We start from the raw sequence: 230686 nt of genomic DNA on the forward strand, positions 1-230686 counted from the left end.
CGGCGCTGCCGGCCCAGGACGGCGAGGGTCTCGGGCACCTCGGTCCAGCAGACCGGCTCGGGCACGAACACCACCCGGTGCGGACGGCGCTGCCGGCGCAGGTGCTCCTGCAGGGTCACCACCAGCTCGGCGTCCTCGGCGAGGGAGAGCGCGTCCAGGCCACCGACCTCGACGACCAGGTCGCGCCGGAACAGGCCGAAGGCGCCGGAGATGATCAGCAGCGCATTGGCGTCGGCCCAGCCGGTGCGGCCGAGGAGGAACGAGCGCAGGTACTCGACCACCTGGAAGCGGACGACCCACCGGGAGGACAGCCGCGGCTCCAGGACGCTGCCGCCGGCCACCCGTGCGCCGTTGGCCGCCCGGATGACGCCGCCGGCGGCGACCACGTTGGCCGGGTCCTCGACGAAGGGGCGGGCCACCTGCACGAGCGCCTCGGGCTCGAGCAGCGAGTCGGCGTCGACCATGCACACCAGCGGGTGCCGGGCGACGTTGAGCGCCGCGTTGAGCGCGTCGGACCGCCGCCCGACGCTGGTCTTGCGGACGACGGTCAGCGGGTCGCCGGTCGTCGCGTGGTGCACCGAGAGGATCTCCCCGTCCACCGGCAGGGATGCCGTCGGGCGGGCGGCGACCCGGACCAGGCCGAAGCGCTCGGCGACCTTCTCGAAGGTGCGGTCGGTCGACCCGTCGTCGACCAGGACGATCTCGAGCACGGGGTAGCGCTGGGCGAGCACGGCGGCCAGCGTGTCGAGGATCCCCGCCTCCTCGTCGTGCGCCGGGATGAGCACCGAGACGCCCGGGGTGAGCGGGCTGGCGAAGATCTCCTCGTGCCCCTCCGAGCCGTCCCAGCGACGGCTGTGCGAGACCCGGCGCGCGCCGGCCAGGACCAGCCCGAGCATGACCAGGTCGAGCAGCAGGGTGTAGCCGAGGACGGCCCAGCTCATGGTGAGCAGGACGTCGAGCCAGAACTGGCGCATCAGGCACCCACCAGCCGGCCGCGCCGCGGGACGGCGTCCAGGGTGGCCGCCGCGGCGGCGCCGATCGGGCCGCCGCGGGCAGCGGCGTCGGACAGCAGCGACTCGCCCTCGGGGCCCAGGGCGACCAGGGCGTCGCCGCAGGCGGCGGCGACCTCGCGGGCGGGGCAGGTCAGCCCGGCGAGCAGCGTCGGCGCGCCGGCCGGGTCGCCGATGCGCCCGAGGGCCTCGGCTGCGGCCCGCCGCAGGGCCGGGAGCGTGGCGTCGACCAGGACCTCGGCGAGCGGCTCGGTGGAGCCGGGGTCGCCGATGCGGCCCAGCGCGGTGGCCGCGGCGCGCCGGACGTCCTCCGGCTGGCGCGGGTCGGTGAGCAGCTCGGCCAGGGCGGGGGAGGCGACGACGTCGCCGTGCAGGCCGACGACGTCGGCCGACAGTGCCCGCGCGGCCGGCGACCCGGTGACGAGCGTGGCGCGCAGGGCCGGCAGGACGGCGGTGCCCAGGTCCAGGACGGCCATGCCGACGACACCCGCGGGCAGCGGGCGCGCGGTGGTAAGCGAGGCGAGCAGGCCGTGGACGGCGGCGGGGTCGCCGACCCGGCCGAGTGCGCGGGCGGCGGCGCAGCGCACCTCGAGCGAGCGGTCCGAGAGCAGCGCGGTCAGCCGGGCCAGGTGGTCGCGGCCGGCGGTGCTGCCGAGCAGCGTCGCGGCCCGCCCGCGCCGCCAGGCGGCCCGGGCGTCGAGGTCGGCGACCGCGCGGGCGACGACGCCGCGGCGGGTGAGCGCGGTCTGGATCGCCTCGCGGTCGGCGCCGCGCAGCTGGGGCAGCAGGTGCAGCAGGACCTCGTCGAGGTCCGGCGGGGCCGCGGCGGCGGCGTCGGTGTCGCCGTCGTCGAGCAGGTCGTGCACCAGGGCCATGAGCTCGGCCCGGTTCTCCGCTGCGGAGGCCAGCCGGCGGGCGCGGGTGGTGTGCACCGCCGCGACCATGACCAGGAGGACCACCACGAGGGCGCCGAGGACGGCCGTCGCGACCGCGGCCGGCGCGGCGAGGGGGTTCACGCCGGGACGGCGGGGAGGGCCGCGGTGACCCGGCTGACCAGCTCGCGGGTGCTGAAGGGCTTGGCGATGAAGTCGGTGGCACCGGCGGCGAAGCCGCGCTCGAGGTCCGGGTCCTGCGACTTCGCGGTCAGCAGCAGCACCGGCGTCCGGGCGAGGGCCGCGTCGGCGTCGGCGCGCAGCGCCCGGCAGACCTCCAGGCCGTCCATGCGCGGCATGAGCCAGTCGAGCACCACGAGGTCGGGGCGCAGCCGGCGGGCGGCGGCCAGCCCGGACTCCCCGTCGCTCTCGACGGTGACCTCCAGGCCCATCCGCTGCAGCCGGAAGGCGACGAGGTCGGCGACGACGGGGTCGTCGTCGACGACGAGGACGTGCGGCATGGTGCTCTCCCATCCGTGGGTGGACTCAGACCGCTATCGGCAGGACGGCCGTGTGACTGAAGTGGTGCGTGGGACGGGACGACCGCCACTCGGTCGCGCTCAAGGTGTCACCCCTGGCGGCCGACACCGGAAGCGTGCTGACGCATCGCGCACGTCCTCCCGCCACCGAGCCGCTCCCCCTCCGGGTGCTGCTCCGGCGCCCCCTGCTCGTGGCGCTGTCCGGGGTGACCGTCGTCGCGCTGACCATGCTCGGTCTCGCGGTGCTCGTCGTCCCCGTGCTGGGCACCAGCATCGCGACGTACGACCACATGCTGCGGTCCCTGCAGACCGGCCACATCGCGATGCTCAACCAGGAGACCGGACTGCGCGGGTACCTCATCACCCGCGAAGAGCGCTTCCTCCAGCCCTACGAGGCCGGTGTGGCCGACCTCGAGCGGGTCGACGCGGACATCGACTCGTGGACCGGGCTCGACGCCGAGCTGACCGGCCGGCTGGACGAGCTGGAGGCCGCGCACCTGCGCTGGACCGAGGAGTGGGTACGGCCGCTGCTGGCCGAGCAGCCGGAGGTCGGGAACACCCGTGCGCTGGCCGAGCTGCTGAGCCAGGACAAGGCGCTGTTCGACGCGTACCGCGTGACCGAGGCGGAGGCGCGGACCGCGGTCGAGGAGCGGCGGGCCGACGCGATGGCGCTGCAGCAGCTCGCCCTCTACTCCGGTGCGCTCGTCGGTGTGGGCACGGCGGCGGCCGTCGCGGCCGCGTTGCGGCGCGCCTACCGCCGGCTCGACGCCCAGGTCGTGCCGCCCACCCAGGAGGTGCGCGACGCCCTCGCGGCACTGGCGGCCGGGGACCTCACCCGCCGGGCCGGGGAGTCCGGGTCCGCCGAACTGCGCCGGATCGCCGCGGACGTCAACGCCCTGGGCGACGCGCTGCAGGACCGCAACGAGCTGGTCGCCGCCCGCGAGCGGGACCTGGTCGCCGCCCGCGACGAGGCCGAGCGCGCCGGGCAGGCCAAGACCGCCTTCCTGGCGACGATGAGCCACGAGATCCGGACGCCGCTCAACGCCGTCCTCGGCCTCACCGACCTGCTGCTCGCGACCGACCTCACCGACGAGCAGCGCGGCCACCTGGAGACCGTCGCCGGCAGCGGTGACAGTCTGCTGACCCTCATCAACGACGTCCTCGACTTCTCCAAGATCGAGGCCGGGGAGCTGGACCTGGAGGCCGCGCCGTTCGACCTCGTCGGCGTCCTCTACGACGTCGCGCAGATGCTGGCCCCCCAGGCCACCGGCGCCGGGCTGGACCTGCTCGTCGACGTCGTCGGCGACGGGCCGTGGCACGTGGTCGGGGACGGCAGCCGGCTCCGCCAGGTCGTCACCAACCTCGTGGGCAACGCGGTCAAGTTCACCCACCAGGGCCACGTCGTCCTCCGCCTCACCGGGACGGCCTCCGACGGACGGCTGCGGTGCTGGCTCTCGGTCGCCGACACCGGGATCGGCATCAGCCCCGAGCAGCACCACCGGCTGTTCCGCTCCTTCAGCCAGGTCGACGCCTCGGTGACCCGCTCCTACGGGGGCACGGGCCTGGGCCTGGCGATCAGCCAGCGCATCGCCCGGGCCATGGGCGGCGACATCCAGCTGCAGAGCCGGCCCGGCGCCGGGTCGACCTTCACGGTGGCGCTCGACCTGCCGCTGGCACCGGCCGTGCCCGGCGGGCCGTCCGCCGACGGCCTGGCCGGCCTGCGGCTGCTGCTCGTCGACGACAGCCCGACCAACCTCCGGATCCTCGAGCACCAGTTGACCGGGCACGGCGCCGAGTGCGTGCTCGCCGGCAGCGGCTCCGCCGCCCTCGAGCTGCTCGACCGGGGGACCGGTGTCGACGCCGCCGTCCTCGACCTGGACATGCCCGGGATGGACGGCGACGTCCTCGCCGCGCGGCTGCGGGCCCGGCCCGGGACGGCGCAGCTGCCGCTGGTCCTGCTGAGCAGCTCCGCGACGATGCCCCCGGAGCGCTACGCCGACTTCGACGCCCGGCTGAACAAGCCGGTCCGGCCCGAGCGGCTGGTCCGCACGGTGCGCTCCGCCGTCCTCACCGGGCGGACCGGAGGCGGTGCCGACGGCGGGGAACCGGGGAGGCCCGCGCTGCCCGTCCCCGCCGGCAGCGCCCGGTCGCTGCGGGTGCTCGTCGCCGAGGACAACACGGTGAACGCCCAGCTGATGAGCCTCTACCTGCGCCAGTTGGGCCACGAGTGCACGCACGTCGGCGACGGTGAGCAGGCGGTGGACGCCGTCCTGCGCGGCACCTACGACGTCGTCCTCATGGACGCGCAGATGCCGGTCCTCGGCGGGGTCCAGGCGACCGCCGCCATCCGGCTGCTCCCGCTGGGGACGCAGCCGCGGATCTACGCGGTGACGGCCAGCGTGCTGGCGGCCGACCGCACGGCCTTCCTCGAGGCCGGGGCCGACGGGTTCCTCACCAAGCCGATCCGGATGGCCACGCTGCGGGACGCCCTGGACGAGGTGACCCCGCCGCCGGACGCGCCCGTCGCGGCCGAGCGGGGGCCGGAGACCGCGCTCGACCCGGAGACCGTGGAGGACCTCCGCGACCTCGGCGACGACGCCTTCGCCCACCTCTACACCCGCTACCTCGCCACGCTCGACGAGGCGGTAGCGGCCATCGTGGCCGCCGCGGACCGGCCCTCCTGGTCGGTGGACGACGAGGGCTCGGTGCCCCGCCTCGCGCACGGGCTCAAGGGCAGCAGCGCCGCGCTGGGTGCGACCGCGCTGGCGCAGGTGTGCCACAGCCTGGAGACCGTCGACCCCGCCACCCTCGCCGTGGGCGACACGCTGGCCTCCCTGCAGCGTGAGCGCTCCCGGGTGCGGGCCGCGGTCGGCGAGCTGTTGGCCACCGTCGGACCGGGTGGCCGGGACGACGCCGCCGGGCCACCTACGATCGAGCGGTGATCGACCTGCGCCTGGTGCGCGAGCACCCCGACCTCGTCAAGGCCAGCCAGCGAGCCCGCGGGGCCGACGAGTCCCGGGTCGACGAGCTGCTCGCCGCTGACGCCGCGCGTCGCGACGCCGTCAAGCGCGCCGACGACCTGCGTGCCGACCAGAAGGCGGCATCCCAGGCGGTGCGGAAGGCGTCCCCCGAGGAGCGGCCCGCCGTCCTCGAGCGGGCCCGGGCGCTGGCCGCCGAGGTCAAGGAGGCCGAGGAGGTGCTGCGGGCGGCCGACGCCGCGCTGCGCGAGGCGCACCTGCGCATCCCGAACGTGGTGCACGACGGCGTCCCGCCCGGCGGTGAGGACGACGCGGTGACCCTGCGCACCGTCGGCGAGGTGCCGACCTACGACTTCCCGGTGCGCGACCACCTGGAGATCGGCGAGGCCCTCGGCGCGATCGACATGGAGCGCGGCGCGAAGGTCTCCGGTGCCCGCTTCTACTTCCTCACCGGCCCGGGCGCGCTGCTCGAGTTCGCCCTGGCCCAGCTCGCCATCGGCCGGGCGGTCGCGGCCGGGTTCACCCCTGTCGTCGCCCCCGCGCTGGTGAAGCCCGCGGCCATGGAGGGCACCGGCTTCCTCGGCGAGCACGACGAGGAGGTGTACCGGGTCGAGCGCGACGACCTCTACCTCGTCGGCACCTCGGAGGTCGCGCTGGCCGGCATGCGCAGCAACGAGGTGCTCGACCTGTCGGCCGGGCCGCTGCGCTACGCCGGGTGGTCGTCCTGCTTCCGCCGCGAGGCCGGCTCCTACGGCAAGGACACCCGCGGCATCATCCGCGTGCACTGGTTCGACAAGGTCGAGATGTTCAGCTTCTGCCGGCCGGAGGAGGCCGCGGAGGAACACCTGCGGCTGCTGGCCTGGGAGGAGCAGTTCCTCCAGGCCCTCGAGCTGCCCTACCGCGTCGTCGACATCGCCGCCGGCGACCTGGGCACCAGCGCCGCCCGCAAGTACGACATCGAGGCATGGTTCCCCTCGCAGGGGACCTACCGGGAGCTCACCTCGACCTCGGACTGCACGACCTTCCAGGCGCGGCGGCTGGGCACCCGCTACCGCGACGCCGACGGGAGGAACCAGACCGCGGCGACGCTCAACGGCACGCTCTGCGCGATCGCCCGCACCATCGCCTGTCTGCTCGAGGTGCACCAGCGCGCCGACGGGTCGGTGTCCGTGCCGCAGGCGCTGCGTCCGTGGCTCGGTGGCGTCGAGGCGCTCACCCCTGGCATGACGCTCGCGGCGCCCGTGCCGGCGCCGGTCGCATGACGGCTGACCGGCCGGGCGTGCTGCCCAGCACCGGAACCGCCGGCGCCGGGGCGGACGACGTCGTGGAGCTGGGCGACCTCGGCACCTGGCGGCCCAAGCTGGTCGCCAGCGACCTCGACGGCACGCTGCTCACCTCCGACGGCGAGGTCAGCCCGCGCACCCGGGCGGCGCTGACCGCGTGCTGGGACGCCGGCATCCCGGTGGTCGGGGTCACCGGTCGCGGTCCGCGGCTGTTCGACAGCGTCCGTGCCGCGCTGGACGGGCGGGGCATCGCCGTCCTCGCCCAGGGTGGCTTCGTCGTCGACCTGGAGCGCGACGAGGTGCTGCGGACGGTGGGCCTGCCGCGCGATCAGGCGACCGCGGTCATCGAGCGGATCGAGTCGGTCGCCGGTGAGCTGGTCCTCGCGGTGGAGGACGCCGCCGAGCAGAGCGAGGTGCACTCCCCGCTGCGGGTGCAGCACGGCTTCGAGTGGCCCTACCCGGAACCGGCGCACCTGCTGCCGCGCCACCAGGTGCTGCCCACCGGCGCGGTGCTCAAGGTCTTCCTCCGCTCCTCGACCCTCGGCCAGGACGAGCTGCTCGCCCGCGCCCGCGAGGTGGTCGACCCGGCCCGTGCCGAGGTCACCCACGCCGGGCTGGGCTTCATCGAGGTGCTGCCGCCCGGCATCACCAAGGCGACCGGCCTGGCCATCGCGCTGGAGCGCTACGGGGTGGGCTTCGGCGACGTGCTGGTCTTCGGCGACATGCCCAACGACCTGCCGATGATGGAGGCGGTGCGGAACGCCGGCGGCCGGGCGGTCGCGGTGGCCAATGCGCACCCCGCCGTCCGGGCGGCCACACCACTGGTCACCAGCGGGCACGACGCCGACGGCGTCGCCCGGTACCTGGAGGCCCTGCTCGACGGGAGGCGTCCGGGTGTCTGACCGGGTGTGCGATGTCTGACTGGAGACCGCGGCTCATCGCCAGCGACATGGACGGGACGCTGCTGCGCGGCGACGACACCGTGAGCGACGCGACGGTGGCCGAGCTGGAGCGCTGGCGCGCCGAGGGCGTGCCGGTCGTGCTGGCGACCGGCCGGCCGCCGCGCTGGATGGTGCGCATCCGCGAGGTGCTCCGGTACGGCACGGCGGTGTGCTGCAACGGCGCCGTCCTGCTGGACCTGGCCGGCTTCGAGGTGCTCGAGGAGGACGCCCTGGAGCCCGCGGTGCTGCAGCAGGTCACCGCCGAGCTGCGCCGGCACCAGCCCGACACCTGGTTCGCCGTCGAGTACGGCCTGGAGTTCCGCCACGAGCCGGTCTACCAGCCGCGGTGGGACGTCGACGCGCCCGGCGTGGCGGTGGCGACGCTGCAGGAGATGGTCGCAGCGCCGGTGGCCAAGCTGCTGGCCCGCCACGAGACGCTGCCCCGCGACGAGTTCGTCGCACTCGTGGAGCGGGTCGTGGGGGAGGCCGCCACGGTCACCAACTCCTCCACCGACGCCCTGGCCGAGATCTCCGCGCGCGGCGTCACCAAGGCCACCGGCATCGCGAAGGTGGCCGCGCAGCACGGCCTCGGCCCCGGGGACGTCGTCGTCTTCGGCGACATGCCCAACGACATCGCCGCCTTCGACTGGGTGCGCGAGGGCGGCGGCCGGGCCGTGGCCATGGCGCACGCCCACCCCGACCTGCTCGCCGCGGCCACCGACGTCACCGGCACCAACGAGGACGACGGCGTCGCCGCTTTCCTCGCCTCCCTCTGAGCCGATCCGGTCGCGCGCCATGTAACCGCAGGCCAGCGGCTCGTGTACCGCCTCGTTGGTGTCCTGCAGTCACTCTGCTGTCACTTCAGGATTCGAGTTCACAGTCCGAACTCCGACGCCGATGGGTGCTGCAGCGGGGGGCGGTCCCCCGAGGTCCGTGGTCCCCCGGAGAGCGCCGTGCTGAGAAACCTGTCCATCAGTCGCCGGCTGGTCGCCGGCTTCACCATCGTCGTCCTGTGCATGATCGGCCTGACGGCCACCGGCGTCTCCCGGGTCGAGACGATCAACAGTCACCTGACCACGATCAACGACCTCAACGCCGTGAAGCAGCGCTACGCGATCAACTTCCGCGGCAGCGTCCACGACCGGGCCATCGCCCTGCGCGACGTCGTCCTCGCACAGACCCCGGCCGCGGCCCAGCCGGAGATCGACCTCATCGAGGAGCTCGCCGCCAAGTACGACGCCTCGGCCGGGCCGATGGACCAGCTCTTCGCCGACGAGGCCAACGTCAACGCCGACGAGGTCGCCGCGCTCGCCGAGATCGAGCGGATCGAGGCCGAGACCCTGCCGCTGATCGAGCAGGTCGTCCAGCTGCGGATGTCCGGCCAGTGGGCGCAGGCGACGCAGGTGCTCGCCGAGCAGGCCAAGCCGCTGTTCATCGAGTGGCTGGCGGCGATCAACGTCCTCATCGACATGGAGGAGGCGATGAACCAGGACCTCAGCGCCGAGGCCCGTGACGTCGCCTCGACCTTCCTGCTCATGATGGTCCTGTTCTGCGCCGGCGCCGCGCTGCTCGCCGTCCTCATCGCCTGGCACACCACCCGGTCGATCACCCAGCCCCTCGCCCAGGCGGAGAAGGTCTTCGCCGCCGTGGCCGAGGGCGACCTGACCCAGCGCCTCGACGTCGCCACCAAGGACGAGATGGGCCGGATGGCCGAGTCGACCAACCGCGCGCTGGCCGCCATGGGTCAGGTCATGACGACCTTCCGGTCGGCGATCGAGGCCCTGATGACCGCCAGCCACCGGGTCGGCGACCTGTCCACGCAGATCTCCGTCGGCGCCGAGGAGTCCTCCGCCCAGGCCGAGGTGGTCGCCGCAGCCGCCGGCGAGGTGTCGCACAGCGTGCAGACGGTGGCCGCCGGGTCGGAGGAGATGGGGGCGTCGATCCGGGAGATCGCGCACAACGCCACCGAGGCCGCGTCCGTGGCCGGCAAGGCGGTCACCGCCGTGGGGACGACGACGGAGACCGTGTCCCGCCTGGGTGAGTCCAGCCGCACCATCGGCGACGTCGTCAAGGTGATCTCCTCGATCGCGGAGCAGACCAACCTGCTGGCGCTCAACGCCACGATCGAGGCGGCCCGTGCGGGCGACGCCGGCAAGGGCTTCGCCGTCGTCGCCAACGAGGTCAAGGAGCTGTCGCAGGAGACCGCCCGCGCGACCGAGGACATCGCCCGGCGGGTGGAGGCCATCCAGGCCGACACCAGCAGCGCGGTGACCGCCATCGCCGAGGTGGCCGAGGTGATCTCGCAGATCAACGACTACCAGACCACCATCGCCTCGGCGGTGGAGGAGCAGACCGCGACCACCAACGAGATGAACCGCAGCGTCGCCGAGGCCGCCACCGGCTCCGGGCAGATCGCGGACAACATCGACGCGGTGGCCGCGACGGCCAAGGCCACGACCGAGCACGTCGGCGCCGCGCGCGAGGCGTCCGAGGAGCTGGCCCAGGTCTCCAGCCAGCTGCAGACGCTGGTCAACGGCTTCCGCTTCTGACCCGGCCGCACCTCGCCCGGGGCCCCACGGGGTCCCGGGCGACGTGCTCCCTGCGCCAGGGGACCCCTGCGCTCCGGCGCACCACCGGGTCCGACCACCGAACGGTGCCGGCGAGGGGTGTTCGGGCGTCGTGCGAGCACCGATCGCGGGGCCCGCCGCCGCGGTCAGGGACCAGTGCAGCCCTCCTGCAACGGCAGCGGGCCGGCCGGCGAGGACGAGGACGCTGCCGCCGTCCTCGCCTCCCTCCGAGCGTCCTTCCGAGCGTTCCTCGACCGCTCCGCGCGACCTCCACGCCGTCGCGTTCGTGGTCCGGCTCAAGACCGGCCAGATCCGGCCGAGAGTCCCCGCGAGGGACCGGACGCAGGACCGGCCCGACCGCTCGAGCCACAGGAGACCGGCATGGACGCCGCACACCCCCCGGCCCCACTACCCGCACGGGGAGACAGGGGCACCTTGCTCAGCCGCGTCGGACTGCGCGGCCGGATGCTCGCCGCGATCCTCGTGGTCGCCCTCACCACGCTCGCCGTCGGCGTCATCGGCGTGCAGCGGATGTCGGTCCTGAGCGCCGACGCCGAGCGCGTGTACACCGAGGGGACCGTGCCGCTGGAGGAGCTGGAGGAGCTGCAGACCGCGTGGTGGGTCCACGAGGCCTGGTCGGCACGCTCGCTCATCGTCAGTGCCGGTCCCGAGGTGAACGCGAAGGACGCCGCGCTCGCGGCGGAGGCGCAGGAGGCCCTCATCGCCCAGGGTGAGGTGGTCGCAGGCGCGACGCTGGCCCCCGGTGTGGCCGAGCGCTTCGCGGAGTACCAGGAGGCCGCCGACGCGTACGTCGTGACCCAGCTGGAGCTGGAGGGCTACCTGGCCGCCCAGGACTTCGCGAACGCCGGCAGGGTCATCGGCCGGCTCAAGGAGCTGGAGAACACCGCGGTCACGTCGTTCCAGGCGGCCATCGAGTCGCAGGAGCAGGTCGCCGCGGACACGGTGGCGAACGCACAGGCCGCCTACGGGCAGGCGCGAACGCTGACGCTCGTCGTGGTGGCGCTCGGCCTGACCCTGGCCGTGGTGCTCTCCATGCTGCTCGTGCGCTCGGTGACCCGGCCGGTGCAGCGGGTGCGGGAGGTGCTCGACCGGGTCGCCGGGGGTGACCTCAGCGTGCGCGCCGGGGAGACCGGTGGCGCCGAGATCGGGGACGTGGCCCGCTCGCTGGACCGCACCCTGGACTCGATCGGCTCGGTCCTCACCCTGGTCAGCGACTCGGCGCAGCGGCTCGAGGGCGCCTCGCAGAAGCTCAACGCCGCGGCCGACGGGATCGCGGACAACGCGCGGACGGCGGTGGGTCAGGCCGGCGTGGTGGTGACCTCGGCCGGTGAGGTGGCCTCCAGCGTGGACACGGTGGCCACGGGGTCGTCGCAGATGGAGTCGGCGATCCGGGAGATCTCCCAGAACGCCACGGCGGCGGCGCGCGTGGCCGGTCAGGCGGTCGGGGTCGCCGAGACCACGACGCGGACGGTCGGCAAGCTGGGCGACTCGTCGCAGGAGATCGCGACGGTGGTCAAGCTGATCAACGGCATCGCCGAGCAGACCAACCTGCTGGCCCTCAACGCGACCATCGAGGCGGCGCGGGCGGGGGAGGCCGGGAAGGGCTTCGCGGTCGTGGCCTCCGAGGTCAAGGAGCTGGCGCAGGAGACCGCCCGGGCCACCGAGGACATCTCCAAGCGGGTGGAGGCGATCCAGGCCGACACCGCGGGCGCGGTGGAGGCGATCGGGCGGATCAGCTCGGTGATCGGCGAGATCAACGACTTCCAGGCGACCATCGCCGCGGCGGTCGAGGAGCAGACCGCGACGACCAACGAGATGAACCGCAACGTGGCCGAGGCCGCGACCGGCTCCCAGCAGATCGCCGCGGCGATCACCGGCCTGGCGGCGGGCACGCAGGAGACCAACGCCCGGGTCGAGGACGCCCAGCGGGCCGCGGCCGAGCTGGCCCGGATGAGCGGGGAGCTGCAGGGGGCGGTCGCCCGCTTCCGCGTCTGAGCTCTGAGCAAGGACCCCGCTGTCCCCACCGCTCGTCGAAGGACCCCGTCCTGCCCACCCTTCGTGGAAGGACCCCTGCCCCCACCGCTCGCAGGCCCGCGGCAGGGACCCTGCAGCGGGCCGGCGGGGCCCGGGACGGGGCCGGCGGGACCCTGCAGCGGGGCCGTCCACGACGGCGCCGTCCCCGGCCGGGGGACGGCGCCGTCGTCGTCCCCCGCTCAGTCGGCCCGGAGCCGGGCAGCTCGCAGGGCCACACCCGCCGCCCGCGGGTCGCCGGCCGGGAGGAGACCGAGCAACTGGTCGTGGGCGCCGAGGTCGTCCTGACCCTGGGGGTGCAGCACGAACGCGTGCAGCAGGCCCACGTCACCGGTGGCCAGCACCGCCGAACGCAGCCCGGCGGTCAGCTCCTCGCGCAGCTGACGGATCTCCGTCGCGTCGGACCGCGGCAGCAGCGGACCGGCGCACGCCCGCAGGGCGGCGGCCACCCGCCCTGACCGGAGCGCCCGGCGGGCCGAGCCGAAATCGCTGTCCACGGCGCCCACCAACCGGTAGGGCCGGGTGCGCAGCACGTCGGCGCCGATGAGTGCGCGCAGTCTGCGCACCTGGACGCGCACGGTCGTCTGGTTCCCGTCGTCCCCGTAGAGCAGGTAGGCGAGCTGCTCCCCGGTGAGGCCCTCGGGGTGGAGGGCGAGGGCGGTGAGGATCTCCGCCGCCCGCAGCGGCAGGGCGATCGTGCGACCGTCGAGCACCGCGCTCGGTGCACCGGTGCCCGTGACCCTCAGCGACAGCGCCGACGTGCTCGCCGTCCGGGACGGGCGCTGCGACGCCCGGAGCAGGTAGCCCTCGGCGAGCGGTTCGACCAGCACCTCCCGGCCGTCGGGCAGCAGCGCCCGTTCGGCCGCGCCGTCCAGGTCGACGCGCTCGGGCCATCCTCCCGAGGGCTCCGTGGCCAGCACCCGGCCGGTGGGGGTGACGAGCGCGCCGGCCGCCCCTCGCAGGTGGGCGAGGTGCGGCGTGTTGCGCAGCAGGAACCGCTGGTCGGCCACGGCCATCCGCAGCCGCAGCTCGGTCTCCGCCAGCTGGACGACGGTGGCGACCAGCTGCGCCAGCGACGGGTGCATGGTCCGCAGCGGGCCGCTGACGTCGACCGCGCCCAGGACCGTCCCGGTGTCGGGGTCGTGCACCGGCGCGGCCACGCAGGTCCAGGAGTGGTACGTGCGGACCAGGTGCTCGGCGGAGTGGATCTGCACCGGCGCGTCCACGGCCAGCGCCGTGCCCATCGCGTTGGTCCCGATGGCGGCCTCGCTCCAGTTCGTGCCCGGGAACAGGCCGACCCGATCGGCGGGGCCCAGCAGCTCGGCCGCCCCCTCCCGCCACAGCACGTGGCCCGCGGCGTCGGTGACGAGCACGAGGTGCACCGCCTCCTCGGCGATGCCCGCCAGGCTGGTCCGCACCAGGGGCATGACGGCGTTCAGCGGATGGACCGACCGGATGTCGCGCACCTCGTCGGGGCCGTGCACCACCGGCGGCGTCCGGCGGTCGGGGTCGACGCGGGCCGCGAGGCTGCGTTCCCAGGAGGCGGAGACGACCGGACGGGGCACCCGGCGGACCGGACTGCTGCCGAGCACGGCGTCGAAGGTCTCGGCGAGCTGTCTGGCGTGAGCGGCGGCATCGACGGCGCCGGGGCCGGTGCAGGGGAGCCGGTGCCGGGCAGAGCGGGTCATGACACCCCCGAGCATCCTCGCCGGGCGGGCGGCGCCGGCCTGCCGCGGATCATCACCCATGCCCGTCCGACCAGCAAGGCGCACCGGACAGGACCGGCCTCAGCCCTCCAGTGCGGCGGCGGCCGCGGTCGCGACGGTGACGTCCTGCTCCACCGAGCCCGCGCTGACGCCGACGGCCCCCACCAGCTCGCCGTCCCGGAACAGCGGGACCCCACCCCCGAAGGCCACCATGCCCCCCGCGGTCTGCTCGAGCCCGTAGAGCTCGGCGCCGGGCTGCACCAGCGGGGTGAGGTCGGCGGTGGGGAGGGCCATCAGGACCGAGGTGACCGCCTTGCGGGTGGAGATGTCGATGCTCGCCTTGATGGCGCCGTCCATCCGGCCGAACGCGAGCAGGTGACCGCCGTCGTCGACGACGGCGATGTTCATCGGCTGGCCGATCTCCTCGGCGCGGGCGATGCCCGCATCCAGGACGCGGCGGGCGGAGTCGTACGTCAGCGAGGCGCTCATGCCGGGAGCAAACCGCAACGGACGAGGGCCGGGCACCTCTCCGGTCGGGTAGGTCCGGCCCCTCCGCGCGGAGAGGTCTCGGCGGTCGGCGCCTCGGAGCAACGTCAGTGCAACGTGGTGCGTGCCACAGTGGCGCGGACGTTGCGCGGACCGACCGAGAGTGAGCCTGCGTTGAGCGCTTCCCCGCCGCCCGAGCTGACCACTGCGGACTACCCCCTGTCGATCAACCACCCGGAGCTGCTGCGCACGCCCAGCGGCAAGCCGATCACGGCCCTGACCATGGACGCGGTGGTCTCCGGCGAGCTGTCGGCCGAGGACCTGCGGATCGCGCCGGAGACGCTCCAGCTGCAGGCCCAGCTCGCCGACGCGAGTGGCCGGCCGCAGCTGGCCGCGAACTTCCGCCGGGCCGCCGAGATGACGGCCATCCCCGACGACGAGGTCCTCGCCATGTACAACGCGCTGCGGCCGCGCGCCTCCACCGCGGGTCAGCTCGGGGAGCTGGCCGACCACCTGGAGGGGACGTACGGAGCGCCGGTCTGTGCGGCCCTCGTCCGGGAGGCCGCTGAGGTGTACGCGCGCCGCGACCTCCTCGCCCGCCCGACGGCGACGTCGGCTGACCCCGTTCCGCAGGACCCAGAGGGGACGTCCCGCACATGACCAGCACCAAGCCCCGGACCTCGACCCGCACCGAGCTCCTCGAGAGCCGCCCGGTCAACCTCGACGGCTTCGTCGAGGAGTGGCCCGAGAAGGGCCTCGTCGCGATGGAGAGCGACTTCGACCCGGCGCCGAGCGTCCGGGTGGAGGACGGCCGCATCGTCGAGCTCGACGGCAAGGCACGCGCGGACTTCGACTTCATGGACACCTTCATCGCCAACCACACGATCGACGTCGCGTCGGCCGAGGAGTGCACGGCCATCCCCTCGGCCCGGATCGCGCGGATGCTCATCGACCCGGGGGTCGCCCGCGGCGAGGTGCTGGCGGTGACCCGTGGGCTCACGCCGGCCAAGATCCTCGACGTCGTCAAGCTGATGAACGTCGTCGAGATCATGCAGGCGATGCAGAAGATGCGGGCCCGCAGGACGCCGGCGAACCAGGGGCACTCCACGAGCGCCCGGGACAACCCCGTGCAGGTCGCCGCGGACGCCGCCGAGGGGGCGCTGCGCGGGTTCGCCGAGCTCGAGACCACCCTCGGGGTGGTGCGCTACGCCCCGCTGGTGGCCATCGCGCTGCAGGTCGGCGGCCAGGTCGGGCGCGGCGGCGTGCTGACCCAGTGCGCCCTCGAGGAGGCCACCGAGCTCGAGCTCGGCATGCGGGGCATCACCGCCTACGCCGAGACCATCTCGGTGTACGGCACCGAGTCGGTGTTCGTCGACGGCGACGACACCCCGTGGTCCAAGGCCTTCCTCGCCTCGGCCTACGCGTCGCGCGGGATCAAGATGCGCTTCACCTCAGGCACCGGGTCGGAGGTGCAGATGGGCAACGCCGAGGGCAAGTCCATGCTGTACCTGGAGATCCGCTGCATCCTCATGGCCAAGGGCGCCGGGGTGCAGGGGCTGCAGAACGGCTCCATCAGCTGCATCGGTGTGCCGGGGGCCGTGCCGGGCGGGATCCGCGCCGTCGCCGCGGAGAACCTGGTGGCCAGCATGGTCGACCTGGAGTGCGCGTCCGGGAACGACCAGTCCTTCTCGCACTCGTCGATGCGCCGGACCGCGCGGGCGATGCCCCAGCTGCTGCCCGGGACCGACTTCGTCTGCTCGGGGTACTCGGCGGTGCCCAACGCGGACAACATGTTCGCCGGGTCGAACTTCGACACCGAGGACTACGACGACTGGAACACCATCCAGCGCGACCTGCAGGTCGACGGCGGGCTGCGACACGTCCGGGAGCCCGAGATCCTGCAGGCCCGGAACAAGGCGGCGCGCGCGCTGCAGGCGCTGTTCGCCCACCTGGACCTGCCCCCGATCACCGACGAGGAGGTCGAGGCGGCCACCTACGCCGACTCCTCGAACGACTACCCGCTGCGCGACGTGCTCTCCGACCTCAAGGGCGCGCAGTCGGTGATGGAGCGCGGCATCACCGGGTTGGACCTGGTGAGGGGCCTGGAGACGACCGGCTTCCACGACGTCGCCGAGAGCCTGCTCAACGTGCTCCGGCAGCGGGTCTCGGGCGACCTGCTGCAGACCTCGGCAATCCTCACCGCCGACTTCACCCCGCTCTCGGCGATCAACGACGTCAACGACTACGCCGGCCCGGGCACCGGTTACCGGCTGACAGGGGAGCGCTGGGAGGAGCTCAAGAAGCTGCGCCACGTCACCTCCGCCACGAACCCCGAGACCGAGGTGGGCTGAGCCATGACCACTGCCACGACGGCGTCCGACCGCACGGTCACGCTGCGCGAGGTCGGCCCGGCCGGCCGGGGGACCCGCCCCGACGAGGTCGTGATCGCGGTGTCACCGGCGTTCGCCGGGCACTTCTCGAGGACCATCGTCGACGTCCCGCACGCCGAGGTGCTGCGCCAGGTGCTGGCGGGCATCGAGGAGCAGGGCGTCACGGCGCGGATCATCCGGGTGTTCGACACCGCGGACCTCGCCGCGATCTCCCACGGCGGCGCGAAGCTCTCCGGGTCCGGCATCGCCGTGGGGATCCTGTCCCGCGGGACGACGATGATCCACCAGAGGGACCTGCCGCGGCTGAGCAACCTGGAGCTCTTCCCCCAGTCCCCGCTGCTGGACGCGCCGGTGTTCCGGATGATCGGCTCGAACGCCGCGCAGTACGCGAAGGGCGAGTCGCCGCAGCCGGTCCCGACGCGCAACGACCAGATGGCCCGCCCCCGGTGGCAGGCCAAGGCGGCGCTGCTGCACCTCAAGGAGTTCGAGTGCATCCAGGCCGGCCGCCCGGCGGTCGAGGTCGAGCCCGTCTTCGGGCGGGTCGGGTCACGCCCGCTGGCGTGACGACGGTCGACCCCGGCCGGTCGCCGGCGCGGCTCGTCGTCGGCGTGGACATCGGCAACTCGACGACGGAGGCCTGCCTGGCCTCGCTCGGGCCGGACGGCTCCCTCACCTACCTGGCCACCGACCTGACCCGGACGACGGGCGTCAAGGGCACCCCGGACAACACCGCCGGCGCACTCACCGCCATCCGGGGAGCCCTGGTCCGGGCCGGTCTGCGCGTCGAGGACGTCCGCACCGTCCTGCTCAACGAGGCCACCCCGGTGATCAGCGGTCTGGCCATGGAGACGATCACCGAGACGATCATCACCGAGTCGACGATGATCGGGCACAACCCGGCCACCCCGGGCGGAGAGGGGTTGGGGGTCGGCACCACGGTGGCGCTCAGCGCGCTCGTCGAGCAGGAGCCGGGCCGGCCGGTGGTGTGCGTGGTCCCTGCGGGGGCGGACTTCGACGACGTCGCGACCACGGTCAACACCGCCGTCCGGAGTGGGGTGGACGTCGTCGCCGCCGTCCTGGCCGGCGACGACGCGGTGCTGGTCACCAACCGGCTCGACCGGTCGATCCCCGTCGTCGACGAGGTCGCGGCCGTGGAGCGGGTCCCGCTGGGCATGCTGGCCGCCGTGGAGGTGGCTCCACCCGGGCGGACGATCCGCACGCTGTCGAACTCCTACGGCCTGGCCACCGTGTTCGAGTTGGACCCTGTCCAGACCCGGCAGGTCTCCCCGGTGGCCCGGGCGCTCACGGGGAACCGGTCGGCCGTGGTGGTGCGCACTCCCAGCGGGGACGTCACCGACCGGCGCATCCCTGTGGGTGAGCTGGTGCTCCGGGGCGCGGGCAAGACCCTCCGGGTGGACGTCGACGCCGGCGCGGAGGCGATCATGGACACCGTCGCCCGGGTGCAGCCCCTGGACGACGCGCACGGCGAACCGGGGACCCACGTCGGGGGCATGCTCGCCCAGGTCCGGGACACGATGGCCGACGTCATGGACGTCGCCGGGCAGCCGGACGTGCCGGTGTCCGAGATCGCCATCCGTGACGTGCTCGCGGTCGACACCTTCGTCCCGGCCGAGGTGCGCGGTGGCCTGGCGGGAGAGGTGGCGCTGGAGAACGCGGTCGCACTCGCGGCCATGGTGCGGACCAGCCGCAGTCGCATGCAGCTGGTCGCCGACCTGGTGTCCGAGCAACTGGGCGCGGCCGCCGAGATCGGCGGCGTCGAGGGGGAGATGGCCGTGGGCGGTGCGCTCACCACCCCCGGCGTCGACCGGCCGGTCGCCGTCCTCGACCTGGGGGGCGGCTCGACCGACGCCGCCCTGCTCACCCGCGAGGGCGAGTGCACGGCCGTCCACGTAGCCGGCGCGGGCGAACTGGTCACCAAGCTGATCGACTCCGAGCTCGCTCTCGACGACCGCGAGGCCGCCGAGAGCGTCAAGCGCTTCCCGCTGGGCAAGGTGGAGAGCTTCTTCCACCTGCGCCACGAGGACGGCACGGTGCAGTTCTTCGACCAGCCGCTGCCGCCGCACGTCTTTGCGCGGGTCGTGGTGCTGACCCCGGACGGGCCGGCCCCGGTTCCCACCCGGCACGGCCTGGACCACGTCCGGCGGGTGCGCCGCGAGGCGAAACGCCGGGTGTTCGTGGTCAACGCCCTGCGGGCGCTGCGACAGGTGGCGCCCGGGGCCAACCTCCGCGCGCTGGACTTCGTCGTCCTGCTGGGCGGGTCGGCCCTGGACTTCGAGATCCCCGACCTGATCGCGGACGCGCTGGCGCCGCACGGGATCGTGTGCGGGACGGGCAACGTGCTGGGCACCGAGGGGCCTCGCAACGCGGTCGCGTCGGGCCTGGTCCGGGCGCACGCCGCCCTCCTGGCGGAGGAGGCCCGGTGCCCGACCGGGTGACCGCGCCGGGGCCCCGACCGGCGGTGCTGGTCTACCACCACCCCGAGGCTCCGGCCGCGGTGCTGCGCCAGGTCTGCGCCGGCGTCGAGGAGGAGGGGGTGCCCACCGACGTCGAGGAGGTCCCCGGTCCGGACGACCCCACCGCGCTGGCCCACGCGGCCGCCGAGGAGTCCCGGCTGGGTGTGGGCGTCGGCCTGGCCGCCGACGGGGCCGCCGCCGTGCACCACGGCACGCTGCCCGAGCGGACGCCGGTGGCCGTGACGCCGGCGCAGGCGCCCTCCTCGGACTGGCGTCGCGTGGGCCGGATCGCGGCCCGGGTGGTCAAGCACCTGCCGCTGGTCTGACCGCGATGATCAGCTGAGCTGGTCACCGCCGTTCCTGGCTCACCACCGGTGGTGAGCCAGGAACGGCGACGGTGATCTCAGCTGATCGTCGGGAGCGTGGGTCTACAGGTACTGGCCCCCGCCGGGGCGGAAGTCCGGCTGCTGAGGCGCCGGGCCGCCGGGCAGCGCGCGGCGGCGCATCTCCTCCAGCTGGGCGCGGGCGGCCATCTGCTGGGCGAACAGCGCGGTCTGGATGCCGTGGAAGACGCCTTCCAGCCAGCCGACCAGCTGGGCCTGGGCGATGCGCAGCTCGGCGTCCGACGGCGTCTCGCCCTCGCTGAACGGCAGGGTGATCCGCTCCAGCTCCTCGCGCAGCTCCGGGGCGAGGCCCTGCTCCAGCTCCCGGATCGAGGAGGCGTGGATGTCGCGCAGCCGGTTGCGGCTGGCGTCGTCCAGGGGCGCCGCGCGGACCTCCTCGAGCAGCTGCTTGATCATCGTGCCGATCCGCATGACCTTCGCCGGCTGCTCGACCATGTCACCGATGCTGCCGCCGCCCTCGCCGGCTGCGTCGTCGCCGCGCCCGCCCAGCGACCCGCCGTCGGGCACGGGCATCGTGCCGACGGGTCGCCCGTCGGGGCCGACGACGACGACCTGCTGGGGGCGTCCACTGCCGTTGTCAGGTGCGGTCATGTCCCCATCCTCCCCGGCGTCGCGGAGGCCTGCCGGGGAGGCTCCGGGTCGCCTCCGACCGTCCAGGGCAACGTCTAGTGTCGAGGCCCATGGGACCGGGGGAGGGGCGGCTGGACGTCGCCCGCGTCCGGGGCCTGTTCCCGGGTCTCTCCGACGGCCTGGTGCACGCCGAGGGGTCGGCCGGCGCGCTGCTGCCCGAGAACGTCGTGCTGGCCGTGGCGCAGGCGATGCGGGTGCCGGTGGCCGACCGCGGCGGGGTGTTCCCGGCGTCCGCGCGCGCGGAGGGGCTGCTCGCCAGTGCCCGCACCGCCGTCGCCGACCTGGTCGGCGGCGTCTCCACCGGCGTCGTCCTCGGACCGGACACCTCGCGGCTGACCTGGACCCTCGCCAGAGCGCTCGCCCGCACCTGGCGGCCCGGCGACGAGATCGTCGTCAGCCGGCTCGACCACGACGCCAACCTGCGGCCCTGGGTGGAGCTGGCCGCCCGCGCCGGCGTGGCCGTGCGCTGGGCCGAGGTCGACATCGAGACCGGCGAGCTGCCCGACTGGCAGTACGACGAGCTGCTCGGCCCGCGCACCCGGCTGGTCGCGGTGACGGCGGCGAGCTCCGCGATCGGCACCCGGCCGGACGTCGCGGCGATCGCCCGGCGCGCGCACGGGACCGGCGCGCTGGTCTACGTCGACGGCACGCACGCCGCCGCGCACGACCTGCTCGACGTCCGCGCCATGGGGGCGGACTTCCTCGCCGTCGCCGCCGACATGTGGTGCGGCCCGCACGTGGGCGCGGTGGTGGCCGACCCCGGGCTGCTCGGTGAGCTGGAGCCGGAGAAGCTGGCGCCGGTGCCCGACCGGGTGCCCGACCGGTTCGAGAGCGGCGGGTACGCCTTCGAGCTGCTGGCCGGCGTCAGCGCGGCCGTCGAGCACCTGGCCGCGCTGTGCGAGGACGCCACCGGCACCCGGCGGGACCGGCTGCGCACCTCCATGGCGGCGGTCGCCGCCTACGAGCGCAGCCTGTTCGACTGGCTGGACCAGGCGTTGCGCGCGATGCGCCACGTGCAGGTGATCGGCTCGGCCCCGAGCACCACGCCCACGCTGTCGTTCACCGTCGCGGGGATGCGCCCGCGGCAGGTGGCCCACGAGCTGTCCCGGCGCGGCATCTGCGCGTGGGACGGCGACCTCTGGGCCCGGGAGCTGTTCGACGCGCTCGGGGTCAACGAGGAGGGCGGCGCCGTCCAGCTGGGGCTGATGCACTACAACACGGCCGAGGAGGTCGGGTACCTCGTCGACGCGGTCGCCGCCCTGCGCCCGCGCTGAGGAAGGACCCCGTCCCCCTCACCGCTCGCGCGCTCGCGGCGATCCCCGGGACGGGGCCACAGTCCTCGCAGGCTCGGGGCGGGCCTCGGGACGGGGCCGCGAGGACGGCTCACTCGACGATGAGCAGCACCTTCCCGACGTGCTCGCTGGCGTCGACCACCCGGTGCGCCTCGGCGGCGCGGGACATCGGCAGCCGCCGGTCCACGATCGGCCGGACGACGCCGCGCTCGACGTCGGGCCACACGTCGTGCCGCACCGCCGCGACGATCTCGGCCTTGCCACCGGGGCCGGTCGCCGGCCGGGAGCGCAGCGTCGTCGCGTGCACCGCGGCCCGCTTGCGCATCAGCTTGCCGAGGTCCAGCTCGGCCTTCGTCCCGCCCTGCATCCCGATGCAGACCAGCCGCCCGCCCGTGGCCAGCACGTCGACGTTGCGGGCCAGGTACTTGGCGCCCATGTTGTCGAGGACGACGTCCGCGCCCGCGCCGTCGGTCTCCTCCAGCACCCGCTCGACGAAGTCCTCGTCGCGGTAGTTGATGCCCACCTCGGCGCCGAGCTCGCGGCAGACGTCGAGCTTGGCCTGCGTCCCCGCGGTGGTGAGCACCCGGGCGCCGGCGCGGGCGGCCAGCTGGATGGCCATCGTGCCGATGCCGCTGGACCCGCCGTGCACCAGGAACGTGTCGCCGCGGCGCAGCCCCGCGAGCATGAACACGTTCGACCACACGGTGCACACGACCTCGGGCAGCGCCGCCGCGGTGGCCAGCTCCACCCCGGCGGGGCGGGGCAGCAGCTGCCCGGCCGGAACGGCGACCCGCTCGGCGTAGCCGCCCCCGGACAGCAGCGCGCACACCTCGTCGCCGACCGACCAGCCGGTCACGCCCTCACCGACCTCGCTGACGACCCCGCTGCACTCCAGGCCGAGGATCTCGCTGGCCCCGGGCGGCGGCGGGTAGAAGCCGGCCCGCTGCAGCAGATCGGCCCGGTTCACCGCGGTCGCGACGACGTCGACGAGCACCTCGCCCGGCCGCAGCTCCGGGTCGGGGACCTCGCCCCAGCCGAGCACCTCGGGGCCACCGGATCCACTGAGGGTCACCGCGCGCATGCCCCGACCCTAGAAGGACCCCCTCCTCCCCACCCCTCGCGAGCTCGGGGCGGTGCCCGGGAGGGGGCCACCCTCCTCCCCATTCCTCGCGAGCTCGGGGCCGTGCCCTGGAGGGGGCCACCGGTCGCCGTCCCGGTGAGCTGCGCGAACCACGTGCAGGGACCGGCCGTGTGACGGATGGGTCGGGTGGTGTGCGGCCGGGCCCTCGGGCACGCCTCGGCTTGACCCGGGGCGGGGCGCACCGATGGTCCACCGTCGACCCTCGCTGTCCCCTGGAGCGTTCCATGCCGCAGCCCGACGCCCGTCCGTCCTCCGGCGCAGACCCGGCCCTGCAGGAGATGCGAGGCGTCGTCGAGGCGATCCACCGCTCCCACGGCGTCGTCGAGTTCGCGCTCGACGGCACCGTCCTCGCCGCGAACGACAACTTCCTGTCGCTGATGGGGTACGAGCTCGCCGAGGTCCAGGGGCAGCACCACCGGCTGTTCTGCGAGCCGGAGCTGGTCCAGAGCAGGGAGTACGCCGACCTCTGGCGTCGGCTGGCCGGTGGCGCCTTCGAGTCGGGCCTGTTCAAGCGGCTGGCCAAGGACGGCCGGGTGGTGTGGCAGCGGGCGACGTACAACCCGGTCCTGGACGACGCCGGACGCCCGGTGAAGGTCGTCGAGCTCGTCACCGACGTCACCGAGCCCGTACGCGAGGCGACCGAGCAGCGCGGCGCGGTCTCCGCGATGGACCGCTCCCAGGCCGTCATCGAGTTCGCCCTCGACGGCACCGTGCTCACGGCGAACCGGAACTTCCTGGACCTCATGGGGTACCGGCTGCAGGAGATCTCCGGCAAGCACCACCGGATGTTCGTCGACCCGGTGCAGGCGGCCGGGGACGAGTACCGCGCGTTCTGGGAGCGCCTCGCGCAGGGTGCGTTCGAGGGCGGCATCTACCGGCGGCTGGCCAAGGGCGGCCGCGAGGTGTGGCTGCAGGCCACCTACAACCCGATCCTCGACGACACCGGCACGCCGCTGAAGGTCGTCAAGCTCGCCAGTGACATCACCGCCGCCAAGCTGGCCGACACGGAGTTCCGCGGCCGTGTCGCGGCCATCGACCGGGCCCAGGCGGTCATCGAGTTCGCGCTCGACGGCACGGTGCTCGCGGCCAACAAGAACTTCCTGGAGGCCATGGGGTACGCCCTCCACGAGGTCCAGGGCCGGCACCACCGGCTGTTCTGCGACGCCGAGGTGGCCAACAGCGAGGAGTACGCCCAGTTCTGGGAGCGGCTGGCCAGCGGCGCCTTCGAGAGCGGCGAGTTCCGCCGGCTGGCCAAGGGCGGCCGCGAGGTGTGGCTGCAGGCCACCTACAACCCGATCCTCGACGACACCGGCAAGCCGCTGAAGGTGGTCAAGTTCGCCACGGACATCACCGAGGCGAAGATGCTCAACGCCGACTACAAGGGCAAGGTCGCCGCGATCGACCGGGCGCAGGCGATCATCGAGTTCGACCTCAAGGGCCGCATCCTCACGGCCAACCAGAACTTCCTCGACGCCGTGGGTTACACGCTCCCCGAGATCCGGGGCAAGCACCACCGGATCTTCGTCGACCCCGCCCACGCCGCGTCCGACGCGTACGCCGAGTTCTGGGAGCACCTGGGCAAGGGGAAGTACGAGTCCGGCGAGTTCAAGCGGTTGGACAAGGACGGGCGGGAGGTGTGGCTGCAGGCCACCTACAACCCGATCCTCGACGAGAACGGCCGCCCGCTGAAGGTGGTCAAGTTCGCCGCGGACGTCACCCGCGAGAAGCGGCGCAACGCCGAGTTCCTCGGCAAGGTCGCCGCGATCGAGCGGGCCCAGGCGGTGATCGAGTTCGACCTCGACGGCACGGTGCTCGCCGCCAACCGGAACTTCCTGCAGGTCATGGGCTACAGCGCCGGCGAGGTCCAGGACAAGCACCACTCGCTGTTCTGCGACCCCGCCTACGCCGCGTCCGACACCTACCGCGAGTTCTGGCGCAAGCTCCGCAACGGTGACTACCACGCGGGGGAGTACCGCCGCGTGGCCAAGGACGGCCGGGACGTCTGGATCCAGGCGACCTACAACCCGATCCTCGACGACTCCGGCAAGCCGTTCAAGGTCGTCAAGTTCGCCATGGACGTGACCGAGGAGAAGCTGCGCCGGGCCGAGGTCGCGGCGCGGGTCGACGCCGTCGACCGCGCCCAGGCGGTCATCGAGTTCGACCTCGAGGGCAACGTCCTCGGGGCCAACGAGAACTTCCTGCGGACCATGGGGTACTCGGCCCGGGAGATCGTCGGGCACCACCACAGCGAGTTCTGCGACGACGACTACATCCGCTCGCAGGCGTACCGCGACCTCTGGCTCGCCCTCGGCAGGGGGGAGGTCATCGCCGGGCGGTTCCACCGGCGGGGCAAGTTCGGCCGCGACGTGTACATCCAGGCGACCTACAACCCGATCCTCGACCTCGACGGCAAGCCGGTGAAGGTCGTCAAGTACGCCTACGACGTCACCGAGCAGGTCGTCCGCGAACAGCGGGTCGAGGCCGGCGCGCGGGAGATGACCGGGCTGGTCCGCCGGCTGTCGGCGTCCATCGAGAGCGTCTCGCAGAACTCGCGGACCGCCACCGGCCTGGCCGAGGAGACGCAGGGCAACGCCGAACGCGGTGTCGAGGCGCTGCGGGCCTCGCTGGAGGCGATCGGGCTGATCCAGAAGTCGTCGGTGGCGATCACCGAGATCGTCCGTGTCATGGGCGAGATCGCCAACCAGACCAACCTGCTGGCCTTCAACGCCTCGATCGAGGCGGCCCGGGCCGGCGAGCACGGCGTCGGCTTCTCCATCGTGGCCGGCGAGGTGCGCAAGCTGGCGGAGCGGTCCTTCGAGGCCGCCCAGCAGATCGGCACGCTGATCGACGAGTCGGCCGAGCGGGTGCAGCAGGGCTCGGAGGTGTCCCGGCGGGCGGAGTCCGCGTTCGAGCGCATCGTCGGCAGCGTCACCCGGACCAACGAGGCCATCCAGAGCATCTCGGCGTCCACCCAGGATCAGCAGGAGACCTCCCGCGCGGTCGACCAGCTGATCGCCCAGCTCGCCAACTCGGGCTCCTGACGGTGACGGCGGTGGTCGAGGAGAGCGGGGGCGACGTCGTCTACGGCCTGCTGCGGCTGGCCGGCATGGACGTCGCGCTGCCGCTGTCCGCCCTCCGGGAGGTCGTCCCCTGCCCGATGGAGCTCGCCGGGCTGCCCGCCTCCGCGCCCGGGCTGCTGGGCGCCGTCGAGCTGCGCCGGCTGGTGCTCCCGGTCGTCGACCTCCGCCCGGTCATCGGGCGACCCGACGAACGGCGTCCGGACCAGGTGGTCGTGGTCGTCGCCCACGACGGCCAGGTGCTCGGCCTGCTGGCCGACGAGGTCCGCGGGGTGACCACGCTGCCGTCGTCCATGCTGGTGGCGGCCCGGACGCACGGCGAGCGGCTGCTCTTCTCGCACACGTTCCGGCACCCGGACAGCGGCCGGGCACACAGCGTGCTGGACGCCGAGGCGGTGCTCAGCCGCCCTGGCGTCCCCACCGTGGACGACGTGACGCGGGAGGCCTCGGCCCTCGGCGGTGCGGCCCGTGGCGGCGGCGCGGTGCGCATGCTGACCGTCGTCCGCTGCGGCGACCACCGCTTCGCCATCGACGCCGCGCACGTGCACACGACGCTGCCCACGCCCGACCTGCGCACCTCGGTGCTCTCCGGCCCCACCTGCTCGGGTGTCACGACCTACGCCGAGCGCGAGGTCCCGGTGGTCGACCCGCTGGCGCTGCTCGGGCTGGGCCGGCTCGCGCGGGAGCAGATCGGCGCCGGGCTGGTCCTCGACGTCGGGACCGGCTACGTCGTCCTCGCGCTCACCACGCTGCTCGAGCTGGCCGAGGTGCCGGCCGCCGACGTCCTCCCGCTGCCCGCCCACGCCGTGGCCCGGCCGGACGTCGTCACCGGCATGGTGCAGGTCGACGGTGTCGGCGACTGCCTCGTGCTGGCGGGCGACGCGCTGCTCGCCGACCCGCAGGTGGCCGGCTTCGCGTCGGTCAACACCGCCGTCGCCGCCGCGGACGACCGCGGCGACGACACCGCGTCGGCCGCCGCCGTCGCCGCAGCGGCCGCGGCCGGAGCGCCGAGCTACCTGACCTTCTCCCTCGGCGTGGACGTGGCGGTGCCCTTGGAGCAGGTCGTCGAGATCCTGCCCTTTCCCGCGTCGCTCACCGACACCGCCGTGGACGGCCTGCTCGGGACGATCGTGCACCGGCAGACAGCGGTGCCCGTCTTCTGCCTGTCGACCCTGCTCGGCCGCGAGCAGCGACCCCCGACGGCGACGTCGTGCCTCCTGCTCGTCAGCGTGGACGGCGAACCGGCCGCCTTCGCGGTGGAGGTGTTGCGCTCGATCGACCCGCTGACGTGGCGGGACGAGACGCAGCAGGTGCGCGGAGCCGCCGAGGAACGGGGGACGACGTTGCGCACGGCGCCCCTGGTGCGCGTCGGGGCGCACGCCCGCCTGCTGCCCGACCTCGACCTGCGGGCGATCGCGCGCCGGGCGGCCGCCGAGCGCACGGCGACCCGGACGCCGGAGCTGACCACCGCCGGCTGACGGCGCGGCGCCGGGTCAGTCCCCGGCGCGTGCGACCTGCACCCGGGCGCCCGACACCGCGACGCACCGCCCGTGGTCCCCGGCCGCCTCGGCCAGGTCGGCGAGGACCGTGCCCAGAGCCCGCCGGGAGACCCGCATGCCCTCGACGTCGCCGGTGTCGGAGAGGGCGGCCGGCTCCTCGCCGTCGGTCAGGTACACCGGCTGGACGAGGGTCCAGGCCAGACCGCTGTCGCGGACGATCCGCTCCTGCCGCTCGTGGTCGGCGATCTGGGGACGCAGCAGCAACGCGAACACCAACCGGCTGGACACCGGCAGCCGGTCCCGTGTCTCCCCGACGCCGTAGGACGACTGGACGACCAGCCGCCGCACGCCGTGCTCCCGCATGGCGGTGACCACGGTCGCGGTGCCCCGCGAGCGCACGTCCGGCGCGGTCCCCGCACTGCCGAGCAGCCGCACCCGCAGCGGGTGCTCGCTGATGCCCAACGTGACCACGACGGCGTCCTGACCCCGGACGGCGCGGCCGACGTCCTCCGGCACGGTGGCGTCGCCGTCCACCGCCCGGACCCCGGCACGGCTCCCGAACACCGTGCTCGCCCGGCGGGCGAAGGCGGTCACCTCGTGCCCCCGGCCGGTGAGCGCCTCCACCGCCGCCCGGCCCGATCCCCCGGTTGCTCCCACGACCAGCACCTTCACGTCCCTGCTCCTCTCCGGAGAGCCGGCCTCGTGGCCGGCACTCCCGATGCTGGTGAGCCGGGGCCGCCGGGCCCATGACCGCACGTCCGGGGTCCATGCCCGTTCGTCCGGACGGCCTGGACGGCCGGTGGCAGGGGCGACAGGGTGGGGACGTGACCACCCTGTCGCCCGACCGGCCGTGGACGCCGGTCGACCCCGTCGGCGGCGTGCTCGCCGACCTGCGGATCCGGGGCGTCTTCTACTGCCGGGCGGAGGCCACCGCTCCCTGGGGGGTGGAGATGCCCGCCCTCGACGGCTGCATGAGCTTCCACGTCGTCACCGGGGGCAGTTGCGTGCTGGAGGTCGACGGCGCGCGGTCGGTGCTGAGCACCGGGGACCTGGCGCTGGTGCCGCACGGCCGGGGCCACCTGCTGCGCAGCAGCCCGGACGCACCGATCGCCGGCCGGGCGGACCTGCTGCCCCAGCGCTACCTCGCGGAGCACTACTCGGTGCTGCGGCTGGACGGCGGCGGGGCGCCGGCCGGCATGGTGTGCGGCGTCGTCCAGCCCGACCGGCCCGGTGCGGCCCACCTCCTCGACCTGCTGCCGCCGGTACTGCACGTCGACGGACGTGACGCCGCTCGCACCGGCTGGCTGCCGGTGCTGCTGGGGGTGATCGCCGACGAGTCGCGGCACGACCGGCTCGGCTCCGAGGCGGTGGTCACCCGGCTCGCCGACGTCGTCGTCATCCAGGCCGTACGTGCCTGGCTCGACACCGCGGCCACCGGGCCGGGCTGGTTGCGGGCCCTTCGGGACCCGCAGGTGGGCCGGGCGGTGTCACTGCTGCACCAGGAGCCGGGAGCGGCGTGGACGCTGACCCGCCTGGCCCGGGAGGCCCGGATGTCGCGCTCCTCCTTCGCCGCCCGCTTCACCGAGCTCGCCGGGGAACCTGCCATGCACTACCTGGCCCGGTGGCGGATGCACCTGGCCACCGTCGCGCTGGCCGACGGCGCGCGGGTCGGCGAGCTGGCCCGGCAGCTGGGCTACGAGTCCGAGGCCGCCTTCTCCCGGGCCTACAAGCGGGTGGTCGGCGTCCCGCCGGTCACGGCGACGCGGAGGAACCCCGGACGCGCCGAGGCGCCGGCCACAGCGGGTGCGGCTGGCTGAGACCTCCCGCGGCCGCACTGGCCCTGCAGGTGGAAGGACCCCCTCCTCCCCACCGCTCGCACGCTCGCGGCGGTGCCCGGGAGGGGGCCGAGCGGTGGGCGCAGGGGGTCCTCGTTCAGGTGCGGGCCTCCTGCGCCTCGGCGCGCAGGTGGAGGGCCAGCTCGGCGCACAGCTCGGCCATCGCCTGCGGGGCGCTGCGGCAGAAGCCGGGGAAGCTGAGGTAGCCGTGCGGCATGCCGACGTACGTCGTCGTCCGCACCGGCACCCCTGCCGCCCGCAGCGCAGCCGCGTAGCGCAGGCCGTCGTCGCGGATCGGATCGAGTTCGGCCACCTGGACCAGTGCGGGCGGCAGTGCGGAGTGATCGGCGGCGAACAGCGGCGAGACGTACGGGTCGCGCGGGTCCTGCCCACCCAGGTAGAGGTCCCGGTAGGCCACGCAGTCGGCCTTGGTCAGCACCGGCGCGTCCGCGTTCTCGTCGATCGACGGGCTGGACAAGGTGAGGTCGGTGGCCGGGTAGACCAGTCCCTGGAAGGCGATCCGCGGCCCGCTGCGGTCCCGCGCCATCAGCGCGACCACGGCGGAGAGGTTGCCGCCGGCGCTGTCGCCCATGACCGCCAGGCGGTCGGGGTCGGCGCCGAACTCCGCCGCGCGGGCCACCACGTCGCACAGCGCGGCATAGCAGTCCTCGGCGCCGGCCGGCCAGCGATGGGTGGGCGCGAGCCGGTAGTCCACGGACACCACGACCGCCCCCACCGCGGCCGCGACGCTGCTGCAGTGCCAGTCGACGCCGTCGAGGTCGCCGAGCACCCAGCCCCCGCCGTGGAAGTCGACCTCGAGCGGCAGCGGACCCTCCGCGCCCGCCGGTCGGTGCACCCGTGCCGGCAGCCGCCCGACCTGGCCCGCCACCTCGACCTGCTCCTGCTCCGTGCCGGGCGCCACCCCGCCGAACACGAAGTCGACCACGCGGTTGTGGCCCGGGTGACGCGCCTGCGCTTTCGCGATCCCCTCGGCGTCCAGGCGGGTGATCGAGAAGCGACCGCTGAGCAGTCCCAGCAGCCGCACCCGAAGGTCCATCCTCGGCGCCATCGGTCCGCTCGCCCCTGCCGTTCTCAGCCGGCCGCGCGGAGGTCCTTGCGGAGGATCTTGCCGGCCGCGGACTTCGGCACCGCCTCGATGAACTCGACGATGCGGATCTTCTTGTGCGGCGCCACCTTGCCGGCCATGAACTCGATGACGCCGTCCTGCGTCAGCGTCGAGCCGGGGGCCCGGACGACGAAGGCCTTGGGCAGCTCCTCGCCGCTCTCCTTGTCCGGGACGCCGATGACCGCGGCGTCGGCGATCTCGGGGTGGCTGATCAGCACGGCCTCGAGCTCGGCCGGGGCCACCTGGTAGCCCTTGTACTTGATCAGCTCCTTGACCCGGTCGACCACGGTGTAGCAGCCGTTGTCGTCGACGATCGCGACGTCGCCGGTGTGCAGCCAGCCGTCGGCGTCGATGGTCTCCGCCGTCGCCTCGGGGTTGTTGAGGTAGCCCTTCATGACGTTCGGACCGCGCACCCACAACTCGCCGCGCTGGCCCGGGGCGGCGTCCTCCCCGGTGGCGGGGTCGACCAGCCGGCACTCGGAGTTCGGGACGGCGAAGCCGACCGAGCCCTTGGGGACCGAGCCCTCGGCCGCGCCCGGCGGCTCGGCGCCCAGGTCGGGGGTGGTGTGCGAGACCGGGGACAGCTCGGTCATCCCGTAGCCCTGGGCGACCGTGACGCCGCTGTCGGCGCCCTTGCGCAGCCGCTGCTCGGCGGCGAGGGCGAGCTGCTCGTCGAGCGGGGCGGCACCGGAGAGGATGGAGGTCAGCGAGGAGAGGTCGTACTGGTCGACCAGCGGGTGCTTGGCGAGCGCCAGCAGGATGGGTGGCGCCACGAAGGCCCGGGTGATCTTGTGCTCCTGGATGGTGCGCAGGAAGTCCTCGAGGTCGAACCGCGGCAGCGTCACCACCGCGCCACCCCAGGCCAGGCCCTGGTTCATCAGCACGGTGAGCCCGTAGATGTGGAAGAACGGCAGGACGGCGATGATCCGCTCGTCCTGCCCGAGCCGGATCAGCGGCCGGCACTGCGCCACGTTGGCCACCAGGTTGCGGTGGGTGAGCATGACGCCCTTGGGCAGGCCCGTGGTGCCGCTGGAGTAGGGCAGCGTGACGAGGTCGTCGGCCGGGTCGATGTCGACCTGCACCGACGGTGCGTCGGTGGACAGCAGGTCCACCAGGGACGCGTGGCCCTCGGCGCCGTCCATGACGACGATCTCGCCGACCGGGGACTTCTCCACCGCCGCCAGGGCACGGTCGAGGAAGGGCGAGACCGTGATCAGGATCTTCGCGCCCGAGTCGCGCAGCTGGAAGGCGATCTCGTCGGGCGTGTACAGCGAGTTGATCGGCGACATCACGCAGCCGGCGGCGGCGATGCCGTGGAAGACGACCGGGTACCACGGGGTGTTCGGGCAGAACATGGCCACGACGTCGCCCTTGCGCAGGCCGCGGGCGTGCAGCGCGGCCGCGACGCGGTCGACGTAGGCGGCCAGCTGGCCGTGGCTGATGACGTCGCCCCTGAGACCGTCGATGAGCGCGGGGGCGTCGGGCTTCTCGCGCCCGGCCGCGAGGACGAACTCGGGGACGGAGACGTCGGGGATCTCGACGTCGGGGAAACGGCTGGCCAGCGCCACGGGTAGAGCTCCTTCGCACGTCGGTGTGGCGTCAGTCTCACATCCCCGGTGGCCGCCGCCACAAGGGGGTTACCCGCTGGTACCCCGGACGTGTGGTCAGCGCGGCCAGAGCACCGACTGGGTGCAGCGGAACAGCGCGATCGTCTTCCCGGTCCCCTCCGCGGCCACCACGGCGTCCCACACCTGCGTCGTCCGCCCGGCGTGCGCGTTGGTCGCCACGGTGGTGATCCGGCCCTCGCGGAGGGTGCCGAGGAAGTTGCTCTTCAGCTCGATGGTGGTGAAGCCCGCCGCCCCCTCCGGCAGCAGCGCCCGGGTGGCCAGCCCGCAGGCGGTGTCGGCCAGCCCGATGACGGTCGCGGCGTGCAGGTAGCCGTTGGGTGCCAGCAGCTCCGGGCGGACGTCGAGCGCGGCATCCAGCCGGCCGGGCTCGTGTGCGGTGACGGTCAGTCCGAGCAGGCCCGGCAGGGTGCCCGGGAGCAGGGCGTTGAGCTCGTCGGCGGTGTGGAACCCGGTGGCGGCCATGCGCGCGAAGGTAACCCGGCCCCGTCCGGAGGCTCGCCGCGAGCTTGCGAGCGGTGAGAGGGACGGGGTCCTTCCACGAGGCGTCCGGGGCAGAGGGGTCCTCTTTCAGGCCAGGCCGCGGGTGGTGCGGGCCGGCGGCCGGTCGCCGCGGATCGCGGCCACCATGTCCAGCGTCTGCCGGGTCGCCGCGACGTCGTGCGCTCGGAACACCGTCGCCCCGAGCCAGGCGCTCACCGCGGTCGCCGCCAGCGTGCCCGTCAGCCGCTCCCCCAGCGGGACGTCGAGGGTCTCGCCGACGAAGTCCTTGTTCGACAGCGCCACCAGCACCGGCCACCCCGTCGCGACCAGCTCGTCGAGCCGCCGGGTGGCCTCCAGCGAGTGCCGGGTGTTCTTGCCGAAGTCGTGCCCGGGGTCGACCAGCACCCGCTCGCGGTCCACGCCTGCGGCGACCGCGGCCTCGGCGAGCGCCGTGGTCCGGGCCACCACGTCGGCCACGACGTCGTCGTAGGTGACCCGGTGCGGGCGGGTGCGCGGCGGCAGACCGCCGGCGTGCGTGCACACGATCCCGGCGCCGGCCTCGGCGGCCACCGCCGCCAGTTCCGGCTCGACGCCGCCCCACGCGTCGTTGACGACGTCGGCGCCGGCGGCCAGCACCTCCCGGGCCACCTCCGCCCGCCAGGTGTCGATCGAGATCGGCAGGGCCGGGTGCGCGGCGCGGATGGCGGCCACCAGGTCGACCGTCCGGCGGACCTCCTCCACGGGCGAGACCTCCTCGCCGGGGGCGGCCTTGACCCCGCCGACGTCCACCATGTCCGCGCCCTCGGCGACCACCCGGTCCACCCGCTCGACGGCGGCCGCCAGCTCGTAGGTCGCGCCGCGGTCGTAGAAGGAGTCGGGGGTCCGGTTGACGATGGCCATGACCACCAGCCGGCCGGGCGGCACGTCGAGAGCACCGAGCCGCAGCAACCCCGCTCCCCCCGCCGACGCGCTGTGTGGTGGAGTCAGCAAACCAGACCCGCGGAGCAGGAGGAGACGCTCATGGCGCAGACCACGGTGGAGGGCATCGACGGTGTGCTGGCGAAGGTCGGCCAGCACCTCGGGCACAGTGACTGGCTCGAGATCACCCAGGAGCAGGTCAACCAGTTCGCCGAGGCCACCCACGACCACCAGTGGATCCACGTCGACGTCGAACGGGCGAAGAAGGAGAGCCCCTTCGGTGGCCCCATCGCCCACGGCTACCTGACGCTGTCGCTGGTCTCGGCGCTGTCCGCGCAGATCATCGAGGCGAAGGGTTTCCGGATGGGCGTCAACTACGGCGCCGACAAGATCCGGTTCATGTCCCCCGTGCCGGTCGGCGCCCGCATCCGGGCCTCGGCGACCCTCGACGAGGCCAAGCAGTTCGAGGGCGGCGTGCAGATGACCCTGGGCATCACGATGGAGATCGAGAACCAGCCCAAGCCGGCGATGGTCGCTGCGATCCTCTTCCGCCGCTACGTCTGAGTAGGGGCTCGTCCCCAGCCGGGACGGGGCCGGCAGCGGCCCCGTCCCTGGTCCACTGGCCCCGTCCCGGTTCCCGCCCCGAGCTTGCGAGGGGTGGGGGGACGGGTCCTTCTCAGTCCACCAGGGCCTGGTTGACCAGCTGGCGGAGGTGGTTGCGGATCGGCAGCGTGCTCGACGGCAGCAGCTGGGTATAGAAGCCGACGGTCACGTCCTCCACCGGGTCCACGTAGAAGGCCGTGGACGCCGCCCCGCCCCAGCTGTAGTCGCCGAGGCTGGACAGCACGCCGTAGCGCACCGGGTCGATCACCATCGAGAAGCCCAGCCCGAAGCCAACCCCGCGCAGCGGCGTCTCGGCGAACAGCGGCCGTCCGAAGGTCTCCAGGTCCTGGTTGCCCGGCAGGTGGTTGCGGGTCATCAGCGCGATCGTGCGCGGGCCCAGCAGCCGGCCGCCGTCGTAGGAGCCGCCGCGGCGCAGCAGCTCGACGAAGCGCAGGTAGTCCGCGGCGGTGGAGACCAGCCCGCCGCCGCCGGAGAGGAACACCGGCTTGGAGAGCGCGGTCGCGCCCATCGCGTCGTACGGGGCGAACCCGGTCGGGGCGCCGCCGGGCTGCCCCGGGACGGCGGCGTAGAGCCGGGCCAGCGACTCGGGGTCGTCGCCTTCGCGCAGGCCGAAGGAGGTGTCGGTCATGCCGAGCGGCCGGAAGATGCGCTGCTCGAAGAACTCGTCGAGCGGCTGGCCGGAGAGGACCTCGACCAGCCGGCCCAGGACGTCGGTGGAGACGCCGTAGTTCCACTCCGACCCGGGCTGGAAGACCAGCGGGATCGCCGCCCACTGGCGGCAGACCTCGGCGGAGTCCGCGCCGGCGGGGGTGCCCCACTCGTGCCCGGCGGCCCGGTACATCGCGTCGACCGGGTGGGCGTGGTGGAAGCCGTAGGTGAGCCCGGAGGTGTGCGTGAGCAGGTGCCGGACCCGGATCGGCTCCATCTGTGGCTGGGTGACCGGCTTCTGGGCGGAGCCCGCGACGTAGACGCGGGTCTCGGCGAACTCGGGCAGCCAGCGGGAGATGGGGTCGGAGAGCTCGAAGGCGCCCTCCTCGTACAGCATCATCGCCGCGACCGAGGTGACCGGTTTGGTCATCGAGTAGATGCGCCAGCGGGTGTCGGTCTCGACCGGCAGGCCCTCCTCCACGTTGCGGGAGCCGGCGCGGCCGACGTGCACGAGCCGCCCGTGCCGGGCCACGGTCACGAGGAACCCGGGGAGCTGGCCGTCGTCCACCCAGCGGGCCAGCCGCCGGTCCAGCCGGGCCAGCCGACCGGCGTCGAAGCCCACCTCGGCGGGGTCGGTGTCCACCTCGAGTGCCGTCACGCGTCCTCCGTCCCTCACGCCGCCCGCCGTCGGACGGCGACTGCCCGGGCATCCTGACCCACGCGCTCGCGGGCCGGGTCACAGGGGGGCAGCCGCCGTCCCGACGGCGGAGGACGGCCCCCTTGCAGGGTCCCGCCGCGAGGGCGCGAGCGGTGGGAGGCAAGGGGGTCCTTGCTCAGACGGGGACGTTGCTGGCGGCCTTCTTCAGGTTGGAGCCCGCGGTGACCTTGACGGTGTTGGCGGCGGGGATGTCGATCGACTCGCCGGTCTGCGGGTTGCGGCCGGTCCGCGCGGAGCGCTGGGTGCGCTCGACGGTCAGCAGGCCGGAGACGGCGACCTTCTCGCCGCGGGTGATGGCGTCGACGAGCTCGTCCTGGAGCCCGGCGAGCACCGAGTCGACGGTCGAGGTGGGCACGTCGGCCCGCTTGGCGATGGCGGAGACGAGTTCGGCCTTGTTCACGGTGTTCCTTCCGTGTCGGTGACAGAGCGTGCCGACCACGCCAGATGGCGCGGTCGGACCGCAGGCACGGTGCCATGCCCCCCTGACAACTCGCCACCGAGGGGGTCGAACGGGTCCCTCTCGTCCCACCGGTCCCTCGAGGTGGAGCCGTGCCCGCGCAGTGTCCGGACGGCCCCCGACCCAGAGCCTGTCTACGGTTCGGGCATGCCAGTGATCCCCGGGACCGACCTCACCGTCAGCGACCTCTGCCTGGGCGGCAACGTGTTCGGCTGGACGGCGGACGAGCCGACGTCCTTCGCCCTGCTCGACCGCTTCGCCGACGCGACGGTCAGCACCCTGGCGCCGTTCGTCGACACCGCGGAGATGTACGGCGACGGCCGCTCCGAGGTGATCCTCGGCAACTGGATGGCCGAGCGCGGCCTGCGCGACCGCATGGTCGTGGCGACCAAGGCCTCGCCGGGGCGCAAGGAGCACCCGCTGTCGGCGCCGGAGATCCGCGCCGCCGCCGAGCGCTCGCTGCGCCGGCTGCGGACCGACCGGATCGACCTCTACTACGCGCACTACGACGACGAGAGCACGCCGCTGGAGGAGACGCTGCGCGCCTTCGACGAACTGGTGCAGGGGGGCAAGGTCCGCTACGTCGCGGCGTCGAACTACTCGCCGGAGCGGCTGACCGAAGCGCTGGAGACCTCCGAGCGGTCGGGACTGGCCCGCTACGTGGCGCTGCAGCCCCACTACAACCTCATGGAGCGGGCCGCCTACGAGGACGGGCTGCGGGATGCCGTCATCGCGCACGACCTGGGCGCACTGCCCTACTACGGGCTGGCCAAGGGCTTCCTGACCGGAAAGTACCGGCCCGGCGAGCAGGTCGACTCGCCGCGGGCCCGAGGGGCCTCGGCCTACGTGGGGGAGCGCGGCGACCGCGTGCTGGCCCCCCTCGGGCAGGTGGCGGACGCGCACGGGGTGACGGTCGCGGCGGTGGCGCTGCGCTGGCTGGCCGACCGGCCCACCGTCGTCTCGCCGATCGCCAGTGGCCGGTCGGTGGAGCAGCTGGCCGACCTGCTGCCCATGCAGGACCTCGCGCTCACCGAGGAGGAGACGCAGGCGCTCGACGCCGCCAGCTCCTGACGGAGGACCCCTGCCCCCACCGCTCGCGGGCTCGCGGCGGGACCCTGCAGGGGCCATCCGGAGCTCGGGGCGCCGAGGGGCCGGCGCACCCGTCAGCGCCGGGCGACCGCCGCGGCGAGGTCGTCGACGCGCAGCAGGCCGATGACGGCGCCGGTGGCGTCGGTGCAGACCACCGGGTCGAAGCGCAGCGCCGGCGGCCGGGTGAGCGCCCGCTGCAGGACGGCGACGACGTCGTCGGAGGAGTGCACGCGCAGCGAGACCGGCGCGGTGTAGGGCTCCGTCGTCCGGGGGCAGGCCAGCCACAGCGCCACCGGCTGGCCCCGCTCGGCCAGCAGCACCGCCGGGGGGACGGCGGGCGGCGGCTCGGCGACGTCGGCCTGGCGGACCGGGCGCACGAGGGCGGCGACGCCGTCGGCGACCTGCGCGCGGGCGACGTGCGTCCGGACCAGGGCGGCGACCTCGGGCGCCAGCGGGGCGAAGTCGGGCGCGGGGCGGCCGAGCAGCCAGCCCTGGGCCAGCGGTACGCCCAGCCGGGTCAGGGTGGCCAGCTCGCCCGCGGTCTCGACGCCCTCGGCCAGCAGCCGGGCGTCGATCCGGCCGGTGAACTCGCCGACCATCTCGGTCAGCGCGGCGCGGACCGGGTCGTCGTCGACGCCGGTCACCAGCGCCCGGTCGAGCTTGACGAACTGCGGGCGGACGACGGCCATCTGCTGCAGGCCCGACCAGCCCGAGCCGGCGTCGTCGAGCGCCACGCGGGCGCCGCGGGCGCGCAGCCGGTCGGTCTGCCGGCGCAGCGCGTCGAGGTCGTCGACAGGTGTCCGCTCGGGCAGCTCGACGACGACGCGGGACAGGTCCGGCAGGCCGGCGAGGGCCTCCTGGACCGGCGCGCTGCCGAGCAGGTGCGGGTCGACGTCGACGGCGAGGAACGTGTTGTCGGGGAGCAGGGGGACGGCGGCCAGGGCCTTGGTGACCGCCAGCGCCTCGAGATCGGCGGCCAGCCCCCAGTCGGCCGCGGCGGCGAACCAGACGTCGGGGCCGGCGGTGCCCGGGAAGCGGGCGAGCGCCTCGTAGCCGACGATCCGCACCGCGGCGAGGTCGACGATCGGCTGGAACACCAGCGTGAGGTCCCCGGGGTCGGCGAGCAGCGGGCGGCACTCGGGCAGGCTGCGCGCACGGGTCGCCGTCATGGGAGCCCATCGGCGCCCACCCCGCGACGCTCGACCCGCGAGCCGCACGGCTCCCCCCGACGGGGGAGGTCGTGGCGGCGACACGTGCGGGTGACGATCCGGGTCCGCGGGGGAGCCGCGTGCCAGGATGTGGGGTCGACGCGGCCGGTGCACGGGCCGCCGACAGCGGACGAGGGAGCGCGCGATGGCGTCGGCACCCCCGTCCCCCGACGTGCTCACCGACCCCGAGCGCGTCGCCGCGGCCCGGCGCCTGCTCGCGGAGGCGGCACCCGGCGTCCACGACCGGCTGGCCGAGCTCGCCGCACGGCTGACCTCGGCCTCGGCGGCGTTGGTCTGTCTCGTCACCGACGCCGAGGTGCCCGTCGGGTCCTGCGGTCTGCCGGCGTCGGTCGTCAGCCGCCCGCTGCCCCTCGACGGTTCCCCGTGCGCGGTGACCGTCCGGCTCGGCGTCCCCCTCGTCGTGGCGGACGCGGCGCACGACGAGCGGCTGGCCTCCCTGCCGGCGGCCGTCGACGGGGCCCTGGTCGCCTACCTCGGCGTCCCCCTGCGGGCACCGTCCGGGCAGGTCGTCGGAGCGCTCGCGGTGTTCGACGCCGTCCGGCACGACTGGTCGGTCGATGCGGTCGCCGCGCTGGAGAAGCTGGCCGCCTCGGTGGTGGCCGAGCTCGAGCTGTCCGCCGCCCGGTCGGCCGCGGACGCCTCGCTCATGCGCCTGGAGCTGGCGCTCGAGGCCGGTGCCGTGGGCACCTGGGAGGTCGACCTGCAGCGGGGCACCATCGAGTGGGACGAGCGCTGCGCGGCGATCTTCGGCTACGACTCCACCGTCCGCATGGGCCTGGACCGGCTGTTCGGCCTCCACGTGCACCCCGAGGACCGTGCACGCGCGGAGGAGGAGATGCAGGCCGCGATCGACGCGCTGGCGCAGTACACCGTCGAGCTGCGGGTCGTGCGCGCCGACGGTGGAGTGCGTTGGACGGTCAGCCGCGGCCGGGTGCTGGCGGGGCCGGACGGCGGACCGGAGCAGATCGTGGGCACGGTCGTCGACGTCACCGAGGCCCACGAGCAGGCCGACCGGGAGCTGGACGCGATCCGCCGGGCCGCCGCGATCGCCGAGGTCGCCGCCGAGCTGGCCGGCGCCACGCGGATCACCCAGCTGGCCGAGATCGCGCTGCGGGCCGCCGGGGTGCTCGGCGCCGCGTCGATCGGGCTGGCGGTGTTCGACCCGCGCGACGACCGGCTGTACCTGCACCTCACCCGCCGCATCGTCGACAGCGTGGCCAGTGCCGCCGACGTCGAGCTGCCCGTCGGCGGGGTCGAGACGCCCCTGGACGACGAGCTGCCCACCCAGTGGGTCGCCCGGCACGGCGAGCCGCTGCTGTTCACCGACGCCGCCGCGGCCGAGGCCCGCTTCCCCCGCATGGCCGAGGTCAACGAGGTGCTCGGCAGCCGGGCGCTCGCCGCGCTGCCGCTGCGGGTGGAGGCCCGGCTGATCGGCGCCTTCGTCGTCGTGTGGGCGACCCACCACGTGTTCAGCGACACCGACGTGGAGCTGCTGGAGGGGCTGACCGCGCAGATCGCGCTCACCGCCTCGCGGCTGCAGGCCGACGCCGTCCGCGCCGACGCGGTGGCCGCCATGACGGAGGCCAACGGCCGGCTGCAGCTGCTCGCCGACACGGGACGGGTGCTGTCGGGGACGCTCGAGATCACCCGGCAGATCGAGCAGCTGGCCGACCTCGTCGTCCCCACCCTGGGTGACTGGTGCTGGCTGGTGGTCACCGACGAGCAGGGCCGGCTGCACGAGATGGCCTCGGCGCACCGTGACCCGCAGCTGCGCGCCCAGCTGGAGCTGTACGTCCACTCGATGATCGCGGTGATGACCGAGGAGGCCGCCGCGCCGGTGGTCACCCGCACCGGCCGCCCGCTCGTGCTGCCCCACATCGACGCCGAGCGGATCGAGCGGGCCATCCCCGAGCCGGCGACCCGCGAGCTGCTGGGCCGGCTGGGACTGGACTCCGGCGTGATCGTCCCGCTGGTAGCGCGCGGGCAGTCCCTCGGCGCCCTGGGGTTGTTCAACGGCGCGGCTCGGGGGCCGCACACGCCGGCCGAGGTGGAGACCGCGGTCGAGGTGGGCCGCCGTGCCGGCCTGGCGCTGCACCACGCCCGGCTCTACGGCCAGCAGCGGGAGCTGGCGGGAGCGCTGCAGCACAGCATGCTCACCGACCCGCCGGAGCCCGACCACTGCGAGATCGTCGTCCGGTACGTGCCCGCCGCGGAGGGCGCGGAGATCGGCGGCGACTGGTACGACGCGTTCCTCGAGGCCGGTGGGGCGACCGTGCTGGCCATCGGCGACGTCGTCGGCCACGACACCCGGGCCGCCGCGGCGATGGGCCAGGTCCGCGGCCTGCTGCGCGGGATCAGCTACTCCAGCGGAGCCCCGCCGGCGCAGGTGCTGACCCAGGTGGACCGCGCCGTCCGCGGCCTGGGGCTGGACACGATGGCCACGGCGCTGGTCGCCCGCCTCGAGCAGGGTGAGGACGACCTGCGCGCCGAGCGGACGTGGCTGCGCTGGTCGAGCGCGGGCCACCCGCCGCCGGTGCTGGTCCTGCCCGACGGGCAGGTGCAGGTGCTCGACGACGACCTGCCCGATCTGCTGCTCGGCGTCGACCCGTCCGCGCCGCGGCGGGACCGCCTCGTGGCCGTCCCCTCGGGCAGCACGGTGTTCCTGCACACCGACGGGCTGGTCGAGCGCCGCGACCGCGACCTCGACACCGGCACCGCCGCGCTGGTGGCCGTGCTGACCGAGTACGCCGCGCTGCCGCTGGCCGACCTGTGCGACCGGGTGCTCGAGCGGCTCTTCCTGCCCGACGCCGAGGACGACGTCGCGCTGCTCGCCGTCCGGCTGCACCCGCAGGGCCGCCCGCGTCCGCCCGAGGCCGGTCCGCAGGTCCTCCCGCCAGGCATCGCGCCGGCGCCCGCGGTGCACCCCGAGGCCGGCACCGCGACCTGAGAGGACCCCCTGCAGTCCCCGCGGCCCCGTCCCGGGCCCCGCCCCGAGCGGAGCGAGGGCTGTGGGAGGACGGGGTCCTTCCACGGTGAGGAGGACGGGGTCCTTCACCGGTCGCGGCGGCGCCAGCGCGCCGGGCGCCCGACGCGCACCTGCAGCAGCCGCCGCCGGGCCCGGCCCGGCAGGTCCACGGCGACCGGGGCCTCCCATCCGCGCCAGACGGAGAGCACCCGCAGCACGGCGACGAGCACGATGACCACCGCGGCGACCGGGATGGGTTCGAGGCCGACGGGGCCGGCGAGCACGGTGAGCGCGATAGCCCCGAGCAGCGCGGCGACCGCGTTGTACGGGCCGGGCTGGACGATGTCGGCGCGCTGGGCGAGGAGCACGTCGCGGATGACCGCGCCGCCGACCGCGGTGAGCGTGCCGACGAAGACCACGCTGGCGCTGGGCAGGGCTGCCAGCTGCGCCTTCTGCGCGCCGATGACGGTGAAGAAGCCGAGCGTGACGGCGTCGAGCACCACGAGCAGGCCGGTCAGCCGGGACAGCCAGCCGGAGAAGTAGAAGGTCACCGCCGCGGTGATCGCCACGGTGGGCAGGTAGGCGGGATTGGTGAGGGCGACCGGCGGCAGGTCGCCGAGCAGCACGTCGCGGACCAGCCCCCCGCCGAGCCCGCCGCTGACGGCCAGCAGCAGCACACCGGAGACGGCGAACCCCTCGCGGGCGGCGAGCAGCCCGCCGGTCAGCGCGCCGATGACGATGGCGGCGAGGTCGACCGCCGCCGGCACCCGCAGCGTCTCGGCGGCCGCGGCGAGGATCTCCACGGCCGCATCCTCCCGCCTCGCCCACCGACACCGGCCGCGGCCGCCGTCGTCCCTCCCTCGTTGCGGTGATCACGGGGTCGTCGCCCTCGCCGGCGGCCTGTCGTGCCGTGTCGGCGACGACACCCCGTGATCAACACGGCGAGGGGTCGTCACCGCCGGTGACAGGAGGGCGCGGACGCCGCTAGCTTGCGGCTCCGGCTCCACCCGCCGCTCGCCGAGGAGGTCCCCATGGCCGTCCGCCGTCCCGGCAAGGACGACGTCGCCGCGCTCGCCCGTTCGTACGGAATGCAGCCCAGCGACGCCGACCTCGACATCTACTCCGTGCTGGTCGCCGCCGCCTTCGACTCCTACGACGCGGTCGAGGAGCTGTACGCCGGCATCGCCCCGCAGGCACCTGGCGACCGGCCGAGCACCCGCCCGGCCGAGGGGGACGACCCCCTGGGCGCCTGGTACGTCCGGACCGAGATCCGCGGTAGCGACCACGGCCCGCTGGTCGGCCGGACCGTGGCGGTCAAGGACAACGTCGAGGTCGCCGGCGTCCCGATGATGAACGGCTCGCACACGCTCGAGGGCTTCGTCCCCCAGCGCGACGCGACCGTGGTCAGCCGGTTGCTCGCGGCCGGCGCGACGATCACCGGGAAGGCCGTCTGCGAGGACCTCTGCTTCTCCGGCGGCAGCCACACGTCCGTCACCGGCCCGGTGCGCAACCCCTGGGACCCGTCCCGCACGACCGGCGGCAGCTCCAGCGGCAGTGCGGCGCTCGTCGCCTCCGGGGAGGTCGACCTCGCGATCGGCGGTGACCAGGGCGGCTCGATCCGGATGCCCGCGGCGTTCAGCGGCATCGTCGGCCACAAGCCCACCCACGGTCTGGTGCCCTACACCGGGGCGTTCCCCATCGAGCTGACCCTCGACCACCTGGGCCCGATGACCCGCACCGTCGCCGACGCCGCGGCGATGCTCGACGTCCTCGCCGGCCGCGACGGCCTGGACCCCCGCCAGCCGGGCGGCCTGCAGCCCCAGCAGTACGCGGCCGCTCTGGACGGCGACGTCTCCGGGCTGCGGGTCGGGGTCGTCGCCCAGGGCTTCGGCTGGGAGGAACTTTCCGAGGACGGTGTCGACGACACCGTCCGGGCGGCCGCCGGACGACTGCGGGAGCTGGGCGTCGAGGTGGTGGACGTCGACCTGCCCTGGCACCGGCACGCGATCCACGTCTGGAACGTCATCGCGACGGACGGCGCCGCGACCCAGATGATCAACGGCGAGGGGTACGGCCACAACTGGGAGGGTCTCTACGACCCCGAGCTCGTGGAGCACTACGGCCGGCAGCGACGGGAGGTGCCCGACCGCTGGTCACCCACGGTGACCCTCGTCGCGCTGGCCGGGCGCTGGTCGGCCCAGCAGCTGCACGGTCGCCACTACGCGATGGCCCAGGACCTCGCCATCGAGCTGCGCGAGCGCTACGACCAGGCGCTCGGCCACGTCGACCTGCTGGTGATGCCGACCGTGCCGATGGTGGCCCCGGAGATCCCCCTGCCGGACGACCCGCTGGAGATCCGGGTGGCCCGCGCCCTGGAGATGATCGTCAACTGCGCGCCGTTCGACGTCAGCGGTCACCCGGCCACCAGCGTCCCGGCCGGGCTCTCGCAGGGCCTGCCGGTCGGGATGATGCTGGTCGGCCGCCGGTTCGAGGACACCACCCCGCTGAGGGTGGCGCACGCCTTCGAGCAGCTGGTCGGCGGCTTCCCGAGCCCGCCGGCCCGCTGACGCGCTCACCCCGGTCCCGCCGTGATCATGGGGTCGTCGCCGGCCGACACGGCGTGTCGAGCCGTATCGGGGGCGACGACCCCATGATCAACGGGAAGGGGGGGAAGGGGGAGGGAGGGGGTCGAGGCCGGCCGCGGTCACTGACCGGGCGGGACCTCCACCGAGGTCGCCGTCCCCCGGCGCAGCTGGCCGTCATGGGTGGACATCGTCTCCTGGCGGCCGGGCTCCTCCCGCAGGATCGCCGCGCCCTTCCAGTCCTCCGGGATGGCGAAGGCGTCGACCAGCGTGACCATGTGCGGGCGCAGGTCCTTGAGCAACGCGTTCACCGTGGTGGTCAGCGCCTTGGCGCGGTTCGGCGTCAGCCGGCCGTGCTCGAGGAACCATGCCCGGTCGGCCTCGATGGTGGTGAGTGCGTACAGGTCGCAGACCCGCTCGAGCAGGGCCTTCGCGCCCGCGTCCGTCGTCCGCTCGATGCCGGCGACGAAGGCCTCCAGCACGATGCGGTCGACGTGCGCGTGCGCGGTCTCCAGCACGTGGTCCTGGACGTCGTTGAAGACGTCGAAGGGCTGGGCGCCCGGGGTCTCCGCGCCGCGCCGCAGCCGCCGGATCGCGCCCTCCAGCAGGTGCTTCTCGCGGTCCTCGAGCATCTTGAGCTGCCAGCCGCGGTCGAGCAGCGGCACCTCGTCGTCCCGGCCGGGGACGGCGTCGACCAGGCGGGCGATCAGGCCGCGGGCCGCCGTCCGCTCCAGCACGGTCTCGCGGACCATGTCGGCGATGAAGCCGACCTTGCCCCAGCCGTCGAGCGAGCCGAAGGCGTCGCGGTAGCCGGTGAGCAGGCCCTTGGCGACCAGCTGCAGCAGGACGGTGTTGTCGCCCTCGAAGGTGGTGAAGACGTCGGTGTCGGCCTTGAGGTGCGGCAGCCGGTTCTCCTGCAGGTAGCCCGCACCACCGCAGGCCTCGCGGGCCATCTGGATCGTCCGCGTGGCGTGCCAGGTCTGCGCGGCCTTGAGCCCGGCGGCCCGGGACTCCAGCTCCCGCTGCCCGCCCTCGTCGAGGTCCTCCGCGCCCTGGACGTCGTGCATGGTGCCGACCAGCTCCTCCTGCGCGAAGGAGTACGCGTAGGTGGTCGCCAGGGCCGGCAGCAGCTTGCGCTGGTGCACCCGGTAGTCGTTGAGCAGGACCTCGCGGTCGGCGCCCGGCGCGGAGAACTGCCGGCGGGTCTCGCCGTAGCGGACGGCGATGTCGAGGGCGAGCTTGGTCGCCGCCGACGCGGAGCCGCCGACGCTGACCCGGCCGCGGACCAGCGTGCCCAGCATGGTGAAGAAGCGGCGGGTCTCGTTCTCGATCGAGCTGGTGTAGGTGCCGTCCTCGGCGACCTGGCCGTAGCGGTCGAGCAGCATGTCCCGCGGCACGGTCACGTGGTCGAAGCCGAGCCGGCCGTTGTCGACGCCGAGCAGGCCGGCCTTGGGGCCGTCGTCCCCGATGGTGACGCCGGGCGCCGGGTTGCCCTGCTCGTCACGGATCGGCACCAGCCAGGCGTGCACGCCGTGCCGCTCCCCCCTGGTGACCAGCTGGGCGAAGACGACCGCCATCCGGCCGTCCTTGGCGGCGTTGCCGATGTAGTCCTTGCGCGCGGCCTCGTGCGGCGTGTGCAGGTCGAACGTCTGCGTCTCGGGGTCGTAGGTGCACGTCGTCCGCAGCTGCTGGACGTCGGAGCCGTGCCCGGTCTCGGTCATGGCGAAGCAGCCGGGCAGGTCGAAGCTCATGATGTCGCGCAGGTACGCGTCGTGGTGCCGCTCGGTGCCCAGCGCCTGCACGGCGCCGCCGAACAGACCCCACTGGACGCCGGCCTTGACCATCAGCGACAGGTCGGTGAAGGCCAGCATCTCGATCGCGGTGACCGAGCCGCCGGCGTCGCCCTCGCCGCCGTACTCCTTGGGGTAACCGAGGACCACGCGGCCGGACTCGGCGATCTTGCGCGCCATTCGGGTGACCCGCTCGCGGGCCTCCTGCACGTTCTCGCCGTAGGCCGGCAGCAGGTCCGGGTCGTGCAGGTTCTCCCGCGCGTCGCGGCGCACGTGGCCCCAGCGGCCGTCGAGCACCTCGGTGAGCGCCTTCGGGTCCACCGCGTGCGGCAGGCTCGTCGTCACTGCTCTTCCTCCTCGCTGGCGCTCGTCGCCCGAGTGCCGACAGTCGTGCTGTGTTCCCTGCGTGACCTCGCGAGCTGGGTCACGGCCTCCTGCTCCTCGCGGGTCACGACGCCGGAGAGTCCGGCCCAGGCGAGATCGGTCAGGTGCGCCGCGAGTTCCACCCGGGGCATCGGGCGATCCGCCTGCAACCACCAATCGGCAGCCGAGCGGACCAGGCCGACCAGGCCGTGGCCCCACGGGAGCGCGGCGGCGGGGTCGCGGCCGGCCTGCTCCAGGGCCACGGCCACCAGGGCGGCCGCCTCGTCGCCGACGAGGTGGGAGAGGTTGGCGATCGGGTCCGTGTCACCAGCTCCCTGGCCGGCCGGCCGGTCCGGTGCCTGGACGACGAACCGGTACAGCTCCGGGTCGGCCTCGAGGAACGCCAGGTAGGTCTCGACGGCCGCGGCCACCATCTGCCGCGGGCCGCTGGCGCTCTCCAGCGCCTCGCGCAGCCGTGCGGTGAGGGAGCCGGCCACCCGGGCGCAGACGGCGACGTGCAGCTCGGTGCGGTCGGCGAAGTGCCGGTAGACGACCGTCTTGCTGGTGCCGGCCGCCGTGGCGATCTCCTCCATGCCGACGCCGGCGCCGTGCCGGCCGACCGCGGCGATGGTGGCGTCGACCAGTTGCTCGCGGCGGGCACGCCGGTGCTCGTCCCACCGCGAGTCGCGGCGGTCGCGCCTCGACGTCTCGGCTTTCACGGCACCGACAGTACCTGATACCGTGGGTGTCAGGCACTCGTCGGGGCGGTCCCGTGCCGTCCCTGCCCCCATCCAGTGATCCGGAGGGTCCCGATGGCTCCGCAGACCCGGAAGGCCGCGATCGTCGGCGGCAACCGCATCCCCTTCGCGCGCTCGAACTCCGCGTACGCGCAGGCGTCCAACCAGGACATGCTCACCGCGACGCTGGACGGTCTGGTCGCCCGCTTCGGGCTGCAGGGCCGGCAGGTCGGGGAGGTCGTCGCCGGCGCCGTCCTCAAGCACTCCCGCGACTTCAACCTCACCCGCGAGGCGGTCCTCGGCTCGCGGCTGTCGGCCGCCACCCCGGCCTACGACGTGCAGCAGGCCTGCGGCACCGGGCTGGAGGCCGCCATCCTCGTCGCCAACAAGATCGCGCTGGGGCAGATGGAGTCCGGCATCGCCGGCGGCGTCGACACCACCTCCGACGCCCCTCTGGCCATCCACGACGAGATGCGCCGCGCACTGATCGCGCTCAGCGCCGCCAAGACGCTCCGTCAGCGGCTCGAGGCGCTCGCCGGCGTGCGTCCGGGGATGTTCGTGCCGGAGGCGCCGCGCAACGCCGAGCCGCGCACCGGCCTGTCCATGGGCGACCACCAGGCGATCACCGCGAGGGAGTGGGAGATCAGCCGCGAGGCCCAGGACGAGCTGACCGTCCGCTCGCACCACAACCTCGCCACCGCGTACGAGCGCGGCTTCTTCGACGACCTGGTGACCCCGTACCTGGGTCTGACCCGCGACGAGAACCTGCGGCCGGACACCTCGGTGGAGAAGCTGGCCAGGCTCACGCCGGTCTTCGGCACGGGCGATCCCGACGCCACCATGACCGCGGGCAACTCGACGCCGCTGTCCGACGGCGCCTCCGCCGTCCTGCTGGCCTCCGACGAGTGGGCCGCCGAGCACGGCCTGCCGGTGCTGGCCCACCTCGTCGACGCACAGACCGCCGCCGTCGACTACGTGCACGGGGGCGAGGGCCTCCTCATGGCCCCGGCGTACGCGGTGCCGGTGCTGCTGGCCCGCAACGGTCTGACGCTGCAGGACTTCGACTACTACGAGGTCCACGAGGCGTTCGCCTCGACGGTCCTCGCCACGCTGAAGGCCTGGGAGGACCCGTCGTTCTGCAAGGAGCGGCTGGGCCTGGACGCCCCGCTGGGCGCCATCGACCGGTCGAAGCTCAACGTCAACGGCTCGTCGCTGGCGGCAGGGCACCCGTTCGCCGCGACCGGCGGGCGGATCGTCGCCTCGCTGGCCAAGCAGCTGCACGAGGCGGGCCCCGGCAAGCGCGGCCTGATCTCCATCTGCGCGGCCGGCGGTCAGGGCGTCGTCGCCGTCCTCGAGTCCTGAGCCCGCGTGGGCCGTCCCCGCGGGGATGGCCGGAGAACCACGGCGGTCCCGCGGGGATCGCCCACCAGCAGAGAGGAACGCACCTCCCGTGAGCGACTGGTACCGCGACTTCGCCAACTCCGGCGTCGGCTCGACCCTGGTCAGGCAGCTCGGCCTGCCCCGGCCGGCCGTGCTGCGCCGGTACGAGCCCGGTGCGCCGCTGCTCCCCGGCCCGGCCGTGGTCGGCACCGCCGGCGAGGGCCGGCTGCACGAGACCCTGACCCGCGTGCTCGGGCGCGCCGGCGTCCCCGTGCTCCCGGCGGTCGACGCCGGCGGCGAGCGGCTGGCCGCCGTGCTGCTCGACGCCACCGGCGTGACGAGCCCGGCCGACCTGGCCGCGGTGCACGAGTTCCTCGCTCCCGCGGTCGGGCGGCTCGGCCCGTCGGGCCGGGTGCTGGTGCTCGCCGACCCGCCGTCGGACGCCGGCTCCCCGGCCCGGGCCGCCGCACGGCAGGCCCTGGAGGGGCTGGTCCGCTCGGTCGCCAAGGAGCTGCGCAACGGCGCGACGGCGAACCTGCTGGTCGTGCCGGCCGGCGCGGAGGCCGCCGTGCCCGGCCCGGTGCGCTTCTTCCTCTCCGGCCGCTCGGCCTACGTCGACGGCCAGGTGGTGACGCTGACCGCCGCCGACGTCCCGGCGGGCGAGGACGAGGAGCGCCCGCTGGCCGGCAGGGTCGCCGTCGTCACCGGCGCCGCGCGCGGCATCGGCGCGTCGATCGCCCGGGTCATGGCCCGCGACGGCGCGCACGTGGTCGCCGTCGACGTCCCCGCCGCGGGGCAGTCGCTGGCCGAGGTCGCCAACGAGATCGGCGGGACGGCGTTCCAGCTCGACATCACCACCCCCGACGCCGCGCAGCGGCTCATCGCGCACCTGCGGGGGCGGCACGGCGGGGTGGACGTCGTGGTCCACAACGCCGGCATCACCCGTGACAAGCTGCTGGTCAACATGGACGCCGCCCGCTGGAACCCGGTGATGGCGGTCAACCTGCAGGCGCAGCTGGACCTCACCCAGGCCCTGCTCGACGCCGAGGGGCTGCTGGGGCCCGGCGCCCGGGTGGTCTGCGTGAGCTCGCAGTCGGGCATCGCCGGCAACCGCGGGCAGACCAACTACGCGGCGTCCAAGGCCGGCGTCATCGGCATGGTGCGGGCGTGGGCGCCGACGTTCGCCGGGCGCGGCGCGACGATCAACGCGGTGGCGCCGGGCTTCATCGTCACCGAGATGACGGCGGCGATGCCCATCGGCACCCGGGAGATCGGCTCGCGGATCAACTCGCTGCAGCAGGGCGGCCTGCCGGTCGACGTCGCCGAGACGATCGCCTGGCTGTCCCAGCCCAGCGCCGCCGGCGTGAACGGTCAGGTCGTGCGGGTGTGCGGCCAATCCTTCCTGGGGGCGTGATGGCCCGTACCGAGCTCGAGACGGCGCCGTCGATGCCGGCCCTCTTCGCCAGGGCCGCGGTCACCGCTCGCGGCCGCGGCGGCGACCTGCCCGACACCCGGCTGGCCCGCACCGGCGTCCGCGTGGTGGCCGCCGACCTGGCCGCCTACGACCGGGTCTGCCAGTTCCCGCTGGCCGACACGCTGTCGCCGACGTACCCGCACGTGCTGACCTTCCCGCTGCAGGTCGCCCTGATGAGCGACCGCTCCTTCCCGCTCGCGCTGCCGGGCCTGGTGCACGTGCGCAACCGGGTCGACGTGCTGCGGCCGGTCCGGGCCGGCGAGTCGCTCGACCTGGAGGTGTGGGCCGAGCGGTTCGCCCGGCACCGCAGCGGGGCGACGGTCGACCTGTGCGCGTCGGTCTTCGCCGGCGGTACCGAGGTGTGGCGGTCCCGGTCGACGTACCTGGCCCGCGGCGCGACGGCACCGGAGGGCGCGCCGGAGTCCGACCTCTCGCTGTCCGTCGGCGACCTGGAGCGTCCCGTCGCCACCTGGCGCGTCCCGGACGACGCCGGACGGCGCTACGCGAGGGTTTCCGGGGACGTGAACCCGATCCACCTCTCGCGGCTCACCGCGAAGGCGTTCGGCTTCAAACGGGCCGTCGCGCACGGCATGTGGGTGAAGGCCCGGGCGCTCGCGGCGCTGTCGGGGCGGCTGCCCGAGGCGATGGCGGTCGACGTGGTCTTCAGGAAGCCGCTGTTCCTGCCCTCGACGGTCACGCTCGCGACCGCTCCGGTGGACGGCGGCTGGGACCTCGCCGTCCGCAACGCGACGAGCGGCGTCGAGCACCTGCTGGGGGCGGTCCGCCCGCTCTGACCCCGCTCCCGTGACCACGTCCGAGGTGGCGGCGGGAACGCGGTCCCGGTGAGGTGGGTCCCGTGGAGCACACGGACCCGACCGAGCACCCCCGGCCGCTGCTGCGCCGTCCCTGGACCTCGCTCGACGGCGAGTGGGAGTTCGCCGCCGACCCCGACCTCGCCGGCACCGTCGGCGGGATCGCGTTCGACCGCGCCATCCGGGTGCCCTACGCCCCGGAGACCCCGGCCAGCGGCGTGCACTGGACCGGTCCGCTCAACCGCGCCTGGTACCGCCGCCGGCTGCCCGGCCGCGCCGGCGACCGGCGCACCGTCCTCCACCTCGGCGCCGTCGACCGGATCTGCGACGTGTGGGTCGGCGGCGCGCACGTCGCCTCCCACGAGGGCGGCTACACGCCGTTCGGCGTCGACGTCACCGATCACCTGGGGGACGACGGTGCCGAGCTGGTGGTCCGCGCCGACGACGACCCGCTGGACCTCGAGGCCCCGCGCGGCAAGCAGGACTGGCGCGACGAGCCGCACGAGATCTGGTACCCGCGCACGACGGGCATCTGGCGCACCGCCTGGCTGGAGCACGTGGCGCCGCGGCACATCGCCGGCGTCCAGTGGCGCGGGGACCCGCGCCGGATGCGGGTCGACGTCCGCGTGCAGCTCGCCGTCCCCGTGTCCGGGGCCCGGCTGCACCTGCGGCTGCGCGCCGGCGACCGGTTGCTGGTGGACGACGCGGTGCGGGTGGACGGCGCCGTCGTCGAGCGCACCGTGCAGGTGGGGGACGGCGGCTTCGACGACCGCGGCCGCCTGCTCTGGCGGCCCGGCCCCGACCCGGCGCTGCTGGACGCCGAGCTGGCCCTGGTCGCCGACGACGGCGAGGTGCTCGACGAGGTGGAGAGCTACACGGCGCTGCGCTCGGTCGAGGTCGGCGACGGGCGGCTCCTGGTGAACGGCCGGCCGACGCCGCTGCGCCTGGTCCTCGACCAGGGGTACTGGCCCGACACCGGCGCCACCCCGCCCGACGTCGCGGCGCTGCGGCGCGACCTCGAGCTGACCCGGGCGCTGGGCTTCACCGGGGCCCGCAAACACCAGAAGACCGAGGACCCGCGGTACCTCGCCCTCGCCGACCGGATGGGTCTGATGGTGTGGGCGGAGATGCCCTCGGCGTACCGGCCGGGCCCGACGGCGAGCGCCCGGCTGCTGCGGGAGTGGGCCGACGTGGTGGTCGCCCACCGCGGGCACCCCAGCGTGGTCGCCTGGGTGCCGCTCAACGAGTCGTGGGGTGTGCAGGAGGCGGCCGTCGACGAGCGGCAGCGCGGGCTGATCCGGGCGCTGGCGGCGACGGCGGTCGCGCTCGACGGCACCCGCCCGGTCTCGGCCAACGACGGCTGGGAGACCCTCGGCGGCGACATCCTGGGCGTCCACGACTACACGCAGGACCCGGCGGTGCTCGGCGAGCGCTACGGCACGGCCGACGACCTCGAGCGGGTGGCCACCGGACGGCGTCCCGACGGGTACCTGGCCGACCTCGACCGCACGGGCGTCGCCGGCCGGGCCGTCGTCCTGTCGGAGTTCGGCGGGGTGGCGCTGCGCTCCCCGGACGACGAGGGCTGGGGTTACGCCGACGCCACCTCGCCGGAGGACCTGCTGGCCCGCTACCGCGCCCAGTGGGCCGCCGTGCACGGCAGCAGCGCGCTCGCCGGCGCCTGCTGGACCCAGCTGACCGACACCTACCAGGAGGTCAACGGGCTGCTGGGCATGGACCGGGTGCCGAAGGTCGATCTCGACGCGCTCCGCCGGGCGACCCTCGGCGAGGCCGAGCCGGGCGAGGTCGACCGGAGCGCGCGATCCGACCGACCCTCCGCGAGTTGATCATGAGGGTTCCTGCGGCTGGACACGCCGTCTCCTGGTGTGCCGTCCTGCGATGACGCCATGATCAACAGGAGAGGGCGGGGATGGGGCGAGGGATGGGGGGAGGAAGCGGGAGGGAGGCGGCGGAGGCAGCCGGACGGCGAGGTCGCGGAGCGGGCGATCCCGTTCCGTTCGGGTCACGGGTAGGCAACGATCACCGTCCCGACCTGCGAGCCGGGACGGTCCGGGCCAGGGTCGGGCGCAGACCACGCCAGCCGAGCCGCCGGAGGTCCCCGTGCGCAGCAACCGACTCCTGCCCCTGCTCGCCGCCGGTGCCCTGGTGCTCGGCGCCTGCGGCGGTGGTGGGGAGAGCGTCGACACCGGAGCCGGAGGAGGCGGTGGCGGGGGCGGCGGGAACACGCTCGTCGCGGCGGTGTCCGCCCAGCCCGACCAGTTCGACCCGCACGTGACGACGGCCTACCCGAGCTTCCAGGTCCTCGAGAACGTCTACGACACCCTCGTGGTCCCGAACGCCGAGGACCTCACGATGGAGGCGAGCCTGGCCGAGAGCTGGGAGACCAGCGAGGACCAGCTGAGCTGGACGTTCACGCTCCGCGACGGGGTGACCTTCCACGACGGCAGCACGTTCGACTCGGCTGACGTCGTCTACTCGTACAACCGGATCATCGACGAGGAGCTGAGCAACTCCTTCCGGTTCCAGAACGTCGAGTCGGTCGAGGCACCCGACCCGCGGACCGTGGTCATACGGCTCACCCAGCCCACGCCGAACCTGCTGGAGCGGATCGGCTCCTTCAAGGGGATGGCGATCCTCCCGGAGAACGCCGCCGAGGACCTCGACCTCACCACCGAGGCCAACGGCACCGGCCCCTTCCGGCTGGAGAGCTCCGACGCCAGCAGCACCGTCCTCACCGCCTACCAGGAGCACTGGGGCGGTGCGCCGAGCGTCGACGGCGTCGAGTTCCGCTACATCACAGAGCCGGCCGCGGCGCTGACCGCGCTGCAGAACGGCGAGGTGCAGTGGACCGACAACGTCCCGCCGCAGCAGATCGAGTCCCTGGAGGGCGACGACACCGTCGAGCTGCAGACGACGCCCAGCGTGGACTACTGGTACCTGTCGATGAACTACGCGCGGGCGCCCTTCGACAACCGCGACGTGCGGCGGGCGATCTCCTTCGCCGTCGACCGCGAGGCGGTGGCCGAGGCGGCGTGGTTCGGCGCGGCCCAGCCCAACCAGACGGCGATCCCCGAGGACAGCTTCTTCCACACCGACTACGCCCCGTTCCAGCCCGACCCCGACCAGGCGCGGCAGCTGCTGCAGCAGGCCGGGGTCCAGACACCGCTGACGATGGGCCTGATGGTCACCGACGAGTTCCCGGAGACGGTCACCGCCGCCCAGGTGATCGCCAGCCAGCTCGAGCCGATCGGGATCAACGTCGAGATCGAGACGCTGGACTTCGCCACCTGGCTGGACCGCCAGGGCCAGGGCGACTTCGACGCCTTCTACCTCGGGTGGCTCGGCAACCTCGACCCGGCGGCCTACTACCAGGAGCAGCACCAGACGGACGGGCCGAACAACTACCAGGGCTACAGCAACCCGCAGGTCGACCAGCTGCTCCAGCAGGGGGCGACGGAGACCGACGAGAACGCCCGCAAGCAGGCCTACGACCAGGCCGCGCAGATCATCGTCGACGACGTCTCCTACCTGTACCTCTACAACCCCGACGTGGTCCAGGCGTGGGCGCCCGGGCTGTCGGGCTACCAGATCCGGGCGGACAAGGCGATCAACTTCGAGACCGTGGAGCTGCCCTGAGCGGCTACCTCCTCCGCCGGGTCGGCCAGTCGCTCGTCGTCCTGGCGGGGGTGAGCGTCATCGTCTTCGGCCTGGTCCACCTGGTGCCGGGCGACCCGATCCGGCTCGCCCTCGGCACCCGCTTCGACCAGGAGACCTACGACGCCCTGCGTGCGCGGGCCGGGCTGGACCAGCCGCTGGTCGAGCAGTTCTTCGGCTGGGCGGGCCGGGCGCTCGCCGGTGACCTCGGGGTGAGCTTCCGGACCGGGGAGACGGTCACCTCGCTGATCGGCGAGCGGCTCCCGGCGACGCTCACCCTGGCGTTCGCCTCGATCCTGGTGGCGCTGCTCATCGCCGTTCCGCTGGGCACCCTGTCGGCGCTGCGGCCCCGGTCGGTCGTCGACCGGGTCGCCACGGTGCTCAGCCAGATCGGCATCTCGGTGCCGGAGTTCTGGATGGCGATCGTGCTCATCCTGGTCTTCGCCGGGACGCTGGGCTGGCTGCCCTCGGGCGGCTACGTCCCGCTGACCGAGGACCCGGCCGGGTGGGCGCAGCGGCTCCTGATGCCGGCGGTGGTCACCGGGGTGGTGTCCGGTTCGGTCATCACGCGGTTCGTGCGGTCGAGCGTCCTCGAGGCGCTCGGTGCCGACCACGTCCGGACGGCGCAGGCCAAGGGGCTGGCGGCGCGGCAGGTCTTCACCTGGCACGTGCTGCGCAACGCGTTGCTCCCCCTGGTCACCGTCACGGGCGTGCAGCTGGCGTACCTGCTCTCCGGGGTGGTGGTGGTGGAGATCGTCTTCTCGTGGCCGGGGCTCGGCCAGCTCGCCCTGCAGGCGGTCCAGTCCCGCGACTACCCGGTCCTCCAGGGGGCGATCCTGCTGTTCGCCGTCGTCTTCCTGTTGATCAACCTGGTGGTCGACCTGCTCTACACCGCCATCGACCCGCGGATCAGACGATGACACCCAGCCGCGGCCTGCTGACGACACACAGCCGAGGCCTGCTGCGATGACACCCAGCCGCGGCCTGCTGACGACACACAGCCGAGGCCTGCTGCGATGACCGGCGCGCCCCTGCCCGAGCCGGCAGCCTCACCCACCGCCACCGACGCGGGCGTCCCCTCGACAGCGCGGCCCCCGCGGCCGCGCTGGCAGCAGACCCTCGTCCTGCTCGCCCGCAACCCCACCGCGGCGGTCGCGGCGACGGTCCTGCTGCTGATCGTCCTCATGGCCGTCTTCGACGAGACCCTGGCCCCCAGCGGCCCGAACGAGATCTCGGTCGAGGACCGCCTGCAGCCGCCGAGCCTGGACCACCCGTTCGGTACCGACGACCTCGGCCGGGACATCCTCAGCCGGGTCATCCTGGGCGCGGCCGTCTCGCTGCGGGTGGGGTTCCTGGCGGTCGCCTTCGCGCTGGTCGTCGGTTCCCTCATCGGGCTGCTCGCCGGCTACTACGGCCGCTGGGTCGACGACGTCCTGATGCGGTTCATGGACATCCTCTTCGCGTTCCCGGCGGTGCTGCTGGCGATCGCGGTGCTCGCCGTCCGTGGTCCGGGGTCGGGCAACACCGCCCTGGCCATCGGGATCGTCTACATCCCGGTCTTCGCCCGTGTCACCCGCGCCAGCGTGCTCGGCGTCCGGGAGGAGGTGTACGTGCGGGCGTCGCGGTCGGTGGGGGCCTCGGACCTCCGGCTGCTCACCCGGCACGTGCTGCCCAACGCGGCGCCGCCGATCATCGTGCAGACCTCGATCAGCCTGGCCTTCGCCGTCCTGGCCGAGGCGGCATTGTCCTTCCTCGGGCTGGGCACCCAGCCGCCGAACCCGTCGTGGGGGCTCATGCTGGCCGAGGGGCGCGGCTTCATCGACCTGGCCTGGTGGCTGGCCTTCTTCCCGGGGATGGCGATCTTCCTGACCGTGCTCTGCTTCAACCTGCTCGGCGACGGGCTGCGGGACGTCCTCGACCCGCGCCAGCGCACGCTGATGGCCGGGAGCGGCAGGTGAACGGTCCGGGAGGCGGCGCCCCGCTGCTGGAGGTGGAGGACCTCCGGGTGCGGCTGCGCACCCCGCGCGGCACCGCCGAGGTCGTCAACGGGCTCAGCTACACCGTCGGGCGCGGCGAGACGGTCGCCGTCGTCGGCGAGTCCGGCAGCGGCAAGAGCGTCTCGGTCCTGGCCCTGCTCGGGCTGCTCCCCGCCCGGGTGGCGACGGTGACCGGTGCCGCGCTGCTGGACGGCGAGGACCTGCTCACCATGTCGCCCGAGCGGCTGCGCCAGGTGCGCGGTCCCGGCGTCGGGATGGTCTTCCAGGACCCGATGACCTCGCTGAACCCCGTCCTGACGATCGGCCGGCAGCTGGTCGAGGGGATCCGCGCCCACGGCGAGGTGTCCAAGGCGCAGGCTCGGGAGCGGGCGGCCGGGCTGCTGGCCGAGGTGGGCCTGCCCGACCCGCAGCGCGCGCTGGACCGCTATCCGCACGAGCTGTCCGGCGGCATGCGGCAGCGGGTGGTCATCGCCATCGCCCTCGCCAACAACCCCGCGCTGCTCATCGCCGACGAGGCCACCACGGCCCTCGACGTCACCGTGCAGGCGCAGATCCTCGACCTGGTGGAGGGGCTGCAGACCGAGCACGGCACCGGCGTCATCTGGATCACCCACGACCTGGGCGTGGTGGCCGGGATCGCCGACCGGGTGCTGGTCATGTACGGCGGCCGCTGCGTGGAGGACGGCACGGTCGACGACGTCCTGGAGCGTCCGGCGCACCCCTACACGCGCGGGCTGCTCGGAGCGCTGCCCGACCTGGCCACGTCCGAGGACGGCGAGCTCGCCACCGTGCCGGGGGTGCCACCGGCGCCCACGGCCCTGCCGCCGGGCTGCGTGTTCTGGCCGCGCTGCCCGGTGCGCTCGGACCCGCGCTGCGCGACCGAGCAGCCGCCGCTGGCGGTGGTGGGCGCGTCGACGGGCGGCCTGCCGCACCGGGCGGCGACGTGGTGCGAGGAGGGGAGCCCGCGATGACCGACCTGCCGCAGGGGCCGACGGCGCACGCTGCGGGCCTCCCTGCTCCCGACGTCCCCGCCTCCCAGGCAGCTGCGTCCGACGTCCTCGTCTCCGCGCGCGGGCTGGAGGTGCACTTCCCGATCCGCTCCGGCGGCGCGCTGCGGCGGACGACGGGCGTGCTCCGCGCGGTCGACGGCGTGGACCTCGACATCCGGCGCGGCGAGACGCTCGGGCTGGTCGGCGAGTCCGGCTGCGGGAAGTCGACTCTGGGCAACGCGCTGCTGCGGCTGGTCGAGCCGACCGGCGGGACGGTCACCTTCGACGGCACCGACGTCACCGGCCTCGACCGCCGGGCGATGCGGGCGCTGCGCCGGCGCGCCGGGATGGTCTTCCAGGACCCGTTCGCCTCGCTCGACCCGCGCCGGACCGTGCGGCAGACGGTGTCCGAGCCGCTGGAGGTGCACGGCCTGCGGTCGGGACGGCGGGAGCGCGCCGAGCGGGTCGCCGAGCTGCTGGAGCTGGTCGGCCTGGACCCGGCGGTGGCCGACCGCTACCCGCACGAGTTCTCCGGCGGGCAGCGGCAGCGGGTCGGCATCGCCCGCGCGCTGGCCGGTGAGCCCGACTTCCTGGTGTGCGACGAGGCGATCGCGTCGCTGGACGTCAGCGTCCAGGCGCAGGTGCTCAACCTGCTGCGCCGGCTCCAGCGGCGGCTCGGGCTCACGTTGCTGTTCATCTCGCACGACCTGTCCGCCGTCCGGCACGTCTCCGACCGGATCGCGGTGATGTACCTGGGGCGGGTCGTCGAGGTGGGCCCCGCGGCGGCGGTCGGCTCGGACCCGAAGATGCCCTACACCCAGGCGCTGCTCTCGGCGGTGCCCGTGCCGCACCCGTCGCTGGAGCGGACCCGGCAGCGGATCGTCCTTCGCGGCGACGTCCCCTCGCCGGCCGCCGTCCCCAGCGGCTGCCGGTTCCGCACCCGCTGCCCGTACGCCTTCGAGCCGTGCCCCGACGTCGACCCGGCGCTGCAGCCGGTCGGCGCGCCGGGACAGCTGGCCGCCTGCCACCTGCACGGCGTCGTCGGCCGCCCGGTCGAGCGGGAGGACGCCGTCGCCGCGGAGTGAGCAGGCCGGCGGACGGTGCCACGATCGCGGGGTGAGCAGGGTGACGCTGCGCCCGATGACCGAGACGGAGTTCGTGGAGTTCCGGTCCGCCGCCACGCGGGCCTACGCCGACGAGCTGGCCGCAACCAGCGGCTGGCCGGTCGAGCAGGCGCTCGAGCGGGCACGGCAGGACAGCGCCGAGCTCCTGCCGCAGGGTCGGGACACGCCCGGGATGCTGGTGTTCACCGCAGTCGTGGAAGACGGGACGCCGATCGGCTGGCTGTGGCTGGGGCTGACCCACCCCAGCGGCGTACCGGACTGCGGGTTCGTCTACGACATCGAGGTCGCCGAGGCGCACCGCGGCGGCGGGCTGGGCAGGGCGTTGCTGGCCGCGGGGGAGGGCGTCCTCCGGGCGCACGGCGTCCCGGCGGTGGAGCTCAACGTCTTCGGGGGCAACACCCGGGCCATCGGCCTGTACTCGTCCACCGGCTACCGGGTCGTCCGGCAGCAGATGCGCAAGGACCTCGGCGGCTGACGCGCTGACCTGCGCGGAGCGGTGCCCGTTGTGCCAGGGTGGCCGGATGGCGGGCGTCGAGCGCAAGAGCGGCCGCCGGACGGCGGCCCACGGGTACTACAAGGGCCACAGCGTGCACGCCGCGCCCGGGGTGCACGAGTACGCCGTGGAGCTGGTGCGCGCGGCCCTGCCCGACGGCGGGCGGGTGCTGGAGGTCGGCGCGGGCTGCGGTGCCCTCGCGCTGCGGTTGCGCGACGCCGGCCTCGACGTCGTCCCCACCGACCTGGACCCCCCGCACGACTGGATCCACCGGCTCGACCTGGACGCGCCCGAGTGGAGCGACGAGACCCGCGGCCCCTTCGACATGGTCGTCTGCGTCGAGACCCTCGAGCACGTGGAGAACCCGAGGCAGGTGCTGCGCTCGATCCGCTCGCTGCTGCGACCCGGCGACAGGCTGCTGGTCAGCACACCGAACGTCACGCACCCGCACTCACGGCTGAAGATGCTGCTCCGCGGCGCGCCGTACATCTTCGGCCCGCGTCACTACCACCAGCCCGGGCACATCACGATCCTCCCGGACTGGATGCTCACCGAGCACGTGCGGCTGGCCGGCTTCGGCTCCATCGACGTCCGCACCGGTGGGGACACCTTCTACCGCGGCGTGGTCCGGCTGGCCTACCGCGCGGAGATCGCGCTGCTCGCGCTCCTCGGCATCCGGCAGCGGACCGACTCGGGCGACGGCATCTGCACGTTCGTCACCGCCGTCGCGGTGTGACACGCCGGTGGCGCACGTCGCCGTCCCGGGGTGACCGACCCCCCCGGAAGCGCCGCTCCGCTCGCCGGACGCGGGAACGGTCGACATGTGGGTGCGTGCCGAGGCGGGTCACCGTGGTCGCTGTGGCATTTGGCAACGATTCGGCGTCACGGGTGCCGGGGCACGTCGCGCACATCCGGGAGATCCGGGTCTCGCCGCCTATGGTTTCGTCACCGCCGTCCGCACCGTCGACGGCGCACGGGAACCGTCGCCCTTCCCCGGTGGCGGCCCGTTGTCGGGGGAGGTTGGTGGCCTGGTGAGCATCGTGGGCACCCGGTTCAGCGAGGTGGTCCTCGGCGGCGTCGTCCGTCAGGGCTGGTGGCTGGTCGTCGACGAGGAGGACGGCTCCGGGTTCGTGCTCGCCGGCCCGTTCGGGGACCGCGACGAGGCCGTGTGGGCCCTCGACGACCTCGAGGACGCCCCGGCCGGCATCCACCCCGTGTACGGCGTGCGGCGGGCCGACGGCCTGCTGCGCCGCCGCTCCTCCCCGCAGGACAAGGCGTGGTGGTCCTTCCTCGGTGAGCAGGTCGACCGGCTGCCCCCGGGGTGGGACGCCGACATGGACGACGAGCACCCGCTGCCCGGCCTGGTCGTCGAGGTGGTCACGGTGCTGGCCGAGGCGGGGCTGTTCCTCCACGACGCCTCGATGCCCGACGGAGAGCTGGGCGGGGTGTGCCTGACACCCGAGGTCGCCCTGGACGGCGTCGTCGTCAGCTGGCGGCAGCACGACCGGATGAGCCTGGACCAGGTGCACGGCGCCGCCGCCGACGCGCTGGTGCAGCAGGTGATGAACCGGGCGCTGGCCGAGGTGCTGACCGTGCGCGGCTTCGCGGTCGAGCCGCTCGGCGGCGCCTGCGTGGTGCGTGCGGGGGAGCTGCCGGACTAGGCGTCGTCCCCGGCCGCTCGCCCGGCTGCTCCCGGCCCCTGCTGCCGTGACTTCTGCCGCCCCTGCCGCCGACCCCTGCCGCCGTTGATCATGGGTTCGTTGCGGGAGGACACGCCGTGACCCGGCGTGGCGGCCGACGACTGTCCCATGATCGACCCCGTGGACGGCGGATCCCCGGAGCGCTGCTGCGGCAGCGCCCGCCTGCCGGGCTAGCGTTGCGCCGTGGCTGCCGCTCCGTTCCGCCCGCCCTGGTTCGGCAACCGGGGCGTACAGCTGCTGGCCGCCGGCGCGCTCGCGTACAGCCTGGTGCAGCTGGTCGGGCAGCTCCTCGACGGCGCGTGGGGGGAGGGTTTCCTCTACTTCGCCTGGTGCGTGCTGTTCGGCTACGTGCTGCTCGAGTCGCTGCGCTTCCGCCGCGAGCAGGACGCCGCCCGGGACGAGCCGGCAGGGCCCGCCGACTGACGCGCCGCCGCCGCGGACCGGGGACGTGCAGCGACGGGATAGCCTCGACCCGCCAGGAGGGCTCGCCTAGTGGCCGATGGCGGCGGTCTTGAAAACCGCTATGGGGTGACACCCATCGTGGGTTCGAATCCCACGCCCTCCGCTCCTGACCCGCGGTTCTGTCCTGCCCGGAGAGCTCCGGCGAGGGGCGTCGGGCGCTGCCGATCGCTCGCGTGCCCGCTACGTGCCCGTACGGTTCGGGGTCGTGCCCGCTGCGAGGCGCCCGAGGCGGGCCGCGACCTCGGCGTCACGCCGCTCGGCCGCGTGCTGGTAGATCATCGCCGCGCGGGACGACGAGTGGCCGGCACGTCGCATGACCTCGGCCAGGGTCGGAGTCGACACCTCAGCCGGGATCCTCTGCAGCAGCTCGGCGGTGTCGTCGGGCAGCGTGAAGCCTCGACCCGGCGTTCCCGGGCCGCCAGCAGCACGCGGACGGGCTTGCCGCTGCCCTCGGGCCCGTCGTCATCGCCCTGGCCCGCCCCGCCGTGTCACGTCCCGCCGTGTCGTGTCGACGCGCCGGGTCGCGACCCGGCGTCTGGACCGGCACGCCCCGCTCCTCACCCGACGACCGCTCACGTCCCGCTCCGGGGCAGCACTCGACAGCCGCGGCAGCGGCTGCTGAACCACGCTTGCGCGCCGCTCACGAACGCCGTTCGGGGCCTGTTCGGCCACGATGGCATCCCTTGACACTCCGACGCGGGCAGGCCGAGACTGCATCTCGCCACCCTCATCTAAGCGTCGCGTCTCACATGATGGCGAAGCGTTGATCGGCGGAGGAACGTGGCGGGCTCGGCCCCTCAGGGCAGTGCATAATGCGCCCCTGGTCGGCCGATCGCGCCTCCCCTCCGCGAGCAGTTCCTGTCGGGGGCGCCACGAGCGCGGGACACCGAGGCGACGGAATGGGCATGTGACCATTGCGTCCACCGATTCGGCTGTCGAGGTGATCGAAGACGACGGCACCGCAGCTCAGGAACCGGACACCGAAACGGCTGCCCTGTACGCCCCCGCCCAGGACCATCCTCGCGCGGCGCGTCAGGCCCCGTCGAGTCCGGCAGTCACGTCGCCCCATGCGTGCCCGGCCGCAGCTCCCACGCTGTCGCCATCGGACAGCAGCCCGCCCCGAGCGAGGCGACAGCACAGCAAGAATGCAATTCAGAACATCAACCGGGAGGAGCAGGCTCGTATGTCCGACGTTCAGCAGGACCGTCAGGAAGCCGGCACGGACCCAGTCGATGAATTCGACGCCGTCGTCGTAGGAGCCGGATTCTCCGGGTTGTACATGCTTCATCGCCTGCGCGACAAGCTGGGATTGTCGGCGCGGGTCTACGAGGCCGCCGACGACGTCGGGGGCACCTGGTACTGGAACCGCTACCCTGGCGCGCGGTGTGATTCGGAGAGCTACTTCTACAGCTTCTCCGACCGCTTGTCCGAGGACCTCCTGCAGGAGTGGAGCTGGAGCGAGCGGTTCGCCGGCCAGCCGGAGATCCTCCGGTACCTCCAGCATGTCGCTGACAGATGGGACCTTCGCCGGGACATCCAGTTCAACACCCGTGTCACCGGCGCTTCCTATGACGAGGCAAGAAGCCGTTGGGCCATCAGCACGGGCGAGGGCGACTGGGTGACCGCGAAGTTCCTCATCACCGCCGTCGGGTGCCTGTCCGCAGCCAACCTACCGGAGTTCCAGGGGCGCGAGACATTCCGGGGCGAGCAGTACCACACGGCACTGTGGCCGCACGAAGGAGTCGACTTCACCGGCAAGCGGGTCGCCGTGATCGGCACGGGGGCGACCGGGGTCCAGGCCATTCCGGAGATCGCCAAGGAGGCGGCGCACGTCTACGTGCTGCAGCGCACTCCGAACTACGACATCGCGGGAGGGAATGGACCGCTGGAGCCCGAGTACGTGAATCGGACCAAGGCCAACTACAAGGAGATCTGGCAGCGAACGAGGGAGACGAGTTTCGGATTCCCCTATGACGCTCCGGACCGGCCGGCCCTCTCGGTGCCAGATGATGAGAGACAGCGCATCTACGAGACCGCGTGGGCGGAGGGCGGCTTCCGCATCGGCCTGACGTTCAACGATCTCCTGGTCGATCCCAAGGCGAACGAGACGGCCTCGGAGTTCGTCCGCGCGAAGATCCGGGAGAGGGTGCAGAACCCGGAGATCGCCGAGATGCTGGTCCCGAAGGATCACCCCTTCTTCACGAAACGTCCCCCCCTCGAGAACGGCTACTACGAGACGTTCAACCGGGACAACGTGACCCTGGTCGACGTCCGGCGGTCACCGATCGAGGAGATCACCGAGACGGGTGTGCGGACGAGGGACGACGAGTACGAGGTCGACAGCATTGTGTTCGCCACCGGGTTCGACGCGATGACCGGCACACTCTTCAAGATGAACATCTCCGGTCGGGGCGGCGTCCCTCTGCAGGACAAGTGGGCGGAGGGGCCGCGGACCTACCTCGGCGTCGCGACGCACGGCTTTCCGAACATGTTCATGATCACCGGGCCGCAGAGTCCGTCCGTGCTGAGCAACATGCCGGTCTCGATCGAGCAGCACGTCGACTGGATCGCCGACTGCATCCAGTACATGCGCGAGCACAACATCGACAAGGTGGAACCACTGGCCGAAGCGGAAGACGACTGGGTAGAACACCACAACAACGTGACCCAGGCGACTCTGCTGCCTATGGCCAATTCCTGGTGGGTCGGGGCGAACATTCCCGGGAAACCGCGGAACCTGTATCCGTACGTCGGCGGCGTGGGCTATTACCGGAGGATATGCGAGGAGGTCGCGGCCCATGGCTACGACGGATTCGGGATGGCCAAGTACGGGTCGTCCTCGGTGACCGGAACGCGACCTGCCAGTCGCTTCCCGGTCAAGACGGCGCGCGCGGTGATCGGCTGATCGGCATCCCCGGTGCCACCGTCTTCCAACCGTGACAGCCCCTCGGCACGGCCCGACGGCGGGCCCAGGCGTGCCGCAGCGAGCGGGGCCCGTGGTCGGCTGCGTCCGGCCGCGCTCGCCGCCGTACGGCTTCCCGCCGGCGCGTCGCCGCGCTGCCCCGTAACCCGAGCCTCCCAGAATCGGAGAAGCACATGCCCCTCCACCCCGAAGCCCAGCAGTTGCTCGCCGCGCTCGAGGCAGCAGGACTGCCGCCGTTCGAGCACATGACCGTGCCGCAGGCGCGAGAGGCCGCGAAGGGGTTCATCGACCTCCAAGGAGAGCCTGAGGACCTTCCCACCCAGGACCGGACGATCTCCGGTCCCGCCGGGGAGATCCCCATCCGCGTCTACACCCCTGCCGGCGACCGGTCGAAGCCCGTGATCCTGTACTTCCACGGCGGTGGCTGGGTGATCGGCGACCTCGACGTCTGCGACAACCCGGTCCGCAGGATCGCCAACCGGGCCGGCGCGATCGTCGTCTCCGTTGACTACCGGCTCGCGCCCGAGCACACCTACCCTGCAGCCTTCGACGACTGCTACGCCGCGACGGCCTGGGTCTCGGAGCACGCCGCGGAGCTGGGCGGTGACCCCGCTCGCATCGCGACCTGCGGGGACAGTGCCGGCGGCAACCTTGCCGCCGCCGTTGCGATCGCCGCCCGCGACCGGCAGGGGCCGCCCCTCGCCGCCCAATTGCTGATCTATCCGGTGACCGACTTCAACTTCACGACGAAGTCCTACGAGGAGAACGGCGAGGGATACCTGCTCACCAGGGGGTCCATGCAGTGGTTCTGGGCGCACTACCTTGGTGCCCAGGACCTCGGCAAGGACCCGTTCGCCTGCCCCGCGCGCGCTGACAGCCTCGTGGGCCTCCCACCGACCTTCATCGCGACCGCCGAGTTCGACCCGCTGCGTGACGAAGGGGAGGCGTACGCCGCCAACCTGCGCGCCGCGGGCGTGCACGTCACCGCGAAACGTTACGACGGCATGCTTCACGGCTTCGCGTGGACGCTCGGCGCCACACCCAGTGGCGCCGAGCTGATCGACGATCTCGCCGCCGCCTTCCGCGACGCTGCGGAAGGGGCTCGGTAACCGGTCGGGCGCCGGCCTGCGCGTCCCCCCAGCCCCCCAGCCCCCGACGGAAGGCGCGCAGGCCTACCAGGGCCAGGAACGGCCGTGCCCGTGGTACGGACACCCAGCGGCTGTCGACGGTAGCCAGCGATCTCAGCGGTTGCCCGGGCGAGACCTCGGCGTCCTGGTCGCCTCGCGTGCGCTGGGCCGCAGGTCCAGTTCGTAGACCTGGCCGATCAGGTCGACGCCGAAGCTGTGGTGCGGCTCCTCCTCGACCAGCCGGAAGCCGGCGTCCAGGTAGATGCGGCGAGCGGCTGCCAGCGGGTGGTTCGTCCACAGCCGCATCCGCTCGTACCCGGCGGCGCGGGCGAAGTCCACGCACTGCGCGGTGAGCCGAGCGCCCAGTCGGTGCCCGCGCGCGTCGGGGTGGACGAGCAGGATGCGCAGCTGCGCGGTGGTCGCGTCCCTGGCCACGCAGAACACGCAGCCGACCCGGCGGCCGTTCAGCTCGGCGATCCAGGCGCCCTCTCGGGCCGGGTCGTGGTCCCCGGCGTGGTCGGCGACGATCCGTGCGACCAGTGCCTCGAAGCTGGTGTCCCAGCCGAACTCGGCGGCGTAGACCTCGCCGTGAGCCATCACGACCCAGCCGAGGTCGCCGGGCCGGTCCAGCGACCGGATCGTCGACCGGCCCACCGCCTGCCTGGGCTCCTCGGCCGTGGTCATGGCCACCCTCCCGCCTCCACTGACACGACTGTTTCAGTGGCACGCTAGCGGCGTGCCCGCTGGATCACCAGAGCCCGCCCCGGCCGCGCCGTCCGCCCGTCAGGTCGAGCTGCTGGAGAAGGCGTACGGCTACGTCGTCGAGCACGGCCTGGCCGACGTGTCGTTGCGCCCGCTGGCCGCCGCCATCGGGTCCAGCCCACGGGTGCTGCTGTTCCTCTTCGGCAGCAAGGACGGGCTCATCCGGGCCCTGCTGGCCCGCGCCCGCGCTGACGAGCTCGCCGTCCTGGACCGGGTGCGGCAGACCGGTGCGTTGCGCCCGACAGCCGAGGCGGTCTGGAACTGGCTGGCCGCACCCGAGCACCGATCCCTGCTCCGCCTGTGGGTGGAGGGCTACGCCCGCTCCCTGGTCGACCCCGGCGGCCCGTGGTCCGACTTCGCCGCCGCCACGGTCGCCGACTGGCTCGCCCTGTTCGAGGAGTCCGCCGACATCGGCGACGACGTCGCCGGCACCCTGCTGTTGGCCGTGCTCCGCGGCGCGCTGCTGGACCTGCTGGCCACCGGCGACATCGAGCGCACCTCCGCCGCGGTGCGCCGCCACCTCGACTCGGCCTGATGGCGCGACCGGACCGCGAGGGCTCCGATCGCCGCCTCGCCGACCGCGCGCCGGGAAGACGGCAGCCGATGAGGGCTCCCGGCGACGCCGTGCGGCAGCGGGCCGATCAGCTGCGGATGAGCAGCTCCCCGCCGTCCCCGCGGAAGTCGCGGTGCAGCTCGTGGAGGACCGCCAGGCCCTCGTCGTCGGCGGCGCCCACGCCACGCAGGTCGACCACCACGCGGGAGTGGCCGTCGCCGCGGAGCTGGTCGGCCGTGCCACGCACCAGGTCGGCGCCCAGCGACGTCAGGTGGCCGCTCACCGTGATCAGGCCGGCGCGGTGGTCGACGACCTCGCTGAGGACGCCGGTCACGCCGCCGCCCGCGCAGGCTCGGCGACCAGGACGCGCTCCAGTCCGGTGCGGCGCAGCAGCGCCGCGGTGCGGGGGTCGACCCCGCGCAGCACCACCGCGCCGCCGCGGGCCCGGCAGATGCGGTGCGCCGACAGCAGGACGGCGACGACGGCGTCGGGCAGGTGCTGCACCCGGGAGAGGTCGACCACGAGGGAGCGGGCCCCCGCGTGCAGCGTGCCGAGCAGCGTCCAGCGGACGTCGGCCAGCCCACCGGCGAGCAGCTCGTCGTCGAGGTGGACCGTCACCTCCTGCGCCCGTGCTGGTGCGGGGGGCATCGTCATCGCCGTCCTCCTCGTGATCACTGATGGCTATCCTGCGCGCACGGTCTGACAGTTCCCTGAGCCCGACGTGGGAGTTCACCGCCGCCGTCCGGGCGTGACCCGCGCGGGGGAGGTCCGCTGCAGCCGCACCGTCCGGACGACGATGGAGGGGCATGCGCTTCCCCGACTCCCTGCGTGCGCGGGAACCACGCGCCGCGGCGCACTCGATCGTCCTGATCATGGGCGTCTCCACGGTGGTCCTCGCGCTGCTCACGACGTTCGGGCCCAACTCCGTCAGCGGCGCGACGCGGTCCGCCTCCTGGGCCGGGGTCGCCGCGCTGGTCGCCGTGATCGCGGTCTGCGTGCTCGTCCCGGCCGACCACCTGGACCGCGCCGGCGCCTTCGCCGTCCTCGGCCTCGGCGGGGTGCTGTTGACGTGCGTGCTCAACGTGCTGACCGACGACCCCTCCGCCGGTGGGCAGGCGTTCCTCGCCTTCCCGGTGCTGTGGGCGGCCTCGCACCTGCGCTGGGCCGCCGTCGCCCTGGTGACCGGGGCGGCCGTGGTGGGCGACGGGATCACCCAGCTGGTGCTCCAGCCCGTCGAGCCGGCGGTGCACGACCTGCTCGTCGTCGGGTCGGTGCTCGTCGTGGCGGCCGTCATCCTGCTCCGTGCCGCCTCGATGCAGGACCGCCTGGTCTCGGCGCTGCAGCGGCAGGCGGACGTCGACCCGCTGACCGGCCTGGTCACCCGGCGGGTCCTGGACGACGCGCTGACCGGTGCCCTCGAGCGGGACCCCACCGGCGACGGGACGGCGCTGGTGCTGCTGGACATCGACTCGTTCAAGCAGATCAACGACGGGCACGGCCACCCCGTGGGGGACGACGCGCTGGTCCACCTCTCGGGCCTGGTCCGGCGTCAGGTGCGGGCCGGGGACGCCGTGGTCGGCCGCCTCGGCGGCGACGAGCTCGCGCTGCTGCTGCCCGGGTGCACCGCCGGGACCGCGGCACGGCGCGCCGGGGAGCTGGTCGACACGGTGCGGGCCTCACCGTTGCCGCGCGCGGACGGTGACGCGCTGCCGCTGTCGATCAGCGTGGGGGTCGCCCACGCGCCGCTGCACGCGGCCTCCGTGCGGGAGCTCTACGCCGCCGCCGACGCGGCGCTCTACCGGGCCAAGCGGGCCGGCCGCGACCGCGTCGAGGTCGCCGTCAGTTCTGATCCCCGGCCAGCCGACGGGCTGCCGCGGCAACCGTCCGCCCGGTGAGCCGCCCGTCGGACAGCCCGAGAGCCACCACGTCGTCGAAGACCCGCTGATCGGCACCGGCCGCGCGGACGGCGGCGTCCATCAGCCGCGGCCAGCGGGAGAGCTCCGACGCGACCCGGCTCGAGCGCAGGTGCGCGCCGAGCCGCCGCCGCAACGCCTCCCGGTAGCGGTCACCGGCGTCGGCACCCGCCGACCAGGTCGCTCCCGCCAGGGCGCCGGAGAGCACGGCGTAGAAGATGCCCTCCCCGGTCAGCGGGTTGACCAGCGAGGCGGCGTCGCCGGCCAGCAGCACCCGGCCGTCGGGCAGCCGCGGCCGCCCGGTGGACAGCGGCAGCCGGTGCGCGCGCAGCCCCGCCGGCGCCACACCGGGCAGCAGCCGGTGCAGCCCCTCGACCAGCGCCGCGCGGGTCGCGCCGCCGGACACCAGCTCGCCGTAGCCGACGTTGGCCCGCCCGTCGCCGAGCGGGAAGGACCAGGCGTAGGCCGGCCACCGCTGCTCGGTGGTCACCAGCACCTGCGTGGCGCCCTGGCCGGGCAGCGCGGGCGCGTAGCCGCGGATCGCCACGGCCAGCCGGTCCGGGCGGTTCGACCCGAGCCCGAGCGCCCGGCGGACGACGGACTCCGCGCCGTCGGCCCCGACGAGCACGCCCGTCCGCAGGGTGCCGTCGACGGTGACGCCGTCCGGATCGGCCGCCACGGTGCGCACGGTGCAGCGGCGGAACTGCGCCCCGGCCGCGCGTGCCGCGTCCAGCAGCCGGGCGTCGAGCACCTCCCGCGGGACGACGACCGAGGGCCGGCGCGTGTCGCGCTCGACTCCCGCTCCGCCCGGCGAGCGCAGCGCGAGCCGGGGGACCGGCGGATACCCGGCGACCAGCGCAGCCGGGTCCACGCCGAGGCCGGCGAGGACGTCGAGCGCCTCGGGTGCGACGCCGTCGCCGCAGACCTTGTCGCGCGGGAAGTCGGCGCGGTCGACCACCAGCACCGAGGCGCCGGTGCGGCGGGCGGCCAGCGCCGCGGCGGACCCGGCCGGGCCACCCCCGACCACGACGACGTCCCAGCGCTCCACCCGGCGAACGCTAGGCGGTGGCCGCCGTCCGCACTCGTCGGTGGGTCAGGGCGGGGTCGGCGCCCACTTGCGGACCGGGTGCCGATAGCGGTCGACGAAGGCCAGCAGTTCCGCGGGCCCGGTGACCACGCCGAGCGCGTCGAGCCGGCGGCCGTCGAGGTAGCCGTCGTCCACCATGCGGCGCAGCTGGGCCAGCAGCGGCTGCCAGAACCCGTCCACGTCCACCAGGACGGTGGGCTTGGCGTGCAGGCCGAGCATCCCCCAGGTCCAGGCCTCGAACAGCTCCTCGAGGGTGCCGGCCGCGCCGGGCAGGGCGACGAAGGCGTCGGCGAGCTCGGCCATCCGCGCCTTGCGCTCGTGCATGGAGCCGACCACCTCGAGCTGCGGCAGCCCGGTGTGCGCGAGCTCGTCGTCCACCAGGTGGCGGGGGATGACGCCGACGACGTCGCCGCCGGCGGCCAGGGCGGCGTCGGCCACGACACCCATCAGCCCGGCGTGCCCGCCGCCGTAGACGATGCCCACGCCGGCGCGGGCCAGCCCGGCGGCGAACTCCGCGACGGCGGAGCGGTGGGACGGCGGCCCGCTCTGGGACCCGGTGAAGACGGCGACGCGCACGGGCCCGAGCCTGTCACGGCGGCGTCGGCCCCCCGGACGGGGTTCACTGGACGCGTGTTCTCCTCGACCGACGGCTGGGTGACCTGCGCGCTCGCCCACCGGCACTGGGGGCGGGTCGGCGCGGCCGGCCTGCTCGTGCACCGCGCCGGCACCGACGGCCCGGAGCTGCTGCTCCAGCACCGGGCGAGCTGGTCGCACCACGGCGGCACGTGGGGGACGCCGGGCGGGGCACTGCACGCCGGCGAGTCCGCCGAGCACGGCGCCCTCCGGGAGGTGCAGGAGGAGCTGGGGTTGCTGCCGCAGGACCTGGAGCTCGGCCCGTCCTCGATCGACGACCACGGCGGCTGGTCCTACACCACCGTGCTGGCCCGCCCGCTGCGCGACATCGAGCCCGGCGACCTGCGGCTGGACGGCGAGAGCGACGGCGTCGCCTGGATCGCCCTGGGCGACCTGGTGTCGGTGCCGTTGCACCCGGGCTTCGAGGCGTCGCTGTACCGCCTGCACGACCTGATCCCCGCCTGAGCGGCCACCTCCGCGGCGACGGCCACTCAGGTCGGCGTCACGGTCACGGTGAGCGCCCGGTGGTCGCCGACCGGCAGCACGGTCGCCGCGGCGTCGCTCCCGCGCAGCCCGTCCCCGACCGCGAGCAGGTGGTCCAGCTGCGCCCGCGGGGCGGACGCCGGGAAGCTCGGCGCACGCACCAACGGCGTCGCCCGCAGCAGCCGGGCGGGCAGTGCGCCGGGCAGGTTGAGGTCGCCGGCGAGCACCACCGGCCCCGGCATGCCGGCGATCCACCGGCGCAGCCGCAGCAGCTGGCGGACGGCGGTGTGCGGGGCGAACGACAGGTGGGTGGCGACGACGGTCAGGGACGCCAGCCGGGCGGCGACGGCGGCCCGCGGCTCGTCGGGGAACCACCACCAGCGCAGCCGTCCGGTGCGCGGGTCCGGGCCCTGCACCGGCAGCCGCGCCCGGCCGGAACCCAGGTCCAGTACCGACCACTCGAGCACCGGCAGCCGGCTGAGCAGCGCGATCCCGTAGAGCGGGTCGCCCCCGGGAGCGTGCGGGCCGCGCAGCACCGGGCCGGCCGGGGACCAGTTGCGGAAGGGGTCGGGAGTGCCGGCCACCGTGGCCGCACCGCGCCAGTCCGCGGCGCCGAGCCCGGCGGCCAGCGCGGCGGCCTGGTCGACGTGCCGGGAGCGGGGCTGCCCGGCGTCGACCTCCTGGACGGCGAGCACGTCGACGTCCAGGCCGGTGACCGCCTTCTCCAGCCCCGCCGCGTCGAGGACGGGACCGGCCGGGGTGCGCCCCGAGGCCACGTTGACGGTGCCGACTCGCACGGTGGGCCCCCGGGACACCCCGGCGACGCTACCCGGGGAGGCGGTCCGGCCGGCGTCGTTCCGCTCGAAGTGCCGCTGCGTGCGTAGCCACCTACCCTGTGCACGCCCCGTCCTCGACGCTGAGGAGCCGGCCCTGTCCTCCCGCCCGCGCCACCTCGCTGCCGGTACCGACCGCCCGCGGTGGACCCCGGCCGCCCTCGTGCCGGAGGGAGTGCGCACCCGGGCGCCCGTGGCGCTGTTCTTCCTCGCCGGCCTCCTCTCCGCCGCGGCCCTGCTGATGATCGCCCTCGCGCCCACGCCGACGGTCGGGAACGGCGACCGGGACGACTCCTCCGACGCGACGACGGGCCGGCCGGGCGACCCGGGGGAGGGCATCGGCCCGGGGGCCCGCGTCCCGCCTGCGCGGCCCGCGACCGCCGCGACGCAGGGCCCGGTCGAGGCCGCACCCGGGAGCGCGCCGGCGGCAGGGGACCCCGGGCGGGTCGATCGGGCGGCCCCGGGCGCCGCCGTCCCCGTGGGTGACCATCCGGTCGCCGTCCAGCCCGGCGGCTCCGCCGTGGTGGGCTCCCGTACCGGCGGGACGTCGTCCGGGAACACGGCCTCCAGTAACACGCCCTCCGGGGGCACGGCCTCCGGGGGCACGGCCTCCGGCGGGATGCCGTCCGGCGGTGGGACGTCCTCCGGCGGGACGTCGTCCCGGCAGTGGAGCGGCGGCACCGCGGCGGGCCAGCCGGCGGGCGGCACGGGTGGGGGCTCGGGCGGCGGCTGGACGAGTGGTGGGTCGACCGGCGACGGTTCAACCGGTGGCGGGTCGACCGGTGGCGGATCCACGGGTGGTGGCCCGAAGGGCGGTTCGGGTGGGTCGACCGGTGGTTCCGGTGGCTCCGGCGGCGGTGGGCCGACCGGTGGCTCCGGCGGCTCCACGGGTGGTGAGCCGGCGCCCCCGCCGCAGCGCCCCTGCCCGTGCGAGACGGTCGAGGACGCGACCGACGGCCTCGGCGGTGTCGTCGGCGGGGTGACCGAGGGTGTGGGCGGGGTGGTCGGCGGCCCATTGCCGTGACCGGGCGTGGCCGGGGCTAGGTTCGGCTCATGAGCGCCCGCGACGACGTCTCCGAGATCTTCGACAGCGCGGCGTGGCAGCCGGTCGAGGGCTTCGACTCCACCGACATCACCTACCACCGCGCCGTGGACGCCGGTGTCGTCCGGATCGCGTTCGACCGGCCCGAGGTGCGCAACGCCTTCCGTCCGCAGACCGTCGACGAGCTGATCACCGCGCTGGAGCACGCCCGGCTCTCGACCGACGTGGGCTGCGTGATCCTGACCGGCAACGGCCCCAGCCCCAAGGACGGCGGCTGGGCGTTCTGCTCCGGCGGCGACCAGCGGGTGCGCGGGAAGTACGGCTACGAGCACGACAAGGGGCGCAGCAGCGGCCGGCTGCACGTGCTCGAGGCGCAGCGGCTGATCCGCTTCATGCCCAAGGTCGTCATCTGCGTCGTCCCCGGGTGGGCGGCCGGAGGGGGGCACAGCCTGCACGTCGTCGCCGACCTCACCCTGGCCAGCGCCGAGCACGCCCGGTTCAAGCAGACCGACGCCGACGTCGGCAGCTTCGACGGTGGCTTCGGCTCGGCGTACCTCGCCCGGCAGGTGGGCCAGAAGTACGCCCGCGAGATCTTCTTCCTCGGCGACGAGTACACCGCCGAGGACGCGCACCGCATGGGGATGGTCAACCGCGTCGTCCCGCACGCCGAGCTGGAGCGGACCGCGCTGGACTGGGGGCGGCGGATCGTGGCCAAGAGCCCGACCGCCCAGCGGATGCTCAAGTACTCGTTCAACCTCATCGACGACGGGCTGGTCGGCCAGCAGCTGTTCGCCGGCGAGACGACCCGGCTGGCGTACATGGCGGAGGAGGCCGTGGAGGGACGGGACGCGTTCCTGGAGAAGCGGGATCCGGACTTCGGCCGGTTCCCCTGGCACGTGTGACGCGGCGGTGAGCATCGCAGCGAGCTCTGCGAGCGAGGAGCGGAGCCGGGGCGGAACACGTGTGTGGGCATGGCACGTGTGACGCGGCGGTGAGCATCGCAGCGAGCTCTGCGAGCGAGGAGCGGAGCCGGGGAGGAACACGTGTGTGGGCATGGCACGTGTGACGCGGCGGTGAGCATCGCAGCGAGCTCTGCGAGCGAGGAGCGGAGCCGGGGCGGAACACGTGTGTGACCCGGCACGTCTGAGGGGACTCCTGCCCGAGGACCCGAGCGGAGGAGGTGCGGCGTGATCGTCGAGGTGGTGGGCGGCGCCGACGAGCGGCCCGAGGTGCGGGTGGTCGACGTCGACGACCTGACGGCGGTGTACCTGGCTCTCGGTGCGGTGACCGACGAGGAGGCCGACGGGGCGCTGCGGGACGCCGGCCTGGGCCGGATGGAGGACGCGGAGACCGGCGTGCTGGACGTCGCGGCGCTGCGGGCGGCGGCCGAGTCCCAGGCCGGCGGTGGCGACTGGGCACAGCGCTGGGACGGCGTGGTCGCGGAGGCGGCGGATGCGGGCCGGCTGGTCGACGACGGCGCCGGGCTGCAGGTCCGGGTGGAGAGCGCGGCCGGGGCCTGACCGGCAGGGTGGCGGGCGCGCGGACCCGAAGTGTTTCCGGAACGTGAGACTGTCGAAAAACCCGAAACTCTGCGGTGTCGTCGTTGTGGCGACTCCAGGTGCGCGTCACGATGAGCCCGTGACCACCATCTCCCTGGTCCCGGCGTGAGCGGTACGCCGGGGCGCCCGCTGAGCGCCGAACTGTCCGAGCAGCTGCTCTCCGTCGCGGTCGACATCCTGGCCGACGAGGGCTGGGGCAAGCTCAACAGCGACCGCGTCGCCGCCCGTGCCCACGCAGGCAAGGCCGGCATCTACCGGCGCTGGCCCACGATGGCGGCGATGGCCCGCACGGCGGTGGGGCGCTTCACGCTGGTACGGGTGCCGCCGGACCAGGGCGCACTGCGCGACGACCTCGCCGCACTGGTCGACCGCTGGCACCGGCCGCTCGACCGCGAGGAGCGGGCCGCGGCCAGCCTGGTCGGCGTGGCCCGTCACGAGGAGGATCTCCGCGCCGGCCTGGACGCCGCGCTGGTCCGCCCGCTCGCCGACGCCGTCCAGACGATCGGCGCCCGGGCGGCCGAGCGGGGGCAGGCGGTCCCCGCGGCTCGGTTGGCGCTGCTGTGCTCGGTCGTCGAGGCCTTCTGGTGGCAGCGCTACACCTCCGCCCACGGGGCCATGAGCCGCGCGGAGGTGCAGCGGGTGCTCGACGAGGTGCTGCTGCCGATCGTCCTGCCCGACCGGGAGCGCGCCTCCGTCTGACTCAGCCGGTGGGCCGCAGCCCACCGGTCGCCGTCGAGGGCATCGCCGAGCCCAGCCCGCTGAACACCTGGTCGGCCACCGAGCAGGCGCGGCTCACGCCCTCCTCGGCGTCGCCGAGCAGGGCACCGGCCGGGCCGGTCAGCAGGCGGCGGTGCTGCACGATCAGGGTGCGGACGGCGGCCAGCCAGACCGCGGCGGTGACCGAGGCGGCCGTGCGGACGTCCTCCGGGACCGCCGGAGCGCCGCCCTCGGCCGTCCAGACCTCGTAGAGCGCGTCGCCGAGTCGCGCGGTCGCCTCGTGGTGCAGCTCCCGCTCGCGGGCACGCAGTGCGGGGGAGGACTCCAGCGTGGTGTCGAACGCCCGCCCCTCGGGGCTGGCGAGCCGCCGGACGTGCAGGGCCACTCGTTCGACGAGGTGGGCGTGCAGCGCGTCGAGCGGCTCGGTGCCCGCGGCGCGCGAGCGCACCGCCTCGGCAGCGCCCTCCACCCACGGCGTGTGCCCGTCGAAGAAGAGGTCCTCCTTCGTGGGGAAGTGGTTGAAGACGGTCTGGACGGCGACATCGGCAGCCGCGGCGATGTCGGCGATCGTCACCGCCTCGAAGCCGCGTTCGGCGAAGAGCCGCTGCGCGGTCTCGCGGACGAGTAACCGGGTCTGCGCCTTCTTGCGGGCGCGCCGGTCAATGACCTTACTCACGGTTTCAGGTTAACTCCGCTCAGTAGATCCCCGGTTGTGCCCCGTCTCACGCGGCCATTGTGCGCCCGGACCGGTCGGCCAGCACCGCCCGTGCCCGGGCTTCCACGCAGGTCGGCAGACCCACCACGACGACGTCGGTTCCGGTGGTCTGCCACCGGACCGGCGTGTCGCCCTCCGCTCGCGGGGCGGACTCGGACGACGACACCACGCTCCCAGGGTGCCCCACATCGGCGTGTCGCGGGGGGTGTGTGGTCGTCCGGAGGGTGTCGGCCACGCGGACGACCTGCGGTTGCGCGCTCCGCGAGCGGGGCAGGACCCCGGCATGGGCGAACCGCGCACCGGCACCCCCGTCCGCGTCGGACTGGTGGGAGCCGGGGGTGTCGGCGCCCGCCACGCGCGGACGCTGGGCGGCTTCCCCGACGTGGAGCTCGTCGGCGTCGCCGACGCCGTCCCCGGCGCTGCCGACGCGCTCGCCGGCGAGCTGGGCGTGCCGGTCGTCGCGGACGTCGAGCGGCTGCTCGCTCGGGAGCTGGACGGCGTCTGGCTGTGCGTACCACCCTTCGCGCACGGGGAACTGGAGCTGGCCGCCGTCCGTGCGGGGGTGCCGTTCCTCGTCGAGAAGCCGCTGTCCACCGGCCTGGCGGTCGCCGAGGAGGTGGCGAGGGCCGTGGCCGGGGCCGGGCTGCCCACCGCGACCGGCTACCACTGGCGCCACCTGGACACGGTGGCCGCCGCCCGCGCCGTGTGCGCTGCCCACCGGCCCCGGCTGGTCGATGCGACCTGGCTGGACAAGGTGCCCCCGCCGGCGTGGTGGTCACGACGGGAGCGCTCCGGCGGACAGGTGGTCGAGCAGCTCACCCACGTGCTCGACCTGGCCCGGCTGCTGGCCGGCGAGGTGGTCGAGGTCCGCGCGACCGCCGCGCCGTCCACCACGGAGGGCCGGGACGTCGACGACGCGACCGCCGCGCTGCTGCTGTTCGACTCCGGCGCCGTCGGCACGGTGACCGCCGCCTGCTCGCTGCCGGGCAAGTTGGCCGCGGGCCTGGACGTGGTGTGCGACGGCGTGGTGGTCGAGCTCACCGAGACCTCGCTGACCGTCACCACCGCCGACGGCGCACAGCGCAGCGAGCCGCAGGTCGACGGGCGCACCGCCGTCGACCGGGCGTTCGTCGACGTGCTCGCCGGCGGCGCGCCGGCGGAGGGACTGGTCGACTACGCCGAGGCGCTGCGCACCCACCGGGTCGCGGTGGCGATCGCCGAGGCCGCCCGTACCGGGGACGCCGTCCGGCCGTGAGCGGCGGTCAGCGGAGGCTGCGCTGCCCGCGAGGGGAGGGCAGCCGGCCGCGGAACCGGCTGCGGGTCCCGGCGCGGGCCAGCGTCGCGGCGTAGAGCCGCTCGTAGCCGTCGGCCATCACGGCAGGGGCGAACCGGCGGCGGGCCTCGGCCGCGCACGTCTGCGGGTCGATCGCGTCGAGCCGGCCCAGCGCCGCGGTGAAACCCGCCTCGTCGGTGGCCAGGAAGCCGGTGCGGCCGTCGTCCACCAGCGAGGGCAGGCAGCCCCGGGCCATGGCGACCACCGGCGTCCCGGCGGCGAGCGCCTCGCACACGGCGGTGCCGCCCGGCTCCTCCCAGCGGATGGGGAACAGCACCGCGCGGGACGTGCGCAGCAGCTCGTCCTTCTCGGGCCCTCCGACGCTGCCGATCCAGCGCGCCGAGACGCCGTCGAGCTGCGGGTCGACGTGCTCGAGGAACCACGCGACGTCGGGGTGCGAGCGGGCCGGGTGACCGGGGGTCGCGAGGGCGCGCTCCAGTGCCTCCCGGTGCGGCAGGCCGCCGACCGGGCCGGCGAGCACCAGCGGCACCCCGGCCGCGCGGCACGCGCGCAGGGCGGTGTCGATGCCCTTGGGCTCGCACAGCCGGGCCAGCACGAGGACGGCGTCGGACCGGTCCGTCCTCGGCACGGGGGGCGGGCCGTCGACCGGCACCGACAGCGGGACGACGCCGACCACCTGCGCGCGCAGCGCCGCCGGCGCCTGCGCCACCTGGGTGTCGGAGACGCCGGCGAACCAGACCCGGCCCCCGCCGTCGAACGCGGCCCAGAAGTCGGCGTTGCGGCGGGTGTCCCAGTGCAGCGTGGCCAGCGTCGGCGGGGCGGCGTCCCCGAGGCCGGCGAGCAGCGCCGGGCCCACCACCTCGACGTGGCTGTGCACCAGGTCGAAGGGCTCACCCGCCAGCGCGTGCTCGGCGAGGGTCGCCAGCACCACCTGCTCGTGCGCGTGCGCGGTGCCGACCACCTGCGGGTACGGGCCGCCCAGCTGCTCGAAGCGGCCGCTGGGGAACGCGCTGACGAGGCCGTCGACCGGCAGGGTCGAGTCGCCGACCGAGGCCAGGACGACGGTGTGCCCCCGGGCGCGCAGCTCGGTGGTCAGCGTGGCGACGACGTTCTCCAGGCCGCCGTAGCCCGGCGGCGGCACCGGCAGCCACGGACCGGCGTCCATCAGGATCTTCACGCCCAGCCCCCTGGACGGCGCTGCCCGGTGCGGACCGACCGCATCGGCGGCCGTTCCGCCACCCCGACGTCCCAGCTGACGCCCTCGAGGCCGCCGGCGGTGCGCTGGAACTGCAGCAGCTCCGTCTCCGGCCGGCCGGTGCCGGGCCGGCGGGCCAGCGCGGTCTGCAGGATCTGCCCGGCCATCCGGCCGAGGGCCGCGTCGGCCTGGTGGGTGTGCCGCCGGGTGCCGAGGTCGACCTGGGCCAGGGCGTCGAGGCCGGCCAGGGCCGCGAGGTCGACGAGCAGGCCGAGCTCCACGCCGTAGCCGGAGACGAAGGGCACCTGCTCGAGCAGCTCGCGGCGGCCGGCGTACTCGCCGGACAGCGGCTGGACGAAACCGGCCAGCTCGGGCCAGAAGGCGTTGAGCAGCGGACGGGCGACCAGCTCGGTGACCCGGCCGCCGCCCGAGGGGACGATGCCGTCGGTGGTGGTCAGCGGCCGGTCGTAGAGCGCCTTGACGTAGCCGACGGTGGGGTCGGTGAGCAGGGGACCGAGCAGCCCGACGACGAACTGCGGGTCGAAGGCGACGAGGTCGGAGTCGACGAAGACCAGCAGGTCGCCACTGGTCGCGTGCAGCGACTTCCACAGCGCCTCGCCCTTGCCGGGCCGGCTGCCGTGCCGGGGGAGCACCGTGTCGACGGAGACGACGCGGGCGCCGGCGTCGGCCGCCACCTCCGCCGTCCGGTCGCTGGACCCGCTGTCGACGACCACCACCTCGTCGACCAGGGGGCAGCGCTCGACCAGGGCCTCGCGGATGGTGGCCACGATGGTGCCCACGGTGCGTTCCTCGTCGAGGGCCGGGAGCACCACGCTGACGGTGCAGCCGCTGGTGCCCTTGGCGGTGACCAGGTCGGTCGCCTGCCACGTCTCGGCGGTGAAGGTCCGGTGACGGAGCCAGCGTCGGACGTCAGGACGCATGCGTCTCCCCAAGGCCGGGTGCCGACGTCGGTGTCGGCACGGAGGTCCCCGTCGGCGCCAGGATGCACGACAACCGGCGTTTCGCGGCTGCTTCCCGTCTCCGGCGTCCCTGCCCTCGGGTGTTCCCGCGGACGCTCGTCCGCTGCCCGCACGGCGGCAGCGGCCGAGATCCGGAGGGGAGTCCTGCCCCGCGCGCACGTGGGGACCGGCGCACGAGCACCCCTGGGGAGGCTCGGGCGCTGCCTCCTCCGGGAAGCAGCGCCCGAGCACCTCGGCAGTCAGCCGGTGGTTCGTCGGTCGGCTTCGGACGCCGGTCCGCTCCTCGCTCGCCGGCGCTCGCTGCGATGCTGCCGGCGGCGTCAGCTGACGACGACGTCGCCCAGCAGCGCCCGGTACTCGGCCACCGTCGCCATCGGCGGCCGCTCGTCGACGGCGACCGCAGCGCTGTGGGGAACGAACCCGGTGCCGTCGTGGCGGAACTGGGTGAGCAGCCCGCCGGCCCGCTCCCGCCCGGCCCGGGCGAGCACCGTCGACACGACCTGTCCCGCCATCCGGCCCAGCGCCTCCTGCCCCTGCGAGATGTGCCGGCGCACGCCGAGGTCCACCTGCGCGAGCCCCCCGAGGCCCGAGATCCGCAGCAGGTCGACCAGCAGCCCGATCTCCACGCCGTAGCCCGACACGAAGGGGACCTGCTCCAGCGCCGACCGCCGTCCGGCGTACTCGCCGCCCAGCGGCTGCACGAACCCGGCGAGCTCCGGCCACAACGCGTTGAGCAGTGGCCGCGCGGTCAGTTCGGTGACCCGCCCGCCGCCGGCCGGGACGGACGACCCGTCCAGCTCGAGCGGCCGGGTGTAGCAGCCCTTGACGTAGTCGACCTGCGGATCGGTCACCAGCGGCACGAGCAGGCCGGGCACGAAGTGCCTGACGTCGCCGAGCAGGTCGGCGTCGAGGAAGACGACGAGGTCGCCGGTGGTCGCGGCCAGCCCCTTCCACAGCGCCTCGCCCTTGCCCGGGCGGCTGCCGTGGGCCGGCAGCACGTCGGCCGCGGCGACGACGTCGGCCCCGGCCGCGCGGGCCACCGCGGCGGTGGCGTCGGTCGAGTCGGAGTCGACGACGAGCAGCTCGTCCACCAGCGGCACCTGCTGCACCCACTGCTCGTGCAGGTCGGCGACCAGCCCACCGACGGTCGCCTGCTCGTTCCGGGCGGGGAGGACGACGCTGACCCGGTGCTGCCCGCGGCGCTTGGCGTGCAGCAGCGCATCGAGGTCGAGCGCGTCGAGGGAGGGCGCCGAGGAGGTGCGGAGCTCGAACCAGGCGCGCGCGTCGGGTCGCATCGGCCCACTCTCGGTGAGGTGATCACCGCGGCGCCACGAGGCGCGACGGAGTTCACGAGGACGTCATCGCCTGTGCGGCCTCCGGTCACACCGGGACGTCGGACGAGCGCCGCGCGGTCGCGCTGAGGGCACCGACGACGGCGTCGTCCCCCGTCGGCTCGGGATGGCCGAGATCGGTGAGCCAGCCGCGGAGGACCCGGTGCAGCGCCTCGGCGCCGACGACCTCACCCGGCGCCCGGAACGAGCGCGGGTGCAGCAGGAAGGCGTGCTGCTGCGGTCCGCCCAGCCCGCCGTGCGAGCCGACGTGCGGCTCGAACGCGGAGGCCTCGTCGGTTCCCGGGTCGTAGCGGCTGTTGATGACGACGTCCGGGCAGTGCGGGAACGTCGAGCCGCGGGCGACCAGGCCGGCGGCGTGCCGGCCGTAGGGCAGCAGCGGGTCCTCGCCGACCACCTCGCCGGTCGCGAGGCGGTGCAGCCCGTCGCGGCCGAGCACCACCGCGCCGTGCTCCTCGGAGTGCACGAGCACGAACCCGACGCCGTCGTGGTCGACCAGGCCGGGCAGCAGCGCCGGCCAGTGCCGCTCGATCTCCTCCAGCGAGACCCGGCCGGGGAGGTCGGCGAAGGACACCATCGCGGTGTGGCCGGAGACGGCGACGACCACGCCCGGGGCCACCCGCGGCACCCGGCCCTCGCGGCCGGCCGGCAGCTCGTGGGCGTGCGGCACGCCCTCGGCGCGCTCCACCCGTTCGCGCAGCCGGCGGGCGATCGGCCCACCGCCCTCGGCCAGCGCCGCCCCGACCTGCCAGCCCTCGGTCAGCCGACGGCTGTCCCGCGGGCCCGTCAGGTGCCCCGCCGGCAGCTCGCCACGCGCGCCGCAGAGCCGGCCGACCAGCTGCTCGACGGTCTCCCCGAACCGGTTGGCGAACGACTCGCCCTGGGTCTGGCCGTGGTCGGACAGGCAGACCAGGTGGTACTCGCGCGGCGCGAGCTGGGCGGCGCGGTGCAGCCGGCCGATCTGCTGGTCGATGCTGTGCAGCACCGCCAGGCTGTCGGCCCGCTCCAGCCCGCCGTGGTGGGCGGCCTCGTCGTAGCCGAGGAAGTCCGCGTAGGCGACCGGCCGGCCGGCGAGCATGTCCTCCAGCAGCGCGAAGACGACGACGTCGCGGGAGATGACGGTCGTCCCCGGGCGGGCCAGCGGGTAGATGCCACCGCGCGAGACGCGCGGCCGGACGTCGTCCCGGCGCTCGCGGGCGGCGGCGACGAGCTCGCGGTACACGTCGACGAGGGAGCCCGCGAGGGTCCGCAGGGCGTTGCCGGGGTTGGCGAAGTAGGCGTAGTAGCCGGTGCCGGGACGGTCGCGCCGCTGCCGCGCCCGCCGGCTGGCGGCGGGGACGACGTACGCCAGCGAGCTCATCGTAAGGCTGACGTGGGTGGCGTCGCCGGTGAACAGGTTGCCGTGGCTCGCCCCACCGCCGGAGAGCAGCCCCCGGCCGTCGGAGTGCGCCCGCTCGATCTCGGCGGCGTCGGTGGGGGAGGAGACCCGGACGATCCGGTCGCGCTCCTTGTCGTACCAGCGGAAACCCGGGATGTCCTCGTTGGAGCCGTGCAGGATGCCGCAGACCGAGGCGCCGGTCTGCGAGCTCCAGTCGGTGTGCCACGAGGTCAGCACGTGGCTGCCCGAGCGCAGCCAGGCGGCCAGGTTCGGCATCGACCCGTCGCGGACGGCGCGGCGGGCGGTGTCGTACGAGAGCGCGTCGATCTGCAGGAACAGCACGCCGGGTGGACACGGCGCACCCTCCGACGCCCCTCGTGCCCGGCGGCGCGCGCGGCGGAAGAACAGCTCGTCCTCGTCGAGGGCGAGCACGCTGCTGACCAGCCCGGACACCCCGGCCATGGCGACGCCGACGGCGACCGCGGTGCGCAGGTCGGCGATCACGACGCCGGGCACGAGGAAGGACAGGCCGAGCACCGCGGCGCCCAGCAGCAGGAAGCTGCCCAGGCCGAGGGTGAAGAAGGCCAGCGGCAGCGCGACCCGCATGACCAGTGGCCACACGACGCCGGTGAGCAGGCCGAGCAGCAGCGCGATCAGCGGCGGCTGCCACCACGACGGCATCGCGAACGCGCCGAGCCAGCGGTCGAGGACGACCAGCGCAGCGGTGGTGGCCGCCCAGGTGAGGACGACGCGCGCCGGCGTGCGGCCCCGCTGGAGGACCCGCCCGGAGGGAGCGGTCATGCCGGGCCGCAGGTCGAGGGGTCGGGCTCGGGCTCCGGATCGGGGGTGCGCCGGCGGTGCGAGCCGGCCACGTTGAGCACCGCACCGACGAGGAGCACCAGCACGGTGGCCAGCAGGACGGCGACCAGCGGGGAGTCGAAGATGCCGCCGCTGACCACGCCGAGGGCGGCGTAGGCGACCGCCCAGAGGAACGCGGCGAGCAGGGAGGCCGGCAGCAGCCGCCGCCACGGGTAGGCCAGCGCGCCTGCGGCCAGCAGCACCGGGATGCGACCCGCGGGCAGCAGTCGGCCGACGACGACGATCTGCCATCCGTGCCGCCGGAACTGCTCGCGGACCTCCTCGATGCGTTCGGCGTGCTGGCCGCGGGCGACCCAGCGCACCGCCGCGGGCCCGCCGAACCGGCAGATCGCGAAGGTGACGAGGTCCCCGGCCCAGGCGCCCAGCGTGGCCAGCACCACGACCAGCACGAGGTTGAGCTCGTGGGCGGTCACGGCGAACGCCGCCCCCGCGCCGACGACCGCCCCGGTGGGGACGACGGGCACGACCGAGCCGAGCAGCACGCCGGCGAAGAGGACGGGGTAGCCGATCGAGCCGTCGGTCCAGCCGGCCGCGAGCGCGCTCACGACGTCGTCCCGGCGGGTTCGGGCAGCGGCACCGGCCGGCCCGGCTCGGCGACGACCACGGTGGTGTCCAGGCCGCGGGCGGCGACCGCGGCGGCGAAGTCACGCGGCGGCTCGGTGAGCAGCCGGCGCATCCGGGGCAGGCGCGCGGCGCCGGGCAGCGCGAGGGTGCCCCAGTGCACGGGGACGGCGACCCGCGGCCGCAACCGCGCCGCCGCCTCCGCCGCGCCGGCCGGGTCGAGGTGGCCCGGGCCGAGCGTGAGCCCCCAGCCCGACACCGGCAGCAGCGCGACGTCGACCCCACGGTCGCCGAGCAGCGACATGGCGTCGGTCAGGTCGGTGTCGCCGGCGGCGTACACGCGGTGCCCGCCGCCCTCGAGCAGGTGGCCGACCGCGGGGGTGTCCGGGCCGTGGGTGAGCCGCGGGCCCCAGCGGTGCCCGGCGTGCTCGGCCGGGACGGCGGTGACCCGCAGCGCGCCGTGGGGGATCGTCTCGCCGGGCAGCACCTCGGTGACGTTGCCGAACCCCCGGGCCCGCAGCCACGCCCCGGCGCCGCGGGGGACGACGACCCGGACGTCCGGGCCGAGCAGCCGCAGCGAGGGCAGGTGCAGGTGGTCGCCGTGCAGGTGGCTGATGAGCACCAGGTCGACGCCCGCGTACGTCGCCGGCGAGGGCGCGGGCAGCACGCGGCGCAGCGGCCCGACGCGCCCGGTGAGCAGGGGATCGGTCAGCACCGTGTGCCCGGCCAGCTCGACGCGCGCCGTCGAGTGGCCGAGGAAGTGCAGGTGCAGGCCGCCCACCGGTCCAGTATCGACCGCCCCTCCGACCGTCCGGCACCGGTTCGACCCCTGGGGGGTGACCCTGAGGTGCCGCGTCTCCCCACCTCCCGAGCACCCACCGACCACCCCCTCCGACTACGCCTACCGAGCACGCCTCCCGAGTTGATCATGGGGTTGTCGCAGGTGGCACGCCCCGACGCGCCGCATGGACCTGCAACAACCCCATGATCACGGCCGGGAAGGCGCGGCAGGGCAGAGCTGGCGACGGCAGGGGGCGGCGTCCACAGCGCGGGACGGCGTCCACAGGTAGCCGCCGCGGACGCCGAGCGGGGCGGGAGACCCCGACGGTCTCCGGTATGACGGACATCGACCTCGGCACGGCCTACACCTGGGACGACGCCCGATCCCGAGGCGCGACCCGCGGGCAGATCGCCCAGGACGGCGTCCGCATCGGCCGCGGCCTCTACCTCTCCTCCGCCGTCGAGCCGGACCTCGCCACCCGGTGACGCGCGTGGCGGCTGGTGCTCCCGGGCGACGCCGCCTTCGGCCTGGGGACGGCGGCCCGGCTGCACGGGGCGTCGATCCCGGAGCCGGCCACCGTCCACGTCGTCGTCCCCTCGCGGCGACAGCTGCCCAGGCGCGCGGGGCTGACCGTCCACGAGCGGCTCCTCGTCGAGGAGGACGTCGTCGTGGCCGCTGGGCTGCCGATCACGTCGGGCGCGCAGACGTTCCTCGACCTCGCCGCCCGGCTGCCACCCGCGGAGCTCGTGGCGGTCGGCGACGCGCTGCTGCGGGGGAGGCGGATGGACGCCGCGTCGTTGGCCGGCCGCCTCGAGCGGGCCGACCGCGTGCGGGGCGTCGTCCGTGCCCGTGCGTGCGCCACGCGGCTCGACGGACGGGCGGCGTCGCGGCCGGAGAGCCTCGTCCGCTACTGGCTGGCGACCAGCGATCTGCCCGACCCCCAGCTGCAGGTGCCGGTGCACGACAGGTGGGGCCGCGAGGTGGCGCACGCCGACCTGGGCTACCCGGAGTGGAAGGTGGCGGTGGAGTACGAGGGGCGCCAGCACGCCGACGCCGACCAGTTCGGGCGGGACGTCGACCGCTACTCGCTGATGGCGGCCGACGGGTGGCTGGTCCTGCGCTTCGCCCGCCGGCACCTGGGCAGCCCCGTCGTCGTCGTGGACCGCACCCGGCGGGCGCTGCTCAGCCGCGGTTGGTGCCCCTGACGCGTGGGCGTCATCCGTCGATCGCCCGCCGGTGACCCCTGGTCTGGAGTTGATCATGGGGTTGTTGCAGGCGACTCGCGACGACGCGCCGCCGGAGCCTGCGACAACCCCATGATCACGGCGGAGGGCGGCGGAGGGGGGCGGCGGCGCAGGACCGCAGGTTGGACGGCGGAACAGCAACGGCCGGTTGCCGCCGACAGGCGCGGGTCTCGCAGCGCCGAGTGGGCGCAGGAGTGGCAGAGTTGCGCACGTGAAGACCTGGCTCGACGCGTGGCCGGTGTTCCGGCAGCTGACCGGGCCGGACCCCCTCGGACGCGGCGCGGCCGCGCGCAGCAAGGCGACGGAGAACGTGGTGAGCCGCACGGCCACCGCCGACCGCGTCGTGCAGAGCGTGTGCCCGTACTGCGCGGTGGGGTGCGGCCAGCGGATCTACGTCAAGGACGAGCAGATCGTCCAGATCGAGGGCGACCCGGACTCGCCGATCAGCCGCGGCCGGCTGTGCCCGAAGGGCAGCGCCAGCAAGCAGCTGGTCACCAGCCCGACCCGCGTGACGACGGTGAAGTACCGCCGTCCGTTCGGGACGGAGTGGGAGGACCTCGACCTCGACACGGCGATGCACATGATCGCCGACCGCGTGCTCGAGGCCCGCCGCAAGGGCTGGCAGGACGAGAACGACGGCAAGCGCGTCAACCGCACCATGGGGATAGCGAGCCTCGGAGGGGCGACCCTCGACAACGAGGAGAACTACCTCATGAAGAAGCTCTACAGCGCCCTGGGCGCGATCCAGATCGAGAACCAGGCGCGCATATAGCACTCCGCCACGGTGCCCGGTCTGGGTGCCTCGTTCGGCCGTGGTGGCGCGACCAACTTCCAGGAAGACCTCGCGAACTCCGACTGCATCGTCATCGAGGGTTCGAACATGGCCGAGTGCCACCCGGTGGGTTTCCAGTGGGTGGGTGAGGCCAAGGCGCGCGGCGCGAAGGTCGTGCACATCGACCCGCGGTTCACCCGCACCAGCGCGATCGCCGACCTGCACGTCCCGCTGCGGATCGGCACGGACATCGCGTTCCTCGGCGGCCTGATCAAGTACGTGCTCGACAACGAGCTGTACTTCAAGGAGTACGTCGTCGCCTACACCAACGCCGCGGCGCTGGTGAGCGAGGACTTCGTCGACTCCGAGGACCTCGACGGCCTGTTCTCCGGCTTCGACCCGGAGAGCAACCAGTACGACGAGTCCAGCTGGCAGTACGAACCGGAGGAGCCGCCGCACTCGGGCTCCGACGACCCGGCGGGGGCGGCCGAGCAGGACCGCAGGGAGCAGGACCCGGAGGTCAGGAAGACCGACCACGCCCAGGCGGCCGGCAGCGGCGGCCCGCCGATCGCGGCCAAGCCGAAGCGCGACGAGACCCTCCAGCACCCGCGTTCGGTGTTCCAGGTCCTCAAGCGGCACTTCGACCGGTACACGCCGGAGATGGTGGCCGAGGTCTGCGGCATCGAGCCCGAGGTCTTCCTGCAGGTCGCCCGCTGGGTGACCGAGAACAGCGGGCGCGAGCGGACGACGGCGTGGGTGTACTCGGTGGGCTGGACGCAGCACAGCGTCGGCGCGCAGTACATCCGCACCTGCTCGATCCTGCAGACGCTGCTGGGCAACATCGGCCGTCCCGGCGGCGGGATCCTGGCGCTGCGCGGGCACGCCAGCATCCAGGGGTCGACCGACGTCCCGACGCTGTACAACCTGCTGCCGGGCTACCTGCCCATGCCGCACGCGCTGCAGCACGGGGACCTCGACGAGTACTGCGCCGACGCAGCCGGCAAGGCCGGCTTCTGGGGCAACAAGCGCGCCTACATGACCAGCCTGCTCAAGGCCTGGTGGGGGGACGCCGCGACGCCGGAGAACGACTTCGCGTTCGACTACCTCCCGAGGATCGACGGCGACCACAGCTCGTACCGGACGATCGCCGACATGATCAAGGGCAAGGTCTCCGGCTACTTCCTGGTCGGCGAGAACCCGACGGTCGGGCACCCCAACGGGCGCATGAACCGGTTCGGGCTGGCCAACCTCGACTGGCTGGTCGTCCGCGACCTGCAGATGATCGAGTCGGCGACCTTCTGGAAGGAGTCCCCGGAGATCGAGACCGGGGAGCTGGCGCCCGAGACGATCGGCACCGAGGTCTTCTTCATGCCCGCGGCGACGCACGCGGAGAAGGAGGGGACCTTCACCCAGACCCAGCGGGTGCTGCAGTGGCGGCACAAGGCGGTCGAGCCGCCGAACGACGCCAGGAGCGACCTGTGGTTCTACTTCCACCTCGGTCGCATCCTGCGCGAGCGGCTGGCCGACTCCACCGATCCGCGGGACCGCCCGCTGCTCGACCTGACCTGGGACTACCCGACCCACGGGCACGACCAGGAGCCGAGCGCGGACGCCGTCCTGCGGGAGATCAACGGCACCGGCCCGGACGGGCGTGCGGTGTCGGGTTACCTGGAGCTCGAGGACGACGGCTCGACGTCGTGCGGCTGCTGGATCTACTCCGGCGTCTACGCCGACGAGGTCAACCAGGCCGCCCGCCGCAAGCCCGGCCGCGAGCAGGGGACGGTGGCCGCCGAGTGGGGCTGGGCCTGGCCGTACAACCGGCGCATCCTCTACAACCGCGCCTCGGCCGACCCGGACGGCAAGCCGTGGAGCGAGCGCAAGGCCTACGTCTGGTGGGACGAGGACGCCGGTCGCTGGACAGGTCTGGACAACCCGGACTTCGAGGCGACCAAGCGGCCGGACTACGTGCCGCCGGAGGGGGCGAGGGCGCAGGACGCCATCGGCGGTGCCGACCCGTTCGTCATGCAGGGCGACGGCAAGGCGTGGCTGTTCGCGCCCGCGGGGGTGGTCGACGGGCCGCTGCCGACGCACTACGAGCCGGCGGAGTCCGTCGTCGAGAACGCCCTGTACAAGCAGCAGGCCAACCCGACGCTGGAGCACATCGAGGGGCCGTGGAACCGGGAGAACCCGCCGCTGTCCGACGTCTTCCCGTTCCAGGTGACCACCTACCGGCTGACCGAGCACCACACCGCCGGCGGGATGAGCCGCACGCTGCCCTACCTGTCCGAGCTCCAGCCGGAGTTCTTCGTCGAGGTCAGCCCGGAGCTCGCCGCGCTGCGCGGCCTGACCAACGGCGAGTACGCCACGCTGGTCAGCTCGCGGACGGCGATCGAGGCGAAGGTGCTGGTCACCGAGCGGATCCGGCCGATCCGGCTGCGCGACGGCCAGGTCGTGCACCAGATCGGGATGCCCTACCACTGGTCCTACAGCGGCATCTCGACCGGTGACGGCGCCAACGACCTGCTCGGGATCGTGCTGGACCCGAACACGCACATCCAGGAGGACAAGGTCAGCACCGCCGACATCCGGCCGGGACGGCGTCCGCGCGGACCGGAGCTCATCGAGTTCGTGGAGGGCTACCGGCGGCGCGCCGGGGTCGAGTCCGGGCGGGTCGGCGTGAACGGCCGCGACCCGGTCGCGGCCGAGGCCGGCGAGGGATCGACGCTGTGAGGTCGACCGTGGGCGCCACGATGATCAGCTCACGTGATCCCCGTGGGTCCTGGCTCACCGCCGGTCGTGAACCAGGACCCGCGAGGGTGAGCCAGGACGGCATGGACGGACTGCAGGAGAGGAGGCCGGTGTGACCTCGGTCAGTTCGGCGAGCCCGGCCTTCACCGGGCGCGACCCCGACAACCGGCTGTTCGGGCCGCTGCCCGACGTGCAGGGGGAGGCCGGTTACGACGGCGACCACCCGGCGCGGGTGGGCTTCTTCACCGACACCTCGGTGTGCATCGGCTGCAAGGCCTGCGAGGTGGCGTGCAAGGAGTGGAACACCCTGCCGATGGACGACGCGCACGGCGTGCGCGACGTCATCGGGCTGTCCGGGATGTCCTACGACAACACCGGTCAGCTGGGGGCCAACTCCTGGCGGCACGTGGCGTTCATCGAGCAGACCCGCACCGTGGACCTGCCGATGCCGACGTTCGGCCGGCCCGGGGACGACCGCAGTGACAGCGGCCGCTCGGTCACCGACGGCCCGAACGACGAGAGCCTGGCGACGGCGCAGCAGTCCAGCGTGCTCAACGCCGAGGCGCTGAGCGAGTTCGACCCGCAGACCGGGCAGTCGGGGACGGACAAGCAGATCCGATGGCTGATGAGCTCGGACGTGTGCAAGCACTGCACGCACGCCGGGTGCCTGGACGTCTGCCCGACCGGGGCGCTGTTCCGGACCGAGTTCGGCACGGTCGTCGTCCAGGGCGACATCTGCAACGGCTGCGGTTACTGCGTGCCGTCCTGCCCGTACGGCGTCATCGAGCAGCGCAAGGGCGACGGCCGGGTCTTCAAGTGCACGATGTGCTACGACCGGCTGACCGACGGCCTGCAGCCGGCGTGCGCCACCGCGTGCCCGACCCAGTCGATCCAGTTCGGCAACCTCGACGAGCTGCAGGCCCGCGCCGACGCGCGGCTGGCCACGCTCAAGTCGCAGGGCGTCGAGACCGCGCGGCTCTACGGGCGGGACGAGGACGACGGCGTCGGCGGCGTGGGCGCGTTCTTCCTGCTGCTCGACGAGCCCGAGGTCTACGGCCTGCCGCCGGACCCGGTCGTCACCACCCGCGACCTGCCCGCGATGTGGCGGGCCGCCGCGGGTGCGGCCGTGATGATCGTCGGGGTGGCGCTGTCGGCCGTCCTCGGCTCGCGGAGGAAGTAGTCGCATGACTGAGGGCATCACCACGCCCGGCGCCGGCTGGCGGCGGGCGGACGGGCCGCCGGCGCAGAAGCGGCAGAAGCGGCGCCGGCGCGGCGGGGGCCGCTCCGGCGCCGAGGTGGCGATGGTCGAGGAGGCCGAGTTCACCTCCTACTACGGCCGGCCGATCATCAAGCCGCCGGTGTGGAAGACGCCGGACGTACCGCTGTACCTCTTCCTCGGTGGCGCGGCCGGCTCGTCGTCGATCATGGCGGCGCTGGCCGACCTCACCGACCGGCCGGCGCTGACCCGCAACTCCCGGTACGTCTCCGGGGGCGCGGCGATCGCCTCGGTCGTGTTCCTCATCCACGACCTGGGCCGGCCCGAGCGGTTCCTGCACATGCTGCGGGTCATCAAGCCGACGTCCCCGCTGTCGATCGGCTCCTACATCCTGGCGCCGTTCAGCGCGGCGGCCGCGGCGACCGCGGCGGTGGAGCTGCTGGGCTGGTTCCCGCGGCTCAAGCGCTTCGGCGGGGTGGTGGCGGCGCTGTTCGGCGGCCCGCTGGCCACCTACACCGGGGTGCTGTTCGCCAACACCGCCGTCCCCTCGTGGCACGCCGCGCACAAGGAGCTGCCGTTCGTCTTCGGCGCCTCCGGCATGGCCGCCGGCGGGGGCCTGACGATGGCGCTCAGCCCGGTCGAGGAGGCCGGGCCGTCGCGCAAGATGGCGGTGGCCGGCGCGGCGATCGAGCTGGCCGCGATGCACCGGGTCGAGAACGAGTTCGGCATCGTCAGCGAGCCGTACCACGAGGGCAAGGCCGGCACGCTGCTGCGCGCGGCGAAGTCCTGCACCGCGGCGGGTGCGGCGCTCACCGTCGTCGCCGGACGGCGGCGCGCGGGGGCGGTCGCCGCGGGCGCGCTCCTGGCGGCCGGGTCGCTGCTCACCCGCTTCGGCGTCTTCGAGGCGGGCATGGCCAGCGCCAGGGACCCGAAGTACACCGTCGTCCCGCAGCGCGAGCGGCTCGCCGCCCGCGCGGCCGATCAGCAGGTCGCCTCGAACGGGCACGCCTCGACCATCACCCGCTGACGCGCCGACCCGGACGCCCGTCCGCCGCCGCCTCCTCGCCGAGGGCAGCGGGCGGGCGCCGACCCTCTGGAGGAGCCGGTCAGCGGCAGGACGACGGCGGGGGCAGCAGGCCGTCTTCGATCGCGCGCACGTACAGGCCGCGGCGGGTCGGGGCCGACCGGCCGGCCGGCCGGCCGGCCGGCGTCGGCGTACTTGGCGCGGATCCGCCGCAGGTGCGTCTTTAGCGTCTCGGTGTCCATGCCGAGCGAGCGGGCGACCGCCGACTGCACGTCGTTGGTCGACACGTAGGCCAGCAGCACCTCGAGCTGCCGGGGAGCCAGGTGCGGCCGGAGCGGCGTCGGCCCTGGCCGGTGGCCGGCGCGCGCTCGCCGCAGCGTGTCGACGGGGTCGGCGCCGGGCTCCAGGACGACGACCTGGCAGCCGCGGTCGGCGAGCAGCGCGGCCTGCCCGGCGGCCGGGGGACGGTCGCAGAGGCAGACGTCGGCGCGGGTCCCGAGGACGACCAGCGTCCCGGCGGAGTCGGCCCACGCCACCACCTCGAGGCCGGGTGCGCCCTCGAGCGCGGCGGTCAGCGTGGCGCGGTCCGGCGGGGCGGCGGCGACGACGGCAACGCGGAGCGTGGTCTCGTCGCCCCCTGTGGCACCGGGCACCCCTCCTACCTGCGGGTACGTTCCCATCGACAGCGGGGCGCCGCAGGTCGGTCCCGCCCGGCCGACGGAGGCGACGCGCGTGAGCCAGGAAGGACCGCCGCACCGCACGGTGTCGATGCACGAGTTGCACGTCGTCGGCCCGCACGGCCTGCCGGTCCGGCACCGCACGGTGCAGGTGGTCCGCGCCCTGCAGCCCGGGTGCCGAGGAGGCGAGGTCGGCCGGCTGTTGCGTGCACCTCGGCCCGTGTGGCAGTCACCTTCGCCGCCGGACGGCGCGCGCGGTCGGGACGAGCGCGTCACTCGCCGCTGGTTCGATGTTGACGTGCTTCAGTGTCTTGAGCTGACGATCGGCGTCGAGGACCGGGAGTGCGCGATCGTCTCGCAACGCACGCGGCTTGCGGCGCAGAAAGCGAGGATGCCCCGCCCGGCACCCGCTGATGTCCGGCTGCATCCCGGAGCCGGCAGATCCTCCCTTAGCTCTCGCAGACGGCTACGTTGAGGCTCAGAGCCACGGCCAGCCGGGGGACCACCGTGATGAGGCGCAGACCTTCAGCGCAGCGGCGGTCCGAGCCCTGGCCGGTCTGGGGGTGGCGCTTCGGCTGTTGCCCGGCTCGGTCGGCATGCCTCGCACCGTGCTTCCGGCGCAACGGCGATGACGACCGCCTCACGATCGGCTGGTTCGCCTCATGACCCGACAGCGCGAACTGGGGAGGACGTCCTCCGCTGTGAGCCCTGGTGGGACGACAGGTGAGGAGGGGCCCCGCATCTCGAAGCGGGCTGGGCGCGTTGATGCGGCCGCTTCGTCTGGACGACTCCTCCGTACGACGGGACTCCTCGCGCTCGTGCTGGCGCTGGGTTCATTGCTCGGTCTGATCCGGGACATGTACATCGCCCGCTACTTCGGGGCGTCGGCGGACACGGATGCCTTCCTCGTTGCCTGGACGATCCCGGAGACGGTGACCCCAGTCCTGGGCGAGGGGGCCCTCCTCTATCTGCTGGTGCCGCTGCTGTCCCGGGAGATCGAACTGCGTGGCAGCCCTCAACGGGTGCTCGATCGGACCTTCCTGCCCGTGGTCGTCACGCTCGCCGTGCTGGCCGGAGCCGTCGCGCTTGCCGCTCCGGCCATCGTGGCCGCCCTCGCGCCGGGGCTGGTCGAGCCCGAAGTGGCCGTGCGCTGCGTGCGGGTGGCGTCGGTGACCGTCCTGTTCCTGGGTTTGTCGGGGTACATGACGGCCACGCTTCGTGCCACCGGGTCGTTCCTGATCTCGCCATGGGTCTACACGGTCTACAACGTCGTGATCCTCGCTCTGATGATGCTGTTCCACGAGCAGTGGGGTGTGTACAGCGCTGCCGTCGGGCTGGCCCTGGGTAGTGCGGGCATGGTGGCGCTCCAGAGCCTTCCTCTACTCAGGAGGGTGAGTCTTCGGAGCCTGCGGTTTCGTCTCGACCGGCGCCTCCTCCTGGGGTTGCTGTCCTGCCTCCCCATCGGGGCATACGCCCTCAGCCGGCAGGCACAGGTCTTCGTGGAGCGCATCTTGGGCAGTGCTCTTCCGCCCGGGGCGATCAGTCACTTGAACTACGCCACGAAGCTCGCGCAGATCCCGATGGTCGTGGCGGTGATGGTCACGGCGGTGTCACTACCCTCGCTGGCACGGCACCTCGCCGCCCAGCGCCAGGACGAGTTCCGCAGTGGGGTCCAGCGGAGCCTGCGACTGGGGGTGCTCATCGTCGCGCCGGCCATCGCCGCGTTGTTCGTTCTCGCGCCACAGTTGATCCGCGTGCTCTTCTTCCACGGGGCCTTCGACGCCACCGATGTCGAAGCCACCACCGACGTCCTGCGGGTGTACGTCTTCGGGCTCCTCGGTCAGACCCTGGTCGGCGCCACGGCGGCCTTCTTCTGGGCCGCGGGAAGGCCCACTTGGTACCCGGCGGTGGCCATGCTCACCGGGCTGGTTGCGACCGTGCTGATCAGTGTGGGGGCAGTCCTGCTCTGGCGGACGCCGGGTATCGCGCTCGGCAACGCCGCGGGCATCAGCGTCTCCGCAGCGCTGCTGTTGATCGGAGTGCGGCGCCGGGTGGTCGACCTCGGATTGCCTGGCATCCTCTTCCTCATCGGGAGGGCGAGCGTCGCGGCGGCCGCGGGCGGTGCTGCGGCGTGGGTGCTGTCGCTCGGCTTCGGGGAGAGTGTGCCCGCTGTGGTCACGACCGTGGTCAGCAGCGCCCTCCTCGCACTCGTCTACCTGGGGGCGGCCTGGTTTCTCCGGGTGGCCGAGGTCCGTGGCGCGGCGCGGGCACTCAGCGATCGTCTGCTCCGCCGACAGGGAGTCCTTGAACGTCGCTGACCGATCGTGACACGGCAGCCCGTCGGAAGGCGGCGCGGCGCCGGGGTGCTGCGCCGCCGCCTGATGTCAGGGTCCGCAGGACCTCGCGGACGTTCTCCGGAACCGGCCGCGTCGCGTCCAGGAGGTGCAGGTCGGGGAACTGCTCGCGATGGGCCGTATAGAGCTCGAGCTGACGGACCACCGCTGCGCTGCCGAAGATCTCGTCGGACTTGCGCCCGCAAGCCACGTCGGCCGGGACGTCCAGATAGAAGGATGCGTTCGCTGCCGGGATCAGGTGGCGCACCAGGGCTCGGGGGAGACGGAGGCTGGTCCCCCGGTAGGCGACGTCCAGGGTGACCAGTGCGTCGAGCGCGTGGCGGTCGTAGAGGAGGACTCCGCGCTCGCGGAGGTGTTGGCGCCGAGCATCGATCAGGAAGATCGACGTCACCAGCACTGTCCACGACCATCCGACGAGTCCCTGTCGGGATCGCGGAAGGCGTGATCCCGCCGCGACGGTCCGCACAGCAGGGCCGGAGTCCTGACCGAGAGCCCGCTTTGCGAACCCGGCCAGCCGGTCGAGGCGATCCAGCCCCAGCCCCGGTCGTGCCCAGACGGTCCCGGCCGGGACCCCAGCAGTGCGGAGCTGGAGGAGGACCTCGCGGACCAGCGTGGACTTGCCGGCGCCGTCCACGCCGGAGAAGCCCACCACGAGCCGGCGTCCGAGCCGGGAGCGGACCCGTCGGAGCCCGCGCCTGCCGGCGCTGCCCCATCCTGGTAGGAGGGCCGGGCCTGGCCCGGCCGAGCGGTCGAGCCACTGACTCAGCATGTCGCCGCCGACGTGAGCCTCCAGGCCGGCGGCTTGCCGCAGTACCGGCACGTCCGGGGGTAGCTGCGCTCCACTGCGGAGCAACGCTCGCAGCTCCAGCACCTCCCGGAGCCGCACCTCGCCCCGCCGCCGACAGCGTCGAAGAACGCGGCGGGCCTCGTCGGGCTCCGGCTCACTGAGATGCAGGTCCAACGCAGCGAGTACGCCCCGCTCGTCTGTCACCGCCCATCGGTCGGTCTCGGGGAGCCCAAGGAGGTCGAGCAAGGAGTCCAGCGGCAGCCAGCCGAGTCCTGTCAGCAGCGTCACCTGGGGAAGCGCGTGGACGTGCACGTCGATGTCGCCACACCAGGCCGGCCCGAGGGGAGATGATCGCAGACCGTCGGGAAGGGTGAAATCGCGGAGGACCGTCTCGACGAGGGCTGCGGCTCGCAGCCGACGCTCAGTCGTCGGACCGTCAGGGATGCCGTGTACTTCCCAGCCCTCGGGCGGGATTGCGTCCAGAAGTGCTGCGTCTTCGGGATGGAGCCCCGGGGGTGGGTGGGCGGTCACCAATCCGCGCCTCGCAGCGCAAAGCCCAGGCGTGTGATCGCGGGGCGCGGATCGCGGATGCTGGTGATGCTGTGCGCCGTCCCCCGCCGCGGCAGCACGGCCCGGAGCCCCTGGCTCGGGCTCAGCTCGCGGTCGACGACGGCACCGGCCACGGCGCGCAGGTCCGCGTCGAGCCAGCGGTAGGGGACCCCGGCGCGGCCGCGCACGAGGCGCGCAGGCGCGCGTCCGTCCATCGCGTCGCACCAGATGCCGGCGAGGTTCGCCCCGGCCGCCACTGCGAGCGGCAGCGAGCCATAGACGCGGGGGTTGACGTCGATGACCTGTGTGCCCACCAACTGCACCTGGAAGACGCCCTCATGGCCCTGGAGGAGATCCGGGAGCCGGGCCTCGAGCTCCAGGTCCGGAGCGACGGTCTCCGCGGCACTGGCGACCCCGCAGTCACGTGGCCAGATCCGTACGTACCGCTGGTGCACGGCGGCGAGCAGCTGTCCCTCGTAGAGGACACCCGCGACTGCCCGCATCCGATCACGGAGGAAGGGCTGCACCACCAACTCTCCGGCATCGTCCGGGATCGCCGACAGCCCCGCTGGCGAGTCGAGCCGCACGGCGTTGCGCGTTCGGCCCGGTCGGCGCACCACAGGTTTCACAACGACCGGAAACGGCAGGTCCGCAGCCGCCTCCCGAAGTTGCCCCGGTGACCCGAAGACCCACTGGTCCGGAGCCGCCAGTCCGGCTGCTCGGGCTCGTCGGTGTACCTCGCGCTTGTCCAGCAGGGAGACACCGGGAAGCTCCAACATGGCCAGAACGACGTCGCTGGTGGGCACAACGCCCAGGTAAGCCCCGCTACGCAGTTCCTGGCAGACCGCATCGAGCCACCCGGACCCGTCCGTCCGCGGGACGGGCACGGCTCGCCTGCACCACCGTGACGAGCTGGCGAGCGTCGCCTTGCAGGTCGACGTCACCGTGGGCTCGTACCCGGCCGCAGCCAATGCCCGGACGGCGGCGAGCGCCGTGCGTCCGCTGACCATGCCCTCATCTGCCACGAGGACCGAGCGACTCCGAAGCCTCGTAGTTCCTCCTAGGCCGACCAACGCTCGCAGCCCTTCGTGTGTCGTGGAAGGTCGTTGCAAGGTCGCGACAGGTGTTCTGGCCGGCTCTCGGGAGACCCTTCCATCCTGGGAGAGTCTGGGTGGGATGGCGCTCGTTCGGTGCAACGCGTGATGCCGTCCCTGTGGAGCGATGAGTCTAGGAGCGCATCGGGGACCTCACTAGTCCTGAGCGGTTCCGGCGCACACATCGGTTCCGGGCTGCACCGATCCCCGTTCTTGGTGGTGGAGGTCTCGCAGTTGCGCCTGCGGGTGACCGTCAGACCGAAAACGGGTGGGCGGGACGAGCCGGTGGCGTGGGACGGGCGCCGCGGCGACCGCCCATTCCAATCCGGCGGGTGACGCCTCGGAGGGGTCCTCGTGCGGCAGCAGGGCCGTAGTGTCATCGCATGCCCGAACCTCCTCGACGGGACGGCGAACCCCTGGAGGTTCTCGTCATAGGTGGTGGCCAGGCCGGCCTCGCCTTGGCCTGGTATCTCAAGCAGGCCGGCGTCCGGTTCCTCGTCGTGGACGCCGGGCCGCGAGTCGGTCATGCCTGGCGGTCGCGCTGGGACTCCCTGCGGCTGTTTACCCCGGCTCGCTACGACTCCTTGCCCGGTCTCCCCTTTCCTGCTCCGGCCGGCAGCTATCCGACCAAGGACCAGGTCGCCGACTACCTGGAGACCTATGCGCGTACCTTCGAGCTGCCGGTGCGGCTGGGGACCCGGGTCACCCGGGTGCGGAGATCGGCTGGAGTTTTCGTCGCCGACACCACCACGGGCGGGTTGGCTGCCCGCCAGATCGTGGTGGCCACCGGTGCGTTCATCTGTCCGTACGTTCCTGCCGACCTCGCCGCGGGGCTGGCTCCAGAGGTCGTCCAGGTCCACAGCTCGGAATACGGACGTCCTGCCGATCTGCCCGACGGCCCGGTCCTCGTGGTGGGGGCCGGGAGCTCAGGGGTGCAGATCGCTGCGGAGCTGGCCTCCTCCGGCCGTCCGGTGAGTCTCGCCGTCGGCACGCGGTCGCTCATGCTGCCGCAGCGGCCGCTGGGCCGCGACTTGTTCTGGTGGCTGACCACCTTCGGCCTGGCGCCCAAGCCGGTCGGCTGCGGGCCCATCACCGCTCGGCCCCCGCGGCTGCGCGAGCGCGTCATCGGCACCGCGTGGCGGAGCCTGCGCGCACGGATGGCTGCCCTGAGCCCCCGGGCCAGGACGGGGACGGGGGACACCGTTGGGTTCGTGATCGGCACCTCGTGGCGACGCCTGCGTGCTGGCGGCGTCTTGGTGCGTCCGCGCGCCGTAACCGCGTCGAGTACCCGCATCGGGTTCAGCGACGGAAGCGCCCTCGACGTTGCCGCGGTCGTCTGGGCAACCGGCTTCCGCCCGGACTACTCCTGGATCGATGTGCCGGGCGTCGTCGTCGACGGCGAGGTCGTCCACAACAGCGGGCTCAGCGCCGTCCCGGGCCTGGCCTTCCTCGGGCTGCCGTGGCAACGCTCCCGTGGGTCGGCATGGCTGGGTTTCGTCGCGGAGGACGCCGCCTGGCTCGCCGAGCGCCTGCTCACCCAGAGTCCCTGCACGCAGTCGCCTGCCCCGTGGCGGCCGTTGCCGTCAGGTTCGAACCGGGTGACCTACAGGGTGCCCGGACGCCGGCGCGGCGTCTCACCGGACCGTGACCGGGTCACCACACGACCGTCAGTAATTCCCGAGCCGCATTCATGACCGCCTGATCCGGCCGCTCGTCCGCCTACCATTCGCCGAATGGCGAGGACGTCCAGGCCAGCTCATCAGAGATCGGGAGTCGATGGTAGCGGCGGCGGTCGGTCGACCTCCGGCGGGCACCCACCGCAGGCTCAGGGAGGAGCGGCTGTAGTCGGGGATTCCCTGGACGTGCCAGCCGACCCGTCAGACTCGGAGCACGAGACCCCCGCACTGATCGAGACGGAGCTGTCCTCCGGGTCGGCTGGGACAGAGGGGCTCACGCCCCCGCCGAGCCATCGACGGCGCGACCGCCGTACTGCCGCGATCGTCGTGGCACTCGCCACGCTCGGCGCCGTCGTAGCGGGTGTCGCGTGCTGGTACGCCTTCCTGCGGCCGACCGACTTCACCGCCGAGGCGCTGGTCGCTGTCCTCCCGGACGACCCGGCGGCGCCGGACGCCTCGGTGGACATCGCGGCGGTCTGGGTCGAGGTGGGCAATGCCCCCGCACTCGTCCACTCGGTGGCCACCGGCATGGGGGAGTCCGACTCAGGCTTGGCCGATGCCGTCGTGATCACCCAGCCGTCCGGCGTACCGCTGCTGTCCATCACGGCCACCACTGCCGATGCCGACACGTCGGCGGCCATGGCCAATGCTGTCGCCGCCCAGCTGGTGCTGCAGGACCAGCAGGGTCAGGTCGGCCACTACCACCTGCAGCAGGTCAGTGAAGCCCGCCCCCCGGCACAGCGCGACTCCGCGGTGGGCTCTGCCGGGCTGCTCGGCGCCGCGCTCCTCGGTGCTGTCGCGGGTGGGCTCCTCGGCCGGTCGGTCACGCGCCGCTGGGCGTCGGGAGCCGCGACCGCGGCGCCGTTCCGCGCCCTCAATCCGTCCGGTCCGGCGGAGTCAGGCCGTCCCTGGACCCATCCTTTCGGCTGAGTTGGCCACGGAACGCGGTGTACGCGGACGCCGGTCGCGGTGCGCCCCTCGTCGAGGATGGTCCGGGACCGCTGAGGCGAGTACCAAGGACAGCGCGGCGCCGAGCCCCGTCCCGCTGAAGGGCAGGAACCAGATCGGTGTCCTCGGTCCGTCCGGGACCGTCGGCTCGGTGATCACGTCCACCTGGAAGGGGCCGAGATTGCGGACGCTGGCGAGACCGTCGGTGACGGCGGCGGCGATCCTCCGCGCATCCTGGGGCGTGTCCCCAAGCCCGGTCACGCTGATCAGGGGTGCGCCGGGGGCTGCCTGCGCGGTGATGTAGCGCCGAGGATGGTCCGCGGCTTCGGGCACGCCGGCGGCGTCCAGACGGAAGGACACGATCGCGGGTGCCGTGGCCAGACGCGCCAGTGCCTGGGCGGTGCGCGTGAAACCTCGCGCAGGTTCTGCAGGCGGACCGATCACGAGGAGGTGGGACGTCGACTCGTACACCGGAGCGCGGAACTGCAGGACCGTGAGGCCGAGCAGGCATCCCAGGACCGCACAGAGCGCGACCCAGCGCATCCGCCTCCGGATCAGGGCGACCCCCGGAAGCCGGCTCTCCCTCCGAGCGGTCGGACGAGGCGCCTCCGTCGTCGGTGAGTTGACCCACTGGCGAACGTCCGTCGTCATGAGGTACCACCTCCGGTGAGATCCTCACTCCGCCCGGCCACCGCCGGGTCCGGAGGTTTCTGGAGTTGTGCGGTCGGAAGCGTCTCCTCGCTGCTGGACGAGGAGACAGCCACGGGGTCCGGACCAGTCTCCGGCTGCGGAACCAGGTCGATGTCGGCGGCTGCCCAGCCGGCCACCCCCAAAGCGATTCCGATGAGTAGGGATCCCGGCCCGCCGATGTCGCCTGTCACCGTGTTGACGAGCTCATATGTCAGGAGCCCTGCTCCGATCAGGGCGAGGCTGGTCGACGCGTCGGAGCGACGTCGTGAGGCCCGCACCAGACCGCGGACGAGCAGGACCGCGGCGAGGGTGCCGTAGAGCAGCACGACGATCAGACCCTGCTCGCTGGCGATGAGCAGGTACAGACTGTGCGGGGACTTGAGTGCCACCTGCTGGAAGTCCAGGTCGGATGCGAAACTGATGTCGCTGGAGCCGAGCAGGCTCAGGTCCGCGTAGGCGTCCCGGTGCTCAGGAAAGGCCCGGGGCCCGATGCCGGTCAACGGTCTGTCCAAGGTCATCTGCTGAGCGGCACGCCACAGCGCCAGGCGATCGAGCAGTGACTGGTCCGGCGCGGACTCGGCGGAGAGCAGGCTGTCCACCCGCCGGCCGATGTCGGTGTCGCTGCCCGCCAGTGCAGGCAGGGCGACGGCAGCCGTGAGCAGACCGGCGGCGACTGCCGCCACCAGACGCGCGGGCCGACCGCGACTGAGCACCACGACCGCGGCCACCGTCGCGGCTACCCATGCACCCCGCGTCAGCGTCGCCAGGAGGGCGAGCGACAACCACAGCGACCCGGCGAGGGCCGCCCAGCGGAGGCGGCCTGTCCGCACCGTGGCCACGGCGAGGCAGACCACCAGGGCGACGCCGGTGACACCGGCCAATGCGCCGATGTTGTAGGCCCCGAAGGTCCCGACGGCCCGAGTGTGCTCCGTGCCGATCGCCGCTCCCGTGCCGGTCGCGGCCTGGACGAGGCCGATCGTCCCCTCGACGAGGGCCAGCGCGACGATCGAGCCCCCCACGACGAGGAGGTCGGCGCGCCTGCGGAGCGACGTCATGACGGCGAGGGGGATCAGGACGAACAGTTCCAGGAATCGGGCTCCTCCCACGATGTTCTGCGGGAAGTTGGTGGCGAGCGCGGTCACCACGAGACTTGCGGTGCCGAGCAGGAGGAACCCGATGGCGGGCACGCTCCGCAGGATGTCGAGCCGCTCGCCGCGGAGCAACGTCCAGCCGGTGAGGACGATGGCGACAACGATGATCAGGTCGCTCCCGGTCGCCAACGGCGACAGCGGGCTGGCGCCCGAGTAGACCGGCAGCATGAGGATCGAGAGGGCGACCCAGGTACTGGGTTGCGCGAGGCATCGGCGCAGCAGTCGCGGGCCGGCCATCGATGGCATGGTCGCGAGTGCTTGCGCGGTCACGGCCGGCCCCGCTACCGCGGCCATGGGGTCATCAGCGCCCTCGCCTGAGCATGGCCCGATGATGTCAGCGATCGGGGTTGCGTAGCACCGTAGGGAGGACGGTCCCGCGAGGCCGGCGACGCCCGTCGGCGGAGCGCGCCGTGAGGCACGATGGGTCGACGCGGTCCATGGAGGTGGCGCCGGCATGCGGAGCTCGGCGGCTTGCCGCGGCGTGCGGTTGGTGGCAGGGGCGGTCGTCCTCGCGGTCGTCGCCGTCCTGGCGGCGGCGTCCCAGCCGACGTCTCCTGAGCCGGGTGGCCGGGCGGACGATCCACGTCGAGCGGCCGACATCCTGGCCGTCCCAGTGCACCCCGTCGGAGCGCCTCAAGCCACGGGTCCCCAGACCCTCACCGGCGCCTTGGCCGAGGTGGATGCCGCGGCAGACAGCGGGGCTTCGGGTATCCGACTGACGGCGTCCATGCACTGGTTGTGTCCCACGCACCAGTGCGACACCGCTCCGCTGGATCCGGTCGTCTTCCGAGCCGCCGCTCATGGGCTGCAGGTCTACATGCACGTCAACACCACCCCCAGGTGGATGGATCCGCGAGGGCCGTGGTTCCCCCCGCTCGGGGAGGAGGCGATGGTCTGGGCAGGTCTCTTCGGTCAACTAGTCGCCCGGTACGGCACGACGGTGACCGGCTACGAGGTCTGGAACGAACCGAACTACCACAACTTCTGGCGCACCGGCCCGGACCCCGGTGCCTATGCCGACCTCCTCAAGGCCATTTGGATCGAGACCCGGCGGATCGACCCCGGGGTGGCGATCGTGGGCGCCGTGCTCAGCAACAACGACCTGGGCTACATGGGGCGGCTGAGTGACGCGCTCCGGGAGCGAGGGGGGAACCGTGAGAACCGGTTTTTCTACGACCTGCTGGGCGTCCATCCCTACGCCGGCGCGCCCGGGGTCGGGTACGACCCGCGGATGCCGGCTGCTTCGGCCGACGTCGTGGGGCAGATGGGCGTCAAGGACATGACGTTCCTCGGAGTGGACCGGCTGCGTGCCCAGGTGGCTCGCGACGAAGGGATCTGGCGCGACGTGGTGATCGGGGAGTTCGGCTACACCACCACCCCCGGAGCCTGGTATCACGTGCCCGAGCCTCAGCGTGCCCGGTACCTCGTGACCGCTCTCCACCTGGCCCTGGATCGCAGCTGGGTCCGGTCCTTCAGCGTCTACAGCTACAGCGATGATCTCACGGACGGGTTCTCCATCCTCGACACCCCCAGCCAGAGAGCCGTCGCCACGGTCGGTTGAACTGCTCGACACACCCACCCACCGACCGAGTGCGTTGTGTCGTCGGGATGTGCAGGCCATCGGACGCCGGACCGAGAGGACGCTGCCCGGCCGTTGCCACGTCGCAGGCAGCAGCTCCCGCCGTGATTCCGTCAGCGTCAGGTGTCCTCCGGCTCCGGCGGTTCCCGATGGCGGCTACGTTCGCGCCGTCGAACCAGTGGACGACGTGGGGGCCGTGGACGTGAATGCGATCGCCAGGCAGCGGCAACAGCCACGTGCTCATACCCGACCGATCCTGATGTACCACTCCGTGAGTTCCTCGACGGAGGAGGACCCCCACCTCCTGCGGGTGCACCCGGACCGGCTGGAGCTACAGCTGAAGACCCTCGAGAGGTTGGGTCTGCGCGGGGTGTCGCTCGCGGAACTGGTCCGAGCCGAGGAACGGGGCGAGGGCGCACGGTTGGTGGGGCTGACGTTCGACGACGGGTACACGGACTTCCACGACGAGGTGGTCCCGCTGCTCCGCGGCCGGGGCATGACCGCCACCGTGTTCGTCGTCGCAGGTCGAGTCGGGGGCCGGAGCGACTGGGACGAACCGTCCTACGACCTGATGGACGCGGCCCAGGTGCGAGCCGTCGCGGAGGCCGGCTTCGAGATCGGCAGTCACGGACTCACCCACGTCCGGTTGGCCGGTCTGCCGGACGGCACCCTGGAGGCGGAGGTCGTGGACAGCCGTCGCATCCTCGAAGACCTCGTCGTGCAGCCGGTGACGAGCTTCTCCTATCCGTACGGCAGCTTCGACAGGGATGCCGCGGTCGCGGTCCAGACGGCGGGTTACGGCCAGGCCTGCGTGACCCGGGACTACTCGGTGTGGGGCCGGTTCACGCTCCCACGCTTCTACGTGGGGCAACGAGACCACCCCGCCCGGCTCATGGCCAAGCTCGGGCGGCACCACGCGTCCCGCTTCCGGCGCACCCGCGACGTATGAGAGTCCTCCACGTCATCACCGGCTTGGCCGCCGGGGGCGCCGAGACCCAGTTGCGGCTGATCCTGGAGCACTCGAGACACGATGCCGAGGTCGTCGCCCTCTACAACGCGGGATCGGTCGCCGAGGACCTGCGCGCCAACGAGATCCCGGTCTTCGACCTCGGCATGAGGAGCAACAAGGAGATCGGTGCGGTCCTCCGACTCGCCGACATCATGCGTCGAGGCCGGTACGACGTCGTCCACACGCACCTGTACCGCGCCTGCCTCTACGGCCGAGTTGCCGCTCGCATGGCTGGCGTCCGGCGGATCGTCGCCACCGAGCACTCCCTCCTCGACGACCAGCTCGAGGGGCATCGGGCCACACGGCCGGTCCGCCTGCTCTACCGCGCGAGCGAGCGCCTGGGCCAGCTGACCATCGCCGTGTCCCGAGCGGTTCGCGCCAACCTCCTCGCCTGGGGACTGCCGCCCGACCGAGTCGTCGTGGTGCCGAACGGACTGGACTTCCGGGCGCTGCGGTTCGACCCCGAGGACCGACGCGCCACTCGGGCAGCCCTGGGCATCCCGCAGGGCGCCGAGGTCATCGGTGGCGTGGGGCGCCTGCACCCAGGGAAGCACTTCGACGAGTTGATCGGTGAGTTGGCGCCGACCCTGCACCGGGGGCGGCACGTCGTCCTGCTCGGTGACGGCCCACAGCGAACGGCGCTCGAGAGGCTCGGTTCGGGACTGCACGTCGCAGATCGAGTGCATCTGGTGGGCGAGCGCCCAGTGGCTCCCTTCCTCGCCGCGATGGACGTGCTCGCGTCACCGTCCCGCCAGGAGACCTTCGGCCTGGCCGTCCTCGAGGCCATGGCCAACGGCCTGCCGGTCGTGTACCGCCGGTGTCCCGCGCTCGACGAACTGGACGGCGATGTCGCCACCGCGCTGCGCGTGGGGCCGCACGACCCACTGCGCGCAGCCGTGGAGCGGGTCCTCAGCGCACCGCGCCGAGACCGCAGCTGCCCACCGGTACTTCGACCGCTGGACGTGAGCGCGGTCGCGGCCACCATCGACGACCTCTACGCCCAGCCGCCCCCGAGGACGCCGTGAGACGCCACCGCGTCGCGGGTGGCGCCTCCGGCGCCGTGGGGCTCCGAGCCGTCCGGGCACCCCGGTGACCCGGAACCGGGAGGCAAGGGACGGCCACGGGGACCAGGCCTCTCGGAGCGGAGTCGTCGACGCGGCCGCCCAGCCGGGACGACTCCTGCGCACGACGGTCCTGGTGACCGTGATCTATGGTCTCGGCTCGCTGTTCGGCCTCCTCCGGGACGTGTTCATCGCCAGCTACTTCGGCGCATCCCCGGACACGGACGCCTTCCTCGTTGCTTGGACGGTCCCCGAGACCGTGACGCCGGTGCTGGCCGAGGGGGTGATCATCTACCTTCTGGTCCCGATGATCTCCCGCCAGCTCGAGGCCAACGGAACGGCGCAGCGCGTGATCGACCGAACGCTCTTGCCCGCCATCGTCCTCCTCGGTGCACTCGCCGGCGTCGTGGCGCTGGCGGCTCCGGCGATCGTTGCGGCTCTCGGACCGGGACTGGCGGAGCCGGACCTGGCGGTGCGCTGCACCCGGATCGCATCGGCGACGGTCCTCCTCCTGGGGTTGATGGGCTACATGACCGCCACGCTGCGCGCGACCGGCTCGTTCGTGTTCCCCACGTGGATCTACGTCATCTACAACGCCGGGATCGTCGCGACGATGGTGCTCTTCCACGACTCCCTCGGGGTGGAGAGCGCGGCGCTGGGCCTGGTGGTGGGCAGCGCCGGGATCGTCCTGGTCCTGGCGCCCGCCTTCCTCGCAAGGGTGCGGCTGCGGAGCCTGCGGTGCCGCCTGGACCGCCGGCTCCTGATCGGCCTCGGGTCGTGCGTGCCCGTCACCGCGTACAGCCTGAGCCGCCAGGCGCAGGTCTGGGTCGAGCGCACGCTGGCCAGCGTCCTGGAGCCCGGTGCCATCAGCCATCTCAACTACGCAGCGAAGGTGGCTCAGATACCCATGGCAGTGGCCGGGATGGTGGTCCTGGTGGCCATGCCGTCCCTGGCCCGGCACGCCGCTGCGCGGCGCTCGGTGGATCTCCGGCGCGGCGTCGAGCGGAGCCTGCGGCTCGGGGTGCTGGTCATCGTCCCGGCGACCGTGGCCCTGGTCGTCTTCGCGCCTCAGCTGGTCGAGGTCCTGTTCCTGCACGGCGCCTTCACGATCGAGGACGCCGTGAGCACCACGGAGGTCATGCGTGTCTATTGCATCGGCCTGACGGGGCAGGTGGTCGTGGGTGCTGCGGCCACGTTCTTCTGGGCTGTGGGATCGCGGACCTGGTTCCCCGCGACGGCCATGATCATCGGCCTGGTGGCCACGGTGGTGATCAGCGCCGTGAGCCTCCGCGCGTGGCAGACGGTCGGCATCGCACTCGGCAACGCCGCAGGCATCAGCGTCGCGGCCCTCGTCCTGCTCGTCGGGGTCCACCGGCGGGTGGTCGACCTCCCGATGCGCGGCTTCCTCGCGGCCACGGGACTGACCGCGGCCGCCGCCGCGGCCGCGGGGATCGTCGCCTGGTCCTTCGCCGCGGTGGTGCAGGAGCGCTTGCCCGCGCTCGCCACGGCTCTGCTGGGGGGCTGCATCCTCCTGGCGGTCTACTCGGGGGCGATGTGGCTGTTCCGGGTTCCGGAAGCGCGGGCCGTGACACGAATGGTCCGCGCCCGCCTGCACGGTTGACAGTGGGCGGCTCGCTTCCCCTTCCAGCAGGCCGGCCCTACTCTCGTCGGCAGCATCTGGCGTCCGCTCGCGCGAGGCATTCTCGGCTGAGGCCGCGTACCCCTTCGAGGAGTCCGATGACCGTCGCGTCGCTGTTCCGTTCCCGTCGGGGGGCCACCGAGGTGCCCGAGCGAGACCGGAGCTGCCCAGCCTGTGGTGGGGAGGGGCGACCGCTGCGGCTGGTGGTCGACCCCGGGTGTCAGCTGATCCGGTGCAGGACCTGCCGTACGCAGTACCTGCGCCGCCTGCCCTCCACCGAGGCGTCGTCGGTCGGCGACGGGGTCGACAGCGAGTACTGGGAGCAGTACAAGTTCGCCCTGTACGACTCGGACGACGTGCGTCGGGGCTACGACGAGCGGTACGAGCTCGCCTTCGACATGGTGGGTCCCGCCGTCCCGTCGGCCGCTTCGGTGCTCGACGTGGGATGCGGAGTCGGGAACTTCCTCGACTGGGCACGGCGGCGGGGACTGCGGGGCCTGGGTATCGAGGTCGACGGCGTCGCGATCCAGACAGCCAGGGACCGGGGACTCGCGGTAGGGCAGCAGGACGAGCTGTCGGAGTGGCTCGGTGAGCACGAATGCGTCGATGTCCTGACGTTGTGGGACGTGATCGAGCACGTCTTCGAACCGGACGCGCTCGTCGCCCAGGTCATCGACCGGCTGAGGCCCGGAGGCGCGCTGCTCCTGGAGACGCCGGACGCCGCCTTCCCGATCCGTGCCGTGCTCCGAGGGCTGCACCGTCTGACCGGGGGACGGGTCGACCTCGTGGGGGTCATGTACTACTGGGAGCACAAGGTCTACTTCACCGAGGCGGGACTGCGCAGCCTGCTCGCCCGGCACGGTTGCGACATCGTGCAGACCCGCCGGCTGACGTCCCCACGAGCCAAGATGCAGCGGACCTTCAGCTACTTGGCCGGCAAGGACCGGGACTTCTACTCGAGGATGCTGGCGGTGGGCTGGCCGGCGGCCGAGCGCTTCTTCCGGGTCCTGGGTTGGGGCAACAAGCTCGTCGTCGTCGCGCGGCGCCGTCCGGACGCCCCCGGCACGAACGGCCGCGTGGATTCGGGACTCGCCGCTGCCGGTTGACCCATCCGCCGGGAGTACTCCCACCCTGCTGTCTGCGACCCCGAGGGGATCGGTTGTGGCGACGTCGGAGTCGAGGACGCGGCGAGTGCGGCTGCTACGGGCGGAGCTGATTCGTGCGGCCCGGGAGGAGGGGCTGGCCGGCGCCATCCGCTCGGGGAGCCGGCTGTTCCGAGGGGGTCTGCACCGCACCGGCGCCTACCTCGCCGAGTCGGCCGTGGACCTCTGGCTGGGCACCCGGACCCGCGGGATCGTGCACAACGAGGCCGAGCTGCATGCTCTCTCCCCGACCGGGGACGGCCACCACTACCAGGCCGTGGCGCTGCGCAAGTGGCGACGCATCCTCGCGGCCGTGGATCTCGACCCCGCAGGAAGCACCTTCCTCGACCTGGGGGCCGGCCGCGGCCGGGCCATGCTGTTTGCCGCGGAGGCGGGTTTCGCCCGGACGGTCGGCGTCGAGCTCGACCCCGCCCTGGCCGCCGACGCCGAGCGCAACATCGATCGCTGGCGGGCCCGCCGCGGCCGGCGTGCCGACCGGCCGTTGAGCGTCCTCGTCGCGGACGCCGCGACGGTGGAGCTCCCTGACGGGCCGGTGCTCGTGCTCGTCTACAACTCCTTCGGCCCCGAGACGCTCAGGCGCGTGCTGGCCCGGGTGGTCGAGGACCAGCGGCGGCATCCCCGCCCGGTGCGGCTCTGCTACCTCAACGCCCAGCACCCCGAGGTGGTCGCGGAACAGCCCGCTCTGGTACCGATCGCACGGGACGACGACTGGATCCTCTACACCATCGGGTCGGGGACACCGGGAGGTGGGACCGAGGCCGCCACGGAGCGCAGCCCGGCCGCGAGGACGGCTTCCCGCGGCCGGCTCGCCCCGCCCCCGCCGGCTTGAGTCTCGAACCGGGGACCAGAGCACGGCCGTCATCGCTCGGCGCGCCGCACCAGTCCCTGCCGAGCGCGGCGTGCAGCGCGTGCCGTCAACTCGATCCCGACCTCGCCGGCCGCCAGGACGCTCCACGGGGACGCGGGGTACACGTGCACCTCGACGCACGGGCGCACCACTTCGGTCCACAGCGTCGTCCAGGGCTCCTCGACACCCAGGAGGTCGAAGCACTGCAGGCCCCGCTCGGCGGCCCACCGGACGGTGTGCAGCATCAGCAGCGTCCCTGGGGAGCAGCGAGCGAACTCCTCGTTGTATCCGATCTTGAAGAGGCTGTACCGGTCGTGCTGTTCGACCGCGAGTTGCACGGCCACGGGGCGACCGTCGATCCGGAGGAAGGCCAGTCGGAGGATGCCCTGGTCCGCGGCCTGGAGGCAGAGTCGCCGGAAGAAGTCCCGCATCCGCGGCTGGCAGGCCAGGGCGGTGTTGGCCCGGGTCTTCCACCCCGACGCCTCGACCGCGAGCAGTTCGTCGAACAGGGGCGCGACCCCGTCGGTCCCGGGCTCTTCCACGGATAGGTGCACGGCTCCGAGCCTCTCCGCCCGGCGGCGCGCCGTCCGGAAGTCCGACCGTCGCCGGGCACTGAAGTGGGATTCCGGCTCGAGCCAGCTCGGGTCCAGCCGGATGGTCGGGGTGCCGGTCACCCCCTTGGAGAGGATGACCGCCCGACGGCGGTAGGCGGCGTGCAGGAGCGGGAGCAGCGGGGAGTCTGCAGGCAGCCGCTTGAGCCGGATCGGAACGCGCCTGCGCGCGAACTCCTGCACCACGGCGCTCAGTCCGGCTGGGTCGCCGACGCGGATGTCGGTCGGTTCCCGCAGCTCCTGGACGCCCAGCATGGTGAGCCACCACGGGCGGGCACGGCGACGCACCAACGGCACGACTACGAGCGGCTCCTGGACGGTGCCCTGCACGCCGACGGCCAGCCGGTGCGCGGCACCGTAGACCTCCAACCACGCCTGCACCCAGGCGCTGCCTCCCACGGGGCCGGTCGACGACGGGAGGCCGTCCCACGCCGGGAGGTACGGAGTCAGCTGGTCCGCATCCGTCAGGACGGCCACAGCCGGCCCAGCCTGCTGGAACTGGGGACAACCCATCGCCCGTCCGCCCACCCGTCCTGGTGTTGCATCCCTCGGCGCTGTAGCCGCTCACACTAGGGCTATGACCTGTTGGGTCGCAGGTGCGAGGGACGCGCGTTGATCCAGCTGTCGGGGGGATGTCTCGCTGTAGAGCGGTGGCGACCGGCACCGTCGACTGAGCGGGGATGTGGCCTGACGGCGGTGCGGGTGCCGAGCCGTCGAGGGGCTCTTCCGGTCCGGGTCCCCCCGCTACCCTGACTCAGGTGTCAGCTCGGGCACGTGTCGCGAGGCGTGATCCCGTCGTGCTCGGCGGGTTCGAGGTCTCCGTGGTCCGGGACCAGGTTGACCTGGACGCACTCGCAGCCGACTGGGCAAGGCTCTACGCCGCCTGCCCGTCGGCGACTCCGTTCCAGTCGCATGCCTGGTCGGCGGCCTGGGCGCGTGCGTACGTCCCGCCGGGCCGGTTGAGGGTCTTCGTCATCCGATCGACGGGTGGGCTGGTGGCTGTTGCTCCCCTGTACCTGACCCGACGAGGCCCCTGGTCCGTGCTCGCCCTTCTCGGTGGGGACATCTCCGACTTCCTGGACGTGCTGGTGTGCGAGGGACGGTCGGACGTGTGGCCGGTTCTCACCGCGGCGCTGCTGAAGGAGCCGGGATGGCACGTGGTCGACCTCGCGCAGTTGCGTCCGGAGGCTGCGGCCCGGGTCTGGGCGGAGACGTGGCCCGGGCGCACGACCAGCCTCGAGGACGCCGTCTCGCTGGAGCTCCCCGGGCTCTCCCTGCAGGAGTTGCTGGCGCGGGTCCCCGCTCGTACGGCCAACGTCCTCCGTCGCAAGCTGCGCAGGAGTGATGCGTTGGACATCGGCATCCGGACGGTGCCCACGAAGGGGGTGGCCGAGGCGGTCGACGTGCTCCTCCGGCTGCACGAGGAGCAGTGGCGTGGCCGGGGCATCAACCCCGAGCACCTCCGCAGGCGGTTCGCGGCGCATCTGGGCGAGGCCCTGCCGCGGATGGTGGCCGAAGGGCAGGCGCACGTCGTCCAGTCCGTCCTCGACGGCGAGGTGCTGGCCAGCCACGTCGACCTGCTCGGACGGCAACTCCTCGGTCACTACCTCGCCGGCATCTCGCCCCGGCTCAAAGAGCGGATCGACGTTTCTTCGCTGCTGATCCGCGAGGATGCCGCATTGACGGTGGCGGCCGGCCTGCCGCGTTACTCGATGCTGCGGGGACGAGAGGACTACAAGCTGCGCTGGCGTCCGGAGGAGGTCGTCAGTGGCCGAATGCTTCTCTGCCGGCCGGCTTCACTCCATGCTGGCGTCCTCCCCGAACTCGCGCAGGCGAGAACGGTCGCGGTTCGCTTCGTGAACGCCAGGGCGCCGTGGGTCCGTGCCCTGCGCACCCGGTTGTCCCACCGTCCCTACCAGAGGTCCCTTCGAAGCGGCTGACGGACAGGCGCAGGCGGGATCTGCCCGACCCGGTGCTGCTCCGCCGGTCGGTGCTGCTCGGTATCGGTCATCCGGACGGGCCGAGGGCCATGACACGCACGGCCCAAGATCGACAGGGACTTCGGAGAACGAATAAGATGAACGGCTCGTGGTCGAGCATTCACATCACGCCACACTCCTGGTCGCCTGACTGCCGATGGTCACAGAAGCCGAGCGTTCCGTAGTAATTTTGGTACGGATGTGGGTCGGTATTGTCAGGTGTCCCAACTTCGTGCCATCTTCATTTTCCTGCATCGAACGCCACACCGGCTGGCGCGGTCGGGAGTGGGGCTGCCGGTATCCCGCTCGGCCTTCGTCGTGCTCATCAGCGCTCGGAGGCGACGTTCTCAGCCTTGGGATCTCTGTCATGGGATTAGTTGCCGATCGAGTGCCCGCTGTGACGGTGCACCCGGATCCTGCCGGGCCGACGACCGTGGAGGTTCGACCGCCACGAGGGCTGCGGAACGGCCCCGCAGCGCTGTCCGACTCGGGCCCCGCCTCACCATCGGCGGAGCGGCACCGGGCGTTCCCCGAGGTGCCCCCCGTTCCCGAGACGGGGCACCGCGCGCTCGTCTACCGGGTCCGAGCCTGGATGGTGGTGCTCCCTGTCGACACCCTCTTGCTGATGACCCCGTTGCTGTGGAATCCGCAGCAGGCCAAGGCCACCATTTCGATGGCAGTCCTGTCACTGATGATGCTGTCCAACGTCGGGCACTATCGGGCACGTCTGCATCTGAGCGTCCTGGACGAACTGCCGAATCTCCTGAGCAGGCTCCTGACCGCAGCCGCCGTGGTCGCCACCGCGGTGGTGTTCCGGCACGAGCAGGAAGCGGTGACCACGTTCCTCGGCAACGCAGCCCTCTGCATCGGGCTGGTCGTGACCGGGAGGCTCGCAACCACGCAACTGATCATCTGGAGCCGCCGGAAGCGCCTGACTGTGCATCGCACGGTCCTCATTGGTGGTGGTCCGCTGTCCGCGGAGCTCGCGCAGATCCTGGCCCGCCATCCTCGGTACGGGCTCGTGGTGGTCGGTTACGTGGACGACGGGAGCGCTGGGGAGGCGGAGGGGGTCGTGCCCCACCTGGGACGTGTGCACGACCTCGAGGCCGTTGTGCGGCAGACGAGCGCCGACGTCCTCCTGGTCACCGAGGGCGACATCCCCGAACGCATCCTGTTGGATGCGGTGCGTACGCCGGGCTGTTCCGACTGCGACCTCCTCATCGTGCCGCGGCTGCACTACTTCCACACGCAAGCCGGGATGGCCGACCACATCGGCTCGATCCCGATCATGCGGATCAGGACTCCGAACCTGGCCGGGCCGGCGTGGGCGATCAAGCGGGGCTTCGACATCGTCGTCTCGAGCCTGCTGCTGATCCTCACCGCTCCCCTGATGGCGCTGTGCATGCTCGCCGTACGTCTCGAGGGTGGACCGGGCGTCCTCTTCCGGCAGGCCAGGGTCGGTCGGAACGGGGAGCTGTTCGACTGCCTGAAACTGCGGTCGATGCGCCCGGTCGACGAGAAGGAGTCCGCGACCAACTGGTCGATCGCCGCGGACGACCGGGTCGGACCGGTGGGGCGGTTCTTGCGACGGACATCCCTGGACGAGATGCCGCAACTCTGGAACATCTTCCGGGGTGACATGACGCTCGTGGGACCACGCCCTGAGCGGCCGCACTTCGTCGAGGAGTTCTCGGCCAGGTACGACCGTTACGCGCACCGGCATCGCGTGCAGGCCGGGCTGACGGGTTTCGCACAGGTCAGCGGGTTGCGCGGAGACACCCCGATCGCGGACCGTGCCCGTCATGACAACTACTACATCGAGAACTGGTCCCTGTGGTTGGATGTCAAGATCATCCTCCGGACCTTCTCGGAGGTGCTCCTCGCCCGCGGTCGCTGACGGAGCGCCGATGCTGGGACGCCGGGACCGATGAGCGTCTGCCGTGCGATGTCCCGACGTGGGCAACGCGGCGCGGGTCCGGCGGACCACACCCTGCAGGCGGCAGTCCCGGGCCACGGGGAACGCCGCGAGGACGTGGCCGGCGGCCGGCTGCGGGTCCTCCATGTCACGGAGGCATTCGCCGCCGGTACGGGACTGGCGATCATCAGTTTTGCCAGGGCCACCCGGAACCAGGGCGTCGACTCGTTCCTCGCGGCTCAGGACCGTGGTTCTGGCCTCGTCGACGAACTTGCCGACGACTCGCCCTTCGTGGGGGCGCGCATCCTGCCTCCCGGGCTCCCTGCGCTCCGGCGAGGGGTCCAGGAGGCGATCGCCGCCCTCCATCCCGACCTCGTGCACGTGCACTCGTCTCTGGCTGGCGCGGTGGTCCGGCTACTCCGGGTGCGGGTTCCCGTGGTCTACAGCCCGCACTGCTTCGCGTTCGAGAGGCGGGACGTCTCCCCGGTGCAGCGGAGAGTCTTCCGCGCCGCGGAGCAACTGCTGGCCCGCCAGACGGCGGCCTTCGTCTGTGTGAGCCCCCGGGAGGCGGAGATGGCGCGGCGGCTGGGTGGCGGCGCGCTCGTCCGGTATCTGATCAACTCCTCGCTGCCGGTGGACCCGACGGGTGCGCAGGGGCCCGCGGTGGAGCACGCCGGTGCCCTGAGGTTGGTCGCAGTCGGCCGGCTCACGCCTCAGAAGGACCCCGCACTGTTCGCCGACGTCGTGACGGCGCTGCGGGATACCGGTGTGCCGGTGGAGGGGACCTGGATGGGGGCCGGCGACGACAGGGAGGCTCTGGCCGCGCTGCAACAGGCGAACGTTGCGCTCACCGGTTGGATCCCCTCGCCACGCGTGCCAGCGCTGCTGGCCGAGCAGTCGGTCTACGTGCACACGGCAGCCTGGGAGGGGGGCCCGATCGCCGTGCTGGACGCGATGGCCGCAGGTTTGATCGTGGTGGTGCGTCGCATCGACGCGTACGAGGGTCTGCTACCCGGGCACTGGCTCTTCGACGACGTGTCCGAGGCCGTCGAGATGATCCGCACACTGAGCAACCCTCCTGCACGTGAAGCGCGCCTCCAGGAGCAGCGGATGACCCTCGAGCGGTTCGAGGAGCAGGGGCCGGCTGTCGTCCTCGGGGAGGTCTACCGCGAGACCGCCCGCGACAGGTCTGCCTGAGCGCCGCGGCGCGGGCGCTGCGTCCAGCAGTCACTTTGCAGGAGAAGCAAGGTCGTGGGGGTCTTCGTCTTCCTGGTGCCGGTGCTGCTGGTCGTCGTCCTCGGCTACGCGGTCGGCTACACGGTGTGGGAGGCGACGGGGGCTCCGGGCAACCCGGAGGTCTTCGGCTGGCTGACCGGGCTGGCGCTGCTGGCGGCGGTGTCGTGGCGGCTGCTGTCACGGCGGGCGCGGCTCCGGCGGGCGCTGCGGCGGGCCCGCGCGCGGGGGGACGACGCGGAGTCCGCCCGGCTGGGGGGAGAGCTGGCGCGGCGACGCCGCGGGAGGAGCTGAGACGGGCGTCCGCGGCGCTGGGGACGCCCGTCGGCTCAGCGGGTGCCGCGGTAGCGGATGACGGAGCCGGCGCCCTGGGAGCGGGCGGTGTGCAGGGACAGCGCGGCGCGGCGCATCGTCTCGGCGGCGGGAACGCCCGCCTCGAGCTCGGCGATGCCGGCGCAGGCGCTCAGGCCCGGGATGTCCAGCTCGGTGATGGTGCGGGCCAGGCGGGTGGCGGCGACCTCGGCGTCCTCGGCGGTGCCGCGGAGCAGGACGGCGAACTCGTTGGGGCCGGAGCGGCCGAGCCAGTCGTCGCCACGTAGGGAGCGCGCCACGACCGAGGTGGCGGCGGCCAGGCTGCTGACGGCGGTCGGCCAGGTGTCGTCGCGCCGGAGCAGGCCGAGGACGATCAGCGCCCCGGGGACGACGGACACGGCGGCCAGGCGCTCGCCGAGGTGGGCCGAGACCGAGTTGGGGCCGGGCAGCAGGCTGGTGACGTCGTCCTCCGGCGGGAGGAGCGCGGAGACCGGCAGCGAGACCGAGAGCGGGTTGTGCGCAATGGACATGACTCCGTGATCGGTACCGATCTCGTTCCGCTGGAGGAGGCCCACCCGGAGGGGTGACGCCTCCGTCCCCCACGCATCCCCACCGCTGGTGGGGCCGTGGCGGCAGGGACCTCCGTCCCGGGTGGACGACACGGCGGGGCCCGAGGGCGACACACCCGGTCAGCACACGCTGGAGTGGCCCCGACCAGCGCGGACCGGAGCGTTCCGTGACGCCGTCGGTGCCCTAGCGTCCCTCCACCAATGGGCGCGGACGGTGTGGACGACGGTCGGTTGCGCGGCATGCCCGTGCTGGTCACCGGCGGCACGGGCTTCCTCGGCGCGGCGTTGGTGCCGCGACTGCTGCGCGCCGGGTGCCGCGTCGCCGTCGTCGGGCCCGACCCGGGGTGGCGCGAGCCGGTGCGTCGGGCGATCCGCGAGGGCGTCGTCGAGCTGGTCCAGGAGCCGGAGTGGTGGCGACCCGAGGCGGCCCGGCGGGTGGCGCGCCGGGCGGCGGGGACCGAGCAGCTGGTGCACCTGGACTCGGTCCCGGTGCCACCGGGGGAGCGGACGGCGACGGGCACCGCGCGGCACTCCGTGACGGTGGACGTGGCGGGCACCCTCGAGCTGCTGGCCGCGCTCGGGGACGGGCTGGGGCACGTCGTCCTGGGCAGCTCGGTGGAGGTCTACGGGCGGGCACCGGCCGGGCCGGTGGACGAGTCGATGCGCCCGATCCCGGAGGACGCCGCCGCGGCGGCGCGGCTGGCGCTGGAGGACCAGCTGCGGGTGGTCGCGGCGGCGGGTGGTCCCGAGGCCACGGTGCTGCGCTTCACGACGCTCTACGGGCCCGGGGAGACCATGCCGTGGGCGGTGCCGACGTTCATCCAGGCCGGGCTGGCCGGGCACCCGGCGACGATCACCGGCGACGGGTTGGAGCTGCGCGACTACCTGCACGTGGAGGACGCCGCGGACCTGGTGCTGCGCGCGGTGGCCCGGCCACCTGCGCTGTCCCCGGCCGGCGAGCGGTTCCGGCTGGTCAACGCCGGCAGCGGGACGGCGGAGCGCACGGTGGCGCTGGCGCAGCGGGTGCGGCGGGCGGTGGCCGCGCAGCTCGGCGAGCTGCCCCCGCCGCCGCGGCACGTGGGCGCCCAACCGGCGGGGAACGTGGTGTGCCGCACCGAGCGGGCGCGCGAGCTCCTGGGCTTCCGGCCGAGCGTCGACCTGGACCGGGGGCTGGCCGAGGAGGTCGCCTGGTTCGCCCGGCTGGCCGAGTCCTGGCCCGACCTGGACGCCGCCGGCTGAGGGAGCTCAGCCGTCCCGGCGGCCGGGAGCCCGCACCAGCCCCGCCACGGCGAGGACCGCGGCCGCCCAGCCGAGGACGACGAACAGGTCGCCGGCGTGGACGCCGTGGTCGTTGCCGAGGCGCAGGAGCACGGGCCCGTCGGCGAGGTGCCGCCCGGTCAGCAGGAGGACGGCGAACGCCGACAGGACCGCTGCGACGAGGAGGGCGGACAGCCGGCGGTGCACCGCTCGACGGTAGCCGCCGGCGGGCCGATGGCCGCCTGAGGCGCCGGAGGGTCACCGGCAGGATCCCCCGATCGGGTCCTCGGCGGGACGCGGCCGGTGTGACGGACCTGTCGCACCCATCGCGCTGCGTGATGAGAGAATCACCCTGTGAGAGAGCGGCGGGCGATCGGGCACACCACCACCTCCTGCGGCCTCTGCGGACACCAGGGGCTGGTGCTCACCGAGTCGCAGCTGGTGCGACGCGGTCTGGCCCGCCTGCGCCCCGGCTTCGACGTCGACCGGCGCGTGTACGAGCTCTGCGCGGACTGCGGCGCCAAGCACGCCGTCGAGCTCGTCGCCTGACCGGCACGATGACCGGGGAGCCGGACCGGACGGACGACGGCGTACCGACCACCGCGCGAGCGGGAGGCGGCCGCCGCCGGGCGCGGCACCGCGCTCGGCGATCGCGCACGCGCGCGGTCCTGCCGGCCCTCCTCGGAGTGCTGGTCGTCGTCGCCGGTCTGGCCATCGGGCTGGGCACCCTCCAGGTGGACACCGTCGCCGAGGACGTCGGCCGGGTCGGGAACCCGTTCCCCGACGAGCAGGACCGGCCGGAGGTCGCCGAGGTAGCGCAGGAGGCCCTGACGTTCCTCGTGGTGGGCGTCGACCCGGCCGACGTCGCCACCGGGGCCACCCGGGCGGAGGCGGCCCTGCTGGTGCGGCTGACCGGCGACCGCCGGCACGCCCAGGTGGTGACCTTCCCGCTGGACACGTGGGTCGCCGGGCAGAGCACCACGCTCGAGGGCGCCTTCGGTGCCGACGGTGCGCAGGGCGTGGTGCGTGCGGTGGAGACGCTGACCGACGTCCGCGTCGACCACTACGCCGAGCTGGACTACTCGGGCTTCGCGACCGTCACCGACGCGCTGGGCGGCATCGCTGTCGACGTCCCGGAGGAGTACAGCAACCGGGGGCGGGCGTTCGCGGCCGGGCCGCAGCAGATGGACGGCGCCGCGGCGGTCGCGTACGTGCGGGACGCGAGCGCGGCGACGCGTCCCGGGGCACCCGAGCGGCAGCAGCGCGTGGTTCAGGCGGTGTTCCGCCGGATCGGCGAGCTGGGCGCCCTCTCCGACGTCGGCCGGCTCACCGGGGTGCTCGACCCGGTCACGGGCGCGCTGCGGGTCGACGACTCGCTGGCCGGCGAGGACCTCGTGGCGACCGCCTGGGAGTTCCGCGGCGTGGGGGAGCCGGAGTTCCTTGCCGCTCCGGTCGGCGCCGCGGGGGAGGAACAGGGCCGGCCGGTGACCCGGCTCGACGAGGAGCGCGCGGCGGCGCTGTGGGGCCACCTGCGCGCGGACGACCTCGCCGCCCACGTCGGCGAGTTCCGCTGACCGCCGTGCCCCGTGTTCCCGGCCGCCGGCCGCTGTGGCTGACGGTGCCGCTGTACGCCGTCCTGCTGGTGGTCGTCGTGCTGGACGCGCGCGCGGCGGTGTTCTGGGGGCGGGTCGGCGGCTCGCTGGGGACGCCGGTGGCCCTCGCCGCGGGGGGCATCGCGCTGCTGGCCCTGCTGCTGCTCGTGCTCGACCTGCGCAGGCAGGTGCTCCTCGGTGCCGATCCCGGGGACGACGACCCGGCCGGCTGAGCCGGGCCGGGCGGTGAGTCCCCTCACGGTTGGCCTCGTCGCCGTCGCGGTCACGGGTAGCTGGGTACCTTGAGTGATGGACCGATGCCGCACTGTTGCGGTGTGGTGATCCCGCTGTGGCCGGCCGGAGGCTCCCGTCGGCCACGACCAGTGCATCGGCGCACCCCCGGCCCGAGTCGCCTACGCGGCAGGGCCCGCGCTGCTGTCGTTCGACCCTCCGGAAGGGACTCTCCGTGTACCTCGCCCTGATCCTGATCCTGGGAATCGGCCTCGGGCTGGTCGTCGTGGCCGTCATCACCGCGGTCGCCGCCGTGTACCTCCCGGATCCGCGTGCCGACAGGCCTATCCCCCGTGCACACGCTGACCGCCGACGGGTGTGGGCTGACCCGAACGAGGCCGCGCGGGCTGCCGGCAGCTGGGGCTGAGTTCCCCCTGCGCCTCCACCTCGTCATGCCGTCACGGTGGACCAGCTCACAGCCTGAGTCGTCCTCCCTGCAGCGGCGCACACGACAATGCGACGGTTCCACCCGCTCGGTGAACGACAGGGCCTGGGAGGATGACTGCTCGACTCGCTAGGCGGGCGGCAGCAGCCCGGCGTCGGCCTTGGCGGTGAGCGCGGTCCGGACGGCGGCGTCGACCGTGGCGGAGAACGCGGGATCGGCCTCGGCGCGGGCCACGATGGCGTCGATCAGCTCCGTCACCAGGTCGGCGTCCATGGTGAGCATCAGGGTGCCCCCGGCCTCGAGGTAGCGGACCGCCCGCTCGTCGACCGGGACGCCCTGCACGGCCTGGGCGGCACCGATGTCGTCGGAGATGACCACCCCGTCGAAGCCAAGCTGCTCTCGGAGCAGGTCGTCGATGACGACGGGGGAGAAGACGGCCGGCACGGTCGGGTCGATCTGCGTGTAGGTGGCCGACGACATCATCACGAACGGCTCGGCGTCCGAGCCGGCGAGCGTGCCGAAGGCGCCGACCTGGTCGTCGTCGCGGGTGGTGACGTCGTCGGTGGCGTCCCGGCTCTTGTCAGGGTTCTCCGGCACCCGGCCGAGGCCGGGGAAGTGCTTGAGCGTGGGCGTGACGCCGTGCGCGGCGAGGGCGTCGGCGATCGTCCCGGCCGCGCGGACGACGTCCTCCGCGGAGCTGCCGTACTGGCGGTCCCAGGCGCCGATGGGCGCGTTGGCGTCCTCGGTGCCCTCGGGGACGATGTCGACGACCGGTGCGAGGTTGAGGTTGATGCCGGCGCTGCTCAGGGACGCGCCCATGTCGTCGGCGAGGGCGGCCAGCTCCTCGGCCGGCATGCGGCCCTGGCGGGCGGCCGACGGGAGGTCGGCGAAGCCCGGGCCGGAGAGCGTCTGCACGGCGCCGCCCTCCTGGTCGACGCCGACCCAGGGGCGCGGCCCCGGAGCTGCCTCCGCCCAACGCGCGGTTGCGGTGGCCAGCTCGTCGGCGGAGATGCTGCTGCGGCCCTGGAGGAAGACGCCACCCATGCCCTCTGCCGCGAACCCGTCGGCGGGGGAGAGGTCGGTGAGCGCCACCCCGACGACGATCAGCTGGGCGACCTGCTCGCGCCGGTCCAGGTCGGCGAGCGCGGCGTCCACCGGGTCGATCTCCGAGCTGGGCGCGGCCGGGGGAGCGGGGCTGGACGTGCTGGGCTCTGGTGCGGTCCCGGCGGTCGGGTCCGCGCAGGCGGTGAGCAGGAGGAACACGGAGCCGACGACGGCCCCCAGGCGGGAGGAACGCATCGCGGCCATTCTGCGTCGGGCGCCGTGCCGGCGGGTCGAGGGGTGTGCGACCTGCCGGCGTGTCAGTGACCTTCTAGGCTCGGCGCACCCTGTCTTCCCCACGGGGCGTCCTGTCGTCGATGCGTGTTGTGGAGCGTGGATGCCGCCGGTCGAGCTGACGTGGGGAGCGGCGACCGCCGTGGGCCAGCGGGAGGACAACCAGGACAGGTACCTGGCTGCTCCGCCGGTCTTCGCGGTCGCCGACGGCATGGGGGGTCACGTCGGTGGTGCCGCCGCTGCCGAGGCTGTGGTCGAGGCGCTGCGCTCGTTGACGCGATCCGAGACGACGACCGTCGAGGCGATCCGGCTGGCGCTGCAGCGGGCCGACGGCGAGATCCGCGCGTTCGAGGGGCCGGACAAGGCCGGCGCCGGGACGACGGTCGCCGGAGTCGCGCTGGTCGACGAGGGGGACGGGCCGCAGTGGGCGGTGTTCCACGTCGGCGACTCGCGGGTCTACCGCTGGCACGAGGGTCAGCTGGAGCTCGTCACCAAGGACCACTCGGTCGTGCAGGAGCTCCTCGACGCGGGATACATCTCTGACGAAAGCGCCGCGACGCACCCGCAGCGGCACATCATCACTCGCGCACTCGGCGTCGGCCCGCGTCCCGAGGCCGACGTCGTCCTGCTGCAGGTCGTCCCGGGCGAACGCTTCCTAGCCTGTTCCGATGGCCTGACAGGTGAGCTGACCGACGACCGGATCGCTGCGCGGCTCGGTGCTGATGAAGAGCCGGACGCACTGGCCGCGGAGCTGACGGCCGACGCGGAGACCGTGGGCGCCCGCGACAACGTCACCGTTGTTGCCATCCGAAGTCAGCCAGCCGTTGCGTCAGTGCTCCACTAGGCGCCGAGCCAAGATGCCGGCCCAGCCAGCGACCTGCGGTCACGCTCAAGCCCGCACTGTCGATCCGGACGGCGTTGACCTCGGGGCTGTGCGCCAGCATCTCTCGTGCCCGCGTCGTGGCGAGCTGCTCGGCGATCGGGAACGGCACACGTTGCCGGTGCAGACGAAGAGGATACGCACGGCTCGACGCTAGGGTGCACGGAGACGCGATAGGCGCATCCTCCAAGGCACCTCACCCTCGCTGAGGAGACGCATGGGCATCGCCCGACGCAGTCGCCCTCAGCGCCATTCAGGGACACCCCATGGCTCGCGGCCGGAGCGCGCCCAGAGTTGAAGGACACGACTGGACTGCCGAGGTGCTACTAGGGAAGTCAGTTCGGCTCAGGCCCCCGGGCAGCCGCAATTGCAAGAAGCGTCAATGCGAACTGCAGGCGGCAGGTCGACTCATTTAGAGGGGGCAACTGGACAATAAACGCTGGAGTCCAACGTGACCCGCTGACGCGTTACGTCGAGGATCTTCTCCGGAATGGCCTCGGGGGGCAGTGGCTGGTCCTTCAGTTGAGCCTGCAGGCGCGCACTCTCGTTGAAGGGGACAATCAGCGCCAGCGCACTGTATGTTGGCTTGGTGTCGTGGAATTGGTCTGACACAATCACCGGAAGGGTCCAAGATTTCTCCTGCCCTCCCTGTACCACAGGACCACTGGCAGGGCCTTGTACGTAGAAGTGGCCACTCGAGTCGTCAAACAGCAGAACCCATGCATCCTCTCCAGTTGGCACCTTGGCAGTCCCGTTCAACGTCATCACGCATCCTGTGCTTCCGCCAAGGTCTTCAAGACTGATGTGCCGTGTCTCGAACGGACCAACCTCGCCAAGGGCTAGGGCCGCCAACGTTCCTACGGTAGTGATGAACACGCCAAGTGCAGTGAGTAATCCTTTCCAGAGGCTGCTCAGCGTGCTTACGTCAATGAGGGCGACACCAAGGCCCGAAAGGATGGTCGCAATCACGCCTGCGATTCCGATGATCGCCGCCGTCTGATCCACTGTGCCCCCAGCCACCCCAACGCTGACGCCGCACGGTCACCGTGTAGGTGCATAACGTAGTAGAAGGGCGTCCCGAGTGGTGGGCGCCACCACAGGCGAGCATCAGCGGCCCAGGACGAGCTGCGGGGTGTCGAGGCACGAGGACATCTCATGCGGCTCCCCAGAGCTGTGGGATCGGTGTCCCTGAGACCGCCCTCAGGGAACCCCGGCAACGTCGGCCGGGGCAGGTTCCGGACGTCGTCCGGAGTCGATGATCGCCGTGAGGTGAGCTCAGGCCACGTGGTCTTCGATGAGTAGTGCGCCGCGCTCCGCTCCGCCGGCGTCGCGGATGGCCCGCCGCATGCGCTCGAGGTTGGCCCGGACCTGCCCGTCCGTGGTGACCCGGGAGACGGCCTGCCGCAGGGCGTCCGGGGTGAGTGTGTCGGTGGCGAGGCGTTCCCCGAGGCCCAGCTCGACGACGCGGTCGGCGTTGGCGGCCTGCTCGGGCATCTGCGGGAGGGTGACGAGGGGGACGCCGTAGTAGAGGGCCTCCATCGTGGAGTTCATCCCGGCGTGCGAGAGGAACGCCCGCGCGTGGCGCAGCACCGCGGGTTGCGGGAAGCGCGGCCGGACGTCGATCCCGGGCGGGACGGGCCCGATCGCGGCCGGGTCCAGGTCCCCGATGGTCATCGCCACCTGCCAGGGGCCGTCGCCGAAGGCCTCGATGCAGGTGCGGTAGAACGCTGGGTTGTCGGTGAAGATCGTGCCCAGCGAGATGTAGAGCACGGGGGCGTGCGGGTCCGGAGGTGACCAGGGCTCCTGCTGCTCGCGGCGACCGAGCAGCGGGCCCAGGAAGTGGAAGCGCTCGTCGAACGAGTCGCCGGCCGGCTGGAACTCGCGGGGGATGAAGACCAGGTTCACCGCTTCGGGAACGTCCATCGTCCCGGCGACGTCGAGGTCGACCCCGTGCTCGGCGGAGAAGCGTGCGCAGTCCTCGGCCAGGGCCGCCATCTGGGGGTGGTCCGGGTCGAGCCCCTCGGTGAGCCGGTCGTCGAGCGAGTACGCCTCGTTCTCCGCCAGGTTGGGGACCAGCCGCACGGCGGGGATGCCCAGGTGGTGGGCCACCAGCCGGGCCGGCCAGTTGGTCACGTCGTAGCAGACGGCGTCCGGCCGAGCGGTCCGGCAGTACTCGAGGAGCACCGGATAGGTCGCGCGCATCGCGGTGAAGTAGTGCCGGAACCAGGAGGCGATCACGTCCGGGCCGACCTGCGCCGGCGGGTGGAACGGCGCCATCGGCGGCAGCTGCACCCACTGCGCACCGGCACCGGTCACGGCGTCGGCGAAGTCGGCAGCCGTGGCGTAGGCGACGCGGTGACCCCGCCGTACCAGCTCCTCGACCAGGGGCAGCGTCGGAGTGACGTGCCCGTGCCCGGCGAGCGCCACGAACAGCACGTGTCGTGCCATGCGCACGGATCGTAGCGAGCTGCTGCCGGAGCCGGCTGGGGATCATGAAGCCTCCCGGGCAGGGCGGCTACGCGCGTTCGTCTCCTTCGACCGACCCCATCCGGTCCGCCTCGGCGTCCGCGCGGCCCACCGGGACGCCGCCATCGGTCTCCCGGCCGGGATCGACGTCCAGCAGGAATCCCTCGCCGACGTTGCTGGGCCGCTCGTCGTCGCCGGCTCCGCTGCGCCGGGCATCCGCTTCCGCGTCGGCGGCGCCGACCGGCAGGCCGCCGTCGGTCGAGCTGCTGCTCGTCTCGTTGTCGGGCGGGACGCTCGCCGCGCTGGGTCGATCCGTCATGGTGGCCTCCGGCCTCGCCGTCGTCTCCTGACCCGGCATACCCGCCGGCGTGGTGGAGCACAAGCCGTGCCGGCCCGGCGACCGGAGGGCCGCCCGCTCAGCGCGGGACGTCGGGCAGCGCCTGGTCGCCGAACTCCTCGGCGTTCTGCGACAGCGAGTCGGTTCGCAGGTAGCTCCACATGCGCTCGCCTGCGACGGCGTCGAGGTAGACGACGCTGGCCGCCCCCTCGGTGCCCGTGCCCAGCACCGGTGCGGTGAAGAAGTCGACGTTCTCCGGCGTCAGCCCGCGCAGCGAGTAGGCCAGCGACAGCATCTCGGTGTTGCCCAGCTGCTCGTCGACCGCCACGGCGCTGGTCACGGCCAGCAGCGCGGCGTCGAGCCGGCCGGGGTCGGTGAAGGTGTCGGAGCTGAAGAGCTTGCCGAACACGGCCTGCAGGTACTGCTGCTGCCGGCGCACCCGGTCGAAGTCGCCGCCGGGCAGGCCGTAGCGCTGCGCGAGGTACCAGCGCGCCTGGTCACCGTCCAGGTGGTTGACGCCCGCGGGGAAGGTGTACGGCCCGTTGCTCGTCGTCTCCGCAACGACGACGTCCACCCCGCCCAGGCCGTCGGTGACCTGGATGAGCCCCTCGAAGTCGATGGCGACGTAGTGGTCGATCCGGACGTCGGTGAGCTGCTCCACGGTCTGGATGAGCAGCGCCGGCCCGCCGTAGGCGTAGGCCGCATTCACCTTGTCCATGCCGTGGCCGGGGATGTCGACCCAGGAGTCGCGCGGCACGGAGATCAGCTGCGCGTGCTGCCGGTCGGCCGAGAAGCGGGCGATCATGATCGCGTCGGAGCGACCGCCGGCGGCGATGCCCTCCTCGGCGGTGGCCCGGGTGTCCGACCCGACGAGCAGGAAGGTCACCAGCTCCTCGCCGCCCTGCTCCACCGGGGTCGCCGGCGCGGGGCGGGCCCCCTCGTCCAGCTGGGCGAAGACGTCGGAGACCCGGTCGACGTTGCCGGCGTAGCGGTCGGTGAGGAACCAGAGGGCACCGCCGCCGACCAGCGCCACCACCAGGCCCAGGACGGCGATGCCGATGAACGCCCGGCGCAGCCCGCGGCGCCGTGGCGCCGCCTGATTAGGTGCCGTCCTGGCACTCCTCACCTGGGCCCCCGTCCACCGACCGACCCGGGTGAATGTACGGACGGCGCGAGGTCGCGTCAGGCGGCTGCTACTCCTCGGGGTGAGCTCCGGGGGAGGTCACGTCACGGACGTCGAGGTCCGGTGGATCGCACCCCGAGCTCCTCGCGGTCAGCGCGGTGGATGGTCCGGCCCAGCAGGACGGCGGCAGGGACGGCGAGCAGCACCCAGACCACCACGGCGGTCCACACCCACGTCACGCGCGCCTCCTCGTCCGTGTGCACCCCGCCGGATGGGAGTACACCGCAGGTGAGCGGCCCTGCGGGACCCCCAGAGCGCGGGGAGGTGGTGGCCGCTGTGGTGTTCGTGACGGACTGGTACGTGCTGCTGCAGATGGGTGAGCGGATCGGGCAGACTGCTGTGCGTGTTCACGCTCCCGGTGGTCCGTCGTGCCCCATCGGGAGAAGGGCCGGCGACGGCGTCCTCCGGCAGGCGCGGCCACTGGCACCGCTTCCGCTGGACGGGCGACGACGCCTTCAGCGGCGCCAGCCTCTACGCCTGCCGCTGCGGCGTCGTCCGTCCGGCACCCTGACCTGCCTGCAGCAGGTGAGGTCCCCTGCCCGACGTGGCCCAGGGGCGTGGTGCCCCGTAGTTTCGACCCGGCAGCGGTGGCCGGACCGCGGTGGCAGTTCTCTGGTACGGGGTGAGCGTTCATGAAGGTCTCGGTCGTCGGCTGCGGCTACCTCGGCGCGGTGCACGCGGCGTCGATGGCGGAGCTGGGCCACGAGGTCGTCGGCATCGACGTCGACGAACGCAAGGTCGCGGCGCTCAACGAAGCGCGGGCGCCGTTCTACGAGCCCGGCTTCGAGGAGCTGCTGGCCCGCACGCTGGCCACGGGCCGGCTGCGGTTCAGCACCGACATCTCCGAGGCCGCCGGCTCGCAGGTGCACTTCGTCTGCGTGGGGACGCCGCAGAAGCGGGGCGAGTACGCCGCGGACATGCGCTACGTCGAGGCCGCCGTGGAGTCGCTGCTCCAGGTGCTGGCGCCGGGTGAGCTGGTGGCCGGCAAATCCACCGTGCCGGTCGGGACGGCGGGGCGGCTGGCCGAGCTGGTGGGGGACAAGGTGCCGGGCGCGATGCTGGCGTGGAACCCGGAGTTCCTGCGCGAGGGCTTCGCCGTCCAGGACACCCTGCACCCCGACCGGCTGGTCTACGGCCTGCCCGCCGACCAGGACCGCGAGGTCGCGGAGCGGATGCTCGACGAGGTCTACGCGCCCATCGTGGCCCGGGGCACCCCCAAGGTCGTCACCGACCACGCCACCGCGGAGATGGTGAAGACGGCGGCCAACTCGTTCCTGGCCACGAAGATCAGTTTCATCAACGCGATGGCCGAGCTGTGCGAGGCCACCGGTGCCGACGTCAAGCAGCTGGCCGACGCGATCGGCTACGACGACCGGATCGGCCGCAAGTTCCTCAACGCCGGCCTCGGCTTCGGTGGCGGCTGCCTGCCCAAGGACATCCGCGCGTTCATGGCGCGCGCGGGCGAGCTGGGCGCGGACCAGGCGCTGACGTTCCTGCGCGAGGTCGACAACATCAACATGCGCCGCCGCATCCGCATGGTCGAGCTCGCCCGCGAGGTCTGCGACGGCTCGCTGCTCGGCAAGCACATCGCCGTCCTCGGGGCCGCGTTCAAGCCCGACAGCGACGACATCCGCGACAGCCCGGCCCTCAACGTCGCCGCCCAGCTGCAGCTGCAGGGCGCCGCCGTCTGCGTCACCGACCCCGCCGCGGTCGAGAACTCCCGCCGGCTGTGGCCCCAGCTCGACTACGCCGACACCCCGGAGGAGGCGGCCGAGCGCGCCGACGCCGTCCTGGTGCTCACCGAGTGGCGGCAGTACCGCGAGCTCGACCCGGTCACCTTCGGGGAGGTCGTGGCGCAGAAGCGGGTGCTCGACGGCCGCAACGCCCTCGACCGCGAGGCCTGGACCGCTGCCGGCTGGACCTACCGCGCCCTTGGTCGCCGCGCCGGCTGACGCGACGCGGCGACCGGGCAGACGATCTGCGTCGTCCCCCGCTGCAGGACACGGTGCTCAGCTCGTGGGAGGCACCTCGGGCACAGAACCGTCCCCCTCCGGACAGGTCGGGGTCAATAGGCGCCGGAGCACCGCAGGACAGCCCGAACGGTCCGCAGGAGGATGGCCAGGTCCAGCCCGAGTGACCAGTTCTCGACGTAGCGGACATCCAGTTCGACGGCCTCTTCCCAGCCCAGGTTGGATCGCCCGCTCACCTGCCAGAGACCGGTGATCCCCGGTTTCACCAGAAGGCGCCGGTGCATGTCCGGCCCGTACTGCTCCACCTCCTTGTCCACGTGCGGCCGGGGCCCCACGAACGACATCTCCCCCCTCAGCACGTTGATGAGCTGGGGGAGCTCGTCGAGCGAGTACTTGCGCAGGAACCGGCCCACCGGAGTGACCCGCGGATCCCTCCGCAGCTTGAACTGGACCGCGTTCCCCTCGTTCCGCACCCTCAACCCGTCGATCTGGCTGTCAGCGCCGACGGCCATGCTCCGGAACTTGAGCATGTCGAAGTGCCTGCCCCGCTTGCCGACGCGACGGTGCCGGTACAGGGCCGGACCCGGGCTGGTCACCCGGATCGCAAAGGCGATCCCCAGGAACAGGGGTGCGCAGAGGACCAGCAGGGCAGCCGCGCCGATCCGGTCCAGCAGCCCCTTGATCAACCGCCGGTGGCCCCGGAACTGCGGTTCCCGTACCTGGATCAGCGGCCCGGTGGTCGTCGGTCGGATCTGCAGCCGGTGGGGAGCCACCTCGACCAGCCCCGGCCCGACGAGCACGTCGACGTTCGTGCCCTCGAGGCGCCAGGAGAGATCGCGGAGGTACTGCGCGGCAGTCTCGCTGGCCGAGGCGACGACCACCGCGTCGGCGCCGACGACGTCCAGGACGTGCAGGACCTCGTCGAGGTGGCCGAGCACAACGATCCCACGTTGCTCGAGGATCGCGCGCTCGGACGAGCGCGGGACGCATGCGCCGATCACCCGGAGGCCCGCCGTGGGGTCACGGCGCAGCCGCCGGGCGAGGTCGAGGACGGCCAGGTCACGGCCGACCAGGACGACCCTCTTCGTCATGTCCCCCTGCCGGCGGGCGGCGTGCAGGCGCCACCGGCAGAGGACACGGTTGACCAGCGTGAGCACGGTCGCCAAGGGGACCCCGATGAGCAGCAGTCCGTGGACTGCCGCCAGAGCCGGTACGTGCGCCGCATAGCCGGCCACCGCGATCGCGATGAGGCCACCGATGGTCACTCGGCGGTACTCCTCCGCGCCGGATCCGTGTCGACGTTCGGCGTAGGTCCCCAGCACCATCAGCAGCACCGGCCATGACAGCGCCCCGGCGGCAGCCAGGGCGAGTCCTTTCGCCGAGACGGGGCCGGTGATGGCGACAGCGACACAGGCTGCCGAGACGGCGGCGACGACGTCCCCGGTCACCAGAGCCGTCGTGTAGTTGACCAGCCACTCCGGGGCCGGTCGTCTGCGGGCGCCGTACGGGTCGTAGACGGGGCGAGCCCCCAGCGAGGTCGAGGTGTCGGCGATCGTCGGCGTCTTCGGCACCGGTGGAACGGGGAGCAGTTGTGAGAGGCGCTGGACGTCGGGGTCGTCCCTCTCGGCGGTCGAGTGATCGGCGTACTCGGTGTCCACGGCCAGCACGCTGTCCAGCCGCTCACGGAAGGCGTCGGTCATCTCGTTTCCCCCTGGTCGGCATCGATCCGGGAGGAAACGCCGGTACGGAGGGGTGTCGCGTGACCGCGACGGTGCGCGCGCTCGAGGAGCACGAGCGGTGGGGCGGCGATGGGCTGATGGGTGTGAAAGCACAGGTTTTGCTTCATGGAGCCAGTTCCTCGGCTTGAAGCCGCGCTCTGTCGAGAGCGCGAGGATGACGAGCAGTGACGAACCCGAGCAGAACCCCCGGACGGGCGGCCGGTCGTGGCCGTGCCCAGGCGTGGTTATGGACGGTCTGGCGCTCGTAGCGCCGTCGTGTGCGACGCCAGGCTCAGCCGGGACGGCTCCCGGGGTCGTACGCACTGCTCCGTAGGTGGGCGGCGACGGCAGAGGCCACACGGGCTGCCGTGTGGGCGAGCGAGGCGGCGAGCCCGGCGTAGGAGATTGCGGGGTCGTCGTCCGACTGGTTCTGTTGCCCGCCTCCACCCGCGGCCCCACCCACGGATGTACCCGTGGCCGGCCCCACCGGGACTGGTGCACCCAGAGGAGATGGCTGGGGCAGTGGTGACACCGGCGCTGCGGGCGGCGCGCTCGCGGGCACGACGGCAACCGCGTCACCGGCCCAGGCAGGTGTTCCCCGTCCCGTCGTGGATGCGCGGACCCGGGCCGGGAGAACCCCTTCCGCGCTCCAGCGCAGGAACTCGGGGTCGCCCGGGCGGCAGGCAGGGACGGCTACCACGGAGACCAGGGGCGCCACCGGTGCCGACACCGCGGTCTCCGACCCGATGCCGGACGTCGGCTCCATGAGGGAGTCAGGTCGTGGCGGGACGCCGTCCCCAGACCCCGATCGTGACGTGCGGGGTTCCCCCAGGCTGCGGGGTTCCTCCAGCGAGGACGGCGAGTCGTCGGTCCCGGGAGCTGCAGGGGGCGCCGGTGCAGGAGTCCTGCCGAGCACCGTTGAGGACACGTCCTCGGGCGGGACGGGAGCCGGGGACCGGGTCGCCCGGCCGGGCTCGCTCCGGTCGGCCTGCGGCGCGGGAACGAGGGTCCCCTCGCGGGTGGCGCTCCCTTCCCCGGCGTCGGAGGTCGTTCCCCGGCCGGTGACGGGCGTCGAGGTGTTGCCGGACGGCGCGGTGTCCCTGGACTCGGCTCGCCCCGCAGTGCTGTCGGCGGGTTCGCGGACCGTTCCGCCGCCCGGAGCCGACCCCGGAGTCATGGATGTGTCGGCCCGCTGTGGTGTGGCCGACGGGGCACGACCGGGGCTGGCGACGGAGACCGTGTCCCGCCCAGCCGGAGCCTCAGGCTCCCCGAGACCAGGGCCGCGCGCGGTCCCTCCAGGGTCAGCGTCGGTTGAGGGAGAACCGGTGGTCGCCCCCGGGTTCGTCGCTGCTCCCCGGTCGCTCTGCTCGCGTGGGCCGACTTGGCCCGGGACAGGGCGGCTTGACGTGGCCGGCGTCTCCCGCGGGGACGGGCGGATCGCGTCGTCCCCTGTCGGTGTACCGGTCGCGTCCCCTGCAGCGGCGTCGCCGGCGGGTCGACCGGGTGTGGCGTCGGGGGCGCTGCCGCGGCCGGGTGCGACGTCGGGGGCGCTGCCGCGGCCGGGTGCGACGTCGGGGGCGCTGCCGCGGCCGGGTGCGACGTCGGGGGCGCTGCCGCGGCCGGGTGCGACGTCGGGGGCGCTGCCGCGGCCGGGTGCGACGTCGGGGGCGCTGCCGCGGCCGGGTGCGACGTCGGGGGCGCTGCCGGTGTCGGCGGGCCGGCCGGGTGCGACGTCGGGGGCGCTGCCGCGGCCGGGTGCGACGTCGGGGGCGCTGCCGGTGTCGGCGGGCCGGCCGGGTGCGACGTCGGGGGCGCTGCCGCGGCCGGGTGCGACCTCGGGGGCGCTGCCGCGGCCGGGTGCGACCTCGGGGGCGCTGCCGCGGCCGGGTGCGACGTCGGGGGCGCTGCCGGTGTCGGCGGGCCGGCCGGGTGCGACGTCGGGGGCGCTGCCGCGGCCGGGTGCGACGTCGGGGGCGCTGCCGGTGTCGGCGGGCCGGCCGGGTGCGACGTCGGGGGCGCTGCCGCGGCCGGGTGCGACGTCGGGGGCGCTGCCGGTGTCGGCGGGCCGGCCGGGTGCGACGTCGGGGGCGCTGCCGGTGTCGGCGGGCCGGCCGGGTGCGACGTCGGGGGCGCTGCCGGTGTCGGCGGGCCGGCCGGGTGCGACGTCGGGGGCGCTGCCGGTGTCGGCGGGCCGGCCGGGTGCGACGTCGGGGGCGCTGCCGCGGCCGGGTGCGACCTCGGGGGCGCTGCCGCGGCCGGGTGCGACCTCGGGGGCGCTGCCGCGGCCGGGTGCGACCTCGGGGGCGCTGCCGGTGTCGGCGGGCCGGCCGGGTGCGACCTCGGGGGCGCTGCCGGTGTCGGCGGGCCGGCCGGGTGCGACCTCGGGGGCGCTGCCGGTGTCGGCGGGCCGGCCGGGTGCGACCTCGGGGGCGCTGCCGGTGTCGGCGGGCCGGCCGGGTGCGACGTCGGGGGCGCTGCCGGTGTCGGCGGGCCGGCCGGGTGCGACGTCGGGGGCGCTGCCGGTGTCGGCGGGCCGGCCGGGTGCGACGTCGGGGGCGCTGCCGGTGTCGGCGGGCCGGCCGGGTGCGACCTCGGGGGCGCTGCCGGTGTCGGCGGGCCGGCCGGGTGCGACCTCGGGGGCGCTGCCGGTGTCGGCGGGCCGGCCGGGTGCGACCTCGGGGGCGCTGCCGGTGTCGGCGGGCCGGCCGGGTGCGACGTCGGGGGCGCTGCCGCGGCCGGGTGCGACCTCGGGGGTGGTGCCGCGCTCGGCGGGGCCGGTGCCGGCGCGGTCGGTGGACTGGCCGGCCGAGGACGTGTCGCGGTCAGCTGGGCCGGTGGTGTCGGCGGACTGGCCGGACGAGGACGTGTCGCGGTCGGCGGAGCCGGTGGTGTCGGAGCCGGTGGTGTCGGAGCCGGTGGTGTCGGAGCCGGTGTCGGCGGACTGGCCGGCCGAGGACGTGTCGCGGTCGGCGGAGCCGGTGGTGCCGGTGGTGTCGGAGCCGGTGTCGGCGGACTGGCCGGCCGAGGACGTGTCGCGGTCAGCTGGGCCGGTGGTGTCGGCGGACTGGCCGGACGAGGACGTGTCGCGGTCGGCGGAGCCGGTGGTGTCGGAGCCGGTGGTGTCGGAGCCGGTGTCGGCGGACTGGCCGGCCGAGGACGTGTCGCGGTCGGCGGAGCCGGTGGTGCCGGAGCCGGTGTCGGCGGAGCCGGTGTCGGCGGACTGGCCGGCCGAGGACGTGTCGCGGTCAGCGGAGCCGGTGGTGCCGGAGCCGGTGTCGGCGGACTGGGCCGAGGAGGCGCGGTCGGCGGACTGGGCCGAGGAGGAGCCCGACGACGCGTCGCCACCCTCAGACGGCGGACCGGCGAACGCGACCCCGGCCAGGGAGATCAGCACGAACCAGACGCTTGCGAGCACCAGCAGGACGAACGTGACACCGTGACGCCAGAGGCTCCCGACTGCTGCGTACGGGTCGACGGACCCCCGGCATCCGTCGGCACCGGTCGTGTCCGCCACGCTCGTCGTGCCGGATGACCGCCCGAGGCTGCCGCCGAGCAACACCGGTCGCTCCCCCATCGCGCTACATCGGTGTGAGGTGACCCAGGTTGAAGCACCTCCGTGTAGCCCCGTGAGCGGTGACCCTCAGGTGAACATCGCGTGACGACAAGCCCTGTGTCGCACGAATACGCCATACCCCGGCCCGGTCTCACCCTGTGTGAAGGTGATCGGCCAGTGCGTACTGGGATCACGCGACGGCGACATCGGACGCGCTCAACGCCACCTTGCCAGCGCACAGCACGTGGCTCAGCCCCGCCGGAGGGGTGGCCCGCATCGTCGTAGCAGGTCGGCTGCGTGGTCCCTGATGGCTCGTGGCCCGACCACGTTGGTGGACAGTCCCCGGGACGCCGTTCTCCGCGTGGCTCGGGACGGTGTCCGGCTCTGGGCCGTCGACCACCTTCTGCCCCGGAGAGCCTCCGCGACGCCGAGGTGTCGGGGTTGCCCTCGGAGCCGGGGGAGAGGGTAGGTCCGGAGGGTCGACGAGTGACTCCCGGTACGCGTGTTTGAACGGACGGTCGCGGTGGGCATGGCGGCTGCCGATGTCGAACGCATGGAGACCTGGATGATCGGCGTGCTGGTGGTGTGGGTGCTCGTGGCCCTCGGAGTCGCCCTCGTCCTCGGCCGGGCCATCCGCCTCGGCGAGGCCCGATCCTGCGCAGCGCGTCCGTTCACCACCGCCGACCTGCCCGCCGACTTCCGCTCGGCCGTCGGCTCCTCGCCGCGCTGACCCCACGGGCACACCCACGCGGGTGACAGGAGGTCACGGGGACCCGCTGACCTGCCGATGACCGGGACGTGTTGATCTGGGTCGTCGGGGGACTGCTCCTCTGGCTGCTGCTGGCCTTCGCCGTCGCCGTGGTGATCGGCCGCGGCATCCGCAGGGCAGACGTGCTCTCCGAGCGCGGACCGACCGCATTCGATCGGCTCGCCGACCTGCGGCTGCGCACGCCGCGCCGCCCGGTCCCGCTGCCGCCCGTCGGCGTGGGCCTGGCCGCGACCGCGGTGCTGCTCGAGACCGCCGGCTACGTCGTCCGGCTCACCGGGGCCACCGGTCCGGTGGCCCGCGCCCTGTCCATGGACGCCCCGTACTCAGCACCCCGCACCTTCGTCGCCGCGCTGTTCGCGGTCGCCGCCGTGGCCGCGGTCGCCGGTGCCGCCCGCGTGCCCGGCCGCCGCGCCTGGTGGTTCGCCGTCGGTCTGGTCTGCGCGGGCGTCGCCGTCGTCAAGGCCGGCGGCACCGTGCACGTCGAGGCCATGAGCGCGCTCTCGGCCGCCGTCGGCGAGCCCGGCGCGGTCGCGGCGAGCGTCGCGCTCGCCGTCGGCGTCCTCGCGGTCCTCGGCTTCGTCAGCCGCGACGAGCGTCGCGACCGCCGCCGGGTGCTCGGCTGCCTGGCCGGTTACGCGGTGGCGTCGGTCGGTCTCTCCGCGGTCTCCGCCGTGGCGGTCGGGCAGTGGGCGGTGACCGCCACCTACCTGGAGGAGTCCGCAGAGGCGCTGGCCGGCGTCGCCGTGCTGGTCGCCGTCCTCGTCGGTGTGGCGCCGCGCCTGGTGCTGCCCGTCTCCTGGGTGCTCCGTCGCGAGGAGGACGCCGAAACCCTCGCCGTCCCCGGGGCGGTGCGCGACCGCGTCTCCGGCTGAGGCCGGCCGTCCTGCCCCGGGGCGCCGGCGGCCGTCAGGCGCTGGTGCTGAGGGGCGCGATGCAGCACCCGTCGCACGCGTGCTCGGTGCAGGCGCCACCGAGCGACTGGAGGTGGACGACGTCGTCCGGGTCGGGGTGCCCGACGCCGTGCGAGCACATCCGGTCGGAGTAGCCGTAGAACTCCCGCCAGACCTTCGGCCAGGTCCGCATGTGGTGGTTGCTCGGGTGGTGCCGGGAGCACCCCTGCCCCGCGCACATCGCCGGGTCGTGCGGTGCGGTGAGGCTCATGGCCCCAGCGCCTCCCGCGGCCGCCCCGGACGCGGGGGTGGGGACGACGGCGGGTCGGTCAGCGACGCCGGGTGACGAGGACCGCGGGGCTGGTGCGGTGACGGGCGTCGGCTCACTGGGGATCACCGTCGGGGAGGTCATGGAGGAGAGCGTGGACGGGATGCCTGCCGTCTCCCGGTGACCGACCTGTGGAGCTCCTGCGTGCCCGGGCCACGGGATGCCGGCACGTGCCGACAGCCGTGGCCCGGACATCAGGACCGGGTCGAGGACCTCCGACGGGAGAGCAGGTGGGCGGCGAGGAGGACGACCGCGACGCCGCCGATGACGAGGATAATGGTGGAGGCGGACCACGGGGCCGCTTGTCGCTCCGCCTCCTCCTCGGTCGCCGCCAGGTCCCGGAGCTGGGAGGCCAGTGCCACCACCGCGCCGGACCGGTCGCCTGCCGTGAGCCGGGGCTCCACCTCGCCGGTCACCGCGCGGTCGAGGTCGACCTCGGACAGCGGGAAGTCGTCGGCGACCCAGTACCCGTACTCGTAGGTCGTCTCCCCCACGGCCACGGCGAGCAGCACGTCGGTCTCGTCCAGGTCGGACAGCTGCGCGGAGTCCTGCGCCCACTCCCCGGGGTCGGCGCCGTCGAACGAGGGCACGAAGACGGCGTACAGCTGCAGGTCGTCCTCCGCAGCCAGGTCCGCCACGGCCTGCTCGGCCGCCGGCGCCCCGGTGCCGAGGAGCCCGGCCTCGTCGGTGATCTGGCCGGCCACCTCGAGCGGGGGCTCGGCCGACGCCGTCCCGGCAGCCGACAACACGAGTGCCAGCGCACCGAGCACGGTCACAGGCCTGCGCAAGGGAACCTCCGAGAGGGCGGGACGGGCTCAGCCGGAGGCGGACTCTACGCACGGATGCGCGGGTCACGGGGATCCGATGCCCCATCTGGGGGAGGTCCCCAGCGGGTCGGAGAGGCAGGCCGTGGCCCGTCGTCCACCCTCGTCGGCGCCCCGGCGGCCGACCATCCCGCGCAGCCGCCGTCACCGGACGGCGCCGGCCACCGGGCCGCCGTCACGTCGGGCGGAGGGCCGCCCAGGTGCGGGTGGAGCCGACCACCGGGGGCTCGTGGGCGGCCGCCGCGACGGCGACGTCCAAGATCGGGTCGAACCAGTCCAGCAGGTGCAGGGGCCCGAAGCGGCTGCGCGTGCGACCCCGCTCGACGTCCTCCTCCGTCGTGGGGTCGAGCTCCACGCGGGACAGCTCGTCGAGCGTGACCACGCCCGCCTTCACCAGGCACTCCTTGCGCACCCAGTGGCGGAGGAAGGCGAACGGCGGGTCGCTCGCCGAACGGACCCGGGCCGTCTCGGCGGCGGTGAGGGTGTAGGCCAGGACGGCGGGGTCGAGGTCCCTCGTCCGCGCTCCCTCGACGTCGACGCCGATCGGCCGGAGGTCCGCGCCCGCCACCACGGCGCCGCGGGTGTGCGCCAGGCTGACGTGCAGTTCGGGGAGACCGGCGATCGCGGGCCTGCCGTGCTCGGTCGAGCCGCACTCCGCACACTCCTGCACCAGCTCGAGCGCTTCCGCCGGCCGACCGGTCAGCGCCGCGACGCAGTGCCGGACGAGCATGTGCGCAGCGACGTGGGCGTCGCGGTCGGCTCGGTGGCGCAGGGCGCCGGCGCGCTGTCGCTCGCGGGGCGTCAGGAGGTGTTCGCCTCCGACGCGGAGCACGTCCTCGGGGCTGGCGAGGAGGACGAGGGGTGCACGATCGGGTGACTCTTCTCCCATTCGACGATCCATCTCCGTCACCGATCGGGGCGTGTCGGCGTCCCGTCGAGACGTCGCCGACCTGCTCTGCGTGAATACCCGACAGCGGAATGTAGGCCATCAGCACATTTCGCCGCGCCAGCATCACAGTGCGAAACAGATCGATGATCCTCCGTGATCGAAACGCTCATCTCGCCAGGTCAAGGGGGTGGCGTGTGAGTCCTTCGACCCTTGCCACGGGGCTTTGCACCGTTCCGAAATCCCGACCTAGCCTCGGGAGGTTCGTTCGCCGAAGGGCTGCAGAGAGTGAATATATGACGACGCACAGCGATGACTGGGACTTCTTCTCGACATTCGCGGGAGATGTCGAGCGGCAGTCCCCGACCGCCACTCCGGGATACGACATGCGGGACAACACCGCCACGTCGTACCGGCTGCACGACAACTTCGTGGCCGAGATCTCCGGTCAGCGCTCCCTGGTCACCCGGCTGAGCCGGTTCTTCGAGCGCACCTGCGACCAGCGGCCCTCGGCCACCGCGCTCGAGTGCGAGGGCGAGCGCGTCTCGTACGCGGACCTCGACCAGCGCGCGAACCGGCTGGCGAACCTGCTGATGACCCGGGGTGCGCGCGCCGGCGTCCGCGTGGGGATCCTCCTGCACCGCTCGGTGGACACCTACGTCGCGCTGCTGGCGGTCACGAAGACCGAGGCGACGTTCGTCCCGATCGACCCCGAGGCGCCCGCCGACCGGCTGCAGTACATCGCCGAGGACTCCTCGCTGAGCCTGCTGGTGACGCACACGTCGTTCGCCGCGTCCTGCGTCGCGCTGCCGTGCGAGGGTCTGTACCTGGACGAGCTGGGGCCCGAGCTCGCGGTCCAGTCGAGCTCCCGGCCGGGCACCGAGTCCGACGGCGACCCGGTCTGCTACATCATCTACACGTCGGGCTCGAGCGGCCGCCCCAAGGGCGTCGAGATCAACCAGTCGAGCATCTGCAACTTCATCGGCATCGTGCCGTCCCTGTACGGGGTCGAGTCCACCGACCGCGTCTACCAGGGCATGACGATCGCGTTCGACTTCTCCATCGAGGAGATCTGGCCGACCTGGGCCGTCGGGGCGACGCTCGTCGCCGGACCCACCGACGGCCGCCGGGTCGGGTCGGGTCTGGCCGACTTCCTCGAGGACAACGAGATCACGATGATCTACTGCGTCCCCACCGTGCTGGCGACCCTCGACCGCACCCTGCCGCTGATCCGCACGGTCAACGTCGGCGGCGAGGCCTGCCCCCGCGAGCTGGTCGACCGCTGGGGACCCGGCCGCCGGATCCTGAACACCTACGGGCCCACCGAGACGACCGTGACCTGCACGATGGCCGAGCTCCGGCCGGGCAAGCAGGTCACCATCGGCCGCCCCCTGCCGACCTACCGGGTCACCCTGCTCGACGACGACCGCAAGCCGGTCCCCGCGGGGCAGGTCGGCGAGATCTGCGTCGGCGGTCCCGGCGTGGCGCGCGGTTACGTGAACCGCCCCGACCTCACCGCCGACCGCTTCATCCCCGACCCCCGCGGCATCCCGGGGGAGCGCATCTACCGCACCGGCGACCTGGGCCGCTTCCTGCCCGACGGCGAGCTGGAGTACCTGGGCCGCGCGGACAGCGAGGTCAAGGTCCGGGGCCACCGTGTGGACCTGCAGGAGATCGAGAGCGTCCTCCTCGAGCACCCCCAGGTGACCGGTGCCGTCGTCACCCTGCTGGCCTCGCCGGACACCGGTGGGGACCTCGCGGGCTACGTCATCCTGCGCGACGCCGGGGCGGCCGACGCCGTCATCCCCGAGCTGCACGAGCAGCTGGTGGCCCAGATGCCGCCCTACATGGTCCCGTCCTACCTCGACGCGGTCACCTCGATCCCGATGCTGCCCAGCGGCAAGGCCGACCGCGGCCGGCTGCCCGCGCCCACCCGTCCCCGGCTGATCCGCACCGACCGCGAGCACGAGCCGCCGGCCACCCCCGCGGAGGCCTGGATCGCCGGTCTGTGGGAGCAGATGCTCAACCTGCCGGCGGGCGCGGTCTCGGTGGAGGCGAACTTCTTCGAGGCGCTGGGCGGGCACTCGCTCGTGGCGGCGAACGTCGTGTCCGCGATGCGGGAGAGCGAGCTGGGCTCGGGGCTGTCCATCCTGGACTTCTACAAGCACCCCACCGTCCGGGACCTGGCGACGTTCCTCGAGGACGGCACCACCAGCCAGTCGGACGAGCCCGTGACGCTCGAGCCGCGCGAGCCCCGGCCGCAACCGCCCTCCCGTGAGCGGGTCATCGCCTTCGGGACGGCGCAGGTCTCGGTGCTCTACGCGATCATCCTGGTGTTCCTGCTCCCCGTCGGCGTCCTGTACGGGCTCAACGACGGTCAGCCCTCGCTCGCCTTGGTCGTCCAGCTGGCGATCGCGCTGCCGACCGTCTACCTGCTGGCCCGCTGGGTCCTCCCGGTCGTCGGCGCGCGGCTGCTCTCCCGGGGGCTGCGCGCCGGTGACCACCCGCTCTGGGGTGGCATGCACCTGCGGGTGTGGACCGTGCAGAAGCTGATGTCGATCTCCCCGCTCACCGTGCTCAGCGGGTCGCCGTGGGCGGTGACGTACCTGCGGCTGGCCGGTGCGCAGATCGACGACGAGGCCCACATCGGGACGGCGAACGTCTCGCTGCCGTCGCTGCTGCGCGTGGGCCGCGGCGCGACGATCGGCTACGGCACGCAGCTGCACGGCCACCGCGTCGCCGAGGGCATCCTGACCATCGGCCCGGTCACCGTCGGTGCCGGCGCGGTCGTCGGGTCCGAGAGCGTGCTGGAGTGCGACTCGGAGGTCGGCGAGAACGCCATCCTCAGGGACCAGTCGCTGCTGCCGTCCCGCCGGAGCATCCCCGCCGGCGAGACCTGGGCCGGGTCCCCGGCCCGTCCGGCGCCCGACTCGATGGACCCGGTCGTCGAGCTCATGGCGGCCTGCGACCAGGCGCCGCGCACCTGGTCGAGCCACCTGCTGGCCGGCTTCGCCGGTGGCGTCCTGCTGCTGGAGCTGCTGCCGTTCCTGATCCTGCTGCCGGTGGTGGCGGTCGTCTGGTGGGTCCTGCTCAGCTTCGGGACGGCGGCCGGCCTCCTGGCCACGGCGCTGTCCGGCCCGCTGTTCGTGGCGGCCTCGTGCGGACTCATCCTGGGCGCCCGGCGCCTGGTCCTGGCGGAGACCCCGGAGGGCGTGCACCACCTGCGGTCGCAGCTGGGTCTGGAGAAGTGGCTGGGGGACAAGCTGCTCGAGCAGAGCCTGCTGTTCAACAACACCATGTACTCGACGCTCTACACGCCGATGTGGCTGCGGGCGCTCGGGACCAAGGTCGGCAAGGGCGCCGAGGTGTCCACCATCGCCAACATCGACCCGGACCTCCTCACGGTGGGCGAGGGCAGCTTCGTGGCGGACATGGCCAGCGTGGGCAGCGCCACCTACGCCAACGGCCACGTCGCCTTCCGGCGGACCGAGATCGGTTCCCGCGCCTTCGTCGGGAACGCCGCCTTCGTCCCGTCGGGTTCGCACCTCGGTGACGGGTCGCTCATCGGCGTCCGCTCGGTCCCGCCGACCGCCGGGACCGAGCCCGGTACCTCATGGCTCGGCTCGCCGCCGTTCTTCCTCCCCCGCCGCGAGGTGTTCGAGGAGTTCACCGAGGCCGACACCTACGCCCCCTCGCGGCGGCAGGTCCGTGCCCGCTACGCGATCGAGTTCCTCCGGATCGTGCTGCCGAGCTCCCTGCTGGCCGTCGCGACGTTCGCGACCCTGTACGGCCTCTCCGCGCTGGCGCTCTCCTGGAGCACGGTGGCCACCGTGCTGCTCGCGCCGCTGGTCGCCCTGACCTCCAGCGTCCTGGTCGTGGCGCTGGTGGCCGCTCTCAAGTGGGCCGTCGTCGGCCGCTACCGGCCGCGCGTGCGACCGCTGTGGAGCGGCTTCGTCCGCCGGACGGAGTTCGTGACCGGCATCTACGAGGCGGCGGCGGTACCGGCCCTGCTCACCTTCCTCACCGGCACGCCCCTGCTCGGCCCCGCGCTGCGGCTGTTCGGCTCCCGGATCGGTCGGCGGACGCTGATCGACACGACCTACCTCACCGAGTTCGACCTCGTGACCATCGGGGACGACGTCTCGGTGGGTGCGAACGCATCGCTGCAGACCCACCTCTTCGAGGACCGCGTCATGAAGATGGACCACGTCGTCCTGCGGGACCGCGCGACCATCGGCGACAAGGCCGTCGTCCTCTACGGCTCGGTCGTGGAGGAGGACGCCACCCTGTCCGCGATGTCGCTGGCGATGAAGGGCGAGGTGCTCCCGAGGGAGACCACCTGGTGCGGCATCCCGGCCCAGAAGGTCGGGCGGGCTCCGACGGCGGCGCCGGCGCGCGACCGGCGCCGGGTGTCGGCCGGGGCGACGGCGGCCCGGCGATGACCGCGAGCAGGCAGTCGTCGCTGCCCCACGCCTGCGAGCCGGCCCCGTCCGGTGACGTGTCGGGGACCCCGTCGAGCACCGCGCCGGCCCTGCGGTCGGGCGCCCGCCTGGTCGGCATCGACGCCGCCCGCGGGATCGCGCTGTTCGGCATGATGGCCGTCCACAACATCAACTCCGTCGACGACGACGGGGAGGTGTCGCTGGCGTGGACGCTGGCCGCGGGCAAGTCGGCGGCGCTGTTCGCGCTGCTGGCCGGCGTCGGCGTCGCGTTCGCCACGGGGCGCAGGAAGCGGCCGACCGCGCGGACCTGGCCGGGGTACGCGGCCGCGCTGCTGGTCCGGGCGCTGATCATCGGCGGCGTCGGGCTGCTCCTGGGATCCGTGGTGCCCGCCGACTTCGCCTCGGTGATCCTGCCGTACTACGCGCTGCTGTTCGTGTTCGCCATCCCGCTGCTCACCCTGTCCAGCCGCGCGCTCATCGCCCTGGCCGCGACGATCGTCGTGGTCATGCCGGTCCTCAGCCACTGGCTGCGCTCCGGTACCGAGGTGCGGTCGACGGTGCCGAACCTGACGTTCGGCGACCTGGTCGGCGATCCGGGCCAGGTGCTGCGGGAGCTCGTGCTGACCGGCGTGTACCCGGCCCTCTCCTGGATGGCCTACCTCTGCGTCGGCATGGCGGTCGGGCGCGCGCTGTTGACGTCGCGGCGCACCGTCGCGCTCATCACCCTGACCGGCGCCGGGCTGGCCGTGACCGCTCTGACGATCTCGTGGTTCCTGCTCGACGTCCTCGGCGGCCGCGCCGAGCTCGAGGCGGTCGCGAGCCGGTCAATGACCCCCGTCGAGCTGGCCGAGGTCATGGGGGTCGGGTGGAGCGGGACGACGCCGACGGACACCGGCTGGTGGCTGGCGACCATGACGCCGCACTCCACGACGCCGCTGGACCTGGCCTTCACCACCGGGCTCGGTCTGGTCGTCCTCGGAGGCGCCATCCTCGTCGGCCGCACCACCAGCGCGCTCCTGCGGCCGCTGGCCGCCGCGGGGAGCATGACCCTGACGCTGTACTCCCTGCACCTGCTGCTGCTCAGCTGGTCGGGGATGCCCGGGGAAGCGACGGGGCTGCTCATCCAGACCGTGCTCGTCGTGGCGTTCGCGCTGGTGTGGAGCCGCTACCACGCGCGCGGCCCGCTGGAGGAGATCGTGGCCCGGGCGACCGGTGCGGTGCGCCGCAGGGTGCAGTCGGTGACGGAACCGCGGCGGGAGGTGCTGGTCCTCGACGCAGACGGCCGGGTCCGTGCTCCCTGACCTCCCGGCCCCGAGCTCCCGCGGCTCGGACCTGGCGCTGGTCTACCGCGGGCCGGCGTCCACCCCCGGGTGCCCGGAGGCGGTGGCGGCCGCGCTGCGCCGGAGCCGGTGGGACCTCGACGTCCGCTTCGTCGGGCCGCGCGAGGAACTCCCGTTGGAGCCGGGCGTGCTCGCCGGCGCCCGGCTCTACGCCCAGCCCGGTGGAGGTGGCCTGCGGCGGGCGTACCGGAAGATGAGGCGCTCCCGCGAGGCCATCCGGGAGTTCGTCGGGTCCGGCGGGGGGTACCTCGGGTTCTGCCTGGGCGGCTACCTGGCCGGGGAGACCCCCGGCTTCGGCCTGTTGCCCGGGGACACCGACCGGTTCATCTCCTCGCCCGGCGCCCGGCCGGACCACGACGGCGACAGCCTCGTCACGGTGACCTGGGCGGGACGTCGTCGCCAGGTCTACTTCCAGGACGGTGCGTGGTTCGACCTGGACCCGGCCCGGGGCCCGGCGGAGGTGCTGGCGACCTACGACAACGGGCTGCCCGCGGCGGTCGTCGCGCCCTTCGGCCGAGGCGCGGTGGGCGTCGTGGGGCCGCATCCCGAGGCCTCGCCCGACTGGTACACCGACAGCGGGCTCCCGGTGCCCGGCGACCTCCGGGCCGACCTCACCCAGGACCTGGTCGACCGGGTGATGACGGCCGGCCGGCCGGCGGACCGCCTCGGCTGAAGCCGGGCCACGGTGGGCGCTCCCCGCGGGAGCGCCCACCGTGGTCGTCACGAGGCGTCGATCAGCTGCCCGACCGTGCGGCCCAGTCGGCCGTCGAGCGCATGGCCGACACCGGCCGGGTACTCGCTCGACGTGACGACGCCGCGGCCGGCGTAGAACCGCTCCCCGGCCTGGGCACCCCAGGAGGCGGTCAGGGGGACGGACGTGTCGGCGGTACCGGTGAACCAGTGGCCGCGGACCCCGGCCATGCGGGCCGCGGTCACGGCGGACCCGCCGTCGGCCGGCGGGCCACCGCCGCCGAACACCACCCAGCCGCCGCCGAGGCGCATCAGCTCCGGGTGCCGCGGCACGAGGAAGCGGGTGATCTCCTGCGCCCCGGAGGAGAAGCCGCTCAGCCACACCTCGCTGACGGGGTACTTGCTCAGCTGGTTCTCGATGAGCCCCGCGAGGAAGTCGGCGTAGCCGCTGGTGTTGCCGGTGTGCCAGCACTCGCAGGACTGGTTGGGGCTCTCCACGGCGAGGGTGATCATGTTGCGCGCCCTGCTGGTGGCCACCAGCCCCGACGAGCCGCCGAGCGCGTAGGACGTGGTCGGGTTGTCCACGCCGTACTCGCCGGTGCCGTCGACGTAGACGACCAGCCCGACCGGCTTCGCGGGGTCGATGCCGCCGGCGTAGAGCAGGTAGTTGCCGGTCTGACCGTTGCCCGCGGTGAAGGACCGACGCGCCTGGTCGGTGAACGCCCCACCCGACCCGCCGGTGGAGGCGCCGGCAGCCGCGGGTGCGGCAGCCGCGCCGGCGACGGGAGCAGGAGCGGCTGCGGGGGTGCTCGTCGACCGGCCGGAGGAGGAGCCGCGCTTGCGGCGTCCCGGGTCTGCGGTCGCCGCCGCCTGCGGGGCTCCGGGGGCGACCTCGGCCGGGACGGTTGCCGCCGCAGGCTCGTCCACGTCCTCGCTCTCCGACTCGGAGGACCCGGCGACGGGGACCTGCGTCTTCGGCTGCGGCTGCGTCTGCGTCTGGGCCGGGATCGTGGGCTCCGGTACCGCGGGGGTCGGCACCGGGCTCGGGGCGGCACTGCTCGGAGCCGGGGCGGCGTCGCCGAGCGAGAGCGGCCGGTCGATCGCCGTCTGGCTGCTCGCGCCGGTCTGGCCGGCCGTGCCGGCAGCGCCGATCTGGAGGTCGGCGGGACCGCACGCGGCCGTGGTCAGGGAGACGAGAGCCGCGGCCGCGAGGACGCTGGCGCGGCGGCCGGCCGTAGAGAGGGAACTGCGCACGAGTGGTCCTCCGGACGTCCGCTCACCTTCGGCGACGGACCGTGATTGCGTAGTGACTGAAAGAGGCTGACATATGCACTGCGCATCCGCTAGATAACAACCAGTCACGGTCGTCACAGCTGACTCACCCGTCCCAGGGACACCGGTCCACCTGCCGATGACAGATGGCTCACTCGTCGTGGCCAGCGGAACGCAGAGGGGTGAGTGCGCGTCAGAATGGGAGTGCCGGCCGGGACCGCCCGGTCGCCCAGGCCACGAGGACGGGGATGCGCGCAGGTCGACGGTGGCCCTCGGTTGCCCTGGCGTGTTCGGCGCTGGTGCTCAGCGGCTGCACCTCGGGAGGGCTGGGCGACGCCGGTCGAGGGCCCGCCGCCGCCGAGCCGTGGCCCGACCGGCCCGTGGTCGACCTGCGCTTCGAGGTCGCCGCCGACCTCGCGACGGTGGCCGGGCGCGAGGTCGTCGAGTTCACCCCGGACCTGGACACCTGTGAACTGGTCTTCCGGTCCTGGCCGAACAAGCCGGCGACCTCCCGTGCAGGGAGCTCGTTGGTGGTGTCGGACGTGCGGATCGACGGCCAGGACGCCGCCTTCCTCGACGTCGCCGCCGGCGCACCGGAGGACGCGCCGGCCGGCACCCTGGTCGAGGTGCCACTGGCCGACTGCGTGTCGGCGGGGGAGACCGTCACCGCCGAGCTGACGTTCGACCTGGTCCTCGGTGAGGAGGTCAACGAGCGGGTCGGGTCCTCGCCCGACGCGGAGGTCGCCTGGTTCGCCACGGCGTTCCCGCTCCTGGCGTGGGAGCGCGGTCGCGGCTGGGAGCGTGGTCCTGCCGTCCCGGTCATCGGCGAGACCGCCGTGAGCGAGGACTTCCTGCTGGACTCGATGGAGGTCGTCGCGCCGTCCGGCTACGAGGTCCTCGGTACCGGGGCGGCGGACGGTGCGGAGGACCAGCAGGACGGGACGACCGTCCACCGCTTCACCGCCCCGGCGGTGCGGGACGTGGCCGTCGCGGTGGGGGACCTGGACGTGGCCGAGCGGACGGTCGACGGCGTCCGCGTGCACGTGGGGCTGGACCGGGAGGTGGGCGAGGCCGATGCGGAGGCCTGGCTGGACCAGATCGAGGAGTCCAACAGCGAGCTCGTCGACCTGCTCGGGCCCTTCCCCTACGACGACCTGTGGGTGGTGGTGCTGTCCGCCCAGACGAGCGGCATCGAGTTCCCCGGGGCCATCCAGTTCGGCGACGTGGACCCGGTCGACCGGCGGGGTCTGGTGACGCACGAGCTCGCGCACATGTGGTTCTACGGCCTGGTGGGCAACGACCAGGGCGAGCACCCGTGGCTGGACGAGTCGTTCTCGACGTTCGCCCAGTCGGTGGCCGACGGCGACGAGCAGCCGTTCGCCCACCTCCCCGCGGAGGACTTCCCACCGGTGGGCGGCTCCATGGCGTACTGGGCGGCGGAGTTCCTGCGGCCCGACAACACCTACTACGACACCGTCTACACGCTCGGCGGCGCCGCCCTGGTCGAGGCCCGGGAGCAGGCCGGCGAGGAGGCATTCGACGCCGCCCTGGCCGACTACCTGGCGGCGAACGCCCACTCCATCGCCACCCCGGACGACGTCCGGGAGGCGTTCTCCGATCTGCCGGAGGTCCTCGAGGTGCTGCGCGAGGTCGGCGCCCTGTCCTGACCGCGCCGGCCCAGCGCGGCCGGTGGAGGTGGCGGCCTCGAGGGACACATTCCTCCCAGCGGTGGCGGGGGAGGTGCCCCGCCTCGACGGCTGGCAGAGAGCGCTGCAGCACTCAGCGTGACGATCCCGTCGCCGGGTCGGAACGCGCCGATCCGTCGTCCGGCGCCGACTCGGGTGGGCGCAGTCGACGCAACGGGCCGCTGAACAGCCCCGATGCTCCGGGAGTCGGGACCGACGCCCGCCTCTGCCGGGGAGGGGGGTGAGCGGGATCATCCGATCGCGTGACGGCGCGGGTCCCGCATGCCCAGGTACTGTCACTCAGCGTGAATGTGCGGCGGACGTGGACGGTCGGGGTCACCGGCGCCACCGGGTACGCCGGGGGTGAGGTGTGCCGGCTGCTGGCCGGTCACCCGAACCTGCGGCTGGCCGGGGTGCACGCCAACGCGAGCGCCGGCCGACGCCTGGGTGAGCTGCAGCCGCACCTGCTGCCCTACGCCGACCTCGAGGTCCGGCCGAGCGACGCCGACTCGCTCGGCGACTACGACGTGGTCGTGCTCGCCCTCCCGCACGGGGAGTCCGCCGCGATCGGAGCCCGGCTGTCCGACGACACGCTCGTCATCGACTGCGGGGCCGACCACCGGCTCAACGATCCGGCGGCGTGGGCGCGCTGGTACGGCGGCGAGCACGCCGGGTGCTGGCCCTACGGGCTGCCCGAGCTGCCCGGCCGGCGCGAGCAGCTGGCCGGCGCGCGGCGGATCGCGGTGCCGGGCTGCTATCCGACCTCGGTCACCGTGGCCCTGGCCCCGGCGCTGGCCGCGGGCCTGGTGGAGCCCGAGGTGGTGGTGGTCGCCGCCAGCGGCACGTCCGGCGCCGGCAAGTCGGCCAAGCCGCACCTGCTGGGCAGCGAGGTGATGGGGTCGGTGAGCGCCTACGGGGTGGGTGGGGTGCACCGGCACACGCCGGAGATGGTGCAGAACCTCTCGGAGGCCGCGGGCGCGCCGGTGGTCGTCAGCTTCACCCCGACGCTGGTGCCGATGAGCCGGGGCATCCTGGCCACCTGCTCGGCCAGGCTCCGGCCCGGGGTCACGGCCGAGACCGCCCGGGCGGCCTTCGAGAAGGCCTACGGCGACGAGCCGTTCGTGCACCTGCTGCCCGAGGGGCAGTGGCCGGCGACGGCGCAGGTGCTGGGCGCCAACACCGTCGCGCTGCAGGTCGCGGTCGACCCCGACGCCGGGCGGCTGGTCGTGGTCGCCGCGGTGGACAACCTGACCAAGGGCACCGCCGGCGCGGCGATCCAGTGCGCCAACCTGGCCCTGGGCCTGCCCGAGACCACCGGCCTGCCGGTGGTGGGGGTCGCCCCGTGACGACGACGGCTCCCGGGGGCTTCCGGGCGGCCGGGGTGGCCGCCGGGCTCAAGAGTTCCGGCGGCCTCGACGTCGCCGTGGTGGTCAACGACGGTCCGGACGACGCCGCGGCGGCGGTGTTCACCACCAACCGGTTCCCGGCCGCGCCGGTGCTGTGGAGCCGGCAGGTGCTGGCCGGTGCGCGGGCGCGGGCGGTGGTGCTCAACTCCGGTGGCGCCAATGCCTGCACCGGACCGGAGGGGTTCGCCGACACCCACGCCACCGCCGAGCACGCCGCCGCCGAGCTCGGGCTGGGCGCGATCGACATCGCGGTCTGCAGCACCGGCCTGATCGGCGTCCGGCTGCACATGGACGCCCTGACCGCCGGAGTGAGCGCGGCGGTGAAGGCCCTGAGCGAGGACGGCGGGCCGGACGCCGCCCGGGCGATCATGACCACCGACAGCGTTCCGAAGACGACCGTCGTCGAGCGGGACGGCTGGACGATCGGTGGGATGGCCAAGGGCGCGGGCATGCTGGCGCCGAGCCTGGCCACGATGCTGGTCGTGCTGACCACCGACGCCGTCGTGCCGGCGGAGATCCTGCAGCCCGCGCTGAAGCAGGCGACCGGCGTGAGCTTCGAGCGGGTGGACTCCGACGGCTGCCTGTCCACCAACGACACGGTGATCGTGATGGCCAACGGCGCCAGCGGGGTGACGCCGTCCGCCGCCGAGGTCACCGAGGCGCTCACCGCGGCGTGCACGGACCTCGCCATGCAGCTGCTGGCCGACGCGGAGGGTTCGACCAAGGACATCGCGATCACCGTCCGGGGTGCGGCCAGCGTCGAGGACGCGCTCACCGCCGGCCGGGCGTGTGCGCGCAACAACCTGCTCAAGACCGCGTTGTTCGGCAACGATCCGAACTGGGGGCGGGTGCTGGCCGCGATCGGCACCACCGACGCCGCCTTCGAGCCCGACCGGGTCGACGTGACCATCAACGGGGTCACCGTCTGCCGGGGTGGCGCGATCGGCGATCCCCGCGAGGGGGTCGACCTCACCGGCCGGGCCATCGCCATCGACGTCGACCTCGGCGCCGGCGGCGAGCAGGCCACGATCTGGACCAACGACCTGTCCATCGCCTACGTGCACGAGAACTCGGCCTACTCCACATGAGCATCGACCACGCACAGGACCTGACCCGCACCAGCAGCGTGCAGGACCCCACCCCGCCCGACGTCCGGGTCGACGAGGCGCCACCCGGAGTCCCGGCGCCTCCGTCGCCGTCCGGCTCCCGGACGGACGAACCGTCCGGCGTCGGCCTCGAGGAGGCGCCATCCCGGCGGCCGCGGCGCCGGATCGGCAGCAGCCGGGTCATGCGGACCTACGACCCGGAGGGCGACGCCGACAAGGTCGCCGTCCTGACCGGGGCGCTGCCGTGGCTCAAGGAGTTCCACGGCAACGTGGTGGTGATCAAGTACGGCGGCCACGCGATGGTCGACGAGGCGTGCCGCCGGGCCTTCGCCGAGGACATGGTCTTCCTGCGGACCTGCGGCATCCTCCCCGTGGTCGTCCACGGCGGCGGACCGCAGATCACCAGCATGCTGCGCCGGCTCGGCATCAAGAGCGAGTTCCGCGGCGGGCTGCGGGTGACCACGGAGGAGAGCGTCGAGGTCGTCCGCATGGTGCTCACCGGCCAGGTGGGGCCCGAGGTGGTCAACCTCATCAACCAGCACGGGCACTTCGCGGTCGGGCTCTCCGGCGAGGACGGCGGGCTGTTCACCGCCCAGCGCACCACCGCGGTCGTCGACGGCGAGGAGGTCGACGTCGGCCTGGTCGGCGAGGTGGCCGACGTGGATCCCACGACCGTCGGCGCGATCATCGACGCCGGCCGCATCCCCGTGGTGTCCACCGTCGCGCCGGACCCCAGCGGTCAGGTGCACAACCTCAACGCCGACACCGCCGCCGCGGCGCTCGCCGTGGCGCTGGGCGCCGTGAAGCTCGTCGTCCTGACCGACGTCGAGGGGCTCTACGCCGACTGGCCCGACCGCGAGTCCCTGGTGCAGAAGATCGACAGCCGCGAGCTGGCCGAGATCCTGCCGACCCTGGACTCGGGGATGTTCCCGAAGATGGCCGCCTGCCTCCGGGCGGTCGAGGGCGGGGTGAGGCGGGCGACCGTGGTCGACGGCCGCACCCCGCACGCCCTGCTGCTGGAGATGTTCACCACCGAGGGGACCGGCACGATGGTCCTGCCCGCCGTCGACCCGGACAGCCCCGCACCGGTGGGCAACGAGGAGCCCGCGCCGTGACCGTGCCGGGTGGAACGCGGACCGCCGAGCTGGCCGCCCGTTGGTCGGCGGTGATGATGGGCAACTACCGGACCCCGCCGGTGGCACTGGCCCGCGGCGCCGGGGCCAGGGTGTGGGACGTCGACGGGCGGGAGTACACCGACCTGCTCGGCGGCATCGCCACCACCATCCTCGGCCACGCCCACCCCCGGGTCGTCGAGGCCATCACCGCCCAGGCGCGGACGCTGGGGCACGTGTCCAACCTGGCGGTGCACGAGCCCGGCGTGGCCCTGGCCGAGCGGCTGATCGAGCTGGCCGGCCGGCCCGGGCGGGTGTTCTTCGGCAACTCCGGCGCCGAGGCCAACGAGGCCGCCTTCAAGCTGTCCCGGCTGACCGGGCGCACCGAGGTGGTCACCGCCGAGGGCTCCTTCCACGGCCGCACCATGGGCGCGCTGGCGCTCACCGGCCAGCCGGGCAAGGCCGCCGCCTTCGCCCCGCTGCCCGGCGGCGTGCGGCACGTGCCCTACGGCGACCCCGACGCGCTCGAGGGCGCCGTCTCCGCGGCCACCGCGATGGTGCTGCTCGAGCCGCTGCTCGGCGAGGGCGGCGTGCAACCGGCGCCGCCGGGCTACCTGCCCGCCGCCGCGCGGACCGCCGCGGCGGCCGGCGCGCTGTTCGCCGTGGACGAGGTGCAGACCGGCACCGGGCGCACCGGGCACTGGTTCGCCCACCAGGCCGAGGGCCTGACCCCCGACGTGATCACCCTGGCCAAGGCGCTCGGCGGCGGCCTGCCGCTGGGCGCCACGCTGGCCTTCGGCGACGCCGCCGAGCTGATGGGCGCCGGCAGCCACGGCTCCACCTTCGGCGGCAATCCGATCGCCGCCGCCGCCGCCCTGGCCGTGCTCGACACCATCGCCGAGGAGGGCCTGCTGGAACGGGCCAAGGAACTCGAGCACCGGTTCACCGCCGGCATCGAGGGCCTCGGCCATCCCGGCGTGGCCGGGGTGCGGGGGCGGGGCGCGCTGCTGGGCGTGGTGCTCACCGCCGAGGTCGCCGCCGGGCTGGAGACCGCGCTGCGGCAGGCCGGCTTCCTCACCAACGCCGTCGCGCCGGGCGTGCTGCGCCTGGCGCCGTCGCTGGTGCTCACCGACGCCCAGGTCGACGCCTTCCTCACCGCCCTACCGGCCGCCCTCGACGCCGCGATGGAGACCCGTTCCTGACCTTGCTCCCCAGCCCGCGGCAGCGCCCGGGTGCGGCCGGTCGCCGTGCCCAGATGGTGGTAGCAGGTCGCGGTGACGGGCGGCGTGGTCGCCGCGGTGCACGAGTCCTGCGAGGGAACGGTGGAGCAGAGCTGGTACCGGAACCCCCGGGTCGACCGACAGCCGCTGACCGGTCGGATGTCCGGGCCGAGACCCCTCCGTGTCCGTCGCACGCGAACGGCACCCGAAGGACGGAGGGGATCAAGGCCTCTGGACAGCGGGCCCGACTTGGGGTAACGATCCGGACCAGTTCCGCTGCGGTCCTCGTGCGGCTTGTCACACAGAGTGAGACCCCGCCGGAATTGATCATCTGCTGTTCCGCAACCGGTTGACCGTTGCAGAGATCCCGCCGAACAGTGCTCCTGCGTGCACGGGTCCAATGCCCGTGCCCTGTCACACCGCCGACCGCGCGGGTGTGGCCGAGGGGCTGGTCGTGCTGGTCGACGGGGGGCGGACCGGTGCCGCCGGTGTGCGTCCGCATGCGGACCGCCCGGCCACCTGGCGCAGCCGCGTCCTCCTGGCCGCCCTGCTGCTGTCCGGCCTGTGGCTCCTCCTGACCGTCCTGTCCTCGCCCGCGCACGCGGACGCCCCGGCCGCGCCGGAACTCGTCCCGGTCGCCGCGGTGACCGGGGTGACGCCCACGGCGCCCGCTGTCACCCTGAGTGACGCTGAGGTAGCCCCCGCGGGTGGGACGACGACCCCGGCACCCGCCGTCCCGGTGGTGCCCACGTCCGTCGCAGCGACCCCTCCGACCCCGGCCTCCGGGGGGACCTCCGGAGGCACGCCGGCCGGCGGCCCGACCGGGACGGCGACCCCCGCCGAGCCGGTCGTGACCACGCCGGAGCCGGCCACCCCTCCGTCGGTGTCCCCGCAGCCGGAGCCGGAGCCGGCCACCCCTCCGTCGGTGACCCCGCAGCCGGAGCCGGAGCCGGCCACCCCTCCGTCGGTGACCCCGCAGCCGGAGCCGGATGCCGAGCCGGCGGCCCCGCAGCCCTCGGCGCCGACGTCCCCGCGGCCGCAGGCGCCCACGCCGATGGTGCCGGGGTCGGCAGGCGGCGGGCACTCCGGTCACCACGGCGATTCTGGGCACTCCGGCGGCTCCGGCTCCGCAGGTGAGGAGCCGGGCGGCTCCTCCGGCGGCGGGACGACCCCGGGCACCCCGCCAGCCGGCACGCCCACGTCCCCGGACGACGAGCAGCCCGCCGACGGCGGGACGACGCAGCCCGACGACGGCCAGACCCCCGGCTCCCCGGACGACGAGCAGCCCGCCGAGCCCGGCACGCCCGCGCCCGCGCCCGCGCCCGCCGAGCCAGGCACGCCCGCGCCCGCCGAGCCCGGCACGCCCGCGCCGGCTGAGCCCGGTACCGGCACGCCGGCGCCCGCGGACCCCGGTACCGGCACGCCGCCCAGCACCCCCGGCGACCCGGCCGGGACCCCGGCGGAGGCGCCGGACGAGCCCCCGGCGGAGCGCTCCGCACCGACGCTCCCGGCCCCGGTCGGCGAGCTGCCGGGCGGCACCCCGCCGCCCGCGGACCAGGCGTCCGGGACGCCACCCGCCGGGCAGGCCCGCGCGGCGGCGGAGGGGACCCTCGCCGACCTCGCGGTCGCGTCCCGCGGGGCGGTGCCGATCGCCGGGTCCGCAGCCGTCGGCGTCGCAGCGTCGCCGAAGGCCCAGGCGGTCACGCCCCCGCTCGTCCCGGTCAACCCGGTCCCCGAGCCGCCTCCGGCGGTGCCGGTGCCGGTGCCCGCGCCCGGGGGGCCGGCCACCACGGCCTCCGGAGCCACAGCGGCGTCGTCCTCGGGCGGTCCGACGGGCGCGTCCGGGCTGCCCGCCGTGGTGCTGACCGGTGAGGTCGCCACCTGGCCGACCGGCCACGGCGTCCTCGTCCGCAGCAGCGCACCCGGCGAGGTCCGGGGCGGCGCGGACGACCCGGGATCGCGCCCCGGCTGAGCCGGCGGGACACCCCCTCCCTGCCCCGTCCGGAGCGGTCGGTTCGCCGACCCTCCCGCCGGGGAGCGCCCACGGACCGGATCGGTCCCGCCGCGCCCGCCCCGGCCCAGGGGCTCGGCGCCCCACAGCACGACCGTGTCGCCGCGAGCCGGCGCACGCTCCCAGCACGAGAGGTCGAGAGAGAGGCACCACCATGTCGCTCGCACTCTGGGACCTGGCCTCGGCCGGTCTGCGCGGCTCCGCTGCGCCCGGCACCCGACGGCCGCACTGGTTCCCGCGGAGAGCCCTGTCCTCCGCCGTCGTCCCCACCGTCCCCGACACCCCGGACGCCGACGTGCGCCCGCTGCGGCTGCCCAACGTGGTCTTCGAGGTGCCCCCGCCGGGGTCGGACTCGCGCGACCCGGACGCCGTCGTGCCGCTCCGCCCCGGGGCGACGCGCACGCCGCGGGTCAGCGTGGTCATTCCCACCTACAACGAGGCGAAGAACCTGCCGCACGTGATGGGCCGGCTGCCCGCCGACCTGCACGAGGTCATCGTGGTCGACGGCCGCAGCGTCGACGGCACCGTCGAGGTGGCCCGGGCGCTGCGCCCGGACGTCAGGATCGTGCTGCAGAACCGGGTCGGCAAGGGCAACGCCATGGCGTGCGGGTTCGCCGCGGTCACCGGCGACGTCGTCGTCATGCTGGACGCCGACGGGTCCGCCGACCCGGACGAGATCGAGCGGTTCGTGGCGGCCCTGGTCGCCGGCGCGGACTTCGCCAAGGGGACTCGGTTCGCCGCCGGCGGCGGCAGCAACGACATCACCGCGGTGCGCTCATGGGGCAACCGGTGGCTGAACCGGACGGTGAACGTGCTGTTCGGCACGCACTACACCGACCTCTGCTACGGCTACAACGCCTTCTGGGCCGACTGCCTCGCCCACCTGGATCTCGACCCGCGCCCGTCGGACACCCACGGCAAGCAGTGGGGTGACGGCTTCGAGATCGAGACAATCATCAACACGCGGGTCGCCAAGGCCCGGCTGAAGATCGTCGAGGTCCCGAGTTTCGAGCACCGCCGGATGTACGGGGAGAGCAACCTCAACACCTGGCGGGACGGCGCCCGGGTGCTCCGCGCCCTGGTCGTCGAGCGGGTCAATCGCAAGGGGCGCCGGACGGCGCCCGCGACCGGCACCCTGCACCACGCCGGGACCGGCCGCGCCGACCTCACCAGCCCGAGCACGACGGCCTCCGCGCCGACCGGTCTCCGGCAGGCCGGGTCCTGATGCTGATGTCCCCGGCGGCGTCGATCGTCACGGCCCTCGCGGGCATCCCCCGGCTGGCTGGGCACGTGGGCGGCGACGTCGTGTTCTGGCTCGGTGGCGATCTGGAGGGCCCCGAGGAAGGAAGTGGGGGTCTCCGTCGTCCGGCACGGAGCGGGACCGGAGGCGCCACCGGGTGCAGGGGCGAGGTGCTGCCATGACGCCGTTCGTCCCAGCGCCCCCGCACCGTGAGGGGCGTCGCCCCGAGGCCCCCTCGAACCCGACCGGCTGCTCGCGGCAGCGGTCCTGCGGAGAGCGGGGCCGACGGGCGAGCCGCCCGTCCGGTCTGTCGGTTCCCCGTGCGGCCCGCACCTGCTCGTGCTGTCGGGCGACGGGCCTCTGCCCACCCGGTACCCGGCGCGCGGACCGACGTGCCCGTGCGGGCACCGCAGACCGGCCCACCAGGACCTCCGGGGCGGAACGGACCGCGCGCTGTGCCCGTGCGTCCGGTACCGGCGCGGGTGCTGGCTGGTGGGGCAGCAGCGGCACCACTCCCCCGGGGGATTTCGGGCCGCTGCCGCGGAAAACGGGCGCGACCGACGTTACGGTGCGCCGATGACCTGGCTGGTCACGGGAGGCGCGGGGTACGTCGGCGGGCACGTGGTAGCCGCGATGCAGCGCGCGAGGGAGTCGGTCGTCGTCCTGGACGACCTGTCCACGGGTGAGGCAGCTCGGGTTGCTGACGTCGAGTTGGTCGTGGGGTCGGTCCTGGATCAGGACCGGGTGTCGCGTGTGATCGACGAGTACGGGGTCGACGGCATCGTCCACGTCGCGGCCAAGAAGCAGGTCGAGGAGTCGGTCCGTCGGCCGCTGCTGTACTACCGGGAGAACGTCGAGGGTCTGCGGGTCCTCCTCGAGGCGGCGACCGCAGCGGGTGTCCGGTCCTTCGTGTTCTCGTCCAGCGCTGCCGTCTATGGAGCGCCGGACGTGGACCTCGTCGACGAGGAGACCCCCTGCCGACCCGTGAACCCCTACGGCGAGACCAAGCTCGTCGGCGAGCGCATGATCGAAGCCGTCGCAGCCGCCGGCGGACCACGGTTCGTCAACCTGCGGTACTTCAACGTCGCCGGGTGCGCCCGGCCCGAGCTGGCCGACCGTGGTCGCTCCAACCTGGTGCCGATGGTGCTCGAGCAGCTCTCACTCGGCCGGCCGCCCCGGATCTTCGGCGACGACCACCCCACTCCGGACGGGACCTGCATCCGCGACTTCGTCCACGTCGAGGACATCGCCGCGGCCCACGTGGCGGCGGGACGGGCGCTGGCGGAGGAGCGGGTGAGCGCCCTCACGGCGAACATCGGCCGCGGTGAGGGCGTCTCTGTACGGGACATGATCGCCACGATCCGCGCGGTCTCGGGGACGGCTCAGGAGGCCTGGTCCGAGCCGGTCGTCGAGCCGCGACGGCCGGGTGATCCCGCCCGGGTGGTGGCCGCCTCCGACCGGATCCAGGAGGTCCTCGGGTGGCAGGCGCGGCACGGCGTCGAGGACATGGTCCGCTCGGCCTGGCAGGCGTGGAGCGGAGGAGCGCACGTCCACCCCGCGCACGGCAACCGCCCTCGCACGGGGGAGGGCGGGACCCAGGAACCGACGCCGGGGCCCCTGGCCGGCAGAGAACAAGGGGAGACACCGAATGTCGCATCCGTCACCGGCAGCAACCGCGGGCGCGAGTACGAGCGAGGACCGACCGGTGACTGAACCCGCACGCCGTCCGCGCCCGATCCAGGTGGCCGGCACGGTCCTGCTCCCCGCCGCGGGGACGGGTCTCCTCCTGCTCTCCGCAGACCACCGGATCTCGCAGGCGGTCATCGCGGCCGTGGCGGTCGCCGCCCCCACTCTGGCGGTCGCGGGACCGCTGTGGCGGTCGACCGCCCTCGTGCGGGCGGTCCTGGCAGTCGGCGCCGTGGTGTCCGTCAACACGCTCGTCGCCCAGGTCATGATCACCGCGGCGGCCTGGTCGAACGTCGGCGGGGCGGTGGCCGTGACGTGGCTGAGCGCCCTCCTCGGCGGGCTGCTCCTGTGGCTGGTGGCCCGGGATCGGGGGGCGTCCGACGCCTCCCGGACCGAGACGGCCGACGCCGGATCACCGGCGGGTGCCCGATGAGAGCGACCGTGGTCCACCCCTCCGAACTCGGGGCCGGCGAGCTCGAGCAGTGGCGCCGGCTGCAGCGCGCGGTGCCGTCCTTCGACAACCCGTTCCTCTCCCCCGACTTCGCCGTGGCGGTCGGCCTGGTACGGCCCCGCTCGAGGGTCGCGGTACTGACAGACGGCGCCGAGGTGGTGGGCTTCCTCCCGTTCGAGCGCGGCCGGCTGGGCACCGGCGTGCCGATCGCGGCCGGGCTCACCGACGGTCAAGGCCTCGTGCACGCACCCGGGCTGGACTGGGATCTCCGTGAGCTGCTGCGCCTGTGCGGCCTGTCGGTCTGGGAGTTCGACCACCTGCTCGAGGGACAGACGCTGTTCGACACCTGCCGCATGTCCCGTTTCCCCTCCCCGGTGATCGATCTCAGCGGCGGATACGAGCCGTACCTCCGTGCCCGCCGTGCCGCGTGCGCGAGACTCCGGGACCTGCCGCGGCGCCAGCGCCGGCTCGCGCGAGAGGTGGGGCCGGTCCGTTTCGTCTTCGACGAGAAGGACCCGGAGGTGCTGCGCATGCTGCTCGCCTGGAAATCGGCCCAGTACCGGAGGACGGGACGCTCCGACCGGTTCGCCCAGGCCTGGATCGTGGCCCTCGTCGAGCAGTTGGCCGCCACGCGCGCGGACACGTGCACGGGTCGGCTGTCGGTCCTCTACGCCGGGAGCCAGCCGGTGGCCGCGCACTTCGGTATCGCCTCGACGCGGGTCCTCCCGACCTGGTTCCCCGCCTACGACCCACGGTTCGCCCGCCACTCGCCGGGTCTGCTCCTGCACCTCGGCATGGCCGAGGCCGCCGCGGCACAGGGGATCGAGAGGATGGACCTGGGGCGAGGGCCCAAGGACTACAAGGACTGGCTCAAGACCTCCGACACCTTCGTGGGGGAGGGGCGCATCACGCTGCACGGGCCGGCCGCTGTCCTGCACTGGATCCGCCGTGCACCGGTCCGCCACCTGCGGAACACGGTCATCTCCACCCCGGTCCTGGCCCGCGCGGCCGACCGGACGCTCCGGACCCTCGGCCGGGCTCGCACGTCGACCGACCGGTACTCCGCCGCTGTGATGAGCTCCGCCTCCGTGCCGGTCGCGGGGCAGAGAACGCTAGGGGCGTCATGAGGATCACCGTGGTGAGGCCCGAGGAACTCGGCTCGGGCGAGATGAAGCGGTGGCGCGAGATCCAGCGCACGACACCAGCCCTGGTCCACCCCTTCCTCGGTCCCGAGTTCGCCGCGGCGGTCGGCCGGCGTCGGGCTCAGGCGCGGGTGGCGGTTCTCGAGGACAGCTCCCGGATCGTGGGCTTCTTCCCGTTCGAGGAGCGGAGCCTCGGGTTGGGCGTGCCCATCGCCGCGGGGCTCACCACCTGCCAGGGCATGGTGTACGAGCCCGACCTGGACTGGGACCCGCAGCAGCTGCTGCGCGCCTGCGGCCTGGCCGCGTGGGAGTTCGACTTCCTCGTGTCCGGGCAGGCCCCCCTCGAGTCGTCGGTCGTCCACCGGGCGCCGTCGCCGGTCATGGACCTCGGCGCGGGATTCGAGCAGTACGTCGCCGGCCTCAAGGCGGCATCGCCCGGCCTGGCGAAGGACGTCCGGCGCAAGCAACGAAAGCTCGAGCGCGACGTGGGCGAGGTCGGCTTCGTCTTCGACTCCGGTGACCATGACGCCTTGCGGACGTTGATGTCCTGGAAGTCGGCGCAGTACCAGCGGACCGGCCGGGCGGACCGGTTCTCCCAGCCGTGGATCCCTGCACTCCTGGACGACCTCCTCGACATCCGCACCGACAGCTTCTCGTCGGTCCTGTGTCTCCTCAGCGCCGGAGGCGAGCTGGTGGCAGGGCACCTCCTGCTGCGGATGGACGACGTCCTGGCGGGTTGGTTCCCCAGCTACGACACCCGCTTCTCGCGGTACTCGCCCGGCACGGTCACCCGCATGCGGATGGCCCGAGCGGCGGCCGACGAGGGCGTGGCGCTCGTCCACATGGGCGCCAGCGTGAAGAACGAGTACAAGCAGGCCTTCAAGAGCCGCGACGTTCTCGTCGGCGAGGGACGGGTGCTCCGTGCGTCCCCTGCTGCCGCGGTGCACTGGCTGAGGCGGGCGCCCGTCCGCCGGGTGCGGCTGGCGGTCGCCGGGCGGCCGGCGCTCGTCCGGATGGCGGACCGGGCACTGCACCGCTACGGGCAACTACGAACCGCGCTGACCGCGCCGAACCGCGTGGAGCAGCCAGTGTCGGGAGGGATGTCATGACCACCGGAAGTCTTCCCGTGGAGCGGCCGATCGGAGGGCTCCCGGCCGAGCCGCCCAGCATCTCCGTCGTCATCTGCGCCTACACCGAGCAGCGCTGGGACGACGTGCTCGCGGCGGTCCAGTCGGTCCGGGAGCAGGAGTTCGCCCCCGCCGAGATCCTGCTGGTCGTCGACCACAACCCGGCGCTCCAGGAGCGGCTGGCAGCTGAGCTGCCGGACGTGCACGTGGTGGCCAACGACGGGCCGAGGGGTCTCTCCGGTGGCAAGAACACCGGGGTGGCGCTGGCGCGCGGCAGCGTCGTGGCCTTCCTCGACGACGACGCCGTCGCCGGCCCGGGGTGGCTGGCGCACATGGCGGCCGGCTACGCCCGTCCCGAGGTCGCGGGCGTGGGCGGGCTCACCCTGCCGCTGTGGGAGACCGGCCGGCCGCGGTGGTTCCCCGAGGAGTTCGACTGGGTGGTGGGCTGCACCTTCGTGGGCCGGGAGCCCGGCGCGGTCCGCAACCTCCTCGGCGGCAACGCCTCCTTCCGGCGCGAGGTCTTCGCACAGGCGGGGGGCTTCCCCAGCCACATCGGACGGACGTCCGGCGATCCGCGGCCGCTCGGTTGCGAGGAGACGGAGTTCTGCATCCGGGTGAGCCAGCGACGACCCGGTTCGGTCTTCCTCTTCGAACCCGGGGCGGTCATCTGGCACCGGGCTCCGGCCGCTCGGGAGCGCTTCTCCTACTTCCGGTCCCGTTGCTACGCCGAGGGCCTGTCCAAGGCCCTGGTGACCCGCAGTGTCGGCCGCTCCGCGGGCCTGTCCGAGGAACGGCGGTACGCGGCGGTGACGTTGCGGCGCGGCGTCGTGCGGGGGATCCGCGAGGGGCTGCGCGGGGAGACGGTCGGCTTCGCCCGCGCCGGCGCCATCACGGTCGGGCTGCTGGCGACCACCGCCGGCTACGTCGTCGGCACGGCGCAGAACCGCCGTCCGGTGCAGGGGGAGTAGATGTTGCCGGTCCCCGTGCTCATGTACCACTCGATCACCGACGAGCCCACTCCGGTCACCCGTCGGTTGTCGGTCACGCCGAGCGCATTCGCTGCCCAGCTCGAGATGCTCGACCACCTCGGGTTCACCACGCTCCCGTTCTCCGAGGTGGCCGAGGCGACCGCCACCGGGCGCCGGCTGCCCGAGCGGGTGGTGGCGTTGACCTTCGACGACGGATACGCCGACTTCCACAGCACGGCCCTGCCTCTCCTGCGTGAGCACGGGGCCACCGCCACCGTCTTCGTCACCACGGGTTGGGTCGACGATGCGGGGGAGGAGGCCGCCGGGCAGCCGCTGGACGCCATGCTGCGCTGGGACCAGGTCCGCGAGATCGCGGACGCCGGCATCGAGGTCGGGGCCCACAGCCACAGCCACCCCCAGCTCGACCAGCTCCCGGGGAGCGCCCTGGCCGAGGAACTGGCGCGCAGCCGGTCCCTCCTCGAGGAGCGCGTCGGCATGCCGGTGCGGACCCTCGCCTATCCCTACGGGTACTCCAGCCGCAGGGTGCGGAAGGCGGTCGAGGTGACCGGCTACCGGTCCGCGGCGGCGGTCGCCAATGCGGCCGCCGGAGGACGGCACGACCCCCTGGCGGTGCCGCGGCTGACGGTCCGCCGCGCGACGGACCTGGAGACGTTCCGCCGGATCCTGCGGACGGAGGGCCTGCGCCGGGTCTACCTGGTCGACCGCACGCTGACTCGCGGCTACGCGGTGGTCCGTCGGACGAAGTCCGCGCTGCGACGGCCGGGCCGCGATGACTGACGTGCGTGAGGTGCCGCCGCTGACGGTCCAGCCGGAGCTGATCCCCCCGGGCACCGGCCAGGAGACGTTGCGCGCCCGGATGGCGGCGCACTGGGCGCAGCCCTTCTACCGCAACGCCTACAGCCTCCTGCTCAACACGGGACTCACCGGCGTGCTCGGGCTGGCGTACTGGGCACTGGCGGCCCGGAACTACGACGCCACGGACGTGGGTCGCGGCTCGGCGACGATCTCCGTGATGATGCTGCTCTCCGGGGCCGTCGCGTTCAATCTCATGGGGACGCTGACCCGGTTCGTGGGGGAGAGCGGGCCGCGGGCCGGCCGATTCGTGGCCGCGGTGTACGTGCTGACGATCGTCACCGTCACCGGACTCAGCGCCGCCTTCCTGGCCACCCTGGACCTGTGGGGGCCGGCCTACGCGCACCTGGGCGGCCTGGGCACCGGGCTCTGGTTCACCGGTGCGGTCATCGCTGCGGCTGTCGTGACCCTGCAGGACGCCGTCCTCATGGGGCTGCGCCGTTCCCCGTGGGTCCCCGCCGCCAACGTCGCCTTCGGCGTCGTGAAGATCCTCCTCCTGCTGGCCTTCGCGGTGCCGTTCGCCCAGGACGGCGTCTGGCTCTCCTGGGTGATCCCGATGGCGCTGCTGGCCGTGCCGGTCAACGCGCTCATCTTCGGCCGGCTCCTCCCCCGGCACGTCCGCACCGCGCCGCTCGGGACGGAGGTCCCCACCCGTCGGGTGGTGGGCCGGTTCGTGGCCGCGGACTTCATCGGGGCGCTGTGCCTGTTCGCCACCATCCAGCTCATCCCCGTCCTGGTGTCCACCGAGGTCCCCGTGGCCACCTTCGGCTACTTCTACGTCACCTGGACGGTCGGGACGATGCTCAACCTGGTCGCGGTGAACGTGGCCACGTCGCTGACGGTCGAGGGTGTCTACGAGGCCACGAAGCTCGCCGCCAACTGCCGCGCGGCGGTCGGGCGGACCACGGGGCTGCTCCTCATCGCGGTGATCACGCTGTGCCTGGGGGCGCCGTACGGGATGGGCCTGCTCGGGCCCGGCTACGTCGAGGCGGTGCCGCTCCTCCAGCTGCTGGCGCTGTCGGCGCTCCCCAAGGCGCTGACCGAGATCTACCTCGGTGTTCTGCGGGTGCAGAGCGCCAGCCAGCGGATCGCCCGCATCCAGGTCCTGCGCGGCGTACTCGTCGTCGGCTCGGTGGTCGCCGCCCTGCACTTCGACGCCGTCTGGCGCGAGTGGGGCGTGTCCACGTTGACCGGCGTCGGGCTGGCCGTCCTGATCGGTCAGGGTCTCGTGGCCGTCCTGGCGGTGCCGGGCCTGCGGCGCACGATGCGGCAGGGGCGGCCCACCATCGAGTCACCAGGAGGACAGGCTGTGTCGCAGGCGACCACCGAACCGGCGCCGAGTGCCGGCCCGCCCACCGGCCCGGGGACGGCGGAGGTCCAGCCGCCACGACGTCGGTCATCCGCCTGGACATGGCCGGCGGTGGCATGGCTGGCCACGGCGGCCGCGGTCCTGCTGTTCGTCCTGCCCCTGCGCGGGGTCGACCTCGCCCGGGTGAACGGGCTCGGGTTGGTCTCCGTGCTCCCGCCCCTGTCCCTCGTCGGCGCCGGCCTGCTGACCGTGACCTTCGTCCTCACGCTGGCCCTCGGCCGCCCTCGCCGGGTGCTCCTCGGCGCCCAGGTCGTGCTGACCGTGGCGCTCCTGCACGGGCTACCGGTCCTGCTCGAGACCGTGCCCCGGTTCGCCACCGCGTGGGTGCACATGGGCTTTGTGGAGTACATCACCCGGGCCGGCGCTCTCGCGCCCGGTCTGGACGCCCGGTACAGCTGGCCCGGGTTCTTCGCCTTCTGGTCGTTCCTGACCGATGCCGACGGCTGGCGCGACCTCGCCTGGGTCGTGCAGCTCACGCCTGTCGTGAGCAACCTGCTCTACCTGCTGCCCCTCGCCGTCATCCTGCAGTCGATGCGTGCCGACTGGCGCGCCCGGTGGCTGGCGCTGTGGCTGTTCCCGGTCCTCAACTGGGTGGGGCAGGACTACTTCTCCCCGCAGGGACTGGCCTACCTGCTCCACCTGTCGGTGCTGGCCGTGGTGATCTCCGTGTTCAGCTCGACCGGCCCGGTTCCCCGCCACCTCGGCGGGGCTCTGTGGCGGCGGATGCCGTGGCCGGGCGGGCGGCCGTTCGCCACGACCGTGGCCGGAGAACTGCCTCCGCGACGGGTGCCGGCCGGCGAGAAGGTGGCGCTGCTCCTGCTGGTCCTGCTGATGTTCACCGTCATCGTCGCCAGTCACCAGCTGACGCCCGTCCTCACGATCGCCGCCTGCGTGGCCCTCCTGCTCGCGGGCCGGCTCTCGGTGCGCGGGCTGCCGGTGATCATGACCGTGATCTTCGTGGGGTACGTCAGCTTCATGGCGGCGGCCTACTGGTCGGGCCACCTCGACCTGATCCTCGGGGGGTTCGGCCAGCTGTCGGACAACCTGTCCAGCAGCGTCACCGACCGTGCCAGCGCGGGCGACCCGGAACACACCAAGGTCCTCAACGCCAGGATCATCTCGACCCTCGGCGTCTTCGTGCTCGCTGCAGCCGGTGCGCTGCGCCGGCGGTGGCGCGACTACGACGACCGCGTGGCGTTGGTGCTGCTCGCCAGCCCCTTCGTCACTGTCCTCATGCAGAGCTACGGTGGGGAGATCGGGCTGCGGGTCTACTTCTTCGCCCTGCCGGCAGCTGCTCTGCTCGTCGCGTACCTCTTCTTCCCGGCGGGCTCGGAGGACTACTCGGCCGTGCCGCGCCGGCTCCGTGCGTGCCTGGCCGCTGCGGTGTGCGGTCTGGTCCTGGTGGGCGGGTTCTTCGTCACGAGGTACGGGAACGAAGCATTCGAACGGGTTCGCCCCGGTGAGGTGGCCGCTCTGGACCAGGTCTACGAGCAGACGCAGGGGAACGCCCGGGTGATGTGGCTGAGTGCCGAGGTGGTGACCGGGTCGGAGACCCCCGACATGGCCAACAGCTATCGGGACGTGGAACGGGTGGACTTCCGGCCCGAGGTGGCGCCGCGCGACCCCGAGGACGTCGAGGCGATCGTCGACCGCCTGGAGGAACTCGGTCCCGACGGGCTGCTGATCACCACGAGGGCTCAGGAGGCACACCTCGTCGTCACCGCGCAGTACCCGACCGACTGGGGGGACCGCTTCCGAGCGGAGATGGCGCGCACGCCCGGAGTGCGCATCGTCGTCGCCAACCCCGACGCCGTGGTGTACGAGGCGACCCAGGCCGATCCGGACGCCACCGTGTCCGCGGCCGTGCCGAGTAACCGGGTCTTCTTCGGGACGCCGCTCACCGCGGCCGGGATCGGCTGTCTCGTCGGCCTGCTGGGCGTGCTCCTCGCGCGCGAGCTGCGACGGCTCAGGTCCTCCAGCCAGAGCGACGCGCGGCTACGGCCGTTGACGTGGGCGGCGGTGCTGCTGGCGGTCGGCCTGGTGGTCGTCGTGGTGGAGCGCCTCGTGCTCCTGGCCTGAGCCTGGATCCACCGGCGTGGTCGGCGGCAGGCCGGGTCGGGCTGGTGGACATCGTTCCCGGTCGCGGACGTTTAGGGGCGAGGCCTGGGATCCGCAGGGCTGGGCGACGCTCGGTCCGGATCCGTTCGCTCCGGTCGTGGACGACCGCCGGGCTCGGGCCGCGGAACACCACAGCTCGACCGCGGTGACGTGGCCGGGTCGCGTGGTGGTGAGCGGGGTCGCAGGGGTGGGTCCCGGTCGAGGGGAGCCGGTGGACCGGTCCCCGGGCTCCGAGTCCGCCGACGGAGTCAGGAGGACGCAGGCCGCGGCCGCGGACGTCGCCGCTCCCGACCAGCAGCGCCGTGCTCCTCAGGGACGCCGGCCTACGAGCACTGCGGTTCCTCCGTGTCGGAACAGTCGCGGAGGACCCAGTGGGTCTCGTAGGGAGCGAGCGTGGTGTCCTCGCCGTCGACGGAGACGGTCTGCCACGAGGTGGTGGTGTTCACCACCACGGCCGCCTCGGCCGTCGCCAGGGCAGTGACCCCGGAGGGCGTGTCGATCTCCCCTGTGACCGTCCCGGGCGGGAACCACCGGGCGAACCGCTGCAGGACGTCGGTCAGGAACGGCAGAGGACGTCCGCCGTCCACCTGCCAGGTGTCGGTCCACAGGCATGTGGCGCAGTCCGTGCCGGCGGGATTCGGGTTCCAGTAGAGCACCGTGTCCGCACCGCTGCGAGCCAGCTCGATCATCGCCGCCACCCGGAGCGCCACCTCGTGCTCCGGTGTCCAGCCCTCCGCCGACGGCTCGACGTACCATTCCGCCCACCACAGCGGTAGATCGGTTCGCTCGGTGATCCAGGCGTTCACCGCGGAGAACTTGCCGAGAGCGGTGAACTCGTCCGTCTCCCCGGCGGTGGCGTGCCCGTCCACCACGACGAAGTCGGCGCCGTTCTTGTGTTCCAGCCAGTACTCGAAGGCGTCGAGCGCCCGCTGGTCCGCCCAGCCCCAGGAGCCGTTGAGGTCCTGCGAGGCATCCCGTGAATCGGCCGGTTCGCCGGCGAAGTCGAGGTAGGGGCCACCCACCTCGATGTCCGGGTCGACGTCCTTCAACGCGTCGTACACCGCGTTGTACAGGTCGGTGTAGGCCTCGGCGTCCCACCGGTTGCGGTCGTCGTCGAAGAAGCCCTTGAACTCGTTCCACACCATGAACTGCCGGACGTCGGGATAGCGGCGAGCGACGGTCGCGGCCAGCTCGGCGAAGTCGTCGAAGTGCTCGTGCAGCGGGGCCTCGGTCAGGCGGTCCCAGTCGGTCCCACCGGGCTCGCCGCCCTTCATCCAGTCCGGAGCGCAGCACAGGGTGATGACCGGGACGCCACCGGAGTCGCGGATGAACTGGATGCGTCGGTCGAGGCTGTCGAAGTCGTAGTCGTCCTCGGACGGCTCCGGGTTCTCGGCGCCCCAGCCCATGATGTGCTGCACCTGGACCAGCCGGGGCTCCTCGAGCGCGCTGGTCACGGAGTCGATCGAGGCTTCGCGGCCGACGTCGGCGCTGTGCTGGGTGTGGGTGAAGCCCCACCCGGGCCACTCCTCGGCATCGATCGGCGGAGAGGGCGGGAGGTCGGGATCCGGGGAGCGTTCCCAGGTGAGCAGGAGGGCTGCCGTCAGCACTGCTGCCAGGGCCGCAGCAATGGCCAGCCGCATTCCCCGCATGCCTCAGGTTATCTCCGTCCGAGCAGTTCAGCGGCCGATTGCGTGTTGATCACCCGCTCGACGGACCCCCGCGGGACGCCCGGGCGTCCACGCCCTGGGAGGTCGGCGGACCAGTGCGCGTGCTCGGGGGCGGTGCGGCAGCCGCTGGGCCGCCGCCTGCAGGCGAGCGCGGCGGTCGGTCGAGCCGTTGCTCAGGGGACGGGTGCTCCTGAGGGCGACGTCGCCGGGCATCCTGCACGCGTTGTCATATCACGACTGCGTGACGTTGTGACCCGCCCTGACGGTGAGGCTCTGATCGGCGACGACTACGATGACCTCCCACGGCAGAGGAGGTTTCGGTGGTCCAGCCACTCGGTGACCAGGGTCCCGGCACGAGGTCCATCGGAGCCGGGCTCCTCCGTGAGGTCGCAGCGGCCACGGCCGCCGCGCGGACCACCGGGAGGTCCTGCCGGTGCGGGCACGGCAAGCAGGCCCACGAGCACCACCGGAGGGGGACCGACTGCGGGCTCTGCACCTGCGCCCGCTTCTCCCGCCCGCTGCTGTTCCGGCTCGGGCTCAGCGGCGGCTGACGCTCGCCGTCCGCCGGAGCGCTGCGGCCACCGTGGCCAGCCCCAGGGCCGCCAGATAGCCGGCATGGGGGACCAGCAGGCTCGAGTCGTGCACCGGCCACAGCAGGGGGACGCCTGGGCCCGTGGCGAGATCCCTGACCAGGTGCAGCAGCAGCCCGACGCCGAGGCCGCTCGCGGCGATCCGCAGTCGCGGGACGAGCACGCCGACGGCGACCAGTACGAGGACGAACGCCAGCGAGTGGGTGACGGGGCGGCCGTCGCCGGCCGTGCCGACGCCCCACAGGTACATCGGGATGTGGTCGATGTCGATGGCCATCGAGCCGATCAGCGCCCACGGCGTGAGCCGGCGCCACCTGGACGGCATCAGCGCCGTCAGCAACAGCCACGCGGTCAGCAGGTGCGCCGGCTCGTCCAGCAGCCCCTGCAGCACGACGGGCCACTGACGTGAGCTCGCTACCGCGTCCAGGACCAGGATGGTCACGAACGCGGCCACGGCCGGCAGAGCGGCTGTCGCAGGGCCCCCGCCCCGCCGGAGGGCCGACCCGCGCAGCCGGTTCTCCGGTCGGGAGGGGAACTCGGGGTGCACGTCTGGGGTGATGGCCGGCTCAGGCGGTCCGGATCGGGCCGACGCCGCCGGTCGGCCCGTCGTCGTCCGGCTCAGCGGTGGAGGTGGCCGTGCCCGGGCGCGGCAGGTCGGCGCGACCGGCCCCGGCCTCGTGCCGGGTGCAGGCCGTGTGCGTGGAGCGCCGTCCCCTTCGGCTGAGCCGTCCCACCACCCGCGCACCCAGGACGCAGCAGCCGTCACGCCAGGTATCCAGGTCGCTGTCGCCGTGCGTCCGGCCGCCCTCGCAGCCGGGGACCTCGGTGATCCGCGTCCCGGCCTCAGTCATCCGGGTGTCGATCAGCGCACCTGAACCGCTCGACCCGCTGGCACCCGGATCGGACGAGCGCCGTGGCGCAGCCTTCCACGCGAGCGGAGTCGTTCCGATCGTCACCGAGGACCATCCGGGTGTGCCGTCCGCGGCGCCTGCGGCGGACGGCCGAGCGACGACGTCCAGGACAGCAGGTCCTCGACGGTGCGGGTGTTGACCACCCGCTCGGCCGCGACGCCGCACTCGACCGCCCGCTCGCAGCCGTTGCCCTGCCAGTCGAGCTGGCCGGGCGCGTGCGCGTCGGTGTCGACGGCGAACTCGCAGCCCAGGTCGACGGCGAGGTTGAGCAGCCGCAGCGGCGGGTCCAGCCGCTCGGGGCGTGAGTTGATCTCCACCGCGGTGCCGTGCTCGACGCAGGCGGAGAACACCGCCTCGGCATCGAAGGTGCTCTCCGGCCGGGGCCGCTGCCGTCGTCCCTCCCGCTGCTCCCGCGGGACGAGCAGCCGGCCGGTGCAGTGCCCGAGGACGTCGGTGTGCGGGTCGGCGACGGCGGTGAGCATCCGCTCGGTCATCGCGGCGGAGTCCGCGCGCAGGTCGGAGTGCACGCTGGCGACGACGACGTCCAGCCGCCCGAGCAGCTCGTCGGTCTGGTCGAGGCTGCCGTCGACGTTGATGTCGCACTCGATGCCGGTGAGGATCCGGAACGGGGCGAGCTCCTCGTTGAGCTCGGCGACGACGTCCAGCTGCCGCTCCAGCCGCTCGGGGGACAGGCCGTTGGCGACGGTCAGCCGGGGCGAGTGGTCGGTCAGTGCCATGTACTCGTGCCCCAGGCCGATCGCGGCCTCGGCCATCTCGCGGATCGGGCTGCCGCCGTCGGACCAGTCCGAGTGCACGTGCAGGTCCCCGCGCAGCAGGGCGCGGAACTCGGCGACGTCGTCGGCCAGCGGCACCAGCTCGCCGTAGGACTCCTCGAGGCGGGCCAGGTACTCGGGCACCTCACCGGCGTGCGCCTGCACGATCACCGCACCCGTCTTGGGCCCGATGCCGCGCAGGTCCGTGAGCGTCCTCGTCCGGATCCGCCGGTCGAGCTCCTCGGGCCCGAGCGTGTCGACGACGGCCGCGGCGGTGCGGAAGGCCGAGACGCGGTGCGTGGGCTCGCGGGCGCGCTCCAGGAGGAAGGCGATCCTCCGGAGCGCGGCCGCGGGCGGGAGTGGGTCGCTCAGCGGGAGGCCTTCTTGTACTTCTTCTCGGCCTTCCGCTGGGCCCTGGCGGCCCGCTTCTGGGCCCTCTCCAGGCTCTTCTCGGTGCTGTCGGCGGCCCTGGTCGCGGCGCGGCGGGCGCGGTAGCCGACCGACGGCTTGCCTTCGGTGTCGACGGCGGCGATCAGCAGGCCGCCGAGCATGCTCAGGTTCTTGAGGAAGTGCGCGGTCTGACCGAAGCGCTCCTTGGGGTCGTCGTGCTCCCAGAAGCGGTGCCCGGCCAGGGTCGTCGGCACCAGACTCGCCGAGAGGACCAGCGCCGACAGCCGGGGCAGCCGGCCGAGGGCCAGCAGGGAGCCGGCCGCGACCTGCGCGGCGGCGTTGACCTTCACGTACTGCTCGACGTCGCGGGGCACCTGCACCGGCAGCTGCTGGTCGGCCGTCGTGGCGATCTGGTCGACGACCGGCGCGGCACCCGGCACCCGGCTCTGCGGGTTGCGGAGGGTGTCGATGCCGCCGTAGACGAACGACGACGCGAGCAGCGGCCGGGCGATCCGGCGGACCAACATGGAGGACCTCTTTCCTACGGGGACTCGGGTGGGCTCAGTGCCCCGGTCGGCGCCGGGACACCCCTGACCGGACCGTAGTGAGATCGCCGCCACTCCGCTGGGTCAAGCGGTGCGGCAGCAGTAGACCGTCAGCGTCCCGTGCTTCGCGAACTCGAACGCGGTGGCCGGCTCCGCGGTCTCGCCGTCGTAGGCCACCACCTGCGGGCCCGACCGGGAGACCACCCGCACCCGCCGCGCCTGCGTCTCGGCGTAGCCGGAGACGTGCGAGCTCACGCCCAGCAGCGAGCCGAGGACGGCGCGGGTGCGGCTGAAGCGGACGTCGGCGCGCAGGTACTGGACGTCGAGCAGCCCGTCCTCCAGCCGCGGCCTCCAGGCCGGAGCCAGCCCGCGCGGGGTGTAGCGGCAGTTCCCGACGAAGAGGATCCACACCGACACCGGCTGCCCGTCGAGCAGCAGCGACACCGGCGTCCCCCGGCGGAGGGTCTGCGCCGCGGCAACCGTCATCGCCGCCCACCGGCCCAGCCGGCCGGCCAGTGCGTCGCGGCGGCGGACCATCTCGGGGTAGCTGCCGATGCTGGCGGTGTTGAGGAACGGCGTCCCGTTGACCTCCGCGACGTCGACCTCGACCGCCTGGCCGGAGACGACGGCCGCGGCCGCGGACCCGAGGGTGTGCACGCCGACGTCGCGGGCGAAGTGGTTGAGCGTGCCGGCGGGCAGCACCGCCAGCGGCAGGCCGTGGGCCACCGCCACGGCGGCTGCGGCCGCGACGCTGCCGTCGCCGCCGGCCACGCCCAGCGCCCGCGCCCGGCCGGTGCGGGCCGCCTCCTCCAGCAGGCCCGAGATCGTCGTCCCCGCGCTCTGCTCGCGCACGTCGGCGCGGGGCAGCAGCCGGCGGACCGCCGCGGCCGGGTCGTAGTCCGCGGGACCCGACCGCGGGTTCACCGCGACGACCAGGCCGTCGCCGCCGGGCAGCGCCGGTGCGCGGCGCGCCGTCCGCACCCGGGCGGGCGCCGACGGCCGCACCGGCCACCAGCGCCGGCCGCCCAGGGCGACCGCCGCGCCGACGGCCAGACCGGCGACGACGTCGCCCGGGTAGTGCACGCCGACGTGCACCCGCGAGTAGCCGACGGTGAGTGCCAGCGGCGCGAGCACGGCCCCGGCGGCCGGGCACTCGAGCGCGACGCCGGTGACGAAGGCCCCGGCCGAGGAGGCGTGCCCGCTGGGGAAGGAGTGCGTGGTCAACGACTCGTGCAGCAGGCGGTGGACCGGGTGTGCGCCCAGGTCGGGACGGCGGCGGCCGAACACCGGCTTGAGCGCGGTGTTGACCAGCCCGCTCGAGACCGCCATCGAGGCCAGCCCGCGGACCGCGCTGCGCCGCAGGGCGCCGCGGCGGAGGACCAGCACGGAGCCGATCGCCATCCAGAGGCGGCCGTGGTCGGCGGCGGTGGTCAGCCGGCGCAGCCAGGCGTCGGCGGGGGTGTCCGGCAGCCCGCCGACCAGGGAGTGCAGGCGCACGTCCCAGTGCCGGGCCCCCTGCATGCACCCGACGCTAGCCGTACGCCCCGGCCCTCTGCGGGGGGCGGGCGGCCCCGTCCAGGGCCTCGGCCCGGGCTCGCGGAGGGAGGGGAGGACGGCACCCCCTGCAGGGTCCCGCCGCGAGCGTTCCAGCGGTGAGGGCAGGGAGGTCCTCGTTCAGGTCTTGCGGCGGGCGCGGTAGGCGGCGACCGTCGAGCGGCTGGCGCAGGTGTTGGAGCAGTACCGGCGGCTGGCGTTGCGCGAGGTGTCGACGTAGACGTCGTCGCAGCCCTCGGCGGAGCAGACGCCGATCCGCTGCCAGCCGTGCTGGACGACGACCTGCGACAGGCCCATCGCCACCGTCGTCGTCAGCTGCTCGAGCAGTGGCGCGTCGGGACGCGCGTAGTGCAGGTGCAGCGCGCCGTCGTGGTCGGTGGCGTAGGGCTTCGGGTGCGCCAGGGCGAGCAGCGCGTTGAGCCGGTCCATCACCTCCCCCTCCGACCCGGCGACGGCGACGGCGCGGACCAGCTCGGCGGTCGTGGCCGCCTGACCGGTCTCGTCGGGGGAGAGGTCGAGGACGGTGCCGGGCGAGAACCACTCGTCGTGGGCGCGCAGGAACGCCGTGGCCCAGTCCGGCCCGGCGTCCCGGTCGGCGTTGGCCAGGTCGATGGCCAGCTCGACCGCTGTGGACCCGTAGGTGTCGTAGTCCATGGAATCCCCTGCCGCTGGAGTGCCGCTGACACGCCGTAGGTGGCGTAACCGACTTGACCCCCTACGCCGCCGTCCGTAGCGTGTAGGGAGTCAACAGGGTTTGACCCCCTACTCTTCCCGTTCCGCGTTGCTCGTCGAAGTGAGTTCCTCGTGCGTTCGTACCTGTCCGTCTGGCGTCTGCCGTCCGCTCCGGTGCTGCTGGTCGCCGGCTTCGCCGGCCGTCTCCCGTCGGCCATGGTCCCGCTCGCGCTGCTGCTCATGGTGCAGCAGCAGACCGGTTCCTACGCCGTCGCCGGTCTCGCGTCGGCCACCTACGGCCTGGCGATGGCCGGGATGGCGCCGGTGCTCGGCCGGCTGGCCGACCGTCGCAGCCCGCGACCGGTCCTGCTGGGCCAGGCCGCGGCCTTCCCGCTGCTGCTGACCCTGCTCGTGGCCGTCGTCCTCGGCGGTGCCCCGACGGCGGCGATCGTCGCCGCCTCGGCCGTCGCCGGCGCCGGGACGCCGCTGGTGTCCGGTGCGGTGCGTGCGCTGTGGTCCCGCGTCGACCCGCGGGTGCGGGGCACCGCCTACGCCCTCGACGCCACCGCCACCGAGCTGGTCTTCGTGGCCGGTCCGACGCTCGTGGCCGCGCTGGCGGTGCTGGCCACGCCGGCGTGGGCGGTCGCCGTCGCTGGTGTGCTGGCCGTGGCGGGTGCGCTCGGCATCGCGACCTCGGGCGCGATGCGCGGTTGGGTGTCGGTGCCGGTGGCGCACCGCGCCAGCGCGTTCGCCACGGTCCTCGCCCCGGGTATGCCACGGGTGCTGGTCAGCGGCGCGGCGTTGATGCTCGGCTTCGGTGCGCTCGAGGTCGCCGTCCCCGCGTTCGCCGACGCCGCCGGGACGCCCGGGATGTCCGGCGTTCTGCTCGCCCTGTGGTCGCTGGGCTCGGTGGCCGGCGGGCTGTGGTTCGGCGCCCGGGTGGTCAGCGTCTCGCTGCCGCGGCAGTACCGCTGGCTGCTGCTCGGCGTGACGATCGGTCTCGCGCCGCTCACCGCGGCGTCGGACCCGTGGGTGCTCGGCGCGCTGCTGTTCCTGGGCGGGACGGCGATCGCCCCGACGCTGACGGTGCAGAACTCGCTGGTGGGCGCGATCGCCCCGGCGCACGCCACCACCGAGGCCTTCACGTGGCTGTCGACGATGGCCACCGGCGCCTCCGCGGTGGGCGCCGCGCTCGGCGGTGCGCTGATCGAGAGCCGGTCCGGGGTCAGCGGCAGCCTGCTGCTCGCCGTCGCCGGGGCCGCCCTCGCGGTGCTGGTGACGCTGGTGCCCGGCCGCCGTCCGGCCGGCGACCGAGTGTCGGAGCCCGTCGCGGTCTGAGGCCCTCCGTCCGGGGCCTGGGAACCCTGGGCGGAACCCCTCCCGGGGCGCTGGTAGTCTCTGTCCTCGGTGGTTCCGGGGGGACTCGGACCCCGGGAGGCTTCGCCTAGTCCGGTCTATGGCGCCGCACTGCTAATGCGGTTTGGGTTAATCCCCATCCCGGGTTCAAATCCCGGAGCCTCCGCGCACGACAACTGAACAGCACGCACCCGTAGCTCAACGGATAGAGCATCTGACTACGGATCAGAAGGTTAGGGGTTCGAATCCCTTCGGGTGCACGTCTGGTTGAGACAGCACAGCGGCTCCGTCCTCCGGGACGGGGCCGCTGTTCTCTTCCCGGGACACTTCCCCCGCCGACCCGCCGACCCGCCGACCCGCCGGCGGCGCTTGCGCCGCGTCGGCCGCCCTCCACCCGAGTCGATCATGGGGTTGTCGCAGGCGACACGCGGGGACACGCCGCCGGCCGGGGCCACAACCCCGTGATCACGGCGGGGCAGCTCACGGCGGGCGGCGGAGGCCCGCCCGGGGCGTCCGAGCCGTGGCCGGCCTCGCCGGTCACCGGCGGCGGGTCGGCCCCCAGGGCTTCCAGATGGCCAGGACCGAGGCGACGAGCAGCGCGGTGCCCGACACGAAGGCCGGGAACAGCAGGTCCAGCGGGATGCGCCCGAGGTGCTCGGTCAGTCCGGCGTCGGCCTGGCGCGCCAGGCCGGCCACCTCGGCCAGCCGGGGCCGGAGGAGCACGGGCACGAGTGCGACCAGCACCAGGTTGATCAGCAGCTTGACCAGCACCCAGCGGGTGCGGACGACGCCCCAGCGGCTGGCCAGCCCGAGCAGCACGCCCGACGCGAGGCTGAGCAGGCCCAGGGTGAGCAGGACCGGGACGGCGAAGACGTGCAGTGCCGTGTAGCAGGCGGCCACGCGGGCGGGGTCGTCGGAGACGAAGGCGGTCACGGCGAGCACCCCGAGGACGACGTCGGCGCCGAACCACCCGAGCGAGGCGGCCAGGTGGACCAGCAGGACCACCCGGCGGGTGTGGCGGCCCGGTCGCAGCTGGACGGCGGGAGCGGTGGCGGTCATCGCGCGCCTCCTGGGAGGGGTCGGCCGCCTCCCACGCTACGGCAAACCGTTAGGGACCAAAAGATCAGGTCCCTGTCATTTTGGTACGGTGTCGCCGTGCCCCGCCCTCCGGCCGGCCCGCCGATCGGGCTGCTCCTCCACCAGGTGGCCCGCGAGGTCAGCCGGGCGTTCGACGCGCGACTGGCGGCAGCGGGTGGGTCGCGGGCCGTGTGGCTGGTCCTGGTGGCGCTGCGCCCCGGGGCGGTCGCCAGCCAGCGAGAGCTCGCCGACGCGCTCGGCGTGCGTGCGGCCACGCTGACCCAGCAGCTCGACGCCATGGAGGCCGCGGGTCTGGTCGCCCGCGGTCGCGACCCCGGCAACCGGCGCGTGCACCGGGTCGAGCTGACCGCTGCCGGGCTGCAGCTGTTCGACCGGCTGCGGGACGCCGCGCGGGCCCACGACGAGCAGCTGCGCGCCGGCCTGGACCCGGAGGACCTCGCCCGGCTCGCGGCGACGCTGGAGCGGATGCGCCGGAACGTCACCGGTTGACCCGGGCGCCCACCCGACGTCGTGGTGACCATGGATTCGTTGCGGGTGACACGCGCGAACACTCCGCGGACAGTGGCAACAACCCCATGATCATGCGCGGGGAGGAGTGGAGGCCGGCAGAGGCCTCGCGGGAGATGAGGGGCGGGGGGCCGGTCCTGACGGTCTGGCCGCGTTGGTCGGTCCTCCCAGCAGTGGGAGGCCACTCGTTGCCGGCTGCCCCCGCCCGTCCCAACTGTGACCCACGTCACTGCTGAGGGCAAGCCCGCCCGGCGTGTCGGGCGACCGCCTGCTCAGCCGACCCGGCGCAGCACCTCCGGGGAGAGCTGGTCGACCGACGTGTGGCCGCTCAGGCCCAGCGTGAGGTCGAACTCGCCGAGCACGTCGCACACCACCTGGCGCACGCCCTCCTCGCCGGCCAGGGCCAGCCCCCAGGCGAACGGCCGGCCGAGCAGCACCGCCCGCGCCCCCAGCGCGACCGCGGTGAGGACGTCGGCGCCGCTGCGCACCCCGCTGTCGAGCAGCACCGGCGCCCGGCCGTCCACCGCGGCCACGACGTCGGGCAGGGCGTCCAGCGCGGAGAGCGAGCGGTCGACCTGCCGGCCGCCGTGGGTGCTCACCACCAGGCCGTCCACGCCCTCGTCGACGGCGCGGCGGGCGTCGTCGGGGTGCAGCACGCCCTTGAGCACGATCGGCAGCCGGGTGCGGGCCCGCAGCCAGGCGAGGTCGGCCCAGGTGATCGAGGGCCGGGAGTAGATCGCGAGGAACGTCTCGACCGCGGCCCGCGGCAACGGCGAGCGCAGGTTGTCCCGCAGCGGCCCCGGCCAGGCCCGCGCCATGCCGACCAGCGCGCGCACCGCCGCGAGCGTGGGACGCGGCTGCCGGTCCCGGCCGGCCGCGGCGCCGGGCTCGGCCGGTGCGGGGGCGGCGGACGCCGCCGCCCGCTCCTCGGTCAGCCTCCGGAACACCGGGTCGGAGGTGTACTGCGCGATGCCCTTGCCCAGCGCGAACGGCAGGTGGCCCAGGTCCAGGTCGCGGGGCCGCCAGCCGAGCATCGTGGTGTCGAGGGTGACCACCAGCGCGTCGCAGCCACTGGCCTCCGCCCGTCCGACCAGGCTCTCGACCAGCTCGTCCGACGTCGACCAGTACAGCTGGAACCACCGCGGGGCCGAGCCCATCACGGCGGCGCACTCCTCCATGGGCACCGACGCCTGGTTGGAGAAGACCACGGGCACGCCGAGGGGCGCCGCCGCGCGGGCCACCGCGAGGTCGGCCGCCGGGTGCACCAGCTCGAGCGCGCCGACCGGACCGAGCAGCAGCGGCGCGGGCAGTCGCCGTCCGAACAGCTCGACGGAGGTGTCGCGCACGCTCACGTCCCGCAGCACCCGGGGGACGACGGCCCACCGGTCGAACGCCACGCGGTTGGCCCGCTGGGTCGTCTCGTCCCCGGCTCCGCCAGCGACGTAGGAGTAGGCGCGGGCGCCCAGCCGCTCGCGCGCGCGGCGCTGCAGCGCCCGGGCGGCGGTGGGCACCCGCGGCCGGTGGCCGTACACCCCCGCGCGGTAGACCTCGTCCTGCCGGCGGCGCCCCGTACCCGCTGCTGAGTCCACGCGGACACCGTAGTGAGCGCTGGGTCACAGCCGGTCGGACGGTCCCGGACCGGAATTCTCCCGACACGCCGCGACGACACGCGCGACCCACTGGTAAACCCGGGTCGACGGCCGGGTTCCCCCGGCATCATGGGCGGCGCCGGTGCACCGCAGGCGCGCCGGCGCGAGACCAGGGGGAAGTGCACGTGCAGGTGGCCACCAGGCCGGCGTCCGTCGTCGTCATGGCGCTCGCCCTGCTCTGTGCCGGTGCCGCCCTCGCCGGGCCCGCGGCCGCCGCCGACGACGCCGCCCGTCCCGACGCCCGCGTCACCCACGGACCCAGCTGCCGCCCCGGCGGTGTCGTCGTCGAGATCACCGGGGGCACCGTCGGCCACGCGGTCACGCTGGGCACCGGACGCCGCCCCGCGGGGGAGGCCGCCGCCGACGTCGCGCCCGGTGCCGTCGTCGTGCTGAGCACCGGGGAGGTCGACTGGGGCGAGACCATCGACCCCTTCCTCGCGTACGCGGCCCTGGACGGCTCGGGCGCCGGCTGGGTCGACGAGTTGACCGGCTACAGCTTCACCCGGCCGGCCGCCGAGGACTGCGCGGCCATCAGCGCACCCGGTGGCGCGGCGGTGGTCCCGCGGGCCGGTGAGATGGTGCCGGTCCCGGGCCTGCCCCACCCCAGCAGCGCCGCTCCGGCCGGCACTCCCCACGGGACACCCGCCGTCGCGGTCTCCGCGCAGGAGGCGGCCGCGGTCATCGGCGGCATCCCCTGGCCGCTGCTGGCCGCCGGCGGGTCACTGGTCGTCTCCGGCGCCGGCCTCGCCCTCGTCGCCGGGAGCCGGCGACCGCGGGCGCGGGGCCGGGCGCCGTCGTCCATCGGGAGCGCCTGAGCGCTCCGTCGGCGACGATGGACGCGTGGCCCGCCCCGAGGACGCCCTGGCTCCGGAAGTCCCCACCGAGCACGTGCCCGGGGACGTTGCCCATGTGCCCGGTGCGCTACCGCGTCCGGCCGAGACCTGGCTGCGCATCGTGCAGGTGCACGACCGCATCACCCGCCGCGTCGACTCCGCCCTGCACCGCCGGCACGACCTCTCGCTCACCGGCTACGAGGCGCTGCGGCGGATCGCCGAGGCGCCCGGCGAGCGGGCCACGATGGGCGAGCTCGCCGAGGCGCTCGGCATCTCCCGCGCCGGGGTGACCAGCACCGTCACCCGCCTGGTCACCGAGGGCCTCGTCGTCCGCGAGCGCTCGTCGGGGGACAAGCGGCTGCTGCACGCCCGGCTCACCCCTGCCGGGCGGGCCAAGGTCGAGGACGCCCGGCCCACCCACGACGGCCTGGTCGCCCACCTGCTCACCCTGTTGGGTGACGACGCCGCCGTCGTCACCGACGCCCTCGCCCGGGTCTCCGCAGCCGCCCGCACCCGCCGCTGAAGCAGCCCCGCCCCCGCTGCTCGGCCCCGTGAGGGCACCGCCTCGAGCTGGCGAGGGGTGGGGAGGACGGGGTCCTCCTCCTCGTCCGGGGGACACTTCAAGCCCGTAGTGTTTCCCGGCCCGCAGGTCCGGGCAGGACGCGATCATGCAGGTGGGGATCGAGCAGTGCTCCGTGGTCGTGCCGACCGTCGGCCGGCCGTCGCTGGACGTGCTGCTCGACGCCCTCGCGCAGCCCCCCGGGCCCCGCCCGGCCGAACTGGTGCTGGTCGACGACCGGCCCGGCGGCGAGCCGCTGCGGCCCGAGCGGCCGGGCCTGCCGCCCGTGCGCGTGGTGCGCACCGGCGGCGGCGGTCCGGCCGGCGCCCGCAACCTCGGCTGGCGGAGCGTGCGCACCGAGTGGGTGGCCTTCCTCGACGACGACGTGGTCCCCGACCCCGACTGGTACCAGCGGCTGGCCGAGGACCTCTCCGACCTGCCGGCCGACGTCGCCGGCAGCCAGGGCCGGGTGCGGGTGCCGCTGCCCGAGGGCCGCCGGCCCACCGACTGGGAGCGCGGCACCGCGGGCCTGGCCACCAGCTCCTGGATCACCGCCGACCTCGCCTACCGCCGCGCCGCCCTGGCCGCCGTCGGCGGCTTCGACGAGCGCTTCCCCCGTGCCTTCCGCGAGGACTCCGACCTCGCCCTGCGGGTCATGGACACCGGCGCCCGGCTGGTCCGCGGGCAGCGCCGGATCACCCACCCGGTGCGCCCGGTCGACCGCTGGGTGAGCGTCCGCGTGCAGGCCGGCAACGCCGACGACGTCCTCATGCGGCGGCTGCACGGCCCCGACTGGCGGGAGCGCGCCGACGCGCCGCTGGGCCGCCGGCCGCGGCACCTGGCCGTCACCGCCGCCGGGCTGGCTGCCGTCGGCCTCGCCGCCGCCCGCCGGCCGCGGGCGGCGCTCGCTGCCGCCCTGGCCTGGGCCGCCGGCACCGGCGAGTTCGCCTGGGCGCGGATCGCCCCCGGGCCGCGCGACCGCGCCGAGGTCGCCACCATGCTCGCCACCAGCGCGCTGATCCCGCCGCTGGCCACCTGGCACTTCCTGCGCGGCGCCGTGCAGCACCGCCGCGTGCGGCCGTGGCGCGGGCTGCCCGACCTGGTGCTGTTCGACCGCGACGGCACCCTCGTGCGCGACTACCCGTACAACGGCGACCCGGCGCTGGTGAAGCCCGTGCCCGGCGCGCGGGAGGCCGTCGAGGCGCTGCGTGCCCGCGGCGTCCGGGTCGGCGTGGTGAGCAACCAGTCCGGCGTCGCCCGCGGGCTGATCACCCGCGAGCAGGTCGACGCCTGCATGGCCCGGCTGGGCGAGCTGCTCGGCCCGTTCGACACCGTCCAGGTCTGCCCGCACGGGCCGGACGACGGCTGCAGCTGCCGCAAGCCCGCGCCCGGGATGGTCAAGGCCGCCTGCGCCGAGCTCGACGTCGACCCCGCCCGCTGCGTGGTCATCGGCGACATCGGGGCCGACGTCGAGGCCGCGGCCGCCGCCGGGGCGTCGGGGGTCCTCGTGCCGACGCCGGTCACGCGGCGGACCGAGGTCGAGGCGGCACCCCGCCGCGCGGCCACGCTGCCCGAGGCGGTCGAGCAGGTCCTGGCGGGCGAGTGGTGACCCGCCGCCGCACCGTCCTGGTCGCCCGGCTGGACTCGGTCGGCGACGTCCTGGTCCAGGGGCCGCTCGTGCGGGCCGTGGCCGCCGGCGCCGACCGCGTGGTGTTCCTCGCCGGCCCGGCCGGCGCGGAGGCCGCCCAGCTGCTGCCCGGCGTCGACGAGGTCTGGACCTGGGCCTGTCCCTGGATCCTCGGGAACCCGCCGCCGGTCGACGCGGGCGACCTCGCCGCGCTCACCGAGCGGGTCCGGGCCCTCGCCCCCGACGAGGCCCTGATCTCCACGTCCTTCCACCAGTCGCCCCTGCCCCTGGCGCTGGTGCTGCGCACCGCCGGCGTGCCGCGGATCTCCGCGACCAGCGTGGACTACCCCGGGTCGCTGCTCGACGTCCGCCACCGGGTGGACCAGGAGGACGACACGGACCTGCCCGAGCCCGAGCGGGCCCTGTCCCTCGCCCGCGCCGCGGGCTTCGACCTGCCGGCCGGCGACGACGGCCGGCTCGCCGTGCGCCGGCCCCTGCCCCCGGTCGCGCACGAACGCGGCCACCTCGTCCTGCACCCCGGCGCCTCGGTCCCCGCGCGCGCCTGGCCGGCCCGGCGCTGCGCCGAGGCGGTCGAGGCCCTCACCGACGCCGGCCACCGGGTGCTGGTCACGGGCGGGCCGGGGGAGCGCGAGCTCACCGCGGCGGTCGCCGGCACCCGCGGCGTGGACCTCGGCGGTGCGCTGAGCCTGGCCGAGCTGGCGGCGGTGCTCGACGGCGCGGCCGCGGTCGTCGTCGGCAACACCGGCCCCGCGCACCTGGCCGCCGCTGTCGGGACGCCCGTGGTCTCCCTGTTCTCCCCGGTCGTGCCGGCCGCGCGGTGGGCGCCCTACGGCGTGCCGACCGTGCTGCTCGGCGACCAGGACGCCCCCTGCCGGCTGACCCGGGCCCGCGAGTGCCCGGTGCCCGGCCACCCCTGTCTCTCGTCGGTGAGCGCAGCCGACGTCGTCGCTGCCGTGGAGAAGGTGATCGCCGCGTGAGGGTCCTGCTCTGGCACGTGCACGGGTCGTGGACGACGGCGTTCGTCCAGGGCCGGCACGAGTACCTGCTGCCCGTGGTGGTCGGTCCCGGGGGGAGCCGCAGCCCCGACGGGCTGGGTCGCGCCCGCACCTGGGACTGGCCGGCGTCGGCCCGCGAGGTGACGCCGGAGCAGCTGCGCGGGGAGGACGTCGACGTCGTCGTCCTGCAGCGCACCCGCGACCTCGAGCTGGTGCGCGCGTGGCTGGGCCGCGAGCCGGGCCGGGACCTGCCCGCCGTCTTCCTCGAGCACAATGCGCCGGGGCTGGAGCCGGGCGACGGGCCGGTGCCGCACACCCGCCACCCGCTGGCCGACCGCTCGGACATCCCGATCGCGCACGTCACGCACTTCAACGAGCTCTTCTACGACAACGGGCGGGCGCCGACGACGGTCATCGAGCACGGCATCGTCGACCCCGGCGAGCGGTACACCGGCGAGCTGGCGCGGGCGGCCGTCGTCACCAACGAGCCGGTCCGGCGCGGCCGCACGGTCGGCGCCGACCTGCTGCCGGGGCTCGCCGCGGTCGCCCCGGTCGACGTGTTCGGCATGGGTCTGGCCGGGCTGCACGAGCGGTACGGCCTCGACCCCGACCGCGTCGCGCTGCACGACGACCCGCCGCAGGCCGCGATGCACACGGAGCTGGCCCGCCGCCGGGTGTACGTGCACCCGGTCCGGTGGACCTCCCTCGGGCTCTCGCTGCTCGAGGCGATGCACCTGGGCCTGCCGGTGGTCGCCCTGGCCACCACCGAGGTCGTGGAGGCGGTGCCGGCCGAGGCCGGCGTGCTCTCCACCCGTCCCGGCGTCCTGTGGGACGCCGTCCGCACCTACCTGCACGACGAGGACGCCGCCCGGCTGGCCGGCAAGGCGGCGCGCGCCGCCGCACTGGAGCGGTACGGACTCCCTCGTTTCCTCAGTGACTGGGACGTCCTTCTCGAGGAGGTGACCCGGTGATCACCGACCGGCCGGGCGCGTGGCCGCTCACCATCGACTTGGTCTCCGAGCACGCCAGCCCGCTCGCCGCCATCGGCGGGGTGGACGCGGGCGGCCAGAACGTGCACGTCGCGGCGCTCGCCGCGGGCCTGGCCCGACGCGGGCACGCGGTGACGGTGCACACCCGCCGGGAGGACCCCGACCAGCCCGCCCGCGTGACCACCGACGACGGCTACGACGTCGCGCACGTGACCGCGGGGCCGGCCGCGGTGCTGCCCAAGGACGACCTGCTGCGGCACATGCCCGAGTTCGCCTCGGTGCTGCGCCGGGAGTGGGCGCAGCGACCGCCGGACCTCGTGCACGCGCACTTCTGGATGAGCGGGCTGGCCTCGGTCGCCGCCGCGGGCGCCGGGGCGGCGGGGGCGATACCGGTCGTGCAGACCTTCCACGCCCTCGGCTCGGTGAAGCGCCGCCACCAGGGTGCAGCCGACACCTCGCCGCCGCAGCGCATCGAGCTGGAGCGCTCGCTGTGCCGCACCGTCAGCCACGTCGTCGCCACCTGCTCCGACGAGGTCTTCGAGCTGCGCCGGCTGGGCCTGGACAGCGACCGGGTCTCCGTCGTGCCGTGCGGCGTCGACACCAGCGTGTTCACGCCCCGGGGTCCGGTCGCGCCGCGGGGTGAGCGCAAGCGCCTGCTCGTCCTGGGCCGGCTGGTCGAGCGCAAGGGCCAGGAGGACGCCGTCCGCGCGCTGGCCGCCGTCCCCGACGCCGAGCTGGTGGTCGTCGGCGGGCCGCCGGCCCCCCGGCTGGACGACGACGCCGAGGTCCGCCGGCTGCGCGCGGTCGCCGCCTCGCTGGGCGTCGCCGACCGGCTGGTCTTCACCGGCGCGGTGGCGCGGGCCGACGTCCCGGCGTGGATCCGCTCGGCCGACGTCGTGCTGGCCGTGCCCTGGTACGAGCCCTTCGGCATCACCCCGCTGGAGGCCATGGCCTGCGGCCGTCCGGTGGTCGCCACCGCGGTCGGCGGGCTGCAGGACTCCGTCGCCGACGGGGTCACCGGCGCCCTGGTCCCGCCGCGGGACCCGGCCCGGCTCGGCGAGGTGCTCGCCGAGCTGCTGGCCGACGACGCCCGCCGCACCGCCTACGGCGCCGCGGGCGTGCAGCGGGCCCGCAACCGCTACCGGTGGGCCCGCGTGGTCGCCGACACCGACACCGTCTACCGGCAGGTCCTGGCCGGCCCCGTACGCACTGATGACAGCGGCACGAGCCCCGTGGAGGTCGCCCGATGAACCCCGCCCCCCTGTCCGAGGCGCCGCACTCCACGAGCGAGGTGGTCTCGCCCGACACCTGCACCCACCTCACCGGCGCCGACCACGTCGCCTCGCTGGCCGCCGCACTGCGCTCGCTGGAGGGCCAGCTCGACACCCTGGACCGCTGGGGCCGGCTGATCGCCGACGTCCTCTGCGGCGAGGACCGCGGGCGGCTGCTCGCGGCGGGCAACGGTGGCAGCGCCGCGCAGGCGCAGCACCTGACCGCCGAGCTGGTCGGGCGCTACCGGGCGGACCGGCCGCCGTTCTCGGCGATCTGCCTGACCGCCGAGACCTCCTCGCTCACCGCGATCGCGAACGACTACCCGGCCGACGAGCTGTTCGCCCGGCAGGTCGAGGCGCACGGGCGGGCCGGCGACGTGCTGGTGCTGCTGTCGACGTCCGGCCGCAGTCCCAACGCCGTCGCCGCCGCCCGCCGGGCCCGCGAGTGCGGCATCACCGTGCTGGCGATGACCGGCCCGGCGCCCAACCCGCTGGCCGGAGCGTGCGACGACGCGGTCTGCATCGACTCCCCGTGGACGGCGACCGTGCAGGAGTGCCACCTCGTCGCGCTGCACCTGGTCTGCGCCGCCTTCGACGCGGCCGTGCTGGCCGAGCCGGCCCGGGTGCCGGAGGCCCGGCTCGGGGTCGCGCAGTGAGCGCTCGCGCGGCCGGGAGGCGAGCGCTCGTCGTCGTCGGGGACGCGCTGCTCGACGTCGACCTGGTCGGGACGGCGTCCCGGCTCACCCCCGACGCGCCCGTGCCGGTCGTCGAGGACGTCGAGACCCGGGAGCGCCCCGGCGGTGCCGCCCTGGCGGCGGTCATCGCGGCCAGGGCGACCCGCCGGGAGGTCGTGCTGGTCGCCCCGATGGCCGACGACGAGGACGCCGACCGGCTGCGTGCGCTGCTGGCCGGCCGGGTGCGGCTGGTGGAGATCCCGGCGACCGGCGGGACGGCCGTGAAGCGCCGGGTGCGGGTGGGCGACCACTCGGTGGCCCGCATCGACAGCGGCGCCCCGGTGGCCGGGCTCGGCGCGCTCCCCGCGGAGGCGGCCGACGCCGTCCGTGGGGCCGCGGCGGTGCTGGTCGCCGACTACGGCCGGGGGACGACGGCCGACCCGGCTGTCCGCGCGGTGCTGGCCGAGGCCGGCGGGCCGATCGTCTGGGACCCGCACCCCCGCGGTGCCGACCCGGTGCCCAACGCCCGGCTGGTCACGCCCAACGGTGCCGAGGCCGCTCGCGTGGTCTCGTCGGCTGGGATGGCCGCCGTGGTCGCCGAGGGCGACGGGCTGGCCGCGGTCGGCGCGCGGGCCGAGGCGTTGATCCGGCACTGGGGCGTCGGCGCGGTCGCGGTGACCCTGGGCGCCCGCGGTGCGCTGCTCTCCTACGGCGAGGGCGCGCCGATGGTCGTGCCCGCGACCCCGGTGGCCGGCGGGGACCCGTGCGGGGCCGGCGACTCGTTCGCGGCCGCGGCGGCGCTCGCGCTTGCCGACGGTGCGGTGACCGGTGAGGCGGTGGCGGCCGCGGTGGCCTCGGCCGGGGCCTTCGTGGCCCGCGGCGGGGCCGCGGCGTGGGACGCCGAGTCGGCTGCCGAGCCGGACGTCGTCGCCGGGCCCGGGGTGGACGGCCTGATCGCTCGGGTCCGCGCGGCGGGCGGGACGGTGGTCGCCACCGGCGGCTGCTTCGACCTGCTGCACCCCGGCCACGTCGCGACGCTGCGGGCCGCCCGCGGGCTGGGCGACTGCCTGGTGGTGTGCATCAACTCCGACGCCTCGGTGCGCCGGCTCAAGGGCCCGTCCCGGCCGCTGGTGACCGCCGCCGACCGGGCGCGGGTCCTGGAGGCGCTCGAGTTCGTCGACGCGGTCGTCGTGTTCGACGAGGACACCCCGGCCGAGGTGATCGGCCGGCTGCGCCCGGACGTGTGGGCCAAGGGCGGGGACTACGCCGGTGCCGACCTGCCCGAGGCCGCGGTGCTGCGGCGCTGGGGCGGCCAGGCCGTCGTACTGCCCTACCTCGACGGGCACTCCACGACGGCCCTGGTCGAGCGCTCCCGGGTGTGAGCAAGGACCCCCTCGCCCCCCTGGGAGGACCACGTCCCCCTCACCCCTCGCAGGCTCGGGGCGAGCCCCCGGACGCGGCCGTGGAGGCTCGGCGCGGGTGCCTGCAGCAGGGCCGTTCCAGCGCCTCGGAAGGGCGCCCGGTCGCGGTGGTGCTCCGGCCGCTGGGGCTGGGGGACCTGCTCACCGGCGTGCCCGCGATCCGGGCGGTGCGCGCCGCGGTGCCCGGCCACCGGCTGGTGCTCGCCACCACCAGGGCGCTCGAGCCGCTGGCCTCGCTCGTCGACGCGGTCGACGAGGTGCTGCCCGCCGGCGAGCTCGAGCCGCTGGACTGGCCCGGCCCGCCCCCCGAGCTCGCGGTCGACCTGCACGGCAAGGGCCCTGCCTCGCACGTCGTCGTCGCCGACCTGCGCCCGGACCGGCTGCTGACCTTCGCCAGCCCCGGCTACCCCGGGCCGACCTGGTACCCCGACGAGCACGAGGTGCGGCGCTGGTGCCGGCTGGTGTCGGAGGGGCTGGGCGTGGACGCCGACCCCGATGCGCTCGACCTCGCCGTCCCCTCGGTGCCCTCCCCGGCGCCGAGAGGCGTCGCGCTGGTGCACCCGGGCGCCGCCCACCCCGGCCGGCGCTGGCCGGCCGACCGGTTCGCCGCCGTCGCCCGGCACCTGGCCGCCGCGGGGCTCGACGTCCGGATCACCGGTGGACCGGCCGAGGTGCCGCTCGCCCGCACGGTGGCCGAGGGCGCCGGGCTGGGGGAGGACGCCGTGCTCGCCGGGCGGACGACGACGCTCGAGCTGGCCGCGGTGGTCGCCGGCGCGCGGGTCGTGGTCAGCGGGGACACCGGCATGGCGCACCTGGCGACCGCCTACCGCCGTCCCTCGGTGGTGCTGTTCGGGCCGGTGTCGCCCGCGCTGTGGGGCCCGCCGCCGCGGCCGCAGCACGTCGTCCTGTGGCACGGAGACGGCACCGGCGACCCGTGGGGCACCGAGCTCGACCCGGCGCTGGGGAGGGTGACGGTCGAGGAGGCCACCGCCGCGCTCGACGACCTGCTGGCCCGCACCTGACCCGCCCCTGCCGGACCTCCACCGCTGCTCTCCCCTGCCGGACCTCTCCCCCTGCTCGCACAGCGAAGCAGGGGGAGAGGTCGGCCGGCGGTAGGTCGCCGCAGCCTGTGTCCCACACGGTGCTCCGCCCGTGCCCCGAACGGTGGGCAGCGGCAGAGCGTCCAAGGATGGGCACGCCCAGGATCAGCGGCGACCGGGGACGGCACCGGGCCGCGGTGCGGTCCGGAGGACCGCGACGTCACGGCTCAGCGCTGGCGGAGGGCGTCGAACAGGACCGTCTGCAGGTCGGTCGGGTCGACCGCGGAGTAGGCCGCGCCGCCGGTCGCGTCGGCGATCTGCTCGAGGGCGCCGAGGTCGGCGTCCGGGCCCAGCGCGACACCGATGACCTTGATGGGCCGCTCGGGGTCGGTCTCGTCGCGCAGCGTCTCCAGCAGGGACCGCAGCGAGATGCCGTCGTCCTCGTTGGTGCCGTCGGTGACCACGAGCACGCTGTTCACGGCGGTCGGGTCGAAGTCCGAGCGCGCCGCCCGAACCGCGTCCAGCGTGGTGTCGTACAGGCCGGTGCCACCGGGGCTCAGCCGGTCGGGGATGGTGTCGAGCTCCTCGTCCAGCAGGTCGCGCTGCACGCTGCCGCCGACCTCCGCCTCGAGCGCCCGCGTGGGCACCGCCTCCGTCCAGTCCCGGTCGCCCTCCAGCTCCGCGGCGAAGAACCACAGGCCCAGCGCGAAGTTGCCCGGCACGAGGGTGAGCGTGCTCTTGGCGGCGTCGCGGGCGAGCGTGGCGCGGGTGCCGTCGCCGGCCGGGGCCTCCATGGAGGTCGAGATGTCGAAGACGGTGAGAATCCGGGACGGCGCGGCCAGCTCCGACAGCTGGGCGAGCAGCGCCTGGACCTCGGCGGGGTCGAGCTGAAGCGCCCGCGGGGCCGCCTCCTGGATCCCGGCCGCGTCGGCGCCGGCCGGCGCGCTGCCGTCGGTGCCGCGGAAGCCCGCCTCCTGGACGGCGGTGCGCGCCGTGTCCGAGGTCAGCGCCCGCACGGCGGCGTCGACCGCGGCGGCGTCCGTGGCCGAGGCGGGGCCGACCCGGACCAGCGGGTAGTCCAGCCTCGGCGAGCCCTCCTCCGGGTAGACGGCGACCAGCTGCGGGTCCTCGGCGTCGGCGTTGGCCGCCCACACCTCCTGCTCGCTCACCGGCACCAGCGGCGCGTCGGGCGCGCCCTCGCTGCCGGCGGTCAGCGCGTCGCGCGGCGAGACCGACGGGCCGCGCTCGGCGGCCAGCACCGTCTGCACCACGGCGTTGTCGGCGTCCTCGCCACCGCCCAGCGCGGTCCGGACGGCGCTCAGCGTGGCCAGGGCCTCGGCGCTGGTCGCCAGGTCCGGGACGGCGATCCCCTGCTCGCTGGCCAGCGCCGTGGCCCAACCCGGTGCCCCGTCGGCCCAGCCCAACTCGTCGACCGCGGACCGGCTGGTGGCCAGCACCACGGGGGAGGCGGCGACGGAGCCGACGGTCTCGAGAGCGGCGTCCCCGGCCCGGGTCGTCCACAGCGAGGAGTCGGGCACCCACAGGTGCGGCAGGTCCCCGGCGTCCAGCGCTCCGAGGTCACCGACGGTCTGCACCGGCTCCTGCGCGGTCACCCGGGCGGAGGCGCAGTCCTCCGGCCGCAGCCCCTCGGCGTCGGTGAGCACCTGCTCGGCGACGGGGGCGAGCTCGGGCGCGACCGCGACGCGCACCACCGCGGTGCTGTCGCAGTCGCGTCCACCGGCGCCGACGGCCCACCACGTGATGCTGCCGGCCAGCAGCACGACCGCCGCCACCGCCAGGGCGATGAGGACCTGCGGCGTCAGCTGCACCGATCGGCGCGCGGCTGAGGTGTCGGCGTGGCGGCCCATCGAGCAGCTCCCCCGTCGAAGTGGTCAGGGTCTCCGGCGACCCTCGCGACCGCCCACTACACAGTAGATGCGATCCATGACCCCCTGTGGATCACCCGACGCGGACGTCGGCCACCTGCGCCTGCTCGGCGAACCAGGCCACCGTGCGCCGCAGCCCCTCCTCCGAGGGAACCGTCGGACGCCAGCCCAGCAGCTGCTCGGCGCGCGTGGTGTCGGGACGGCGGACCTTCGGGTCGTCCACCGGGAGGTCGATGAAGGAGATCTCCGACTCCGACCCGGTCAGCTCGACGATCCACTCGGCCAGCCGCAGCATCGACAGCTCGTCGGGGTTGCCGATGTTGACCGGGCCCGGCTCGCCGGAGAAGGCCATGGCCAGGATGCCGCGCACGGTGTCGTCGACGTAGCAGATCGACCGGGTCTGCGAGCCGTCGCCGGCGACGGTCAGCGGGCGGCCGGAGAGCGCCTGTCCGACGAAGGCCGGGATGGCGCGGCCGTCGTCCGGCCGCATGCGGGGCCCGTAGGTGTTGAAGATCCGGACGATGCCGGTGTCGGTGCCCTTCGACGTCCGGTAGGCCGTCGTCATCGCCTCGCTGAAGCGCTTGGCCTCGTCGTACACCCCGCGCGGGCCGACCGGGTTGACGTTGCCCCAGTACTCCTCGCGCTGCGGGTGCACCAGCGGGTCCCCGTACACCTCCGAGGTGGAGGCCAGCACGTACCGGGCTCCCTTCTCGTGCGCCAGGCCGAGGGTGTGCAGCGTGCCCAGGCTGCCCACCTTGAGCGTCTCGATCGGCATCTTCAGGTAGTCCAGCGGGCTGGCCGGCGAGGCGAAGTGCAGCACCAGGTCGACCTCGCCGGGCACGTGCACGAAGTCGGTGACGTCGCAGCGGACCAGCCGGAAGCCGGGGTGCTCCATCAGGTGGACGACGTTCTGCGGCGATCCGGTGAGGAAGTTGTCGAGGCAGACCACCTCGACACCCCGATCGAGCAGCTGCTCGCAGAGGTGGGACCCGAGGAAACCGGCACCCCCGGTCACCACCGCCCGCCGGATCGTCCGTGCCGCCCGCACCATGACTGCTCCCTCCCGCACCGGACGCGCGACCGTGCGCGCCGGAGCGGCTCCTACCCGAAGATCACCACGGCAACCACTTCACCGGTTGAGTGTTCGTCCCGGTGCGGACGGCGACGGGCCGCCGGCCTCCACGGAGGAGACCGGCGGCCCGATCGTGGTGGTGTCGGCCCGTCCCGGGTCCCGCCCCGAGCTCGTGAGGGGTGGGGGACGGGGTCCTTGCCTAGTTGGCCGGCTCCTCGTCCGGGATGCCGTCGGCCGGCGGGGCGGCCGGCTCGCCGTCGAAGGGCTCGATCTCGGCGTCGCCGATGTCGGTCAGCTGGACCGGCGCGACCTCCTCGGAACCCTCGCCGACGATCCGGCTGATGCCCATGCCACCGGTACCCATGTGGCTGTCGGCGGAGTAGCGGTAGGGCGCGAAGACCGGGCCCTCCCACTCGGCGCCGGAAGTCTCGATCGCCTCGACCAGGCCGTCGCGGGTCGGGTTCTGCCCGGCCGCCTGCAGCGCCTGGACCGTGGTGTAGGCCTGCGCCATGCCGTAGACCCGGTAGTTGGTCAGCTCCCCCTCGCCGCCGTGCTCGTCCCAGATGCGCTGGAACAGCTGGATCCACGGGTTGTCGGCGTCGTCGACCGTCGGCAGGTAGTCGGTGGTCAACGCCCCGTCGAGCGGGCTGGCGTCGGTCACCGCGCCCTGCGAGAAGTTGGACAGCAGCGAGCCGACCAGCGTCGGGTCGGAGCCCACGTTGGAGTAGAACCACTGCGGCGTGTAGCCCAGCCGGAGCGCGACCAGCTGGGAGAGCGCGGTGTAGCTGGGCACGTTGAAGCCGACGACGAAGTCCGCCCCGGCCGCCTGCAGCGCGGCGATCTGCGGGCCGACGTCGGTGTTGCCGGGCACGTAGCGCTCGGCGGCGACGATCTGGCCGTCGATGTACTCCCGGATGCCGGCCTCGCCGTCCTCGCCGAAGTCGTCGTCCTGCAGGAAGAGGCCGACCTTCGCGTCCGGGAAGTTCTCGGCGATGTGCCGGCCGATGATCTTCCCCTCGCTCGTGTAGTCGGTCTGCCAGCCGAAGGTGTACGGGTAGTCCTCCGGGTTCTCACCCCACAGCAGCGAGCCGGAGGAGACGAACAGGTCCGGCACGCCCTCGCTGTTCAGGAACTCCAGGACGGCGCTGTGGGTCGGGGTGCCGAGGCCGCCGACGATCGCGAACACCTCGTCCTCCAGCACCAGCTGGTTGACCACCGCGCTGGTGTTCGTGGGGTTGTAGGCGTCGTCGCGGTAGATGTAGTCGATCTCCCGGCCGTTGACCCCGCCGTTGGCGTTCACGTAGTCGAAGTACGCGTCGACGCCGGTCGGGATCTCGCTGTAGCCGGGCGCGGCCACGCCGGTCAGCGGGTAGTGCGCGCCGAGCTTGATGCTGGTCTCGGTGATGCCGGTGTCCGAGGCCTCGTTCTCACCACCACCACCGCCGCCGCCACTGCTGCCGCCGCCGTCGCCACCGCCGCCGCAGGCGGCGAGCGTGGAGAGGACGGTGGCCGTGGCGACGAGCCGGGTCAGGCGCCGGGAGGATCTGGTCAACGGTGCTCCTTCTCGCGTTCCCGGACGCAACCGCCGGGGGTCTGTGGGGGATGCGGCCTCGGATGCGCGCCGCGCGGGACGGGATCAGCCCTGAGCGGCGCGCCGGGCGCGGGCGGTCAGCCAGCGCTGCCGGACGGTCCCGACGAGGCCCGCGGGCGCGAAGATCATGGCGACCACGAGGACCACGCCGTAGACGAACGGCGCCAGCTGTGCGGCCTCGGTGTTGTCGAGCCCGAGGTCGGCGCCCAGGTCGGTCACGAACGGCGGTAGGAAGACCAGCAGTGCCGAACCGAGCAGGACGCCGAACAGGCTGCCCAGCCCGCCGATGACGATCGCGGTGAGCAGGGCCAGGGACAGCACGAGGGTGAAGCCGCTGGGGGCGGCCAGCCGCACCACCAGGGCCAGCACCGCGCCACCGAGCCCCGCGCAGGCCGCGCTGACCACGAAGGCCAGCACCCGCCACGCGCCGAGGTCGATGCCGGCCAGCTCGGCGGCCACCTCCTGGTCGCGGACCGCCCGCCAGGTGCGGCCCACCCGGCTGCGCACGAGGTTGGCCAGCAGGAAGAAGGTCAGCAGCAGGCACATCGCGCCGACGTAGGCCAGCCACTTGGTGTTGGACGCCGAGTTGCCCGACACCAGGCCGATGAAGTCGTCGAAGGCCTCCGGCGCCTGAGGGGCGCGGACCCGCAGCCCCTGCTCGCCGCCGAGGAACCCGCGGAAGTAGAGGGCCAGGCCGGGCAGGCCGACAGCCAGGGCCAGCGTCGCGCCGGCCAGGTAGGGGCCGTGCAGGCGCGCGGCGGCGACCCCGACCAGCGCACCGACGGCGGTGGCCGACGCGACGGACACGAGCAGCACCACCGGCAGGGGCAGCGGCTCGTCGGCGCCGAGGAACAGCGCCGTCGTGTACGCGCCGACGGCCATGAGGGCGCCGTGGCCCAGCGAGATCTGTCCGTTGAGCCCGGTGAGGACGGTGAGCCCGCCGGCTGCGATCGCGTAGTACGACAGCTGGGCCAGCTGGCTGTTGGTGAACTGGCCGGTCACCTCGAGCAGCACGACGGTGCCGACCGCGCTCAGCAGCAGCACCGTCAGGTGGCGCAGCAGCGTGTTCTGCGGCAGCAGTGACCGGCCGCGGGAGTGGGCCGGGGACGGCGCGTTGGCGGCGGTGGTCGCCTCGGCGGGGGACTCCGAGGTGATCTCCCCGGCGGAGGTGGTGGTGGTGCCCTGGGGCTCGGTCATGGCGGTCAGGCCCTCCGTGCCGTGCTGCTGGCGAACAGGCCGCCGGGCTTGACCAGGAGCACCACCATGAGGATCACGAGGGCGGCCAGGTTCACCAGGGCGGGGTCGGCGTAGGCGCTGACGTAGGCCAGTGCCAGGCCGATGGACAGGCCGCCGACGACGGCGCCGACGGGCGAGTCCAGCCCGCCGAGCACCGCGGCGACGAAGCCGAAGACGATCAGCGCGTCCATGTACGCGGGCCAGACCAGGCCGCCGCCGGCGATCAGCAACCCGGAGAGCGAGCCGACCACCGCGGCCAGACCCCAGCCGAGGGTGAGCATCCGGCCGACGCGGACGCCGAGCAGCCGGGCGACCTCCTGGCCGAAGGCCGACGCGCGCATCGCCAGGCCCACGCGGGTGAACCGGAACAGGGCGACCAGGGCGGCCATGGTGACCACCACGGCGACGAGCACGAAGACGCTGTTCGGCGTCAGCGCGATCGTCGTGCCGCCCACCTCGAAGCCGCGCAGGCCGAAGGGCGCCGGGAAGGACTCGAAGGAGGAGCCGAAGACGATGGCGATCAGCGCCTGGATGGCGACGAACAGGCCGAGCGTGACGATGACGGCGTTGAGCTCGGGGCCGTTCTCCACCGGCCGGACCACCACCCGCTCGATCACCGCGCCGAGCAGGAACCCGCAGACCAGCGCGACGACGAAGGCGACCCAGTAGGACTGCCCGGCCTGGATGAGGGCCAGGGCGACGAAGGTGGTCGCCGCGGCCATCGACCCCTGGGCGAAGTTGACGATCCGGGTGGACCGCCAGATCAGCACCAAGGCGAGCGCGAAGGCGGCGTAGACCGACCCCGAGATCAACCCGGTGAGGGTGACGTTGACGAACTCTCGCACGAGGGGGGTTGCCTTCCTGGCTGGTCGGGAGGGCTCGAAGGGGGGCGTCAGAAGCCGAGGTAGGCGTGCCGCAGGTCCTCGTCGGCCATGAGCCGGGAGGCCTCGTCGGTGACGACCACCCGGCCGAGGTTGAGCACGACCCCGACGTCGGCGACCGAGAGGGCGCTGCGGGCGTTCTGCTCGACCAGGAGGACCGACAGGCCCTCCTCGTCGACCAGCCGGCGCACCAGGCCGAAGATCTGCGCGACGATCCGCGGCGCCAGGCCCAGCGAGGGCTCGTCGAGCAGCAGGAGCTTCGGGCGGGCCAGCAGGGCGCGCCCGACGACGAGCATCTGCCGCTCCCCGCCGGAGAGCGTGTGCGCCGGGTTGTCGCGGCGTTCGGCGATCCGCGGGAACAGGTCGTAGACGCGGTCGAACTCCTCCCGGCCGACCTTGCCGCGGAAGAGCGAGCCGACCCGGAGGTTCTCGTCGACGGTCAGCTCGGCGATGACGCCGCGCCCCTCCGGCACGTGCGCCATGCCCTTCTGCACCATCGCCTCGACCGGGGCGCGGGTGATGTCGGTGCCCTCGAGCAGCACCCGCCCGCCGGTGCTGCGCACCAGTCCGCTGATCGTGCGCAGCAGCGTGGTCTTCCCGGCTCCGTTGGCCCCGAGGACGGCCGTGACCCGGCCGGCCTCGGCGCGCAGCGAGACGCCGTCCAGGGCCTTGACCGGCCCGTAGGAGGCGGAGAGGTCGGAGACCTCCAGCACGGGGACGGTCGTCGTCGTCCCGCCGGCGGCGCCGGCGGCCCTGGTCGCCCCGGCCACGTCAGCCCTCCCGTCCGTCGGCGGTGGCGAGGGCGGCGGCATCGGTGTCGACGTCCACCTCGTCGCCCAGGTAGGCCTCGGTGACGGCGGGGTCGGCCTGCACCTCGGCGGGGGTCCCGGCGGCGATCTGCCGGCCGGAGTCCAGGACGGTGATCCGGTCGCAGACGCGCATGACCAGGTCCATGTGGTGTTCGACGAGCAGCACGCTCATCCGGGCCGACAGCCCCCGGATGAGGTCGCCGAGCTCGTGCATCTCGTCCTCGGACAGGCCGCTGGCCGGCTCGTCGAGCAGCAGCAGGGCGGGGTCGGCGACCAGCGCCCGGGCCAGCGCGACCCGCTTCTGCACCGGGTAGGGGAGCGAGTCGGGGTAGCGGCCGGCGTAGGCGGTGGCGTCGAGCTCGTCGAGCGCGGTCAGGGCCCGCGTCCGCAGCCGGGCCTCGTCGTGGTCCGACGTCGGGACGGCGAACAGGGCGGACAGGAAACCCGCCTTCGCGTGCCGGTGGGCGCCGACCATGACGTTCTCCAGCACGGTCAGCCCGCGGAACAGCCCGACACCCTGGAGGGTGCGTGAGATGCCCAGGCGGCTGAGCCGGCTGGGCCGCAGCCGCCGCAGCTCCGAGCCGTTCCACACGATCCGGCCCTCGGAGGGGCGGACGAGCCCGCAGGCGACGTTGAACAGGGTCGTCTTGCCCGCGCCGTTGGGGCCGATGAGACCGTGCACCTGGCCGGGCTCGACGACCAGTGAGACGTCGGAGAGCGCGGCCACGCCGCCGAAGGCGACGCTGATGCCGGTCATCTCCAGTCGGGCGGTGGGCGGTCGGTCCTGGTGCGGTGTGCTGCCGGCGGTCGTTGACGGCTGCGCCAAGGGGCCCACGTCTCCTCTGGGTTCGGGGAGGCCGCCCGGCGGGTGGGCGACGATCCGGGTGCGGATGCGTCCCCAGGAGCCTGCGGGCCGGTGAGGGCGGTCACAATGGGCGGTGAGCACAGTGATCAGCGCCCCGTGGTGTGCTGAGTGCGGTGCGTGACGCGAAAGGGGGTCGAGTGCAGCAGTTCCCGCCGGAGGTGGCCGCCCGTCTGAGCGAGCTGGCCCCCCACCTGGCCGACCGGCTCGACGACATGGCCGACCGGATGGTCGAGGTGCTGCTGCGCACCGAGCCCGCGTACCAGTCGCTGACCGCCGACGACGCCGCCGAGCTGCGCGCGTCCGCGCGGGCCGGCCTGGAGCGCGGCGTGCACAGCCTGGGCGGGAGTGCTGCCGCCGACCCGGGGACCCTGCGGGCCCGGGCGTACGACGTCGGCTGCCGGCGGGCCCGTCGGGGCATCCCGCTCGAGGTGGTGCTGCGCGCCTACCGGCTGGGTGGCCAGGTGCTGTGGGAGACCCTGCTGCTCGTCTCGCGCGAGCGCGGCACCGGGCACGACACCTGGCTGCTGGAGGTCGCCGGCTCGGTCTGGCGCACCAACGACGCGGAGTGCGCCGCCGTCGCCGACGGCTACCGCGAGGAGCAGCGCCGGCTGGCGGCCGGAGACGGTGCGGCCCGGCAGCGCGTGCTCGACGGGCTGCTCGACGGCCGCGGGGGCGACCCGGCGTTCGTCCGGAACGCCTCGGAGCTGCTCGGGGTGCCGCTGGCCGGCCGGCTGCTGGCGGTCGTCGCGCCCCCGGACCGGCACGGTGAGCCGACGCTGTCCGACCCCGGCCCGGCACTGGCCCGCCGCGGGCTGCGCTCGGTGTGGGGTACCCGGTCCGGCGCCCAGGTGGGCGTGCTGGTGCTCGGCGCCCGCCCGACGACGGAGGTGCTGAGCTGGATCAGCGCCCTGGCGACCGGGCCGGTCGGCGTCTCCGACGTCGTCGAGGGCGCGGCCGAGGCCGCCGGGGCCTACCGGCTGGCCGAGACGGCGGCGCGCACGCTGCCCTCGGGCGAGGGCCGGGTCGTGACCATCGACGACCGGCTGCCCGAGGCGCTGCTGACGAACTCGCCGGAGATCAGCTCCCGCCTGGTCGACCGCTCCCTGGGCCGGCTGCTCGAGCTGCCCGAGGACGAGCGGGCGGTGCTGCTGGACACCCTGGCCGCGTTCCTCGCGGCCGACGGCTCACCGACCCGTGCCGCCGACGGGCTCTACTGCCACCGCAACACGGTCATGCACAGGCTGCGGCGCATCGAGGCCCTGACCGGGCACGAGGTCACCGACTCGCGCGCCCGGCTGCTGTGGCAGCTCGCCCTGCTCGAGCCCCAGGCGGTGCGACCGGCCCGCGGTCCCGTCTGAGAGGCACCCCCGGATCGCAGGCTCGCGGCGGGCCCCGGGACGGGGCAGGGGGATCCCCCTACTGCAGGTAGCCCTCGACCTGCTCCTCGGGCCGGGGCCGGGCCTCGTCGGGGTCCTCGCCGTACTGGCGCTTGGCGTCCCGCTGACGCACCAGGTCCCAGAGCTGGTCGCGGTCCTCCTCGATCTGCCGCAGCCGGGCGCGCTGCTGGTCGGTGTGCTCGCCGCTGTCCCGCAGTCGGCGCTCCTCCTCGACCAGCTCCTCGATGCGGCTGCGGATCTCGCTGTCGTCCATGGAGGCTCCCTGCCCGCCGGGGCGCGGGCGAAACGGTCAGCCCTCGGGCTCCGGCACGTAGCCCTCGACGAACGCGGCCAGCCGCCGGGTCACCGCACCGCCGGACCGGCCCAGCGACAGCAGCGCGGCCCGCTCCAGCGGCACCCGCACCGGACGCCGTCCCGCCGGTCCGCCCGCGCGCACGGCGTGCCCGGCGGCCACCAGCTCCGGCCACGGGCGCGCCAGCTGCTCCAGCACCCGGGCCAGCGCGGCCGCCGTCGGACCGGCGTTGCCCTGCACCATCGCGGTGACGAAGGCCGGGTCGCTGCCGATCACCCGGGTGCCGTCGCGGAAACTGCCGGCGGCCAGCGCGCGGGCCAGCGGGCCGGCCTCCCCGGCGGCGGCGGCCAGGGCCGCGGCCAGCAGGTGCGGCACGTGGCTGACCGCCGCGACGGCGTCGTCGTGCTCGGCCGCGGTCGCCGGCACCACCTCGGCGCCGACGGCCAGCGCCACCTCGGCCACCCGCAGCCAGCGCGGCAGCTCGGTGCCCGGCTCCACGCACAGCGCCCAGCGGGCGCCGGTGAACAGGCCCGGGTCGGTCGCCTCGTGCCCGGAGCGTTCGGTGCCGCACATCGGGTGCCCGCCGACGTAGCGCCCGCCCAGCCTCGGCCCGAGCTCGGCGAGCACCGGTGCCTTGACCGAGCCGAGGTCGGTGACGGTGGCGTCCGGATCGACGTCGAGCCCCTGCAGCGCCCCGGCCATCGCCGTCAGGGGGACGGCGAGGACCACGACACCGGTCAGCTCGCGGGTGATCCGCACGCCGCGCCCGGCGGCGGCCTCCCGGGCGGCGGGGTCGACGTCCCAGCCGGTCACCTCCCGGCCGGCCGCGACGAGGGCGGCGGCCAGTGACCCGCCCAGCTGGCCCAGCCCGACGACGCCGACCGCCGGAGCGGGCATCGTCGGCACCGGGAAGGAGGTCACCGGTCCTCCCAGTCGCGCTCGGTCCGGAACACCCGGGCCAGCGCGGTGGCGACCAGCCGGCCGTCCTGGGCGCGGGCCTCGATGCGGTAGACGGCGGTGCGGCGGCTGCGGTGCACCTCGGTGCCCTCGGCGACCAGCCGGTCCCCCGGCCGGCCGGGGGCGAGGAACTCGGTGTGCACGTCCTGGGCCACCGCGACCGTGCCGTGGCTGTTGCTGACCGCCGCGTGGACGACGTCGAGCAGGGCCATCGTCGCGCCGCCGTGCGCGGTGCCGACGGCGTTGAGGAGCTGCGGGCCGACCGTCATCGCCGCGCGGGCGTACCCGGGCCGGACCTGCTCCAGCTCGATGCCCAGCAGGTCGGCCAGCGGGTCGGCGGCCAACCGGGAGAACAGCGCGGGGGCGACGTCGGCTCCGTCGTCAGGGGCGGGATCGGCCATGATCAGAGGCTATGACCCATGCGCTCCTCCGGTTCCCGCGCGGCACGGCTCCCGCGTTCCCCCACCCGCACACGCCATGACCCCGCGGTCGTTCCTCCTGACGCCGGAACTCAGCGACTACGTCCGGGCCAGCTCCGAGCAGCCGGACGACGTCGCCGCCGACCTGCTCGCCGAGACCGCGGCGATGGCCGACCGCGGTGAGGTGCCGCCGACCTTCCAGATCGCGCCCGAGCAGGGCACGTTCATGCAGCTGCTCACCCGAGCCCTCGGCGTCCGCCGGGCGATCGAGATCGGCACCTTCACCGGCTTCTCGGCGCTGTGCGTCGCCCGCGGGCTGCCCGCCGACGGCTCGCTGCTGTGCCTGGACAGCAGCGAGGAGTGGACCGCGGTGGCACGGCGGTACTGGGCCCGTGCGGGGCTGGCCGACCGGATCGAGCTGCGGCTGGGCGACGCCCACGAGTCGCTGCGGGCGCTGCCGGCCGTCGAGACCTTCGACCTGGCCTTCGTCGACGCGGACAAGTCCGGCTACGCCGACTACGTCGACCAGCTGCACCCGCGGATGACCGACGGCGGCGTCGTGCTGCTCGACAACACGCTGCGCAACGGTCGCGTGCTCGACCCGCAGACCGACGACGACCGGGCGCTCGTCGAGCTCAACGCCGCGCTGGCCACCGACCCGCGCTGGGAGACGGTCCTGCTGCCGCTGTCCGACGGCCTGACGATGCTGCGGCGCCGATGAGGGCGCCGGAGGCGCCGGCCAGCTGGGCGGTGCGGGTCAGCCGACCGGACGGGGGCTGGCGGGTGGAGCTGCTCGCAGCGGACGCCGGGGACGAGCTGCCGGCCCTGGAGCGCGCCCTGGGCGACTCGAGCGGCCAGGACTGGCCCGGCCCGTTCGTCGTGGTCGTCGACTCGCGGCTGTACTTCGTCGTCCTCCGGCACGGGCCCGGTGGACTGGTGCGGGCGCTGATCTCCGACGCCACCATGCAGGAGTGGCTGCTGGCCGCCGAGGTGGTGGAGCGCTACGGCATCGCGGTCGACGACGAGGGCGCCTTCGACGACGACGAGACCGGCTGGCCCGGCGGCGACCTCGACGTGTTCGCCGACGACGGCCTGCCCGCGGACCAGCTGCGGCCGATCGTCACCGCCGACGACCTGTGGGCCGACGAGATGGTCGCCGCCATCGCCGCGCGGCTGGGCTTCGCAGACGAGCTGTCCGCGGCGGTGCGCCCGTGAGCGCCGTGGCCACCGCCGTCGTGTTCGACCTCGGCGGGGTCATCACCGAGAGCCCGATGACCGCCTTCACGGCGTACGAGGCCGAGGCGGGGCTGCCCGAGGGCCTCATCGTGCGGCTGAACAGCACCGACCCCGACACCAACGCCTGGGCCCGCTTCGAGCGCAACGAGCTCGACGCCGCCGGGTTCACCGACGCCTTCGAGGCCGAGGCGCTGGCCGCGGGGCACCGGCTGGACGCCCGGCGGGTGCTGGCCGCGCTGGCCGGTGAGGTGCGCCCGCAGATGGTCGAGGCGGTGCGGCGGCTGCGGGCGGCGGGGCTCCCGCTGGCGCTGCTGTCGAACAACGTCGCGCCGATGGAGCGCACCGGCCGGCTGGGGGAGCTGCTGGAGCTGTTCGACGCGGTGGTGGAGTCCTCGGTGGAGGGCGTGCGCAAGCCCGAGCCCGAGATCTACCGCCGTGCGCTGACCCGGCTGTCGGCGGCCGTCGGCCGGGACCTCGCCTTCTCGGACTGCGCCTACCTCGACGACCTGGGCGTCAACCTCAAGCCCGCCCGCGCGATGGGCATGCACACGATCAAGGTCGTCGACCCGTCCGTCGCCCTGGCCGAGCTGTCCGCGCTGGTCGGCATCGAGCTGCGGGACGGCGCCGCCTCGTGACCCCGCACCCGGCCCAGGTCCCTCCCCGGGGGGTCGGGCGCTGCTCACACGGGCAAGCAGCGCCCGACTCCCCGGGGACCGGGTCGATGGCCGCCTCCCCGGGGGAGGAGCGGTGACCGTGGACCTCGACGACGCGATGGGCCGCGCGCTGGAGCGCGCCGCGGCCGCCGTCGAGTGGGGCGACACGCCGATCGGCGCGGTCGTCCTCGGGCCGGACGGCGCCGTGCTGGCCGAGGCGGCCAACGAGCGGGAGAAGCTGGGCGACCCCACCGCCCACGCCGAGGTGCTGGCGCTGCGCGCCGCCGCGCGGGTGCACGGCGACGGCTGGCGCCTCACCGGGACGACGCTCGTCGTCACCCTCGAGCCCTGCACCATGTGCGCCGGCGCGAGCGTGCTGGCCCGCGTCGACCGGATCGTCTACGGCGCCGACGACCCGAAGGCGGGTGCGGCCGGGTCGCTGTGGGACGTCGTCCGCGACCGTCGGCTCAACCACCGTCCGCAGGTGATCGGCGGGGTCCGGGCCGACGAGTCCGCCACGCTGCTACGCGCGTTCTTCCGCCGCCATCGGGGCCTGTAGTCTGTTCGACGGTGGCGTGTCCGAGCGGCCGAAGGAGCACGCCTCGAAAGCGTGTGAGGTGCAAGCCTCCGTGGGTTCAAATCCCACCGCCACCGCCCCAGGAGCCGCCCCGGGAGATCCTCCCGTGGGCGGCTCCGTCGTTTCCGGCGCGGTCAGGCGACCAGGTCGAGGTCGACCAGCCAGTCGCCGCCGTCGGCACGCACCAGGCGGACCTGGTGCCGCTCGGTCAGCTCGCGGCCGTCGTCGCCGGTGAACTCCACCTCGGTCGTGGCGGTGATGACGCCCTCCTCGGGCTGCTGCACCCCGCGCACCTCCCGCAGCTCGACCTCCGCCCACGGCGCCCAGAAGTCGCGGTAGTACCCCCGGCTGGCCTGGGACTGCAGGAACGGGCCGGTCAGGTCGTAGGCGGTGTCGGGGTCGTCGGGCAGCAGGCCGTAGTACCGGTCCAGGGTCTCCTCGACGACCTCCTCCGGGTCGTCGACGGGCGACGGTGCCGGCTCGGTCTCCGCGGTCTCCGCGGTCTCCGCGGTCTCCGCGGCGGAGGACCCGTCCCGGGCCGGACCGTCCTGCGCCGGGCCGTCGTCCGCCGCGGGGCTCGTGTCGTCCGCGGGCGCCGACGACGGGGCGGGGGAGTCGGCGCTGGTCCCGGCGTCGCCGCGGGTGGTCAGCCAGACCGTGCCGGCGCCGGCCAGCAGGACCGCGAGCAGGAGTGCGGCCAGCACCGGCCCGCGCCGCCGTCCGCGCCGGCCCGGCGCGGACGGGCGCGGGTGGTCCGGCGGTGGCGGGGAGGCCGGCCCGGAGGGCACGTCCTGGACCCTCGTGCCGGGATCACGGTCGTGGGCGGCGACCCCTGCCGCCGCGCCCACTACGGCCGCGCCCGCACCGGCGGCCGGCAGCACCCCGGCGCCCAGCTCCGCCGTCCGGTCCCGGTTGGTGGAGGAGCGCAGCCTGGTCCGGGCCATCAGCACGGTCGTCGGGTCGCCGTCGCGGCCGACCGCCAGGCGGGCCAGTTCATCGGCCACCTCGGCCATGGTCGGCCGCTGCGCGGGGTCGGCGGCCAGCATCCGGGTGAGCGGCCCGGTCAGGGAGCCGGCGCGGCGCGACGGGGTGGGCTCGCCGTTGGCGACCCGGTGCAGCAGCCGCAGTGCGTTCTCGTCCATCCCGAACGGGGGTCGGCCCTCCAGGCAGGTGTAGAGCGTCGCGCCGAGGGAGAAGACGTCGCTCTCCGGCGTCACCTCGCCGCCGCGGGCCACCTCGGGTGCCAGGAAGGCCGGCGTCCCGCTGATCTGCCCGACCTGGGTGAGGGTGACGTCCCCGCGGGCGTGCGAGATGCCGAAGTCGGTGATCTTCACCAGGCCCTCGACCCGGCCGCCCTGACCGATGAGGACGTTGGCCGGCTTCACGTCGCGGTGCACGATGCCGGCCGCGTGCGTGGCGGCGAGCGCGTCGGCGACCTGGGCGCCGATCTGTGCGACCTGGTCGACCTGCAGGACGCCGTCCTCGTGCAGCACCTCGGCCAGGCTGCGGGAGGGCAGGTACTCCATGACCAGCCACGGCGCGCCGTCCTCCAGGGCGACGTCGTAGACGGTGATGGCGTGCGGGTGGGACAGCCGGGCGGCGATCCGGCCCTCCCGCAACGCCCGCTGGCGCTGCTGGGCGATGGCGTCGCCGTCGGCGGTCGGAGGAGGGAGGACCTGCTTGACGGCCACCCGGCGCCCGAGGAGCTCGTCGGAGGCCAGCCAGACGGCACCCATCCCGCCGCCACCGATGCGCTCGAGCAGGCGGTAGCGACCGGCCACGAGGTGGCCGGGACCGCTCACCGGGCGTCCGCCATGCCTGCTGTCGGGGCCCCGGTCAGACGCCCGTGGGGACGCCGTACCGGCGGGCGTACTCCTCCTGGGCGCCCGCGGGCAGGACGTCGTAGAGCTCGCCGAGCTCCTCGACCACGTCGGAGGAGAGGTCGTCGAAGAGGCGCTGCCAGGTCGGGGGCTCGTCGTAGCTGCGGGTCAGCAGCAGCTCCCACGCGCGGGTCTGCCGGTCGCGCTTGCTGCGCTCGGCGACGAACTCCGACAGGTACCGGTCCTTGGCGGCGTCCTTCTCCTCCTTGGTCGCCGAGGCCGGCAGCTCGGAGGGGTCGGCGCCCTTGAGGACCGCCACGATCGCCGCCACGACGTCGGGCCGGAGCCGGTCGGTGTCGCTCATGGGGGCAGCTCTCCTGTCGTCGGCGCGCCGGTGTCCCGGCGTCCGGTCCAGCGTGCCCCACCCGGCGGAGGCGTAACCACCCGATCCGCCACCGCCGGGCGCGCCGCACCGGGAGCCGCGGACGACCCGCGGCGCGGGGCCCGGTATCCTGGCGGGCGTAGTTGGAGGATTCGCCTAGTGGCCTATGGCGCTCGCTTGGAAAGCGGGTTGGGGGCAACCCCTCGGGAGTTCGAATCTCCCATCCTCCGCCGGGACGGCCTCCCTGCAGGGTCCCGCCGCCAGCTTGCGAGCGGTGGGGGCAGGGATGCCCTCCCTCAGCCGTGCGGCTCCGGAACGGCCTCGCGCTCGGCCACGGCCGGACGCCGCAGGTAGAGCCCGGCCACCGCGGCCAGCACCAGGACCCCACCGGCCAGCGCCCCCAGCGGCAGTCGCTCGCCCAGGAAGGCCGTGGCCAGCACCGTCGCCGTCACCGGCTCCAGCAGCGTGACGATCCCGGCGACCGCGCCGGGCACCGTCTGCAGCCCGCGGAAGAACAGCGCGTAGGCCGCGGCGCTCGGGACCGCCCCCAGGTAGAGCAGCGTCGCGAGCGCCACGGGGTCGCTGGTGAGGTCCAGACCTGCGGCCAGGGCGACCGGGGTCAGCAGCAGCGCACCACCCCCGAAGCCGACCAGGGTCACCGGTACGCCGGCCGGGAGGTCCCCGCCGGCCAGCGTGACGACCGCGTAGCCCAGCGCCGAACCGCACGCGAGCAGCGCGCCCAGGAGCACCGCCGTCCCGGCCGAGGCACCGGCGGTCAACCCGACGAGCAGCACCAGGCCGACGAGCGCCACGGCCAGCGCGGTGGAGGTGGCGCGGTCGGGCCGGCCCGCGCCCAGCACCGTCCCCCCGAGGGCGATGAGCAGCGGCGCCAGGCCGAGCGCGACGAGCGTCGCGACGCTGACCCCGGCCGTCGCCACGGCGGCGAAGTAGGCCAGCTGGTAGCCGGCCAGCCCGGCGGCCACCAGGGCCAGCCGGACGGCGAGCGGGCGGGTCAGCGGGACGGCGGCCGGCTCACGGCGACGGCCGGTGAGCAGGTACCCGGCGAGCAGGACGACGGCGCCGATGGCCATGCGGTGCCAGGCGATGTCGAGCGGGCCGAGGTCGGTGCGGTCGGCCACGATGCGGCCGCTGACACCGGCGGTGCCCCAGCAGAGGGCGGCGAGGACGACGAGGGGGAAACCGCGCGCGGCGGTGGAGGCGGTCGAGGGGGTGGACATGACGCTCCTGGCGGATCCGGATCGGGAGGGGGCGGTCCGGAGCACGGCGCAGGGTCCCGGCGGCTCGCGCCGGGATCAGGTCAGCCCGCGGTGCTCCGGGTCAGGAGCGGGGCGGGGGCAGCACGAGGGCGCGCCGGGGCGTCATGGCGCAGAGGGTAGCGAGGGGGGCGCCCGGCTCTCGCGGGCTTTCCTCTACAGTGGGTGCAGACCCCTCGTGTGGCGTCACCCTGTGAACCTCCCCAGGGCCGGAAGGCAGCAAGGATAAGCGGGCTCTGGCGGGTGCGCGGGGGGTCCTCTGCTGTCCGGGCGCAGCGGCGAGGTCGCCGGTCCCGCCCGCTCCGGAGCGCGCGACCGTGTGAGATCGCCGATGTCGCCCCCGGGCAGTGGTCGGCCGGCGGCCGGCCGTGGACCACCTCCTGCCAGCCCTGCGGCGTGCGTGCCCGTGACCGCCCGTGACGGTGGAGCAGCGCCACGGGCCTTGCGCCCGGTGTGATCGTCATCACAATGGTCGCCGTGTCCAAGCCGGAACTGGACCCGGCGTCCACAGCTGTGGGATCGGCCAAGGCCCTGGTCAAGGGACTGGCGCTCGTCGAACACGTCGCGGACAGCGACCGCCCCCTGCGGCTGGTCGACCTCGTGCAGGTGAGCGGGGTCCCCCGACCCACGGCCCTGCGGTTGCTCGACGTGCTGTGCCGGGCCGAGGTGCTCCGGGTGGACGGAACCGGCGCCTACACGCTCGGTCCCCGGGTGGCGTCGTGGGGTCAGTCCTTCCTCGACCGCCTCGACCTGCGCGCGCAGGCCGCGGATCTCATGGAGGAGCTCGTCGAGATCAGCGGCGAGACCTGCTTCCTCGGCGTCCTGGACGGATCCCAGGTGCTCTACGTGGCGGCGGTGAACAGCCCGAAGCCGGTACGACCGGCGGCGCGACCGGGCTCGCGGAACCCCCTGCACTGCACCGGCATCGGCAAGGCCCTGCTCTCCGGGCTGACCGACGCGGGGGTCGAGGAGCTGCTCGTGGAGCCCTTGGAGCGGCGCACGGAGAACACGCTCACCGACCCCGCGGCCGTGCTGGGGCAGGTGCGTGGGGTCCGGGAACGCGGCTTCGCCGTCGACGAGATCGAGAACGAGGAGGGGGTGCGCTGCGTCGCCGCCCCCGTCCGGGACCACACCGGCTCCGTCGTCGCGGGGCTGTCCGTCTCGGCCCCCGCCTACCGGTTCTCGACCGACGACGTGCGACGACTCGCGTCGGACGTGGTGCGGGTGACCTCCGAGCTGTCCCGGCGGCTCGGCGCGACCCCGGGTCCTGACGACGTGGCCACCGGCCCGGCGGCCCCGGGCACCGAGAGGAGCGTGCGATGAGCGAGGACGAGAGCTGGCGGGGCACGGTCGGCAGGCTGGGCGAGGACGCGGTCGCCGCGTTCCTGGCCGAGCCGAAGATCGCCCGGCTTGCCTGCCTGGACGAGAACGGCTGGCCCTACGTGGTCCCCTGCTGGCAGGAGTGGGACGGGGAGGCCTTCTGGGTCGTCCCGCGGGAGCGGGCGGCCTGGGGCCGCTACCTCGAGGCCGACCCGCGCTGTGCGATCACCGTCGACGAGGAGGGGGCGCAGCGCAAGGTCGTCGCCCAGTGCCGGGCCGAGCTGGTCGAGCGTCCCAACGTCGGCGGCCAGTGGGTCGCGGTGGCCGAGCGGATGGCCACCCGCTACCTGGGTGAGAACGGCCCGAAGTACCTGGAGCCCACGCTGGACAAGCCGCGGTGGCTCTACCGGCTGGTCCCCGTCACGCTGCAGACCTGGCAGGGGCAGGACTGGGCTCGGCGGTACAAGTGACCGGCGGACCGGCCGGGGACGTCCTGGACGTCGTCGAGCTCGCGCGCACGCTCGTGCGCACCCCGAGCCCCAACCCGCCGGGGGACGAGCGCGCCGTGGCCGCCGCCGTCACCGACCTCCTCCCCACCCTCGGGCTGCCGGCCGCCGAGGTCCTGGCGCTCGACCCCGGTCGTCCGAACGTGCTCCTCACGCTCGACTTCGGCGCCGGGGGGCGGCACCTGGTGCTGTCCGGGCACCTGGACACCAAGCCGGTCGGTGACGCCCGGTGGACGGTCGACCCCCTGGGCGCTGACCTCGTCGGCGACCGCCTGTACGGCCTCGGGTCGGCGGACATGAAGGGTGCGGTCGCGGCCATGCTCATCGCCGCGGCCCGACTGGCCCGTGACCCCCTCGCCCGAGGTCGACTCACCCTGCTGTTCACCGCCGACGAGGAGGACGGCGCGACGTTCGGTGCCCACCACGTCGCCGGGACCCGGCCCCTGGATGCCGACGCCGTCGTCATCGGCGAGCCCGGGGGGATCGAGACCGACTTCGACCGGGTGCACCTGGTCAGCCGCGGGATCGCGCGGCTGCGCCTGATCGCCCGGGGCCGGCAGGGCCACTCGAGCCTGTCCGGCACCCCCGGGACCCGCAACGCCGGGGTGGACGCCGCCCGCCTGGTGACGGCGGTGGCCGACGAGCTCGACCTCGACGTCCCGCACAACGTCGACGAGCTGGAGGGCTGGGCCGCCACCGTCAACACCGGCATGACCTACCGCGGCGGCGTCGGCTACGGCGTCCTCCCCGGCAGGATCGCCGTCGACACCGAGGTGCGGCTGCTGCCGGGGATGGATCGCACCGCGGTGACCGCCGCCTTCACCGGCCTGGCCGACCGGGTGGCCGGTGTGACCGGGGCCGACCTCGCGGTGGAGTACGACGCCGCGCCCAACGACTGGCTGCCGCCGGCCGCCGTCCCGGCCGGGCACCCCGTCGCCCGCGCGGCACAGGCGGCCTGCGCCCGGGTCCTGGGCAGCGCGCCGCCGCTGGCGGTCTTCCCCGGGACGACCGACGCCACCTGGTTCGACGCGGGGCAGGGCATCGCCACGCTCCCCGCGCTCGGCCCCGGCCTGCTGCGGCGGGCCCACGGTGCCGACGAGTGGGTCTCGGTCGCCGCCGTCCGGCGGTCCGTGGACCTGTACGAGGACCTGACCCGCCGGTACTGCGCGGCGGAGGACGCGCCGGCCGTGGACGGCCGCCCGTGACCGCCGGTGCGCCTCCGACGGAGGCCGTCGGGCCGGCCGGCGGCGGCGCATCGGCCGGGCGGGACGTGATGCGCCGTGCCCTGTCGCTGCTCGCCCCGCTGGCCGGGCTGGCCGTGGTCCTGCTGCTGGCAGCGGTGACCACGCCGGGCTTCTACAGCGCCGGCGTGTTGCAGCTGGTGCTGTTCCAGATCGGCCTCATCGGCGTGACCGCGGTGGGCCAGACGCTGGTGCTGCTCGTCGGCGGGATCGACCTGTCCATCGGGGCCGTCGTCGGCCTCACCACGGTGGTCATCGCCGAGTACAGCCGGGGGGACGGCGAGCGGCTGGGTGTCGCGATCCTGCTCGCCACCGCGGCCGGGGCCGTGGTGGGGCTCCTCAACGGGCTGCTCGTGGTGCGCCGGCAGGTGCCGGCGTTCGTCGCGACCTTCGCCACGTTCGTCCTGGTGCAGGGCGTGATCACCGCGTGGACCCGTGGTGCCCCGAGCGGGAACATCCCTGAGCGGATGTCCCCGCTGGGCACCGGCCGCTGGCTCGGGATCCCGGTGCCGCTGTGGGTCTTCGTGGTCGTGGCCGTCGTCGCCGGGGTCGTCCTCGGCAGGACGGGACTGGGGCGCCGGCTGTACGCCACGGGCGCCAACGAGCGGGCGACCGCGCTGTCCGGAGTGCGGACACGGTGGATCATCGCCGGCTGCTTCGTCGCCTCGGGGCTGCTCGCCGTCCTGGCCGGCCTGATCAACGCCGGCTACATCGGCTACGTGGACGCGCGGCTGTCCCGCAGCCTCGACCTGAACTCCGTCGCCGCCGCGGTCATCGGTGGCATCGCCCTGACCGGGGGACGTGGCCGCATCGGCCAGACCGTCGTGGGCGTGACGCTCCTCGCGGTCCTGCTGGCCTGGCTGCGCCAGCTCGGCGCGGGCGCGGGGGCGCAACTGGTGGTGAGCGGCGCAGTGATCCTGCTCGCCGTCTGGCTCCAGGGCAGCGGGTGGGCCGGTCGGTCCCCTCGTCGGATCAAGCAGAGGGATGGAGTGCGATGAGGACACGCATCAGCACCTCGCGCCGTTCGCGGCGGCTGCGCCTGCCGCTGGCCGTCGGTCTGGCGGCCGTGCTCGTGACGGCGTGCGGGACCGAGCAGGAGGGGGCCGCTGCCGGCGGTGGCGGGGAGGGGGGCGGGAGCGGCGAGGAGTGCTCCAACGCCGAGGAGACCCAGGCGTCCTACGAGGAGGCCTGGACCGAGACCGCCCAGCAGCTGGGGCTGGAGAACCTGGAGCCCACCGAGGAGCAGGTCTGCGAGGTCGACACCTCCGAGTGGGCCGCCGAGCCGAAGAACGGCGAGACCTACCGGATCGCCTTCGCCGCCCAGGGACCCACCAACTCCTGGGGCCTGACCAACGAGGAGGCGTTCCGGCAGCGCGCGGAGGAACTGGGTGTGGAGGTCCTCTACGCCTCCGCGAACGGTGACGCGACCGCCCAGGTGGACAACATCCAGCAGCTGGCCTCGCAGGACCCCGACGCGCTCGTCGTGGTGCCGATGGGCGACGGGATCACCGGTCAGGTGCAGGCCGCCGCCGGCCAGGGCATCCCGGTCGTCCTGTGCGCCGGCCGGCTCAGCGACAGCAGCAGCGTGGTCTCGACCGTCACCCGCCAGTACGAGCTGCTCGGGTCGGCCTACGCCGAGTGGCTCGTCCAGCAGCTCGGCGGCGAGGGGCAGGTGGCCGTCCTCAGCGGCCTGGCCGGCGTCCCCACGGCCGAGTACCAGAAGGCCGCCGCGCTCGCGGTCTTCGCGAAGTACCCGGGCATCGAGGTGGTGACCGAGCAGTACACCGAGTGGTCGCCGACCGTGGCCAAGCAGGTGGCGGCCAATCTCGTCACCCAGTACCCCGACCTCGACGGCATCTGGTCGGACTCGGGCTACGGCGACCTCGGCGTCGTGCAGGCCTACCAGGAGGCCGGCCGCCCGGTCCCGCCGGTGACCGGTGACGCGATCAACGCGTTCCTCAAGGCCGTCCAGGGGACCGACGTCCGGTTCGCGCTGTCGTCGTTCCCGCCGGAGCAGAGCATGGAGTGCCTCGACACCGCCATGGCGGCCCTCGCGGGCGAGCCGGTGCTGGACAAGGTCTACATCAACAGCCCGAGCTTCACGCACGAGCAGATCGACGAGTACGTGCGGCCCGAGTGCACCGACAACCTGTTCGTCCCCTCCTCGCTCCCGGACGAGCAGCTCCGCGAACTGGGGCTGTGCTGACCCCATGGCGTCCTCCACGGCGGTCCTGCAGGCCCGGGGGCTGACGAAGTCCTTCCCCGGCGTGCGGGCGCTCGACCGGGCCGACCTCACCTGTCGGCCCGGTCGGGTCCACGCCCTCGTCGGGGAGAACGGGGCCGGCAAGTCCACGCTGGTCCGCATCCTCACCGGCAACCAGCTCCCCGACGAGGGCGAGGTGCTGCTCGACGGCGAACCGGTCCGCTTCGCCGGCCCGCGCGAGGCCATGTCGGCGGGCATCAGCGCCGTCTACCAGGAGCTCACCGTCCTGCCGGCGATGAGCGTGGCCGACAACGTCATGCTCGGGCAGGAGCGCACCTCCCGCGGTCTGCTGGACCGGGCGGCCCGGGACCGGGAGGTCCGAGCCGCGTTGGCGCGGGTGGGCCTCGGCGACCTGGACCCGCGGACCCGGGCCGAGGACCTGTCCCTGGCCAACCGGCAGCTGGTGGAGATCGCCCGCGCGCTGGTTCGCCGCAGCCGGGTCATCGTCCTCGACGAGCCCTCGGCGGTGCTCTCCGGCGACAAGCTGGAGGCCCTGTTCACCGTCGTCCGCGGTCTGGCAGCCGAAGGCGTGGCCGTGGTGTACATCAGCCACCTGCTCGAGGAGGTCACGGACCTGGCCGATGACGTGACCGTCCTGCGCGACGGCGCGGTCGTCTCCACAGGGCCGGCGGCGGAGTACGACATCCCGCGGATCATCCGCGAGATGGTCGGCCGCGACGTCGACGCGGTCTTCCCGCCGCTGCCGGAACCGACCGGCGAGGTGGTGCTGCGGGTGCGTGGGCTGGTGCCGGCGAGCAGCAGCCGCGCCCCCGAGCCGCTGGACCTCGACGTGCGCGCCGGTGAGATCGTCGGCGTCGCGGGGATGGTCGGTTCGGGCCGGAGCCGGTTGCTGCGTTCCCTGGCCGGGGAGCACCCGCGCGCGGCGGGGACCGTGGAGGTCGCAGGCCGGCCGGTGCCCACCGGCACGCGGCGGGCGATCGCGGCCGGCGTCGCACTCGTACCGGAGGAGCGCAAGACCGAGGGGCTGGTCCTCCCGCTGCCGGTGCGGGCCAACACCACCCTGGCCGCGCTCGGCCAGGTGCTGCGCGGCGGCTTCCTGTCCATCCGCCGGGAGCGGGACGTGTTCCGCGAGGAGCAGAGCCGACTCGGCATCCGGGCGTCCGACCCCGAGCAGGGCACCTGGCAGCTCTCCGGCGGCAACCAGCAGAAGGTCGTGCTCGCCAAGTGGCTGCGCCGGAGCCCGCGCGTGCTGCTCCTCGACGAGCCGACCCGCGGCGTGGACGTCGGCGCGAAGGCGGAGATCTACCGGCTGGTCGCGGCGCTGTCCGCCGACGGGATGGCCGTCGTCATGGTCTCCAGCGACCTGCCGGAGGTCCTCGGGCTCTCCCACCGCGTGCTGGTGTGCCGGGCGGGCGGGGTCGCCGGCGAGCTGGCCGGGGACGCGATCAACGAGGAGAACGTCATGCACATCGCCCTGGACACCGCGGGATCGTCCCGGTGAGCGCCACAGCGGCCCTCGAGATCCGTCCCCGGCGGTATTCCCTCGCCGACCTGACGCGCACGGGGGCGGCCGTGTGGATCGTCGTCCTGGTCGCGGTGGTGGCCCTCACCGTCACCGACGCCGGCGGGTTCTGGGCGCCGGCCAACATCGCGAACGTGCTGACCGCCACGGTCGTCCTGGGGCTGGCCGCTCTGGGGCAGCACCTCGTCGTGCTCAGCGGCGGGATCGACCTCGCGGTCGGCTCGACCGCGACGCTGTCGGCCCTGCTCACCGCCATCCTCCTCGACGGGTACCCGATCCGGACCGTGCCGGTGGTGGTCGGGATGCTCCTGCTGGGCGGGGTCATCGGCCTGTTCCACGGGCTGCTCGTCGCCCGGTTGGGCCTGCCCCCCTTCATCGTCACGTTGGCCAGCCTGTACCTCGTCCAGGGCGCGGCCTTCACGATCAGCACCACCCCGACGGGGCAGGTCACCAGCGCGCTGTCCTCGGTCGCGCTCCAGCGGATCGGCCCGGTGCCCTACTCCTTCGCCGTCCTCGTGGTGGCTCTCGCAGCAGTGGCCTTCGTCCTCGGCCGGACGGCGTTCGGGCGGCAGCTGTACGCCGTCGGCGGCGACCTGCCGGCGGCGCGGTCCAACGGTGTCCCGGTGACGAAGGTCCTCGTCACCGCCTACGTCCTGGCCGGCGTGCTCGCGGCGCTGGCCGGGATCCTGCTGGCCGCCCGTGCCACCATCGGCTCACCGACGGCGGGGCAGGGCCTGGAGCTGTCGGCGATCACCGTCGTCGTACTGGGCGGCACCTCGCTGCTCGGCGGTCGGGGCAGCCTCGTCGGCACCATGGGCGGCGTACTCCTGCTGTCCCTGGTCAGCAGCTCGGTGACGCTGCTTCAGTTGCCCGCCACTCTCACCGAGCTCATCCGCGGCGTGGTGATCCTCGCGGCAGCCGCGCTGTTCGTGACCAAGGTGCGACGGTGACCGACGCCGGGCCGACCGTTCCCGGGTCGGTCGACGCGCACGCGCACGTCTTCCGCTCCGCCGCCGCCTCCCCCCGGGGCATCGACGAGCTCGCTCCCGCGGAGCGGGAGGCCCCGGCCGAGGACCTGCTGGCCCGCATGGCCGACGCCGGCGTGGAGGCGGCGGTGCTCGTGGCCCTGGACGGCGTCGACGACGACGTGGCCGAGGCGATCGAGTCCCATCCAGGGCGGTTCGCCGCCGTGGCCGTGGCCAACGCGGCGGAGCTCGGCACCGCCGGCGTCGACCCGGTGGACGCGGCGCGGGTGCGACGGGAACGCCTGCCATTCGGTGCCCTGCGGTTCCGCTGGCTGGGCGAGCCCGGCCGGCCGGTGGCCGACTCCCCGGCCCTGCCGGTGCTGCGGTGGATGGCCGCGGAGCAGCTGCCGCTCTGGAGCTACCTGCCGCCGGAGCAGCTCGGGCTCCTCGAGGAGCTCGTGGGGCTCCTGCCCGACCTGCCCGTGGTGCTCAACCACCTCGGGTTCTGCCCGCACGACATGTGGGTCGACGAGCACCGGCGGCCCCGCTTCGACGACCCGTTCCCCGAGCCGCTCGTGCAGCGCCTCGTCCGGCTCGCCGACGCCCCGCGCACGTACGTGCTCGTCTCCGGTCAGTACGCGCTGTCCACCGGTGGACCCCCTTACGCGGACCTGTTCCCCGTCATCCGGCGGCTCGCGGCGGCCTACGGCGCCCAGCGGCTGCTGTGGGGCTCCGATCACCCCTGGCCCAGCGACGTGCCGGGGTACGCCGCGTTGCCCGGCCTGGTGCCGTCGGCGCTGCCCGACCTCGACGAGCGCGGGCTCGCACGGGTCCTCGGCGGCACCGCCCGTGCGCTGTTCCCCCGGCTGACCGGTCCGGCCACCTGATCCACCGAAGGAGACCGCACATGCCCACCCTGGCACCCGGCGCGGAGTCGATGCCCCGCTCCGGCATCCGACAGGTGATGGACCTCGCGTGGAGCCTGCCCGACCCCGTCATCGGGCTGCACGTGGGCGAACCGAGCTTCCCGTCGCCCGCCCACGTGGTCGAGGCCGCGAGGGCGGCCTACGCAGCGGGGGAGACGCACTACGTCCCCAACGCCGGCATCGACGCGCTGCGCGTCGCGATCGCCGAGAAGGTCAGCTCGGCCAACGGCTTCGCCGTCACCGCGGGCCAGGTGGTGGTGTCGGCGGGCGGTGCGCAGGCGCTGCACAACGCCCTCTCGCTCACGCTCAGCGCGGGCGACGAGGTGCTGATCCCGGATCCCGGCTGGCCGAACTACGCCATGGGCGTGCAGTTGCTGCAGGCCGTGCCGGTGCGCTACCCGCTGCGGCCGGAGAACGGCTTCCGTCCCGACCCCGTCGAGCTCGCCCGGCTGGTCACCGAGCGGACCCGGGTGCTGGTGGTCAACACGCCGTCCAACCCGCTGGGCACGGTGCTGCCGGCCACGGACGTCGAGGCGCTGGTCCGGCTGGCCGAGGGCCACGACCTGTGGCTGCTCTCCGACGAGTGCTACGACGCGCTCACCTTCGGGCAGCCGCACGTCAGCCCTGGCCGGTTCGACCGCGACGGCCGGGTGCTGAGCGCGTTCAGCTTCTCCAAGACCTACGCCATGACGGGCCTGCGGGTCGGCTACCTGATCACCACCGAGGAGGTGGCGCGGCAGTCCGCCAAGCTCCAGGAGCCGATGCTGGCCTGCGTGAACGCCCCGGCCCAAGCGGCGGCGCTCGCCGCGCTGCGCGGTCCGCAGGACGCGGTGGCGATGATGAGGGCGGCCTACCGGGAGCGGCGGGACCTCGCACTGGCCCAGCTCGACGCACAGGGCATGGGCTACCTGACCCCCGAGGGCGCCTTCTACCTGTGGGTGGACGTCCGGGACCGCAATTCCGGGGACGTCGCGACCTGGGCGATGGACCTGCTGCGACAGCACCACGTCGCCGTGGCGCCGGGCACGACCTTCGGGCCGCGCGGCGAGGGCTGGGTGCGGCTGTCCCTGGCCACCGCCACCGAGGACCTGATCGAGGGCATCCGGCGCATGGCCAAGGCCCGATGACCCCGCGACGCCAGCCGGGACCGGTGGTGCGCGAGACCGGGCTCGTGGCGGTCCTGCACGGGCGGTCGGGCGACCGGCTCGCGATCGCCGCGCCGGAGAACCGGGAGGGTCTGCCGGCCCTGGCCGACCTCGGCGAGATCGCCGGTCCTGCACGCTCAGGGGCCCGTGTCCGGGGGACATCGCCGATCTGGCCACGGAGTGCGGCGGAGGTCGCCGTTCCCGTCCGCCCGTCCACGTAACCTGCTGCCGTGGCTCTGGCGCTCTACCGGAAGTACCGCCCGGCGACCTTTGCCGAGGTGGTCGGGCAGGAGCACGTGACCGCCCCGCTGGTCAACGCCGTCGACGGCGGGCGGATCAACCACGCCTACCTGTTCAGCGGCCCGCGCGGCTGCGGCAAGACCTCCTCGGCGCGGATCCTCGCCCGGTCGCTGAACTGCGAGCAGGGGCCGACGTCCACCCCCTGCGGCGTGTGCACCTCCTGCGTGTCGCTGGCGCCCGACGGCCCCGGCTCGATCGACGTCATCGAGATCGACGCGGCCAGCCACGGCGGTGTCGACGACGCCCGCGACCTGCGCGAGCGGGCCTTCTTCGCGCCGGTGAACAGCAAGTACAAGGTCTACATCGTCGACGAGGCGCACATGGTCACCACGCAGGGCTTCAACGCCCTGCTCAAGGTGGTCGAGGAGCCGCCCGAGTTCCTCGTCTTCGTCTTCGCGACCACCGAGCCGGACAAGGTGCTGCCCACCATCCGCTCGCGCACGCACCACTACCCGTTCCGCCTGGTGCCGCCGACGACGCTGCGCGGCTTGCTGGAGAAGACCTGCACCGCCGAGGGCGTGCAGGTCGAGCAGACGGTCTTCCCGCTGGTCGTGCGCGCCGGCGGCGGCTCGGTCCGCGACTCGCTGTCCATCCTCGACCAGCTGCTCGCCGGTGCGGGCTCCGGCGGTGTCACCTACAAGGACGCCGTCGCCCTGCTGGGCGTCACCGACGACGCGCTGCTCGACGAGACGATCGACGCGCTCGCCGCGCACGACGCGCCGGGCGTCTTCCGCGCCGTCGACCGGGTGGTCGAGGCCGGGCACGACCCGCGCCGGTTCGCCACCGACCTGCTCGACCGGCTGCGCGACCTGATCGTGCTCGACGCCGTCCCGGACGCCGGCGGCAACGGCCTGCTGGACTGCCCGCCCGACCGGCTGGACCTGATGAGCTCGCAGGCCCAGGCGCTGGGCTCGGCCACGCTGTCGCGGATGGCCGACACCGTGCACGCCGGCCTGACCGAGATGCGGGGGACGACGGCCCCGCGGCTGCTGCTCGAGCTGGTGTGCGCCCGGATGCTGCTGCCCGGCACCGACGGCTCCGCGGCGGCCACCCTGCAGCGATTGGAACGCCTCGAACGGCGGCTGTCGATCGCCGGTGAGCACGCCGGCCGGCCGGTGGCCGAGCCGGTCGGCTCCACCGCGCCGGTGCGTGAGGCCCGGCCGGAGCCGGCCGACGCCGCTCCCGAGCAGCCGGCCCGCCCGGTGCGCGAGTTCGTGCGCAGGTCGCAGGCCGCCGCGCAGGCGCCGAGCGCGCCCGCGCAGCCGGCGCCACGACCCGCTCCCGAACCCGCCCGTGCCGAGCCGGCGCGTGCCGAGCCCACCCGGCCCGAGCCCGAGCCGGCGCGCGCCGAGCCCACCCGGCCCGATCCGGCCGCGCCCCGCCCGCCGGGGGACGACGGCTGGCCGGAGACCACCAGGCCCGGGTCGGGCGCCCCGTCGCGTCCCGCCACCGCGGCCGACGACGGCTGGCCCGAGACGACCCCGCCCGGCTCCGGGGCGCCGTCCCGCCCGAACGCCCCCGCTCCGGCAGCCCCCGCTCCGGCAGGCCCTGCTCCAGCAGCCCCCGCTCCGGCTGCCCCCGCTCCGGCAACCCCCGCTCCGGCCGCGGCCGAGGAGCGGCGGCCCCGGGTCGCCGTGGGGGAGCCGGACATCCCGCTGCCGCCGGAACCGACCGACGACGAGGACTGGCCGCACCCCGCCCAGCCGGCCGCGGCCGCCGCCGCGGCGGCGCGGCTCGAACAGCCCCGGCCGGCTGCGACGTCGGCACCCCGGGCCGCTGCGGAGTCCTCGCCGGCGCCGCGCGGTAGCGAGCCGATGCCGGTGGTCACGGCCAACCCGCCCGAGCCGGCCGGCGACGGTGCCCTCGACGCCGGTGACGTCCGCCGGGTGTGGCCCGAGCTGCTGGCCGTCGTCCGCCGGCACAAGCGGACCACCGAGGCGCTGCTGAAGTCCGCGCAGGTGCACGACGTCGCCAACGGCACGCTGACCCTGACGATGAGCTCGCCGGCGCTGGCGAAGATGCTCGGCGACGACCTGAACAAGGACGTCGTCCGCACGGCGCTGCAGGAGCTGCTCGGCGTGCGCTGGAAGGTGCAGACCGTCGTCGACGCCCCCGGCCAGCCCGCACCCGGCCGCACCGTCTCCCCGGAGGCCGCCCGCGAGGCGGCGCGGGCCGCGGAGGCGGCCGAGGCGAGCGAGCTCATGGCCGAACGGGCCGCCGAAGGCGCGGGAGGCGACCGGGAACCCGCGCCGGCGGTCGACCCGGAGCAGGCGGCGCTGTCGCTGCTGCGGACCCACCTCGGCGCGCGCCCCATCGAGTGAAGTAGAAGGACCCCCTGCCCCGAAGGACCCCCTGCCCCCGCCACTCGCAGGCTCGCTGCGGGACCCTGCAGGGGGCCGCCCAAGCCTGCGAGGGGACCAGGGGTCCTGTCCCTAGCCGCGGGCGAGGACCTCGTCGAGGCGCTCGTAGCCCTCGCGGACGCCGACCTCCATGCCGCTGGCCACGAACGCGTCCCGGCCGGCGAAGGAGTCGACCAGCGACGTCGCGGTCAACCGGGTGCGGCCGTCGCCCAGGTCCTCGAGGACGAGCTTCTCCAGGGCCACGCCGTCCGGATCGCCCTCGTAGGTGAAGGTCTGCACGATCAGCTCGTCGGGCCGCACCTCGTGGAAGCAGCCGCGGAAGCCGTACTCCTGGCCCTCGTGCAGGGACACGTACCGGTAGGAGCCGCCGGTGCGGCAGTCCCACTGGTCGACGCGGTTCTGCGTGGACCGCGGGCCCATCCACTGGGCGACCAGCTCGGGGTCGGTGTGTGCGCGGAACACCTTCGCGGGCGGCGCGTCGAACTCGCGGGTGATGCGGATCATGGGGACCTCGGGATCGACGTCGATCCGCGTCTCGTGCGTGGTGCGGCTCATGACGGGTTCCCTCCAGGGGGAGTCGGGTCGTCGGCGGGGTGCGTGGGAAAGACGTCGTCCGGCATGGACGCCAGGACGTCGTCGAGACGGCGGTAGCGCTCCTCGGCCTGCCGCCGGTAGCGCTCGATCCACTTCGTCATGAGGTCGAAGACCTCCGCTTCGAGGTGCACCGGCCGGCGCTGGGCGTCGCGGCTGCGGCTGACCAGACCGGCGTCCTCGAGCACCCGCAGGTGCTTGGACACGGCCTGGACGCTGACGTCGTAGGGCTCGGCGAGCTCCCCGACGGTGGCGTCGGCGACCGCCAGCCGGGCGACCATGTCGCGTCGCGTGGGATCGGCCAGGGCCGCGAAGACCCGGGAGAGTGGATCAGCGGCCATCAGGTGTACTCCTTTCCTCAACCGTCCGGTTGAGGAAAAGCGTGGACCCGTGCGCCGGTGTTGTCAACCATCCGGTTGACGACGTCGACGTCCCCGCACCTGTCGCCCCCTCGGCCTACCCTCGGGTCATGTTCCCCGGAGGCCAGCCCGACATGGCACGCCTGCTCGAGCAGGCGCAGCAGATGCAGCAGCAGCTGGCTGCAGCGCAGGAGCAGCTGGCGCAGGAGGAGGTCACCGGCACGGCCGGCGGCGGCCTCGTCAGCGTCACGATGACCGGGCAGGGCGAGGTCACCGCGGTGACGATCGCACCCGCGGCCGTCGATCCCGACGACATCGAGAGCCTGCAGGACCTGGTCGTCGCGGCCTTCCGCGACGCCTCCCGCGCCGTCAACGAACTCACCGCCAGCCGCATGGGGCCGCTCGCCGGCGGCCTCGGTGGCGGCCTGGGGCTGCCCGGCCTGTAGGGGCCGCGGCGGACCCCCTGACGAGAGGGACACCGTGTACGAGGGGGCCGTCCAGGACCTCATCGACGAGCTCGGCCGGCTGCCCGGCGTCGGGCCGAAGAGCGCTCAGCGCATCGCCTTCCACCTGCTCGCGGCCGAGTCGGCCGACGTCGGGCGGCTGGTCGCGGCGCTGCAGCGCGTGCAGGCCGAGGTCCGGTTCTGCAGCACCTGCTACAACGTCGCCGAGGGCGAGCAGTGCCGCATCTGCCGCGACCCGCGGCGCAGTGACGACGTCATCTGCGTCGTCGAGGAGCCCAAGGACGTCGTCGCGATCGAGCGCACCCGCGAGTTCCGCGGCCGCTACCACGTGCTCGGCGGCGCGATCAGCCCGATCGAGGGCGTCGGCCCGGACGACCTGCGGGTCAAGGAGCTGATGACCCGGCTGATGAACGGCGCGGTGACCGAGCTGATCATCGCCACCGACCCCAACCTCGAGGGGGAGGCGACCGCCGCCTACCTGGCCCGCCTGGTCGGCCCGCTCGGGCTGGCGGTCTCGCGGCTGGCCAGCGGCCTGCCGGTGGGCGGCGACCTGGAGTACGCCGACGAGGTCACGCTGGGCCGCGCCTTCGAGGGTCGCCGCCGCATCGACGCCTGAAGCAGGGCCCCTCTGCCCCGCACGCCTCGCCACCTCGGCGTGGTGCCCTGCAGAGGGGCCGCCTCCCGTGCGCACGTCCGGCAGTCCGGGAGTCGCGCCTGAGCTGCCCCGATACCAGGTCACAGGATGGTGTCGATGCGGCTCCCCGGCTCACCGGGGCGTGGACGACGCGCCTAGGGTCCGACCCACGTCCGTGAGGGCTTGCGCCCTCCGGCCGCGAAGTCGGGAACTCATCCGGCCCACGGGGGCCGAGAAGGCAGGTCTTCCGCGATGCAGCGTCGTCCCCAACGCGCGCTCGCCGCCTCGGCGGCCGCGCTCACCGCAGTCACCCTGGCTGCCTGTGCCTCGAGCGACCGGGACACCGGTGGCGGCGGGGAGGGCGGTGGTGAGGCCCGGTCCGGCGGCACCATGGTCTTCGGCGCCACCGGCGACCCCGCGATGCTCGACCCGGCGTTCGGCAGCGACGGTGAGACCTTCCGCGTCTCCCGCCAGGTCTTCGAGGGCCTGCTCGGCAACGAGCTCGGTGGCACCGACCCGGTCCCCGAGCTGGCCGAGGACTGGGAGGTCAGCGAGGACGGGCTGGAGTACACCTTCAACCTGCAGCAGGGCGTCCAGTTCCACGACGGCACCCCGTTCAACGCCGAGGCGGTCTGCTTCAACTTCGACCGCTGGTACAACTTCGAGGGCCTGGCCACCAGCCCGAGCGCCTCGTACTACTACCAGGCGGTCTTCGGCGGCTTCGCCAGCACGCCGGACACCCCGAGCATCTACGAGAGCTGCGAGGCGACCGACGAGAACACCGCGGTCATCCGGCTCACCCAGGTCACCTCGAAGTTCCCCGCCGCGCTGGCGCTGCCGGCGTTCTCCATCCAGAGCCCGACGGCCCTGCAGGAGTACGACGCCGACAACCTGTCCGGTGCCGAGGACGCCTTGGCCTACCCCGAGTACGCCCTGGAGCACCCGACCGGCACCGGGCCCTTCCGGTTCGAGAGCTGGGACCGCGGCAACGGTCAGGTCACCCTGGTCCGCAACGAGGACTACTGGGGCGAGCCGGCGCTGCTCGACGAACTCATCATCCGCACCATCCCGGACGGCAACACCCGCCGCCAGGAGCTGCAGGCCGGCTCGATCGACGGCTACGACTTCGTGGCGCCGGCGGACTACCAGTCGCTGCAGGACGAGGGCCACCAGGTCCTGGTCCGCGACCCGTTCAACATCCTCTACCTGGGCTTCAACGGCGGGAACGTCCCCGGCACCAGCGCCAACCCGGCGCTGCAGGACCCGCGGGTGCGGCAGGCCATCGCGCACGCGATCGATCGCGACACGATCGTCAGCTCGCTGCTCCCCGAGGGTGCCGAGGCGGCCATCGAGTTCATGCCGCCCACCGTCGACGGCTACGCCGAGGACGTCACGACCTACGACCACGACCCCGACCGGGCGCGGCAGCTGCTGCAGGAGGCCGGGGCCGAGGGCACGACGCTGCGGTTCTACTACCCGACCGAGGTCAGCCGCCCCTACCTGCCGGACCCGGCCGCGATGTTCCAGGTCATCAGCCAGAACCTGACCGACGCCGGCTTCACCATCGAGCCGGTCGCGCTGCCGTGGAACCCGGACTACCTGAACGCCGTCCAGTCCGGCCAGGCCGACATCCACCTGCTCGGGTGGACCGGTGACTACAACGACGCCTACAACTTCATCGGCACCTTCTTCGCCGAGGCGTCGGACAACCAGGCGTCGGCGGAGTTCGGTGCGTTCAGCGCGCCGGAGATCTTCCAGGCGCTCGCCCGTGCCGACCAGGAGCCGGACCCGGCCGCCCGTACCGCGCTCTACCAGGAGGCGAACCGGCTGATCATGGACTACCTGCCCGGTGTCCCGATCTCCCACTCGCCGCCGGCGCTGGTCGTCGCGGAGAACGTCACGGGTCTGGAGCCCAGCCCGCTGACCGCCGAGGTCTTCTCCACGGTCTCCATCAGCGAGTGACCCTCCGCCCGTCCCCGCCGGCGACCTCCGGGCCGCCGGCGGGGACGGTGCCGTGACCGGCCCCTGACCGAGGGAAGGACGACCCGCACGCCGTGCTCCGCTTCATCGTCCGACGGCTCCTGCAGCTCGTCCCGATCCTGCTGGGCCTGTCGGTCCTGCTCTTCGCCTGGCTGCGCGCCCTGCCCGGCGGCCCGGCCCAGGCCGCCCTCGGGGAGCGGGCGACGCCCGAGGCCATCGCCCGCTACAACGAGCTCTTCGGCCTCGACCAGCCACTCTGGGTCCAGTACCTGCGCTTCCTGGGGCGCGCCGCCCAGCTCGACTTCGGGACGTCGTCCCGCACCGGCCGCACGGTGACCACCGAGTTCCTCGAACGGATGCCGGGCACCGTCGAGCTGACGCTGTTCGCCATGGCCTTCGCCATCGGCGTCGGCATCCCGCTCGGCTACCTGGCCGCCCGTCGGCACGGCAGCTGGCTGGACTCCGGCGCCGTCATCGGCTCGCTGCTCGGCGTGGCGATCCCGGTCTTCTTCCTCGCCTACCTGCTCCGGCTGCTGTTCGCCGTGGAGCTGGGCTGGCTGCCCGGGTCGGGCCGCCAGGAAGTGCGCATCGACGCCACGCACATCACGAACTTCTACGTCCTCGACGGCCTGCTGACCCGCGAGTGGGACGCCGCCTGGGACGCCCTCCTGCACCTGGTCCTGCCGGGGATCGCGCTCGGCACCATCCCGCTGGCCATCATCGTGCGGATCACCCGGGCCTCGGTCCTCGACGTGGTCAACGAGGACTACGTCCGGACGGCGAACGCCAAGGGCCTGTCGGCCGACACCGTGCGCCGGCGGCACGTCATCCGCAACGCGCTGCTGCCGGTGTCCACGACGATCGGTCTGCAGACCGGCCTGCTGCTGTCCGGCGCGGTGCTCACCGAGACCGTCTTCGCCTTCGGGGGAGTCGGGTCGGCCATCTACGACGCGATCTTCACCCGCGACTTCGCCGTCCTGCAGGGCTTCATCCTCATGCTGGCGGTGGTCTACGTCCTGGTGAACCTGCTGGTCGACATCTCCTACGGCCTGCTCGACCCGAGGGTGCGCGTCCGATGAGCCGGCGAGTCGGAGCAGCAGCACAGCCGATGAGCCGGCGAGTCGGAGCAGCAGCACAGCCGACGACCCCTGCGGAGACGGACCAGTGGGCACAGCCGATGAGCTCGCGAATCGGACGGGGGCAGGGCCGGTGACCGCGATGGGGGACGTGCGGCGCCGGCGGATCGACGAGCTCGCCGCCCGAGCCGGCCAGGTGCCCGAGGGCGAGGGCGGGGTGTCGCTGGTCACGAGCGCCTTCCGCCGGTTGCGGCGCAACCCGGTGGCGATCCTGGGCGCGGTCATCGTCCTGGTGTTCCTGTTCGTCGCCGCGTTCGCCCCGTGGCTGGCCCCGCGCGACCCGCTGGCGCAGACGCTGCTGAGCCAGGTCCGCCCCGGGTTCATCCCCGGTCCGCAGGAGGGCTTCCCGCTCGGCGCGGACCAGCTCGGCCGCGACCTGCTCTCCCGGCTGGTCTACGGCTCGCGGCAGTCGCTGCTCATCGGCGTGGTGTCGACGGTGCTCGGCGCCGTCGTCGGGATGGCCCTGGGCGTGCTGGCCGGCGCCTTCGGTGGCTGGGTCGACACCGTGGTCATGCGGTTCATCGACATCATCCTGTCGATCCCCAGCCTGCTGATGGCGATCAGCATCTCGGTGCTGCTGGGCCAGAACCAGTACGCGCTGATGATCGCCATCGCGGTCACCCAGGTGCCGGTCTTCGCCCGGCTGCTGCGCGGCTCGATGCTCGCCCAGCGCGGTAGCGACTACGTGCTGGCGGCCCGCGCCCTGGGCGTCAGGCGCGGCCGGATCGTCTTCGGCCACGTGCTGCCCAACTCGCTCTCACCGGTGATCGTGCAGGGCACGCTGTCCCTGGCGACGGCGATCATCGAGGCGGCCGCGCTCTCCTTCCTCGGCCTCGGCGACCCGGACATCGCCCGGCCGGAGTGGGGCGCGATGCTGTCCACCGCGCAGGACTTCCTGTCCGTCCGGCCGGGGCTGGCCATCTGGCCGGCGCTCTGCATCATCGTCGTCGCGCTCGGCTTCACCCTGCTGGGGGAGTCGCTGCGGGAGGCCCTCGACCCGAAGTTCCGGAGGTGATCCCGATGACGACGCCCGAGCGAGCATCGCAGGGAGCGCCAGCGACCGAGGAGCAGAACGAGGTCGGAGTCGAGGAGTGGACGTCGTGAGCATCGAGGCGATGCCGCCGGAGGACGCCGTCCGCACCGACGTCCCCGTGCTCGAGGTCGAGGACCTGTCGGTCACCTTCGCCCGGCGCGGCGAGCAGCCCACCCGGGCCGTCGACGGCGTCAGCTTCTCGGTCGCGGCCGGGGAGACCGTCGGCCTGGTGGGGGAGTCCGGCTGCGGCAAGTCGGTGACCTCACTGGCGGTCATGGGCCTGCTCCCTCGGCGCGGCGTGCAGGTCGGCGGCTCGGTGCGGCTCGGCGGCACGGAGCTGCTCGGGGCGCCGGACCGGACGCTGCGCCGGCTGCGCGGGGCCGAGATGGCGATGGTGTTCCAGGACCCGCTGTCCTCGCTCAACCCCACCGTGCCGATCGGCACCCAGGTGACCGAGGTGCTGGTCGAGCACCGCGACATGGGGGCGAAGGCGGCCGCCGCCGAGGCCGCCGAGCTGCTGGACCGGGTCGGCATCCCCGATCCCACCCGGCGGCTCAAGGAGTACCCGCACCAGCTCTCGGGCGGCATGCGGCAGCGGGCGCTGATCGCGATGGCGCTGGCCTGCTCGCCGCGGCTGCTCATCGCCGACGAGCCGACGACGGCCCTCGACGTCACCATCCAGGCGCAGATCCTGGAGCTGCTGCGCGAGCTCGTCGTCGACACCGGGACGGCGCTGGTGATGATCACCCACGACCTCGGCGTCGTCGCCGGCCTCTGCGACCGGGTCCACGTCATGTACTCGGGGAGGATCATCGAGACCGCCGACCGGCACGACCTGTTCGCCCGGCCCCGGCAGCCCTACACCGGCGGCCTGCTGGCCTCGGTGCCCCGGCTGGATGCCGGCCGCGGGGTCCCGCTCACGCCGATCCGCGGCTCGGCCCGCGACGCCATCCCGTGGGCCGAGGGCTGCGCGTTCGCGCCGCGCTGCGACAACGCCCAGGACGACTGCCTCACCGAGGTCGCGGGGAGCACCGTGCCACTGGAGTACGACGGGCCCGGCCGCGAGCTGCGCTGCCGGCACCCGCTGACGTACCCACCGCCCCGCGCCGGGGCCACCGCCTCGGGAGCCGCACGGTGACCGCCGCCGGCGGGCCCCTGCTGCGGGTCCAGGGCCTGCTGGTGCACTTCCCGATCAAGCGGGGGGTGTTCTTCGACCGCACCGTCGGTCACGTCCGTGCCGTCGACGGTGTGGACCTGGCCATCGACCGCGGCACCACCTACGGCCTGGTGGGGGAGTCCGGCTGCGGCAAGTCGACCCTAGGCCGCGCCGTCCTGCGGCTGGTCGAACCCACCGCCGGGCAGGTGCTCTTCGACGGCACCGACGTCGCCTCGCTGAAGGGCGAGGCGCTGCGGACCATGCGCCGGCGGATGCAGATGGTGTTCCAGGACCCGCTGGGCAGCCTGGACCCGCGGCAGGACGTCGAGTCGCTGCTGTCCGAGCCACTGCGGGCGCACGGGCTGGGCGGCGGTAAGGCGGGCATCGCCGCGCGGGTCCGCGACCTGCTGGACGCCGTCGGGCTGCCCGCCGCGGCCCTGCGCCGCTACCCGCACGAGTTCTCGGGCGGGCAGCGGCAGCGCATCGGCATCGCCCGCGCCATCTCGCTGGAGCCGGACCTGCTGATCGCCGACGAGCCGGTCTCCGCGCTCGACGTCAGCGTGCAGGCGCAGGTGGTCAACCTGCTCGAGGAGCTGCAGCAGCGGCTGGGCCTGACCTACCTGGTGATCGCGCACGACCTGGCGGTGGTGCGGCACATCAGCGACGTCGTCGGCGTCATGTACCTCGGGTCGCTGGTCGAGCAGGCGCCCTCCGGCGCCCTCTACGACCAGCCGCTGCACCCCTACACGCGCGCGCTGATGAGCGCCGTCCCGGTGCCCGACCCGGTGGTGGAGGAGCGGCGCGAGCGGATCCTGCTCGCCGGTGACCTGCCCTCGCCTGCTGACCCGCCGAGCGGCTGCCGGTTCCACACGCGCTGCCCGTGGCGGCAGGAGACGCGCTGCGACGACGAGGCCCCGGTGCTGCGCGAGCTCGCACCGGGCCACCTGGTCAGCTGCCACTGGGCCGAGGAGATCAGGGACGGCGTGCTCGCGCCGAAGTCGCCGGAGGAGGTCGCGGCCACCCAGGGCGTGACGGTGCGCGCCACCGGCGCCGAGGCGATCGAGAGCGACGCGCTGGTCCAGGGCCTCGACGAGCCGGTCGAGTGGCGCTGAACGAGGACCCTCCTGCCCCCGTCACTCGGGAGCTCGCGGCCGGACCCTGCTGGGGGGCCGCCTCCCGGGCCCACCCGGCACGACGTCACTCCAGGACGACGTCGTCCCCGCGGCGCAGCACCCGGCGGACCCGCAACCGCAGCACCCGGGCGTAGGCGCGGACGAACTGGGTGTAGCCCGGCGTCGGCCCGTGGTAGCCGAGGAAGCCGTGCGGGCCCTCGACCATCTCGCCGGTCCGGACGTCGTAGCGGCTCTGGTGCCACGGGCAGACCAGGCAGCCGTCGGCGTCCACCGTGCCCTCGGAGAGGTCGGCGAGCTGGTGACGGCAGCGCCGGGAGACGGCGAAGTACCGGCCGTCCCGGTTGCCGACGGCCCAGTCGCCGACGCGGCGGACCGTTCCCGGCGGCAGGTCGGCGGCGGGGATCCGGTCGGGCTCGGGCATGCGTCCTCCACGGGGCTCGGGCTCTGGGCTCACGGGACGCTCCGCTCCTCGCTGCGGTGCGCACGTCCCCGTCCGCTTCCGGCCCTACCCATGAGGACGACGGGTCAGACGGGCCGGCGCGGGTAGGGTCGCCGCACCCGAACCCCCGGAGGTCTCCCCGTGCGCCGGCTGCCCGCCGTCCTCGTCCCGCTGGCCGCCCTGGTCCTCCTCGGCGGGGGGCCGGCGCTGGCCGAGCCGCCGTTCGACGTGCCGGCGCAGCTCACCGACGACGTCGACGTCCTCGACGGTGGGGAGGAGTCCCGCGTCGAGGGTGCGCTCGACGAGCTGCAGTCCACGGACGGGACCCAGCTGTTCGTCGTCTACGTCTCCTCCTTCGACGGGGTCGGGCAGGGGCAGTGGGCGCAGGCGACCGCGGAGGCGTCCGGCCTGACCAGCGGTGATGCCCTGTTCGCCGTCGCGGTCGACGACCGGCGCTACGGCTACTGGGTCCCCGACGACTTCCCGATGACGGACGACGTGATCGACCGGTTGCTGGTCTCCGACGTCGACCCGCTGCTCGCCCAGGACGACTGGGACGGCGCGGCGATCGCGCTCGCCGAGGGGCTCGCCGGGGACGGCGGCTCCGCGAGCGGGAACCCCGGGAACGGCGGCTCCGGCAGCGGGCTGGGCACGGTCGCGGTGGTGGGCGGCATCGCGGCGGTCGCCGGCGGGGCCTACCTGGTCTCGCGGTCCCGCCGGCGCCGGCAGGACCTGCCGCCCACCGAGCGGCTGGAGCGGCCCGACCCGCACGCCGGCGTCCCCACCGGGCAGCTGGAGGCGCAGGCCAGCACGGCGCTGCTGGAGCTCGACGAGGCGGTCAAGACCTCCCGGCTGGACCTGGACTACGCCCGCCTGCAGTACGGCCAGGAGGCGGTCGCGGGCTTCACCGAGGCGCTGGCCGCCTCGGAGCACGACCTGGCCCGGGCCTTCTCGCTGCGCCAGCAGCTCGACGACGAGCACCCCGAGGACGAGCCGACGAAGCGGCGGATGCTCGCCGAGATGCTCCAGCTGACCGCCGCGGCCGACGCCCGCCTCGACGAGCAGGCCGAGGCCTTCGACCGGCTCCGCGACCTGGAGCGCACCGCGCCGCAGGCCCTCGAGGCGCTGGCCTCCCGCGCGACCGCGCTGCGCGGCCGGCTGCCCGCGGAGGAGGAGCGCTCCGCCGCCCTGCAGCGCCGCTACGCCCCGGCCGCCCTGGCGCCGGTCGCCGACAACCTGGCGCAGGCCCGGGCGCGGCTGGACGCCGCCGAGCAGGAGATCGCCGAGGCGCGCGACGAGATCGCGGCCGGGCGCTCGGGCGCCGCGGTCGGGGACATCCGGGTCGCCGAGGACGCCCTCGCCCAGACCGGCACGCTGCTGGACGCCGTCGCCCGGCTGGGCACCGACCTGCAGGCGGCCGAGGCCCGGGTGGCGCAGGTGCGCGCGGAGACCGAGGAGGACCTCGCCGAGGCCCGCGCACTGGTCGCCGGGGGCAGCGGCAGCGGGTTGCGGCCCCAGGTCGCCCGGGCAGAGGCAGCGCTGGCCGCGGCCGACGCCGCCCTGCGCCCCGCGGACGGCGGCCTGCCCGACCCGATGGCCGCTCTCCGCCAGCTGGAGGAGGCCGACATCGCGCTGGAGCAGGCGCTCGGCGTGGCGCGGGACGCCGAGCAGCGGGCCCGGCGGGCCGCGGCGTCGCTGGACCAGTCGCTGCTCACCGCCCGGTCGGGCATCGCGGCCGCCGGCGACTTCATCAGCACCCGCCGCGGCGCCGTCGGCCCGGAGGCCCGCACCCGGCTGGCCGAGGCGCAGCGGCACCTGGACCTCGCGGTCGCGCAGGGCCGCACCGACCCGGTCGGTGCGCTGCGGGAGGCCCAGCTGGCCGACACGCTGGCCCACGAGGCCCTGCAGCGGGCGCAGTCCGACGTGGCCGGGTGGGGCGGCGGCGGGTACGGGCCCGGTGGCTACGGGCCTGGTGGCTACGGCGGCGGGTACGGGCCGGGCGGGTTCGGCGGCGGCTACGGCGGGGGCCGCGGCGGTGTGGACCTCGGCAGCCTGGTGCTCGGCGGGATCCTCTTCGGCGGTGGTGGTGGCGCGGGCGGCTACGGCGGCCCCTACGGGGGCGGTGTCCGCGGGGGGTCCTTCGGCGGCGGGGGCGGGTCCCGCGGCGGCGGGCGCCGCCCGGGCAGCTTCGGCGGCTCGCGCAGCCGCGGCCGCTCCGGCGGCGGGCGGTTCTGACCGGCGTCCCCGAGCCCCTGGGAACTGTCGGTCCCTGGTGCCACGGTGTCCTCCCCCACCCGACGAGGAGGAGCGATGCCCACTCGGAACACCCCGTGGCCGGCCGGAACCCCCTGCTGGATCGACTACGGCGCCTCGGAGATCGACGCCGCGAAGGACTTCTACGGCCGCCTGTTCGGCTGGGAGTTCGAGGGCGGTGACCCCGACTACGGCGGGTACCTCAACGCCACCCGCAACGGTGAGCCGGCCGCCGGCCTCGGCCCGCTCATGAACCCCGGGGACTCCCCGGGCTGGACGACGTACTTCGCGACCGACGACGCCGCGGCCACGGCCGCCCGCATCCGCGAGGCCGGCGGCACCGTCGTCGTGGAGCCCATGGAGGTCGGGCCGATGGGCACGATGGTCATCGCCGCCGACCCGCAGGGCAACGCGTTCGGCCTGTGGCAGTCCGGCGAGCACACCGGCTACCGCATCTTCAACGAGCACGGGTCGCTGGTGTGGAGCGAGGCCGCGGTCGACGACCCGGCCGCCGCGCGCGAGTTCTACACGGCGGTCTTCGGGTTCAGCTGGGCCGAGGTCCCTGGTGCGGAGGGCTACAGCACCTTCGCCACCGGCGACCGCATGCTCGGTGGCCTGGGCGGCCACCAGCCGGGCTCGCCGAAGGGCTGGACGGCGTGCTTCGCGGTCGACTCCACCGACGACGCCGTCGCCACGGTCGAGGCCGGCGGCGGCAAGGTGACGATGGCGCCGATGGACACCGAGTACGGCCGCTTCGCCGTGGTGGAGGACCCGTGGGGCGCGCCGCTGTCGGTGATGGAGCCGGCCGAGGAGAGCTGACCCGGGAGGACCCCCTCCTGGGTCCCCCTCGCAGGCAGGGGTGCCGAGGGGGCCGTGGGCCGGTACGACGGGGGCGCGCCGGCCCACGGCCTCGTCCAGGGGCTCGCCGTGGTCCCGTCCCGGGCCCCGCAGCCCCCCTGCAGGGCCCCGCCGCGAGCTTTCGGGCGGCGGGGGCAGGGGGTCCTTTCTCCGAGAGGTGGGGAGACGGGGTCCTCCTCAGCCGCGCACCTGCCCGTAGGTGTGCTCGGGACGAAGCCGGACGACGAGCCGGCGGTCGGCGACCATGGCCGCGCGGTAGGCGTCCCAGTCCTCGTGCTCGCCGCTGAGGGTGCGGTAGTAGGCCACGAGCTCCTCAACCGTGGCGTCGTGCGGGTCGGCCGCGACCGGGGTGAGCTCGGCGGTGCCCTCGACGGCGACCCACGTCCAGAAGTCCGGCGAGGTCACGTGCAGGGTCGCCCGCGGGTCCGCCTGCAGGTTGCGGGTCTTGGCGCGGTCGGCGGTCACCGAGATGCGGGCCAGCCGCTGCTCGTCGTCCCACGCGTAGAAGAGGTTGGACAGCTGCGGCCGCCCGTCGCGCTTGAGGGTGGCCAGCACGCCGGCGTGCCGGGAGGCGACGAAACCGATCATCCGGGGGTCGAGGGTCATCAGCGCACCCGGCCACGGGCCTTGAGCGGCACCGGCGGCACCGGCGGGGCCTCCAGCCGGTCGCCGTCGTAGCCGACGACCGCGCCGAATCGCTCGTCCTCGGCGTTCCACCGCTCGGCGTACTCGGCGATCTCCTCGCCGGAGCGGCCGACGAAGTTCCACCACATGACGATCCGCTCCTCGAAAGGCTCGCCACCGAGCAGCAGCAGCCGGGTCGGCTCGTCGGCGCGCACCCGCACCCTGCGCCGTCCGGTCCCCAGGTAGAGCATCGCGCCGACCTCCAGCGGCGCGTCCTCCACCCGGGCCGACCCGGACGAGGCCAGCAGGGCGTACTCGAAGTCCGGCTCCAGCGGCAGCTCGACGTCCGCCCCCGCCGCCAGGTCGAGGTCGGCGCCGACCAGCGGGGTGTGCGCGGTTCCCGGCGAGGTCGCCCCGCCGAGGCCGCCCATGAGCACGGTCGCGGTCACCCCGTCGGAGGTGAAGCCGGGCAGCGACGTGTGGTGGGCGAAAGCCGGGGCGGTGTCGCGGGCGGCCTCGGGCAGCGCCACCCAGAGCTGGGCGCCGTGCAGGTACCGCGGGTGCACCGCCGGGGACTGCTCGGAGTGCGCGATGCCGTGCCCGGCGGTCATCAGGGCCAGCTCGCCGGGGCGGATCCGGGCGTCGCTGCCCAGCGAGTCGCGGTGGTGCACCTCGCCGTCGAGCAGCCAGGACACCGTCTGCAGGCCGGTGTGCGGGTGCGGCGGCACCTGCATGCCGGGGGAGGAGGTGATGTCGTCGGGGCCGTAGTGGTCGACGAACGCCCACGCGCCGACCAGACGGCGGCCCAGGGTGGGCAGCAGCCGGCGCACCCGGGTGCTCTCGCCGAGCAGCACCTCCTTGCCCGGCAGCAGGTCCAGCACCGGGCCGGCGGCGGTGTCCTCCCGCCCGCCCAGCTCGCGGGCGGGTGGGCGGCGGTCGAGGTTGCTCATGGCGCGGACCTCCGGATGGCGGGACGGGACGGCGGCGGGTTCATCGGAGCTCCGGCGCGGTCGGGCAGCGCAGCGCCGCGAGGTCCCAGCCGGCGCGCCGGGCCCCGGCCACGTAGGCGCTCTCCAGGAAGTCCAGGACGACGGCACGCGGGTCGGCCGCGGTGCGCACCTCGTCGTAGGGCAGCAGCGCCAGGTGCGCGCCGCGGCTGTCGATCCAGCGTGCCGCAGCCGGCCGCAGCGGCTCCTCGGCCAGACCCGGCGGTTCGGGCGCGGTGTAGGAGTAGAAGGCGGGCTCGGGCACCTGGTCGTCGCCGAACCAGAAGCCGGCGCTGATGACCTCGTGCGAGTAGGCCTCGCGGGTGACGGGGTCGACGTGCGGGGGCTGCTCCACCCGCCGGTCGGAGAAGCGGGTGACGGCGATGTCGAAGGTGTGCCAGAAGTGGTGCACCGGGCTGGTCTTGGCGTAGCTGCGACCGGCGAACTCCTCGAGCACCTGTGCCACCTGGCCCAGCACCAGCCAGTAGCGGGTCACCCGGTCCCGGTCGTAGGACGCGTGGTGCTCGTCCTCGGCGAACGGGGTGCGGTCGGCCAGGTCGAACGGGACGGGGATCTCGACGGCCGCCGGCAGACCCAGGGCCGCGAGCGTGTCGAGCAGCTGCCGGTAGAACGCCGCCACGCTCAGCCCGGGCAGCGGGAACGAGGCCCGCCGTCCGTCGGCGACGGACACCTCCAGCCGGTGGTCGACGAGGTCGAGGTCGATCGCGAAGACCGGGTCGAAGCCCATCGGGCGGGTGGTGAGCCCGCGACCGGTGAGGTGGAACGGGATGTGCCACCAGTGGTTGCGCCGCGGGGCGTTGGCCAGCCGCAGCTTGCCGACGATCTGCAGGAACCGGTGCAGGGTCTCCTTGGTGTCGGCCCACTCGGCCAGCGGCATGGGCGGGAAGACGGGCACGGGCGGCTCCTCCTTCGCGGGCTGGTGTGGCCAGCATGCCGATCCCGGCGGCGGCGCGGTAGCCGCCGACCCGAGCGGCGGGAGCGCCGATCCCGCGCGGCTGGGCGCCGCACGGCGTGCGAGGTGGCCGATCCCGCCGGTGCGTCGAGGAGGACGTCAGGAGGCGCGTCCGCGCAGGTCCTCGTCGTGCAGGGTCGCGAGCGCCGCGGCGGCGACCTCGGCGTCGTCCAGGTGCACCGCGTCGCGCGGGTCGGTGGTGTCCAGCAGCCGCGTCTCGTGCCCGCGGCCCACGACCAGGACGACGTCGGCCGGCCCGGCGACCGCCACCGCGCCGGTGATCGCCTCCCGCCGGTCGGGCACCGTGCGCACCAGCGCCGTCGAGCCGAGCAGGCCGACGCGCAGCTCGGACCGGATCGCGGCCGGGTCCTCGCCGTGGCTGCCCTCGTTGGTCAGCCACACGCAGTCGGCGGCGCGGGCCGACTCGCCCAGCCCCTGGCGCTTGTGGCGGTCGCGCCGGCCACGGGCGCCGAGCACCAGGTGCACCCGCCCGCCGGGACCGGTGAGGTCGCGGGCGGTGCCGACCGCAGCGCCCAGCGCGCGCGGCGTGTGCGCGTAGTCGACGACGACGAGCGGCCGCCCCTGCCCGCCGAGCAGGGTGTTGCGCCCGCGCGGTGGGGTCACCGCGGCCAGCCCGGCGGCGATCCGGTCCGGCGGGACGCCCAGCACCCGGCCGCCCGCCCAGGCCGCGGCCAGGTTGGTCACGTGCACCCGGCCGATCAGCGGACTGTGCACCCGGTGCCCGCCGGCAGCGTCCTGCAGCAGCACCTCGGTGCCCGCCGCGCCGGTCCGCCAGCCGAGCACCCGCACGTCGGCGTCCGCCCCCGACCCGACCCGGGTCACCGGCACCGCTGCCTGGTCGGCCAGCCGCCGACCCCAGGGGTCGTCTGTGACGACCACGCCCGCGGCGGTCCGGCCGGGCTCGAAGAGCCGCGCCTTGCTGGCCCAGTACTGCTCGACGGTGCCGTGGTGGTCGAGGTGGTCCTCCTCGAAGCCGGTGAAGACCGAGACCTCGAAGTCCAGACCGTCCATGCGCCCCATGTCGAGCGCGATGGAGGAGGCCTCCACCACCACCCGCTGCGCCCCCGACTCGACCATCGCGCCCAGCAGTTCGTGCAGCTCGGGCGCCTCCGGCGTGGTCAGGGCCGTGTCCCACGAGAGACCGGCGACCTGCGCGCCGAGGGTGCCGACCACGCCGGTGCAGTCGCCGCCGGCCTCCAGGACGCCACGCAGCAGCGCGCTGGTCGTCGTCTTGCCGTTGCTGCCGGTCACCCCCACCAGCCGCAGCGCCCGCGCCGGGTCGCCGGCCAGCAGGGCGCCGAGCGGACCCAGTTGCGCCCGGACCGAGGGCACGCACAGCTGGGGGAGGGGGCTGTCGACCGGCCGGTCGACGAGCAGGGCCGCGGCGCCGGCGGCGGCCGCGGCGGGGGCGTGGCGGTGGCCGTCGCTGGTCGTCCCCCGGACGCAGGCGAACAGGGACCCGGGGACGACGCGCCGTGAGTCGGTCACCAGTCCGCGGACGGTCAGCTCGTCGCCACCGGACCGCGTGACCGGACCGCCGGGCACCGCGCGAGCGCGGCGCTCGACGTCCGACCAGGTCACGAGGGGTAGGCGCACCGCACCGACGGTAGAGCCACTCCAGGCAGCGCGCCGGTCGGAGCCGGTTCCGGCCGAGCTCGCCCCGCGCCGCGCCGCGCGCCGGTACTCCCCGCGTGCAGCCCCCCCTCGGCCCCGGCAGCACCGGCTCGCGTCGTCAGGTCCCCGACGTCGCGGCGCTGCGCGCGCACCTCGGGATGCGGCACGGTGGTCGGCTCCCCCGCGGCGAACGCCTCCGCGGATACTGGAGGCGATGAGCGCGCCCCTCAACCTGGTCAACCTCGAGCGGGTGCACAAGGCACACGGCACCACCGTCCTGCTCGACGACGTCTCGCTGGGCGTCGCCGCCGGCGAGCGGATCGGCGTGGTGGGGCGCAACGGCAGCGGCAAGTCCACGCTGCTCGGCGTCCTCACCGGCCGCGAGGAGCCCGACTCGGGCCGGGTGACCCGCCGCGGCGACCTCGCCCTCGGGGTCCTCGACCAGTCCGGCACGCTGCCCCCGGGCGCGACGGTGCGCGACGTCGTCCTGCCCGGGAGCCTGTTCGCCGCCGAGCACGAGTGGGCCGCCGACCCGGCGGTGCGCAGCGTGCTGACCGGCCTGGAGCTCGACCGGCTGGGGCTGGACTCCCCGGTCGCGCCGATGTCCGGCGGCGAGCGGAGGCGGGTGGCGCTCGCCGCGCAGCTGGTCCGGCCCCTGGACCTGCTGGTGCTCGACGAGCCGACCAACCACCTCGACGTCGAGGGCGTGGCCTGGCTGGCCGGCTACGTGAAGAACCGGGTCGGCGCGCTGGTCGTCGTCACCCACGACCGGTGGTTCCTCGACGAGGTCTGCACCCAGACCTGGGAGGTCGCCGACGGCCGGGTGCACGCCTACGAGGGCGGCTACGCGGCCTACACCCTCGCCCGGGCCGAGCGGGCCCGGATCGCGGCGGTCACCGAGGAACGCCGGCTCAACCTGGTCCGCAAGGAGCTGGCCTGGCTGCGCCGCGGGCCGCCCGCGCGCACCAGCAAGCCGCGGTTCCGCATCGAGGCGGCGCAGGCGCTGATCGAGGACGAGCCGCCGCCGCGCGACTCGATGGCGCTGGCCGGCTTCGCCGCCCGCCGCCTCGGCAAGACCGTCTACGACGTGGAGGACGTCGACCACACCGTCCCGGGGGACCCGGTGGCGGGCACCGGACCGCGCACCCTGTTCCGCGACCTGACCTGGCACGTCGGCCCGGGCGACCGGATCGGTGTCGTGGGGGTCAACGGGGCGGGGAAGACGACGCTGCTGCGGCTGCTGGTCGGGGAGACCGAGCCCGACAGCG

204 protein-coding genes, 5 tRNA genes, 1 other RNA gene and 1 pseudogene (2 of these 211 running past the window's edge) are annotated in these 230686 nt (G+C 74.1%); 131 read left to right on the top strand and 80 right to left on the bottom strand.

The genetic code is table 11. The features are described from left to right. The 3 genes in view from ACWIX3_RS05490 to ACWIX3_RS05500 are tightly spaced (each overlapping or abutting the next) and all read right to left on the bottom strand, a layout consistent with a single transcriptional unit that may run on beyond the window. Positions 1–974: the 5' portion of a glycosyltransferase family 2 protein gene (locus tag ACWIX3_RS05490; RefSeq protein WP_448611068.1), read on the bottom strand. The gene continues 466 nt to the left of window position 1, outside the view; the window shows 974 of its 1440 coding nt (coding positions 1–974); the start codon lies at positions 972–974; its stop codon lies off the left edge, out of view. Beyond that, entirely contained in the window at positions 974–2026 is a 1053-nt protein-coding gene (locus ACWIX3_RS05495) for a HEAT repeat domain-containing protein (protein ID WP_448611069.1), read from the bottom strand. The genes ACWIX3_RS05490 and ACWIX3_RS05495 overlap by 1 nt, the downstream gene beginning before the upstream one ends. Next, complete coding sequence (locus ACWIX3_RS05500; RefSeq protein ID WP_448611070.1) at positions 2023–2403, bottom strand: response regulator transcription factor; 381 nt, start codon at positions 2401–2403, stop codon at positions 2023–2025. The genes ACWIX3_RS05495 and ACWIX3_RS05500 overlap by 4 nt, the downstream gene beginning before the upstream one ends. 185 nt (positions 2404–2588) lie before the next feature. Here ACWIX3_RS05500 and ACWIX3_RS05505 point away from each other — a divergent pair, with 185 nt between their 5' ends. From ACWIX3_RS05505 to ACWIX3_RS05530, 6 genes are all read left to right on the top strand, one after another. Next, positions 2589–5363, top strand: a complete 2775-nt coding sequence (locus tag ACWIX3_RS05505) for a response regulator (protein ID WP_448611071.1) — start codon at positions 2589–2591, stop codon at positions 5361–5363. Beyond that, positions 5360–6661, top strand: a complete 1302-nt coding sequence (gene serS, locus ACWIX3_RS05510; protein WP_448611072.1) for a serine--tRNA ligase — start codon at positions 5360–5362, stop codon at positions 6659–6661. The genes ACWIX3_RS05505 and serS overlap by 4 nt, the downstream gene beginning before the upstream one ends. Beyond that, the gene (locus ACWIX3_RS05515) at positions 6658–7584 is read left to right on the top strand and encodes an HAD family hydrolase (RefSeq protein ID WP_448611073.1); all 927 of its coding nucleotides are present in this window, start codon (positions 6658–6660) and stop codon (positions 7582–7584) included. Before serS ends, ACWIX3_RS05515 begins: the two co-directional genes overlap by 4 nt. A gap of 11 nt (positions 7585–7595) precedes the next feature. Further along, complete coding sequence (locus tag ACWIX3_RS05520) at positions 7596–8399, top strand: HAD family hydrolase (protein ID WP_448611074.1); 804 nt, start codon at positions 7596–7598, stop codon at positions 8397–8399. Between the two features lie 177 nt (positions 8400–8576). After that, positions 8577–10172: a methyl-accepting chemotaxis protein gene (locus ACWIX3_RS05525; protein ID WP_448611075.1), complete on the top strand. Its 1596-nt coding sequence runs from the start codon at positions 8577–8579 to the stop codon at positions 10170–10172. 453 nt (positions 10173–10625) lie between these two features. Then, positions 10626–12206 (top strand): methyl-accepting chemotaxis protein, encoded by a 1581-nt coding sequence (locus tag ACWIX3_RS05530; RefSeq protein WP_448611076.1) that lies wholly within the window; start codon positions 10626–10628, stop codon positions 12204–12206. 218 nt (positions 12207–12424) lie between these two features. Here the strand turns inward: ACWIX3_RS05530 and ACWIX3_RS05535 are convergent, their stop codons facing one another. Both ACWIX3_RS05535 and ACWIX3_RS05540 read right to left on the bottom strand, forming a co-directional pair. Further along, the gene (locus ACWIX3_RS05535; protein ID WP_448611077.1) at positions 12425–13930 is read right to left on the bottom strand and encodes a GAF domain-containing protein; all 1506 of its coding nucleotides are present in this window, start codon (positions 13928–13930) and stop codon (positions 12425–12427) included. A 99-nt stretch (positions 13931–14029) separates the two neighbouring features. Further along, a complete protein-coding gene (locus ACWIX3_RS05540) occupies positions 14030–14437 on the bottom strand; it encodes a GlcG/HbpS family heme-binding protein (protein ID WP_448611078.1) in 408 nt (135 codons plus the stop codon). 171 nt (positions 14438–14608) lie between these two features. Here ACWIX3_RS05540 and ACWIX3_RS05545 point away from each other — a divergent pair, with 171 nt between their 5' ends. The 5 genes from ACWIX3_RS05545 to ACWIX3_RS05565 are packed head-to-tail and all read left to right on the top strand — an operon-like array spanning position 14609 to position 19624. Then, positions 14609–15094: a diol dehydratase small subunit gene (locus ACWIX3_RS05545; RefSeq protein WP_448611079.1), complete on the top strand. Its 486-nt coding sequence runs from the start codon at positions 14609–14611 to the stop codon at positions 15092–15094. Beyond that, positions 15091–16785, top strand: coding sequence for a propanediol/glycerol family dehydratase large subunit (locus ACWIX3_RS05550; protein WP_448611080.1), 1695 nt, complete (start codon positions 15091–15093; stop codon positions 16783–16785). Before ACWIX3_RS05545 ends, ACWIX3_RS05550 begins: the two co-directional genes overlap by 4 nt. 3 nt (positions 16786–16788) lie before the next feature. Continuing rightward, on the top strand, positions 16789–17388 hold the full coding sequence (locus tag ACWIX3_RS05555) for a propanediol/glycerol family dehydratase medium subunit (RefSeq protein WP_448611081.1): 600 nt from the start codon (positions 16789–16791) through the stop codon (positions 17386–17388). Then, positions 17385–19280 (top strand): diol dehydratase reactivase subunit alpha, encoded by a 1896-nt coding sequence (locus ACWIX3_RS05560; protein ID WP_448611082.1) that lies wholly within the window; start codon positions 17385–17387, stop codon positions 19278–19280. Before ACWIX3_RS05555 ends, ACWIX3_RS05560 begins: the two co-directional genes overlap by 4 nt. Next, positions 19265–19624: a glycerol dehydratase reactivase beta/small subunit family protein gene (locus ACWIX3_RS05565; RefSeq protein ID WP_448611083.1), complete on the top strand. Its 360-nt coding sequence runs from the start codon at positions 19265–19267 to the stop codon at positions 19622–19624. Before ACWIX3_RS05560 ends, ACWIX3_RS05565 begins: the two co-directional genes overlap by 16 nt. A 102-nt stretch (positions 19625–19726) precedes the next feature. Here the strand turns inward: ACWIX3_RS05565 and ACWIX3_RS05570 are convergent, their stop codons facing one another. Further along, positions 19727–20293, bottom strand: a complete 567-nt coding sequence (locus ACWIX3_RS05570; protein WP_448611084.1) for a bacterial proteasome activator family protein — start codon at positions 20291–20293, stop codon at positions 19727–19729. A gap of 89 nt (positions 20294–20382) precedes the next feature. Between ACWIX3_RS05570 and ACWIX3_RS05575 the strand changes: the two genes are divergently transcribed. After that, on the top strand, positions 20383–21606 hold the full coding sequence (locus tag ACWIX3_RS05575) for a cysteine desulfurase-like protein (RefSeq protein ID WP_448611085.1): 1224 nt from the start codon (positions 20383–20385) through the stop codon (positions 21604–21606). 109 nt (positions 21607–21715) lie between these two features. Here ACWIX3_RS05575 and ACWIX3_RS05580 read toward each other — a convergent pair whose 3' ends face one another. Next, positions 21716–22705 (bottom strand): NAD(P)H-quinone oxidoreductase, encoded by a 990-nt coding sequence (locus ACWIX3_RS05580; protein WP_448611086.1) that lies wholly within the window; start codon positions 22703–22705, stop codon positions 21716–21718. A 284-nt stretch (positions 22706–22989) separates the two neighbouring features. Here ACWIX3_RS05580 and ACWIX3_RS05585 point away from each other — a divergent pair, with 284 nt between their 5' ends. Continuing rightward, positions 22990–25806, top strand: coding sequence for a methyl-accepting chemotaxis protein (locus tag ACWIX3_RS05585; protein ID WP_448611087.1), 2817 nt, complete (start codon positions 22990–22992; stop codon positions 25804–25806). A gap of 11 nt (positions 25807–25817) precedes the next feature. Beyond that, positions 25818–27320, top strand: coding sequence for a chemotaxis protein CheW (locus ACWIX3_RS05590; protein WP_448611088.1), 1503 nt, complete (start codon positions 25818–25820; stop codon positions 27318–27320). A gap of 15 nt (positions 27321–27335) precedes the next feature. On the opposite strand, the gene ACWIX3_RS05595 is transcribed toward ACWIX3_RS05590, so the two are convergent. Next, on the bottom strand, positions 27336–28013 hold the full coding sequence (locus ACWIX3_RS05595) for an NAD(P)-dependent oxidoreductase (protein ID WP_448611089.1): 678 nt from the start codon (positions 28011–28013) through the stop codon (positions 27336–27338). 152 nt (positions 28014–28165) lie between these two features. Here ACWIX3_RS05595 and ACWIX3_RS05600 point away from each other — a divergent pair, with 152 nt between their 5' ends. Then, complete coding sequence (locus ACWIX3_RS05600; protein ID WP_448611090.1) at positions 28166–29158, top strand: AraC family transcriptional regulator; 993 nt, start codon at positions 28166–28168, stop codon at positions 29156–29158. Between the two features lie 115 nt (positions 29159–29273). On the opposite strand, the gene ACWIX3_RS05605 is transcribed toward ACWIX3_RS05600, so the two are convergent. The 4 genes from ACWIX3_RS05605 to folP all read right to left on the bottom strand — a co-directional run bounded on the left by ACWIX3_RS05605 (position 29274) and on the right by folP (position 33358). After that, complete coding sequence (locus ACWIX3_RS05605) at positions 29274–30221, bottom strand: alpha/beta hydrolase (protein ID WP_448611091.1); 948 nt, start codon at positions 30219–30221, stop codon at positions 29274–29276. A 47-nt stretch (positions 30222–30268) separates the two neighbouring features. Further along, the gene (locus ACWIX3_RS05610; RefSeq protein WP_448611092.1) at positions 30269–31870 is read right to left on the bottom strand and encodes a 4-coumarate--CoA ligase family protein; all 1602 of its coding nucleotides are present in this window, start codon (positions 31868–31870) and stop codon (positions 30269–30271) included. Between the two features lie 96 nt (positions 31871–31966). After that, positions 31967–32392 carry a PaaI family thioesterase gene (locus ACWIX3_RS05615; RefSeq protein WP_448611093.1) on the bottom strand — a complete coding sequence of 142 codons (426 nt, stop codon included), beginning with the start codon at positions 32390–32392 and terminating at the stop codon, positions 31967–31969. Positions 32393–32497: 105 nt separating this feature from the next. Next, entirely contained in the window at positions 32498–33358 is an 861-nt protein-coding gene (gene folP, locus ACWIX3_RS05620) for a dihydropteroate synthase (protein ID WP_448611094.1), read from the bottom strand. Positions 33359–33430: 72 nt separating this feature from the next. Between folP and ACWIX3_RS05625 the strand changes: the two genes are divergently transcribed. Further along, positions 33431–33892 (top strand): MaoC family dehydratase, encoded by a 462-nt coding sequence (locus ACWIX3_RS05625; RefSeq protein WP_448611095.1) that lies wholly within the window; start codon positions 33431–33433, stop codon positions 33890–33892. Positions 33893–34004: 112 nt separating this feature from the next. On the opposite strand, the gene ACWIX3_RS05630 is transcribed toward ACWIX3_RS05625, so the two are convergent. Both ACWIX3_RS05630 and ACWIX3_RS05635 read right to left on the bottom strand, forming a co-directional pair. Continuing rightward, positions 34005–35258 (bottom strand): serine hydrolase domain-containing protein, encoded by a 1254-nt coding sequence (locus tag ACWIX3_RS05630; RefSeq protein WP_448611096.1) that lies wholly within the window; start codon positions 35256–35258, stop codon positions 34005–34007. Between the two features lie 175 nt (positions 35259–35433). Further along, the gene (locus ACWIX3_RS05635) at positions 35434–35718 is read right to left on the bottom strand and encodes an HU family DNA-binding protein (protein ID WP_091223132.1); all 285 of its coding nucleotides are present in this window, start codon (positions 35716–35718) and stop codon (positions 35434–35436) included. 204 nt (positions 35719–35922) lie between these two features. On the opposite strand from ACWIX3_RS05635, the gene ACWIX3_RS05640 reads away from it, so the two are divergent. Next, a complete protein-coding gene (locus ACWIX3_RS05640; protein ID WP_448611097.1) occupies positions 35923–36846 on the top strand; it encodes an aldo/keto reductase in 924 nt (307 codons plus the stop codon). Between the two features lie 92 nt (positions 36847–36938). Here the strand turns inward: ACWIX3_RS05640 and ACWIX3_RS05645 are convergent, their stop codons facing one another. Next, the gene (locus tag ACWIX3_RS05645) at positions 36939–38033 is read right to left on the bottom strand and encodes an EAL domain-containing protein (protein WP_448611098.1); all 1095 of its coding nucleotides are present in this window, start codon (positions 38031–38033) and stop codon (positions 36939–36941) included. A gap of 184 nt (positions 38034–38217) precedes the next feature. Between ACWIX3_RS05645 and ACWIX3_RS05650 the strand changes: the two genes are divergently transcribed. Next, complete coding sequence (locus ACWIX3_RS05650) at positions 38218–41040, top strand: SpoIIE family protein phosphatase (protein WP_448611099.1); 2823 nt, start codon at positions 38218–38220, stop codon at positions 41038–41040. A 104-nt stretch (positions 41041–41144) separates the two neighbouring features. Here the strand turns inward: ACWIX3_RS05650 and ACWIX3_RS05655 are convergent, their stop codons facing one another. Continuing rightward, complete coding sequence (locus ACWIX3_RS05655) at positions 41145–41861, bottom strand: trimeric intracellular cation channel family protein (RefSeq protein WP_448611100.1); 717 nt, start codon at positions 41859–41861, stop codon at positions 41145–41147. A 228-nt stretch (positions 41862–42089) separates the two neighbouring features. On the opposite strand from ACWIX3_RS05655, the gene ACWIX3_RS05660 reads away from it, so the two are divergent. Continuing rightward, positions 42090–43625 (top strand): amidase, encoded by a 1536-nt coding sequence (locus ACWIX3_RS05660; RefSeq protein WP_448611101.1) that lies wholly within the window; start codon positions 42090–42092, stop codon positions 43623–43625. Between the two features lie 137 nt (positions 43626–43762). Here the strand turns inward: ACWIX3_RS05660 and ACWIX3_RS05665 are convergent, their stop codons facing one another. After that, a complete protein-coding gene (locus ACWIX3_RS05665) occupies positions 43763–45775 on the bottom strand; it encodes an acyl-CoA dehydrogenase family protein (protein WP_448611102.1) in 2013 nt (670 codons plus the stop codon). Continuing rightward, a complete protein-coding gene (locus ACWIX3_RS05670) occupies positions 45772–46512 on the bottom strand; it encodes a TetR family transcriptional regulator (protein WP_448611103.1) in 741 nt (246 codons plus the stop codon). Before ACWIX3_RS05670 ends, ACWIX3_RS05665 begins: the two co-directional genes overlap by 4 nt. Before the next feature lie 93 nt (positions 46513–46605). Here ACWIX3_RS05670 and ACWIX3_RS05675 point away from each other — a divergent pair, with 93 nt between their 5' ends. The 14 genes from ACWIX3_RS05675 to ACWIX3_RS05740 all read left to right on the top strand — a co-directional run bounded on the left by ACWIX3_RS05675 (position 46606) and on the right by ACWIX3_RS05740 (position 60736). Beyond that, a complete protein-coding gene (locus ACWIX3_RS05675; protein ID WP_448611104.1) occupies positions 46606–47892 on the top strand; it encodes an acetyl-CoA C-acetyltransferase in 1287 nt (428 codons plus the stop codon). A gap of 88 nt (positions 47893–47980) precedes the next feature. Then, on the top strand, positions 47981–49324 hold the full coding sequence (locus ACWIX3_RS05680; RefSeq protein WP_448611105.1) for a 3-oxoacyl-ACP reductase: 1344 nt from the start codon (positions 47981–47983) through the stop codon (positions 49322–49324). Then, positions 49324–50178, top strand: coding sequence for a MaoC family dehydratase (locus ACWIX3_RS05685; RefSeq protein ID WP_448612441.1), 855 nt, complete (start codon positions 49324–49326; stop codon positions 50176–50178). The genes ACWIX3_RS05680 and ACWIX3_RS05685 overlap by 1 nt, the downstream gene beginning before the upstream one ends. A gap of 62 nt (positions 50179–50240) precedes the next feature. Then, complete coding sequence (locus tag ACWIX3_RS05690) at positions 50241–52040, top strand: glycoside hydrolase family 2 protein (RefSeq protein WP_448611106.1); 1800 nt, start codon at positions 50241–50243, stop codon at positions 52038–52040. 274 nt (positions 52041–52314) lie between these two features. Further along, positions 52315–53850 carry an ABC transporter substrate-binding protein gene (locus ACWIX3_RS05695; protein ID WP_448611107.1) on the top strand — a complete coding sequence of 512 codons (1536 nt, stop codon included), beginning with the start codon at positions 52315–52317 and terminating at the stop codon, positions 53848–53850. Next, positions 53847–54788 carry an ABC transporter permease gene (locus ACWIX3_RS05700; RefSeq protein WP_448612442.1) on the top strand — a complete coding sequence of 314 codons (942 nt, stop codon included), beginning with the start codon at positions 53847–53849 and terminating at the stop codon, positions 54786–54788. The genes ACWIX3_RS05695 and ACWIX3_RS05700 overlap by 4 nt, the downstream gene beginning before the upstream one ends. Positions 54789–54884: 96 nt before the next feature. Next, positions 54885–55826 carry an ABC transporter permease gene (locus ACWIX3_RS05705; protein WP_448611108.1) on the top strand — a complete coding sequence of 314 codons (942 nt, stop codon included), beginning with the start codon at positions 54885–54887 and terminating at the stop codon, positions 55824–55826. Beyond that, entirely contained in the window at positions 55823–56836 is a 1014-nt protein-coding gene (locus ACWIX3_RS05710) for an ABC transporter ATP-binding protein (protein ID WP_448611109.1), read from the top strand. The genes ACWIX3_RS05705 and ACWIX3_RS05710 overlap by 4 nt, the downstream gene beginning before the upstream one ends. Beyond that, positions 56833–57939, top strand: coding sequence for an ABC transporter ATP-binding protein (locus ACWIX3_RS05715; RefSeq protein WP_448611110.1), 1107 nt, complete (start codon positions 56833–56835; stop codon positions 57937–57939). Before ACWIX3_RS05710 ends, ACWIX3_RS05715 begins: the two co-directional genes overlap by 4 nt. A gap of 31 nt (positions 57940–57970) precedes the next feature. Then, positions 57971–58453 (top strand): N-acetyltransferase family protein, encoded by a 483-nt coding sequence (locus ACWIX3_RS05720; RefSeq protein WP_448611111.1) that lies wholly within the window; start codon positions 57971–57973, stop codon positions 58451–58453. Between the two features lie 46 nt (positions 58454–58499). Further along, on the top strand, positions 58500–59207 hold the full coding sequence (locus ACWIX3_RS05725) for a class I SAM-dependent methyltransferase (protein WP_448611112.1): 708 nt from the start codon (positions 58500–58502) through the stop codon (positions 59205–59207). Positions 59208–59502: 295 nt separating this feature from the next. Continuing rightward, complete coding sequence (locus tag ACWIX3_RS05730; protein WP_448611113.1) at positions 59503–60132, top strand: hypothetical protein; 630 nt, start codon at positions 59503–59505, stop codon at positions 60130–60132. Positions 60133–60354: 222 nt separating this feature from the next. Continuing rightward, on the top strand, positions 60355–60594 hold the full coding sequence (locus ACWIX3_RS05735; RefSeq protein WP_448611114.1) for a hypothetical protein: 240 nt from the start codon (positions 60355–60357) through the stop codon (positions 60592–60594). Positions 60595–60649: 55 nt separating this feature from the next. After that, a tRNA-Ser gene (locus ACWIX3_RS05740) sits at positions 60650–60736 on the top strand. Positions 60737–60813: 77 nt separating this feature from the next. On the opposite strand, the gene ACWIX3_RS05745 is transcribed toward ACWIX3_RS05740, so the two are convergent. Continuing rightward, positions 60814–60975, bottom strand: a complete 162-nt coding sequence (locus tag ACWIX3_RS05745) for a hypothetical protein (RefSeq protein ID WP_448611115.1) — start codon at positions 60973–60975, stop codon at positions 60814–60816. Positions 60976–61573: 598 nt separating this feature from the next. Between ACWIX3_RS05745 and ACWIX3_RS05750 the strand changes: the two genes are divergently transcribed. Both ACWIX3_RS05750 and ACWIX3_RS05755 read left to right on the top strand, forming a co-directional pair. Then, on the top strand, positions 61574–63538 hold the full coding sequence (locus ACWIX3_RS05750; protein ID WP_448611116.1) for a flavin-containing monooxygenase: 1965 nt from the start codon (positions 61574–61576) through the stop codon (positions 63536–63538). 191 nt (positions 63539–63729) lie between these two features. Then, positions 63730–64665, top strand: coding sequence for an alpha/beta hydrolase (locus ACWIX3_RS05755; protein WP_448611117.1), 936 nt, complete (start codon positions 63730–63732; stop codon positions 64663–64665). Between the two features lie 132 nt (positions 64666–64797). Here the strand turns inward: ACWIX3_RS05755 and ACWIX3_RS05760 are convergent, their stop codons facing one another. Continuing rightward, a complete protein-coding gene (locus ACWIX3_RS05760) occupies positions 64798–65367 on the bottom strand; it encodes a GNAT family N-acetyltransferase (protein WP_448611118.1) in 570 nt (189 codons plus the stop codon). A gap of 52 nt (positions 65368–65419) precedes the next feature. Between ACWIX3_RS05760 and ACWIX3_RS05765 the strand changes: the two genes are divergently transcribed. Next, complete coding sequence (locus ACWIX3_RS05765) at positions 65420–65980, top strand: TetR/AcrR family transcriptional regulator (protein ID WP_448611119.1); 561 nt, start codon at positions 65420–65422, stop codon at positions 65978–65980. 106 nt (positions 65981–66086) lie between these two features. On the opposite strand, the gene ACWIX3_RS05770 is transcribed toward ACWIX3_RS05765, so the two are convergent. Together ACWIX3_RS05770 and ACWIX3_RS05775 are read right to left on the bottom strand one after the other, a co-directional pair. Further along, entirely contained in the window at positions 66087–66332 is a 246-nt protein-coding gene (locus ACWIX3_RS05770; RefSeq protein ID WP_448611120.1) for an STAS domain-containing protein, read from the bottom strand. Continuing rightward, positions 66329–66652, bottom strand: coding sequence for an STAS domain-containing protein (locus ACWIX3_RS05775; RefSeq protein ID WP_448611121.1), 324 nt, complete (start codon positions 66650–66652; stop codon positions 66329–66331). Before ACWIX3_RS05775 ends, ACWIX3_RS05770 begins: the two co-directional genes overlap by 4 nt. Before the next feature lie 152 nt (positions 66653–66804). Here ACWIX3_RS05775 and ACWIX3_RS05780 point away from each other — a divergent pair, with 152 nt between their 5' ends. Further along, a complete protein-coding gene (locus tag ACWIX3_RS05780; RefSeq protein ID WP_448611122.1) occupies positions 66805–67893 on the top strand; it encodes a GGDEF domain-containing protein in 1089 nt (362 codons plus the stop codon). Here ACWIX3_RS05780 and ACWIX3_RS05785 read toward each other — a convergent pair. After that, positions 67838–68959, bottom strand: coding sequence for an NAD(P)/FAD-dependent oxidoreductase (locus ACWIX3_RS05785; RefSeq protein ID WP_448611123.1), 1122 nt, complete (start codon positions 68957–68959; stop codon positions 67838–67840). The genes ACWIX3_RS05780 and ACWIX3_RS05785 overlap by 56 nt on opposite strands. A gap of 45 nt (positions 68960–69004) precedes the next feature. Beyond that, a complete protein-coding gene (locus ACWIX3_RS05790; protein WP_448611124.1) occupies positions 69005–69574 on the bottom strand; it encodes an LOG family protein in 570 nt (189 codons plus the stop codon). Between the two features lie 54 nt (positions 69575–69628). Here ACWIX3_RS05790 and ACWIX3_RS05795 point away from each other — a divergent pair, with 54 nt between their 5' ends. After that, complete coding sequence (locus ACWIX3_RS05795; RefSeq protein ID WP_448611125.1) at positions 69629–70096, top strand: NUDIX domain-containing protein; 468 nt, start codon at positions 69629–69631, stop codon at positions 70094–70096. Between the two features lie 26 nt (positions 70097–70122). Here the strand turns inward: ACWIX3_RS05795 and ACWIX3_RS05800 are convergent, their stop codons facing one another. Further along, the gene (locus ACWIX3_RS05800) at positions 70123–70929 is read right to left on the bottom strand and encodes an endonuclease/exonuclease/phosphatase family protein (protein ID WP_448611126.1); all 807 of its coding nucleotides are present in this window, start codon (positions 70927–70929) and stop codon (positions 70123–70125) included. Between the two features lie 211 nt (positions 70930–71140). Here ACWIX3_RS05800 and ACWIX3_RS05805 point away from each other — a divergent pair, with 211 nt between their 5' ends. From ACWIX3_RS05805 to ACWIX3_RS05820, 4 genes are all read left to right on the top strand, one after another. After that, positions 71141–71971, top strand: coding sequence for a hypothetical protein (locus ACWIX3_RS05805; RefSeq protein ID WP_448611127.1), 831 nt, complete (start codon positions 71141–71143; stop codon positions 71969–71971). Positions 71972–72000: 29 nt separating this feature from the next. Continuing rightward, positions 72001–72891, top strand: coding sequence for a 1,4-dihydroxy-2-naphthoyl-CoA synthase (locus ACWIX3_RS05810; protein ID WP_448611128.1), 891 nt, complete (start codon positions 72001–72003; stop codon positions 72889–72891). Between the two features lie 285 nt (positions 72892–73176). Next, a complete protein-coding gene (locus tag ACWIX3_RS05815) occupies positions 73177–73509 on the top strand; it encodes a hypothetical protein (RefSeq protein WP_448611129.1) in 333 nt (110 codons plus the stop codon). A 144-nt stretch (positions 73510–73653) separates the two neighbouring features. Further along, positions 73654–74247 (top strand): TetR-like C-terminal domain-containing protein, encoded by a 594-nt coding sequence (locus ACWIX3_RS05820; RefSeq protein ID WP_448611130.1) that lies wholly within the window; start codon positions 73654–73656, stop codon positions 74245–74247. Position 74248: 1 nt separating this feature from the next. On the opposite strand, the gene ACWIX3_RS05825 is transcribed toward ACWIX3_RS05820, so the two are convergent. Further along, a complete protein-coding gene (locus tag ACWIX3_RS05825; protein WP_448611131.1) occupies positions 74249–74941 on the bottom strand; it encodes a TetR/AcrR family transcriptional regulator in 693 nt (230 codons plus the stop codon). A gap of 322 nt (positions 74942–75263) precedes the next feature. Between ACWIX3_RS05825 and ACWIX3_RS05830 the strand changes: the two genes are divergently transcribed. Further along, the gene (locus tag ACWIX3_RS05830) at positions 75264–76235 is read left to right on the top strand and encodes a Gfo/Idh/MocA family protein (protein WP_448611132.1); all 972 of its coding nucleotides are present in this window, start codon (positions 75264–75266) and stop codon (positions 76233–76235) included. Positions 76236–76242: 7 nt separating this feature from the next. Here the strand turns inward: ACWIX3_RS05830 and ACWIX3_RS05835 are convergent, their stop codons facing one another. From ACWIX3_RS05835 to ACWIX3_RS05860, 6 genes are all read right to left on the bottom strand, one after another. After that, positions 76243–77451, bottom strand: coding sequence for a glycosyltransferase (locus tag ACWIX3_RS05835; protein ID WP_448611133.1), 1209 nt, complete (start codon positions 77449–77451; stop codon positions 76243–76245). Further along, positions 77448–78410: a glucosyl-3-phosphoglycerate synthase gene (locus ACWIX3_RS05840; protein ID WP_448611134.1), complete on the bottom strand. Its 963-nt coding sequence runs from the start codon at positions 78408–78410 to the stop codon at positions 77448–77450. The genes ACWIX3_RS05835 and ACWIX3_RS05840 overlap by 4 nt, the downstream gene beginning before the upstream one ends. 359 nt (positions 78411–78769) lie before the next feature. Next, positions 78770–79744: a glucosyl-3-phosphoglycerate synthase gene (locus tag ACWIX3_RS05845; RefSeq protein WP_448611135.1), complete on the bottom strand. Its 975-nt coding sequence runs from the start codon at positions 79742–79744 to the stop codon at positions 78770–78772. Between the two features lie 85 nt (positions 79745–79829). Beyond that, positions 79830–81977: a phage holin family protein gene (locus tag ACWIX3_RS05850; protein ID WP_448611136.1), complete on the bottom strand. Its 2148-nt coding sequence runs from the start codon at positions 81975–81977 to the stop codon at positions 79830–79832. Beyond that, positions 81974–82600, bottom strand: a complete 627-nt coding sequence (locus ACWIX3_RS05855) for a DedA family protein (protein ID WP_448611137.1) — start codon at positions 82598–82600, stop codon at positions 81974–81976. The genes ACWIX3_RS05850 and ACWIX3_RS05855 overlap by 4 nt, the downstream gene beginning before the upstream one ends. Beyond that, the gene (locus ACWIX3_RS05860; protein ID WP_448611138.1) at positions 82597–83397 is read right to left on the bottom strand and encodes an MBL fold metallo-hydrolase; all 801 of its coding nucleotides are present in this window, start codon (positions 83395–83397) and stop codon (positions 82597–82599) included. Before ACWIX3_RS05860 ends, ACWIX3_RS05855 begins: the two co-directional genes overlap by 4 nt. A 335-nt stretch (positions 83398–83732) precedes the next feature. Between ACWIX3_RS05860 and ACWIX3_RS05865 the strand changes: the two genes are divergently transcribed. From ACWIX3_RS05865 to nrfD, 5 genes and pseudogenes are all read left to right on the top strand, one after another. Then, positions 83733–83882, top strand: a complete 150-nt coding sequence (locus ACWIX3_RS05865) for a hypothetical protein (protein ID WP_448611139.1) — start codon at positions 83733–83735, stop codon at positions 83880–83882. A gap of 15 nt (positions 83883–83897) precedes the next feature. After that, entirely contained in the window at positions 83898–84602 is a 705-nt protein-coding gene (locus ACWIX3_RS05870) for a type IV toxin-antitoxin system AbiEi family antitoxin (protein WP_448611140.1), read from the top strand. Between the two features lie 250 nt (positions 84603–84852). After that, positions 84853–88143: pseudogene (fdh, locus tag ACWIX3_RS05875) on the top strand (formate dehydrogenase). A gap of 130 nt (positions 88144–88273) precedes the next feature. Next, positions 88274–89341 (top strand): 4Fe-4S dicluster domain-containing protein, encoded by a 1068-nt coding sequence (locus tag ACWIX3_RS05880; protein WP_448611141.1) that lies wholly within the window; start codon positions 88274–88276, stop codon positions 89339–89341. A gap of 4 nt (positions 89342–89345) precedes the next feature. Then, positions 89346–90404: an NrfD/PsrC family molybdoenzyme membrane anchor subunit gene (nrfD, locus tag ACWIX3_RS05885; RefSeq protein ID WP_448611142.1), complete on the top strand. Its 1059-nt coding sequence runs from the start codon at positions 89346–89348 to the stop codon at positions 90402–90404. On the opposite strand, the gene ACWIX3_RS05890 is transcribed toward nrfD, so the two are convergent. Further along, a complete protein-coding gene (locus tag ACWIX3_RS05890; protein ID WP_448611143.1) occupies positions 90359–91054 on the bottom strand; it encodes a response regulator transcription factor in 696 nt (231 codons plus the stop codon). The genes nrfD and ACWIX3_RS05890 overlap by 46 nt on opposite strands. Before the next feature lie 881 nt (positions 91055–91935). Here ACWIX3_RS05890 and murJ (ACWIX3_RS05895) point away from each other — a divergent pair. Then, complete coding sequence (gene murJ / locus ACWIX3_RS05895; protein ID WP_448611144.1) at positions 91936–93396, top strand: murein biosynthesis integral membrane protein MurJ; 1461 nt, start codon at positions 91936–91938, stop codon at positions 93394–93396. Here the strand turns inward: murJ (ACWIX3_RS05895) and ACWIX3_RS05900 are convergent. Next, positions 93350–94507, bottom strand: coding sequence for a hypothetical protein (locus ACWIX3_RS05900; protein WP_448611145.1), 1158 nt, complete (start codon positions 94505–94507; stop codon positions 93350–93352). The genes murJ (ACWIX3_RS05895) and ACWIX3_RS05900 overlap by 47 nt on opposite strands. A 239-nt stretch (positions 94508–94746) precedes the next feature. After that, the gene (locus tag ACWIX3_RS05905; RefSeq protein WP_448611146.1) at positions 94747–95778 is read right to left on the bottom strand and encodes a hypothetical protein; all 1032 of its coding nucleotides are present in this window, start codon (positions 95776–95778) and stop codon (positions 94747–94749) included. 467 nt (positions 95779–96245) lie between these two features. On the opposite strand from ACWIX3_RS05905, the gene ACWIX3_RS05910 reads away from it, so the two are divergent. Together ACWIX3_RS05910 and ACWIX3_RS05915 are read left to right on the top strand one after the other, a co-directional pair. Beyond that, complete coding sequence (locus ACWIX3_RS05910) at positions 96246–97556, top strand: flavin-containing monooxygenase (RefSeq protein ID WP_448611147.1); 1311 nt, start codon at positions 96246–96248, stop codon at positions 97554–97556. A 309-nt stretch (positions 97557–97865) separates the two neighbouring features. After that, positions 97866–98468, top strand: a complete 603-nt coding sequence (locus ACWIX3_RS05915; RefSeq protein ID WP_448611148.1) for a hypothetical protein — start codon at positions 97866–97868, stop codon at positions 98466–98468. Here ACWIX3_RS05915 and ACWIX3_RS05920 read toward each other — a convergent pair. Further along, a complete protein-coding gene (locus ACWIX3_RS05920; protein ID WP_448611149.1) occupies positions 98436–99029 on the bottom strand; it encodes a hypothetical protein in 594 nt (197 codons plus the stop codon). The two genes, ACWIX3_RS05915 and ACWIX3_RS05920, sit on opposite strands and share 33 nt — an antisense overlap. Positions 99030–99133: 104 nt before the next feature. Next, positions 99134–100564 carry an O-antigen ligase family protein gene (locus ACWIX3_RS05925; RefSeq protein WP_448611150.1) on the bottom strand — a complete coding sequence of 477 codons (1431 nt, stop codon included), beginning with the start codon at positions 100562–100564 and terminating at the stop codon, positions 99134–99136. Positions 100565–101216: 652 nt separating this feature from the next. Here ACWIX3_RS05925 and ACWIX3_RS05930 point away from each other — a divergent pair. The 6 genes from ACWIX3_RS05930 to ACWIX3_RS05955 all read left to right on the top strand — a co-directional run bounded on the left by ACWIX3_RS05930 (position 101217) and on the right by ACWIX3_RS05955 (position 107607). Further along, positions 101217–101888, top strand: coding sequence for a hypothetical protein (locus ACWIX3_RS05930; RefSeq protein WP_448611151.1), 672 nt, complete (start codon positions 101217–101219; stop codon positions 101886–101888). 289 nt (positions 101889–102177) lie between these two features. Then, the gene (locus ACWIX3_RS05935) at positions 102178–102855 is read left to right on the top strand and encodes a polysaccharide deacetylase family protein (RefSeq protein WP_448611152.1); all 678 of its coding nucleotides are present in this window, start codon (positions 102178–102180) and stop codon (positions 102853–102855) included. Further along, complete coding sequence (locus tag ACWIX3_RS05940; RefSeq protein WP_448611153.1) at positions 102852–103940, top strand: glycosyltransferase; 1089 nt, start codon at positions 102852–102854, stop codon at positions 103938–103940. The genes ACWIX3_RS05935 and ACWIX3_RS05940 overlap by 4 nt, the downstream gene beginning before the upstream one ends. Before the next feature lie 64 nt (positions 103941–104004). Then, a complete protein-coding gene (gene murJ / locus ACWIX3_RS05945) occupies positions 104005–105597 on the top strand; it encodes a murein biosynthesis integral membrane protein MurJ (protein WP_448611154.1) in 1593 nt (530 codons plus the stop codon). 116 nt (positions 105598–105713) lie between these two features. Beyond that, positions 105714–106721 carry a class I SAM-dependent methyltransferase gene (locus ACWIX3_RS05950; protein ID WP_448611155.1) on the top strand — a complete coding sequence of 336 codons (1008 nt, stop codon included), beginning with the start codon at positions 105714–105716 and terminating at the stop codon, positions 106719–106721. 85 nt (positions 106722–106806) lie between these two features. Then, positions 106807–107607, top strand: a complete 801-nt coding sequence (locus ACWIX3_RS05955; RefSeq protein WP_448611156.1) for an SAM-dependent methyltransferase — start codon at positions 106807–106809, stop codon at positions 107605–107607. Positions 107608–107636: 29 nt separating this feature from the next. Here ACWIX3_RS05955 and ACWIX3_RS05960 read toward each other — a convergent pair whose 3' ends face one another. Then, complete coding sequence (locus ACWIX3_RS05960) at positions 107637–108617, bottom strand: GNAT family N-acetyltransferase (protein WP_448611157.1); 981 nt, start codon at positions 108615–108617, stop codon at positions 107637–107639. Between the two features lie 416 nt (positions 108618–109033). On the opposite strand from ACWIX3_RS05960, the gene ACWIX3_RS05965 reads away from it, so the two are divergent. The 4 genes from ACWIX3_RS05965 to ACWIX3_RS05980 all read left to right on the top strand — a co-directional run bounded on the left by ACWIX3_RS05965 (position 109034) and on the right by ACWIX3_RS05980 (position 113657). Beyond that, a complete protein-coding gene (locus ACWIX3_RS05965; RefSeq protein WP_448611158.1) occupies positions 109034–110176 on the top strand; it encodes a GNAT family N-acetyltransferase in 1143 nt (380 codons plus the stop codon). 664 nt (positions 110177–110840) lie between these two features. After that, a complete protein-coding gene (locus ACWIX3_RS05970; protein WP_448611159.1) occupies positions 110841–112112 on the top strand; it encodes a sugar transferase in 1272 nt (423 codons plus the stop codon). A 135-nt stretch (positions 112113–112247) separates the two neighbouring features. Then, a complete protein-coding gene (locus tag ACWIX3_RS05975) occupies positions 112248–113327 on the top strand; it encodes a glycosyltransferase (protein WP_448611160.1) in 1080 nt (359 codons plus the stop codon). A 54-nt stretch (positions 113328–113381) separates the two neighbouring features. Then, positions 113382–113657 (top strand): hypothetical protein, encoded by a 276-nt coding sequence (locus tag ACWIX3_RS05980; RefSeq protein WP_448611161.1) that lies wholly within the window; start codon positions 113382–113384, stop codon positions 113655–113657. A gap of 35 nt (positions 113658–113692) precedes the next feature. On the opposite strand, the gene ACWIX3_RS05985 is transcribed toward ACWIX3_RS05980, so the two are convergent. Continuing rightward, a complete protein-coding gene (locus tag ACWIX3_RS05985; RefSeq protein WP_448611162.1) occupies positions 113693–114205 on the bottom strand; it encodes a diguanylate cyclase domain-containing protein in 513 nt (170 codons plus the stop codon). A 240-nt stretch (positions 114206–114445) separates the two neighbouring features. Between ACWIX3_RS05985 and ACWIX3_RS05990 the strand changes: the two genes are divergently transcribed. Then, entirely contained in the window at positions 114446–115483 is a 1038-nt protein-coding gene (locus ACWIX3_RS05990; RefSeq protein ID WP_448611163.1) for an NAD-dependent epimerase/dehydratase family protein, read from the top strand. Positions 115484–115489: 6 nt separating this feature from the next. Here ACWIX3_RS05990 and ACWIX3_RS05995 read toward each other — a convergent pair whose 3' ends face one another. Then, positions 115490–115708 carry a hypothetical protein gene (locus ACWIX3_RS05995; protein WP_448611164.1) on the bottom strand — a complete coding sequence of 73 codons (219 nt, stop codon included), beginning with the start codon at positions 115706–115708 and terminating at the stop codon, positions 115490–115492. A 147-nt stretch (positions 115709–115855) separates the two neighbouring features. On the opposite strand from ACWIX3_RS05995, the gene ACWIX3_RS06000 reads away from it, so the two are divergent. The 4 genes from ACWIX3_RS06000 (at position 115856) to ACWIX3_RS06015 (ending at position 117751) form a co-directional block, all read left to right on the top strand. Further along, positions 115856–116050, top strand: coding sequence for a hypothetical protein (locus ACWIX3_RS06000; protein ID WP_448611165.1), 195 nt, complete (start codon positions 115856–115858; stop codon positions 116048–116050). Between the two features lie 137 nt (positions 116051–116187). Then, the gene (locus ACWIX3_RS06005; RefSeq protein WP_448611166.1) at positions 116188–117075 is read left to right on the top strand and encodes an LCP family protein; all 888 of its coding nucleotides are present in this window, start codon (positions 116188–116190) and stop codon (positions 117073–117075) included. A gap of 5 nt (positions 117076–117080) precedes the next feature. Continuing rightward, a complete protein-coding gene (locus ACWIX3_RS06010; RefSeq protein WP_448611167.1) occupies positions 117081–117326 on the top strand; it encodes a hypothetical protein in 246 nt (81 codons plus the stop codon). A 233-nt stretch (positions 117327–117559) separates the two neighbouring features. Then, on the top strand, positions 117560–117751 hold the full coding sequence (locus tag ACWIX3_RS06015) for a hypothetical protein (protein ID WP_448611168.1): 192 nt from the start codon (positions 117560–117562) through the stop codon (positions 117749–117751). 147 nt (positions 117752–117898) lie between these two features. On the opposite strand, the gene ACWIX3_RS06020 is transcribed toward ACWIX3_RS06015, so the two are convergent. After that, the gene (locus ACWIX3_RS06020; protein WP_448611169.1) at positions 117899–119068 is read right to left on the bottom strand and encodes a glycoside hydrolase family 3 N-terminal domain-containing protein; all 1170 of its coding nucleotides are present in this window, start codon (positions 119066–119068) and stop codon (positions 117899–117901) included. Positions 119069–119207: 139 nt separating this feature from the next. On the opposite strand from ACWIX3_RS06020, the gene ACWIX3_RS06025 reads away from it, so the two are divergent. Next, on the top strand, positions 119208–119948 hold the full coding sequence (locus ACWIX3_RS06025; protein ID WP_448611170.1) for a PP2C family protein-serine/threonine phosphatase: 741 nt from the start codon (positions 119208–119210) through the stop codon (positions 119946–119948). A gap of 444 nt (positions 119949–120392) precedes the next feature. Here the strand turns inward: ACWIX3_RS06025 and ACWIX3_RS06030 are convergent, their stop codons facing one another. The 5 genes from ACWIX3_RS06030 to ACWIX3_RS06050 form a co-directional block, all read right to left on the bottom strand. Further along, entirely contained in the window at positions 120393–120989 is a 597-nt protein-coding gene (locus tag ACWIX3_RS06030; protein WP_448611171.1) for a hypothetical protein, read from the bottom strand. A gap of 270 nt (positions 120990–121259) precedes the next feature. Further along, a complete protein-coding gene (locus tag ACWIX3_RS06035) occupies positions 121260–122432 on the bottom strand; it encodes a macrolide family glycosyltransferase (RefSeq protein WP_448611172.1) in 1173 nt (390 codons plus the stop codon). Positions 122433–122499: 67 nt separating this feature from the next. Continuing rightward, the gene (locus tag ACWIX3_RS06040) at positions 122500–122769 is read right to left on the bottom strand and encodes a hypothetical protein (protein ID WP_448611173.1); all 270 of its coding nucleotides are present in this window, start codon (positions 122767–122769) and stop codon (positions 122500–122502) included. Between the two features lie 97 nt (positions 122770–122866). Beyond that, complete coding sequence (locus tag ACWIX3_RS06045) at positions 122867–123913, bottom strand: LCP family protein (RefSeq protein ID WP_448611174.1); 1047 nt, start codon at positions 123911–123913, stop codon at positions 122867–122869. 101 nt (positions 123914–124014) lie between these two features. Next, positions 124015–124149, bottom strand: a complete 135-nt coding sequence (locus ACWIX3_RS06050) for a hypothetical protein (RefSeq protein WP_448611175.1) — start codon at positions 124147–124149, stop codon at positions 124015–124017. Between the two features lie 164 nt (positions 124150–124313). Between ACWIX3_RS06050 and ACWIX3_RS06055 the strand changes: the two genes are divergently transcribed. Together ACWIX3_RS06055 and ACWIX3_RS06060 are read left to right on the top strand one after the other, a co-directional pair. After that, positions 124314–124481, top strand: coding sequence for a hypothetical protein (locus tag ACWIX3_RS06055; protein WP_448611176.1), 168 nt, complete (start codon positions 124314–124316; stop codon positions 124479–124481). A gap of 121 nt (positions 124482–124602) precedes the next feature. Further along, positions 124603–125922, top strand: coding sequence for a UDP-glucose dehydrogenase family protein (locus ACWIX3_RS06060; RefSeq protein ID WP_448611177.1), 1320 nt, complete (start codon positions 124603–124605; stop codon positions 125920–125922). A gap of 113 nt (positions 125923–126035) precedes the next feature. Here ACWIX3_RS06060 and ACWIX3_RS06065 read toward each other — a convergent pair whose 3' ends face one another. Next, positions 126036–127640, bottom strand: a complete 1605-nt coding sequence (locus ACWIX3_RS06065; RefSeq protein ID WP_448611178.1) for a sugar transferase — start codon at positions 127638–127640, stop codon at positions 126036–126038. Between the two features lie 1523 nt (positions 127641–129163). Here ACWIX3_RS06065 and ACWIX3_RS06070 point away from each other — a divergent pair. The 3 genes from ACWIX3_RS06070 to ACWIX3_RS06080 all read left to right on the top strand — a co-directional run bounded on the left by ACWIX3_RS06070 (position 129164) and on the right by ACWIX3_RS06080 (position 132852). Then, positions 129164–131098: a hypothetical protein gene (locus ACWIX3_RS06070; RefSeq protein WP_448611179.1), complete on the top strand. Its 1935-nt coding sequence runs from the start codon at positions 129164–129166 to the stop codon at positions 131096–131098. Positions 131099–131740: 642 nt separating this feature from the next. Continuing rightward, on the top strand, positions 131741–131941 hold the full coding sequence (locus ACWIX3_RS06075) for a hypothetical protein (protein WP_448611180.1): 201 nt from the start codon (positions 131741–131743) through the stop codon (positions 131939–131941). Between the two features lie 68 nt (positions 131942–132009). Next, the gene (locus ACWIX3_RS06080; RefSeq protein ID WP_448611181.1) at positions 132010–132852 is read left to right on the top strand and encodes a hypothetical protein; all 843 of its coding nucleotides are present in this window, start codon (positions 132010–132012) and stop codon (positions 132850–132852) included. Between the two features lie 34 nt (positions 132853–132886). Here the strand turns inward: ACWIX3_RS06080 and ACWIX3_RS06085 are convergent, their stop codons facing one another. The 3 genes from ACWIX3_RS06085 to ACWIX3_RS06095 all read right to left on the bottom strand — a co-directional run bounded on the left by ACWIX3_RS06085 (position 132887) and on the right by ACWIX3_RS06095 (position 134752). Further along, positions 132887–133141: a hypothetical protein gene (locus ACWIX3_RS06085; RefSeq protein WP_448611182.1), complete on the bottom strand. Its 255-nt coding sequence runs from the start codon at positions 133139–133141 to the stop codon at positions 132887–132889. A gap of 251 nt (positions 133142–133392) precedes the next feature. After that, positions 133393–133986, bottom strand: coding sequence for a TPM domain-containing protein (locus ACWIX3_RS06090; protein ID WP_448611183.1), 594 nt, complete (start codon positions 133984–133986; stop codon positions 133393–133395). A gap of 211 nt (positions 133987–134197) precedes the next feature. Next, positions 134198–134752, bottom strand: coding sequence for a 4'-phosphopantetheinyl transferase family protein (locus tag ACWIX3_RS06095; protein ID WP_448611184.1), 555 nt, complete (start codon positions 134750–134752; stop codon positions 134198–134200). On the opposite strand from ACWIX3_RS06095, the gene ACWIX3_RS06100 reads away from it, so the two are divergent. The 4 genes from ACWIX3_RS06100 to ACWIX3_RS06115 all read left to right on the top strand — a co-directional run bounded on the left by ACWIX3_RS06100 (position 134753) and on the right by ACWIX3_RS06115 (position 141363). Then, the gene (locus ACWIX3_RS06100; RefSeq protein WP_448611185.1) at positions 134753–134899 is read left to right on the top strand and encodes a hypothetical protein; all 147 of its coding nucleotides are present in this window, start codon (positions 134753–134755) and stop codon (positions 134897–134899) included. Positions 134900–135204: 305 nt separating this feature from the next. After that, on the top strand, positions 135205–139350 hold the full coding sequence (locus tag ACWIX3_RS06105; protein ID WP_448611186.1) for a Pls/PosA family non-ribosomal peptide synthetase: 4146 nt from the start codon (positions 135205–135207) through the stop codon (positions 139348–139350). Next, the gene (locus ACWIX3_RS06110) at positions 139347–140651 is read left to right on the top strand and encodes an acyltransferase family protein (RefSeq protein ID WP_448611187.1); all 1305 of its coding nucleotides are present in this window, start codon (positions 139347–139349) and stop codon (positions 140649–140651) included. Before ACWIX3_RS06105 ends, ACWIX3_RS06110 begins: the two co-directional genes overlap by 4 nt. Next, a complete protein-coding gene (locus tag ACWIX3_RS06115; protein ID WP_448611188.1) occupies positions 140641–141363 on the top strand; it encodes a BPL-N domain-containing protein in 723 nt (240 codons plus the stop codon). Before ACWIX3_RS06110 ends, ACWIX3_RS06115 begins: the two co-directional genes overlap by 11 nt. A 47-nt stretch (positions 141364–141410) precedes the next feature. On the opposite strand, the gene ACWIX3_RS06120 is transcribed toward ACWIX3_RS06115, so the two are convergent. Further along, positions 141411–142634 (bottom strand): hypothetical protein, encoded by a 1224-nt coding sequence (locus ACWIX3_RS06120; protein ID WP_448611189.1) that lies wholly within the window; start codon positions 142632–142634, stop codon positions 141411–141413. Positions 142635–142900: 266 nt separating this feature from the next. Here ACWIX3_RS06120 and ACWIX3_RS06125 point away from each other — a divergent pair, with 266 nt between their 5' ends. The 14 genes from ACWIX3_RS06125 (at position 142901) to ACWIX3_RS06190 (ending at position 162127) form a co-directional block, all read left to right on the top strand. After that, a complete protein-coding gene (locus ACWIX3_RS06125; RefSeq protein ID WP_448611190.1) occupies positions 142901–144319 on the top strand; it encodes a M1 family aminopeptidase in 1419 nt (472 codons plus the stop codon). A 323-nt stretch (positions 144320–144642) separates the two neighbouring features. Next, the gene (argC, locus tag ACWIX3_RS06130; protein ID WP_448611191.1) at positions 144643–145683 is read left to right on the top strand and encodes an N-acetyl-gamma-glutamyl-phosphate reductase; all 1041 of its coding nucleotides are present in this window, start codon (positions 144643–144645) and stop codon (positions 145681–145683) included. Next, the gene (argJ, locus tag ACWIX3_RS06135; RefSeq protein ID WP_448611192.1) at positions 145680–146831 is read left to right on the top strand and encodes a bifunctional glutamate N-acetyltransferase/amino-acid acetyltransferase ArgJ; all 1152 of its coding nucleotides are present in this window, start codon (positions 145680–145682) and stop codon (positions 146829–146831) included. Before argC ends, argJ begins: the two co-directional genes overlap by 4 nt. Continuing rightward, positions 146828–147964 carry an acetylglutamate kinase gene (argB, locus tag ACWIX3_RS06140; RefSeq protein WP_448611193.1) on the top strand — a complete coding sequence of 379 codons (1137 nt, stop codon included), beginning with the start codon at positions 146828–146830 and terminating at the stop codon, positions 147962–147964. The genes argJ and argB overlap by 4 nt, the downstream gene beginning before the upstream one ends. After that, on the top strand, positions 147961–149163 hold the full coding sequence (locus ACWIX3_RS06145; RefSeq protein WP_448611194.1) for an acetylornithine transaminase: 1203 nt from the start codon (positions 147961–147963) through the stop codon (positions 149161–149163). Before argB ends, ACWIX3_RS06145 begins: the two co-directional genes overlap by 4 nt. Before the next feature lie 418 nt (positions 149164–149581). Next, the gene (locus ACWIX3_RS06150; RefSeq protein ID WP_448611195.1) at positions 149582–151153 is read left to right on the top strand and encodes a hypothetical protein; all 1572 of its coding nucleotides are present in this window, start codon (positions 149582–149584) and stop codon (positions 151151–151153) included. Positions 151154–151346: 193 nt separating this feature from the next. Then, the gene (locus ACWIX3_RS06155) at positions 151347–152417 is read left to right on the top strand and encodes a glycosyltransferase family 2 protein (protein WP_448611196.1); all 1071 of its coding nucleotides are present in this window, start codon (positions 151347–151349) and stop codon (positions 152415–152417) included. 591 nt (positions 152418–153008) lie between these two features. Continuing rightward, positions 153009–154145 (top strand): UDP-glucose 4-epimerase GalE, encoded by a 1137-nt coding sequence (gene galE / locus ACWIX3_RS06160; RefSeq protein WP_448611197.1) that lies wholly within the window; start codon positions 153009–153011, stop codon positions 154143–154145. Next, positions 154138–154551, top strand: coding sequence for a hypothetical protein (locus ACWIX3_RS06165; protein WP_448611198.1), 414 nt, complete (start codon positions 154138–154140; stop codon positions 154549–154551). Before galE ends, ACWIX3_RS06165 begins: the two co-directional genes overlap by 8 nt. Positions 154552–154559: 8 nt before the next feature. Further along, a complete protein-coding gene (locus ACWIX3_RS06170; RefSeq protein WP_448611199.1) occupies positions 154560–155696 on the top strand; it encodes a GNAT family N-acetyltransferase in 1137 nt (378 codons plus the stop codon). Between the two features lie 11 nt (positions 155697–155707). Next, positions 155708–156820: a GNAT family N-acetyltransferase gene (locus tag ACWIX3_RS06175; protein ID WP_448611200.1), complete on the top strand. Its 1113-nt coding sequence runs from the start codon at positions 155708–155710 to the stop codon at positions 156818–156820. Further along, positions 156817–157806 (top strand): glycosyltransferase family 2 protein, encoded by a 990-nt coding sequence (locus tag ACWIX3_RS06180; RefSeq protein ID WP_448611201.1) that lies wholly within the window; start codon positions 156817–156819, stop codon positions 157804–157806. Before ACWIX3_RS06175 ends, ACWIX3_RS06180 begins: the two co-directional genes overlap by 4 nt. Beyond that, the gene (locus tag ACWIX3_RS06185; RefSeq protein WP_448611202.1) at positions 157807–158604 is read left to right on the top strand and encodes a polysaccharide deacetylase family protein; all 798 of its coding nucleotides are present in this window, start codon (positions 157807–157809) and stop codon (positions 158602–158604) included. Then, positions 158597–162127: a hypothetical protein gene (locus tag ACWIX3_RS06190; RefSeq protein ID WP_448611203.1), complete on the top strand. Its 3531-nt coding sequence runs from the start codon at positions 158597–158599 to the stop codon at positions 162125–162127. Before ACWIX3_RS06185 ends, ACWIX3_RS06190 begins: the two co-directional genes overlap by 8 nt. 362 nt (positions 162128–162489) lie before the next feature. Here ACWIX3_RS06190 and ACWIX3_RS06195 read toward each other — a convergent pair whose 3' ends face one another. From ACWIX3_RS06195 to ACWIX3_RS06225, 7 genes are all read right to left on the bottom strand, one after another. Next, positions 162490–163815, bottom strand: a complete 1326-nt coding sequence (locus tag ACWIX3_RS06195) for a GH39 family glycosyl hydrolase (protein ID WP_448611204.1) — start codon at positions 163813–163815, stop codon at positions 162490–162492. Between the two features lie 555 nt (positions 163816–164370). Then, positions 164371–164877 (bottom strand): metal-dependent hydrolase, encoded by a 507-nt coding sequence (locus ACWIX3_RS06200; RefSeq protein WP_448611205.1) that lies wholly within the window; start codon positions 164875–164877, stop codon positions 164371–164373. A gap of 112 nt (positions 164878–164989) precedes the next feature. Continuing rightward, positions 164990–165274: a hypothetical protein gene (locus ACWIX3_RS06205; protein ID WP_448611206.1), complete on the bottom strand. Its 285-nt coding sequence runs from the start codon at positions 165272–165274 to the stop codon at positions 164990–164992. A gap of 101 nt (positions 165275–165375) precedes the next feature. Continuing rightward, positions 165376–166479 carry a PHP domain-containing protein gene (locus ACWIX3_RS06210; protein ID WP_448612443.1) on the bottom strand — a complete coding sequence of 368 codons (1104 nt, stop codon included), beginning with the start codon at positions 166477–166479 and terminating at the stop codon, positions 165376–165378. Continuing rightward, positions 166476–167024 (bottom strand): DoxX family protein, encoded by a 549-nt coding sequence (locus ACWIX3_RS06215; RefSeq protein WP_448611207.1) that lies wholly within the window; start codon positions 167022–167024, stop codon positions 166476–166478. The genes ACWIX3_RS06210 and ACWIX3_RS06215 overlap by 4 nt, the downstream gene beginning before the upstream one ends. A 102-nt stretch (positions 167025–167126) precedes the next feature. After that, a complete protein-coding gene (locus ACWIX3_RS06220; protein ID WP_448611208.1) occupies positions 167127–168563 on the bottom strand; it encodes a phosphatase PAP2 family protein in 1437 nt (478 codons plus the stop codon). A gap of 153 nt (positions 168564–168716) precedes the next feature. Next, positions 168717–169250, bottom strand: a complete 534-nt coding sequence (locus ACWIX3_RS06225; RefSeq protein ID WP_448611209.1) for a CGNR zinc finger domain-containing protein — start codon at positions 169248–169250, stop codon at positions 168717–168719. Positions 169251–169400: 150 nt separating this feature from the next. On the opposite strand from ACWIX3_RS06225, the gene ACWIX3_RS06230 reads away from it, so the two are divergent. The 3 genes from ACWIX3_RS06230 to ACWIX3_RS06240 all read left to right on the top strand — a co-directional run bounded on the left by ACWIX3_RS06230 (position 169401) and on the right by ACWIX3_RS06240 (position 170884). Beyond that, on the top strand, positions 169401–170606 hold the full coding sequence (locus ACWIX3_RS06230) for an MFS transporter (protein ID WP_448611210.1): 1206 nt from the start codon (positions 169401–169403) through the stop codon (positions 170604–170606). 95 nt (positions 170607–170701) lie between these two features. Continuing rightward, positions 170702–170790: transfer RNA gene (locus ACWIX3_RS06235), tRNA-Ser, on the top strand. A gap of 21 nt (positions 170791–170811) precedes the next feature. Then, positions 170812–170884, top strand: a tRNA-Arg gene (locus ACWIX3_RS06240). Positions 170885–171161: 277 nt separating this feature from the next. On the opposite strand, the gene ACWIX3_RS06245 is transcribed toward ACWIX3_RS06240, so the two are convergent. Further along, complete coding sequence (locus ACWIX3_RS06245; RefSeq protein ID WP_448611211.1) at positions 171162–171683, bottom strand: DUF2269 family protein; 522 nt, start codon at positions 171681–171683, stop codon at positions 171162–171164. A gap of 96 nt (positions 171684–171779) precedes the next feature. On the opposite strand from ACWIX3_RS06245, the gene ACWIX3_RS06250 reads away from it, so the two are divergent. Continuing rightward, positions 171780–172211: a MarR family winged helix-turn-helix transcriptional regulator gene (locus ACWIX3_RS06250; protein ID WP_448611212.1), complete on the top strand. Its 432-nt coding sequence runs from the start codon at positions 171780–171782 to the stop codon at positions 172209–172211. Positions 172212–172501: 290 nt separating this feature from the next. Here the strand turns inward: ACWIX3_RS06250 and ACWIX3_RS06255 are convergent, their stop codons facing one another. Then, positions 172502–173818 (bottom strand): alpha-hydroxy-acid oxidizing protein, encoded by a 1317-nt coding sequence (locus ACWIX3_RS06255; protein WP_448611213.1) that lies wholly within the window; start codon positions 173816–173818, stop codon positions 172502–172504. Between the two features lie 185 nt (positions 173819–174003). Between ACWIX3_RS06255 and ACWIX3_RS06260 the strand changes: the two genes are divergently transcribed. The 9 genes from ACWIX3_RS06260 (at position 174004) to ACWIX3_RS06300 (ending at position 183290) form a co-directional block, all read left to right on the top strand. After that, a complete protein-coding gene (locus ACWIX3_RS06260; protein ID WP_448611214.1) occupies positions 174004–174693 on the top strand; it encodes a hypothetical protein in 690 nt (229 codons plus the stop codon). A gap of 25 nt (positions 174694–174718) precedes the next feature. Next, entirely contained in the window at positions 174719–175234 is a 516-nt protein-coding gene (locus tag ACWIX3_RS06265; RefSeq protein WP_448611215.1) for a MarR family winged helix-turn-helix transcriptional regulator, read from the top strand. Positions 175235–175379: 145 nt separating this feature from the next. After that, a complete protein-coding gene (locus ACWIX3_RS06270) occupies positions 175380–176879 on the top strand; it encodes an HAD-IIIA family hydrolase (RefSeq protein ID WP_448611216.1) in 1500 nt (499 codons plus the stop codon). Beyond that, positions 176876–177895: a glycosyltransferase family 9 protein gene (locus ACWIX3_RS06275; RefSeq protein WP_448611217.1), complete on the top strand. Its 1020-nt coding sequence runs from the start codon at positions 176876–176878 to the stop codon at positions 177893–177895. Before ACWIX3_RS06270 ends, ACWIX3_RS06275 begins: the two co-directional genes overlap by 4 nt. Further along, positions 177892–178884 carry a glycosyltransferase gene (locus tag ACWIX3_RS06280; RefSeq protein WP_448611218.1) on the top strand — a complete coding sequence of 331 codons (993 nt, stop codon included), beginning with the start codon at positions 177892–177894 and terminating at the stop codon, positions 178882–178884. Before ACWIX3_RS06275 ends, ACWIX3_RS06280 begins: the two co-directional genes overlap by 4 nt. Next, the gene (locus tag ACWIX3_RS06285; protein WP_448611219.1) at positions 178881–180152 is read left to right on the top strand and encodes a glycosyltransferase; all 1272 of its coding nucleotides are present in this window, start codon (positions 178881–178883) and stop codon (positions 180150–180152) included. The genes ACWIX3_RS06280 and ACWIX3_RS06285 overlap by 4 nt, the downstream gene beginning before the upstream one ends. Continuing rightward, positions 180149–180829: a D-sedoheptulose-7-phosphate isomerase gene (locus tag ACWIX3_RS06290; protein ID WP_448611220.1), complete on the top strand. Its 681-nt coding sequence runs from the start codon at positions 180149–180151 to the stop codon at positions 180827–180829. The genes ACWIX3_RS06285 and ACWIX3_RS06290 overlap by 4 nt, the downstream gene beginning before the upstream one ends. Continuing rightward, positions 180826–182229 (top strand): D-glycero-beta-D-manno-heptose 1-phosphate adenylyltransferase, encoded by a 1404-nt coding sequence (gene rfaE2 / locus ACWIX3_RS06295; protein ID WP_448611221.1) that lies wholly within the window; start codon positions 180826–180828, stop codon positions 182227–182229. The genes ACWIX3_RS06290 and rfaE2 overlap by 4 nt, the downstream gene beginning before the upstream one ends. A 149-nt stretch (positions 182230–182378) precedes the next feature. Further along, a complete protein-coding gene (locus ACWIX3_RS06300; RefSeq protein ID WP_448611222.1) occupies positions 182379–183290 on the top strand; it encodes a glycosyltransferase family 9 protein in 912 nt (303 codons plus the stop codon). Positions 183291–183535: 245 nt separating this feature from the next. On the opposite strand, the gene ACWIX3_RS06305 is transcribed toward ACWIX3_RS06300, so the two are convergent. From ACWIX3_RS06305 to ACWIX3_RS06335, 7 genes are all read right to left on the bottom strand, one after another. After that, the gene (locus ACWIX3_RS06305; protein WP_448611223.1) at positions 183536–185176 is read right to left on the bottom strand and encodes a VWA domain-containing protein; all 1641 of its coding nucleotides are present in this window, start codon (positions 185174–185176) and stop codon (positions 183536–183538) included. Positions 185177–185267: 91 nt separating this feature from the next. Further along, positions 185268–186263 carry a UDP-glucuronic acid decarboxylase family protein gene (locus tag ACWIX3_RS06310; protein WP_448611224.1) on the bottom strand — a complete coding sequence of 332 codons (996 nt, stop codon included), beginning with the start codon at positions 186261–186263 and terminating at the stop codon, positions 185268–185270. 202 nt (positions 186264–186465) lie between these two features. After that, positions 186466–187818, bottom strand: coding sequence for an ABC transporter substrate-binding protein (locus ACWIX3_RS06315; protein ID WP_448611225.1), 1353 nt, complete (start codon positions 187816–187818; stop codon positions 186466–186468). 84 nt (positions 187819–187902) lie between these two features. Beyond that, complete coding sequence (locus ACWIX3_RS06320) at positions 187903–189054, bottom strand: branched-chain amino acid ABC transporter permease (protein ID WP_448611226.1); 1152 nt, start codon at positions 189052–189054, stop codon at positions 187903–187905. Positions 189055–189059: 5 nt separating this feature from the next. Beyond that, positions 189060–189938 (bottom strand): branched-chain amino acid ABC transporter permease, encoded by an 879-nt coding sequence (locus tag ACWIX3_RS06325; RefSeq protein ID WP_448611227.1) that lies wholly within the window; start codon positions 189936–189938, stop codon positions 189060–189062. 47 nt (positions 189939–189985) lie between these two features. Beyond that, positions 189986–190744, bottom strand: coding sequence for an ABC transporter ATP-binding protein (locus ACWIX3_RS06330; protein ID WP_448611228.1), 759 nt, complete (start codon positions 190742–190744; stop codon positions 189986–189988). 1 nt (position 190745) lies between these two features. Then, complete coding sequence (locus tag ACWIX3_RS06335) at positions 190746–191618, bottom strand: ABC transporter ATP-binding protein (RefSeq protein WP_448611229.1); 873 nt, start codon at positions 191616–191618, stop codon at positions 190746–190748. A gap of 167 nt (positions 191619–191785) precedes the next feature. Here ACWIX3_RS06335 and ACWIX3_RS06340 point away from each other — a divergent pair, with 167 nt between their 5' ends. Next, a complete protein-coding gene (locus tag ACWIX3_RS06340) occupies positions 191786–193006 on the top strand; it encodes a PucR family transcriptional regulator (protein ID WP_448611230.1) in 1221 nt (406 codons plus the stop codon). 58 nt (positions 193007–193064) lie between these two features. On the opposite strand, the gene ACWIX3_RS06345 is transcribed toward ACWIX3_RS06340, so the two are convergent. The 3 genes from ACWIX3_RS06345 to ACWIX3_RS06355 are packed head-to-tail and all read right to left on the bottom strand — an operon-like array spanning position 193065 to position 194695. Next, positions 193065–193298: a DUF2630 family protein gene (locus tag ACWIX3_RS06345; RefSeq protein ID WP_448611231.1), complete on the bottom strand. Its 234-nt coding sequence runs from the start codon at positions 193296–193298 to the stop codon at positions 193065–193067. A 36-nt stretch (positions 193299–193334) separates the two neighbouring features. Continuing rightward, complete coding sequence (locus tag ACWIX3_RS06350; protein ID WP_448611232.1) at positions 193335–194258, bottom strand: prephenate dehydrogenase/arogenate dehydrogenase family protein; 924 nt, start codon at positions 194256–194258, stop codon at positions 193335–193337. Next, the gene (locus tag ACWIX3_RS06355) at positions 194255–194695 is read right to left on the bottom strand and encodes a PaaI family thioesterase (RefSeq protein WP_448611233.1); all 441 of its coding nucleotides are present in this window, start codon (positions 194693–194695) and stop codon (positions 194255–194257) included. Before ACWIX3_RS06355 ends, ACWIX3_RS06350 begins: the two co-directional genes overlap by 4 nt. A 76-nt stretch (positions 194696–194771) precedes the next feature. Between ACWIX3_RS06355 and ACWIX3_RS06360 the strand changes: the two genes are divergently transcribed. The 5 genes from ACWIX3_RS06360 (at position 194772) to ACWIX3_RS06380 (ending at position 197256) form a co-directional block, all read left to right on the top strand. Beyond that, a complete protein-coding gene (locus ACWIX3_RS06360; protein WP_448611234.1) occupies positions 194772–195434 on the top strand; it encodes an O-methyltransferase in 663 nt (220 codons plus the stop codon). Further along, entirely contained in the window at positions 195431–195928 is a 498-nt protein-coding gene (locus ACWIX3_RS06365; RefSeq protein WP_448611235.1) for a tRNA adenosine deaminase-associated protein, read from the top strand. The genes ACWIX3_RS06360 and ACWIX3_RS06365 overlap by 4 nt, the downstream gene beginning before the upstream one ends. Then, positions 195925–196584 (top strand): HAD-IA family hydrolase, encoded by a 660-nt coding sequence (locus ACWIX3_RS06370; protein ID WP_448611236.1) that lies wholly within the window; start codon positions 195925–195927, stop codon positions 196582–196584. The genes ACWIX3_RS06365 and ACWIX3_RS06370 overlap by 4 nt, the downstream gene beginning before the upstream one ends. A 112-nt stretch (positions 196585–196696) precedes the next feature. Further along, positions 196697–197161, top strand: coding sequence for a nucleoside deaminase (locus ACWIX3_RS06375; RefSeq protein ID WP_448611237.1), 465 nt, complete (start codon positions 196697–196699; stop codon positions 197159–197161). 10 nt (positions 197162–197171) lie between these two features. Beyond that, a tRNA-Ser gene (locus ACWIX3_RS06380) sits at positions 197172–197256 on the top strand. 57 nt (positions 197257–197313) lie between these two features. On the opposite strand, the gene ACWIX3_RS06385 is transcribed toward ACWIX3_RS06380, so the two are convergent. Together ACWIX3_RS06385 and ACWIX3_RS06390 are read right to left on the bottom strand one after the other, a co-directional pair. Then, positions 197314–198981, bottom strand: coding sequence for a serine/threonine-protein kinase (locus ACWIX3_RS06385; RefSeq protein ID WP_448611238.1), 1668 nt, complete (start codon positions 198979–198981; stop codon positions 197314–197316). 34 nt (positions 198982–199015) lie between these two features. Then, positions 199016–199363 (bottom strand): hypothetical protein, encoded by a 348-nt coding sequence (locus ACWIX3_RS06390; RefSeq protein WP_448611239.1) that lies wholly within the window; start codon positions 199361–199363, stop codon positions 199016–199018. Positions 199364–199526: 163 nt separating this feature from the next. Between ACWIX3_RS06390 and ACWIX3_RS06395 the strand changes: the two genes are divergently transcribed. After that, positions 199527–199611 (top strand) — tRNA-Ser (locus ACWIX3_RS06395). Between the two features lie 66 nt (positions 199612–199677). Here ACWIX3_RS06395 and ACWIX3_RS06400 read toward each other — a convergent pair. Further along, entirely contained in the window at positions 199678–200619 is a 942-nt protein-coding gene (locus ACWIX3_RS06400; RefSeq protein ID WP_448611240.1) for a DMT family transporter, read from the bottom strand. Between the two features lie 203 nt (positions 200620–200822). Between ACWIX3_RS06400 and ffs the strand changes: the two genes are divergently transcribed. The 11 genes from ffs to ACWIX3_RS06455 all read left to right on the top strand — a co-directional run bounded on the left by ffs (position 200823) and on the right by ACWIX3_RS06455 (position 213125). Then, positions 200823–200918, top strand: an RNA gene (gene ffs, locus ACWIX3_RS06405) — signal recognition particle sRNA small type. Positions 200919–201132: 214 nt separating this feature from the next. After that, complete coding sequence (locus tag ACWIX3_RS06410) at positions 201133–201978, top strand: IclR family transcriptional regulator (protein WP_448611241.1); 846 nt, start codon at positions 201133–201135, stop codon at positions 201976–201978. Beyond that, positions 201975–202445, top strand: coding sequence for a pyridoxamine 5'-phosphate oxidase family protein (locus tag ACWIX3_RS06415; RefSeq protein WP_448611242.1), 471 nt, complete (start codon positions 201975–201977; stop codon positions 202443–202445). Before ACWIX3_RS06410 ends, ACWIX3_RS06415 begins: the two co-directional genes overlap by 4 nt. After that, on the top strand, positions 202442–203686 hold the full coding sequence (locus tag ACWIX3_RS06420; protein ID WP_448611243.1) for a M20 family metallopeptidase: 1245 nt from the start codon (positions 202442–202444) through the stop codon (positions 203684–203686). Before ACWIX3_RS06415 ends, ACWIX3_RS06420 begins: the two co-directional genes overlap by 4 nt. Continuing rightward, entirely contained in the window at positions 203683–204720 is a 1038-nt protein-coding gene (locus ACWIX3_RS06425) for an ABC transporter permease (protein ID WP_448611244.1), read from the top strand. Before ACWIX3_RS06420 ends, ACWIX3_RS06425 begins: the two co-directional genes overlap by 4 nt. Continuing rightward, positions 204717–205928, top strand: coding sequence for a substrate-binding domain-containing protein (locus tag ACWIX3_RS06430; protein ID WP_448611245.1), 1212 nt, complete (start codon positions 204717–204719; stop codon positions 205926–205928). Before ACWIX3_RS06425 ends, ACWIX3_RS06430 begins: the two co-directional genes overlap by 4 nt. Positions 205929–205932: 4 nt before the next feature. Beyond that, complete coding sequence (locus ACWIX3_RS06435) at positions 205933–207447, top strand: sugar ABC transporter ATP-binding protein (RefSeq protein WP_448611246.1); 1515 nt, start codon at positions 205933–205935, stop codon at positions 207445–207447. Then, entirely contained in the window at positions 207444–208418 is a 975-nt protein-coding gene (locus tag ACWIX3_RS06440) for an ABC transporter permease (protein WP_448611247.1), read from the top strand. Before ACWIX3_RS06435 ends, ACWIX3_RS06440 begins: the two co-directional genes overlap by 4 nt. Then, positions 208415–209320 carry an amidohydrolase family protein gene (locus ACWIX3_RS06445; RefSeq protein ID WP_448611248.1) on the top strand — a complete coding sequence of 302 codons (906 nt, stop codon included), beginning with the start codon at positions 208415–208417 and terminating at the stop codon, positions 209318–209320. The genes ACWIX3_RS06440 and ACWIX3_RS06445 overlap by 4 nt, the downstream gene beginning before the upstream one ends. A 20-nt stretch (positions 209321–209340) precedes the next feature. Beyond that, positions 209341–210486, top strand: a complete 1146-nt coding sequence (locus tag ACWIX3_RS06450) for a pyridoxal phosphate-dependent aminotransferase (RefSeq protein ID WP_448611249.1) — start codon at positions 209341–209343, stop codon at positions 210484–210486. Between the two features lie 248 nt (positions 210487–210734). Then, positions 210735–213125 (top strand): DNA polymerase III subunit gamma and tau, encoded by a 2391-nt coding sequence (locus ACWIX3_RS06455; RefSeq protein ID WP_448611250.1) that lies wholly within the window; start codon positions 210735–210737, stop codon positions 213123–213125. A gap of 111 nt (positions 213126–213236) precedes the next feature. Here the strand turns inward: ACWIX3_RS06455 and ACWIX3_RS06460 are convergent, their stop codons facing one another. Both ACWIX3_RS06460 and ACWIX3_RS06465 read right to left on the bottom strand, forming a co-directional pair. Then, positions 213237–213719 (bottom strand): SRPBCC family protein, encoded by a 483-nt coding sequence (locus tag ACWIX3_RS06460; RefSeq protein WP_448611251.1) that lies wholly within the window; start codon positions 213717–213719, stop codon positions 213237–213239. Beyond that, a complete protein-coding gene (locus tag ACWIX3_RS06465) occupies positions 213716–214096 on the bottom strand; it encodes a metalloregulator ArsR/SmtB family transcription factor (protein WP_448611252.1) in 381 nt (126 codons plus the stop codon). Before ACWIX3_RS06465 ends, ACWIX3_RS06460 begins: the two co-directional genes overlap by 4 nt. 128 nt (positions 214097–214224) lie before the next feature. Here ACWIX3_RS06465 and ACWIX3_RS06470 point away from each other — a divergent pair, with 128 nt between their 5' ends. From ACWIX3_RS06470 to ACWIX3_RS06500, 7 genes are all read left to right on the top strand, one after another. After that, on the top strand, positions 214225–214560 hold the full coding sequence (locus tag ACWIX3_RS06470; protein ID WP_448611253.1) for a YbaB/EbfC family nucleoid-associated protein: 336 nt from the start codon (positions 214225–214227) through the stop codon (positions 214558–214560). 34 nt (positions 214561–214594) lie between these two features. After that, positions 214595–215194 (top strand): recombination mediator RecR, encoded by a 600-nt coding sequence (gene recR, locus ACWIX3_RS06475; protein ID WP_448611254.1) that lies wholly within the window; start codon positions 214595–214597, stop codon positions 215192–215194. 270 nt (positions 215195–215464) lie between these two features. Beyond that, the gene (locus ACWIX3_RS06480; RefSeq protein ID WP_448611255.1) at positions 215465–217174 is read left to right on the top strand and encodes an ABC transporter substrate-binding protein; all 1710 of its coding nucleotides are present in this window, start codon (positions 215465–215467) and stop codon (positions 217172–217174) included. Positions 217175–217266: 92 nt separating this feature from the next. Further along, positions 217267–218271 (top strand): ABC transporter permease, encoded by a 1005-nt coding sequence (locus ACWIX3_RS06485; RefSeq protein WP_448611256.1) that lies wholly within the window; start codon positions 217267–217269, stop codon positions 218269–218271. 139 nt (positions 218272–218410) lie between these two features. Next, on the top strand, positions 218411–219343 hold the full coding sequence (locus ACWIX3_RS06490; RefSeq protein ID WP_448612444.1) for an ABC transporter permease: 933 nt from the start codon (positions 218411–218413) through the stop codon (positions 219341–219343). Positions 219344–219428: 85 nt separating this feature from the next. After that, positions 219429–220499 carry an ABC transporter ATP-binding protein gene (locus ACWIX3_RS06495; RefSeq protein WP_448611257.1) on the top strand — a complete coding sequence of 357 codons (1071 nt, stop codon included), beginning with the start codon at positions 219429–219431 and terminating at the stop codon, positions 220497–220499. Beyond that, a complete protein-coding gene (locus ACWIX3_RS06500; RefSeq protein WP_448611258.1) occupies positions 220496–221629 on the top strand; it encodes an ABC transporter ATP-binding protein in 1134 nt (377 codons plus the stop codon). The genes ACWIX3_RS06495 and ACWIX3_RS06500 overlap by 4 nt, the downstream gene beginning before the upstream one ends. A gap of 85 nt (positions 221630–221714) precedes the next feature. On the opposite strand, the gene ACWIX3_RS06505 is transcribed toward ACWIX3_RS06500, so the two are convergent. Then, complete coding sequence (locus ACWIX3_RS06505) at positions 221715–222071, bottom strand: Rieske (2Fe-2S) protein (RefSeq protein WP_448611259.1); 357 nt, start codon at positions 222069–222071, stop codon at positions 221715–221717. A gap of 159 nt (positions 222072–222230) precedes the next feature. On the opposite strand from ACWIX3_RS06505, the gene ACWIX3_RS06510 reads away from it, so the two are divergent. Together ACWIX3_RS06510 and ACWIX3_RS06515 are read left to right on the top strand one after the other, a co-directional pair. Further along, on the top strand, positions 222231–224324 hold the full coding sequence (locus tag ACWIX3_RS06510) for a TPM domain-containing protein (RefSeq protein WP_448611260.1): 2094 nt from the start codon (positions 222231–222233) through the stop codon (positions 224322–224324). A gap of 75 nt (positions 224325–224399) precedes the next feature. Continuing rightward, positions 224400–225161, top strand: a complete 762-nt coding sequence (locus ACWIX3_RS06515; protein WP_448611261.1) for a VOC family protein — start codon at positions 224400–224402, stop codon at positions 225159–225161. A 216-nt stretch (positions 225162–225377) separates the two neighbouring features. Here ACWIX3_RS06515 and ACWIX3_RS06520 read toward each other — a convergent pair whose 3' ends face one another. The 4 genes from ACWIX3_RS06520 to ACWIX3_RS06535 form a co-directional block, all read right to left on the bottom strand. Next, positions 225378–225806 (bottom strand): PPOX class F420-dependent oxidoreductase, encoded by a 429-nt coding sequence (locus ACWIX3_RS06520; RefSeq protein ID WP_448611262.1) that lies wholly within the window; start codon positions 225804–225806, stop codon positions 225378–225380. Beyond that, positions 225806–226774: a pirin family protein gene (locus tag ACWIX3_RS06525; RefSeq protein WP_448611263.1), complete on the bottom strand. Its 969-nt coding sequence runs from the start codon at positions 226772–226774 to the stop codon at positions 225806–225808. Before ACWIX3_RS06525 ends, ACWIX3_RS06520 begins: the two co-directional genes overlap by 1 nt. Before the next feature lie 40 nt (positions 226775–226814). Then, positions 226815–227726, bottom strand: a complete 912-nt coding sequence (locus ACWIX3_RS06530; protein ID WP_448611264.1) for a DUF5996 family protein — start codon at positions 227724–227726, stop codon at positions 226815–226817. 156 nt (positions 227727–227882) lie between these two features. Further along, positions 227883–229400: a Mur ligase family protein gene (locus ACWIX3_RS06535; protein WP_448611265.1), complete on the bottom strand. Its 1518-nt coding sequence runs from the start codon at positions 229398–229400 to the stop codon at positions 227883–227885. A gap of 232 nt (positions 229401–229632) precedes the next feature. Here ACWIX3_RS06535 and ACWIX3_RS06540 point away from each other — a divergent pair, with 232 nt between their 5' ends. Beyond that, positions 229633–230686, top strand: the 5' portion of a protein-coding gene (locus tag ACWIX3_RS06540; protein WP_448611266.1) for an ABC-F family ATP-binding cassette domain-containing protein. Its footprint extends 767 nt past the window's final position; only the first 1054 of its 1821 coding nucleotides appear in the window; it begins with the start codon at positions 229633–229635; the stop codon falls past the right edge of the window.

The organism is Geodermatophilus sp. URMC 60 (assembly GCF_053502585.1).

Bases quoted from the DNA above. Each gene is read 5' to 3' on its own strand.
- ACWIX3_RS05500 (WP_448611070.1), bottom strand. From the start codon at position 2,403: ATGCCGCACGTCCTCGTCGTCGACGACGACCCCGTCGTCGCCGACCTC.
- ACWIX3_RS05515 (WP_448611073.1), top strand. From the start codon at position 6,658: ATGACGGCTGACCGGCCGGGCGTGCTGCCCAGCACCGGAACCGCCGGC.
- ACWIX3_RS05520 (WP_448611074.1), top strand. From the start codon at position 7,596: ATGTCTGACTGGAGACCGCGGCTCATCGCCAGCGACATGGACGGGACG.
- ACWIX3_RS05535 (WP_448611077.1), bottom strand. From the start codon at position 13,930: ATGACCCGCTCTGCCCGGCACCGGCTCCCCTGCACCGGCCCCGGCGCC.
- ACWIX3_RS05540 (WP_448611078.1), bottom strand. From the start codon at position 14,437: ATGAGCGCCTCGCTGACGTACGACTCCGCCCGCCGCGTCCTGGATGCG.
- ACWIX3_RS05550 (WP_448611080.1), top strand. From the start codon at position 15,091: ATGACCAGCACCAAGCCCCGGACCTCGACCCGCACCGAGCTCCTCGAG.
- ACWIX3_RS05555 (WP_448611081.1), top strand. From the start codon at position 16,789: ATGACCACTGCCACGACGGCGTCCGACCGCACGGTCACGCTGCGCGAG.
- ACWIX3_RS05570 (WP_448611084.1), bottom strand. From the start codon at position 20,293: ATGACCGCACCTGACAACGGCAGTGGACGCCCCCAGCAGGTCGTCGTC.
- ACWIX3_RS05575 (WP_448611085.1), top strand. From the start codon at position 20,383: ATGGGACCGGGGGAGGGGCGGCTGGACGTCGCCCGCGTCCGGGGCCTG.
- ACWIX3_RS05580 (WP_448611086.1), bottom strand. From the start codon at position 22,705: ATGCGCGCGGTGACCCTCAGTGGATCCGGTGGCCCCGAGGTGCTCGGC.
- ACWIX3_RS05585 (WP_448611087.1), top strand. From the start codon at position 22,990: ATGCCGCAGCCCGACGCCCGTCCGTCCTCCGGCGCAGACCCGGCCCTG.
- ACWIX3_RS05615 (WP_448611093.1), bottom strand. From the start codon at position 32,392: ATGGCCGCCACCGGGTTCCACACCGCCGACGAGCTCAACGCCCTGCTC.
- ACWIX3_RS05625 (WP_448611095.1), top strand. From the start codon at position 33,431: ATGGCGCAGACCACGGTGGAGGGCATCGACGGTGTGCTGGCGAAGGTC.
- ACWIX3_RS05640 (WP_448611097.1), top strand. From the start codon at position 35,923: ATGCCAGTGATCCCCGGGACCGACCTCACCGTCAGCGACCTCTGCCTG.
- ACWIX3_RS05645 (WP_448611098.1), bottom strand. From the start codon at position 38,033: ATGACGGCGACCCGTGCGCGCAGCCTGCCCGAGTGCCGCCCGCTGCTC.
- ACWIX3_RS05650 (WP_448611099.1), top strand. From the start codon at position 38,218: ATGGCGTCGGCACCCCCGTCCCCCGACGTGCTCACCGACCCCGAGCGC.
- ACWIX3_RS05660 (WP_448611101.1), top strand. From the start codon at position 42,090: ATGGCCGTCCGCCGTCCCGGCAAGGACGACGTCGCCGCGCTCGCCCGT.
- ACWIX3_RS05675 (WP_448611104.1), top strand. From the start codon at position 46,606: ATGGCTCCGCAGACCCGGAAGGCCGCGATCGTCGGCGGCAACCGCATC.
- ACWIX3_RS05685 (WP_448612441.1), top strand. From the start codon at position 49,324: ATGGCCCGTACCGAGCTCGAGACGGCGCCGTCGATGCCGGCCCTCTTC.
- ACWIX3_RS05705 (WP_448611108.1), top strand. From the start codon at position 54,885: ATGACCGGCGCGCCCCTGCCCGAGCCGGCAGCCTCACCCACCGCCACC.
- ACWIX3_RS05715 (WP_448611110.1), top strand. From the start codon at position 56,833: ATGACCGACCTGCCGCAGGGGCCGACGGCGCACGCTGCGGGCCTCCCT.
- ACWIX3_RS05725 (WP_448611112.1), top strand. From the start codon at position 58,500: ATGGCGGGCGTCGAGCGCAAGAGCGGCCGCCGGACGGCGGCCCACGGG.
- ACWIX3_RS05755 (WP_448611117.1), top strand. From the start codon at position 63,730: ATGCCCCTCCACCCCGAAGCCCAGCAGTTGCTCGCCGCGCTCGAGGCA.
- ACWIX3_RS05760 (WP_448611118.1), bottom strand. From the start codon at position 65,367: ATGACCACGGCCGAGGAGCCCAGGCAGGCGGTGGGCCGGTCGACGATC.
- ACWIX3_RS05775 (WP_448611121.1), bottom strand. From the start codon at position 66,652: ATGACGATGCCCCCCGCACCAGCACGGGCGCAGGAGGTGACGGTCCAC.
- ACWIX3_RS05780 (WP_448611122.1), top strand. From the start codon at position 66,805: ATGCGCTTCCCCGACTCCCTGCGTGCGCGGGAACCACGCGCCGCGGCG.
- ACWIX3_RS05810 (WP_448611128.1), top strand. From the start codon at position 72,001: ATGAGCGCCCGCGACGACGTCTCCGAGATCTTCGACAGCGCGGCGTGG.
- ACWIX3_RS05830 (WP_448611132.1), top strand. From the start codon at position 75,264: ATGGGCGAACCGCGCACCGGCACCCCCGTCCGCGTCGGACTGGTGGGA.
- ACWIX3_RS05840 (WP_448611134.1), bottom strand. From the start codon at position 78,410: ATGCGTCCTGACGTCCGACGCTGGCTCCGTCACCGGACCTTCACCGCC.
- ACWIX3_RS05845 (WP_448611135.1), bottom strand. From the start codon at position 79,744: ATGCGACCCGACGCGCGCGCCTGGTTCGAGCTCCGCACCTCCTCGGCG.
- ACWIX3_RS05850 (WP_448611136.1), bottom strand. From the start codon at position 81,977: ATGACCGCTCCCTCCGGGCGGGTCCTCCAGCGGGGCCGCACGCCGGCG.
- ACWIX3_RS05865 (WP_448611139.1), top strand. From the start codon at position 83,733: ATGACGGACATCGACCTCGGCACGGCCTACACCTGGGACGACGCCCGA.
- nrfD (WP_448611142.1), top strand. From the start codon at position 89,346: ATGACTGAGGGCATCACCACGCCCGGCGCCGGCTGGCGGCGGGCGGAC.
- murJ (WP_448611144.1), top strand. From the start codon at position 91,936: ATGTACATCGCCCGCTACTTCGGGGCGTCGGCGGACACGGATGCCTTC.
- ACWIX3_RS05905 (WP_448611146.1), bottom strand. From the start codon at position 95,778: ATGGTCAGCGGACGCACGGCGCTCGCCGCCGTCCGGGCATTGGCTGCG.
- ACWIX3_RS05910 (WP_448611147.1), top strand. From the start codon at position 96,246: ATGCCCGAACCTCCTCGACGGGACGGCGAACCCCTGGAGGTTCTCGTC.
- ACWIX3_RS05920 (WP_448611149.1), bottom strand. From the start codon at position 99,029: ATGCGCTGGGTCGCGCTCTGTGCGGTCCTGGGATGCCTGCTCGGCCTC.
- ACWIX3_RS05925 (WP_448611150.1), bottom strand. From the start codon at position 100,564: ATGGCCGGCCCGCGACTGCTGCGCCGATGCCTCGCGCAACCCAGTACC.
- ACWIX3_RS05930 (WP_448611151.1), top strand. From the start codon at position 101,217: ATGGTCTGGGCAGGTCTCTTCGGTCAACTAGTCGCCCGGTACGGCACG.
- ACWIX3_RS05940 (WP_448611153.1), top strand. From the start codon at position 102,852: ATGAGAGTCCTCCACGTCATCACCGGCTTGGCCGCCGGGGGCGCCGAG.
- ACWIX3_RS05950 (WP_448611155.1), top strand. From the start codon at position 105,714: ATGACCGTCGCGTCGCTGTTCCGTTCCCGTCGGGGGGCCACCGAGGTG.
- ACWIX3_RS05970 (WP_448611159.1), top strand. From the start codon at position 110,841: ATGACCCCGTTGCTGTGGAATCCGCAGCAGGCCAAGGCCACCATTTCG.
- ACWIX3_RS05985 (WP_448611162.1), bottom strand. From the start codon at position 114,205: ATGTCCATTGCGCACAACCCGCTCTCGGTCTCGCTGCCGGTCTCCGCG.
- ACWIX3_RS05990 (WP_448611163.1), top strand. From the start codon at position 114,446: ATGGGCGCGGACGGTGTGGACGACGGTCGGTTGCGCGGCATGCCCGTG.
- ACWIX3_RS06020 (WP_448611169.1), bottom strand. From the start codon at position 119,068: ATGCGTTCCTCCCGCCTGGGGGCCGTCGTCGGCTCCGTGTTCCTCCTG.
- ACWIX3_RS06025 (WP_448611170.1), top strand. From the start codon at position 119,208: ATGCCGCCGGTCGAGCTGACGTGGGGAGCGGCGACCGCCGTGGGCCAG.
- ACWIX3_RS06035 (WP_448611172.1), bottom strand. From the start codon at position 122,432: ATGGCACGACACGTGCTGTTCGTGGCGCTCGCCGGGCACGGGCACGTC.
- ACWIX3_RS06040 (WP_448611173.1), bottom strand. From the start codon at position 122,769: ATGACGGATCGACCCAGCGCGGCGAGCGTCCCGCCCGACAACGAGACG.
- ACWIX3_RS06060 (WP_448611177.1), top strand. From the start codon at position 124,603: ATGAAGGTCTCGGTCGTCGGCTGCGGCTACCTCGGCGCGGTGCACGCG.
- ACWIX3_RS06065 (WP_448611178.1), bottom strand. From the start codon at position 127,640: ATGACCGACGCCTTCCGTGAGCGGCTGGACAGCGTGCTGGCCGTGGAC.
- ACWIX3_RS06075 (WP_448611180.1), top strand. From the start codon at position 131,741: ATGGCGGCTGCCGATGTCGAACGCATGGAGACCTGGATGATCGGCGTG.
- ACWIX3_RS06085 (WP_448611182.1), bottom strand. From the start codon at position 133,141: ATGAGCCTCACCGCACCGCACGACCCGGCGATGTGCGCGGGGCAGGGG.
- ACWIX3_RS06095 (WP_448611184.1), bottom strand. From the start codon at position 134,752: ATGCTCGTCCGGCACTGCGTCGCGGCGCTGACCGGTCGGCCGGCGGAA.
- ACWIX3_RS06105 (WP_448611186.1), top strand. From the start codon at position 135,205: ATGACGACGCACAGCGATGACTGGGACTTCTTCTCGACATTCGCGGGA.
- ACWIX3_RS06110 (WP_448611187.1), top strand. From the start codon at position 139,347: ATGACCGCGAGCAGGCAGTCGTCGCTGCCCCACGCCTGCGAGCCGGCC.
- ACWIX3_RS06125 (WP_448611190.1), top strand. From the start codon at position 142,901: ATGCGCGCAGGTCGACGGTGGCCCTCGGTTGCCCTGGCGTGTTCGGCG.
- argB (WP_448611193.1), top strand. From the start codon at position 146,828: ATGAGCATCGACCACGCACAGGACCTGACCCGCACCAGCAGCGTGCAG.
- ACWIX3_RS06150 (WP_448611195.1), top strand. From the start codon at position 149,582: ATGCCCGTGCCCTGTCACACCGCCGACCGCGCGGGTGTGGCCGAGGGG.
- ACWIX3_RS06155 (WP_448611196.1), top strand. From the start codon at position 151,347: ATGTCGCTCGCACTCTGGGACCTGGCCTCGGCCGGTCTGCGCGGCTCC.
- galE (WP_448611197.1), top strand. From the start codon at position 153,009: ATGACCTGGCTGGTCACGGGAGGCGCGGGGTACGTCGGCGGGCACGTG.
- ACWIX3_RS06180 (WP_448611201.1), top strand. From the start codon at position 156,817: ATGACCACCGGAAGTCTTCCCGTGGAGCGGCCGATCGGAGGGCTCCCG.
- ACWIX3_RS06185 (WP_448611202.1), top strand. From the start codon at position 157,807: ATGTTGCCGGTCCCCGTGCTCATGTACCACTCGATCACCGACGAGCCC.
- ACWIX3_RS06190 (WP_448611203.1), top strand. From the start codon at position 158,597: ATGACTGACGTGCGTGAGGTGCCGCCGCTGACGGTCCAGCCGGAGCTG.
- ACWIX3_RS06195 (WP_448611204.1), bottom strand. From the start codon at position 163,815: ATGCGGGGAATGCGGCTGGCCATTGCTGCGGCCCTGGCAGCAGTGCTG.
- ACWIX3_RS06205 (WP_448611206.1), bottom strand. From the start codon at position 165,274: ATGACTGAGGCCGGGACGCGGATCACCGAGGTCCCCGGCTGCGAGGGC.
- ACWIX3_RS06215 (WP_448611207.1), bottom strand. From the start codon at position 167,024: ATGTTGGTCCGCCGGATCGCCCGGCCGCTGCTCGCGTCGTCGTTCGTC.
- ACWIX3_RS06220 (WP_448611208.1), bottom strand. From the start codon at position 168,563: ATGCAGGGGGCCCGGCACTGGGACGTGCGCCTGCACTCCCTGGTCGGC.
- ACWIX3_RS06225 (WP_448611209.1), bottom strand. From the start codon at position 169,250: ATGGACTACGACACCTACGGGTCCACAGCGGTCGAGCTGGCCATCGAC.
- ACWIX3_RS06245 (WP_448611211.1), bottom strand. From the start codon at position 171,683: ATGACCGCCACCGCTCCCGCCGTCCAGCTGCGACCGGGCCGCCACACC.
- ACWIX3_RS06270 (WP_448611216.1), top strand. From the start codon at position 175,380: ATGCAGGTGGGGATCGAGCAGTGCTCCGTGGTCGTGCCGACCGTCGGC.
- ACWIX3_RS06290 (WP_448611220.1), top strand. From the start codon at position 180,149: ATGAACCCCGCCCCCCTGTCCGAGGCGCCGCACTCCACGAGCGAGGTG.
- ACWIX3_RS06305 (WP_448611223.1), bottom strand. From the start codon at position 185,176: ATGGGCCGCCACGCCGACACCTCAGCCGCGCGCCGATCGGTGCAGCTG.
- ACWIX3_RS06320 (WP_448611226.1), bottom strand. From the start codon at position 189,054: ATGACCGAGCCCCAGGGCACCACCACCACCTCCGCCGGGGAGATCACC.
- ACWIX3_RS06345 (WP_448611231.1), bottom strand. From the start codon at position 193,298: ATGGACGACAGCGAGATCCGCAGCCGCATCGAGGAGCTGGTCGAGGAG.
- ACWIX3_RS06355 (WP_448611233.1), bottom strand. From the start codon at position 194,695: ATGGCCGATCCCGCCCCTGACGACGGAGCCGACGTCGCCCCCGCGCTG.
- ACWIX3_RS06360 (WP_448611234.1), top strand. From the start codon at position 194,772: ATGACCCCGCGGTCGTTCCTCCTGACGCCGGAACTCAGCGACTACGTC.
- ACWIX3_RS06365 (WP_448611235.1), top strand. From the start codon at position 195,431: ATGAGGGCGCCGGAGGCGCCGGCCAGCTGGGCGGTGCGGGTCAGCCGA.
- ACWIX3_RS06390 (WP_448611239.1), bottom strand. From the start codon at position 199,363: ATGAGCGACACCGACCGGCTCCGGCCCGACGTCGTGGCGGCGATCGTG.
- ACWIX3_RS06400 (WP_448611240.1), bottom strand. From the start codon at position 200,619: ATGTCCACCCCCTCGACCGCCTCCACCGCCGCGCGCGGTTTCCCCCTC.
- ACWIX3_RS06415 (WP_448611242.1), top strand. From the start codon at position 201,975: ATGAGCGAGGACGAGAGCTGGCGGGGCACGGTCGGCAGGCTGGGCGAG.
- ACWIX3_RS06430 (WP_448611245.1), top strand. From the start codon at position 204,717: ATGAGGACACGCATCAGCACCTCGCGCCGTTCGCGGCGGCTGCGCCTG.
- ACWIX3_RS06435 (WP_448611246.1), top strand. From the start codon at position 205,933: ATGGCGTCCTCCACGGCGGTCCTGCAGGCCCGGGGGCTGACGAAGTCC.
- ACWIX3_RS06450 (WP_448611249.1), top strand. From the start codon at position 209,341: ATGCCCACCCTGGCACCCGGCGCGGAGTCGATGCCCCGCTCCGGCATC.
- ACWIX3_RS06460 (WP_448611251.1), bottom strand. From the start codon at position 213,719: ATGAGCCGCACCACGCACGAGACGCGGATCGACGTCGATCCCGAGGTC.
- ACWIX3_RS06465 (WP_448611252.1), bottom strand. From the start codon at position 214,096: ATGGCCGCTGATCCACTCTCCCGGGTCTTCGCGGCCCTGGCCGATCCC.
- ACWIX3_RS06470 (WP_448611253.1), top strand. From the start codon at position 214,225: ATGTTCCCCGGAGGCCAGCCCGACATGGCACGCCTGCTCGAGCAGGCG.
- ACWIX3_RS06480 (WP_448611255.1), top strand. From the start codon at position 215,465: ATGCAGCGTCGTCCCCAACGCGCGCTCGCCGCCTCGGCGGCCGCGCTC.
- ACWIX3_RS06490 (WP_448612444.1), top strand. From the start codon at position 218,411: ATGGGGGACGTGCGGCGCCGGCGGATCGACGAGCTCGCCGCCCGAGCC.
- ACWIX3_RS06505 (WP_448611259.1), bottom strand. From the start codon at position 222,071: ATGCCCGAGCCCGACCGGATCCCCGCCGCCGACCTGCCGCCGGGAACG.
- ACWIX3_RS06515 (WP_448611261.1), top strand. From the start codon at position 224,400: ATGCCCACTCGGAACACCCCGTGGCCGGCCGGAACCCCCTGCTGGATC.
- ACWIX3_RS06520 (WP_448611262.1), bottom strand. From the start codon at position 225,806: ATGACCCTCGACCCCCGGATGATCGGTTTCGTCGCCTCCCGGCACGCC.
- ACWIX3_RS06525 (WP_448611263.1), bottom strand. From the start codon at position 226,774: ATGAGCAACCTCGACCGCCGCCCACCCGCCCGCGAGCTGGGCGGGCGG.